The organism is Amycolatopsis sp. cmx-4-61 (assembly GCF_046548775.1).
Taxonomy (GTDB): domain Bacteria; phylum Actinomycetota; class Actinomycetes; order Mycobacteriales; family Pseudonocardiaceae; genus Amycolatopsis.
This window is the reverse complement of sequence record NZ_JAEBEI010000011.1, coordinates 55869-282283: the sequence shown is the minus strand read 5'-3', so window position 1 is coordinate 282283 and position 226415 is coordinate 55869. Positions and strand designations below refer to the sequence as shown.

Annotated in this window: 202 protein-coding genes, 2 tRNA genes, 3 pseudogenes and 1 riboswitch (2 of these 208 cut by a window edge); of the genes and pseudogenes, 118 read left to right on the top strand and 89 right to left on the bottom strand. The window is 72.2% G+C overall.

Features of this window, described 5'->3' with window-relative positions:
• The 8 genes from ACLJOU_RS28730 to ACLJOU_RS28695 all read left to right on the top strand — a co-directional run.
• A protein-coding gene (locus tag ACLJOU_RS28730; protein WP_410571538.1) for a discoidin domain-containing protein crosses the window boundary here: on the top strand, positions 1–1015 show its end. Its footprint begins 1226 nt before the window's first position; only the last 1015 of its 2241 coding nucleotides appear in the window; the start codon falls outside the window, past its left edge; its stop codon occupies positions 1013–1015.
• 23 nt (positions 1016–1038) lie between these two features.
• A complete protein-coding gene (locus tag ACLJOU_RS28725; RefSeq protein WP_410571536.1) occupies positions 1039–3231 on the top strand; it encodes a discoidin domain-containing protein in 2193 nt (730 codons plus the stop codon).
• A gap of 87 nt (positions 3232–3318) precedes the next feature.
• Positions 3319–4326 carry a LacI family DNA-binding transcriptional regulator gene (locus ACLJOU_RS28720; protein ID WP_410571534.1) on the top strand — a complete coding sequence of 336 codons (1008 nt, stop codon included), beginning with the start codon at positions 3319–3321 and terminating at the stop codon, positions 4324–4326.
• An 807-nt stretch (positions 4327–5133) separates the two neighbouring features.
• Positions 5134–6510, top strand: a complete 1377-nt coding sequence (locus ACLJOU_RS28715; protein WP_410571532.1) for an ABC transporter substrate-binding protein — start codon at positions 5134–5136, stop codon at positions 6508–6510.
• Positions 6488–7456, top strand: a complete 969-nt coding sequence (locus tag ACLJOU_RS28710; protein WP_410571531.1) for a carbohydrate ABC transporter permease — start codon at positions 6488–6490, stop codon at positions 7454–7456. Before ACLJOU_RS28715 ends, ACLJOU_RS28710 begins: the two co-directional genes overlap by 23 nt.
• On the top strand, positions 7453–8322 hold the full coding sequence (locus ACLJOU_RS28705; protein ID WP_410571529.1) for a carbohydrate ABC transporter permease: 870 nt from the start codon (positions 7453–7455) through the stop codon (positions 8320–8322). The genes ACLJOU_RS28710 and ACLJOU_RS28705 overlap by 4 nt, the downstream gene beginning before the upstream one ends.
• 32 nt (positions 8323–8354) lie before the next feature.
• A complete protein-coding gene (locus tag ACLJOU_RS28700) occupies positions 8355–9926 on the top strand; it encodes a glycoside hydrolase family 13 protein (protein WP_410571527.1) in 1572 nt (523 codons plus the stop codon).
• A 79-nt stretch (positions 9927–10005) separates the two neighbouring features.
• Positions 10006–10587 carry a GNAT family N-acetyltransferase gene (locus ACLJOU_RS28695; protein WP_410571525.1) on the top strand — a complete coding sequence of 194 codons (582 nt, stop codon included), beginning with the start codon at positions 10006–10008 and terminating at the stop codon, positions 10585–10587.
• Here the strand turns inward: ACLJOU_RS28695 and ACLJOU_RS28690 are convergent.
• A complete protein-coding gene (locus tag ACLJOU_RS28690) occupies positions 10577–11911 on the bottom strand; it encodes an LVIVD repeat-containing protein (RefSeq protein WP_410571524.1) in 1335 nt (444 codons plus the stop codon). The genes ACLJOU_RS28695 and ACLJOU_RS28690 overlap by 11 nt on opposite strands.
• A 105-nt stretch (positions 11912–12016) precedes the next feature.
• Here ACLJOU_RS28690 and ACLJOU_RS28685 point away from each other — a divergent pair, with 105 nt between their 5' ends.
• Both ACLJOU_RS28685 and ACLJOU_RS28680 read left to right on the top strand, forming a co-directional pair.
• The gene (locus ACLJOU_RS28685; protein WP_410571522.1) at positions 12017–13462 is read left to right on the top strand and encodes an ABC transporter substrate-binding protein; all 1446 of its coding nucleotides are present in this window, start codon (positions 12017–12019) and stop codon (positions 13460–13462) included.
• Positions 13459–14040 (top strand): nucleotidyltransferase domain-containing protein, encoded by a 582-nt coding sequence (locus tag ACLJOU_RS28680; protein WP_410571520.1) that lies wholly within the window; start codon positions 13459–13461, stop codon positions 14038–14040. Before ACLJOU_RS28685 ends, ACLJOU_RS28680 begins: the two co-directional genes overlap by 4 nt.
• Here ACLJOU_RS28680 and ACLJOU_RS28675 read toward each other — a convergent pair.
• Positions 14007–14915, bottom strand: a complete 909-nt coding sequence (locus ACLJOU_RS28675) for a LysR family transcriptional regulator (protein WP_410571518.1) — start codon at positions 14913–14915, stop codon at positions 14007–14009. The genes ACLJOU_RS28680 and ACLJOU_RS28675 overlap by 34 nt on opposite strands.
• Positions 14916–14986: 71 nt before the next feature.
• On the opposite strand from ACLJOU_RS28675, the gene ACLJOU_RS28670 reads away from it, so the two are divergent.
• Positions 14987–16006, top strand: coding sequence for an SDR family oxidoreductase (locus tag ACLJOU_RS28670; protein WP_410571516.1), 1020 nt, complete (start codon positions 14987–14989; stop codon positions 16004–16006).
• Here ACLJOU_RS28670 and ACLJOU_RS28665 read toward each other — a convergent pair.
• Positions 16003–16737 (bottom strand): SDR family oxidoreductase, encoded by a 735-nt coding sequence (locus ACLJOU_RS28665; protein WP_410571514.1) that lies wholly within the window; start codon positions 16735–16737, stop codon positions 16003–16005. The two genes, ACLJOU_RS28670 and ACLJOU_RS28665, sit on opposite strands and share 4 nt — an antisense overlap.
• A gap of 21 nt (positions 16738–16758) precedes the next feature.
• Between ACLJOU_RS28665 and ACLJOU_RS28660 the strand changes: the two genes are divergently transcribed.
• Complete coding sequence (locus ACLJOU_RS28660) at positions 16759–17391, top strand: class I SAM-dependent methyltransferase (protein WP_410571512.1); 633 nt, start codon at positions 16759–16761, stop codon at positions 17389–17391.
• Positions 17392–17444: 53 nt separating this feature from the next.
• Here ACLJOU_RS28660 and ACLJOU_RS28655 read toward each other — a convergent pair.
• Positions 17445–19336, bottom strand: a pseudogene (locus tag ACLJOU_RS28655) (S8 family peptidase).
• A gap of 145 nt (positions 19337–19481) precedes the next feature.
• Entirely contained in the window at positions 19482–20378 is an 897-nt protein-coding gene (locus tag ACLJOU_RS28650; RefSeq protein WP_410571511.1) for an NADP-dependent oxidoreductase, read from the bottom strand.
• A gap of 99 nt (positions 20379–20477) precedes the next feature.
• Here ACLJOU_RS28650 and ACLJOU_RS28645 point away from each other — a divergent pair, with 99 nt between their 5' ends.
• A complete protein-coding gene (locus tag ACLJOU_RS28645) occupies positions 20478–20924 on the top strand; it encodes a GNAT family N-acetyltransferase (protein ID WP_410571509.1) in 447 nt (148 codons plus the stop codon).
• A gap of 301 nt (positions 20925–21225) precedes the next feature.
• Here the strand turns inward: ACLJOU_RS28645 and lpdA are convergent, their stop codons facing one another.
• From lpdA to ACLJOU_RS28625, 4 genes are all read right to left on the bottom strand, one after another.
• Positions 21226–22617: a dihydrolipoyl dehydrogenase gene (gene lpdA / locus ACLJOU_RS28640; RefSeq protein ID WP_410571508.1), complete on the bottom strand. Its 1392-nt coding sequence runs from the start codon at positions 22615–22617 to the stop codon at positions 21226–21228.
• A gap of 48 nt (positions 22618–22665) precedes the next feature.
• The gene (locus ACLJOU_RS28635) at positions 22666–22824 is read right to left on the bottom strand and encodes a hypothetical protein (protein ID WP_410571506.1); all 159 of its coding nucleotides are present in this window, start codon (positions 22822–22824) and stop codon (positions 22666–22668) included.
• 277 nt (positions 22825–23101) lie between these two features.
• Entirely contained in the window at positions 23102–23863 is a 762-nt protein-coding gene (locus ACLJOU_RS28630) for a lysophospholipid acyltransferase family protein (protein WP_410571504.1), read from the bottom strand.
• A 78-nt stretch (positions 23864–23941) separates the two neighbouring features.
• Positions 23942–24346 (bottom strand): nitroreductase family deazaflavin-dependent oxidoreductase, encoded by a 405-nt coding sequence (locus ACLJOU_RS28625; RefSeq protein ID WP_410571502.1) that lies wholly within the window; start codon positions 24344–24346, stop codon positions 23942–23944.
• A gap of 216 nt (positions 24347–24562) precedes the next feature.
• Between ACLJOU_RS28625 and ACLJOU_RS28620 the strand changes: the two genes are divergently transcribed.
• The 6 genes from ACLJOU_RS28620 to ACLJOU_RS28595 all read left to right on the top strand — a co-directional run bounded on the left by ACLJOU_RS28620 (position 24563) and on the right by ACLJOU_RS28595 (position 30451).
• Positions 24563–25603: a LacI family DNA-binding transcriptional regulator gene (locus ACLJOU_RS28620; RefSeq protein WP_410571501.1), complete on the top strand. Its 1041-nt coding sequence runs from the start codon at positions 24563–24565 to the stop codon at positions 25601–25603.
• 82 nt (positions 25604–25685) lie between these two features.
• Positions 25686–26828 (top strand): dihydrodipicolinate synthase family protein, encoded by a 1143-nt coding sequence (locus ACLJOU_RS28615; RefSeq protein WP_410571499.1) that lies wholly within the window; start codon positions 25686–25688, stop codon positions 26826–26828.
• On the top strand, positions 26828–27640 hold the full coding sequence (locus ACLJOU_RS28610; RefSeq protein WP_410571497.1) for a sugar phosphate isomerase/epimerase family protein: 813 nt from the start codon (positions 26828–26830) through the stop codon (positions 27638–27640). The genes ACLJOU_RS28615 and ACLJOU_RS28610 overlap by 1 nt, the downstream gene beginning before the upstream one ends.
• A 51-nt stretch (positions 27641–27691) precedes the next feature.
• Complete coding sequence (locus ACLJOU_RS28605) at positions 27692–28399, top strand: IclR family transcriptional regulator (protein ID WP_410571495.1); 708 nt, start codon at positions 27692–27694, stop codon at positions 28397–28399.
• Between the two features lie 46 nt (positions 28400–28445).
• On the top strand, positions 28446–29156 hold the full coding sequence (locus ACLJOU_RS28600) for a response regulator transcription factor (protein WP_410571493.1): 711 nt from the start codon (positions 28446–28448) through the stop codon (positions 29154–29156).
• 2 nt (positions 29157–29158) lie between these two features.
• On the top strand, positions 29159–30451 hold the full coding sequence (locus ACLJOU_RS28595; protein WP_410571491.1) for a sensor histidine kinase: 1293 nt from the start codon (positions 29159–29161) through the stop codon (positions 30449–30451).
• A 174-nt stretch (positions 30452–30625) separates the two neighbouring features.
• Here the strand turns inward: ACLJOU_RS28595 and ACLJOU_RS28590 are convergent, their stop codons facing one another.
• Positions 30626–31459, bottom strand: coding sequence for an SCO6745 family protein (locus ACLJOU_RS28590; RefSeq protein ID WP_410571490.1), 834 nt, complete (start codon positions 31457–31459; stop codon positions 30626–30628).
• A gap of 219 nt (positions 31460–31678) precedes the next feature.
• Between ACLJOU_RS28590 and ACLJOU_RS28585 the strand changes: the two genes are divergently transcribed.
• From ACLJOU_RS28585 to ACLJOU_RS28570, 4 genes are all read left to right on the top strand, one after another.
• On the top strand, positions 31679–33070 hold the full coding sequence (locus ACLJOU_RS28585; RefSeq protein ID WP_410571488.1) for an amino acid permease: 1392 nt from the start codon (positions 31679–31681) through the stop codon (positions 33068–33070).
• Positions 33067–33810: a carbon-nitrogen hydrolase family protein gene (locus tag ACLJOU_RS28580; protein WP_410571486.1), complete on the top strand. Its 744-nt coding sequence runs from the start codon at positions 33067–33069 to the stop codon at positions 33808–33810. Before ACLJOU_RS28585 ends, ACLJOU_RS28580 begins: the two co-directional genes overlap by 4 nt.
• Positions 33807–35498, top strand: coding sequence for a flavin monoamine oxidase family protein (locus ACLJOU_RS28575; RefSeq protein ID WP_410571484.1), 1692 nt, complete (start codon positions 33807–33809; stop codon positions 35496–35498). Before ACLJOU_RS28580 ends, ACLJOU_RS28575 begins: the two co-directional genes overlap by 4 nt.
• Before the next feature lie 91 nt (positions 35499–35589).
• Entirely contained in the window at positions 35590–36234 is a 645-nt protein-coding gene (locus ACLJOU_RS28570) for a TetR/AcrR family transcriptional regulator (RefSeq protein WP_410571483.1), read from the top strand.
• A gap of 108 nt (positions 36235–36342) precedes the next feature.
• Here the strand turns inward: ACLJOU_RS28570 and ACLJOU_RS28565 are convergent, their stop codons facing one another.
• A complete protein-coding gene (locus ACLJOU_RS28565; protein WP_410571482.1) occupies positions 36343–37074 on the bottom strand; it encodes a TetR/AcrR family transcriptional regulator in 732 nt (243 codons plus the stop codon).
• A gap of 67 nt (positions 37075–37141) precedes the next feature.
• Between ACLJOU_RS28565 and ACLJOU_RS28560 the strand changes: the two genes are divergently transcribed.
• Positions 37142–38008, top strand: coding sequence for an alpha/beta fold hydrolase (locus tag ACLJOU_RS28560; protein WP_410571481.1), 867 nt, complete (start codon positions 37142–37144; stop codon positions 38006–38008).
• A gap of 469 nt (positions 38009–38477) precedes the next feature.
• Here the strand turns inward: ACLJOU_RS28560 and ACLJOU_RS28555 are convergent, their stop codons facing one another.
• Complete coding sequence (locus ACLJOU_RS28555) at positions 38478–39701, bottom strand: PucR family transcriptional regulator (protein WP_410571480.1); 1224 nt, start codon at positions 39699–39701, stop codon at positions 38478–38480.
• A 111-nt stretch (positions 39702–39812) separates the two neighbouring features.
• On the opposite strand from ACLJOU_RS28555, the gene ACLJOU_RS28550 reads away from it, so the two are divergent.
• Complete coding sequence (locus ACLJOU_RS28550; RefSeq protein ID WP_410571570.1) at positions 39813–40667, top strand: SGNH/GDSL hydrolase family protein; 855 nt, start codon at positions 39813–39815, stop codon at positions 40665–40667.
• Here the strand turns inward: ACLJOU_RS28550 and ACLJOU_RS28545 are convergent.
• A complete protein-coding gene (locus ACLJOU_RS28545) occupies positions 40657–41175 on the bottom strand; it encodes a pyridoxamine 5'-phosphate oxidase family protein (RefSeq protein WP_410571479.1) in 519 nt (172 codons plus the stop codon). The two genes, ACLJOU_RS28550 and ACLJOU_RS28545, sit on opposite strands and share 11 nt — an antisense overlap.
• Positions 41172–42161: an LLM class F420-dependent oxidoreductase gene (locus ACLJOU_RS28540; RefSeq protein WP_410571477.1), complete on the bottom strand. Its 990-nt coding sequence runs from the start codon at positions 42159–42161 to the stop codon at positions 41172–41174. Before ACLJOU_RS28540 ends, ACLJOU_RS28545 begins: the two co-directional genes overlap by 4 nt.
• Positions 42162–42694: 533 nt before the next feature.
• Here ACLJOU_RS28540 and ACLJOU_RS28535 point away from each other — a divergent pair.
• Positions 42695–42880, top strand: coding sequence for a DUF5302 domain-containing protein (locus ACLJOU_RS28535; RefSeq protein WP_410571475.1), 186 nt, complete (start codon positions 42695–42697; stop codon positions 42878–42880).
• A 141-nt stretch (positions 42881–43021) separates the two neighbouring features.
• Here the strand turns inward: ACLJOU_RS28535 and ACLJOU_RS28530 are convergent, their stop codons facing one another.
• Positions 43022–43954 (bottom strand): MBL fold metallo-hydrolase, encoded by a 933-nt coding sequence (locus ACLJOU_RS28530; RefSeq protein WP_410571473.1) that lies wholly within the window; start codon positions 43952–43954, stop codon positions 43022–43024.
• 84 nt (positions 43955–44038) lie between these two features.
• Here ACLJOU_RS28530 and ACLJOU_RS28525 point away from each other — a divergent pair, with 84 nt between their 5' ends.
• Positions 44039–44983: a LysR substrate-binding domain-containing protein gene (locus ACLJOU_RS28525; protein ID WP_410571472.1), complete on the top strand. Its 945-nt coding sequence runs from the start codon at positions 44039–44041 to the stop codon at positions 44981–44983.
• On the opposite strand, the gene ACLJOU_RS28520 is transcribed toward ACLJOU_RS28525, so the two are convergent.
• The 5 genes from ACLJOU_RS28520 to ACLJOU_RS28500 form a co-directional block, all read right to left on the bottom strand.
• Positions 44968–45768 (bottom strand): serine hydrolase, encoded by an 801-nt coding sequence (locus ACLJOU_RS28520; RefSeq protein WP_410571471.1) that lies wholly within the window; start codon positions 45766–45768, stop codon positions 44968–44970. The genes ACLJOU_RS28525 and ACLJOU_RS28520 overlap by 16 nt on opposite strands.
• Positions 45765–46838: a Glu/Leu/Phe/Val dehydrogenase dimerization domain-containing protein gene (locus ACLJOU_RS28515; protein ID WP_410571469.1), complete on the bottom strand. Its 1074-nt coding sequence runs from the start codon at positions 46836–46838 to the stop codon at positions 45765–45767. The genes ACLJOU_RS28520 and ACLJOU_RS28515 overlap by 4 nt, the downstream gene beginning before the upstream one ends.
• A 184-nt stretch (positions 46839–47022) precedes the next feature.
• Positions 47023–48216: a kynureninase gene (locus ACLJOU_RS28510; RefSeq protein WP_410571467.1), complete on the bottom strand. Its 1194-nt coding sequence runs from the start codon at positions 48214–48216 to the stop codon at positions 47023–47025.
• Positions 48213–49007: a tryptophan 2,3-dioxygenase gene (locus ACLJOU_RS28505; protein WP_410571465.1), complete on the bottom strand. Its 795-nt coding sequence runs from the start codon at positions 49005–49007 to the stop codon at positions 48213–48215. The genes ACLJOU_RS28510 and ACLJOU_RS28505 overlap by 4 nt, the downstream gene beginning before the upstream one ends.
• The gene (locus ACLJOU_RS28500; protein ID WP_410571463.1) at positions 49004–49819 is read right to left on the bottom strand and encodes a PaaX family transcriptional regulator C-terminal domain-containing protein; all 816 of its coding nucleotides are present in this window, start codon (positions 49817–49819) and stop codon (positions 49004–49006) included. Before ACLJOU_RS28500 ends, ACLJOU_RS28505 begins: the two co-directional genes overlap by 4 nt.
• Before the next feature lie 48 nt (positions 49820–49867).
• Here ACLJOU_RS28500 and ACLJOU_RS28495 point away from each other — a divergent pair, with 48 nt between their 5' ends.
• The 4 genes from ACLJOU_RS28495 to ACLJOU_RS28480 are packed head-to-tail and all read left to right on the top strand — an operon-like array spanning position 49868 to position 53646.
• Entirely contained in the window at positions 49868–50620 is a 753-nt protein-coding gene (locus ACLJOU_RS28495) for a creatininase family protein (protein ID WP_410571461.1), read from the top strand.
• The gene (locus ACLJOU_RS28490; protein ID WP_410571459.1) at positions 50613–52133 is read left to right on the top strand and encodes a benzoate-CoA ligase family protein; all 1521 of its coding nucleotides are present in this window, start codon (positions 50613–50615) and stop codon (positions 52131–52133) included. The genes ACLJOU_RS28495 and ACLJOU_RS28490 overlap by 8 nt, the downstream gene beginning before the upstream one ends.
• A complete protein-coding gene (locus ACLJOU_RS28485; RefSeq protein ID WP_410571457.1) occupies positions 52130–52822 on the top strand; it encodes an SDR family NAD(P)-dependent oxidoreductase in 693 nt (230 codons plus the stop codon). Before ACLJOU_RS28490 ends, ACLJOU_RS28485 begins: the two co-directional genes overlap by 4 nt.
• A complete protein-coding gene (locus tag ACLJOU_RS28480; RefSeq protein WP_410571455.1) occupies positions 52819–53646 on the top strand; it encodes an enoyl-CoA hydratase family protein in 828 nt (275 codons plus the stop codon). The genes ACLJOU_RS28485 and ACLJOU_RS28480 overlap by 4 nt, the downstream gene beginning before the upstream one ends.
• A 16-nt stretch (positions 53647–53662) precedes the next feature.
• On the opposite strand, the gene ACLJOU_RS28475 is transcribed toward ACLJOU_RS28480, so the two are convergent.
• From ACLJOU_RS28475 to ACLJOU_RS28455, 5 genes are read right to left on the bottom strand one after another with little or no spacing between them, the layout of a single operon-like run.
• Complete coding sequence (locus tag ACLJOU_RS28475; protein WP_410571453.1) at positions 53663–54052, bottom strand: VOC family protein; 390 nt, start codon at positions 54050–54052, stop codon at positions 53663–53665.
• Entirely contained in the window at positions 54052–54969 is a 918-nt protein-coding gene (locus ACLJOU_RS28470) for an SMP-30/gluconolactonase/LRE family protein (RefSeq protein ID WP_410571452.1), read from the bottom strand. The genes ACLJOU_RS28475 and ACLJOU_RS28470 overlap by 1 nt, the downstream gene beginning before the upstream one ends.
• Positions 54970–54977: 8 nt before the next feature.
• The gene (locus ACLJOU_RS28465) at positions 54978–55634 is read right to left on the bottom strand and encodes a histidine phosphatase family protein (RefSeq protein ID WP_410571451.1); all 657 of its coding nucleotides are present in this window, start codon (positions 55632–55634) and stop codon (positions 54978–54980) included.
• Positions 55634–56692, bottom strand: a complete 1059-nt coding sequence (locus ACLJOU_RS28460; RefSeq protein ID WP_410571450.1) for a phosphotransferase family protein — start codon at positions 56690–56692, stop codon at positions 55634–55636. Before ACLJOU_RS28460 ends, ACLJOU_RS28465 begins: the two co-directional genes overlap by 1 nt.
• Positions 56689–57441 (bottom strand): SDR family oxidoreductase, encoded by a 753-nt coding sequence (locus ACLJOU_RS28455; RefSeq protein WP_410571448.1) that lies wholly within the window; start codon positions 57439–57441, stop codon positions 56689–56691. Before ACLJOU_RS28455 ends, ACLJOU_RS28460 begins: the two co-directional genes overlap by 4 nt.
• A gap of 380 nt (positions 57442–57821) precedes the next feature.
• Between ACLJOU_RS28455 and ACLJOU_RS28450 the strand changes: the two genes are divergently transcribed.
• Positions 57822–58751: a hypothetical protein gene (locus ACLJOU_RS28450; RefSeq protein ID WP_410571446.1), complete on the top strand. Its 930-nt coding sequence runs from the start codon at positions 57822–57824 to the stop codon at positions 58749–58751.
• 21 nt (positions 58752–58772) lie between these two features.
• Here the strand turns inward: ACLJOU_RS28450 and ACLJOU_RS28445 are convergent, their stop codons facing one another.
• Positions 58773–60407 (bottom strand): acyl-CoA synthetase, encoded by a 1635-nt coding sequence (locus ACLJOU_RS28445; protein ID WP_410571445.1) that lies wholly within the window; start codon positions 60405–60407, stop codon positions 58773–58775.
• Positions 60408–60619: 212 nt separating this feature from the next.
• Here ACLJOU_RS28445 and ACLJOU_RS28440 point away from each other — a divergent pair, with 212 nt between their 5' ends.
• Positions 60620–62308, top strand: a complete 1689-nt coding sequence (locus ACLJOU_RS28440; protein WP_410571443.1) for a bifunctional 3'-5' exonuclease/DNA polymerase — start codon at positions 60620–60622, stop codon at positions 62306–62308.
• 191 nt (positions 62309–62499) lie between these two features.
• Here ACLJOU_RS28440 and ACLJOU_RS28435 read toward each other — a convergent pair whose 3' ends face one another.
• The 4 genes from ACLJOU_RS28435 to ACLJOU_RS28420 form a co-directional block, all read right to left on the bottom strand.
• On the bottom strand, positions 62500–64266 hold the full coding sequence (locus tag ACLJOU_RS28435) for a sialidase family protein (protein ID WP_410571442.1): 1767 nt from the start codon (positions 64264–64266) through the stop codon (positions 62500–62502).
• A 171-nt stretch (positions 64267–64437) separates the two neighbouring features.
• Entirely contained in the window at positions 64438–68316 is a 3879-nt protein-coding gene (gene hrpA, locus ACLJOU_RS28430; protein ID WP_410571441.1) for an ATP-dependent RNA helicase HrpA, read from the bottom strand.
• A 175-nt stretch (positions 68317–68491) separates the two neighbouring features.
• A complete protein-coding gene (locus ACLJOU_RS28425) occupies positions 68492–68749 on the bottom strand; it encodes a hypothetical protein (RefSeq protein ID WP_410571439.1) in 258 nt (85 codons plus the stop codon).
• Between the two features lie 119 nt (positions 68750–68868).
• A complete protein-coding gene (locus ACLJOU_RS28420) occupies positions 68869–70032 on the bottom strand; it encodes a lactate 2-monooxygenase (protein ID WP_410571437.1) in 1164 nt (387 codons plus the stop codon).
• A gap of 110 nt (positions 70033–70142) precedes the next feature.
• On the opposite strand from ACLJOU_RS28420, the gene ACLJOU_RS28415 reads away from it, so the two are divergent.
• The 3 genes from ACLJOU_RS28415 to ACLJOU_RS28405 all read left to right on the top strand — a co-directional run bounded on the left by ACLJOU_RS28415 (position 70143) and on the right by ACLJOU_RS28405 (position 74499).
• Positions 70143–71303 carry a saccharopine dehydrogenase family protein gene (locus ACLJOU_RS28415; protein ID WP_410571435.1) on the top strand — a complete coding sequence of 387 codons (1161 nt, stop codon included), beginning with the start codon at positions 70143–70145 and terminating at the stop codon, positions 71301–71303.
• A gap of 126 nt (positions 71304–71429) precedes the next feature.
• On the top strand, positions 71430–73535 hold the full coding sequence (locus ACLJOU_RS28410; RefSeq protein ID WP_410571433.1) for a M4 family metallopeptidase: 2106 nt from the start codon (positions 71430–71432) through the stop codon (positions 73533–73535).
• Positions 73536–73611: 76 nt separating this feature from the next.
• Positions 73612–74499, top strand: a complete 888-nt coding sequence (locus ACLJOU_RS28405; RefSeq protein WP_410571432.1) for a hypothetical protein — start codon at positions 73612–73614, stop codon at positions 74497–74499.
• On the opposite strand, the gene ACLJOU_RS28400 is transcribed toward ACLJOU_RS28405, so the two are convergent.
• Positions 74472–75950: a flavin-containing monooxygenase gene (locus tag ACLJOU_RS28400; protein ID WP_410571430.1), complete on the bottom strand. Its 1479-nt coding sequence runs from the start codon at positions 75948–75950 to the stop codon at positions 74472–74474. The genes ACLJOU_RS28405 and ACLJOU_RS28400 overlap by 28 nt on opposite strands.
• Positions 75951–76016: 66 nt before the next feature.
• Here ACLJOU_RS28400 and ACLJOU_RS28395 point away from each other — a divergent pair, with 66 nt between their 5' ends.
• Complete coding sequence (locus tag ACLJOU_RS28395) at positions 76017–76607, top strand: TetR/AcrR family transcriptional regulator (protein WP_410571428.1); 591 nt, start codon at positions 76017–76019, stop codon at positions 76605–76607.
• Between the two features lie 173 nt (positions 76608–76780).
• A complete protein-coding gene (locus ACLJOU_RS28390) occupies positions 76781–77620 on the top strand; it encodes a chitosanase (protein WP_410571426.1) in 840 nt (279 codons plus the stop codon).
• A gap of 99 nt (positions 77621–77719) precedes the next feature.
• On the opposite strand, the gene ACLJOU_RS28385 is transcribed toward ACLJOU_RS28390, so the two are convergent.
• Genes ACLJOU_RS28385 through ACLJOU_RS28375 form a run of 3 tightly spaced genes read right to left on the bottom strand, consistent with a single transcriptional unit; the run spans position 77720 to position 79869 of the window.
• Complete coding sequence (locus ACLJOU_RS28385) at positions 77720–78706, bottom strand: PHP domain-containing protein (RefSeq protein ID WP_410571424.1); 987 nt, start codon at positions 78704–78706, stop codon at positions 77720–77722.
• A gap of 9 nt (positions 78707–78715) precedes the next feature.
• Positions 78716–79219 carry a metallophosphoesterase family protein gene (locus ACLJOU_RS28380; protein WP_410571423.1) on the bottom strand — a complete coding sequence of 168 codons (504 nt, stop codon included), beginning with the start codon at positions 79217–79219 and terminating at the stop codon, positions 78716–78718.
• The gene (locus ACLJOU_RS28375) at positions 79216–79869 is read right to left on the bottom strand and encodes a GntR family transcriptional regulator (protein ID WP_410571421.1); all 654 of its coding nucleotides are present in this window, start codon (positions 79867–79869) and stop codon (positions 79216–79218) included. Before ACLJOU_RS28375 ends, ACLJOU_RS28380 begins: the two co-directional genes overlap by 4 nt.
• 76 nt (positions 79870–79945) lie before the next feature.
• Here ACLJOU_RS28375 and araD point away from each other — a divergent pair, with 76 nt between their 5' ends.
• The 3 genes from araD (at position 79946) to ACLJOU_RS28360 (ending at position 84812) form a co-directional block, all read left to right on the top strand.
• Positions 79946–81658, top strand: coding sequence for an L-arabinonate dehydratase (gene araD / locus ACLJOU_RS28370; RefSeq protein ID WP_410571420.1), 1713 nt, complete (start codon positions 79946–79948; stop codon positions 81656–81658).
• A 118-nt stretch (positions 81659–81776) separates the two neighbouring features.
• Complete coding sequence (locus ACLJOU_RS28365; protein ID WP_410571418.1) at positions 81777–83561, top strand: VanW family protein; 1785 nt, start codon at positions 81777–81779, stop codon at positions 83559–83561.
• A 51-nt stretch (positions 83562–83612) separates the two neighbouring features.
• Positions 83613–84812, top strand: a complete 1200-nt coding sequence (locus tag ACLJOU_RS28360) for an MFS transporter (RefSeq protein WP_410571416.1) — start codon at positions 83613–83615, stop codon at positions 84810–84812.
• A 28-nt stretch (positions 84813–84840) separates the two neighbouring features.
• Here the strand turns inward: ACLJOU_RS28360 and ACLJOU_RS28355 are convergent, their stop codons facing one another.
• The gene (locus ACLJOU_RS28355; protein WP_410571415.1) at positions 84841–85119 is read right to left on the bottom strand and encodes a hypothetical protein; all 279 of its coding nucleotides are present in this window, start codon (positions 85117–85119) and stop codon (positions 84841–84843) included.
• Between the two features lie 208 nt (positions 85120–85327).
• Here ACLJOU_RS28355 and ACLJOU_RS28350 point away from each other — a divergent pair, with 208 nt between their 5' ends.
• The gene (locus tag ACLJOU_RS28350; protein ID WP_410571413.1) at positions 85328–86602 is read left to right on the top strand and encodes a diguanylate cyclase; all 1275 of its coding nucleotides are present in this window, start codon (positions 85328–85330) and stop codon (positions 86600–86602) included.
• Between the two features lie 28 nt (positions 86603–86630).
• On the opposite strand, the pseudogene ACLJOU_RS28345 reads toward ACLJOU_RS28350, so the two are convergent.
• Positions 86631–87474: pseudogene (locus ACLJOU_RS28345) on the bottom strand (transposase family protein).
• 85 nt (positions 87475–87559) lie between these two features.
• Entirely contained in the window at positions 87560–88912 is a 1353-nt protein-coding gene (locus ACLJOU_RS28340) for a TrpB-like pyridoxal phosphate-dependent enzyme (protein ID WP_410571411.1), read from the bottom strand.
• A gap of 65 nt (positions 88913–88977) precedes the next feature.
• Between ACLJOU_RS28340 and ACLJOU_RS28335 the strand changes: the two genes are divergently transcribed.
• Genes ACLJOU_RS28335 through ACLJOU_RS28325 form a run of 3 tightly spaced genes read left to right on the top strand, consistent with a single transcriptional unit; the run spans position 88978 to position 91252 of the window.
• Positions 88978–89838, top strand: a complete 861-nt coding sequence (locus tag ACLJOU_RS28335) for an arginase family protein (RefSeq protein WP_410571409.1) — start codon at positions 88978–88980, stop codon at positions 89836–89838.
• On the top strand, positions 89835–90497 hold the full coding sequence (locus tag ACLJOU_RS28330) for a dienelactone hydrolase family protein (RefSeq protein ID WP_410571407.1): 663 nt from the start codon (positions 89835–89837) through the stop codon (positions 90495–90497). The genes ACLJOU_RS28335 and ACLJOU_RS28330 overlap by 4 nt, the downstream gene beginning before the upstream one ends.
• Entirely contained in the window at positions 90494–91252 is a 759-nt protein-coding gene (locus ACLJOU_RS28325) for a phosphatase PAP2 family protein (protein ID WP_410571405.1), read from the top strand. Before ACLJOU_RS28330 ends, ACLJOU_RS28325 begins: the two co-directional genes overlap by 4 nt.
• 54 nt (positions 91253–91306) lie before the next feature.
• Here the strand turns inward: ACLJOU_RS28325 and ACLJOU_RS28320 are convergent, their stop codons facing one another.
• Both ACLJOU_RS28320 and ACLJOU_RS28315 read right to left on the bottom strand, forming a co-directional pair.
• Positions 91307–92845: a hypothetical protein gene (locus tag ACLJOU_RS28320; protein WP_410571404.1), complete on the bottom strand. Its 1539-nt coding sequence runs from the start codon at positions 92843–92845 to the stop codon at positions 91307–91309.
• A 58-nt stretch (positions 92846–92903) separates the two neighbouring features.
• Positions 92904–94043 (bottom strand): epoxide hydrolase family protein, encoded by a 1140-nt coding sequence (locus ACLJOU_RS28315; RefSeq protein ID WP_410571402.1) that lies wholly within the window; start codon positions 94041–94043, stop codon positions 92904–92906.
• Between the two features lie 83 nt (positions 94044–94126).
• Between ACLJOU_RS28315 and ACLJOU_RS28310 the strand changes: the two genes are divergently transcribed.
• Both ACLJOU_RS28310 and ACLJOU_RS28305 read left to right on the top strand, forming a co-directional pair.
• The gene (locus ACLJOU_RS28310; RefSeq protein ID WP_410571400.1) at positions 94127–94690 is read left to right on the top strand and encodes a CGNR zinc finger domain-containing protein; all 564 of its coding nucleotides are present in this window, start codon (positions 94127–94129) and stop codon (positions 94688–94690) included.
• A gap of 91 nt (positions 94691–94781) precedes the next feature.
• A complete protein-coding gene (locus ACLJOU_RS28305) occupies positions 94782–95183 on the top strand; it encodes a DUF2750 domain-containing protein (protein WP_410571399.1) in 402 nt (133 codons plus the stop codon).
• A 358-nt stretch (positions 95184–95541) separates the two neighbouring features.
• Here ACLJOU_RS28305 and ACLJOU_RS28300 read toward each other — a convergent pair whose 3' ends face one another.
• Together ACLJOU_RS28300 and ACLJOU_RS28295 are read right to left on the bottom strand one after the other, a co-directional pair.
• Positions 95542–96765 carry an RNA polymerase sigma factor gene (locus tag ACLJOU_RS28300; RefSeq protein WP_410571397.1) on the bottom strand — a complete coding sequence of 408 codons (1224 nt, stop codon included), beginning with the start codon at positions 96763–96765 and terminating at the stop codon, positions 95542–95544.
• Complete coding sequence (locus ACLJOU_RS28295) at positions 96762–97085, bottom strand: YciI family protein (RefSeq protein WP_410571395.1); 324 nt, start codon at positions 97083–97085, stop codon at positions 96762–96764. Before ACLJOU_RS28295 ends, ACLJOU_RS28300 begins: the two co-directional genes overlap by 4 nt.
• Positions 97086–97255: 170 nt before the next feature.
• Here ACLJOU_RS28295 and ACLJOU_RS28290 point away from each other — a divergent pair, with 170 nt between their 5' ends.
• On the top strand, positions 97256–97717 hold the full coding sequence (locus ACLJOU_RS28290; protein ID WP_410571394.1) for a phage tail protein: 462 nt from the start codon (positions 97256–97258) through the stop codon (positions 97715–97717).
• 47 nt (positions 97718–97764) lie between these two features.
• Here ACLJOU_RS28290 and infA read toward each other — a convergent pair whose 3' ends face one another.
• Positions 97765–97977, bottom strand: coding sequence for a translation initiation factor IF-1 (gene infA, locus ACLJOU_RS28285; RefSeq protein ID WP_176175606.1), 213 nt, complete (start codon positions 97975–97977; stop codon positions 97765–97767).
• A complete protein-coding gene (locus tag ACLJOU_RS28280) occupies positions 97977–98675 on the bottom strand; it encodes a GNAT family N-acetyltransferase (RefSeq protein WP_410571393.1) in 699 nt (232 codons plus the stop codon). The genes infA and ACLJOU_RS28280 overlap by 1 nt, the downstream gene beginning before the upstream one ends.
• A 242-nt stretch (positions 98676–98917) precedes the next feature.
• On the opposite strand from ACLJOU_RS28280, the gene ACLJOU_RS28275 reads away from it, so the two are divergent.
• From ACLJOU_RS28275 to mtnA, 4 genes and pseudogenes are all read left to right on the top strand, one after another.
• Positions 98918–99544: a glyoxalase gene (locus ACLJOU_RS28275; protein ID WP_410571392.1), complete on the top strand. Its 627-nt coding sequence runs from the start codon at positions 98918–98920 to the stop codon at positions 99542–99544.
• A 63-nt stretch (positions 99545–99607) separates the two neighbouring features.
• Positions 99608–100405, top strand: coding sequence for an Fpg/Nei family DNA glycosylase (locus tag ACLJOU_RS28270; RefSeq protein ID WP_410571391.1), 798 nt, complete (start codon positions 99608–99610; stop codon positions 100403–100405).
• 73 nt (positions 100406–100478) lie between these two features.
• Positions 100479–101273 carry a PIG-L family deacetylase gene (locus ACLJOU_RS28265; protein ID WP_410571389.1) on the top strand — a complete coding sequence of 265 codons (795 nt, stop codon included), beginning with the start codon at positions 100479–100481 and terminating at the stop codon, positions 101271–101273.
• A gap of 198 nt (positions 101274–101471) precedes the next feature.
• Positions 101472–102466 (top strand): annotated as a pseudogene (mtnA, locus tag ACLJOU_RS28260) (S-methyl-5-thioribose-1-phosphate isomerase).
• Here mtnA and ACLJOU_RS28255 read toward each other — a convergent pair.
• The gene (locus tag ACLJOU_RS28255; protein WP_410571388.1) at positions 102423–102638 is read right to left on the bottom strand and encodes a ferredoxin; all 216 of its coding nucleotides are present in this window, start codon (positions 102636–102638) and stop codon (positions 102423–102425) included. The pseudogene mtnA and the gene ACLJOU_RS28255 overlap by 44 nt on opposite strands.
• A gap of 2 nt (positions 102639–102640) precedes the next feature.
• Positions 102641–103831 (bottom strand): cytochrome P450, encoded by a 1191-nt coding sequence (locus tag ACLJOU_RS28250; RefSeq protein ID WP_410571386.1) that lies wholly within the window; start codon positions 103829–103831, stop codon positions 102641–102643.
• A 117-nt stretch (positions 103832–103948) separates the two neighbouring features.
• Between ACLJOU_RS28250 and ACLJOU_RS28245 the strand changes: the two genes are divergently transcribed.
• From ACLJOU_RS28245 to ACLJOU_RS28230, 4 genes are read left to right on the top strand one after another with little or no spacing between them, the layout of a single operon-like run.
• The gene (locus tag ACLJOU_RS28245) at positions 103949–104458 is read left to right on the top strand and encodes a PadR family transcriptional regulator (RefSeq protein ID WP_410571384.1); all 510 of its coding nucleotides are present in this window, start codon (positions 103949–103951) and stop codon (positions 104456–104458) included.
• Positions 104455–105669, top strand: a complete 1215-nt coding sequence (locus ACLJOU_RS28240; RefSeq protein ID WP_410571382.1) for a cytochrome P450 — start codon at positions 104455–104457, stop codon at positions 105667–105669. Before ACLJOU_RS28245 ends, ACLJOU_RS28240 begins: the two co-directional genes overlap by 4 nt.
• Before the next feature lie 2 nt (positions 105670–105671).
• Entirely contained in the window at positions 105672–105869 is a 198-nt protein-coding gene (locus tag ACLJOU_RS28235) for a ferredoxin (protein WP_410571380.1), read from the top strand.
• A gap of 42 nt (positions 105870–105911) precedes the next feature.
• Complete coding sequence (locus tag ACLJOU_RS28230) at positions 105912–106475, top strand: TetR family transcriptional regulator (protein ID WP_410571379.1); 564 nt, start codon at positions 105912–105914, stop codon at positions 106473–106475.
• Between the two features lie 4 nt (positions 106476–106479).
• On the opposite strand, the gene ACLJOU_RS28225 is transcribed toward ACLJOU_RS28230, so the two are convergent.
• Positions 106480–109215, bottom strand: coding sequence for an FAD-binding and (Fe-S)-binding domain-containing protein (locus ACLJOU_RS28225; protein ID WP_410571378.1), 2736 nt, complete (start codon positions 109213–109215; stop codon positions 106480–106482).
• A gap of 58 nt (positions 109216–109273) precedes the next feature.
• Between ACLJOU_RS28225 and ACLJOU_RS28220 the strand changes: the two genes are divergently transcribed.
• Positions 109274–110089, top strand: a complete 816-nt coding sequence (locus ACLJOU_RS28220; RefSeq protein WP_410571376.1) for a PHP domain-containing protein — start codon at positions 109274–109276, stop codon at positions 110087–110089.
• Between the two features lie 65 nt (positions 110090–110154).
• Here ACLJOU_RS28220 and ACLJOU_RS28215 read toward each other — a convergent pair whose 3' ends face one another.
• Positions 110155–111183 carry a Glu/Leu/Phe/Val dehydrogenase dimerization domain-containing protein gene (locus tag ACLJOU_RS28215; RefSeq protein WP_410571375.1) on the bottom strand — a complete coding sequence of 343 codons (1029 nt, stop codon included), beginning with the start codon at positions 111181–111183 and terminating at the stop codon, positions 110155–110157.
• A gap of 80 nt (positions 111184–111263) precedes the next feature.
• On the opposite strand from ACLJOU_RS28215, the gene ACLJOU_RS28210 reads away from it, so the two are divergent.
• The 3 genes from ACLJOU_RS28210 to ACLJOU_RS28200 all read left to right on the top strand — a co-directional run bounded on the left by ACLJOU_RS28210 (position 111264) and on the right by ACLJOU_RS28200 (position 112746).
• Positions 111264–111719, top strand: coding sequence for an Lrp/AsnC family transcriptional regulator (locus ACLJOU_RS28210; RefSeq protein ID WP_410571569.1), 456 nt, complete (start codon positions 111264–111266; stop codon positions 111717–111719).
• 129 nt (positions 111720–111848) lie between these two features.
• Positions 111849–112106: a hypothetical protein gene (locus ACLJOU_RS28205; RefSeq protein WP_410571373.1), complete on the top strand. Its 258-nt coding sequence runs from the start codon at positions 111849–111851 to the stop codon at positions 112104–112106.
• A 40-nt stretch (positions 112107–112146) separates the two neighbouring features.
• Entirely contained in the window at positions 112147–112746 is a 600-nt protein-coding gene (locus ACLJOU_RS28200) for a GNAT family N-acetyltransferase (protein ID WP_410571372.1), read from the top strand.
• Here ACLJOU_RS28200 and ACLJOU_RS28195 read toward each other — a convergent pair.
• Together ACLJOU_RS28195 and ACLJOU_RS28190 are read right to left on the bottom strand one after the other, a co-directional pair.
• On the bottom strand, positions 112737–115439 hold the full coding sequence (locus tag ACLJOU_RS28195; RefSeq protein WP_410571370.1) for a GH92 family glycosyl hydrolase: 2703 nt from the start codon (positions 115437–115439) through the stop codon (positions 112737–112739). The genes ACLJOU_RS28200 and ACLJOU_RS28195 overlap by 10 nt on opposite strands.
• A gap of 260 nt (positions 115440–115699) precedes the next feature.
• Positions 115700–116329, bottom strand: coding sequence for a YigZ family protein (locus tag ACLJOU_RS28190; RefSeq protein ID WP_410571567.1), 630 nt, complete (start codon positions 116327–116329; stop codon positions 115700–115702).
• A gap of 594 nt (positions 116330–116923) precedes the next feature.
• Here ACLJOU_RS28190 and gltB point away from each other — a divergent pair.
• From gltB to ACLJOU_RS28175, 3 genes are all read left to right on the top strand, one after another.
• Complete coding sequence (gltB, locus tag ACLJOU_RS28185) at positions 116924–121495, top strand: glutamate synthase large subunit (protein ID WP_410571369.1); 4572 nt, start codon at positions 116924–116926, stop codon at positions 121493–121495.
• Positions 121496–121560: 65 nt separating this feature from the next.
• Positions 121561–123009, top strand: coding sequence for a glutamate synthase subunit beta (locus ACLJOU_RS28180; RefSeq protein WP_410571367.1), 1449 nt, complete (start codon positions 121561–121563; stop codon positions 123007–123009).
• Positions 123010–123346: 337 nt separating this feature from the next.
• Positions 123347–124747, top strand: coding sequence for a Dyp-type peroxidase (locus ACLJOU_RS28175; RefSeq protein ID WP_410571366.1), 1401 nt, complete (start codon positions 123347–123349; stop codon positions 124745–124747).
• Between the two features lie 51 nt (positions 124748–124798).
• Here ACLJOU_RS28175 and ACLJOU_RS28170 read toward each other — a convergent pair whose 3' ends face one another.
• On the bottom strand, positions 124799–125695 hold the full coding sequence (locus tag ACLJOU_RS28170; RefSeq protein ID WP_410571566.1) for an ROK family protein: 897 nt from the start codon (positions 125693–125695) through the stop codon (positions 124799–124801).
• 288 nt (positions 125696–125983) lie between these two features.
• Between ACLJOU_RS28170 and ACLJOU_RS28165 the strand changes: the two genes are divergently transcribed.
• Entirely contained in the window at positions 125984–126193 is a 210-nt protein-coding gene (locus ACLJOU_RS28165) for a CbtB domain-containing protein (RefSeq protein WP_410571364.1), read from the top strand.
• A gap of 19 nt (positions 126194–126212) precedes the next feature.
• Complete coding sequence (locus tag ACLJOU_RS28160; protein ID WP_410571362.1) at positions 126213–126965, top strand: CbtA family protein; 753 nt, start codon at positions 126213–126215, stop codon at positions 126963–126965.
• 37 nt (positions 126966–127002) lie between these two features.
• On the opposite strand, the gene ACLJOU_RS28155 is transcribed toward ACLJOU_RS28160, so the two are convergent.
• Both ACLJOU_RS28155 and ACLJOU_RS28150 read right to left on the bottom strand, forming a co-directional pair.
• Positions 127003–128484, bottom strand: coding sequence for a cobyric acid synthase (locus ACLJOU_RS28155; protein WP_410571361.1), 1482 nt, complete (start codon positions 128482–128484; stop codon positions 127003–127005).
• The gene (locus tag ACLJOU_RS28150; RefSeq protein WP_410571359.1) at positions 128481–129380 is read right to left on the bottom strand and encodes a cobalamin biosynthesis protein; all 900 of its coding nucleotides are present in this window, start codon (positions 129378–129380) and stop codon (positions 128481–128483) included. The genes ACLJOU_RS28155 and ACLJOU_RS28150 overlap by 4 nt, the downstream gene beginning before the upstream one ends.
• 71 nt (positions 129381–129451) lie before the next feature.
• On the opposite strand from ACLJOU_RS28150, the gene ACLJOU_RS28145 reads away from it, so the two are divergent.
• From ACLJOU_RS28145 to ACLJOU_RS28130, 4 genes are read left to right on the top strand one after another with little or no spacing between them, the layout of a single operon-like run.
• Positions 129452–130093 carry a bifunctional adenosylcobinamide kinase/adenosylcobinamide-phosphate guanylyltransferase gene (locus ACLJOU_RS28145; RefSeq protein WP_410571357.1) on the top strand — a complete coding sequence of 214 codons (642 nt, stop codon included), beginning with the start codon at positions 129452–129454 and terminating at the stop codon, positions 130091–130093.
• A 13-nt stretch (positions 130094–130106) separates the two neighbouring features.
• Complete coding sequence (gene cobT / locus ACLJOU_RS28140) at positions 130107–131120, top strand: nicotinate-nucleotide--dimethylbenzimidazole phosphoribosyltransferase (protein WP_410571356.1); 1014 nt, start codon at positions 130107–130109, stop codon at positions 131118–131120.
• 23 nt (positions 131121–131143) lie between these two features.
• Positions 131144–131860 carry an adenosylcobinamide-GDP ribazoletransferase gene (locus ACLJOU_RS28135; RefSeq protein ID WP_410571565.1) on the top strand — a complete coding sequence of 239 codons (717 nt, stop codon included), beginning with the start codon at positions 131144–131146 and terminating at the stop codon, positions 131858–131860.
• 32 nt (positions 131861–131892) lie between these two features.
• Positions 131893–132579 (top strand): helix-turn-helix transcriptional regulator, encoded by a 687-nt coding sequence (locus ACLJOU_RS28130; RefSeq protein ID WP_410571354.1) that lies wholly within the window; start codon positions 131893–131895, stop codon positions 132577–132579.
• On the opposite strand, the gene ACLJOU_RS28125 is transcribed toward ACLJOU_RS28130, so the two are convergent.
• From ACLJOU_RS28125 to ACLJOU_RS28105, 5 genes are all read right to left on the bottom strand, one after another.
• The gene (locus tag ACLJOU_RS28125; protein WP_410571352.1) at positions 132563–132919 is read right to left on the bottom strand and encodes a VOC family protein; all 357 of its coding nucleotides are present in this window, start codon (positions 132917–132919) and stop codon (positions 132563–132565) included. The two genes, ACLJOU_RS28130 and ACLJOU_RS28125, sit on opposite strands and share 17 nt — an antisense overlap.
• Before the next feature lie 81 nt (positions 132920–133000).
• Positions 133001–134017, bottom strand: a complete 1017-nt coding sequence (gene cobC, locus ACLJOU_RS28120; protein ID WP_410571351.1) for an Rv2231c family pyridoxal phosphate-dependent protein CobC — start codon at positions 134015–134017, stop codon at positions 133001–133003.
• The gene (locus ACLJOU_RS28115; RefSeq protein WP_410571349.1) at positions 134010–135341 is read right to left on the bottom strand and encodes a cobyrinate a,c-diamide synthase; all 1332 of its coding nucleotides are present in this window, start codon (positions 135339–135341) and stop codon (positions 134010–134012) included. Before ACLJOU_RS28115 ends, cobC begins: the two co-directional genes overlap by 8 nt.
• Positions 135335–135949, bottom strand: a complete 615-nt coding sequence (gene cobO, locus ACLJOU_RS28110) for a cob(I)yrinic acid a,c-diamide adenosyltransferase (RefSeq protein WP_410571348.1) — start codon at positions 135947–135949, stop codon at positions 135335–135337. Before cobO ends, ACLJOU_RS28115 begins: the two co-directional genes overlap by 7 nt.
• Positions 135949–137895 carry a putative cobaltochelatase gene (locus ACLJOU_RS28105; protein ID WP_410571347.1) on the bottom strand — a complete coding sequence of 649 codons (1947 nt, stop codon included), beginning with the start codon at positions 137893–137895 and terminating at the stop codon, positions 135949–135951. The genes cobO and ACLJOU_RS28105 overlap by 1 nt, the downstream gene beginning before the upstream one ends.
• A 67-nt stretch (positions 137896–137962) precedes the next feature.
• Between ACLJOU_RS28105 and cbiE the strand changes: the two genes are divergently transcribed.
• From cbiE to ACLJOU_RS28075, 6 genes are read left to right on the top strand one after another with little or no spacing between them, the layout of a single operon-like run.
• Entirely contained in the window at positions 137963–139138 is a 1176-nt protein-coding gene (cbiE, locus tag ACLJOU_RS28100; protein WP_410571345.1) for a precorrin-6y C5,15-methyltransferase (decarboxylating) subunit CbiE, read from the top strand.
• Positions 139135–139896: a precorrin-4 C(11)-methyltransferase gene (gene cobM / locus ACLJOU_RS28095; protein WP_410571344.1), complete on the top strand. Its 762-nt coding sequence runs from the start codon at positions 139135–139137 to the stop codon at positions 139894–139896. Before cbiE ends, cobM begins: the two co-directional genes overlap by 4 nt.
• Positions 139893–140909 carry a Gfo/Idh/MocA family protein gene (locus ACLJOU_RS28090; protein ID WP_410571342.1) on the top strand — a complete coding sequence of 339 codons (1017 nt, stop codon included), beginning with the start codon at positions 139893–139895 and terminating at the stop codon, positions 140907–140909. The genes cobM and ACLJOU_RS28090 overlap by 4 nt, the downstream gene beginning before the upstream one ends.
• On the top strand, positions 140906–141625 hold the full coding sequence (locus ACLJOU_RS28085) for a cobalt-precorrin-6A reductase (protein ID WP_410571340.1): 720 nt from the start codon (positions 140906–140908) through the stop codon (positions 141623–141625). Before ACLJOU_RS28090 ends, ACLJOU_RS28085 begins: the two co-directional genes overlap by 4 nt.
• Positions 141622–142281 (top strand): 5,6-dimethylbenzimidazole synthase, encoded by a 660-nt coding sequence (gene bluB / locus ACLJOU_RS28080; RefSeq protein ID WP_410571338.1) that lies wholly within the window; start codon positions 141622–141624, stop codon positions 142279–142281. The genes ACLJOU_RS28085 and bluB overlap by 4 nt, the downstream gene beginning before the upstream one ends.
• A gap of 18 nt (positions 142282–142299) precedes the next feature.
• The gene (locus ACLJOU_RS28075) at positions 142300–145395 is read left to right on the top strand and encodes an arabinosyltransferase domain-containing protein (protein ID WP_410571336.1); all 3096 of its coding nucleotides are present in this window, start codon (positions 142300–142302) and stop codon (positions 145393–145395) included.
• Between the two features lie 89 nt (positions 145396–145484).
• Here ACLJOU_RS28075 and ACLJOU_RS28070 read toward each other — a convergent pair whose 3' ends face one another.
• The 4 genes from ACLJOU_RS28070 to ACLJOU_RS28055 are packed head-to-tail and all read right to left on the bottom strand — an operon-like array spanning position 145485 to position 148981.
• A complete protein-coding gene (locus ACLJOU_RS28070) occupies positions 145485–146972 on the bottom strand; it encodes a precorrin-2 C(20)-methyltransferase (RefSeq protein WP_410571335.1) in 1488 nt (495 codons plus the stop codon).
• Positions 146969–147592, bottom strand: coding sequence for a precorrin-8X methylmutase (locus tag ACLJOU_RS28065; RefSeq protein WP_410571333.1), 624 nt, complete (start codon positions 147590–147592; stop codon positions 146969–146971). The genes ACLJOU_RS28070 and ACLJOU_RS28065 overlap by 4 nt, the downstream gene beginning before the upstream one ends.
• The gene (locus ACLJOU_RS28060; protein WP_410571332.1) at positions 147589–148662 is read right to left on the bottom strand and encodes a precorrin-3B synthase; all 1074 of its coding nucleotides are present in this window, start codon (positions 148660–148662) and stop codon (positions 147589–147591) included. The genes ACLJOU_RS28065 and ACLJOU_RS28060 overlap by 4 nt, the downstream gene beginning before the upstream one ends.
• Positions 148663–148666: 4 nt before the next feature.
• Positions 148667–148981 (bottom strand): DUF6191 domain-containing protein, encoded by a 315-nt coding sequence (locus tag ACLJOU_RS28055; RefSeq protein WP_410571331.1) that lies wholly within the window; start codon positions 148979–148981, stop codon positions 148667–148669.
• A gap of 109 nt (positions 148982–149090) precedes the next feature.
• Between ACLJOU_RS28055 and ACLJOU_RS28050 the strand changes: the two genes are divergently transcribed.
• From ACLJOU_RS28050 to ACLJOU_RS28040, 3 genes are read left to right on the top strand one after another with little or no spacing between them, the layout of a single operon-like run.
• Entirely contained in the window at positions 149091–150017 is a 927-nt protein-coding gene (locus ACLJOU_RS28050) for an ABC transporter ATP-binding protein (RefSeq protein ID WP_410571329.1), read from the top strand.
• Complete coding sequence (locus tag ACLJOU_RS28045) at positions 150014–150865, top strand: ABC transporter permease (RefSeq protein ID WP_410571327.1); 852 nt, start codon at positions 150014–150016, stop codon at positions 150863–150865. The genes ACLJOU_RS28050 and ACLJOU_RS28045 overlap by 4 nt, the downstream gene beginning before the upstream one ends.
• Before the next feature lie 2 nt (positions 150866–150867).
• A complete protein-coding gene (locus tag ACLJOU_RS28040; RefSeq protein WP_043784651.1) occupies positions 150868–151101 on the top strand; it encodes a helix-turn-helix transcriptional regulator in 234 nt (77 codons plus the stop codon).
• Here the strand turns inward: ACLJOU_RS28040 and ACLJOU_RS28035 are convergent.
• Complete coding sequence (locus tag ACLJOU_RS28035; RefSeq protein ID WP_410571325.1) at positions 151098–151826, bottom strand: hypothetical protein; 729 nt, start codon at positions 151824–151826, stop codon at positions 151098–151100. The two genes, ACLJOU_RS28040 and ACLJOU_RS28035, sit on opposite strands and share 4 nt — an antisense overlap.
• 85 nt (positions 151827–151911) lie before the next feature.
• Positions 151912–151985: riboswitch (cobalamin riboswitch) on the top strand.
• A 49-nt stretch (positions 151986–152034) separates the two neighbouring features.
• Here ACLJOU_RS28035 and cobN point away from each other — a divergent pair.
• The 6 genes from cobN (at position 152035) to ACLJOU_RS28005 (ending at position 161069) form a co-directional block, all read left to right on the top strand.
• A complete protein-coding gene (gene cobN, locus ACLJOU_RS28030; RefSeq protein ID WP_410571324.1) occupies positions 152035–155601 on the top strand; it encodes a cobaltochelatase subunit CobN in 3567 nt (1188 codons plus the stop codon).
• A 64-nt stretch (positions 155602–155665) separates the two neighbouring features.
• Positions 155666–156091 carry a hypothetical protein gene (locus tag ACLJOU_RS28025; protein WP_410571322.1) on the top strand — a complete coding sequence of 142 codons (426 nt, stop codon included), beginning with the start codon at positions 155666–155668 and terminating at the stop codon, positions 156089–156091.
• A gap of 42 nt (positions 156092–156133) precedes the next feature.
• Positions 156134–157969, top strand: coding sequence for an ArnT family glycosyltransferase (locus ACLJOU_RS28020; RefSeq protein ID WP_410571320.1), 1836 nt, complete (start codon positions 156134–156136; stop codon positions 157967–157969).
• Between the two features lie 35 nt (positions 157970–158004).
• Positions 158005–158661 (top strand): response regulator transcription factor, encoded by a 657-nt coding sequence (locus ACLJOU_RS28015; protein WP_410571318.1) that lies wholly within the window; start codon positions 158005–158007, stop codon positions 158659–158661.
• The gene (locus ACLJOU_RS28010) at positions 158658–159731 is read left to right on the top strand and encodes a sensor histidine kinase (protein ID WP_410571316.1); all 1074 of its coding nucleotides are present in this window, start codon (positions 158658–158660) and stop codon (positions 159729–159731) included. Before ACLJOU_RS28015 ends, ACLJOU_RS28010 begins: the two co-directional genes overlap by 4 nt.
• Before the next feature lie 132 nt (positions 159732–159863).
• Positions 159864–161069 (top strand): chitinase, encoded by a 1206-nt coding sequence (locus ACLJOU_RS28005; protein ID WP_410571315.1) that lies wholly within the window; start codon positions 159864–159866, stop codon positions 161067–161069.
• Here the strand turns inward: ACLJOU_RS28005 and ACLJOU_RS28000 are convergent.
• Positions 161066–162169 (bottom strand): dihydrofolate reductase family protein, encoded by a 1104-nt coding sequence (locus tag ACLJOU_RS28000; protein ID WP_410571313.1) that lies wholly within the window; start codon positions 162167–162169, stop codon positions 161066–161068. The two genes, ACLJOU_RS28005 and ACLJOU_RS28000, sit on opposite strands and share 4 nt — an antisense overlap.
• 87 nt (positions 162170–162256) lie before the next feature.
• Here ACLJOU_RS28000 and ACLJOU_RS27995 point away from each other — a divergent pair, with 87 nt between their 5' ends.
• Positions 162257–162508, top strand: coding sequence for a hypothetical protein (locus ACLJOU_RS27995; RefSeq protein ID WP_410571312.1), 252 nt, complete (start codon positions 162257–162259; stop codon positions 162506–162508).
• 13 nt (positions 162509–162521) lie between these two features.
• Here the strand turns inward: ACLJOU_RS27995 and ACLJOU_RS27990 are convergent, their stop codons facing one another.
• The 3 genes from ACLJOU_RS27990 to ACLJOU_RS27980 form a co-directional block, all read right to left on the bottom strand.
• On the bottom strand, positions 162522–163754 hold the full coding sequence (locus ACLJOU_RS27990) for an aldehyde dehydrogenase family protein (protein WP_410571310.1): 1233 nt from the start codon (positions 163752–163754) through the stop codon (positions 162522–162524).
• A gap of 363 nt (positions 163755–164117) precedes the next feature.
• The gene (locus tag ACLJOU_RS27985) at positions 164118–164903 is read right to left on the bottom strand and encodes a M50 family metallopeptidase (RefSeq protein WP_410571308.1); all 786 of its coding nucleotides are present in this window, start codon (positions 164901–164903) and stop codon (positions 164118–164120) included.
• A 531-nt stretch (positions 164904–165434) separates the two neighbouring features.
• On the bottom strand, positions 165435–166340 hold the full coding sequence (locus ACLJOU_RS27980) for a DNA-3-methyladenine glycosylase family protein (RefSeq protein ID WP_410571306.1): 906 nt from the start codon (positions 166338–166340) through the stop codon (positions 165435–165437).
• A gap of 120 nt (positions 166341–166460) precedes the next feature.
• Here ACLJOU_RS27980 and ACLJOU_RS27975 point away from each other — a divergent pair, with 120 nt between their 5' ends.
• Together ACLJOU_RS27975 and ACLJOU_RS27970 are read left to right on the top strand one after the other, a co-directional pair.
• Positions 166461–167783 (top strand): M20 family metallopeptidase, encoded by a 1323-nt coding sequence (locus ACLJOU_RS27975; RefSeq protein ID WP_410571305.1) that lies wholly within the window; start codon positions 166461–166463, stop codon positions 167781–167783.
• 98 nt (positions 167784–167881) lie between these two features.
• Positions 167882–168901: a S1C family serine protease gene (locus tag ACLJOU_RS27970; RefSeq protein WP_410571303.1), complete on the top strand. Its 1020-nt coding sequence runs from the start codon at positions 167882–167884 to the stop codon at positions 168899–168901.
• 114 nt (positions 168902–169015) lie between these two features.
• Here the strand turns inward: ACLJOU_RS27970 and ACLJOU_RS27965 are convergent, their stop codons facing one another.
• Together ACLJOU_RS27965 and ACLJOU_RS27960 are read right to left on the bottom strand one after the other, a co-directional pair.
• Positions 169016–169393, bottom strand: coding sequence for a DUF3224 domain-containing protein (locus ACLJOU_RS27965; RefSeq protein WP_410571301.1), 378 nt, complete (start codon positions 169391–169393; stop codon positions 169016–169018).
• A gap of 66 nt (positions 169394–169459) precedes the next feature.
• Positions 169460–171007 (bottom strand): helicase HerA-like domain-containing protein, encoded by a 1548-nt coding sequence (locus ACLJOU_RS27960; RefSeq protein WP_410571299.1) that lies wholly within the window; start codon positions 171005–171007, stop codon positions 169460–169462.
• Positions 171008–171091: 84 nt separating this feature from the next.
• Here ACLJOU_RS27960 and orn point away from each other — a divergent pair, with 84 nt between their 5' ends.
• From orn to proP, 3 genes are all read left to right on the top strand, one after another.
• Positions 171092–171700, top strand: a complete 609-nt coding sequence (gene orn / locus ACLJOU_RS27955; RefSeq protein WP_410571297.1) for an oligoribonuclease — start codon at positions 171092–171094, stop codon at positions 171698–171700.
• 76 nt (positions 171701–171776) lie between these two features.
• Positions 171777–171852 (top strand) — tRNA-His (locus ACLJOU_RS27950).
• A 223-nt stretch (positions 171853–172075) separates the two neighbouring features.
• Positions 172076–173482, top strand: a complete 1407-nt coding sequence (proP, locus tag ACLJOU_RS27945) for a glycine betaine/L-proline transporter ProP (RefSeq protein ID WP_410571296.1) — start codon at positions 172076–172078, stop codon at positions 173480–173482.
• Here the strand turns inward: proP and ACLJOU_RS27940 are convergent.
• Positions 173479–174666 (bottom strand): L,D-transpeptidase, encoded by a 1188-nt coding sequence (locus tag ACLJOU_RS27940; protein ID WP_410571295.1) that lies wholly within the window; start codon positions 174664–174666, stop codon positions 173479–173481. The two genes, proP and ACLJOU_RS27940, sit on opposite strands and share 4 nt — an antisense overlap.
• Positions 174667–174832: 166 nt before the next feature.
• Here ACLJOU_RS27940 and ACLJOU_RS27935 point away from each other — a divergent pair.
• From ACLJOU_RS27935 to ACLJOU_RS27925, 3 genes are all read left to right on the top strand, one after another.
• A tRNA-Lys gene (locus tag ACLJOU_RS27935) sits at positions 174833–174905 on the top strand.
• A gap of 184 nt (positions 174906–175089) precedes the next feature.
• Positions 175090–176313, top strand: coding sequence for an Ig-like domain-containing protein (locus ACLJOU_RS27930; protein WP_410571293.1), 1224 nt, complete (start codon positions 175090–175092; stop codon positions 176311–176313).
• Between the two features lie 223 nt (positions 176314–176536).
• Complete coding sequence (locus tag ACLJOU_RS27925) at positions 176537–179215, top strand: glycoside hydrolase family 9 protein (protein WP_410571292.1); 2679 nt, start codon at positions 176537–176539, stop codon at positions 179213–179215.
• Positions 179216–179350: 135 nt separating this feature from the next.
• On the opposite strand, the gene ACLJOU_RS27920 is transcribed toward ACLJOU_RS27925, so the two are convergent.
• Positions 179351–179782 carry a hypothetical protein gene (locus tag ACLJOU_RS27920; RefSeq protein WP_410571291.1) on the bottom strand — a complete coding sequence of 144 codons (432 nt, stop codon included), beginning with the start codon at positions 179780–179782 and terminating at the stop codon, positions 179351–179353.
• A 430-nt stretch (positions 179783–180212) separates the two neighbouring features.
• Here ACLJOU_RS27920 and ACLJOU_RS27915 point away from each other — a divergent pair, with 430 nt between their 5' ends.
• Entirely contained in the window at positions 180213–180977 is a 765-nt protein-coding gene (locus ACLJOU_RS27915) for a DUF1206 domain-containing protein (protein WP_410571289.1), read from the top strand.
• Between the two features lie 30 nt (positions 180978–181007).
• Here ACLJOU_RS27915 and ACLJOU_RS27910 read toward each other — a convergent pair whose 3' ends face one another.
• Positions 181008–181358 (bottom strand): UBP-type zinc finger domain-containing protein, encoded by a 351-nt coding sequence (locus tag ACLJOU_RS27910; protein WP_410571287.1) that lies wholly within the window; start codon positions 181356–181358, stop codon positions 181008–181010.
• Here ACLJOU_RS27910 and ACLJOU_RS27905 point away from each other — a divergent pair.
• Together ACLJOU_RS27905 and ACLJOU_RS27900 are read left to right on the top strand one after the other, a co-directional pair.
• The gene (locus tag ACLJOU_RS27905) at positions 181357–181530 is read left to right on the top strand and encodes a hypothetical protein (RefSeq protein WP_410571286.1); all 174 of its coding nucleotides are present in this window, start codon (positions 181357–181359) and stop codon (positions 181528–181530) included. The genes ACLJOU_RS27910 and ACLJOU_RS27905 overlap by 2 nt on opposite strands.
• 144 nt (positions 181531–181674) lie before the next feature.
• A complete protein-coding gene (locus ACLJOU_RS27900; protein ID WP_410571284.1) occupies positions 181675–182871 on the top strand; it encodes a glycoside hydrolase family 5 protein in 1197 nt (398 codons plus the stop codon).
• A 101-nt stretch (positions 182872–182972) separates the two neighbouring features.
• On the opposite strand, the gene ACLJOU_RS27895 is transcribed toward ACLJOU_RS27900, so the two are convergent.
• Complete coding sequence (locus ACLJOU_RS27895) at positions 182973–185849, bottom strand: glycoside hydrolase family 9 protein (protein ID WP_410571282.1); 2877 nt, start codon at positions 185847–185849, stop codon at positions 182973–182975.
• A gap of 243 nt (positions 185850–186092) precedes the next feature.
• Here ACLJOU_RS27895 and ACLJOU_RS27890 point away from each other — a divergent pair, with 243 nt between their 5' ends.
• Together ACLJOU_RS27890 and ACLJOU_RS27885 are read left to right on the top strand one after the other, a co-directional pair.
• A complete protein-coding gene (locus tag ACLJOU_RS27890) occupies positions 186093–187721 on the top strand; it encodes a glycoside hydrolase family 27 protein (RefSeq protein WP_410571281.1) in 1629 nt (542 codons plus the stop codon).
• A gap of 110 nt (positions 187722–187831) precedes the next feature.
• Positions 187832–188065 (top strand): hypothetical protein, encoded by a 234-nt coding sequence (locus tag ACLJOU_RS27885; RefSeq protein ID WP_410571280.1) that lies wholly within the window; start codon positions 187832–187834, stop codon positions 188063–188065.
• Between the two features lie 255 nt (positions 188066–188320).
• On the opposite strand, the gene ACLJOU_RS27880 is transcribed toward ACLJOU_RS27885, so the two are convergent.
• The 4 genes from ACLJOU_RS27880 to ACLJOU_RS27865 all read right to left on the bottom strand — a co-directional run bounded on the left by ACLJOU_RS27880 (position 188321) and on the right by ACLJOU_RS27865 (position 190294).
• Positions 188321–188674 (bottom strand): hypothetical protein, encoded by a 354-nt coding sequence (locus ACLJOU_RS27880; protein ID WP_410571278.1) that lies wholly within the window; start codon positions 188672–188674, stop codon positions 188321–188323.
• A gap of 411 nt (positions 188675–189085) precedes the next feature.
• Positions 189086–189379, bottom strand: coding sequence for an ANTAR domain-containing protein (locus ACLJOU_RS27875; RefSeq protein ID WP_410571277.1), 294 nt, complete (start codon positions 189377–189379; stop codon positions 189086–189088).
• Positions 189380–189463: 84 nt separating this feature from the next.
• Positions 189464–189814, bottom strand: a complete 351-nt coding sequence (locus ACLJOU_RS27870) for a hypothetical protein (protein ID WP_410571275.1) — start codon at positions 189812–189814, stop codon at positions 189464–189466.
• Positions 189815–189919: 105 nt separating this feature from the next.
• Positions 189920–190294, bottom strand: coding sequence for a hypothetical protein (locus tag ACLJOU_RS27865; protein WP_410571274.1), 375 nt, complete (start codon positions 190292–190294; stop codon positions 189920–189922).
• Positions 190295–190716: 422 nt separating this feature from the next.
• Between ACLJOU_RS27865 and ACLJOU_RS27860 the strand changes: the two genes are divergently transcribed.
• From ACLJOU_RS27860 to ACLJOU_RS27820, 9 genes are all read left to right on the top strand, one after another.
• A complete protein-coding gene (locus ACLJOU_RS27860) occupies positions 190717–191553 on the top strand; it encodes a hypothetical protein (protein ID WP_410571273.1) in 837 nt (278 codons plus the stop codon).
• On the top strand, positions 191550–192515 hold the full coding sequence (locus ACLJOU_RS27855) for a polysaccharide deacetylase family protein (protein ID WP_410571271.1): 966 nt from the start codon (positions 191550–191552) through the stop codon (positions 192513–192515). Before ACLJOU_RS27860 ends, ACLJOU_RS27855 begins: the two co-directional genes overlap by 4 nt.
• Before the next feature lie 62 nt (positions 192516–192577).
• Entirely contained in the window at positions 192578–193813 is a 1236-nt protein-coding gene (locus ACLJOU_RS27850) for an O-antigen ligase family protein (protein WP_410571269.1), read from the top strand.
• Positions 193788–194831 (top strand): glycosyltransferase, encoded by a 1044-nt coding sequence (locus tag ACLJOU_RS27845; protein ID WP_410571268.1) that lies wholly within the window; start codon positions 193788–193790, stop codon positions 194829–194831. The genes ACLJOU_RS27850 and ACLJOU_RS27845 overlap by 26 nt, the downstream gene beginning before the upstream one ends.
• Entirely contained in the window at positions 194828–195700 is an 873-nt protein-coding gene (locus ACLJOU_RS27840; protein ID WP_410571266.1) for a hypothetical protein, read from the top strand. The genes ACLJOU_RS27845 and ACLJOU_RS27840 overlap by 4 nt, the downstream gene beginning before the upstream one ends.
• Complete coding sequence (locus ACLJOU_RS27835; protein ID WP_410571265.1) at positions 195697–196995, top strand: glycosyltransferase 87 family protein; 1299 nt, start codon at positions 195697–195699, stop codon at positions 196993–196995. The genes ACLJOU_RS27840 and ACLJOU_RS27835 overlap by 4 nt, the downstream gene beginning before the upstream one ends.
• Positions 196992–198416: an oligosaccharide flippase family protein gene (locus ACLJOU_RS27830; RefSeq protein WP_410571263.1), complete on the top strand. Its 1425-nt coding sequence runs from the start codon at positions 196992–196994 to the stop codon at positions 198414–198416. The genes ACLJOU_RS27835 and ACLJOU_RS27830 overlap by 4 nt, the downstream gene beginning before the upstream one ends.
• On the top strand, positions 198413–199522 hold the full coding sequence (locus ACLJOU_RS27825; protein ID WP_410571261.1) for a glycosyltransferase: 1110 nt from the start codon (positions 198413–198415) through the stop codon (positions 199520–199522). The genes ACLJOU_RS27830 and ACLJOU_RS27825 overlap by 4 nt, the downstream gene beginning before the upstream one ends.
• A gap of 31 nt (positions 199523–199553) precedes the next feature.
• Complete coding sequence (locus ACLJOU_RS27820) at positions 199554–200693, top strand: glycosyltransferase family 4 protein (protein WP_410571259.1); 1140 nt, start codon at positions 199554–199556, stop codon at positions 200691–200693.
• 217 nt (positions 200694–200910) lie between these two features.
• Here the strand turns inward: ACLJOU_RS27820 and ACLJOU_RS27815 are convergent, their stop codons facing one another.
• Both ACLJOU_RS27815 and ACLJOU_RS27810 read right to left on the bottom strand, forming a co-directional pair.
• A complete protein-coding gene (locus ACLJOU_RS27815) occupies positions 200911–202308 on the bottom strand; it encodes a putative glycoside hydrolase family 15 protein (protein ID WP_410571258.1) in 1398 nt (465 codons plus the stop codon).
• A complete protein-coding gene (locus ACLJOU_RS27810) occupies positions 202290–203720 on the bottom strand; it encodes an exopolysaccharide biosynthesis polyprenyl glycosylphosphotransferase (protein ID WP_410571256.1) in 1431 nt (476 codons plus the stop codon). The genes ACLJOU_RS27815 and ACLJOU_RS27810 overlap by 19 nt, the downstream gene beginning before the upstream one ends.
• A 314-nt stretch (positions 203721–204034) precedes the next feature.
• Here ACLJOU_RS27810 and ACLJOU_RS27805 point away from each other — a divergent pair, with 314 nt between their 5' ends.
• Together ACLJOU_RS27805 and ACLJOU_RS27800 are read left to right on the top strand one after the other, a co-directional pair.
• Entirely contained in the window at positions 204035–204865 is an 831-nt protein-coding gene (locus ACLJOU_RS27805) for a glycosyltransferase (protein WP_410571254.1), read from the top strand.
• Positions 204866–204870: 5 nt separating this feature from the next.
• The gene (locus ACLJOU_RS27800) at positions 204871–206169 is read left to right on the top strand and encodes an NAD(P)/FAD-dependent oxidoreductase (protein WP_410571252.1); all 1299 of its coding nucleotides are present in this window, start codon (positions 204871–204873) and stop codon (positions 206167–206169) included.
• On the opposite strand, the gene wecB is transcribed toward ACLJOU_RS27800, so the two are convergent.
• The gene (wecB, locus tag ACLJOU_RS27795) at positions 206142–207302 is read right to left on the bottom strand and encodes a non-hydrolyzing UDP-N-acetylglucosamine 2-epimerase (protein ID WP_410571250.1); all 1161 of its coding nucleotides are present in this window, start codon (positions 207300–207302) and stop codon (positions 206142–206144) included. The two genes, ACLJOU_RS27800 and wecB, sit on opposite strands and share 28 nt — an antisense overlap.
• Before the next feature lie 161 nt (positions 207303–207463).
• Here wecB and ACLJOU_RS27790 point away from each other — a divergent pair, with 161 nt between their 5' ends.
• Complete coding sequence (locus ACLJOU_RS27790; RefSeq protein ID WP_410571248.1) at positions 207464–208405, top strand: lysyl oxidase family protein; 942 nt, start codon at positions 207464–207466, stop codon at positions 208403–208405.
• A gap of 6 nt (positions 208406–208411) precedes the next feature.
• On the opposite strand, the gene ACLJOU_RS27785 is transcribed toward ACLJOU_RS27790, so the two are convergent.
• The 6 genes from ACLJOU_RS27785 to ACLJOU_RS27760 form a co-directional block, all read right to left on the bottom strand.
• Complete coding sequence (locus ACLJOU_RS27785) at positions 208412–209362, bottom strand: anti-sigma factor RsbA family regulatory protein (RefSeq protein WP_410571247.1); 951 nt, start codon at positions 209360–209362, stop codon at positions 208412–208414.
• Positions 209359–210201: an MEDS domain-containing protein gene (locus ACLJOU_RS27780; protein WP_410571563.1), complete on the bottom strand. Its 843-nt coding sequence runs from the start codon at positions 210199–210201 to the stop codon at positions 209359–209361. Before ACLJOU_RS27780 ends, ACLJOU_RS27785 begins: the two co-directional genes overlap by 4 nt.
• Before the next feature lie 15 nt (positions 210202–210216).
• On the bottom strand, positions 210217–210621 hold the full coding sequence (locus ACLJOU_RS27775; RefSeq protein ID WP_410571245.1) for a VOC family protein: 405 nt from the start codon (positions 210619–210621) through the stop codon (positions 210217–210219).
• Between the two features lie 26 nt (positions 210622–210647).
• Entirely contained in the window at positions 210648–211067 is a 420-nt protein-coding gene (locus ACLJOU_RS27770) for a hypothetical protein (protein WP_410571244.1), read from the bottom strand.
• 151 nt (positions 211068–211218) lie between these two features.
• The gene (locus tag ACLJOU_RS27765; protein WP_410571242.1) at positions 211219–213036 is read right to left on the bottom strand and encodes a rhamnogalacturonan lyase; all 1818 of its coding nucleotides are present in this window, start codon (positions 213034–213036) and stop codon (positions 211219–211221) included.
• Positions 213037–213076: 40 nt separating this feature from the next.
• Positions 213077–215344 (bottom strand): cellulase family glycosylhydrolase, encoded by a 2268-nt coding sequence (locus ACLJOU_RS27760; RefSeq protein ID WP_410571240.1) that lies wholly within the window; start codon positions 215342–215344, stop codon positions 213077–213079.
• Between the two features lie 336 nt (positions 215345–215680).
• Between ACLJOU_RS27760 and ACLJOU_RS27755 the strand changes: the two genes are divergently transcribed.
• The 3 genes from ACLJOU_RS27755 (at position 215681) to ACLJOU_RS27745 (ending at position 220067) form a co-directional block, all read left to right on the top strand.
• Positions 215681–218410, top strand: a complete 2730-nt coding sequence (locus ACLJOU_RS27755) for a hypothetical protein (protein ID WP_410571238.1) — start codon at positions 215681–215683, stop codon at positions 218408–218410.
• Positions 218411–218573: 163 nt separating this feature from the next.
• Positions 218574–219542: a hypothetical protein gene (locus tag ACLJOU_RS27750; RefSeq protein WP_410571237.1), complete on the top strand. Its 969-nt coding sequence runs from the start codon at positions 218574–218576 to the stop codon at positions 219540–219542.
• Positions 219543–219698: 156 nt separating this feature from the next.
• A complete protein-coding gene (locus ACLJOU_RS27745; protein WP_410571235.1) occupies positions 219699–220067 on the top strand; it encodes an STAS domain-containing protein in 369 nt (122 codons plus the stop codon).
• On the opposite strand, the gene ACLJOU_RS27740 is transcribed toward ACLJOU_RS27745, so the two are convergent.
• Positions 220057–220674: a hypothetical protein gene (locus ACLJOU_RS27740; RefSeq protein ID WP_410571234.1), complete on the bottom strand. Its 618-nt coding sequence runs from the start codon at positions 220672–220674 to the stop codon at positions 220057–220059. The two genes, ACLJOU_RS27745 and ACLJOU_RS27740, sit on opposite strands and share 11 nt — an antisense overlap.
• Positions 220675–220736: 62 nt before the next feature.
• Here ACLJOU_RS27740 and ACLJOU_RS27735 point away from each other — a divergent pair, with 62 nt between their 5' ends.
• The 3 genes from ACLJOU_RS27735 to ACLJOU_RS27725 are packed head-to-tail and all read left to right on the top strand — an operon-like array spanning position 220737 to position 223107.
• A complete protein-coding gene (locus ACLJOU_RS27735; RefSeq protein WP_410571232.1) occupies positions 220737–221537 on the top strand; it encodes an alpha/beta fold hydrolase in 801 nt (266 codons plus the stop codon).
• Positions 221537–222766, top strand: coding sequence for a PP2C family protein-serine/threonine phosphatase (locus ACLJOU_RS27730; protein WP_410571231.1), 1230 nt, complete (start codon positions 221537–221539; stop codon positions 222764–222766). The genes ACLJOU_RS27735 and ACLJOU_RS27730 overlap by 1 nt, the downstream gene beginning before the upstream one ends.
• Positions 222763–223107: an STAS domain-containing protein gene (locus tag ACLJOU_RS27725; RefSeq protein WP_410571229.1), complete on the top strand. Its 345-nt coding sequence runs from the start codon at positions 222763–222765 to the stop codon at positions 223105–223107. The genes ACLJOU_RS27730 and ACLJOU_RS27725 overlap by 4 nt, the downstream gene beginning before the upstream one ends.
• Here the strand turns inward: ACLJOU_RS27725 and ACLJOU_RS27720 are convergent.
• Both ACLJOU_RS27720 and dapA read right to left on the bottom strand, forming a co-directional pair.
• Positions 223097–223486, bottom strand: coding sequence for a hypothetical protein (locus ACLJOU_RS27720; RefSeq protein WP_410571561.1), 390 nt, complete (start codon positions 223484–223486; stop codon positions 223097–223099). The genes ACLJOU_RS27725 and ACLJOU_RS27720 overlap by 11 nt on opposite strands.
• Positions 223487–223528: 42 nt before the next feature.
• Positions 223529–224377, bottom strand: a complete 849-nt coding sequence (gene dapA, locus ACLJOU_RS27715; protein WP_410571227.1) for a 4-hydroxy-tetrahydrodipicolinate synthase — start codon at positions 224375–224377, stop codon at positions 223529–223531.
• A gap of 72 nt (positions 224378–224449) precedes the next feature.
• Here dapA and ACLJOU_RS27710 point away from each other — a divergent pair, with 72 nt between their 5' ends.
• Positions 224450–225355, top strand: a complete 906-nt coding sequence (locus tag ACLJOU_RS27710) for a LysR family transcriptional regulator (protein ID WP_410571226.1) — start codon at positions 224450–224452, stop codon at positions 225353–225355.
• 160 nt (positions 225356–225515) lie between these two features.
• On the opposite strand, the gene ACLJOU_RS27705 is transcribed toward ACLJOU_RS27710, so the two are convergent.
• Complete coding sequence (locus ACLJOU_RS27705) at positions 225516–226238, bottom strand: class I SAM-dependent DNA methyltransferase (RefSeq protein WP_410571224.1); 723 nt, start codon at positions 226236–226238, stop codon at positions 225516–225518.
• A gap of 92 nt (positions 226239–226330) precedes the next feature.
• On the opposite strand from ACLJOU_RS27705, the gene ACLJOU_RS27700 reads away from it, so the two are divergent.
• Positions 226331–226415: the 5' portion of a hypothetical protein gene (locus ACLJOU_RS27700; protein ID WP_410571222.1), read on the top strand. Its footprint extends 188 nt past the window's final position; 85 of the gene's 273 nt are visible here — the first part of the coding sequence; it begins with the start codon at positions 226331–226333; its stop codon lies off the right edge, out of view.

Sequence of the window (226415 nt, the reverse complement as noted above, 5' to 3'; positions counted from 1 at the left end):
CTCCTTCAACACCGTGCTGCTGCCGATCCTCGCCAACAACATCGCCGTCTACGGCGGGCACGACAACACCGTGTCCGACAACGTCGTGGCCGACAACCAGGACCAGGGCGGCGGCCTGCACATCGCGAACCGGTTCAGCGCGGTGCCGCTGTCGGGCACCACGACGGTCGCGCGCAACACCGCGATCCGCACCGGCGTGCTCGACTCGAACTGGCAGTTCGGCGTCGGCGCCCTGTGGTTCGACGGCCGCGACTCGGCCATCACCGGCCGGATCGACGTCACGGACAACGACCTGGTGGACAACAACTACGAGGCGATCCAGTTCATCGACGGCGCCACCACGGACGTGCACTTCGACGGCGTCCGGATCACCGGCGCCGGCACGTTCGCCTGGCAGCTGCAGTCGAAGCCGTCGGGGTCGGTGAAGAACGTCGTCGCGACCGGCGTCGGCCGCGCCGGCGTCTACAACTGCATGGGCCCGGACGCCATGGCCGGGCTCGCCGACCAGGGCGGCAACTCCGGCTGGACGACGACGTACTGCGGCTCGTGGCCGTCGCCGGTCTACGGCTCCGACAACGGCGGCACGACGACCACCCCGCCGACCACCACGCCGACCCAGCCGTCCGGGAACCTGGCGCTGCACAAGAGCATCAGCGCGTCCGGCTCCCAGGGTGGCTTCCCGCCGGGCAACGCCGTCGACGGCGACGCGAACTCCTACTGGGAGAGCGCGAACAACGCGTTCCCGCAGTCGCTGACCGTCGACTTCGGCAGCACGGTCACCGTCTCGCGGCTGGTGCTGAAACTGCCGCCGTCCTCGGCGTGGGGCACCCGCACCGAGACGATCTCGGTCGACGGCGTCAAGGCCGCGGCCGGCTACACCTTCAACCCGGCGTCCGGCAACACCGCGACCGTCACGTTCCCGGCGACGTCGGCGCGCACCCTGCGGCTCACCTTCACCGGCAACACCGGCTGGCCCGCCGGGCAGCTGTCCGAACTCGAAGCCTATTCCTCCTGATCCCCGCGAGAAAGGTGACGATGATGTCCCCCACTCCCCGGCGTCGCGCGGCCCTGCTGGCCGCCGCGCTCGCCGCCTCCGGCTTCACCGTGCTGGCCGGCGCGACCCCGGCCGCCGCGGCCACCTGCCCCACCACGGCGTCCGGCGGGGCGAGCGTGCCGTTCCGGACCGTCGAGGCCGAGTGCTCGGCCACGAACGGCTCGGCCGTCGGCCCCGACTACACCCAGGCGTCGATCGCCTCCGAGGCCTCCGGTCGCCAGGCCGTGCGGATCACGACCGGCCAGTACGTCGAGTTCACGCTGCCCGCGGCGGCGAACTCGATCAACGTCCACTACAACCTGCCGGACGGGTCTTCGGGCCGCCTTTCGGTGTACGTCAACGGGACCAAGCTCGGCAGCGGGCTGTCGGTGACGTCGCGGTATTCCTATGTGGACACCAGCTGGATCCCCGGCGCGAAGACCCACCACTTCTTCGACGACGCCCGGCTGTTGTTCGGCCAGAACGCGGCCGCCGGGGCGAAGGTGCGGGTGGCCGCCGACTCCGGTGACGTCGGCCAGGCGACCATCGACCTGGCCGACTTCGAGCAGGTCGGCGGGGCGGGCACGAAACCGGCGAACGCGCTGTCGGTGACCGACTACGGTGCCACCGCGAACGACTCGTCGGACGACTCGCAGGCGTTCCGCAACGCGCTGTCGGCGGCGCGTTCGCAGGGCCGCGAGGTGTGGGTGCCGCAGGGCCGGTTCGAGATCTCCTCGGCCCTGCAGATCGACCAGACGACCGTCCGCGGCGCGGGCCAGTGGTACACCGTGCTGCACGGCAACAACATCTTCAACAACGGCAGCGCGTCCGGGAACATCAAGCTGTACGACTTCGCGGTGTTCGGCGACGTCACCGAACGCAACGACGGTAGCCCGGACAACGCGTTCCACGGCGTCCTCGGCAACGGCTCGGTCGTGTCCGGCCTGTGGATCCAGGACACGAAGTGCGGGCTGTGGCTGATGAACGGCGCGTCGTCGAACCTCACCATCGAGAACAACCGCATCCTCGACACCCAGGCCGACGGCGTCAACTTCGACGGCGCGGTCACGAACTCGACACTGCGCAACAACTACCTGCGCAACAACGGCGACGACGGGCTCGCGCTGTGGTCCAACGGCCAGGCCGACTCCGGCAACTCGCTGGTCAACAACACGGTCGTGCAGCCGAACCTGGCCAACGGCATCGCGCTGTACGGCGGCTCGAACAACACGGTGAGCGGCAACCTCGTCCAGGACACCAACGCCCTCGGCGGCGGCTACCTGGTGGCGAACCGGTTCAACTCGGTGCCCCTGTCCGGCACGGTGACGCTCTCGAACAACACCGCGCTGCGGGCCGGGGCACTCGACCCGAACTGGCAGTTCGGCGTCGGCGCGCTGTGGTTCGACGCGCGTGACCAGGCGATCACCGGCGTGACGATCCGGGTCACCGGGTTCACCGCCATCCAGAGCCCGTACGAGGCCATCCAGTTCATCGACGGCAACGGCGCGGGCAAGCCGATCCAGGGCATCACGATCGACGGCGTCTCGGTGCAGGGCGTCGGCACGTTCGTGGCGCAGTCCCAGACGCAGGGTGCGGTGTCGATCAGCAACCTGACGGCATCCGGCGTCGGCGTGACGGGGACGTACAACTGCCCCTACCCGACGTCGATCCCCCGCATGACGTTCAGCGGGTCGGGCAACAGCGGCTGGACCGGCACCTGGAGCGACTGCTCGACCTGGCCCGCACCGAACTCCGGGCCGCCGCAGCCATCCCAGCCGGGCACCAACCTCGCCCGTGGAAAGGCGATCACGGCGTCCGGGTCCCAGGGCGGCTTCCCGCCGTCGAACGCCAACGACGGTGACGCGAACTCCTACTGGGAAAGCGCGAACAACGCCTTCCCGCAGACGCTGACGGTGGACCTGGGCGCGGCGGCGTCGATCAACAAGGTGACGCTGAAGCTGCCGCCGTCCTCGGCGTGGGGCACGCGCACCCAGACGGTGACGATCTCCGCCAGCCCCGACGGCGGCTCGTACACGACGCTGGTCGGTTCGCGCGGTTACACGTTCGACCCGGCGTCGGGCAACACGGCGTCGGTCTCGTTCACGGCGACGTCCCAGCGTTTCGTGCGGCTGACGTTCACCGGCAACACCGGCTGGCCGGCCGGACAGGTGTCCGAGTTCGAAGTGGCGGCTTCGTAACCTCGGCTCCCGGCAAGCCCGTACCGGTCACGGTGACCGGTACGGGCTTGTCATGCTTTTGCACCCAGTTGCTGTAAAGTTTCAGCCATGACGCGTCGTCTTGCCGAAGTCGCCCGCCAGGTCGGGGTCAGCGAAGCCACGGTCAGCCGGGTGCTCAACGGCCGGTCCGGGGTGTCCGCCAGCACCCGCGCCGCCGTGCTCACCGCGCTGGACGTGATGGGGTACGAGCGGCCCACCCAGCTGCGGGGCGAGCGCGCCCGCCTGGTCGGGCTGGTGCTGCCGGAGCTGCAGAACCCGATCTTCCCGGCGCTGGCCGAGATCATGGGCAACGCCCTCGCCCAGCAGGGGTTCACGCCGGTGCTCTGCACGCGGACCGCGGGCGGGGTGTCCGAGGCGGAGTACGTCGAGCTGCTCCTGCAGCAGCAGGTGTCGGGCGTGGTGTTCGCGGGCGGGCTGTACGCGCAGGCGGACGCGGTCCACTCGCACTACCACCACCTCGTCGAGCGCCGGCTGCCGACGGTCCTGATCAACGCGGCGGTCGACCACCTCGGGCTCCCCCAGGTGTCGTGCGACGACGCGGTGGCGGTCGAGCAGGTCGTCGGGCACCTCAGCTCGCTCGGGCACGAGAAGATCGGGCTGGTCCTCGGCCCGTCGGACCACGTGCCGTCCCAGCGGAAGCTCGAGGCGTTCCGCTCCTACGCGGCGAAGCTGGGCCTGCCGGTGCTGGACGAACTGGTCGAGCACGGCATGTTTTCGATCGAGGGCGGCCACGCGGCGGCGGCCCGCCTGTACCCCCGCGGCGCGACGGCGGTGCTGTGCGCGAGCGACCTGCTGGCCCTGGGCGCGGTCCGCGCGGCCCGGCGGCAGGGCCTGTCGGTGCCGGAGGACATTTCGGTGGTCGGCTACGACGACTCGGCGCTGATGAACTGCACGGACCCGCCGCTGACGACGACCCGCCAGCCGATCGAGGCGATGGGTCGTGCCGTGGTGGAGCTGCTGGTGAAGCGGATCAACGGCGGGGAGGTGGCGGCGGAGGAGCTGCTGTTCGCCCCGGAGCTGGTGGTTCGGGGGTCCACGGCGCGCCGGATGGCTTGAGTTCTGTCTTGTGGGGTCGGGTCGGCCCTTTTGCGCTCTCGGTGAGCCCGGGGGCGTGCGCCGGACAGCGCTGCCCCGGGGCTGGTTCCGGCGGAGTCGGCGCGTTTCGTTGACTCTCCACCCCGAAGCCTGATTGTGACTACGGACGGTGGTACCGCGTCAAGGCGGGAAAGCGTGCCTTGACCCGGCACCACCGTCCGTGTTTTCGGCTTCGTATCGGGGTGGGCGGGGAGGTCTGGGCGGGGGGCGCCGGTCGTGCTTTCGCGCGCCGGTTGCGCTGGCCAGGATGCTGGAACGTAGCGATACGAGTCTGCCGGGGCGTCGGCCTCCGGCGAGCGCTGCTGCTCTGCCGGCTTCCGTCCGTCAGGACCACCGGCGTCGCCGCGACCCGGCCGCCCGGGGCTAGGGCCGCATTCGCCAGCTTCGCCGACCAGCCGGGCCGCCTGCTCCCGCGCCGAAGCGGCCGCTACGACTCTGCCGGATTTCACCGCCAGAGCCGGGACCACCGACTCCGCCGCACCCCCAGCTGCCCAGCACCCGGGGAGTGCGCCCGCCGTGGACCACGAGCCGCCCGAAAACACCCCCGCCCTCCCTGGGGGGCGTGCCCTTGTCCAGCCTATCGGCACCCCCCGACGAAAACCCGCGAAAGACCTCCCCACGGGCACACCTGTCCACATCACGGCCCTCCTGTGGACAGTCTGCTGCCTGTTCGTAACTTGCAACTTCTCGTCGTCTTATTGCGCCGATCCGGTCCACCACTTTAGAGTGACCGCAATCACGTGACAGCGCCCCGAGAAGAGGCTTGAGATGAGCAGTCCCTGGTCCCCCACCCTCGCCCGCCGGACGTTGTGCCTGTTGGCCGCCGGTGGTCTTGCCCTGTCCCTGGCCGCCTGCGGTGATGGGGATACCGCCGCCCAGTCCGGTGGGAAGGTGAAGATCACCGTCACCGGCCAGCCGCCGACCAGCCAGCCGTTCGAACGCAGCGTCTTCGACGCCGATGTCAAGGAGTTCGAGGCGTCGCACCCGAACATCGACATCGATCCGCACGAAGGCTTCATGGACCCGAAGACCTTCTCCGCGAAGCTCGCCGGCGGACAGCTGGAGGACGTCTACTACGTCTACTTCACCGATCCGGCGCAGATCATCGCGCGGCACCAGGCCGCCGACATCACGGAAGCCGCGAAGAGCCTTCCGCACATCAACGACATCAAGCCGGAACTCCTGGACAACTTCCGCGACGCGAACGGCAAGCTCTACGGCCTGCCGACCATGAACTACACCATGGGCCTGCTTTACAGCCGCCCGCTGTTCCAGAAGGCCGGGCTCGACCCGGACAAGCCGCCGCAGACCTGGGACGAGGTCCGCGAAGCCGCGAAGAAGATCTCCGCCCTTGGCAACGGTGTCGTCGGGTACGCCGACTACAGCAAGAACAACCAGGGCGGCTGGCACATGACCGGCTGGCTGTACTCGATGGGCGGCGACATCGCCCGCAAGGACGGCGACAAGTGGGTCGCCGACTTCGCCAACGAAAAGGGCAAGCAGGCCCTGCAGTACCTGCACGACATGCGCTGGACCGACAACTCCATGGGCGCGAAGCAGCTCCTCGAAGCCCAGGACGTCCAGCGCATGATGGGCGCCGGCCAGCTCGGCATGTACATGGCCGCCCCGGACAACGTGCCGGTGCTCGTCAAGCAGTTCAACGGCAAGTACGAGGACTACGGCATCGCTGGCATGCCCGGCGGCCAGGGCACCCTGCTCGGCGGCGAGGGCTACATGGTCAACCCGAAGGCGTCGCCGGAGAAGGTCAAGGCCGGCCTCGAGTGGATCCAGTGGAAGTACCTCAACCCGGACCGCTTCGAGAAGCACATCCAGCAGTACGTCGACGGCAAGCAGCCGGTCGGCCTGCCCGCCGAGCCGACCCCGGACGTCTGGCAGGGCGCCGTGCGCGAGCAGCAGCTGGCCCTGAAGGTCAAGTACGCCAACGTCCCCGCGAAGAACTTCCAGTCCTACGTGGACACCACGAGCAAGATCAAGGGCAGCATCGAGCCGCCGAACGCGCAGCAGATCTACGCCGCGCTCGACAGCGTCATGCAGGCCGTGCTGACCGACCAGAACGCGAACATCGACCAGCAGCTGAGCTCCGCCGCGTCGAAGGTCAACAGTGTCCTCGCCCAGGTCAAGTAGCGTGCTCGCCTGGCCCGCGGCGAAACCGTCGCGGGCCGGGCGCCCGGCCGCCACGCAGGCCAACCGCACGAAGATCCGCCGCAAGCTCAAGGAGAACCTCACCGCGTACGGCCTGCTCTGCGCCGCGCTCGTGGTGTTCGCGCTGTTCTCCTGGTACCCGATCGTGCGCGGGGTGCTGCTGAGCTTCCAGCAGGTCGACTTCGTGAACGCGCCCACCTGGGTCGGCTTCGACAACTTCGCGAAGCTGTTCGACGACCCGCTCTTCGGCGTCGCCTGGCGCAACACGCTGCTGTTCACCGGGCTCGCGCTGGTCTTCGGGTTCGCCGTCCCGTTCTTCACCGCGGTGCTGCTGAACGAACTCCGCCACGCCAAGGCGTTCTTCCGGCTCGCCGTCTACCTGCCGGTGATGCTGCCGCCGGTGGTCACGGCCCTGATGTGGAAGTGGTTCTACGACCCGGGTCCCGGCCTGTTCAACTCCGCGCTCGGCGCGGTCGGCCTCCCCGGCGGTCAGTGGCTGGATTCGTCCACGACGGCGATGCTGTCCCTGGTCTTCGTCTCGACGTGGGCCAACATGGGCAGCACGACGCTCATCTACCTAGCCGCGCTCGGCACCATCCCCGGCGAGCTGTACGAAGCCGCGGAACTCGACGGCGCCGGGCTGTGGAAACGGCTGCGGCACGTGACGTTCCCGCAGACCCGGTTCGTCCTGCTGGTGCTCCTGCTGCTGCAGATCGTCGCGACCATGCAGGTGTTCACCGAGCCGTACGTGATGACCGGCGGCGGCCCGGACGACTCGACGGTGACCGTGCTCCTGCTCCTGTACCGCTACGCCTTCGTCTACAACGACTTCGGCTCGGCGAGCGCGATGAGCCTGCTGCTGTTCGTGGCGCTCGGCGTGTTCTCGGCGTGGTACGTCCGGCTGACGCGGAAGGCGGACCAGTCATGAGGACCCTCGTCTCGCCCGGCGCGCTGCGCAGCCCGCGTGGCAAGGTCGTCTACGGCGTCGTCTTCGCCGGCACGCTCGCGGTGTTCGTCCTGGCCTTCATGTTCCCGCTCTACTGGGTCGTCACGGGCGCGATGAAGTCCCCGCAGGAACTGGCGCAGACACCGGCGACCCTCGTCCCGCACGAGTGGCACCCGGAAACCTTCGCCGACGCCTGGGACCAGCTCAGTCTCGGCAAGTACTTCCTCAACACGCTCGTCGTCGCCGGTGGCGCGTGGCTGGCGCAGCTGGCCATCGACGTCCCGGCCGCGTTCGCGCTCTCGAAACTGCGGCCGAAGTTCGGCAACGTCGTGCTCGGCCTGATGCTGGCCACGCTGATGCTGCCGGCCACGGCGTTGCTGGTGCCGACGTACGTGACCGTGACGGACCTGCCGCTGCTGCACCTGAACCTGATCAACTCGCCGACGGCGGTCTGGCTGCCCGCGGCGGCGAACGCGTTCAACATCTACCTGCTGAAGCGGTTCTTCGACCAGATCCCCGACGAGCTCATCGAAGCGGCGCGCCTCGACGGCGCCGGGCCGGTGCGCACGCTCTGGAAGATCATCCTGCCGATTTCGCGGCCGATCCTGGCCGTGGTGTCGATCCTCGCGGTGGTCACCGCGTGGAAGGACTTCATCTGGCCGCTGCTGGTGTTCCCGGACACCGAAAAGCAGACGCTCTCGGTGATGCTGCAGCGGGTGGCGATCGACATGCCGCTCAACGTGCTCGTCGCCGGGATGGTGCTGGCCAGCCTGCCGATGGTGGCGCTGTTCCTCGCCTTCCAGCGGCAGATCCTCGCCGGGCTGACCGCCGGCAGCCTCAAGGGCTGAGGCCAACCACAACGACCAGGAGGGGCACTTTCGTGACCGACAAGACCGGCTGGTGGCGGAGCGCGGCGATCTACCAGGTGTACATCCGCAGCTTCGCGGACGGCAACGGCGACGGCGTCGGCGACCTCGCCGGCGTCCGCGCCCGGCTGGACCACCTGGCCGACCTGGGGATCGACGCGATCTGGTTCACCCCGTGGTACCCGTCCCCGATGGACGACGGCGGCTACGACGTCGCCGACTTCCGCGACATCGAGCCGCTGTTCGGCACCCTCGCCGAGGCGGAGGAGCTGATCGCCGAGGCCCACGCCCGGAACATCCGGGTGATCATCGACATCGTGCCCAACCACTGTTCCGACGAGCACCGCTGGTTCCAGGCGGCACTGGCCGCGGGCCCGGGATCGCCGGAGCGGCAGCGGTTCTGGTTCCGGCCCGGCCGCGGCCCGGACGGGTCCGAGCCGCCGAACAACTGGAAGTCCCGCTTCGGCGGGTCCGCGTGGACGCGCGTACCGGACGGCGAGTGGTACCTGCACCTCTACAGCTCCCGCCAGCCCGACTTCAACTGGGACAACCCGGAGATCCGCACGGAGTTCGAAGACGTGCTGCGCTTCTGGTTCGACCGCGGCGTCGACGGCTTCCGCATCGACGTCGCCGACGGCCTGGTCAAGGACCCGCACCTGCCCGACGTCGACGACGGCGACGAGACGCCGTTCTCCGACCAGGAAGGGCTGCACGAGATCTACCGGTCGTGGCGCAAGATCGCCGACAGCTACGGCGGCGAGCGCGTGCTCGTCGGCGAGATGTGGCTGCCGGACATGTCGCGGGCCGCGCGCTACCTGCGCCGCGACGAGCTGCACTCGGCGTTCAACTTCGACTTCCTGGTCTGCCCGTGGGACAGCGGGCGCTTCCGGGACGTCATCACGCGCACGCTGCGCGCGCACGACGAAGTCGGTGCCCCCGCGGCCTGGGTGCTGTCGAACCACGACGTCACCCGGCACGTCACGCGCTACGGCCGCCAGGGCGACACGGGTTTCTCGTTCGCGAACCGCCTGCACGAGCTGCCGGTGGATCGCTCACTCGGCACCCGGCGCGCGCGGGCGGCGGCGCTGCTGACGCTGGCCCTGCCCGGCGGGCTGTACGTCTACCAGGGCGAGGAGCTGGGGCTCTGGGAGGTCCTGGACATCCCCGACGAGCTGCGCCAGGACCCGGTGTGGGCCCGCACGAACGGCACCGACCCCGGCCGCGACGGCTGCCGCGTGCCGATCCCGTGGTCCGGCGCCGAGCCGCCGTTCGGGTTCGGCTCCGGCGGGTCCTGGCTGCCGCAGCCCGCGGAGTGGAAGGCGTACACGGCCGAGGCGGAGGCCGCGGACCCGGCGTCGATGCTGTCGCTGTACCGGGACGGTCTGCGGCTCCGGCGGGAACTCCCTCCCGGCCCGCTGGAGTGGCTGTCACTCGGCGAGGGCGTGCTGGCGTTCCGGACGGGGTTCACGTTCGCGCTGAACTTCTCGTCCTCGCCGGTGCCGCTCCCGCCCGGCGAGGTCCTGCTGGCCAGCGGCCCGGTGGACGATGAGCTGCCGACGGACACGGCGGTGTGGCTGCGTTCCTGAAGGGTTTCCGGAGGCCGCCCGCCCGGCGGCCTCCGGAAATCCCCTTGCCCGTGCCGCGCTTATCGGTGATGGTCGGGCGATGTCCTTGGTCGTCCCCGGCGAGAGCTACCACGAGTCGTTCCTCGCCGCGTTGCACGAGTTCCACGAAGAGGGCGAGCTCCTCGACGTCCGGTTGGCGGACGTCACCGAGCCGGCGGCATTCCGGGACTGGCTCGAGCACCTGCGCCGGGACGGCCTGCGCGGTACGGCCGTCACCGCCCGGGACCGGACGGCCCACCGCGTCTACTGGTGGGTCGAGGACAGGCAGTTCCTCGGCCGGGCCCGGCTCGACCTCCGGCTCACCCCGGAACTGACCGAGTTCGGCGGCCACATCGGCTACGACATCCGCCCCACGGCGCGCGGCCGGGGCCACGCGACCGCGCTGCTGCGAGCGGTGCTCGGCATGGCGCACGAAGCGGGCCTGGACCGCGCTCTGCTGACGTGCGCGCCGGACAACCACGCCTCGCGCCGCGTGATCGAACGCAACGGCGGCGTGCTCATGGACACCAGCGCCGCCGGGCGCCTGCGCTACTGGTGCCCGACTGTGCCACCCGGGGCTGCGCCCCGAGCCGGGGGCCCCGCTACCCGGAGCCCCCGAAAGACCGGCGGGGCTACCTCGTGAGCTGCAGGATGTCCACGCCGCGGGTGTTGTCGGCCACGTAGACGTACTTCCCGTGCCAGTACGGCGCCCATGCGCTCGCGTCGCCCGGGCGGTAGTAGGCGATCTGCCGCGGGTTCGTCGGGTCGCTGACGTCGAGGAACCGGGTCCCCTGCGCGTAGAACGACTGCACCAGGATCTTGCCGCGGACGTCGAAGTAGTGCGCGGAGCAGTCGTCCGACGCCGGGTCGCTGCCCTCCTGGCCGTTGACGCTCCACGTGCCCACGCTCTGCAGGCGGAACGGCTTCTCCGGCGTCGAACGCCAGCCTTCGCCGTGGTAGGAGCCGGCCAGGGACGAGATCGTCAGGACGCCGTCGCCCGCGCAGCCGTCGACGAAGTTCTCCTCCGTCGCGTAGATCAGGTCCTGGCCGCGCCAGGCACCGTCGCCGATGCGGTGGCCGGCCGGGTGGAAGCTGTTGTGCATGAACCGCGACGGCGCTGCCGTCTCGGCGATGCCGCCGCCGGCGTACGGGACCGGTTCGTGCGCGGTCGCGCGGCGGATCCGCCCGGACAGCGGGTCGCGGTGGATGCCGGAAGTCCAGTAGCCGCGGACGCCGCCGCGCCCGGACACCCAGGCCACGCCGTCGGCGTCCACCTGCACGTCGTGCACGTAGTCGGTCTTGCCGTCGTTGCGGGCCAGCTCGATCGGCTGCGGGTTCACCTTCGGGTGCTTCGGGTCGCGGACGTCGGTGACCCAGATCGGCCGCCCGCCCCAGTCGGCCGGCTGGTTGTCGGCCTTCGCCGGGCCGCCGGTCCACAGGTAGCGGCAGCCGTCGACGCAGCTGGTGGTGTGGCCGGCCGGCACCTGGACGTAGCTGAGGATCGCCGGGGCCTCGGGCTTCGCGACGTCGACGACGTAGATGCCCGACTCGCCGGTGTGCGTGGTGCCGCCGTACGCGCGCGGGTCGCGCGAGAGGAAGACCAGCTTGCGGTTCTGGTCGACCTCGGTGTCCTCGGTCTCCCACAGCCCCGGCAGGCTGACCTGCCCGACCAGCTTCGGCGCGGCCGGGTTCTTCGTCAGGTCGTACACCTTGAGCCCGAACTCGCCGGACACGACCATGACGTCCCGGCGGCCGTAGTCGAGGAAGTTGACCGAGATGGCGCCGGCGGCGTCGGGCACGTTGCCGACGGCCTTGACGTTCTTGATCGCCCCCGGGTCGCCCAGCGTCCGGGCGGCCGGGACCGCGGGTTTGTCGTCCTCGCCACAGGCCGCGGCCGGCAACCCGGTCGCGACCAGCGTGGCGCTGACGGTGACGGCGGCGAAGCACGACCGCAACCAGGTGCGCACGCGAAACCTCCCAGAACGCCGGCGAGCGTGACCACCCGAACGGTACGACGGAGATCAACCGGACACAACCGTCTTTCGTTGCCTTCCGACTGGTAGGACTGGCACATGCGTCTGTTCGCCCTGTTCGCCGCGCTGGCCCTCGCCGTCACCGGCTGTTCCGGTTCCGATCCCGCGCGGCCCGGCGTCCTGTCCGTCGGCCTCCGCGAGCCCGCGACGCTGCTGCCGGCCGACCTCGCCGACCAGGCGGGCCGCCTGGTGACGGGCGCGCTGTGGACCCCGCTGGCCGACTACGACGCCGCGTCCGGGAAGGTCACGCCGCGCGCGGCGGCGTCGATCGAGAGCACCGACCGGGTGCACTGGACGGTGAAGCTGCGGCCCGGCACGTTCCACGACGGCACGCCGGTCACCGCCCAGTCCTATGTGGACACCTGGCGGGCGGTCGCCGCGGCGCACTGGGTGTCCTCGCCGGTGCTGACGAAGCTCCTGCGCGCCCGGGAGATCAAGGCGACGGCGCCGGACACGATCAATTTGACGCTGGACCGGCCGTCCGGCCAGGTCCCCGCGCTGCTCTCGGCGCCGGGCCTGGTCCCGCTGCCGCCGTCGGTGCTCGCGTCCCGCGACTGGGACGGCTTCGCGAAGGCGCCGGTCGGCAACGGCCCGTACCGCCTCGACGGCGGCTGGAAGCCGGGTTCGGGCGGCACGCTCAAGCGCGTCGGCGCCGGGAAGGCGGAGGAGATCGAGTTGCGGGTCGGCGAGCCGGCCACCCAGTACGACGCGGTCAAGGCGGGCACGCTGGACCTCGCGACGGAGGTCCCCGGCGAGCGGCACGAGGCCGTGCCCGGCGACTTCGCGGACCGCCACGCGTCCTGGGCGCTGCCCGAAGCGGGCTACCTGGCGTTCCCGGTGACGAACCCGCGGTTCGCCGACCCGACGGTCCGCCACGGCTTCGCGCTGGGCGTGGACCGCGCGGCGCTGGAGGCCGGACCGCTGGCCCACCAGGTCGACCCGGCCAAGGCGCTGTTGCCGCCGTCGGACGCACCGGGCGAGCGCACGGGGACCTGCCGCCCGTGCAGCTTCGACGCGGCGGCGGGCAAGGCCCTGCTGAAGCAGGCGGCCTTCCCCGGCGGCGCCACCGTCTACTTCGGACCAGGCGCCGAGTCCTGGACGCGGACCCTGGTGGTCGGGCTGCACAAGGCGCTGGACGTATCCGTGACGGCGCAGGCGGTGCCGAAGACCGGCCCGCTGGACGGACCGTCCACCGTGGACGTCAAGCTGGCGACGGGCAGCCCGTACGAGCTGCTGTCGCTGCTGGCTTCGGAGTCGGGGTACACGGACGAGGTCTTCCGCCAGAACCTGTCGTTGGCCGACGCGGCGGCCACCCCGGAGGAGGCGGGCGAGCTGTACCGGCTGGCGGAGAACCAGCTGTTGCGCGACCTCCCGGCTGCCCCGCTGTGGTCGGGCCACGGCCACGCGGTGTGGGGCTCCCGGGTCCACGACGTCACGACGACGCCGTTCACCGGGCCGGTGCTGGCGGGCATCGGCGTCTCGTGAGCTGGGAGCCCGTCCCGCTACCCGAGGTGGCCGCGCTGTTCGCGCACGTCCGTGCGCCGTGGTGGATCGCCGGCGGGTACGCCGTCGAGCTCGCCGTCGGCCGGGCGTTCCGCGAGCACGCCGACGTGGACGTCCTGCTGCTCCGCCGCGATCAGCTCGCGGTCCAGGAGGCGCTGCCGACGTGGGAGTGGTGGGCCGCGGACCCACCCGGCACCTTGCGGCCCTGGGGCCGCGGCGAGCTGCTGGGCGACGGCGTCGACGACGTCTGGTGCCGACCGTCGGCGTCCGCGCCGTGGCGGCTCCAGATCATGCTCGACCCGGCGGCGGGTGACGAGTGGGTCTCCCGCCGGAATCCCGCGGTGCGCCGGGAAATCGCGCTGCTGGGCGGGGTTTCGGCCGAGGGGCTGCCGTATCTGGCGCCGGAGGTGCAGTTGTTCGCCAAGGCCCACGGCACCCGCCCCAAGGACGAAGAGGACTTCGCCGCCGCGCTCCCGGTGCTGGACGCGGCGCAGCGGCGTTGGCTCGCGGAGGCGCTCGGCAGAACCTATGGCGCGCACCCCTGGCTCGGCCGCCTCTGAACGCTCGCGTGCTCCACCAGGGTGTCGATGAACGCCCTGGTCAGCGGATCCGGATCCGCCCGGGTGTAGGCCGCCAGCGTCCGGCGGACCGGCACGCTCGGGCGCAGCACCCGCCCGTCGAAGCGGACCGGGAGGACGTTCGCCGGGACCAACGCCGGGCCCAGGCCCGCCGCCGCCAGGATCGGGGCCGCCGCCGTCTGCTCGGTGCGGACCGCCGGCCGGGGACGGAAGCCCGCCGCCGCGCAGGTCGCGTCGACCAGCTCGGCCAGGCCGTTGCCCGGCGCGTAGTGCACCCACGCGCAGTCCGCCAAGGTCGACAGGTCGACCTCGCCGGTGCCGTCGTCCTCGCCGGCGCCGTCCGCGGGCAGGACCACGACGAACTCCTCCACCCCGAGCTCCCGCACCGGTCCCGCCCAGTCGCCGGGCCGCGGGCCGAGCGCGACGTCGGCCTCGCCCGCGGCCATCGCCTCCCGCAGCTCGTCGGCGTGCCGGAACTCGATCAGCCGGACGTCGACCTCCGGCCGGGCGCGCCGCCACACGCGCAACGCCGGCGGCAGCACACCCAGGCTCACCGAGTACACGGTGGCGACCTGCAGCTCGCCCGCCGTCGTCCCGGACGCCAGCCGGGCCGCGCAGCGCGCGCGTTCGGCGTCGGCCAGCGCCGCCCGCGCGTGCGGCAGCATCGCCCGGCCCATCGGCGTCAGCCGGACCGCGCGGGGCAGCCGCTCCAGCAGCGGGCCGCCGAGGCTGCGTTCGAGGGCCCGCATCTGATGCGACAACGCCGGCTGCGTCACGTGCAGCTGCTCGGCGGCCCGGGTGAACGAGCCGGTGTCGACCACCGTGACCAGGTACTCGAGCTGCCGCAGACTTGTCATGAACGCAGCTTATCGATTTGGTGACAACCAAGCCTTGGACTTATGACTGCCCCGCGCCCAGTGTGGAGCTCATGGAACGCAAGACAGCAGTGGTCGCCGGGTCGAACGGGATCATCGGCAGGAACCTCGTCGAGCACCTCCGGGCGGCGGGCGGCTGGGACGTCGTCGGCCTCTCCCGCCGCGGCGGCCCGGGCTCCATCGCCGTCGACCTCCTCGACGCGGCGGACACCCGCGCGAAGCTCGCCCCCCTGACCGCGACGACGCACCTCTTCTACGCCGCCTACCAGGACAAACCGACGTGGGCGGAGCTCGTCCCGCCGAACCTGGCGATGCTGACGAACCTCGTCGACGCCGTCGAAGCGGCGGCCCCCGGTCTCGAGCACGTGAGCCTGATGCAGGGCTACAAGGTCTACGGCGCGCACCTCGGCCCGTTCAAGACCCCGGCGCGCGAGACCGACGCCGGGCACATGCCGCCGGAGTTCAACGTCGACCAGCAGCAGTTCCTCGAACGGCGGGCGGGACCCTGGACGTGGTCGGCGCTGCGGCCGTCGGTGGTCGGCGGCACCACGCTGGGCAACCCGATGAACCTCGCGCTGGTGATCGCGGTCTACGCGTCGATCTCGAAGGAGCTCGGGCTGCCGCTGCGGTTCCCCGGCAAGCCCGGCGCGTACGACAGCCTGCTGGAGATGACCGACGCGGGCCTCCTGGCCTCGGCGACGGTCTGGGCGACCGGGCAGCAGGGCGCCTTCAACATCGCGAACGGCGACCTGTTCCGCTGGCGCGAGCTGTGGCCGAAACTGGCGGCGTACTTCGGCCTCGACGTCGCCCCGCCGCTGCGGATGTCCCTTGTGGACGTCATGGCGGACAAGGGTCCACTCTGGACCGAGATGGCCGCGCGGCACGGCTTGTCGGCGTCCTACGCGGACGTTTCGGCCTCGTGGGCGTTCGGCGACTTCGTGTTCGGGTGGGACTACGACGTGTTCGCGGACACGTCGAAGTCCCGCCGCGCGGGCTTCGGCGAACACGTCGAGACGGAACAGATGTTCTACCGGCTCTTCGACGAGTTCCGGAAGGCCCGGGTGATCCCCTAGCCGCGGCCGATGAAGGGCATGGTCGTCGCGGTGACGGTGAGGAACTGGACGTTCGCGTCGAGCGGCAGCCCGGCCATGTACCGCACCGCGTCGGCCACGTGGCGGACGTCGAACGTCGGCTCGGCGACGACCCGGCCGTCGGGCTGCGGGATGCCGGCCGCCATCCGCTCGGTCATCTCGGTGGCCGCGTTGCCGATGTCGATCTGGCCGCAGGCGACGTTCCAGGCCCGGCCGTCCAGCGAGATCGACCGGGTCAGGCCGGTGACCGCGTGCTTGGTCGCGGTGTAGGCGACGCTGGCCGGCCGCGGCACGTGCGCGGAGATCGAGCCGTTGTTGACGATCCGGCCGCCCCGCGGCTCCTGCCCCTTCATCAGCCGCACGGCCTGCCGCGCGCAGAGGAACATCCCGGTGAGGTTGACGTCGACGGTCCGCTTCCAGTCCTCGACGGACAGGTCGGCGACCGTGCCGCCGACCGAGATCCCGGCGTTGTTGAAGAGCAGGTCGAGCCGTCCCCACCGGTCGCGCACGGTTTCGAAGAGGGCTTCGACCGAGTCCTCACCGGAAACGTCGGTGGGCACGGCGAGCGCGTTCTCGAAGCCCGCGGCGGTTTCCTCGAGCGCGGAAGCGCGCCGCCCGGCCAAGGCGACGCGGTAGCCGTCTTCCAGGAGCGCCCGGGCCACCGCCCGCCCGATGCCCGACCCCGCCCCGGTGACCACCGCCGTCTTCGCCATCGTTCCTCCTAGACTGCCCGCATGGGACTTCGCGAGCGCTTCCAGGCCGGGCTGGCCCGGCAACTCGGTCACCCTAACGGCCTGCGGGGCCGGATCGTCGGCGCGATGCTCAACCGCCGAAACCGGGCGGCGGTCGTGCGGGCGGTCGCCGGGCTGCGAACCGGCGGCACCGAAACGGCCCTGGACATCGGCTTCGGCGGCGGACTGGGCCTGTCCCTGCTGCTGCGGGAAGCCGGCGAAGTCCACGGCGTGGACGTCTCCCTGACGATGCTCGAGCGCGCCCGCAGGACGTTCCGCCGGGAGATCGCCGCGGGCCGGCTGGTGGTGCACGAAGGCTCGATGACGGCGCTCCCCCTGGCCGCCGCGTCGGTCGACGCGATCGTCTCCACGAACACCATCTACTTCATCGACGACCTCGACGCCGCCCTCACCGAGGTCGCCCGGGTGCTGCGACCGGGCGGCCGGTTCGTGCTCGGCATCGGCGATCCGGACGCGATGAACCGCGCCGAGATGCTGACCCGCAACGGTTTCCGGATTCGTCCCCTGGACCACGTCGAAGCCGCGCTGGTTCGCGCCGGGCTGGAGGTGCGGGCCCACGAACGCCTCGCCGGCGGCGGCCTCGGCTTCCACCTCCTGGTCACCGGGCGCCCCTGACGGAACCGGCCCGGCGAGCGCGCTGCTCGCCGGGCCGTCCGGTGCGGGGGACGTTACTTGGGCTGGACACCCAGCGCGGCCAGGGCCGGGCCGGCCATGATCACGCCGGTGCCGGTCACCGTGTCGAACCCGGGCACGCCCAGGTCGATCGCCGAGGACACCAGGGCCGTGCGGATCTGGGCCGGGGTCGCGGTCGGCTTGCCCGACAGCAGCAGCGCCGCGATGGCCGCCGCGTGCGGGCCGCCGCCGACGTGCCGAAGAACGGCTGGAAGCCCGTCACCGAGGTGGCGACGCCGTCGGCCGCGGTGATGTCCGGCTTGTTCCGGACCGTGCCGCCGGTCGAGGACACGTTGCCCGGCGTGACCGCGGTGCCGTCGGCGGCGTAGAACACGCGGCGCTTGCCGTCGGAGGAGAACCGCTCCCACTTGCTCGACGCGGAGAACTGGCCGGGGTACGGGCCCGCCGGGTTCGCCGGGTCACCGGTTTCCAGGGGACGGCCGAACGCGGCGGCCGCCGGCGCCGCCGCCACGCTGAACGCGTTGACCGCCGCCGAGTGGCCGTTCGTGACACCGTTGGTGCTGAACGCCTTGAGCGAGCCCGAAGCGACGAACCGGCCGCGGATCACGTTGAGGGCGATGAACCGGTCGGCGCCGCTGTACTTGACGACCGCGACCTTGTAGCCCGAGCCGGTGGACGGCACGTTCGCGATCTCGTACGGGTTCTGCGAGCCGGACTGCGCGTTCTCGCTCGAGGCCACGACGCTGCCCGAGGAGTTCAGGACGAACAGGTCGTAGTCGTTGGCGGACCGGCCCCACGGGTCGGACCAGAACAGCGTCACCGGCTTGCCGAGCGAGCCGGCGGACAGGGCGTCGAAGTTCTGCGTGGTGCTGCTCGGGTCGAAGTCGTGCGGGGTGCCGGTGACGCCGCTGATCTTCGACGAGGACGCGCGGAAGTCGCCCTCGTAGTAGCCACTGGTGCCGTCGGTCGCGTTGCCCGAGTTGCCGGCCGAGGAGAAGTACAGCGCGCCGGCCGCCGTCACGTCGTTGACCGCCTGCGCGACCTGCGTGTCCTGGAACGGCGACTCGTCGAAGTAGGAGACGTCGTCGACGATGATCTGGCACTTGCCGGTGCTGCGCAGCGCGCGGATGTTCGCGGCGAAGCTCGCCTCGCTGGTGAACGCGGTCGCGAAGCCGAGGGTCGCGTTCGGCGCGAGGTCGTGGACGATCTCGAGCATCGCGGTGCCCTCGTCGCCGCTGCCCTTCTGGCCGGACAGCACGTCGACCGCGGGCAGCTCGCCGGCGGCCTGCGACTTCGCCAGGGAATCGACGCCGTCGGAGAGCACGCAGACCTTCACGCCGGAGCCGCTGACGCCGTAGGTGGTGCGGGCGGTGTCGGCGCCGTGCGCCTTGTCGCCTTCGGACACCTGCGTCGCGGCGGCCACCGCCGTGCGGAAGTCGCGGTTGCCCGCCTCGCTCCAGGTGGTGGCCTGTGCGGCGGGCTTGACCTCGGTGACGTCGGCACGGCCGGCGATCGCGTCCAGCGCGGACAGCGGCAGGTCGGCGCGGACGGCGCCGTCCGGGGAGACGTACCGGACCGCGCCGCCCGCCGCCTTGACGGCGTTCGCGACGGAGTTGCCCTGGGTGGCTATGTCGACCGAAACGGTGCCGGCGGTGCTCACGCCGACGCCGGAGCGGTATTCCGGCAGCTTCGCGGCCAGCGACCGGTCGGCCCGCAACCGCTTCTCGACGACCAGCTGGCTCGATTGCTTGCGTTCCGCGGGGCTCAGGCTCTTCTTGATGCTCTGCAGTGCGCTGATGCCCGCTTCGGTGCGCGCGGCCGCGGCGTCCACGGTGGACGGCTGCGCCACCGAGACCCCCGTCGTCAGCAGCAGCGCGCCCACCGTCAGCGGAACCGCGTGCGCGGCGACCCGGCTGAATCTCACCATCGATGTCTCCCTGTGCTACTCGGCCACTCGACCGAATGACACCCGACTGGGTGTAATGGGAAGAATCTAAGGAGTGACCGGCCGGGATTCCAGCGACCAAAGTCGGGAACGCCCACTGGTCCACATGCTGGAACGACCAAGCGGCTCAAGGAAACGTGAGAACTATTTTTCCCCGGCCGTGTCCGGTCTCGATTTCCCGGTGTGCGGCGACGGCCTCGGTGTACGGGTAGGCCCGGCGCACGGTGAAGCGCAGGTCGCCCTTGGCGTAGAGCGCGGCCAGCTCGGCGAGGCGGGCGGCGGAGCGTCCGGACTTCGAGACGAGCACCGCGAGTTCCGCGGCCCGGTGGTGGTCGACCAGGGTGAGGATCCGGTGCCGATCTCTCACCAGTTCGAGTGAGAGATCGAGTGCTTCGCCGCCGGCGCCGTCGAGCACCACGTCGACGCCTTGCGGTGCGGCCGCCAGAACCCGGCCCTTCAGGCCTTCGCCGTAGACGACGGGGACCGCGCCGAGCCCGCGCAGGTAGTCCTGGTTGGCTTCGCTCGCGGTGCCGATCACCCGGGCGCCGGCCAGTTTCGCGAGCTGCACGGCGACGGTCCCGACCGATCCGGCGGCGCCGTGGGCGAGCAGCGTCTCCCCGGCCCGCAGTCCCAGTGCTTCCAGGGCGATGGAGGCGGTCTGCGCACCGGCGGTGAACCCGCCGGCCACCTCCCACGGCATATCCGGCGGCTTCGGCGTGACATCGGAAACGGGGACGACGACGTATTCGGCGGCGGCCTGCACGGCGGTGAAGCCGAGAACTTCGGTACCGGCCTCGAGATCGCCTTCGTCGACCACCCCGGCGAACTCGTTCCCGGGCACCCGCGGCCAGGAGAGCGCGAGCCCGGGCGGTTCCCACCCGCTCCGCACGGCGGCATCGTAGGGCTGCACCCCGGCGGCCCTGACCCGGACACGCACCTCCCCCGGCCCGGCGTGCGGCTCGGGCAGATCGAGGACGCGAAGGACTTCGGGGCCACCGAATTCGGTGAACGCAACAGCTTTCATGGTGATTCCTCCAGCCGGTGATCGGTTCCACCATCCTGGAACTTCAAGCACGCTGGAGGTCAACCGGAACTGTCGGTGCCCTGCCGTACGGTCGGCGGCATGGCAGAAATCGAGATCGTCCGCGCCACGCCGGACCAGGCCGGCGCCTTGACCGCCTTGATGCACGCTTCTTCGGCCTACCAAGGCGACTACGCGTCCATCTTGGACGGTTACGCGGTCACACCGGAGTACGTCGAGGCGAACCCGGCCCACACCGCCACCCGAGGGGGCGAGGTGCTCGGCTTCTACGCGCTCGTCGGAGCGGAACTGGACCTGCTCTTCGTGGCGGACGCGGCCCAGGGTCTCGGCATCGGCGCCCGCCTGATCGCCCACATGCTCGCCGAAGCCCGCGGACGCGGGCTGGCGAGCGTGCGCGTCGTTTCCCACCCGCCCGCGTCGGCGTTCTACCTCCGGATGGGCGCGCGGCGCACCGGCACGGTCCCGGCGAAGCCGCCGAAGATCCGCTGGGACCGGCCGGAGTTCCGCTTCGACGTCCCTACATGTTGATCATGTGACCCGCGAGGCTTGTCGGCGCCGCCTTGGTCGTGGTCCCGGGCGGTTTCACAGCGGCGGTTCTTCGGTGCGCCGATACCAGGAGACCCCGTTGAACACGACCAGTCCATGCTCGGCGGTGAGAGCACGCTCGTGCGGACGCCCTCCGCCTCGAAAGCTCACCTTCGCGGAGTCCGGAAGCCGGACTCCGCCGAAGACAAACTCCTGGCCGACCGGAGATTCACCCTCTCGGCAGCACGCAGCCTGGACACCATGCGCCTCCCCGTTCCGGCCGCGGACCACTTCGCCCGAGCTCCTACATGTTGATCATGTGACCCGCGAGGCCGTGGAGGGCTTCCTTCACCGCTTCGCCGAGCGTCGGGTGGGCGTGGACGTTGCGCGCCACCTCGTGGACCGTCAGGTCCCACTGCTGGGCCAGCGTCAGCTCCGGCAGCAGCTCCGTCACGTCCGGGCCGATCAGGTGGCCGCCGATGAGCTCGCCGTACTTCGCGTCGCTGATCAGCTTCACGAAGCCGCCCGCGTCGCCGAGGCCCTGGGCCTTGCCGTTGGCCGTGAAGGGGAACTTCGCCACCTGGACGTCGAAGCCCTTCTCGCGGGCCTGCTCCTCCGTCCAGCCGAAGCTGGCGATCTGGGGCTGGCAGTACGTCGCGCGCGGGATCATCGGGAAGTCGAGCTCCATCGTCTCCGCGCCCGCGATCGTCTCCGCCGCCACCACGCCCATCGACTCCGACGCGTGCGCCAGCATCAGCTTCGCCGTCACGTCGCCGATCGCGAAGATGTGGTCGACGTTCGTGCGGCCGCGGCCGTCCACCGCGATCGCGCCGCGGTCGGTCAGGGCCACGCCCGTCTTCTCGAGGCCGTAGCCCTCCACGCGCGGCTGGAAGCCGATCGCCTGCATGACCTTGTCCGCGGAAAGGACCTGCTGCCCGTTCTTTTCCGAAGACACCGTCACCTGCACCGAGGAACCCGAGTCGTCGATCGACTCGACGCGGGTCGACGTCAGCACCTTGATGCCCAGCTTGCGGTAGCGCCGCGCGAGTTCCGCCGACACCTCGGCGTCTTCCAGCGGCACCATCCGGTCGAGGAACTCGACGATCGTGACGTCGACGCCGTAGTTGTGCAGCACGTAGGCGAACTCGACGCCGATCGCGCCCGCGCCGGCGATCACGATGCTCGACGGCAGCTCGCTCGAGAGGATCTGCTCTTCGTACGTCACCACGCGCTCGCTGCGCGAAGTGCCCGGCAGCAGCCGCGTCTTCGCGCCGGTCGCGATGATGCAGTGGTCGAACGTGATCTGCGAGCCGTTCACCTCGAGGGTGTGGTCGTCGACGAACGTGCCGTGCCCGTCGAACTCGGTGATCTTGTTCTTCTTCATCAGGAAGTGCACGCCCTTGACGCGCCCGTCGGCGACCTTCCGGCTCCGCTCGTACGCGGCCGTGTAGTCGACCTTGATCGGGCTGTCGGAGGAGATGCCGAAGGCCTTCGCTTCCTGCGTGACGACGTGCGCCAGCTCGGCGTTGCGCAGCAGCGCCTTCGACGGGATGCACCCGACGTTCAGGCAGACCCCACCCCAGTACTTCTCCTCGACCACCGCGGCGCTCAGCCCCAGCTGGGACGCGCGGATCGCCGCGACGTAGCCGCCCACCCCGGCCCCCAGCACGACGACATCAAAGTGTTGTGCACTCATACCTCGAAACTACCCTTCCGGGCGCGGTGAGGCGGGGTGACCCGGGCCTCACGCGGCGAGCAGTTCGCGCAGCGCCACCACGACCTCCGCCGGCCGCTCCTGGGGCCGGAAGTGGCCGCAGTCCGGCACGTGCGTCCGCAGGCCGGGCGCCCACGCGCCCCACACCGCCGCCGGGTCGAGGGCAGTTCGCCGACCGGACGCTGCCACAGCGCGCGGCCACCGGCATCGCCAGCCGCCGCGCGGCCGCGCGGTCGCGCGGCGTCGTGCTCCGCGTCCACCGACTCCCCCAGGTTCACCGCCGGGATGACGTCGAGCACCGCCAGGTGACGCACCGCCGCGGGGTGGTCGAGCGCGGCGCGGAACGCCACCGGCGGCCCGTCGCCGCCCCGCGCGACGCCGAGGTGCACGTCCCCGACCGGAATCCGCTCGTGGGAGAACCGGGGAATGGTCATGCGGGCAGGTTCTCACCCACCACCGACGGTTTTCAGGCAGCGACCGACGGCGTCTCGCCGCGGATCGACACGAGCAGTTCCGTGATCGCGGCCATGATCCGCGCCGTCGCCTCCTCCAGGACCGCGCGGGTCAGCTCGCGGCCGACGAGGTCCGAAAGGTCGACCGGCGGCCCGGCCACCAGGTCGACGGTCTTGCGCGGCAGCACGTGCGGGAACTTCGCCGTCGACGGCAGCAGGTGGTGGGTGCCCCAGTTGGCCACCGGGATGACCGGGGCGCCCGTCTCCAGCGCCGCCCGCACGACGCCGGTCTTGCCGCGCATCGGCCAGCCGTCCGGGTCGTTCGAGAACGTGCCTTCCGGGAAGATCGCGACGCATTCGCCCGCGCGCACGGACGCCACCAGGTCGCGGTAGGCCTCCGCGGCCGTCGCCGCGCCGCGGTAGACCGGGATGTGCCGCCCCGACCGCATCACGCGGCCGACCACCGGCAGCTGCCAGAGCGACGCCTTCGCCAGGTACCGCGGCACGCGGCCCGCGGCGAGGCAGAACGCCGTCAGCGTCGTCGGGTCGGCGAACGACAGGTGGTTCGAGGCCACCAGCACGCCGCCGGACTTCGGGATGTTCCGCGCGCCCCGCACGCGGAACCGGGTGGTCTGGGCGAGGAACTGCCAGACCACCTCGATGGCGAAGCTGTACCAGGCACCACGGCCGGCGCGGGCGAAGCGCCGGCCGTAGGCGATCATCTGGCGTCGGGTGAGCAGCTCACCTTCGGTGTCCAGGGCGGTCCAGCGGTCCATGAGAGCTATTCGTAGCCCACGACCGGCCGGATCGGCCCGTACCCGCGCCGAACGCGGCGCAGATCACAGCGGGGAACGTCACTGCCGCTCGAGCACCACGACCGGGATCTCGCGGTCGGTCTTCTTGGCGTACTCGTTGTAGTCCGGCCAGACGGCGGCCAGCTTCTCCCACAGCTTCGCGCGCTCCTCGCCGGCCGCGGTGCGAGCGCGGGCCGTGAACTTGTCGGCCTTGATCTGCACGCCGACCTCGGGGTGCTCCAGGAGGTTGAAGTACCAGCCGGGGTGGTTCGGCGCGCCGCCCTTGGAGGCCACGATCACCGGGTTCCCGTCGACTTCCTGGTAGATCAGGGCGAACTTGCGCTCCTGCCCGGTCTTGCGGCCCTTCGTGGTCAGCACGAGCGTGGGCACGCCCTCCTGCCAGTCGTGGCCGACCTCGCCGTCGGTCTCCTCGTAGCGGCGGACGTGTTCGTCACCGAACAGCATGCGTGGTTCCTTTCGCGTCGATCGGCAGTGGCGGGCTCACCACTTGCGACTTCTCCTGGTGTGCAACACACATCCGGCGTCCGATCTTCCCGGCGGTTTTCACTCGTTCGGGGGAGGTCCCCCGAGCAGCGGCTTCTCCGGACACACCCCCCTCCCAGAAGATTGCACCGACCGAGCACGCCGAGACACTCGAGACCGATCTTGGAGGAGCCAGCCATGAAGGCCCGGCCGCACGTGACACTGGAAGACGTGGCACGCAGCGCGAACGTCTCGCTCGCGACGGCGTCGCGGGTGCTCAACGGCACCGCGTCCGTCCGTGCCGACCTGCGGGAGCGGGTGTCCGCCGCCGCGGCCGAGCTGGCCTACGCCCCCAACGCGCACGCACAGGCCCTCGCCGGTGGGACCCACCGCACGGTCGGCGTGATCTGCCACGACGTCAGCGACCCGTACTTCGCCGCGATCGCGGGCGGGGTGATGCGGGTGGCCACCGACAACGGCCTGCTCGTGATGCTCGCCGGCACCTTCCGCGACCCGGACCGCGAAGTCGCCTACGTCTCGACGCTGCGCGCGCAGCGGGCCGCGGCCATCCTGCTCATCGGCTCGGCGTTCGAAGACCGCGCCTGGGAACGCGCGATGGCCGCCGAGCTCGAGCCCTACCGCCGCGGTGGCGGCCAGGTCGCGGCGGTCAGCAGGCACCGCGGGCTCAAGATCGACACGGTGCAGCCGGACAACAAGGGCGGGGCCGCGGCGCTGGCGAAGGAGCTGATCGGCCTCGGCCACAAGCGGTTCGCCGTGCTGGCCGGGCCGCGGCGGCTGAGCACGGTGATCGACCGGCTGGCCGGGTTCTCCGGCGAGCTGGCCGCGCACGGCATCGAACTGCGCGAAGACGACGTCGTCGAGGCCGCGTTCAGCCGCGACGGCGGTTACGAGGCAACCAAACGGCTGCTCGCCGGCCGCAGGCGCAAGCTGCCGACCTGCCTGTTCGCCGTCACGGACGTGATGGCGATCGGCGCGCTGACGGCGTTGCGCGAAGAAGGCCTGTCCGTGCCCGGCGACATCTCGGTGGCCGGCTTCGACGACATCCCGGTGGTCCGCGACCTCGCCCCGGCGCTGACGACCGTGCGGCTGCCGCTGGAGGAACTCGGCGAACGCGCGATGGACCTGGCGATCAAGGGCTCCGAGGGTACCCGGCCGCGGACGGTCCGGCTCTCCGGTGAAGTCGTCCTGCGCGAAAGCACCGGACGGCCCAAGCGCTGACCCCACCGGGCCTTGCCGCGGGCGCGGCCCAGGCCCTACCGTGGGTTGAGAAAGCGCTTTCTGACCCTTTCGGAGGTCCTCGATGCTCGTGCTCCCGGCCCCCGGCGGCGAGCTGCTGAACTGGTCGCCGTCCGGGCCACGGCCCCCCGAGCCCCCGAAGACATCACTGTCGCCGCCGAAGTCGCGCATCGCCTACGCCGCCGCGCACGTCGTCGCCGACGCGCGGGCCGACGAGCCCTACGCCGTCGACTGGGACACGACGCTCGCCTTCCGCGAGCACCTCTGGTCGTGCGGGCTCGGGGTCGCGGAGGCGATGGACACCGCGCAGCGCGGCATGGGCCTCGACTGGCCGGCGACGCGGGAGCTGGTGACCCGCACCGGCGCGGTCGCGGCCGGGCGGCGCTGGTGCGCCGGGGTGGGCACCGACCAGCTGCCGCCGGGCCCGGCGGCCGTGACGTCCATTGTGGACGCCTGGCGGGAGCAGCTCGATCTGGTGGCCGGCGCGGGCGCGGTCCCGGTCGTGATGGCCAGCCGGGCACTGGCCGCCGCCGCCGGGAGCCCGGCCGACTACCACGCGGCGTACGGGAAGCTGCTGTCCGAGGCGGGCGCCCCCGTCCTGCTGCACTGGCTGGGCGAGCAGTTCGACCCGGCGCTGGCCGGCTACTGGGGCCACGACGACGTCCGCGCCGCCGCACGCGAACTGGTGGCGCTGTGCACCGAGCACGCGCCCGCGATCGCCGGGGTGAAGGTGTCGGTGCTCGACGCCGAGGTCGAGGTCGAGTTCCGCCGGGCGCTCCCGGACGGCGTCGCCTGCTACACCGGCGACGACTTCAACTACCCCGGGCTGATCGCCGGGGACGCCGAAGGCCACAGCGAGGCGCTGCTCGGCATCTTCGACCCGATCGCCCCGGTCGCCGCGGCGGGACTGCGTCGGCTGGACGAGGGCGACGCACCCGGGTTCCGCGCCCTGCTCGACCCCACGGTGGCCCTGTCCCGCGAGATCTTCCGCGCGCCGACCCGGCACTACAAGACCGGCGTCGTCTTCCTCGCCCACCTCAACGGCCACCAGGACCACTTCCGGATGATCGCCGGCCAGGAGTCCGCCCGTACGATCACCCACCTGGCCACGCTGCTGCGGCTGGCCGACGAGGCGGGCGTGCTGGCCGATCCGGACCTGGCCGAGGCCCGGATGCGGCCGCTGCTGCAGGTCGCGGGGGTCGCGTGATGGACCCCCGGCTGAGCCTCAACCAGATCACCACGAAGTCCTGGTCGCTGCCCGAAGCGGTGGCCGGCTGCGCCGAGGCGGGCGTCGGCTGGATCGGGCTGTGGCGCGACAAGGTCGCCGAGACCGGCGTCGACGAGGCCGCCCGGCTGCTGAAGGAGCACGGTGTGCGGGTCTCGTCGCTGTGCCGCGGCGGGTTCTTCACCGGCGTGACCCCCGAAGGGTCCCCTGTGGACGGTGTGGCGCGGACCCGCGAGGCGATCGACGAAGCCGCCGCGCTCGGGGCCGGCGTGCTCGTGCTGGTCGTGGGCGGAATCGCGGGCAACGACCTCACCGCGTCCCGGCAGCGGGTCGCCGACGCCGTCGGCGAGCTGGCGCCGTACGCCGGGGAACGCGGGGTCCGGCTCGGCCTGGAGCCGCTGCACCCGATGCAGTGCGCGGAGCGGTCGGTGCTGTCCACTGTGGACCAGGCGCTGGCGATCGCCGTCGAGCACCCGGCCGAGCAGGTCGGGGTGGTCGTGGACGAGTTCCACGTCTGGTGGGACCCGCGGATCGAGGAGTCGATCGCCGCGGCCGCCGGCCGGCTCGCCGGGTTCCACGTCTGCGACGTCCTCGTGCCGCTGCCCGACCCGCTGCTGGGCCGCGCCCTGCCCGGCGACGGCCCGATCGACCACCGCCGGCTGCGCGCGGCCGTCGAAGCCGCGGGCTACACCGGGCCGATCGAGGTCGAGGTGTTCAACGCGGACCTGTGGGCCCGGCCGGGCGCCGACGTGCTCGCCGAGACCGTTACGGCGTTCGAGCGACACGTTGCTTGATCCGGTCCGCCTGGCGGTACGCTGAGTCCACCAGGCGGACGGGAGTCACGCATGAAGGCGGCCGACGACGGCTCGGTGCGGAGCGTGCTCCGGGCGTTCGACCTGCTCGCCCTCTTCACCGAACACCGCCGGACCTGGGCGGTCAAGGACCTCACGGCGGCCAGCGGCCTGGCGAAGACGACGGTGCTGCGGCTGGTCGCCACCTGCGAGCAGCGCGGCCTGCTCTGGACGCGGCCGGACGGGCGGATCACCGTCGGGCCCGGGATGCTGCGGTGGGCCCACCTGGCGAACACGGCGTGGCAGCTGCCCGAGCCGGTCCGCCAGGTGCTGCGCGAGCTGGCCCGGGAGTGCCGGGAGACGGTGAACGTCTACGTGCGCAGCACGTCCGTGCTGGTCTGCGTGGCCCAGCAGGAGGGACCGCTGGCCATCCGGCACGTGGGCCGCGTCGGCGACGAGCTGCCGCTCGGGTTCGGGGCCGCCGGGCGCGTGCTGAACGGCACCGTCGGCAGCGGCGGCACTGTCGGCACCGGCGGCACTGTCGGCACCGGCGGCGCCGCGGTCAGCCACGACGAGCCGGAGCCGGGCGCGTCCAGCGTCGCCGCGCCGGTGCACGACGGCGACGGACGGCTGCTGGCCGCACTGGCGATCACCGGGCCGAGCAGCCGGTTCGGGCCCGGCGAAGTCGCTGCGTTCACCGAAGCGCTGACCGCCGCTTCGATGCGGATATCGCAGATCGGCCTCGCGACGCGGGCGGAATAGGCCACAGCAGTCCGGGATCCGGCCCTTCGCCGGTTACGCTTCCGGCATGCCGAACCTGCTGGTGGTGGAAGACGACGCGGCGATCGGCAGCGTGCTCGAATCGACCCTGCGGCTGCACGGGCACCAGGTGTGCTGGCGCCGCGACGGGCGGACCGCCCTGCAGGCGGCCGAACCCGGCGATTTCGACCTCGTGCTGCTCGACCTGGGCCTGCCCGACCTCGACGGCGTCGAGGTCTGCCGCCGCCTGCGGGCCGCGCTGCCGTCCGCCGTGCTGGTCATCCTCACCGCCCGGCAGGAGGAGATGGACGTCGTCGTCGGCCTCGACGCCGGCGCGGACGACTACCTCACCAAGCCGATCCGGCTGGGCGAACTGCTGGCCAGGGTGCGGGCGCACCTGCGGCGCGGCGCGCCGGCCGGGGCGCGGCCGCCGGTCACCATCGGCGGGCTGACCGTCGACATCGCCGGCCGCCGCGCCACCCTGGGCGGGCGCGAAGTGGTCCTGCGCGCGAAGGAGTTCGACCTGCTGGCCCGGCTCGCCGAGCAGCCCGGCGTGGCGGTGAGCCGGGAGACGCTGATGTCCGAGGTCTGGGACGCGCACTGGTACGGCTCGACGAAGACCCTGGACGTGCACATCGCGGCGGTGCGCCGCAAGCTCTCGGCGGCCGCCGGGCCCGACGACGAGGTGCCGCGGATCGCCACCCTGCGCGGGCACGGCTACCGGCTGGAAGACCCCACCCGGACCGCGGCCGAAGGGTAGCCGTGCGCCGCCGGATCACGTCGCTGACGGTGCTGGCCGCACTCGTCGCCACCCTGCTGTTCGCGCTGCCGCTGGCCTTCGCGGTGTGGCAGTACTACCACGACGACGCGAAGGGCGACCTGGAACGGGCCGCGGACACCGCCGCCCTCGCCGTGTCGCACGAGCTGGACGCCGGCCTGAGGCCCGAGGTGCCGCCGTCGGAGGCGGGCGAAGACGAAGCCGTCGTCGCGATCTACCTCCCGGACGGGCAGCTGCTCGCCGGGCACGGGCCCGCCGTCGGCGGCCCGGTCGAGCGGCAGGCCGCCCGGGCCACGGTGGACGTCGTCATCGGCCGCGAAGGCGACGAACTCGCGCTGGCGGTGCCGGTGGTCAGCGGCTCCCGGCTGACCGGTGTGGTCCGCGCCGCGATGCCCATGTCCGATCTGCGGCAGCGGATCATCCTGACCTGGCTCGGCATGGCCGGGCTCGCGGTCGCGACGACCGGGGCGAGCTGGCTGCTGGCCCGGCGGTTCACGAAGCGGCTCGTCCGGCCCCTGGAGGAGCTGGCCGCGGCGGCCGACCGGCTCGGCGACGGCGACTTCACGGCCCGGTCCCCGCGCGCGGGCATCCCCGAGATCGACCAGGTCGGCGAAACACTGGACGCCACGGCGGCCCGGATCGGCTCGACGCTGGAGCGCGAGCGGGCGTTCTCCGCGGAGGCGTCCCACCAGCTGCGCACCCCGCTGACCGGGCTGCGCCTGCAGCTCGAAGCCGCGCTGGAGACACCGGCGGCGGACCCGTACGCGGCCATCCGCGCCGGGATCGCGTCCGCCGACCGGCTGGAACGGACGATCGAGGACCTCCTGGCCCTGGGCCGCGAACGCCGGGCACCGCGGGCCGAGCTGGCCCTCGACGCGCTGCTCGAAGAGGTCCGCCAGGCCGGCGAAGCCCTGCTCGGCCCCCAGGGCCGGGCGTTGCGGATCCTCCGGGAGGACCCGCCGCCGGCGCACGTGGCCGCCGCGGCGGTCCGCCAGGTCCTCGGCGTGCTCCTGGACAACGCGGTGACGCACGGGCGCGGCACGGTCACGGTGCTGGCCCGCGACGCCGGTGACGCGCTCGCCATCGACGTCGCCGACGAAGGCCCGGACCTCGGCGAAACGGACCCGTTCGCGACGGCCCCCAGCGGCCACGGCATCGGCCTGCGCCTGGCCCGCGGCCTCGCCGAGGCCGAGGGCGGCCGCCTCCGGCTCAGCCGCCCGTCCCCCCCGACGTTCACGGTCCTCCTGCCCGCCGCAGAACCCACCCCACCAGCGTGACCAGAGGGTCAACACGCGTGATTGGAGAGTCAACTCGCGTGATTGGGAGGTCGACACGAAGGCGGGCCGTGTCGACCCTTCAATCACGCGTGTCGACCCTCTGATCACGCGTGTCGACCTCCCAATCACGGGTGATGACCCTCTGAACACGGGTGATGGCTCGGGAAGCTCGGGTCACATCGGGAAGGTGGCTCGGAAGGTCTTCGAGATCGGTTCGAGGTCGGCGACGAGGTGGTCGAGCTCGGTGGGGGTCAGGGCGTGGTACGGGGCCTCCGCGAGGCGGTCGGTCAGGGCCTCGACGCGGTCCTTGGTGGCCCGGCCCTCGGTGGTGAGCCAGCCGTCGGAGCCGACGAGACCGCGGGCGCGCATGCCGTCGATGACCGCGTCCAGCTGCGCGGCCGGGAGGTGCCAGACGCGGCCGAAGTCCTGCGGGCGCATGCCGGCGGAAAGGGCGTGGAGCACGTGGGCCTCCGTTCCGCCGATGCCCTCGGCCACCAGGGCGACGATGTGGCCGTCGCCGCGGTGCTCGCGCAGCAGGGTCGCGGCGTGCCACAGCCGGGCCACCGGCTCCTGCGGGACCGGCAGCGCGCGCAACGCGGCGTAGAGCGCGCGTCCCTCGACCGGCGCGCTGGTCGCCGCCTTCAGCAGCAGGTGGCCGGCCCGCGCGACGGCGGGGTCGTCGGCGAGGTCGCCGAGGATCCGGCGCATCCCCGCGACGCAGCCCCGCTCGCGGGCCGCCAGCGCCGCCTCGGGCGTGGTCAGCTCCCACACCCGCGGGAGGTGGCGGGCCACCTCGCCGGGGGCGAAGTTGTAGAAGATCGCGTGGACGACCTCCGCCGGCACCCCGCGGCCCAGCGGCGCGGCCCGCCCGGCGAAGTAGGCGTCCCAAACGTTGCGCAGGCCCAGCGCCATCAGGGCTTCGTCCGACTCGTCGGCGAAGTAGGGCACGAGGCCGATCGGCTCGACCAGGTCGTACATGCGGTGGGCGACGGGCTCCGGGTGCGACATCTCAGTCCCCTTGGCGGTTCCGGCGGCGCCCTCGTGACGGCCGCTCACCCCCTCCACGAACGGCACACCGGCGATCCGACATCGTCCGGCCACCGAAAATCGAACTCGGAACGAATCGCCAGGATTCGACGTCGATGTGCAATGAATCACCTGTGATTCATCTGTACGCGCAACGTCCTCGTGTTTTGCCCGCCCGAAACGGCCGTTACCGTCGTCGGCATGACTTTGCGAGCCGCGACGGTGCGGCGGAAACCGGTCGCCGACCTGGTCGCCAAAGGTGATCATGGCACGCTGAAGCGGTCGCTCGGCCTCGGCCAGCTCACCATGCTCAGCATCGGGGCGACGCTCGGCAGCGGCATCTTCGTCGTGCTCGGCGAAGCCGTCCCGGTGGCCGGCCCGGCGGTGGTCCTTTCGTTCGTGCTCGCCGGCGTCACGGCGTTGTTCTCGGCGCTGTCCTACGCCGAGCTCGCCGGGATGATCCCGCTGTCCGGTTCGTCCTACTCCTACACCTACGCCACGCTCGGCGAGCTCGTCGCCTGGGTCTGCGGGTGGTGCCTGGTGCTCGAATACGGCGTCTCGGTGGCGTCGGTCGCCGTCGGCTGGGGCCAGTACCTGAACGAACTGCTGCGGCTGGCCTTCGGCTTCGCCATCCCGGACGCGCTCAGCCAGCCGCCCGGCTCGGGCGGCGTGGTCAACGTGCCCGCCATCCTCGTCGTGGTCCTCGCGATGGTGCTGCTGCTGTCCGGGGCGAAGGAGAGCGCGCGGGCCAACGTGGTCATGGTCGTGGTGAAGATCGGCACGCTGGTGCTCTTCTGCGCGATCGCCTTCAGCGCGGTGCAGGCGAAGAACTTCACGCCGTTCCTGCCGCTGGGGCTGGCCGGGCTGAGCGCCGGTGGGGCCAAGCTGTTCTTCTCCTACATCGGCTTCGACGCGGCCTCGACCGCCGGCGAGGAGGCGAAGAACCCGCAGCGCGACCTACCGCGGGCGATCCTGCTCTCCCTCGGCATCGTCACCGTGCTGTACTGCCTGGTCGCCGTGGCCGCCGTCGGCGCACTGCCGTGGCAGCAGTTCGACGGCCAGGAAGCCGCGCTCTCGCATGTGCTCGACGTCGTCTCGGACAACCCGTTCTGGGCCGGGCTGCTGGCCGTCGGCGCGATCGTGGCCATCTCCAGCGTCGTGCTGACCGTCCTCTACGGGCAGACGCGCATCCTGTTCGCCATGTCCCGCAACGGACTCGTCCCGGCCGCCTTATCCAAAGTGGACGCCAAGACCGGCTCCCCGCGGATCAACACCCTAGTGGTCTCCGCCTTCGTCGCCGCACTGGCCGCGTTCATCCCGCTGGGGAAGCTGGCCGACGCCACCAGCATCGGGACGCTGTTCGCGTTCGGGCTGGTCAACGTGGCCGTCCTGCTGCTGCGCAGGCGCCAGCCCGACCGCCCGCGCTCGTTCCGCGTCCCGCTTTCGCCGGTGACGCCGATCCTGGGCGTGCTCTGCTGCGCGTACATGATGCTCAGCCTCGACGGCGCCACCTGGCTGGTCTTCGGCGCCTGGATGGTCCTCGGCCTGCTGTTCTACTTCGGCTACGGGATCCGGAAGTCGAGGCTGGCGTGAGGGTCGCGATCCACCAGGGCCCGCTCGGCGACCTGCGCGGAACCGACGCCGGCCTCGTCGTCACCGCGGAGATGAGCACCACCGGCTACCACATCGGCGCGCGCACGCACGAGCTCGCCGAGCCCGCCGACGGTCCCACCGCCACCCGGATGGCCGAGCTGGCCCGGCGCCTGGGCGCCGCACTGGCGTACGGCTACCCGGAAACCGACGGCGAGCACGTCTACAACAGCGTCCAGCTCGTCGACGCGACCGGGCGGCGGCTGGCCAACTACCGCAAGACGCACCTCTTCGGCGACCTCGACCGGGCGTGGTTCACCCCCGGCGACGAAGCCGTGGTGCAGGCCGACCTCGGCGGCGTCCGGGTCGGGCTGCTGATCTGCTACGACGTCGAGTTCCCGGAACTGGTCCGCGCGCACGCGCTCGCCGGCACCGAGCTGCTGGTCGTGCCGACCGCGCTGATGCACCCGTACGAGCTGGTCGCCGACACGCTCGTGCCCGCGCGGGCCTACGAGAGCCAGTTGTTCGTCGCCTACGCGAACCGCTGCGACACCGAGCAGGAGCTGACCTACTGCGGGCGGTCCTGCGTCGTGGCCCCGACCGGCGAGGTGCTGGCCCGCGCCGGTGCCGGGCCCGGGGTGATCGCCGCCGACGTCACGCGGGCCGCCCTGACCGCGTCCCGCCTGGAGAACACCCACCTGGCCGACCGACGGCCCGAACTGTACCGAGGAACCACCGCATGACCTCCGCCGTCCCGACCGCGATCCACCACGACGAACCGGCGGGCCGCCCGATCACCATGTTCGGCCCGGACTTCCCGTTCGCCTACGACGACTACCTCGCCCACCCCGCCGGCCTCGGCTCGCTGCCCGCCGACCGGCACGGCACCGAGGTGGCGGTGATCGGCGGCGGCCTCTCGGGCATCGTCACCGCGTACGAACTGATGAAGCTGGGCCTGCGGCCGGTGGTGTACGAGATCGCCGAGCTCGGCGGCCGGCTGCGGACCGTGCGGTTCCCGGGCTGCCCGGACGACGTCGTCGCCGAGATGGGCGCGATGCGCTTCCCGCCCGCGTCGACCGCGCTCTTCCACTACATCGACAAGGTCGGGCTGGCGACCACGCCGTTCCCGAACCCGCTGGCGCCGGGGACGCCGAGCACCGTCGTGGACCTGAAGGGACAGAGCCACTACGCGCGCACCCCGGAGGAGCTGCCCGCCGTCTTCCGAGAGGTCGCCGCGGCCTGGGACCGGACACTGGCCGAGCACGCCTCCTTCGCCGAGATGCAGACGGCGATCCGCGACCGCGACGCGAAGACGATCAAGCGGCTCTGGAACGAGCTCGTCCCGCGGCTGGACAACCAGACGTTCTACGGCTTCCTCTGCGACTCCCCCGAATTCGCCTCCTTCCGCCACCGCGAGATCTTCGGCCAGGTGGGCTTCGGCACCGGCGGCTGGGACACCGACTTCCCGAACTCCATCCTGGAGATCCTGCGGGTGGTCTACACCGGAGCCGACGACGAGCACCGCAGCATCACCGGCGGCAGCAGGCAGCTGCCGCTGCGGCTGTGGGAGCACGCGCCGGAAGACATCGCGTTCTGGCCGGTGGGCACCAGCCTCAGCACGCTGCACGGCGGACGGCCGCGGCCCGGTGTCGCGCGGCTGCACCGCACGGCACCGGCCAACATCACCGTGACGGACGCGTGCGGCCACATCCGGACGTTCCCGGCCGCGGTGTTCACCGCGCAGAGCTGGATGCTGCTGTCCAACATCGAGTGCGACGAAGCGCTGTTCCCCATCGACCACTGGACGGCGATCGAGCGCACGCACTACATGGCGTCGTCGAAGGTGTTCGTGCCGGTCGACCGGCCGTTCTGGCTGGACCGCGACCCGGCCACCGGCCGCGACGCGATGAGCATGACGCTCACCGACCGGATGCCGCGCGGCACGTACCTGCTCGGCGACGACCCGGCGAAGCCCGCGGTGATCTGCCTGTCGTACACGTGGGCCGACGACTCGCTGAAGTGGCTGCCGCTGCCGGTGGGCGAGCGCGTCGAGGTCATGCTGCAGTCGCTGCGCGAGATCTACCCGGGCGTCGACGTCCGGCGGCACATCATCGGCGACCCGGTGACGGTGTCGTGGGAGGCCGAGCCGCACTTCATGGGCGCGTTCAAGGCGAACCTGCCCGGCCACTACCGTTACCAGCAGCGGCTGTTCACCCACTTCGTGCAGGACGACCTGGAACCGCGGTACCGCGGCCTGTTCCTGGCCGGCGACGACATCTCGTGGACGGCGGGGTGGGCCGAGGGCGCGGTGCAGACCGCGCTGAACGCCGTGTGGGGCGTGCTGCACCACTTCGGCGGGGCGACCGATCCGGCGAACCCGGGCCCGGGTGACGGCTTCGCGGACATCGCCCCGATCACGCTGCCGGACTGACCGTGCCCCGATAGTGGGATCGGGGTGGCGGCACATCCGACATCGTGCTGACTACCCTGCTCGGCGCAACGGCCCGTGCGACGATGGGCGGATGAACACCGAGCCGGCGCCGAGATGGCGAAGACTGGAACCGGACGAACGGAAGGAACAGATCTACGCCTGTGCCGCGCGGCTGTTCGGTGAGCGTCCCTATTCCGCAGTGTCCACTTCGGACATAGCTGCGGCGGCCGGGGTCGCGCGGGGGCTGATCAACCACTACTTCGGCACCAAACGCGAGCTGTACCTGGAGATCATCCGCCGCGCGCTGACCGTGCCGCGGCTGGCCGTCGAGATCCTCCCCGACGGGCCGCTCGAACTGCGCGCCGACGTCGCCATCGAGTGGTTCCTCGACATGGTCACCAGCCAGGAGCGGATGTGGCTGGCCGCGATCGCGCCCGAGGGCATCGGCCGGGACCTCGAGGTGGAGCGCATCCTCGAAGAAGCGGACCGCGAATCCGCCGACCGCGTGCTGGAGGCCGTCGGGCTGTCCCGGACGAGCGAGCACGGGCCCGAGCTCAACGCGCTGGTGCGCGCGTTCGGCGGGATGGTGAAGTCCGCGGGCCGGGAGTGGCTCGTGCGCCGGTCACTGACCCGCGACCAGGTGCACCTGCTGCTGTCGAAGTCGCTCGTGACCCTCGTCGGCGAGATCTTCCCGGCCATCCAGGCGGAGCCGCCGGCCCCACGGCACGGCGAGTAGACCGAAGCCCCCGGCGCCACGAGGGGGAGGAGGGCGCCAGGGGCTCCGGGTCAGTGGGCGAACCACCGACGCAGGGCCACGGTACGCCGCGGCGCTGTCAAGTCGCTGTCAGCCTTCGCCGCCCGATTCGCGAAGTTCGTCCAAGCGGTGCGCGAGCCCGTCGAGGCACCGCCGGACCGCGTAGTCGTAGAGCTGCGCGTAGTACCCCGACGCGAGGTCCGGGTCACCCATCAGGTCGTGCATCGCCGCGCCCAGTTCGGCCATCCCCGGCAGGTCGGCCCGCTCGCGGTAGGTCGCGTACTCCTCGGTGTTGTCGATCCGCAGGGCGAGCGCGCCGTCGCGGTCGTCCTCCATGGCGACGAACTGGCAGGCGGTCATCAGCAGGAGGTTGTAGGCCAGCACGCTTTCGCGGCCGAACCCGGCGTCCAGCAGCACGCCGATGCCCGCGTCGATGGTGCGGGTGGCCGCCTTGACGGACGGGCCGAACAGCGCCAGCCGCCGCGCGCAGCCCGGGTAGGTACGCAGCACCGCGCGCAGACCGGCCAGCAGCTCGGTGAACCACTCCTGCCACGGCAGCCGCTCCGCCGGCAGCTCGATCAGCCCGACGACCCGGTCGACGACGGCGTTGACCACCGCGTCCCGGTCGCCGACGTGGTGGTAGATCACCGCCGGGTAGGCCTCGACCGCGCGGGCGAGCTCCCGCAGCGTCCAGTTGTCCAGGCCGCGCTGGGCGGTGAGGGCGGTGGCCGCGCTGACGATGGAGTCGGCCGTCAGCGCCGGCAGCCCGGCCGCGGCCCGCGACCGGGGCCGCTGTCCGGTGCCCGAAGATGAGGGAGGCATGGGGAGTAACCGTAACGGCACCGCCCGGCCGGGTGCCAGCTCCGCACGGGTACGGCAGGATCGGGGCATGGCACGCGCACAGGCCAACGGTCTCGAGCTCGAGTACGACACTTTCGGCGATCCGGCGGCCCCGCCGCTGGTCCTGGTGATGGGCCTCGGCGCCCAGATGATCACCTGGGAGGAGGACTTCTGCGAGCTGCTCGCCGGCCGCGGGTTCTTCGTCGTGCGCTACGACAACCGGGACGTCGGGCTCTCGACGTGGCTCGACCACCTGCCCCCGCCGGACCTGGCCGCGCTGGCCGCGGGCGATCTGTCGAGTGCGCCGTACACGCTTTCGGACATGGCGGACGACGCCGTCGGGCTCTTCGACGCGCTGGGCATTTCCCGCGCGCACGTGGTGGGGGCGTCGATGGGCGGGATGATCGTGCAGCAGCTGGCCATCGACCACCCGGACCGGCTGCTGTCGGTCACATCGATCATGTCGACGACCGGCGATCCGTCGGTCGGGCGGGCCGAGCCGTGGGCGCTGGCGCTGCTGACGCGTCCCCCGGCGTCGACCCGCGAACAAGCGCTCGCCGACAGCGTCGAGGGCTACCGGCGGCTGGGCTCCCCCGGCTACCCGGACGACGAGGCGTTCCTGCTGGCCAAGGCGGCGGTGCACTACGACCGCGCCCGCCACCCGGTGGGCACGCTGCGCCACGCGGCGGCGGTGGTGGCATCGGGCGACCGCACCGCCCGCCTTCGGGACGTCCGGCTGCCGGCCCTGGTCGTCCACGGCGACGCGGACCCGCTGATCAACGTGAGCGGCGGCAAGGCGACGGCGGAGGCGATCCCGGGCGCGGAGCTGGTGGTGATCCCGGGCATGGGCCACAACCTGCCGCGCGCGGTCTGGCCCCAGCTCGCCGACGCGATCGCGGGTGTGGCAGGTCAGTAGGGCGTAACGAACCGAGGGCCAGGGCGTAGGTGCCGTGTCCTGGCTCACGCTGGTGCCCCGTCACCGGAGCTTTGGCCCACGCCGTGTCGACCCTCCAATCACGCGAGTCGACCCTCCAATCACGTGAGTCGACTCTCCGATCACGCGAGTCGACTCTCTAATCACGTGAGTCGACTCTCCGATCACGGGTACTGACCGTCCGGGTACGCGAGTTCGCCGGCCGAGTGCTCCGAGTTCCGTGAGGCAGGCCGCCCACCCCTTGCGAACCGACCTCCCGGGCGCGCCGGTTCGCCGACCGGTGCCCGGCGCCCGTGATCGAAAGGTCGACACGCGTGATCAGGAGGTCGACACGCGTGATTGGAGGGTCGACACGCGTGATTGGAGGGTCGACACGCGTGCTTGGAGGCGGAACTCGCGTGACTGGGTGGGCATCTCGCGTGTCTGGAGGGGCGTCTCGGGTGGGGGCGGGTCAGGGGTGGGTGGCGCGGCGGGCGGCGGAGGCCGCGAGGATGCGGGGCAAGCCCGCCGGGTGGAGGGGGTCGATGCCCGTGAGGTCGCGGATGCGGCGGAGGCGGTAGTCCACCGTGTTGGGGTGGACGTGGAGCCGGGCCGCCGTGCGGCGGCGGTTCGTCTCCAGCCGCAGGTACGCGTCCAGCGTTTCCACCAGCTCCGGGTGGGCGTCCAGCGGGTCGAGCGCCGCCGCGAGGCGGTCGCGGGCCGCGCCCGGGCGGGTCAGCTGGTACTCCACCAGGACGTCGTCGAGGTGGTACAGGCCCGGCGGCCGGCCGAACCACCGCAGCACGTCCAGCACCTCGCCGGTCTGCGCCGCCACCGCCCGGACCTCCGGCGGCGCCGCCGTTTCCGCCGCCGCCAGCACGGTGACGCCCGCCGCGCGCCCGGCCGCGTCGAGCACGGCGTGCCAGTCCGGCGCGCGGCCCGCCACCGGCAGCAGCACCAGCCCGCCCGGGCCGTCCAGGGACGCCAGCACCCCGTCGCCGCAGAACCGTTCGAACGCCGCGAGGAACCGCCGGAGCTTGCGGCGGACCGCGATCTCGGCGTCCACCTCCGGCGACTCCTCGTCCGCGTGCGGCCCGAGTTCGACGCTCAGCACGAGGTACCGCGCGGGCAGGGTGATCCCCGCGCTGCGGGCGACGACATCGACCGGGCCGCCGTCGACGAGCACCGACAGCAAACTCCGGCGCGCGGTGTGCTCCTGCCCGACCTTCGTGCGCAGCTCCTCCAGGTACCCGCGGGTGACCGCGCCGGTGACCGTGCCGACGAACGCCAGCACGCGGTCCGCGACCTCGAGGAGATCGGCGACGTCCGCACGGCCCGACGCAGCGGACCCGACGGCGAAGATCTCCCGCGCGCCGACGTGGTAGGCGGTCAGCACGGCCTCCAGCGGGAACCCCTCCTCGGCCCGCCGGACCGCGGACGCGCCGACCTGCCGCAGCTCGGCCGCGTTCAGGCCGCGGTCCTCGCGCAGGCTGCGCGCGAACGCCCGCACCGCCTGCCGCGTGATGCCCGCGATGTCACCGGCCAGTTCCTCGACCGGGAGCCGCCGGTAGTCGGCGACCTCGGCCTGGATCCGCGCGAGCACGCGGGATATCAGCTCGGGCTCCTCCCGGGCGAGCCGCTCGTGCACGCGCTGCCCGCCGAGGGTCAGGTCCCCGCCGCGTTTGTGCTCGGTCACAACCGATCCCCTCGTTCTCTGCCCGGATTCCCAGTCAATCCGGCCACGATCGGTGCCGATGGTGTCACGGAAACCAACAGCCGGCACAACGTCAAGGAGGACGGCGTGCGAGTGAGGACGACGGCGTTCATCGCGATCATGGTCACCGCGCTCACGAGCGCGACAGCGGGCACGGCGGGCACAGCCGGGGCGGAAACCGCCGGCGAGTACGTGGCACTGGGGGACTCCGCGGCGGCCGGGCCGCTGATCCCGCCGTGGGACCTCTCCTCCCCCGGCTGCCTCCGGTCGCTGCTGGACTACCCGCACGTCGCCGCGAAAGCCCTCGGCGTGCCGTTGAAGGACGTCACCTGCTCCGGCGCGACGACGGCGGACATGACCGCACCGCAGCAGACGCCGGCCGGCCCGGTGCCGCCGCAGCTGGACGCGTTGAGCGAGCAGACCCGCACGGTGACCGTGACCATCGGCGGCAACGACATCGGCCTGGTGGGGGCGGCGACGAGCTGCATCAACCTGCTGCCCGGCAGCAAGCCCGACTGCGTCGACCGGTACACCGCCGGCGGCCACGACCAGCTGGCCGAGAAGATCGCCGCGTTCGAGCCGGTGTGGGGTGCTCTGCTGGACGCGATCCACGCCAAGGCACCGAACGCCGGCGTTCACGTGGTCGGCTACGGCACCTACCTGCCGCCCGACGGCTGCTGGCCGATCGCGCCGCTGACCCCGCGCGACGCGAACTACATCCAGGGCAGCATCGACAGGACCAACGCCGCCCTGGCCCGCCAGGCCGCCGCGCACGGCGCGCACTACGTCGACGTGCGGACGGCCTCGATCGGCCACGACGTCTGCAAGCTGCCCGGCGTCAAGTGGTTCGAGAGTCTCGTCCCGACGTCGGTCGCCGCGCCGCTGCACCCGAACGTCGACGGCATGGTGGCCATCGGCGGGCTCGTCGCCTCGGCGGTCAGCGGGTGAAGTCCCAGCGGGTGGCGCCGTGGGGCGCGGCGGTGGCGACGCCGAAGGCCCGGTGCAGCGTGAGCCGGTACAGGTGCCAGGGCGCCGGGCCGGCGCTCGCCGCCATGAAAGGGGCGGTGAACCCCTCGTCCACCACCGTCGCGGGCCAGCCGCCCGATCGGTAGACGGCCGCCACGCGCTCGAGGGTGCCCGGCTCGGTGAGGCGGTGGGCCTCTCCTTCCATCGTGACGTCGATCCCGCGCAGCCGCACCGACACGGTGCACGCCGGGTTCACCGCCAGGTTGCGGGCCCGGCGGGTGCCGGGCCCGCTCACGAAGTACAGGGCGTCGTCCACCCAGATGGCCCCGACGCCGGCGACATGCGGCCGTCCGTCGGGGCGGACGGTCCCGACGAAGAACGTCAGGTCCTCCGCGGGGGTCTGGGTGGCGAGGAGGTCGCGCGCCCTGCTCCACGGCAGCGCCGCGGACCCGGATCGGTCGAGGTTCTGGGTTGCGTTGGGTTCGGTCATGCCCACGCGTCGAACGGGACGGCCGCGGATCGACACGCGGCGAGGGTCTTTTCGCCACCGGGGTCGTCGTCGCCGGTCGCGGGCACGATGGCCAGCTCGTCGAGCCCGGCCGCCGCGTATTCGGCGACCTTCGCGGCGATCTCGTCGCGGGTGCCGAAAAGCCCGACCGCGGCGACGGCTTCGGCAGGCACCGCGGCCAGGAGCTCACGCGGGTGCGGCCGGGTGCGCGCGAAGTCGACGAGGTCACCGAAGCCTTCCGCGCGGAACATGTCCGCGTAGCCGGGCGCGGCGAGGTAGCCGACCACGCCCCGGCGGAGCTGTTCGAGCTCGGCCGGTCCCGGGTCGGCCGCGGCGACCACCCACGCGGCCACCGGCGGCGGGGCGGTCCCGGCGCGCTGGGCGGCGGCACGCAGCCCGCGCACCAGCGTCGCCGCGGCCGCGGGGCTGACGAGGTTGACGACCATCCGGTCGGCGTGCCGCGCGGCGACCTCGAGCGCACGCGGCCCGAAGGCGGCGATCGTCAGCCGGGAGTGCGGGGCGGGCAACCGCAGCCGGTAGCCCCGCGAGCCGACGACCCGGCCGTCCACCGCGGACTTCTCGCCGGCCAGCAGCTGCCGGACCGCGACGGCGGACTCCGCCAGCGCCGTGGCCGGGTGGTCGCGGGAGCGGCCGTGCCAGCCGCGCACGACGACGTCACTCGACGTCCCGAGCGCGACGCCGGTCGTGCGGCCGGTCAGCGCGGCCACCGAGGCGACCCCCATGGCGATCGTCGCCGGGTCCCGCACGGTCACCGCCAACGGCCCGAAGGTCAGGGAAATCCGGGAGGTGGCCGCGCCGATCGCCGTGCCGAGCGCGAAGGCGTCCCACGTGGCCATCTCGCCGATCCACAGCTCCGGGTAGCCGGCGGCCTCGGCCGCGCGGGCGGTGTCCAGCGCCTCCTCGGGCGGCCGGTCCTGCCAGAGCCCCAGCGACACCGAAAGCTTCACGCCCACCCTCCCGACTCGAGTGCGGCCGGCCGGTTCGTCGTCCCCGGGGACGACGGACCGGCGCCCAGCCCAAGGCCGCCCCGGCGAGCGGTGCTCGCCGTACCCGGTCGCGGGTGGCACCCCCGGTGCCCGGCAGCACACCATACGGGGTGACGACCGGGTCACGCCGTCTGCTCGCACCCCTCCGGCGAGCAGAAGAGGTCGGCGTCCTGCGCACCGGGACGCGAAGACCCGCACGGACGCCCGCGACTACCGCCTGACGGCGAAGGGGCTGGCGTTCATCGCGGAGTGGTCTCGCGGGTTCGGGGTGGCGGATCAGGAACCGGACATCACGCTGCACCACGTCGAATGCGGCGAGCGCCTGCGCCCGATGCTGCTGTGCGACCACGGCGGCCGGCCGCTGACCCGCAAGTCCGTCCGGTTCGGCGGCGTGCCGTCGCCCAAACGCCGAAGGGTGACGAGAATCGGCTCGCCATCGGGTGGGAGTGATGCCAGGCTGGGGCGGTCACACGTCGTCGTTTTCGGAGGTAAGCATGAGTGAGCCGGACCCGTCGCCCAGCGGCGAGGAGGACGACGTCAAGCGCAAGTTCCGCGAGGCACTGGAGCGCAAGCAGGCGCACGCGCGCTCGGGAGCGTCGCACGAGAACGGCGGCGGCAAGAACCAGCACGCCCACGGGCCGGCGGCGAACAAGCGGACGTTCCGCCGCAAGAGCGGCTAGCGGTCAGGACCCGGGAGACACCCCCGCCCTTCCCTGGGGGGCGTCCCCGGGTCCAGTCTATCGCCCCGCGCCGACAAAGCCGCCCGAAAACGCTTCGGGCGGCTTGCTTGTCCACATCACGGCGTGGCTGTGGACAAGGCACTACGGCGTGAACTCGCCGAGGTGGTCCAGCACCACGAACCCGCTTTCCGGGCTCGCCGCCGCCACCGCTTTGCGCAGCACCTCCAGTCCCCCGTTCGGGTCATGTGCCTGTCCCAGCGGCAAGTCGAAATCGTCCCAGTGCGTCGCCGCCACCCAGCGTGGGTTTCCCAGTGTTCGCAGCAGCCGCGGGACGTAGTCCGTCACCTTCGCGCCGCCGGGTGGCAGCAGCACCACGTCCGGCCGCAGGCCCGCCAGCTCGGACTCGACGTAGTTCGAGCCGCCGAAATCGAGGACGCTCGCCCCGCCGCCGGACACCACGTACGCCAGTGTGCCGCCCTCCAGCAGGTCCGAGATCACCCGCGGGCGGTCGCGGCGGGACAGCGGCCGCGTGCCCGGGAACGCCACCTGCGCCCGGGTGCCCGTTGCCGAGTGCAGGGACCGCAGCACCCGGATCGAGTAGCCCTCGAAAGTCAGGTTCTCGCCGCCGGTCGCGATGGCCAGCTGGTCCTCCGGCGCACCCAGCGCCGCCATGAGACTCAAATGCGTCTCGGTGCCGATCACCGTGGCTCCGGTGCGCTGGGCGAGGTACGGGACGTCCGTGAGGTGGTCGTAGTGGCCGTGCGTCACCAGGATGTGGTCGGCGCGCAGATACCCGCGGTCCAGGTAGCCGTCGATCAGCCCGTGGTTCACCGAGAGCGGCGTGCGCGGGTCGGCGCCCTCCTTGGTGTACGTCCCCGTCTTGAACCGGGTCAGCCACGGGTCGATGAGGACGGTCTTCGGTCCGATGCGGACTTCCCAGCCGTTGTTGCCCCACCAGCGCAACGTCAGCCCGGAGCCCGAAGTCGCGCGGGCGGTGGCCGGGGCGCCCGCGAGGACGGCGGCCGCCGCCGCACCCACGCCGAACAGCCCGCGTCTGCTCAATCCCTTGTCCATACCGGAGACCCGACCACGACCCGCGGCCCGCTGTCCAAGATCGCGACGACGGCATGTCGATAGGTGAACGGCTATCGTCACAGCGTGGACCACCTCCGTTCGCTGCGGTACTTCCTCGTCGTCGCCGACGAACTGCACTTCGGCCGGGCCGCCGACCGGCTCGGGATCGCCCAGCCGCCGTTGAGCCAGCGCATCAAGCGGCTCGAAGCCGAGTTGGACGCGAAGCTGTTCGACCGCGGCCGCCGCGTCACGCTCACCGAAGCCGGCGAAGTGCTGCGCGCCGAAGCCCGCGACCTGCTCTCCCGCTGGGACCGCATGACGGCCCTGGTCGCGAAGGCCGAACGCGGGGAGCTGGACAGCCTGCGCGCGGGCGTGCCACCGGACCTGCCCGGCCGCGTGCTGGCCGCGATCCTGACGAAGTTCGCCGACACCTTCCCGGCCGTCCGGCTGGACCTGCAGGAGCTCACCACCGCCGAGCAGGCGCGGCTCCTGGCCGACCGCGAACTCGACGCCGGGCTGCTGCACGTGCCGGTGGACGTGGTCGGGCTCGACCTCGGGCCGGTCGTCGACACCCCGCTCGGCGTGGTCCTGCCCCGTGACTCGCCGCTCGCCCGCCGGGCCACGCTCTCCCTCGCCGACCTGGCCGGGGAAGGCCTGGTCCACACCCCGCGCGCCGCCGCGCCGGGCAGTTACGACGCGCTGCTGCGCACCTGCTGGGAACACGGGTTCCGGCCGGCGTCGGTCCGCCACGCCCGCAACCCCGAATTCGCCCTCGGTCTGGTGCTGGCCGGGCACGGCGTCGCCTTCGAGCCGAACGTCCGCAGGGAACCGCGGGTGGTCTGGCGGCCGCTCGAAGGCGAGGTGCTGCGGACCCGGCTGGCGTTCGCGTGGCCGTCGATCAGCCCGCACCCGCAGGCGGCGAAGCTGGGCGAAATCGCGGCCGGAATCCTGCAGGACGACGGCGTTTCGCGGATCGTGCCGCCGCCGCACGGCCCGCGGCCGTGGGACGTCTTCTACGACCGCAGCTGATCGACCGCGGTGCGGGCCGCATCGCCGATCGCACGGTCGATGTCCGGGCGCCGCAACGTCTCCGCCCCGCCGACGGTGAACACCGCGACCGCGTAGGCGGCGCCGTCCGGATAGGTCGCGACGCCGATTTCGTTGCGGATCCCCGGCATCGTGCCCGTCTTGCCCGCCACGGCCACTTCCGGCGGGAAGCCCGCGGTCAGCCGGTGCCAGCTGACCTGGGCGGACATCCACTCGCGGACGGGCGCGCCGGCGTCGTCGGCCCAGATCGCCGCCAGCAGCGTCGTCATCTCGCGGGGCGTGGTCGCGGACGTCCGCAGGGGATCCAGCGCCCGCACCGGGTGACCCGCCGACGTGTCCTCGACGATCGTGCGCAGCACGTCCCGCGGCGAACCGATCACCGTCGTGCGCGTCAGGCCGAGCTCGGCCAGCAACGACCGGACGTTGTCCACGCCGACGCGGTCGAACAGCAGGTCCGCGGCGGTGTTGTCGGACACCGAAAGGGCCAGCAGTGCCGCGTCCCGCAGGCTGTACGAAACGTCGTCGGCGAACCCCGCCGAACCGGTGCCGCCCAGGCGGTCCGCCGCCGACGCGCGCACCCGGTCGGTCGGGTCCAGCAGCCCGGCCGCGACCTGCCGGGCGAATTCGTACGCGAGCGCCACCTTCACCACCGACGCCAGGACGACCGGCGAGTCTTCGTCCAGCCCCACCGAATCCGAACCGCCGAGGCGGCGGGCGTGCAGGAAGCCCCGCACGCCCGCCGCCGCGAAGATCTCTTCGGGAGTCACCCCGTCATGATGGACCGCAGCCGCCCGACTTCCGCCATCCGCCGCTCCGCGAGCCGGTCGGCCGCCGTCGCCGGGGGCACGCCCTCGGTGTCCGCCAGCGCGAACACGGCCTTCGTCGTGTCGTAGATGGCCGTGGTCTTGCGCTTCGCGCGCTCGAAGTCGAAGCCGTGGCGCTCGTCGTCGACCTGGATCACGCCGCCCGCGTTGACCAGGTAGTCCGGGGCGTACAGGACACCGCGGTCGGCGAGCTGCTTGTCGATGCCCGCGTGCGCGAGCTGGTTGTTCGCCGCGCCGCAGACGATCCGGGCGCCCAGGACCGGCACGGTCTCGTCGTTCAGCACCCCGCCCAGCGCGCACGGGGCGAAGACGTCGAGCTCCGCACGCAGCAAGGTGTCCACATCGGACGCGACCTGCACGTCCGGGTGGCTCGAGCGGGTGCGCTCGATCGCCGGTTGGTGGACGTCGGTGATCGTGACCTGCGCCCCCGCCGCCACGAGGTGCCCGACGAGGATGTGGCCGACCTTGCCGACGCCGGCCACGCCGACGCGCTTGCCTGCCAGGTCCGGGCTGCCCCAAAGGTGCTCGGCCGAAGCCCGCATGCCCTGGAAGACGCCGAACGCGGTGAGCACGGACGAGTCGCCCGCGCCGCCGTCCTCGGGCGAGCGGCCGGTGACGTACTGGGACTCGCGGGCCACGACGTCCATGTCCTGCACGTACGTGCCCACGTCGCACGCCGTGATGTAGCGGCCGCCCAGGGACTGCACGAAGCGCCCGTACGCGCGCAGCAGCGCTTCGGACTTGAGCGTCTTCGGGTCGCCGATGATGACGGCCTTGCCGCCGCCGAGGTCGAGCCCCGCCAGCGCGTTCTTGTACGCCATGCCCTTGGACAGCGCGAGCACGTCGTCGAGTGCGGCCGCTTCGGTGGCGTAGGGGTAGAAGCGCGTCCCGCCGAGTGCGGGCCCGAGCGCGGTGGAGTAGATGCCGATGATGGCCTTGAGGCCACTGGCCTGGTCGTGGCAGTACACGACCTGTTCGTGCCCGGTGCCCCGGGCGAACACTCCTTCGGTCACGGTGGTGACTCCTTTGTCATCCGCGCCCGGTTTCGTGGCCGGGACGCGCGCTTGAAGGGTGGGCGGGAACCCGTGCGGAGGTCGTCCGCTCGGGCGCCCGGCACCAACCTAGATCGCCTTCGTCCGCCGGACCAGTGCAGGTCCCGCGATACGGACCGGTAGCCCGGGAGCAGGGCCCCCCGGATCAGCCGCGCACCACCGTGCCCAGCGTGCCCATCGCCGTCTCGAGCTGGGTGTCGGAGAGGTACGGCGCCGGGCCGAAGCGGAGGTAGGAGCCCCGGCTGTCGGTGCGGACGCCGTGCGCGGCCAGCGCCGCCTGCAGCCCGGCGGCGTCGGCGCAGCGCAGCGAGAGGAACCCGCCGAGCTTCGCGAGCGGCGTCTCGCGGTCGCGGGTGACCACGTCCTCCGGCAGGGCGAGCTTGTCGAACACCTCCGCGAGCAGGCCCACCTGGTGCTGCGACACCTCGCGCAGGAACTCCGGCGTGAGCCCGTGCTCGGCGAAGAACCGCTGCACCCGGACGCCGCGGTAGTGGCCGGCCGGGTCGTAGGTGGCGCCGGCGAACCGGTCGCCGCCGATGGCGTAGGGCACCTGGCCGGGGTGGCGCTCGTCGGCGAGCGCCCCGAACTCGGCGTACCAGCCGGTGATCACCGGCCGCAGCTCCTGGGCGTGCGCGGGCAGCCGCAGGAAGCAGTTGCCCTCGCCCAGCTGCAGGTACTTGTAACCGCCGCCGAGCACCCAGGCGTTGGTGAGCCCGAGGTCGTGCAGCGGGAACGGCACGACGCCGAGCGCGTGGTAGGCGTCGACGACGAGTTCGATCGAGCGGCCGCGGCAGACGTCGGCGAGGTGCGCCAGCCCGGGCACCAGCCTCGACGTCTCGAAGAGGACCGCGGAGACCAGCACGGCCGCGGTGTCGTCGTTCACCTCGCCGGCGACGCGCTCGGCGAGCGTCGTGACCGGGTCGAGCGGCACGCGGACCACCTCGACCCCCTCCTCTTCGAGGCGGGCGAGCTGACGGCGGAGGGTGTGGAACTCGCCGTCGGTGGTCACCAGGCGCGGCCGGCGCGGCAGCTCCATCGCCGACAGGAAGCGCAGCACGAGGTCGTGCGTGCTCGCGCCGAGCGCGTACTCGCCGTGCGGGTCCCCGAGCAGCACGCGGAAACCCGCGCGCAGCTCGTCCGCCTTGGCGAAGGCGCGCTCCCACTTGCCGTCGACATCGCGGGCGGCGTCCGCGAAGGACTCGAGGAGGCCCTCCTCGGCGACGTCCGGCCAGGCCTGGTGCGAGTGCCCGGAAAGCAGGAGGCGGTCGGCCACCGCGAACCGGGTGTAGTGCGCGGCGAGGCGGTTGGCGTCCGCGCGCAGGTCGTCCAAAGTGGTCACAGTCGGCTCCGTACGGCCCAGAGATCCGGGAACATCGGCTGGAAAAGCGTGGTACGCAGGTAGGTGGCGCCGGATGATCCTCCCGTCCCGGTCTTGTCGCCGATGGTGCGTTCGACCATCTTCACGTGCCGGTAGCGCCACTCCTGCATCCCTTCGTCGAGATCGACCAGACACTCCGCGACGACCGAGGGTCCCCCGTCGTCGCTGTACACGTCCAGCAATATCGTCTGCAGGGCCGGGGACGGCTCCACCGAGCGAGTGACGTCTCGGTCACACTCGACCGCGTAGCCAGAAACCTTGAGATACGTGAGAAAAGAGTCGAACAACGACGGGCGCGCCATGGCTTCGGCAATGCGTTTCCGCTGCTCGCCGCCCTCGGGGTAGTGGGCGAACACCCGCTCGTCACGGCGTCCGAGCACGGCTTCGAGCTCGCGGAACTGGGCCGACTGGAAGCCGCTCGAAGCGTCCAAACGGGCGCGGAAACTGGTGAACTGGCTGGGCGTCATGGTTTCCAGCACGTCGATCTGCGCCACCGCGACCTTCAGGATCGTCAGGATGCGGCGCAATGTCCGGATCGAATGCGCGGTGTTGCCCTTTTCGAGATTCTGCTGGAGGAACGCGGCTTCGTGCAGGATCTGCTTGAACCACAGCTCGTACACCTGGTGGATCACGATGAACAGCAGCTCGTCGTGTTCGTCGGAGCGCAGGCGCTGCGCGTTCAGCACGTCGTCGAGCCCGAGGTACGAGGTGTAGCTCAGGGCTTCCTGGGTGGCTTGGCTGGGTTCGGTCATCCTCGGGTCACCTCGTCGAAATGGCGTTGCGCGGGTTGCGCGAGCGCGGTGTACAAGTCGTGGAACAGCTCGACGGCCGCCGCCCGGCAGTCCGGCGCCCGCACCAGGTCGGCGGGCAGTTCCGGGTCGAGCGACGGGAACATGCGGAAGGTGTGCACCAGGCGGGTGCGCACCTCGAACGCCTCGGCGTCCGGCGGCTCCCGTCCCGCGTACCCGCCGAACTGGGCGACGAACGCGGCGTACCGCGCGGCCAGGTCGTCGAGGTCCCACGCCCGGCCGGCGAACCGGCGGACGTCCAGCGCGGCCGACGGCCGGCCGAGCAGCAGCCCGGCGTGCTCGGTGACGTCCAGCTCGCCGAGCAGGGCGACGACCTCGGCCTCGCGGTCGTGCGGGGCGATCCAGGTGCCGTCCTGGTAAGGCCCGAAGCCGAGGAACCGCAGCCGCCGGACCAGGCGTTCCCTGGCTTGGCGGCGGCTCTCCGGGATGCTCTGCCACAGCACCGTCCACTCGCCCGCGGCGCGCTCGCGGCGGCCGAGGGAGAAGATCCGGTGGTCACCGTCGGCCAGCAGGGTGATGGTCCGCCGGGTCAGCGAGTAGTGCACGGTCCGGCCTTCGCGGTGGCGCTGCAGCAGGCCGCGGCGCACCAGGCGGGTGAGCGCGATCCGGGCGGCGCCGTCGGAAAAGCCCAGCTCGGCGAGTACCGCGACCAGGCCGCCCGACCACACCCGGCGGGTCTCGCGCGGGTGCACGTAGCTGCCCAGCAACGTCATGACCAGCTCTTGCGGGCTGGCTTCGAAGGCGTCTCCGGGCATGGGCGCAACTCTATACACCCCAGGCCGCTGCGGTGTAGCTTGATTTGCGTGACGTACTTCGCGGACCTCAGCTCGCGGCAGGTGGCCGCCCTCGCGGACGGCCCGCGCGTCCCGGTGCTGCTGCTGCCGCTGGGGGCGATCGAGCCCCACGGTCCGCACGCGCCGCTGGGCACGGACCCGCTGATTTCGCGCGGGATGTGCGAGCGGGCGGCTTCTCGCTTGGCCGCGGACGACGACGTCCACGTTCTGGTCCTGCCCGAGGTGCCCTACGGCGTGACGCGGTTCGCGGCCGGGTTCGCCGGCGGGATCCACGTCGGCGAGGAGACGCTGCACTCGCTGCTCGTCGACATCGGCGCGGCGCTGATCGGCCAGCGCCTGCGCCGGATCCTGCTGGTCAACAACCACTTCGAGCCCGCGCACCTGGTGACGCTGCGGCGCGCGGCCGAGACGCTGAACTTCGCCTACGACGGCCGCGTCGCCCTGCTCGACCTGGTCCGGCGGCGGCACGCGCAGCGGCTGACCGAGGAGTTCCGGTCCGGCGAGTGCCACGCGGGGCGGTACGAGACGTCGCTGGTGCTGGCCGACCGGCCGGAACTGGTGGATCAGCCCCTGATGCGGACCTTGCCGCACGTCCCGGTCAGCCTGGCGTCGGCCCCCGCCGACGGCGGCTTCCTCGCGATGGGGATGACCGACGCGTACTGCGGCACCCCGGCCGAGGCGACCGCGGCCGAAGGCGAAGAAACGTTCTCGACGTTGACCGACCTGCTGGTGGAAACGATCCGGGAGCTGGCCCGTGAGTGAGCCGTTCAACCTCGCCACGCACTTCCTCGACCGGCACGTGGCGGCGGGCCGGGGTGAGCGCACCGCGCTGCACGTCGGGGACCGGGCGATCAGCTACGCGTCGCTCGCGGCGTTGGCGAACCGGGTGGGGAACGTGCTGCTCGACGCCGGTGTCCGAAAAGGACAGCGGGTGCTGCTGGCGTTGAGCGACGGCGACGAGTTCGTCGCGGCCTGGTACGGCGCCCAGAAGATCGGCGCCGTCACCGCCGAGGTCTACCCGTTCCTGCAACCCAAGGACTACGCGTACTACCTCGGGTACACCGAGGCCGTGGTGGTGCTCGCGGACGCCGTCACCCTGCCCGCGCTGCGCGCGGCGGGCGCGACCGGCTTGCTCGTGACCGGCGTGCCCGAAGCCGACCTGCGGCCCGGCGAGCGTCCGTTCCGGACGTTGGTCGACGCCGCCCCGGACACCTTGACCGCCGCACCGACCACTGTGGACGACGTCGGCATCTGGAAGTTCACCACCGGCAGCACGGGCGCCCCCAAGGCGTGCGTGCACCCCCTGCGCAGTCCGCTGGAGAGCTTCGAGCGCTACGCCGTCCAGGTGCTCGGGCTGCGCGCGGACGACCGGGTCCTGGCCGTGCCCAAGCTGTTCTTCGGCTACGCACGGGATCTGGTGGCGCTGTTCCCGTTCGGGGTCGGTGCCGCCGGGATCGCGTTCGGCGAACGCAGCACGGCGGACCTGATGTTCGAGCTGATCGCCCGCCACCGGCCGACCGTCCTGGTCAACGTGCCGACGATGATGAGCGCGATGGTGGCGCACCCGGCCGCGGCGGAGCAGGACCTGAGCTGCCTGCGGATGACGACGTCGGCGGGCGAAGCGCTGCCGCCGGAGCTGCACCGCAGGTGGGACGCGGCCTTCGGGGTGCCGGTGGTGGACGGGATCGGCTCGTCCGAGGCGTACCACATCTACCTGTCGAACCGCCCCGGTGCCGCCCGCGTCGGCACGCTGGGCACGCCCGTGCCCGGGTACACCGCCGAGGTGGTCGACGAGCTCGGGAACCCGCTGCCGGACGGGGAAATCGGGCCGCTGCGGGTGACCGGGCCGACGATCGCGCTGGAGTACTTCGGCGATCCGGAGAAGTCGGCGCGGACGTTCGACGGCGACACGCTGACCTCGGGGGACCTGTTCAGCCGTTCGTCCGACGGGTACTTCCGCCACCACGGCCGCGCCGACGCGCTGCTCAAGGTGGGCGGTGTGTTCGTCGCGCCGGGTGAGATCGAGGACTGCCTGCTCGGCCACGCCGCCGTGGTGGACTGCGCGGTGGTCGGCCACGAGGTCGACGGCCTGGTCTTGCCGCGCGCGTACGTCGTGGTGCGGCCGGGTTCGGCGGTCACGGCCGACGAGCTGAAGGACCACGCGAAAGCCCACCTGGCCAAGCACAAGTACCCCCGCGAGGTGGTCTTCATGACGGAACTGCCCCGCACGGCCAACGGGAAGCTCGACCGCCGGGCCTTGGCGGCCCGCTCGTGAGCCGCCTGGTGGTGGTGACGGGCGGCACCCGCGGCATCGGCGCGGCGATCGCGGACCGTTTCCGGTCCTCCGGCGACACGGTGCTGGCGCCGGGCCGCGCGGAATGCGACGTGACCGACGAGGAAGCGGTGGCGGCGTATTTCGCTGCGGCGGGCCCGGTGGACGTCCTGGTGAACAACGCCGGGATCTCCTCGAGCGCGCCGGTTTCCCGGACATCCCTGGATGATTGGCGGGGCCAGTTCGAGGTGAACGCGACCGGCGCGTTCCTGTGCACGCGCGCGGTGCTGGAAGGCATGCGCTCGCGCAACAGCGGCCGGATCGTCACGGTGGCCTCGACGGCCTCGCACGTCGGCTACCGCTACACGGCGGGGTACACGGCGTCGAAGCACGCGGCGGTGGGCTTGATGCGCGCGGTGGCGGCGGAGCTGGCCGGCACCGGCGTGACGGCGAACGCGGTCTGCCCGGCGTTCGTCCGCACGGACATGACGGCGACCTCGGTGGCGCGGATCGTGTCCCGATCGGGCCGCTCCTCTTCGGACGCGGAAGCGGCCTTGGCGTCGGCGTCCCCGCTCGGCCGGCTGTTGGAGCCGGCCGAAGTGGCCTTCGCGGTGTCCTTCCTGGCGGCCCCGGAGGCCGCCGCGATCAACGGCCAGACCCTCGTACTCGACGGCGGAGGAATCCAGTCATGAGCCCGTTCCGCGCCACTGCCCCGCTGACTCGCGAATGGGAGCACTTCGGCTTCGACGTGTCCGACGGGGTGGCCACGGTGACGTTCACCCGCCCGGCGAAGCTGAACGCGCTGACCTTCGACGTGTACGCGGACCTGCGTGACCTGGTGATCGAGCTCCCGCAGCACGAGGACGTGCGGGTGCTGGTGATCACGGGCGAGGGCCGCGGGTTCTGTTCGGGCGGCGACGTCGAGGAGATCATCGGCGAGCTGCAGAAGTTCGAGACGGCGGAGCTGCTGGAGTTCACCCGCATGACGGGCGCGGTGGTGAAGGCCCTGCGCGAGTGCCCGCTCCCGGTGATCGCGGCGGTCAACGGCGTGGCGGCGGGCGCGGGTTCGGTGATCGCACTGGCGAGCGACTTCCGGTTGCTGGCGGAGTCGGCGAAGTTCGCGTTCCTGTTCACGAAGGTGGGCCTGGCGGGCGCGGACATGGGCTCGGCGTACCTGCTGCCGCGGCTGGTCGGCCTGGGCCGCGCAACAGAGTTGCTGATCCTCGGGGACAAGGTGACGGCTGCGCGGGCTGCGGAGATCGGGCTGGCGACCCAGGTGGTCCCCGACGCGTCGCTGGCTTCCACGGCCGACGCGCTCGCCCGGCGGCTGGCGGACGGCCCGGCACTCGCGTACGCGACGACGAAGGTGCTGCTGACGCGCGAGCTCGACATGGACCTGGGCAGCGCGATCGAGCTCGAGGCGATCACGCAGGCACTGCTGATGACGGCGAAGGACCACAAGGAGTTCTACGCGGCCTGGTCGGCGGGCCGGGAGCCGCGCTGGACGGGCCGCTGAGCCCGGTCCGGGCCGGTCAGGGCACCACTTCCGCCAACCCGAGCAGGTTGCCCTCGCTGTCCCGGAACCAGGCGGCCCGCTCGCCGCTGCCCTTGCTCGGGTAGTTGCCCCGGATCTCCATGATCCCGCCCCGCATCCCCTCGTACTCCTCGAACACAACACCGCGCGAGCGCAGCACCGCAACCGTCGATTCGAGGTCGTCCACGTAGAAGCCGGCCTGGGTGAAGGACCCGTCGGAGACGCCTGAAGAGGCGTACAGGCAGAAGACCCCCGACGCACCTTCGTACCGCAAGCCGCCTTCGCGCTCCTCGACCGCTTCGAGTCCGAGCTTCTCCGCGTACCAGCGCCGAGCTCGGGCGAGGTCCTGGGTGGGGATGCGCGCTTCGATCCGGACGTTGTTCAGCATCACCCGATGGTAGGCGTCACCGCGATCGCCGACTCCTCCAAAGAGCCGAAATACAGCCGTCCGCGCCACTCGCGGACGCCCACCAGCATGTGGAAGCCGTCGATCTCCCCGCGGAACGAACGCACCACCCGGCCGTCCGCCGCGACGCCCAGCACACCGACCTCACGCCCCGGGCCGGGCTGCAACGACGTCGGCAGCCGGCGGACGCCTGCCCGCAGGACCGCGGGCAACCGCCGGACGACGTCGAGCGCCGCTACCTTCGGCGACGCCTGCGTGATCCAGATCAGGCCGTCCGTGCCCGTCGAGATGTTGTCCGGGAAGCCCCACAGGCCGTCGACGAAGACGTCCGAGCGACCGTCGGAAAGCCACACCCGCGACACCCGGCACGCGCCGGTCTCCGCCACCGCCACGAACGACTCGTCCGGGGCCAGTGCGACGCCGTTCGCGAACTGGAGGCCGTCGAGGAGCAGGTCGATCGTGCCGTCCGGGGAGCGGCGCAGCAGGCGGCCGCCCGCCGTCTGCTCGATCAGGTCGTCGCGCCAGTTGTCGATGCCGAAGCGGCGGGAGGAATCCGTGAAGTAGATGGTCCCGTCCGACGCCACGGCGGCGTTGTTGCAGAAGACGAAGTCCAGCCCCAGCGCCGAAGTGGCCAGCGTCGAAGGAGAGCCACCCGAGAGCGGGACCACCAGCAGCCCGGCCCGCGCGTCGCAGACCAGCAGCTCGTCTTCGCCGTGCAGCTCCAGCCCGAGCGGGCGGCCACCGGTGTCCGCGATGACGTCGATGCGCTGCCCGTCCGGGGACAGGCGCAGGATCCGGCCGTCGTCGACGCCCGTGTAGATCCGGCCTTCGCCGTCGACGACGACGTCCTCCGGGCCGTGGCCGTTCACCGGGTACAGGGTGACTTCGCCGAACCGCATCGGACCTCCTACCGGTAGGTGAGCAGCGAAGCCGCGTCGGCCTCGAAGTGCGGGTGCTCGTTGAACGACAGCAGTGTGACGCCCCCGCGTCCGGACACCAGCTTGGTGATCCCGCCGTTGACCGTGACGCGGTTGAGCTTGAGCAGGCCGGTCTCGGGGGTGCCTATGAGCAGGCCGCAGACGGTGGCGATCACGCCGCCGGAGGTGAACACGACCGCGTGCTCGCCCTTGCCGAGCGACGCGACGACGTCGGCGAGGGCGTCCCGGCAGCGCGCGAGGAACGCCGGCCACGTCTCGGCGCACGGCCCGTCCGCCCCGGCCGACGTCCACGCCGTCAGGGCCGCGTCGAGCACGCCCTGGTACGCGCGCGAGTCCTCCTGCGGCGCCCCGCCGGCGTGGTGGCGCGCGATGTCGACGTGGTCGTACTCGTTCCAGCGCGGGTCTTCGACCACCGGGGTGTCGCTGCCGAGCGCCTTCAGCGCCGTGGCCGCGGTGTCGCGCTGCCGGGCCAGCGAACCCGAGCGGACCTGGTTGAAGAGCACCCCGCGCCGCAGCAGTTCCGCACCGACCACAGTGGACTGTTCGAAACCGCGTGGGGACAGGGCGTCGTAGTCCGAAGCGCCGAAGGACGCCTGGCCGTGCCGGACCAGGTAGATCGCGCCCACTACACGCTCCCCTTCGCGATGATCTCGCGGCAGCGCCAGTCGAGGTACCCGACGAACTGCCAGAAGTCCTTGAACGCCGGGTTGCGCGTCGCGCCGTCGTGGTAGCGCCGGTACAGCTGCTGCAGGACCGCGGCGAGCCGGAACAGGCCGTAGACCTCGTAGAACCGCCAGTCACCGACGGAAAGCCCGGTCTTTTCGGCGTAGCGCGCGACGAACTCCTCGCGGGTGAACATGCCGGGCAGGTGGGTCGGCTGGCGGCGGCTCGTGTGCATGACGTCGTCGTCCCCGGCCTCGACCCAGTACGCGAGCATGCTGCCCAGCTCCATCAGCGGGTCGCCGAGCGTGGCCATTTCCCAGTCGAGCACGCCGGTGATGTTCAGCGTCGACGGGCCGTCCAGGACGAGGTTGTCGAGCCGGTAGTCGTTGTGGATCAAGCAGATCTCGACGTCGGCGGGCTGGTTCGCCGCCAGCCACGCGCGTACCTCGGCGAAGTCGCCGACGTTGTCCGTGCGCGCGGCGACGTACCGCTCCGACCAGCCGCGGATCTGCCGCTCGACGTACCCGGCGCCCTTGCCGAGGTCGGCGAGCCCCGCCTTTCCGACGTCGACGGCGTGCAGGTCCACCAGCCGGTCGACGACCTTGCCGGACAGCTCGCGGGCCTGCTCCGGGGTCAGCGTCATGCCGGGCGGCAGGTCGCCGCGCAGGATCAGGCCGTCGAGCTTTTCCATGACGTAGAAGTCGCCGCCGAGCACGGCCGGGTCGTCGCCGAACGCGACCATGCGCGGCACGTACGGGAACACCGGCTTCAGCGCGTGCTGGACGCGGTACTCGCGCCGCATGTCGTGCGCGGACGCCGCTTTGCGCCCGGCGGGCGGCCGGCGCAGGATCAGCTCGCGGTCCGGGTAGGTGAGCAGGTAGGTCAGGTTGGACGCGCCGCCGGGGAACTGCCGGACGTGCGGTGGCTCGGCCCCGAGGCCCTCGACCTTCCCGCGGAGCCAGGCGTGCACCGCGCCCGCGTCGAAGGCGTCCTCCGCGCGGACCTCGACCGGGGCGTTCACGCGAACCTCCGCAGCAGCGCGGCCGGCACCACGCGCATGACGACGCTCAGCGGCACCCACGGCCACGCCGGGACGTAGGCGCGGCGCGGCTCGGCCTCGATCGCCCTGGCCAGGGCCCGGGCCCCGGTCTCGGCCTTGACCAGCAAGGGGTTGCGGCCGATCCGGTCGTTCATCTCCGACTCGATGTAGCCGGGCCGGACGTCGGTGACGGCGATGCCGTGGCGCTTGAGCTCGATCCGGGTGCCGTCGACGAACGCCGAGATCCCGGCCTTCGAAGCGGCGTACGCGGTGAGGTTGCCCGGGAACGGGCGGAGCGCGCTGAACGAGGAAATGACCGCGAGGTGGCCGGCGCCCTGCTCGCGGAAGATCCCGGCGGCGGCCTCGATCTGGGCGGCCGCCGCGACGAAGTTGACCTCCAGGGTCTGGCGGTTGGCGTCGAACCGGCCGGTGCCGACCCGCTGCCCCTTCCCGAGGCCGGCGTTCACAATCACCCGGTCGAGGGACCCGAGCTCGGCGCGGAACTCCTCGAAGACGGCGAAGACGCGGTCGTGGTCGGTGACGTCGAGGGTGCGCGTGACGACCGCGATCCCCGGGTGGGCCGCGGTCAGCTCGGCGGCCAGCTTCTCGAGCCGCTCGGTGCGGCGTGCGCACAGCGCGAGGTTGCGACCCTTCGCCGCGAACCGGCGGGCCATGCCTTCGCCCAACCCGCTGCTGGCGCCGGTGATGAGGATGTTCCTGCGGACGACCATGGGTGGAGCCTACCCGCTGGTAACAAGACCGGTGGCCCGGCGCTGGGGGCGTCGCCGGGCCACCGGTCATCGCGCGGCCACGCCGGCCGGTCGCACAACTCGGCCGGGTGAACCGGAGCCGGAACCGCTCGCGCGGCCGGTCACACCTGCGCCCGGGTGGGCCGTGAGGGGGAGGCGGTGCCACCGGCGCAGGCAAGTCATGAAAGCGCGTCCGCACTGGCCGGGGCAATGGTTCACAGTTGCCAGTACTAGCCCGTTCGCCCGAGTGGCCGTCCCGGCGCCGCGACGGAAGAGGGGGCGGAGACCGCGGCGAAAACTGCTAACGTGCTCCGTGTCGGGGATCGTCGGGGGACGGCACGGGGCGGGTCGGGATTTCAGCAATGGCGGGCAGCGCGGCGGGTGACGGCCAGGAGAGCGGCCGCACCGAATTCGCCATCCGGTTGCGGGCGGCCATCGCCACCAGCGGGCTGTCGCTCGACCGGATCCAGGCGCGGCTGCGGGCCCGCGGCGTGGTCGTCAGCGTCACCGCGCTCAGCTACTGGCAGTCGGGCAAGCGGCAGCCGGAGCGGCAGAGCTCGCTGTCGGCCGTCCGCACGCTCGAAGAGATCCTCGACGTCCCCGCCGGGTCCCTGCTCGGGCTGCTGCCCCCGCCCCGGCCCCGCGGCGGCGCCGGGAAGCGCCAGGCCGGCGGCGAGCCGATGTCGTTCCCGCGCGAAGTGCTGCAGCCGCTGCTGGAGAAGGTCGGGGCGCCGCACGCGCTCGACCGCCAGCAGCCGCTGAAGATGGTCGGACTGCACGACCTGTGCGAGATCGCCGCGGACGGCGGCCAGCGGGCGGTGACCGCGCGGGCGGTGTTCCAGGCCGTCGCGGACGGGCAGGACCGCTGGCTGCTGGTCTACACCCAGGACGACCCGGCGGCGGGCGTCCCGGAGCTGCACGCCGTGCGCAACTGCCGGGTCGGCCGCGCCGAGATCGACGAGTCGCACGGCCTGCTGGTCAGCGAGCTGCTCTTCGATCAGCCGATCAACCGGGGCGAGACGCACCTGATCGAGTACACGCTGACCAACAGCGGGCCGCCGTACCCGGAGTGCCGCAACACGCACTACCGCGAGTTCCGCCGCCCGGTGCGGGAGTACCTGCTGGAGGTCCGGTTCGCGCCGGACACCGCACCGGGCCGCTGCTGGCAGTACTCGCGCAACGGCGCGAACGGCACGCTGGCCCGGCGGCCGCTGAAGCTCGACGGCGCCGACGGCGTCCACGCGGTGGCGTTCGACTTCGGGCCGGGCGTCTTCGGCATCGACTGGGACTGACCGTCAGGGGTCCCGCGCGGCTCACGAGAGCTTGGTGCGCAGCACCTTCCCCGTGGCGTTGCGCGGCAGCTCGTCCAGGAACTCGACGTCCCGCGGCACCTTGTAGCGGGCCAGGTTCGCCTTGACGTAGTCGCGGATCTCGTCGGCGTCGAGATCGGCCCCTTCGGCCGGGACCACGAACGCCTTCAGCCGTTGCCCGAACTCCGGGTCCTGGACGCCGATCACCGCCGCCTCGATCACGTCCTCGCGCTCGACCAGGAGGTTCTCCACCTCGATCGGGAACACGTTCTCGCCGCCGGAGACGATCATCTCGTCGTCGCGGCCGTCGATGAACAGCAGGCCGTCCTCGTCGAAGTGGCCGACGTCGCCGCTGGAGAGCAGGCCGTCGATGATCTCCTTGTGGCGGCCGTCGGTGTAGCCGCCGAAGCTGAGGCCGCTGCCGACGAAGACGCGCCCGGTCACGTTCGGCTCGGTGATCTTCCGGCCCTTTTCGTCGTACAGCGCCACCTTGCAGCCGACCGGCGCGCGGCCGACCGTGCCCGGGGCCTTCGCCCAGTCCTCCGGCGTCGCGACCGTCGCCACGGCGACCTCGGTGGAGCCGTAGAGGTTGTGCACGACGGGCCCGAACGCCTCGTTCGCCCGGTTGCCCAGGTCCGGCGAGAGGGCCGAGCCCGCGACGAAGATGATCCGCAGCGCGGACGTGTCGTACTTCTCGCGGACCTCCTTGGGGAGGTCGACGATGCGCTGCAGCATGGTCGGGACCAGCACGAGGGCGGTGCACCGGTGCTCGGCGACCCCGCGCAGGGCCTCTTCGGGGTGGAACTTGCGCCGCATGACGACCTTCGAGCCGAGCGCGAAGGACAGGATGAACTGCGACAGGCCGGTGCCGTGGAACAGCGGCGCGCCCATGTACGTGGCCTCGTTCGACCGGAGCGGGATCCGGTCGAGGAACTGCGCCGACGCCAGCGCGGAGGTGTGCGGGCGCGGCGCGCCCTTCGGCGTGCCGGTGGTGCCGCTGGTCAGCAGCACGAAGCCGCCCGGCTTGGCCGGCGCGGGCCACGGCCGGTCGTCGGTGCCGGCGATGATCTCGTCGAGCACCGGGACGGTCCGGTCGGTCAGGTCCGAGCCCGGGTCCACCCAGGCGAGGTAGCGGTCGACGCCGTCGGGGATCGCGTCGAGCAGGCCGGTGAACTCCTGGTCGTAGACGAGCGCGGTGACGCCTTCGCGCTTGGCCACGTCGGCCAGCTGCGGCTTCGCGAACCCGGTGTTCATCAGCAGGAGGCGGACGCCGAGCTTGCCCGACGCGGCCATCGTGATGACCAGGCCGCGGTGGTCGCGGCACAGCGCGGCGACGACCTGGCCGGGCCGGATGCCGCGCTCGGACCAGGCCCTGGCCAGCGCGTTCGACTGGTCGTCGAGCTGCTTGTAGGTGAGCGGGCCGAGCTCGTCGACGATGCCGACGGCGGCCGGGTCGCGGCGGGCGGAGATGTGGTTGGCGCCGGCGAACGGGCCGAACTTCCGCAGCGCGACCAGCGAGCGCACACCTTCGTCGAGCCGGGGGAACGGGACGAGGCCCGCCCGCCGCATCACGTCGACGCTGCGCACCGTCTCGGTCACCTTGTCCGCCACCGTGGTGGCGAGCGCGACCAGGCTCATCCAGGCACCTCCGTTGCTGCGGGGGACGAGAGCCCACGCCGACGGCGGGCGTACCGGCGGTATGGGAGCTACTGGAGAGTAAACCAAGGGTACGCCGAACGCACCAGCCCGCGAGCGAGCGGAAACGGGCAGTGGCCGCCGAGGCGGGAACTCCCCCGTCCGCGCCCCCGCGCCACCGGAAAACTGTCGGTGGTGGCCGTCATGATGTCCGGGTGCAGGTGATCGCGGGACGGGAGGAGGACGGCAGCTTCACCGTGCACACCCCTTCGGACACGGTGTCCGGCCTGGACGAGGCGGCTTTCGCGGGGCTGGCGCGGGAGCTGGAGGGGTCGCTGGCGCCGCGGTGGGTGTTCCCGTCGGTCGAGCGGACGTACCCGGTGCTGATGGCGGCCGGGCTGCGCGTCCGGCGCTGTTACGACCTCGAACTGGCCGAGGGACTGCTGCTCGCGTACGAGGGCGCGGAGACGCAGTCGCGGAGCCTGCGCGCGGCCTGGGCCAGGGCGAACGGCGAGGAGCCGCCGTCCGAGCAGTCCGCCGTCGAGCTCGCGCAGCCGACGCTGTTCGAGACGAGGGTGCCGACGCTGCCCGAGGGCGTGACGGTCGTCACGGCGGTGCGGCGCGTCCTCGCGGAGCAGGAGCGCCGGGTGGCGGCGACGGAGCACCCGGACCGGATGCGGCTGCTGCTGGCCGCGGAGTCGGCGAGCGCGCTGGCCGCCGCCGAGATGTCGGCCGACGGCCTGCCGTGGCGCGCCGACGTGCACGAGGAGCTGCTGGCTTCGCGGCTGGGGCCGCGGGTGCCCGCCGGGCAGCGGCCGAAGGCGCTGGTGGAGCTGGCGGCGAAGATCAGCGAGGCGTTCGGCGGGCGGCCGGTGAACCCGGACTCGCCGCCGAGCGTGGTCCGGGCGCTGGCACGCGAGGGCATCGAGGTGCCGGCGGCGCGGAAGTACCTGCTTCGCGGGATCGACCACCCGGCGGTCGGGCCGCTGCTGGAGTACAAGGAGCTGTCGCGGCTGTACACCGCGAACGGCTGGGCGTGGCTCGACGAATGGGTCAGCGACGGCCGGTTCCGGCCGCACTACGTCGTCGGCGGAGTGGTGTCGGGCCGGTGGGCCAGCCGTGGCGGCGGGGCCCTGCAGATCCCGAAGGTGCTGCGGACGTGCGTGCGCGCGGACCCGGGCTGGAAGCTCGTGGTGGCCGATGCGGCGCAGCTCGAGCCCCGGGTGCTCACGGCGTTGTCGGGCGACCGTCGGCTGGCCGACGTCGCCGCGGCGACGGACCTGTACGCGCGGCTGGGCGAGGCGCTGTTCTCCGGCGCCCGCTGGGTACCGGCCGCGAACGACGACCGCGACGACCGGACCCGGGCGAAGATCGCGATGCTTTCGGCGATGTACGGCGGCACGTCCGGCGAAGCGGGGCCGCTGCTGGGGTTGCTGCGGCAGCGGTTCCCGGACGCGGTGTCCTATGTGGAGCGTGCGGCGCAGGCGGGCGAGCGCGGCGAGCGGGTCCGCTCCCGGCTGGGCCGGACGTCCCCGGCCCCCTCGGCGGCGTGGCGCGCGCTGACGGGCGGCTTGGCGTCGGACGAAGCAGCGGAGCTGAAGGCCCGCCGGGCGTCGCGCGGCTGGGGCCGGTTCACCCGCAACTTCGTGGTCCAGGCGAGCGCGGCGGACATGACGGCGGTGATGCTCGCAACCTTGCGCACCCGCTTGCCGTCACCTGCCCACCTGGTGTTCTTCCAGCACGACGAGGTGATCGTCCACACCCCGGCACCCCTGGCCGCCGCGGTCGCCACCGCGATCACGGACGCGGTCACCGAGGCGGCCCGCATGCTGTTCGGCCCGGCCTGCCCGGTCCGCTTCCCGATGCAAACCGCGGCCGTCGACACCTACGCCGACGCAAAGTAACCCGTGTCGCCCTTCCAATCACACGTGATGCCCTTCCAATCACGCGTGATGCCCCCTCAATCACGCGAATCGCGCCCCGGATCACGCGAACCGACTCCCTGGGCACGCGAGTCCGCAGCCTGGGTACGCCGGGGCGGCCGCTGCCCTGGTCGCAACGGCCGCCCGGCTCACCTCGCTGTGGAGCTACGGAGCTACGGGAACATCGGCAGCGTCTGCGTCCCGACGTCCTGGTTCGGCAACGTCCGGCCCGGGTTGCCGCGGAAGTCGGTCCACGCCGGGTGCAGGCGGAGGTCCGCGCCGACCGCCGCGGCCGTGTAGTCGCCGATGAACACGCCCTGGAGTTCCTTGCCGGTCACCGCGCCCGTCGAAACGAACTGGACCTGCGGGTTCGCCGTCTGGGTCGTGATCCGGCGGAGCGGGGACAGGCGGTCGCCCCACCCGGTCGCGTAGGCGTAGTCCAGGCCGATGCCGTTCGGGTCGTACGCGCGCGTGTACGTCGTCACCGCGACCCGGCCGGCGAACGCCGCCACCGCCGGGAACACCTCGTCGGCGCCCGTGCCGACCTTCACCGGCTTGGACCAGCCGTGCCGTCCGTCGGACCCGCTGAGGAAGGCGTCACCGTTCGTCTTCACCGATTCGCCGTCGCGGTACGTGCCGTTGCGGTCGTCGGCCCAGGTCACCCACAGGTGGTCGGTCAGCCGGTCGTAAGTCAGCTGCGGGAAGCTGTTGACCCGGAAGTTCTCGCCGGTCAGGGCGTTGTTGGCGACGTCTTCGTTCACCGGGAAGTCGAAGTCGAGCCCCACCTCCGTGTGCCGGAACGTCCGGCCGCCGTCGCGGGAGGTCGCCACGACGACCGCGTCGTGGTCGGCGGGCTGGTCGCACGCGGCCGTCGCGCACACCGACGTCTCGTAGGCGACCTGGAGTGTCCCGTCGCGGGTGACCACCGGGTTCGAGCCGCTGCCGAACGGCGTGATCCCGCCGGGGAACCCGGTCAGCGACGGCGAAATCCGGCGCATCGGCGACCACGTCCGGCCGAAGTCGCGGGACTTCGACAGCACGATCGGCGACTCGACGAACGCGCCGGTCGCGTCGTAGGTGAACTGCGTCCAGGTGACGTAGACGTCGCCGGAGACGGGGTCGGCGGCGATCCACTCCTTGTCGTTGAAGATGTTCGTGGGTGTCGGCGTCCCCGCCGGGGTCACGCCGTCGAGGTGCAGGATCGCCGGGTCGCCGAAGCTGCGGCCGCCGTCGTGGGACACCGACACCGCGATGCCGCTGGCGAGCTGCTGGTCGTCGGGCACGGCCGCGCGGCTGAACACCAGCGTCGCGTAGTACACGGTGTTGTGCGGCCCGAAGGCGATGGCCGGGTCGCCGGCCGCGTCCATATAGGACAGTGGGGCGGCCGCCCCGGTCGGGAAGTCGAGGTGCGGCAGCTGGACGTTCGCCCAGGTCCGCCCGCCGTCGAACGAGGTGTAGGCGAAGCCGCCGGAGTCGTTGCGGCTCTCGCGCGTGTTGTACAACCGGTAGTCGTTCGCGCCGGCGACGATGTTGCGCGGGTTCTCCGGGTTGACGGCGATGGTGGTCTCGTTCTGGGCCGTGCTGCAGCCGGTCTGGCTGCCGGTCGGCACGATGGTGTCGCCGTCGATGACGTCGGTGTTCGGCGCGAGCGGCCGGTACGGGTTCGGCTTGCCGATGTAGGTCTGGCAGAGCGCGGACAGCGCCGGGTTGTCGCCGTCTTCCTCTTCCTCCTCGGCGAACTGCTCCTTGAGCAGCGGATTCGGGACGTCGTGCCGAGCGTCCTCGGCAAGTTTGTGCTTGCCGGCGTGCGCGTGCGGGCTCACCGGCAGCGGCGATCCCCCGGCGGCGGCTTGCGCGGGGTGCGCGAGAGCCAGCGGCAACAGCAGCGCGGCGCAGGCGGCGACGATTCTCCGCTTGGCGGACGAAACACCCAAGGACATCGGAAAGTCCTTTCCAGGAAGGTCTCCAGCCGCCCCAGGCTTGACGTCAGCGCGAGCAGGGTCAACCGACGGAAGTCGGAAGCCGGACATTCCGGTTTTCCGGTAATTTCAAACAATGATCGACTGCGGCCTCGACCTGTCCGCGGGGTGGACGATCGCCCATCAGGTCCGTCAGGCGAGCGCGTCGTCGATGGCCTTCGTGATCCGCTTGAGCGAAACCGGGTGCGCCGTCCCGAGCGTCTGGGCGAAGAACGACACCCGCAGCTCCTCGATCATCCAGCGCACCTCGGTCAACGCCGGTGACGACGTCCCCGGCGGCAGTGCGGCCACCGCGTCGGCGTACTCGGCCTGGATCCACGCGATGTCCGCCGTCCGCTGCAGGTCACGCGTCGGCTCGGTCGGGAGCTTCTCCAGCCGCCGTAAAATCCCCTGCAGGTAGCGGACGACGTGCCGCAACCGGGACGCGCCGGTCGCCGTCACGAAGCCCGGGTAGACCAAGCCGGTCAGCTGGGCGCGGATGTCGGCCAGCGATTCCGCCGGGCCGCGTGCCGACGACAACGCCACCTCGACGTCGTTCGCCGCGCGCAGGATCTTCTCCACGTCGGCCAACACCGCCAGCACCTCCGGGTGCAGACCGGCCCGGACCTTCTCCAGCAGCACCTTGAAGCCGGTTTCGTCGAAGACCGGGCCGCCGCCCGCGGTCATCAGGGCGTCCACCGCGCAGTCGACGCAGTCCTCGAGCAGGGCCGCCACACTGCCGTGCGGGTTGCGGTTCAGCACCAGCTTCGACGAGTTGGACAGCGACCGGGTGATGAACTTCATCGGCGAGCTCAGGTTCAGCCGCAGCATCCGCCGGGTGCCCGCCCACATCGCGTGCCGCTGCTGGGCCGGTGTGTCCAGCAGCCGCACGGCCACCGACGCGCCCTCGTCCACCAGCGCCGGGTACGCCTTGACGTCGTGACCGCGCTGCGTCGACTCGAAGACCGGCGGCAACGACCCGAACGACGGCTTGGTCAAGCCCGCCTTCTCCAGGCTGTTGGCCGCCTTCGAGATCGTGGCCCGGACCTTCGGGGCCAGCCGCCGCTGCAGCTCCTCGACGTCCTTGCCTTCGGCGACCTTCTTGCCGCGCTCGTCCACCACCCGGAAGGTCATCTTCAGGTGCTCCGGCACGGAAGCGACGTCCCAGTCCGCATACGGCACCGTGATCCCGCGCAGCGCACGCAGCTCGCGGCCGAGCACCTCCAGCAGCGGACCGTCCGAAGGCGACACTCGCGAAAGGACTTCCCGCGCGGTGTCCGGCGCCGGGACGAAGTTGCGGCGCACGGCTTTCGGCAACGACTTGATCAGCTGCGTCACCAGCTCCGCACGCAGGCCGGGGACCTGCCAGTCGAACCCGTCCGGCGTCACCTGGTTCAGCACCGGCAGCGGGATGTGCACGGTGACGCCGTCGGCGTCCGCGCCCGGCTCGAACTGGTACGTCAGCTTGAAGACCTGCGTGCCCTGGGTCCACGAGTCCGGGTAGTCGCCCTCGCGGACGCTGCCCGCGGCCTCGTTGATGAGCATGGACTTTTCGAACGAGAGCAGGTCGGGGTCGGTGTGCCGCGCCTTCTTCCACCAGCTGTCGAAGTGGCGCACCGAAACGACGTCTTCGGGCACCCGCGCGTCGTAGAACTCGTACAGCGTCTGGTCGTCGACCAGGATGTCCCGCCGCCGGGCCCGGTTTTCGAGGTCCTCGACCTCTTCCAGCAGGGCCCGGTTCTCCGCGAAGAAGTGGTGGCGCGTCTGCCAGTCGCCCTCGACCAGCGCGTGCCGGATGAACATCGCGCGCGACAGCTCCGGGTCGATCCGGCCGTAGTTGACGCGGCGGTCGGCGATCAGCGGGACGCCGTACAGCGTCACCTTCTCGGTGGCCATCACCGCGCCCTGCTTGCGTTCCCAGTGCGGCTCGGAGTACGACCGCTTGACGACGTGCTGGGCCAGCGGCTCGACCCATTCGGGCTCGATGCGCGCGTTGACCCGCGCCCACAGCCGGGACGTCTCGACCAGCTCCGCCGACATCACCCAGCGCGGCTGCTTCTTGAACAGCGCCGACCCCGGGAACACGCCGAAGCGGGCGCCGCGCGCGCCGAGGTAGTCGCCCTTGGCGGGGTCCTTGAGCCCGATGTGCGAGAGCAGCCCGGCGATGAGCGACGTGTGCACGCGCTGCGGGTCGGCCGGGGTCGTGTTGAGCGAGATGCCGAGCGGCTTGGCCAGCTGGCGCAGCTGGCCGAAGATGTCCTGCCACTCGCGCAACCGCAGGTAGTTCAGGTATTCGGTGCGGCACATGCGGCGGAACTGGTTGCCGGACAACGCCTTCTGCTGCTCCGAGACGTACTCCCAGAGGTTGAGGTAGGCGAGGAAGTCCGACGTCGGGTCGGCGAACCGCGCGTGCTGGGCGTCCGCCGCCTGCTGCTTCTCGGCCGGCCGCTCGCGCGGATCCTGGATGGACAGCGCCGCCGCGATGATCATCACTTCGCGGACGCAGCCGTTCTTCGCCGCCTCCAGCACCATCCGGCCCATCCGCGGGTCGACCGGCAGCTGCGCGAGCTTGCGGCCGACTTCGGTCAGGTCGCGGTCGGACCCGGTCGCGGAGAACGCGCCCAGCTCCTGCAGCAGGCCGATGCCGTCGCTGACCTGGCGGCGGTCCGGCGGTTCGACGAACGGGAACGCGGCGATGTCGCCGAGGCCCAGCGACGTCATCTGCAGGATGACCGAGGCGAGGTTGGTCCGCAGGATCTCGGGATCGGTGAACTCGGGCCGGCTCTCGAAGTCCGCTTCGGAGTACAGGCGGATGCAGATGCCGTCGGACGTCCGGCCGCAGCGGCCCTTGCGCTGGTTCGCCGACGCCTGCGACACCGGCTCGATCGGCAGCCGCTGCACCTTCGTCCGGTGGCTGTAGCGCGAGATCCGCGCGGTGCCCGGGTCGACGACGTACTTGATGCCCGGCACGGTCAGCGACGTCTCGGCGACGTTCGTCGCGAGCACCACCCGACGCCCGGTGTGGGACTGGAAGATGCGCTGCTGCTCGGCCGACGACAGCCGCGCGTACAGCGGCAGCACCTCCGTGTTGCGCAGGTTCGCCCGGTTCAGCACGTCCGCGGTGTCGCGGATCTCGCGCTCGCCGGAGAGGAACACCAGGATGTCGCCGGGGCCTTCGGCGCACAGCTCCTCGACGGCGTCGAGGATGCCCTGGGTCTGGTCGCGCTCGTCGTCCCCTTCGGGGTCGTCCGGGTCGACGAGCGGCCGGTAGCGCACCTCGACCGGGTACGTCCGGCCGGAGACCTCGACGATCGGGGCGTCGTCGAAGTGCTTCGAGAACCGCTCCGGGTCGATGGTCGCCGAGGTGATGATGACCTTGAGGTCGGGGCGGCGCGGCAGCAGCTGCTTGAGGTAGCCGAGGATGAAGTCGATGTTGAGGCTGCGCTCGTGGGCCTCGTCGATGATCAGCGTGTCGTACTGGCGCAGCGACCGGTCGGTCTGGATCTCGGCGAGCAGGATGCCGTCGGTCATCAGCTTGACCAGCGTGTCCTGCCCGGACTGGTCGGTGAACCGCACCTTGTAGCCGACGGTCTCGCCGAGCTCGGTCTTCAGCTCGCTCGCGATCCGGTCGGCGACCGTGCGGGCGGCCAGCCGCCGGGGCTGGGTGTGCCCGATCTGGCCGCGGATGCCGCGGCCGAGCTCGAGGCAGATCTTCGGCAGCTGGGTGGTCTTGCCCGAGCCGGTCTCCCCCGCGACGATCACGACCTGGTGCCGGTCGATCGCGGCGGCGATCTCGTCCTTGAGCTTGCTGACCGGCAGCTCTTCGGGGTACTCGATCTTGGGCACGCTCTCGCGCCGCGACTGGACGCGCAGCTCGGCCTGGTCGATGTCGGCGGCGATCTGCGCGAGCACGGAGTCGCGGTTGCGGGCTTTGCGGGCGCCTTCGAGCCGGCGACGCAGCCGCTGCTCGTCGCGCGGCATCAGCTCGGGCAGGCGCGCACGCAGCGCGTGGAAGGGGGATGGCTCGGACATTCTCGGTCCAAGGATAGCCGTGCGTGATGAACCGGGCCTGCGAATATCCCCGGGGCGTGACGGGGCGCACGTCCGCCGGCCCCGAACGCCCCAATGTGGCCTTCGGTGCGTCAGACGCAACCAAGGCGGCCTTCGGTGCGTCAGACGCAACCAAGGCCGCCTTGGGGCGCTTGGGTCAGCCGGGCTGGCCGGGCTGCGGCGGCTGGACCGGCTGGACCGCGGCCGGCTGCTGCGGCGCGCTCTTGGCCCGGTTCATCGCCACCGAACCACCGATCAGCGCCAGGCCGACCAGGCCCAGGACGATGCCGAAGAACGGCTGCATGTCGCTGGCCCAGGACAGGATCCGGAACTCGTAGTCGAACTGCTCGAGGACGATGGTGCCGAAGCCGAGCACGGCGAAGAGCACGCCGATCCGCATCATGATCGAAGACATGGGAAACCCCTCGTGAAAAGGAACGATGAAAACCACCGGTCCGTCCCCGAGCGGCCGTGGTGAGGCAGAACCGTAGCGGCCGCCGTCCCCGCTGTCTCCGGAATTCCCGATTCGTTACCTCACGTCCGCTGCAGCGAGTCCGGGCCCAGGTCGGCGAGGGTGCGGTGGCCGGACAGCCCCATGGTCAGGTCGAAGTCCGCCAGCAGGCTCCGCAGGACGTGCCGGACGCCGGCCTCGCCCGCGTGGGCCAGGCCGTACACCCACGGGCGTCCCACCAGCACCGCCCGGGCGCCCAGCGCCAGCGCCTTGAGCACGTCGGCGCCGGTGCGGACGCCCGAGTCGAACAGCACCTCCACGCGGTCGCCGACCGCCGCGACGATGCCGGGGAGCGCCTCCAGCGCGCCGAGCGCGCCGTCGACCTGGCGGCCGCCGTGGTTCGACACGACGATGCCGTCCATGCCCGCCTCCGCCGCGCGGCGGGCGTCGGCGACGTGCTGGATGCCCTTGAGCACGATCGGGCCGTCCCAGTGCTCGCGCAGGAACGGCAGCTGGTCCCACGTCCGGTCGGTGCCGGTGAGCATGCCGATCCAGCGCAGGATCGCCATGTTCGGGTCCTCTTCCGGCGTCTTCTCCAGCAGGCCGCGGAAGACCGGGTCGGTGAACGGGACCGCGCAGCCCTCGCCCTTGAGGAACGGCAGGTACGCCTGGTCCAGATCGGACGGTCGCCAGGCCAACGTCCACGTGTCGAGGGTGACGACCAGCGCCGTGTAGCCCGCGTTCTTCGCCCGGGTCAGCAGGCTCGCGCAGACGTCGTTGTCGCCGGGCCAGTACAGCTGGAACCAGCGCGGGCCGTCGCCGTTGGCCGCGGCGACGTCCTCGATGCCGGTCGAAGACGCCGTGGACAGGATGAACGGCAGGCCGACCGACGCGGCCGCGCGAGCGGTCGCCGACTCGGCGTCCGGGTGGACGATCGACTGGACGCCGACCGGGGCGACGGCCACCGGCGCGGGCAGCCGGGTGCCCAGCACCGTCGTGGCCAGCTCGCGGTCGGTGGCGCCGGTCAGCATCCGCGGGACGACGCGCCAGCGGTCGAACGCCTCGCGGTTGGCGCGGGCGGTCGCGCCGGAACCGGCCGCGCCCGCGACGTAGGAGAACGGGCCGGGCGCCATGACCTCGCGGGCCGACGCCTCGAGCTTCGTCGCGTCGGTCGAGCACGGCGGCAGCTGACCACCGAGTCCCTGCAGGTAGATCTCGTTCTGGTAGCTGCCGAAGCGTTCGGTCAAGGTTGCCTCCTCGCGTTCGAGTGGGCACTGTACTCGCCGGTAGTTCACCCGGCGCCGGGAACTGACCGGCGGGTAACCTGAGGCCCGCCGACGTCTGCGGAGGAGAAGAGATGCGCGGGTACGACGTGGTCCTGTTCGGCGCCACCGGGTTCACCGGCGGCCTGACCGCCGAGTACCTGGCCCGCCACGCGCCGGCGGACCTGCGGTGGGCACTGGCCGGGCGCAACCGCGGCAAGCTCGAGGCCGGCCGGGCGCTGCTCGCGGAGATCGACGACCGGTTCGGCACGCTCGACCTGCTCGTCGCCGACTCCGGCGATCCCGCGTCGCTGCGGGCCGTGGCCGAATCGGCGAAAGTGGTGATCACCACCGTCGGGCCGTACCTGGAGCACGGCGAGCCGCTGGTCGCGGCCTGCGCCGACGCCGGGACCGACTACGTCGACCTCACCGGCGAGCCCGAGTTCGTCGACCGGATGTACCTCGCGCACGACCGGCGAGCCCGGGAGACCGGCGCGCGGCTGGTGCACGCGTGCGGGTTCGACTCCGTCCCGCACGACCTCGGCGCGTGGTTCACCGTGCAGCAGCTGCCCGAAGGCGTGCCGTTGCAGGTCGACGGCTACGTCCGGGCCGGCGGGATGCCCTCGGGCGGCACGGTCCTCAGTGCACTGACCGTCATGTCCCGGCTGCCGGCCGGGGCACGGGTGGCGCGCGAGCGGGCGGCGGCCGAGCCGCGGCCGGCCGGGCGGTTCGCGCGCGCCCCGCTCGGGCGCCCGCACCGGGTCGCCGAGGCGGGCTGGTGGGCGGTGCCGCTGCCGACGATCGACCCGGACGTCGTCCGCCGGTCGGCGGCCGCGTCCGAACGCTACGGGCCCGACTTCACCTACCGGCATTTCGCCGCGGTCAAGCACCTGCCGGTGCTGGCCGGCGGCGTCGCCGGGGCGGGTGCGCTGCTCGCGGCGGCGCAGGTTCCGCCGGCCCGGCGGGCGCTGTCCCGGCTGCTCGCGCCCGGCAACGGCCCGAGCCCCCAGCGGCGCGCGCGGTCGTGGTTCTCGGTGCGGTTCATCGGCGAGGGCGGCGGCAAGCGGGTCGTCACCGAGGTCTCCGGCGGCGACCCGGGCTACGACGAGACGGCGAAGATGCTCGCGGAATCGGCGTTGTGCCTGGCGACCGACGAGCTCCCGGTAACGGCGGGCCAGGTGACCACGGCGACCGCGATGGGCGGCGCGCTCGTGGAGCGGCTCACCAAGGCGGGCATCCGCTTCACCACGCTCTGACGTTTCACGCTTTCACAGCGCGGCAGCGTGAAATTCCGCTGCTGTGATGGAACTTCTGCCGCTCCGGGGCCGCGGTTAGCGTCGATCGGGTTCTCCTTTCCCCATCGCGTTTTCCCAAGGAGCGTCATGAGATTGCCCCAACGGTTCGCCGCGCTCGGTGGAGCGACGGCGGCGGGCATGGTGGTGGTCGGCATCGCCGTCGCCGCCCCCGCCCGGCCCGCCCCCGAGCCCCCGCCGTCGGCCGCGCAGGCCCAGGCCCAGGCCAACGCCACCGGTGCCGCCGCGAGCCTGGTCGGCGCCCGGCCCGCCGCGCTGCTGTCCGGGAAGCACGACCGGTTCGTCCAGCGGGACGTCCGGTCGGCGGCCGGGCTGTCGTACGTCGTCTACGACCGCACCTACGACGGCCTGCCGGTGATCGGCGGTGACCTCGTCATCGCGACCGACGCCGCCGGCACGGTGAAGACCACCTCCGTCGCGCAGCAGCAGGCCCTCGGCGACCTCGACGTCCACGGCGCGAAGCTGTCGGCTGCGCAGGCCGATGCCGTGGCCCGAGGGCAGGTCCGCGGGCCGAAGAGCCTGCCGGGCGGCAAGCTCGTCGTGGTCGCCGACGGCGCCGGACGGCTCGCGTACGAGAGCAACGTCGAAGGCACCGACTCCCACGGCGAACCGAGCAGCCTGAGCGTCTACGTCGACGCCGTCGACGGGCACGTGCTGCGGACCGTCCAGCACGTGGCCGCGGGTACCGGCACGGGCAAGTGGAACGGGCCGTCGCCGCTGCCGCTGAACACGACGAAGTCCGGCAGCACGTACGCGATGGCCGACCCGAACACGCCGAACCTCGACTGCCGCGACTACAGCAGCGACTCCGTCCTCACCGGAGGAGACGACAGCTGGGGCAACGGCACCGGCACGAACATCGAAACCGGCTGCGCGGACGCGCTGTTCGTCGCCCAGACCGAGAAGAAGATGCTGTCGGAATGGGTGGGCCGCAACGGCTTCACCGGCAACGGCGGCGCGTGGAAGATCCGCGTCGGCCTCGACGACGAAAACGCCTACTACTACAACTCGCGCCCGGCGTACGTGAACCTCGGCCACAACCCGAGCGGTGAATGGGTCGGCTCGCTCGACATCCTCGGCCACGAAATGGGCCACGGCATCGACGACTACTCGGGCTCCGGCGGGTTCTCCGGCGGTGGCACGCAGGAGTTCATCGCGGACACGTTCGGCACCGCGACGGAGTTCTACGCGAACGAGCCGGCGCAGTACGACCCGCCGGACTACGCGATCGGCGAGGAGGTCAACCTGGTCGGCACGGGCGCGATCCGGTACATGTACGACCCGTCGAAGGTCGGCGACCCGAACTGCTACTCCAGCTCGACGCCGAACGCGGAGGTGCACAAGGCGGCCGGGCCCGGCGACCACTGGTTCTACCTGCTCGCCGAAGGCAGCAACCCGGCCGACGGCCAGCCCGCGAGCTCGACGTGCAACGGCAGCACGGTGGCCGGCATCGGCATCCGCAAGGCGATCAACATCATGCACGGCGCGGTGCAGCTGAAGACGTCGGGCAGCTCGTACCTGCGTTACCGGACATGGACGCTGCAGGCGGCGAAGAACCTCTACCCGGACAGCTGCGCCGAGTTCGACGCCGTGAAGGCGGCCTGGAACGCGGTGAGCGTCCCGGCGCAGTCCGGGGACCCGACGTGCACGGGAACGCCGACGACCACCCCGACCACTCCGACCACCCCGACCACTCCGCCGACGTCCACCACTCCCCCCGGCGGGTGCAGCGGGCAGCTGGTGCAGAACCCGGGCTTCGAGTCCGGCCAGGCGTCCTGGTCCGACCCGAACACGACCATCGGCCAGTGGGGCGGCCAGGCGCCGGCGCGCTCGGGCAGCTACGACTCCTGGCTCGGCGGCTGGGGCTCGGCGCACACGGACACGCTCACGCAATCGGTCACCATCCCGGCCGGCTGCAAGGCGAGCCTGACGTTCTGGCTGCGCGTGTGGACGGCGGAGACCGAGAACGTCGCCTACGACAAGCTGGTCGTGTCCGCGGGCCCGACCACGCTGGCGACGTACTCGAACCTCGACCGCAACTCCGCCTACGTCCAGAAGACGCTCGACCTGTCCGCCTACGCGGGCCGGACGGTCACGCTGACGTTCGCCGGAACTGAGGACCAGTCGCTGCAGACGTCGTTCGCCGTCGACGACACCGGGCTCGCGTTGAGCTGACCCGGCGGGGCCTGCCACCTACTTTGGTGGCAGGCCCTCGTTGCGCCCGCCGCGTCCGGTATTCATGCTTACCCGGATGGAGGCGTTATCCGCGTCGGCCCCGTTCGCCGAGGCCTTCGACCTGGCGATCCGGCAGCGCGGCCTGAGCCTGGAGGCCCTGCAGCGGCGGATGGCGATCCGCGGTGCCCAGGTCAGCCTGGCGACGCTGAGCTACTGGCGCCGGGGCCGCCGTCACCCGGAGGGCCACCGATCCCTGCACGCGGTGGGCGTCGCCGAAAGCTGCCTCGGCCTGCCGGCGGACGCGCTGACCAGCCTGGTGACGCGGCCGCGGGTGCGCCGCGCGGAGCCGTGGCCGGGCGGGGTCAGCCTGGCCAGCGCGCTCGGCGGCGAACCGGCGGACCTGGCCGCGTGCGACGGCATCGACCTCGACGGCAACGCCCGGCTGGCGCTGGTGTCGGTGCACCAGCGGGCGACGCTGGGTCCGGACCGCACCGAGCGGTCGGTGCGCACGGAGCTGGTGGTGACCAGCCGCGCGGACGGCGTCGACCGGTGGGTGTCGTTCTTCCGGCCCCAGACCGGCGGCGGTCACCAGCCGGTGCTGCGGTCGGCGCACTGCTGCCGCCCGGGCCGGGTCCGCCGGGACACGGGGTCCGAGCTCCTGGCGGTGGAGCTGCGGTTCGACTACCCGCTGCGGGCGGGCGAGACGTACGTGTTCGACTTCGAGTTCGCCTACGACGGGACCCCGCCGGAGACGAGCTACCTGCAGTTCGGCGTGCGGGCCCCGGCCCGGCAGATCGTGCTGCAGGCGTGCTTCGACCCGGCGGCGGTGCCGGTGCGGTGCTACCGGTACGCCGGAGAGGCGGCTTCCCGGCCGGAACTGCCGGTGGGGCCGAGCGGCACCAGCCACATCGCGGTGCTGGACGCCCGGCCGGGGGTCTACGGGATGTGCTGGGAGTGGGACTGACGGATCTCGTAGTCCCGCTCGTCGAACGAACCCACCCGTGACTGCAGCCGTCCCGTCGAGAAGGGCCAGCTGAAACTGTTGCGCCCGTTGGCGTCCTGGTAGTAGCTCGAGCAGCCACCCGACTGGTACACCGTCCCGGGGAGGGCCGCCTGGACCCGGTCGTTGAACGCGTCCTGCACCGATGGCCGGACCGACAGCGATGTCCCTTCCGCGCTCAGCGTCCGGGTCACCGCCGCCACCGTGTGCCGCAGCTGGGCCTCCAGGATCGTGAACGCCGAGGAGTGCCCGGTGCCCAGGCTCGGGCCCAGCAACAGGTAGAGGTTCGGGAACCCGGCCACCGTCGTCCCCGCGTACGCCTGCGGGCTGCCCTTCCAGTGGTCGTCGAGGCTGCGGCCGTCGGCGTCGAACACCCGCGAGGACACCGGCATGTCGAGGATGTGGAACCCGGTGCCGAAGATGATCGCGTCGACCTCGGCGCTCGAACCGTCCGCACCGTGGACCCGGTTGCCGGCGACGGAACGCACGGCCGTCGGGTGAACGTCCACATGGGACCGCGTCAGCGCCCGGTAGTACGTGTTGGACATGAGCAGGCGCTTGCAACCCAGCGTGTAGTCCGGGGTCAGCGCCCGGCGCAAAGCGGGGTCCCGCACCGCGATACGCAGGTGCGCCAGCCCGATCTTCTGCACCTGCCGCAGCAGCCACGGGTGCCGGAAGCCGAAGCCGAGCGTCTCCAGCACGCCGTACTCCGCACCGCGCAGGGCCCGCTGCAGCGCCGGGAACCGCCGCAGGAGGAACCGCTCGACCGCGGGGACGTAGTGGTCCGGCTTCGGCAGGACCCACTGCGCGGTGCGCTGGAACAGGTGCAGCCGGCCCACGCGGGGCACGATCTCCGGGACGAACTGGACCGCCGACGCGCCCGTGCCGATCACCGCGACCCGCTTGCCAATCAGGTCGTAGCCGTGGTTCCAGCGCGCGGAGTGGAAGACCTCGCCCGGGAACTCCGCGAGCCCCGGCAGGTCCGGGATCAGCGGCTCGTGCCAGGGGCCGGTGCCCGCGACCAGGACCCGCGCGCGGTACGGCCCCCGGGTCGTCTCCAGTTCCCAACTGGACTCCCGGGCGTTCCACTGCGCCCGCGTCACCTCGACGCCGTAGCGGATCTTCGCCGTGACGCCGAAGCGCTCGGCCGTGTCGGCCAGGTAGGCGCGGATCTCGGCCTGGCCGGCGAACGCGCGCGTCCACCCCGGGTTGGGGGCGAAGGAGTACGAGTACAGCGCGGACGGGACGTCGCACGCGCAGCCGGGGTAGGTGTTGTCGCGCCAGGTGCCGCCGAGCGCGCCGGCCTTCTCCAGCACGGCGAGGTCGCCGACGCCGGCCTGGGACAGGCGGATGGCGGCACCGAGCCCGGACGCCCCGGCACCGACGACGAGGACCGCGAAGTGGCGTTGATCCATTTCCGGAGACTAGCAGTATCCGGAAACCAGCGGTACCCCAATCCCGCGGTTCGCTAGAGTGCCCGCATGGCCCGACTCACCCGCGCGGAAAGCCAGGCGCGCACGCGCGAGCAGCTGGTCGAGACGGCCAAGCTGCTCTTCCTGCGCGACGGCTACTCGGTGACGTCGCTGGAGAAGGTCGCCGACGAGGCCGGGTACTCGAAGGGCGCGGTGTACTCGAACTTCCGCAGCAAGGACGAGCTCTGCCTCACCGTCCTCGACCGGATCCACGACGAGCAGGTCGCCCTGATCGCCGAGGCGCTGGCCGGCGCCGACGGGATGGAGGGCCTGCTGGCGGCGTTCCAGACCTGGGCCGAGCGCAGCATCGGCGACGAGGCCTGGACGGCGCTGGAGGTCGAATTCGCCACGAACGCGCGGCGCGACCCGCACGTGCGCGCCGAGCTCGCCGCGCGGGACAAGGCCATCCGCGACACCATCGCCGGCCTGCTCACCGGGTACGCCGAGCGGTTCGGGATCACGCTCCCGATGTCGGCCGACGACGCGGCGACGGCGCTGCTGTCCCTGGGCATCGGGCTCGGCGTCCAGCGCGCGATCGACCCGACGATCCCGGTGAACGTGCTGCCCGACGTCATCCGCCTCTTCGCCGGGGCGCGCTGACCGTCCTATCCGGACTTCCCGCGGTGGTCTGGACCGTTCACGAACATGAACGAAATCCACCTCTTGTGGAGCTCGCTGACTCTTCGCTACCGTGTCGCTACGCCGCAGCTCCACCCGCACCACCCGTACCCGCCGTGCTCTACGGCGCATCCCGCGGAAAGGGTCCCCTCCCCATGAGCAAGAAGTTGCGGCCGGTTCTCATCGGCACGCTCGGCGCCGCGTCCGTCGCGGCCCTCGTGATCACCACGCCCGCGCTCTCCTCGGCCGCACCCGCGCCGGTCGCCGGCGTTTCGGTGCTCGCCACCGGCGACCTCTCGGCGCCGGCCAAGAAGGAAATCGCGATGAAGCTGGTCTCCAGCGCGGAGAACTCCTCCCTGGACTGGAAAGCGCAGTACAAGTACATCGAGGACATCGGCGACGGCCGCGGCTACACCGCGGGCATCATCGGGTTCTGCTCGGGCACCGGCGACATGCTGGAACTCGTCGAGGCGTACACGAATTCGGTCCCGGACAACCCGCTGGCGAAGTTCCTCCCCGCGCTGCGCAAGGTGAACGGCACGGACTCGCACGCGGGCCTCGGCTCGGCGTTCGAAAGCGCCTGGAAGCAGGCCGCCGCCACGACGGCGTTCCAGACGGCGCAGAACAACGAGCGCGACCGCGTGTACTTCAACCCGGCGGTGAACCAGGGCAAGTCGGACGGCCTGAGCAACCTGGGCCAGTTCGCCTACTACGACGCCATCGTCATGCACGGCCCCGGCGACAGCTCCGACAGCTTCGGCGGCATCCGCAAGGCCGCGATGAAGAAGGCGAAGACCCCCGCCCAGGGCGGCGACGAAGCCACGTACCTCAAGGCGTTCTTCGCGGCCCGCAAGGTCATCATGAAGCAGGAGGAGGCGCACGCCGACACCTCCCGCGTCGACACCGAGCAGGCGAAGTTCCTGAGCGAAGGCAACTTCGACCTGCACACCCCGCTGAAGTGGAAGGTGTACGGCGACCCGTACACGATCAACTGACCAGCGCCCCAAGGCGGCCTTGGTTGCGTCTCACGCACCGAAGGCCGCCTTGGGTGCGTCTCACGCACCGAAGGCCACATTGGGGCGCTTGGGGCCGGGTCAGCGGGTCAGGAGCGTATCCGCGGTGCGGGTGTTCAGGATGCGCTCCGGCCCGATTCCCGCCTTGATCGCGCGCTCGCAGCCGTAGCCCAGCCAGTCCAGCTGCCCCGGCGCGTGCGCGTCGCTGTCGATCGTGAAGTCGCACCCGATCTCCGCCGCCAGGCGCAGCAGCCGCATCGGGGGGTCCAGCCGCTCCGGGCGGGAGTTGATCTCCACCGCGACGCCGTTCTCCCGGCACGCCGTGAACACCTTCTCCGCGTCGAACTCCGACTCCGGACGCCCGCGCCCCACCACCAGCCGGCCGGTGCAGTGGCCCAGGACCCGCACGTGCGGGTTGCGGACCGCCGCCACCATCCGGCGGGTCATGTCCCGGGACGGCATCCGCAGCTTCGAATGCACGCTCGCCACCACGAAGTCCAGCTGCCCCAGCAGCTCCTCCTCCTGGTCGAGGGAGCCGTCGTCGAGGATGTCGACCTCGATGCCGTGCAGCAGGCGGAACGGCGCCATCAGCTCGTTGGCCTTCGCCACGATCTGCATCTGCGTCCGCAGGCGGTCCGGGGACAGCCCGTTCGCGACCGTCAGCCGCGGCGAATGATCCGTCAGGACCATGTACTCGTGGCCCAGGTCGCGGCCCGCGACCGCCATCTCGCCGATCGAACTTCCCCCGTCCGACCAGTCCGAATGGGTGTGGCAGTCGCCGCGCAGCGCGGAGCGCAGCGGCTCGCCGTCGGGCAGTTCCCTGGCGACGATCTTGCCCCGGTAGGCCGGGTCACGGCCGGCCAGCGCGTCCTCGATGACCCCGGCGGTGGCCTTGCCGATGCCGGGCAACGACGTCAGCGTGCCGTTCTCCGCCAGCTGCGCCAGCTTCTCGGCCCCGGTCTTATCGACCGTGGCCGCCGCGTTGCGGAACGCCCGGACGCGGTAGGTCGGCTCCCCCGCGCGTTCGAGCTGGAACGCGATCTCCCGCAACGCCCATGCCGGATCCATGGGACCTGTCTACCCCCTCCGGGGCAGTTGATGCAGCTCGACGTCCACCAAGGCACCGTCGCGCACCGAAGCCGTCTGGTACGTGCAGTACGGCTGGCGGCGGCGATCGGTGGGCGAACCGGGGTTGAGCAGCCGCAGCCCGGACGGCGCCACCGTGTCCCACGGGATGTGGCTGTGGCCGAAGACCAGCACGTCGGTGTCCGGGAACTGCGCGGCGCACCGCTGCTCGCGGCCCTGCTTGGCTCCGGTCTCGTGGATGACGGCCAGGCGCACGCCGTCGAGGTCGGCCCGCGCGATCTCCGGCAGCCGCGCCCGCAGCACCGGGCCGTCGTTGTTGCCGTACACGCCGATCAGCCGCTTGCTGCGCTCCTCGAGCTCGTCCAGCAGGGCGACGTCGACCCAGTCGCCCGCGTGCACGACGACGTCCGCGGCCGCGACCTCCTCCCAGACCCGCGCCGGCAGCTCGCGCGCCCGGGCGGGCAGGTGCGTGTCCGAGATCAGCAGCAGCCTCATCCGATGGCCTTCAGCACCCGGTCCAGGAACCCGCCGATGTGGTCGCGCAGCAGCTCCGCGGCCCCTTCGGCGTCCCCCTTCTTCGCCGCGGCCAGCACCGCCCGGTGCTCGGTCCACTCCTTCTTCCAGCTGGGGTTGGCCTCCCAGCCCACGACGCTGATCAGCGCCGCGCGGTCCTTGAGGTCGTCGAGGATGCTGACCAGCAGCGGGTTGCCGCAGCCCGAGTAGAGGGCGCGGTGGAAGCGGCGGTTCAGCAGGCTCAGCGCGGCCTGGTCCTTGTCCGCGATGGCCGTCGACGCTTCCTTGAGCGCCTCGGCCGCGTCTTCCAGCAGCTCCGGGTCGCGCCGCCCGACGGTCCGCCGGACGGCCTCGGGTTCGAGCACCATCCGCACGTCGTAGACGGACTTCGCGAGCTCTGCGTCGACCGTGATCACCGACGCGCCCTTGTACGGGCTGAACGTCACCAGGCCGGAGTTCGAAAGCACCTTGAGCGCCTCGCGCACCGGGGTCTTCGACACGCCGAGCCGCGCGGCCAGCTCCGCCTCGACGAGCGGCTGGCCGGGCACCAGCTCCCGGGTCAGGATGCCGCGGCGGATCTCCTCCAGGACCACTTCGGTCCGGGAAGCGGGCAGGCTGAACGTCCCGGTCATGGCGCGCTCCTATGGTCGTGTCGGCACCCATTCAACCAGGCCCGCCAGATCATATATCAGATGCCATACTGGACTCATGAAGCAACCCGAGGAGCTCCGCAGCCACCGGTGGTTCGGCGGCGGCGAACTGCGCAACTTCAGCCACCGCGCCCGCAGCCGCCAGCTCGGCTACAACCCCGAAGAGCACCTCGGCAAACCGGTCATCGGCATCCTCAACACGTGGTCGGACATCAACCCGTGCCACATGCACCTGCGCGAACGCGCCGAGCAGGTCAAACGCGGTGTCTGGCAGGCCGGCGGCTTCCCGCTGGAGTTCCCGGTCGCGACGCTGTCGGAGACCTACCAGAAGCCGACCCCCATGCTCTACCGCAACCTGCTGGCCATGGAGACCGAGGAGATCCTCCGGTCCTACCCGATCGACGGCGCCGTCCTGATGGGCGGCTGCGACAAGACCACGCCCGCGCTGCTGATGGGTGCGGCCAGCGCGGGCCTGCCCGCCATCTTCGTCCCGGCCGGGCCGATGCTGCGCGGGCACTGGCGCGACGAGGTGCTCGGCAGCGGCACCGACATGTGGAAGTACTGGGACGACAAGCGCGCCGGGCTGATCGGCGACGCCGAGCTGTCCGAACTGGAACGCGGGCTGGCCCGCTCGCCGGGGCACTGCATGACGATGGGGACGGCCTCGACCATGACCTCGGCCGCCGAGGTGCTCGGCGTGACCCTGCCGGGCGCCGCGTCGATCCCCGCCGTCGACTCGGCGCACCACCGGATGGCCGCGGCCAGCGGCGCCCGGATCGTCGACATGGTGTGGGAAGACCTGACCATCACGCAGGTGCTGGACAAGCGCGCCTACGCGGACGCGATCACCACCGTGCTCGCCCTCGGCGGCTCGACCAACGCCGTGATCCACCTGATCGCGATGGCCGGCCGCAGCGGGATCCCGGTGTCGCTCGCGGACTTCGACGCGATCGCCCGGCGCGTGCCGGTGCTCGCCAACATCCGCCCCGGCGGCGACTGGCTGATGGAGGACTTCTACTACGCGGGCGGCCTGCCCGGGCTGCTGTCGCGCCTGACCGACCTGCTGCACCCCGAGCGCCTCACCGTCACCGGCCGCACCCTCGGCGAAAACCTCGCCCAGGCGCAGGTGCACAACGACGACGTGATCCGGACGCGGGACAACCCGGTCGCCGCCGAGGGCGGGGTCGCCGTGCTGCACGGGAACCTGGCGCCCTCGGGCGCGGTCATCAAGCACATCGCGGCCGAGAAGCACCTGCTCACGCACACCGGCCCGGCCGTGGTGTTCGAGGACTACCCGGACCTCAAGAAGCGGATCGACGACCCGTCGATCACCGCGGATTCGGTGCTGGTGCTGCGCGGGTCCGGCCCGCTCGGCGGCCCCGGCATGCCCGAGTACGGGATGCTGCCGATCCCCGCGCACCTGCTCGAGCAGGGCGTCCGGGACATGGTCCGGATCTCCGACGCGCGGATGAGCGGCACGAGCTACGGCGCCTGCGTCCTGCACGTGGCGCCCGAGTCGCACGTCGGCGGCCCGCTGGCCCTGGTCCGGGACGGCGACCTGATCACCTTGGACGTCCCGTCCCGCACGCTGCGGCTCGAGGTGTCCGATGCGGAACTGGCACGACGGCGTGCCGAGTGGACGCCGCCGGCCCCCCGCTTCGAACGCGGCTACGGCGCGCTCTACAGCGAACACATCACCCAGGCCGACGAGGGCTGCGACTTCGACTTCCTGGCCCGCGCGGGCCACAACCCGGAACCGGACGCCCGCTGAGACCCGGGCCGGTGACCGGTTCATCCCCCGTTAGGGCGAGTCGTACGGCTTGTCCGGGTGCCCCGTACCCTGGTCCCGTCACCGGCGCGACCCGGCGCCGCGTTGAAGGGGTGGAGAGTTGCCGCACGAACCGCACTGGCCCGACTCACACGGCGAGCTGACCGATGTCCTGCCGGTGGTCCGGCCCGAGCCGGAACCGGCCGCGGCCCCCGCGAAGCGCTCCCTCCGCACGGCCGGCTGGATCGCGGGCGGGGTGTTCGGCCTGCTCGTCGCGGTCTACGGCGTCGACCTGCTGGTCAGCCAGGGCAGCGTGCCGCGCGGGGTCACCGTCGCCGGCGTCGACGTCGGCGGGATGGACCGCGAGGCGGCCGAGCAGGAACTGCGCGGCAAGATCGAGCCGCGGCTGACGCGCCCGCTCGCCGTCACGGCCGGCGAGTTCCAGGGCACGCTGTCGCCGACGCTCGCCGGGCTGAAGCTCGACTGGCCGCAGACCCTCGACCAGGCGGGCGAGCAGCCGCTGAACCCCTTCACGCGGCTGTCGTCGCTGTTCTCCAGCCGCGAGGTCGGCGTCGTCAGCCACGCCGACGACACGAAGCTCACCGCCGCGCTCGAGACGCTGCGCGGCCAGGTCGACCGCGAACCGGTCGAGGGCACCGTGAAGTTCGAGGGCGTCGAGCCCGTCGCCGTGCCGCCGAAGGCCGGGCAGAAACTCGACGTGCCGGCCGCGACCGCCGCCGTCGTCGAGAAGTGGGCGCGCGGGGAAACCGTGGCGCTGCCGGTGACCGGCACGCCGGTGCGCACCACGCCCGAAGGCGTCCAGGCGGCGCTCGACGGCTTCGCGCGCCCCGCCGTCTCCGGGCCGCTGGTGGTCAAGGGCGACGGCAAGAACGCCACGGTGAAGCCGGAGGCGATCGCCGCGGCCATCACGTTCGAACCGGCCGAGGGCGGCGGGCTGACGCCGAAGATCGACAACGCGAAGATCGCCGAAGCCGCCGGGCCGCAGCTGAAGTCCACCGAGAAGGAGGGCAAGGACGCGACCGTCGTCTTCGAGGGCGGCAAGCCCACCGTCGACCCCTCCACCGACGGCCGGACCGTCGACTGGGACCCCAGCCTCAAGCCGCTGCCCGACGTGCTGAAGAAGACCGACGGCCGCGAAGTCCCGGCCGTCTACAAGGACAGCCCGGCGAAGGTCACCACCGAGCAGGCGAACCAGCTGGGCATCAAGGAAGTCGTCGGCGAGTTCACGACCCAGAAGTTCGCCGCGGACTCCGGCGTCAACATCCGGGTCGTCGCCCAGAAGGTGAACGGCGCCATCGTCAAGCCCGGGGAAACCTTCAGCCTCAACGGGTTCACCGGCCCGCGCGGCACGGCCCAGGGCTACGTCGAGGCCGGCGTGATCAAAGACGGCGCGCCCGGGCGCGAGGTCGGCGGCGGCATCTCGCAGTTCGCGACCACGCTGTACAACGCGGCCTACTTCGCGGGACTGAAGGACGCGGGTCACAAGGAACACAGCTACTACATCAGCCGCTACCCCGCGGCGCGTGAAGCAACGGTGTTCCAGAACCCCAACGGGTCCAGCGTCATCGACCTCAAGTTCACCAACGACGCGCCGACCGGCATCGCGATCCAGACGATCTGGACGCCCTCGGCGATCACCGTGAAGCTGTGGGGCACCAAGCGCTACACGGTCGAGTCGATCCCCGGCGCGCAGACCAACCAGAGCGACCCGCAGCCCAAGCCGGGGCCGGCGGAGAACTGCCACGCCTCGAACGGCGCGCCGGGGTTCACCACCACCGACACGCGCGTGCTCAGGGACGCCGCCACCGGCCGCGAAGTGAGCCGCTCGACCCGGACCGTCCACTACAACCCGCAGCCGAAAATCGTCTGCGGCGGGGGCCAGTGACCTCCTAACGGACGTTCACGCTCGGCGTCCACGGCGGTACCGTGAGTGCCCATGAACAGCCGCGCGGCAGGCTTCCGGGACGTCCTCGCCGTGACCGAGTTCCGGGCGCTGTTCTCCGCCCAGCTCGTCTCGGTCACCGGTGACCAGCTGGCGCGGGTCGCGCTGTCGATCCTGGTGTACGACCGGACGAACTCGCCGGGCTGGGCCGCGCTGACCTACGCGCTGACGTTCCTGCCGGACCTCGTCGGCGGGCCGCTGCTGTCGGGGCTGGCCGACCGGTACCCGCCGCGGACGGTGATGCTCTGCTCGGACGTCCTGCGGGCGCTCGCGGTGGCCGTGATGGCGGTGCCCGGCCTCCCGCTGCCGACGGTGGCCGCGCTGCTGGTCGGCGTCCAGCTGTTCAACCCGGTCTGGAATTCGGCGCGCGCCGCGCTGCTGCCGCAGGTCCTGCCGGGCGAGACGTTCGTCCCCGGGATGGGGCTGCTGATGATGCTGGTGCAGGCGGGCCAGGTCGCCGGGTTCGCGCTCGGCGGGCTGCTCGTGGCGGCCATCGGCACCGGCGGCGCCCTCCTGGCGGACGCGGCGAGCTTCGCGGTGTCGGCCCTGTTCCTGGTCGCCGGGGTGCGGCCGCGGCCGCCGCGGGAAACCTCCGGCGTCCGGTGGTGGCGGCACGTCCGGGCGGGCTGGACGGTGGTCGTCGGCGACCGGCGCCGGCTCGCCCTGGTGGCGCTGGGATGCGTGTCCGGGATCTACATCGCGGGCGAAGCGATCGCCGCGCCGTACGCCGCCGAGCTCGGCGGCGGCGCGGTCGTGGTCGGGCTGCTGCTCGGGGCGTACGCGCTGGGGAACGTGATCGGCATGGCGGCGCTGTCCCGGATCCCGCCCGACCGGCGCGGCCGGCTCCTGGGGCCGCTGGCGGTGCTGGCGTGCGCGGCCCTGCTGGGCTGCGCGCTGCACCCGGACGTGGTGGCCACGTTGGCGCTGTTCACGCTGTCCGGAGTGGCCAGTTCGTACAACTTGATCGCGAACACGACGTTCGTGCAGCTCACGCCGGACGCCCAGCGCGCGCAGGCGTTCGGCTTCGCGCTGACCGCGCTGCGGGTGTCGCAGGGCCTGGGTGTGGTGCTGGCGGGGCTGGCGGCGGAACGGGTGGCTCCGCACGGGGTCGTGGCCGGCGCGGGGGCACTGGGCGTGCTGGCGGCCCTCGGTGCGGCGTGGTTGTGGCAGCGAGCGCAACCGGAGCCCCGGTGACCGGCAGGCGCCGGTCACCGGGCACCGGTCAGCGCCGCGTCCAGTCGGTCGGGATCCGGCGGGGGGTCCAGTCGGTGGGGCACTCCGCTGGCGAGACGCCGGGGCGCGTCCAATCGGTGGGCAGCTCGCGGGCGGTCCAGTCGGTGGGCAGTTCGCGGGCGGTCCAGTCGGTCGGCAGCTGCCGCGGGGTCCAGTCGGTCGGGATCGCGCGGGTCCAGTCGGTGGGGAGCTGCCGGGTCCAGTCGGTCGGCCGCTGCGCGCGCCGGCGGGACGGGACGATGTTGGCGTTGGGCGTGAAGTGCGACATGATTTCTCCTGGGTTGTGAGGAAACTGCACGGTGCGTGACCGAGCGGTAGCCCGACCAGCCTAGTGACACACCGCGTTCATTCGATTACAGTCACAAATTCTGCGAAGAGTTCCATCCTGAGCAGAAGGGCGTTTCGTGGGATTGTCCGGGTCCCCAGGGCGAAAGCCCAGCTCAGAACGTCCACGATCAGGTATCCGAACGTGGGCGATGTGGAAGCTGGCCACTCCGGTGTTCGGCTACGTCCTCATCGTCGACGCCTTGGCGTTGGTCGCGGTCCTCTCGACGGCCGCCTTGGTGCCGATCACCACGCAGTCGCTGCTGTGGTGCGGCCTGGTCCTCGCCGGCGAGATCGTGCACCTCGAAGCGGCGCAACGCATCGAGCGCATCCGCGAGCTCGCCGCCGACGGCCGTCCGCACATGCACCTGCAGTCGATCTGGATCTTCGCCGGGCTGCTCCTGCTCCCTCCGCCGTTGGCCACCCTGGTCATCGTCGTGAGCTATGCCCATTCCTGGTTCCGCGTCTACAAGCGCCGCGGGGTGATTCACCGGAAAGTGTTCTCCGGCGCGACGGTGATCCTCGCCTGCACCGCCGCGGGGGCCGTGCTGTGGGCGGGCACCGGGCACCTGGCGCCGTACGTGCCCTACCTGGACGGGTTCGGCGGGATGACGGCGCTGCTGACGTCCGGGATCGTCTACTTCGGCCTCAACTACGTGCTGGTGATCCTCGCGATCCTGATGAGCAACCCGGGCAAGCCGCCGCGGCAGGCGTTCGGCAACCCCTCCGACGTGCTGATCGTGCTGGCCGCGGTCGGCGTCGGCTGCGGCATCGCCCTGGTGATGACGGTCCGGCCGTGGCTGCTGCCGGTGCTCATGGTGACGCCGGTGGCGCTCCACATCGGCCTGCTGCTGCCCCAGTTCCAGGCGGCCGCGCGCACGGATTCCAAGACCGCGCTGCTCGCCCCGGAGTTCTGGGTCCAGCTGGCGCGCAACGAACTGGCCCGCGCGGCGGAGCTGTCCTCGACCGCGGGCGTGCTGATGATCGACATCGACCACTTCAAGGCCATCGACGACGGCAACGGCCACCTGGCGGGCGACGAGGTCCTGCGCGCGGTGGCGGCGGCGATCCAGGCCTCCGTCCGCGGCGGCGACTACGTGGGCCGCTTCGGCGGCGACGAGTTCGTGGTGCTGCTCCCGGGCACGACGAGCGCGGAGATCGCCTCGGTGGCGGACCGCATCCGCACGGCGATCGCCCGCATCGAGGTCCCGGTCCCGGTGGTCCGCCCGGGCAAGCCGGAGGTGATCACCGGCCTGACGGCCTCGATCGGCGCGGCGGTGTATCCGGAAACGGCCACGGAGTACACGATCCTGCTGCAGGCCGCGGACGACGCGGTGTTCGAAGCGAAGGCGGCCGGCCGTGACCGCGTGGTTCTGGCGACCGCACGCACCGAACTCACGCGCCCGGAAATCCCCGACGCCCTCTGACCGCCCCAAGCGCCCCAATGAGGATTTCTCAATAGCGTCCGTGGTGTTCGTGGTGGGTGAGGACGAGGGCGGCTTGGACAGTGGTGCCGATGGGTTTGGGGCAGCGGATGACTCGTCGTAGGACTGACCAGCGGGTTTTGAGGATGACTGCGGCGCGTTCGCCGAGGGCGCGGGCTCAGGCGTGAAGCAGGTTGTAGATCCGCTGGCGGAGGTCGAGGGGCGGCTGGCCTGCGTTTTTCTTGAACAGTGTGCGGATCCCGCAGCCGGCTGAGTGCTAGGCCTTGTCCGCCAGCGTCGGCAGCCCGGTGCCTGCGGCGGCAGTCAACGCGCCTGTGATGCCGAGCTCGCGGGCGGCGGAGAGGTCGTTACGGGAGCCGGGCAGCACCGCGGAGACCCAAAGCGGGAATCCCTCGGCGCTGGTCAGGAACTGGATGTTGCCGCCGGAGCTGCGGTGCTTGCCGATGCACCGTGGCCCGGTTGCGGCCCTTGATCTTTACGGTTGTCGCTGCCACGCGGGTGGTGGGGATCAGGGTGCCGTCGAGGATGACGTGCGTGTCGCCCTGAGTGTGTCGTTCGCGCAGGACTTGGTGCAGGTCGGGGGGTGCTGGCGGCGAGGGTGGTGATGGCTTCGTGCAGGTAGCGGTAGGCGGTGGCCAGGCTGATGTGGTGGTCGGCGGCGAGCGGTGGAGGCGGGTGGCGTCGCGGAACCAGCGCAGCATCAGGACCGCGTGCCGGTAGGGGGTCAGTGCCCGCCGGTCCCGGCGGGTGCCACGCCGCCTGCGCTCCACCCGCAGAAGACGGGCAACGAACCAAACCAGCTCGCGCGCCACGTCGAGCGTGGCACCATATTTGCGGCGCGAAGCGCCCTCCATGAAGGGTGGCGGGGGCATGGATTGGAGCAACCAAGGCGGCCTTCGGTGCGTCAGACGCAACCAAGGCCGCCTTGGGGCGTTCGAGTCAGGGCAGCGTCGCCAGCGACGCCTCGAGGGTCGCTTCGGACAGGTCGTCGTCCACCATGTTCCCGGCCAGGTACGCGCCGTAAGCGGGCAGGTCCAGGTGGGCGTGCCCGCACAGGGCCGTGAGGATCACCTTCTCCTCCCCGGTTTCCTTGCACCGCAACGCTTCCTGGATGCACGCCGCGAGCGCGTGCGTCGGCTCGGGTGCCGGGATGATGCCCTCGGACCGCGCGAACCGGACGCCCGCCGCGAAGCACTCCTGCTGGCCGATCGCCAGGGCCTCGATCAGGCCCAGTTCGTAGATGTGCGAGATCAGCGGGGACATCCCGTGGTAGCGCAGGCCGCCGGCGTGGATCGGGTCCGGGATGAAGTCGTGGCCGAGCGTGTGCATCTTGAGCAACGGCGTGAGCCCGGCCGTGTCACCGAAGTCGTAGGCGTACTTCCCCCGCGTCAGCGACGGGCACGCGGCCGGCTCGACCGCGCGGATCACCGGGTTCATCCGCCCGGCCAGCTTTTCGCGCAGGAACGGGAAAGCCAGCCCGCCGAAGTTGGAGCCGCCGCCGGTGCAGCCGACCAGGACGTCCGGGGTGTCGCCGGCCAGCTCGAACTGCTTCAGCGCTTCCTCGCCGATCACCGTCTGGTGCAGCAGGACGTGGTTGAGCACGCTGCCGAGGGCGTACCGCGCGTTCGGGTCCTGCGCCGCCTGCTCGACCGCCTCGCTGATCGCGATGCCGAGGCTGCCGGTCGAATCCGGGTGCTGCTTGAGGATCGCGCGGCCGGATTCGGTGAGCTCGGACGGGCTCGGGTGGACCGTCGCACCGAACGTCTCCATCATCAGCTTGCGGTAGGGCTTCTGGTCGTAGGAGGCCCGGACCTGCCAGACCTCGCACTCGAGGCCGTACTGGGCGCAGGCGAAGGCCAGCGCGCTCCCCCACTGGCCGGCGCCGGTCTCCGTCGTCAGCCGCGTGACACCCTCGGCCGCGTTGTAGAACGCCTGCGGCACGGCGGTGTTCGGCTTGTGCGAGCCGACCGGGCTGACGCCCTCGTACTTGTAGTAGATGCGCGCCGGGGTGCCCAGCGCCTTCTCCAGCCGCCGCGCGCGGAACAGCGGCGAGGGCCGCCACAGCCGGTAGACCTCCCGGACCTCCTCTGGGATGTCGACATAGCGATCAGTCGTCACTTCCTGGGCGATGAGCGCCTGCGGGAACAGCGGCGCGAGGTCGTCCGGGCCGACGGGCTCGCGGGTGCCGGGGTGCAGTGGCGGCGGTGGCGGCTCGGGCAGGTCCGGGATGACGTTGTACCACTGGGTCGGGAGATCGGCTTCGTCCAGGACGTATTTGGTCTGTTCAGCCATCACGCCTCCTTGGTCGGCACTCCAACTTAGGACGCTCCCGGCCGGTGAGCCAGTACGGTGTTCGGGTGAGGAACCCGGTCCTGATCGACGCTCCGTCCAATCTGGGCCTGCGCCCGCCGGCCGAAGGTGCGGTGCCCGGCTGTTACAAGACTCCAGGGGTGCTGCGCGACCTGGGCATCCTGAGCCGGCTGGGCGCGGCCGACGGCGGGGTGGTGACGCCCGGCCGGTACATCGGCACCTGGCAGCCGGGTGACGGCGTCCGCAACGCGGCGGCGCTGGCCGCCTACACGCGCGCGCTGGCGGAGCGAGTGGCCGCGGTCCGGTCCGCCGGCGGCTTCCCGGTGGTCCTCGGTGGCGACTGCTCGATCGCGCTGGGCGCGATGCTCGCGCTGCGCCGCGCGGGCCGGTACGGCATCGCCTACCTCGACGGCCACGCCGACTTCCGCCACCTGGGCATCGCGGACCACGTCGGCGCGGCGGCGGGTGAAGACCTGGCGATCATGACCGGCCGGGGCGACGGCGACCTGGCCGACATCGACGGCCTGCGCCCGTACGTCCGCGACGAAGACGTCCTCGTGCTCGGGGTGCGCTCGGCCGAGGCCGCGTACCTGCGGGACGCGGGGATCGCCCACGTCACGTCGGAGGAGATCATGGCTTCCGGTGTCACGCTTTCGTCGCCGTTCGAGGGCTTGGCCGGCTTCTGGATCCACGTGGACATCGACGTGCTGGACCCGGCGTACGTGTCCGCTGTGGACAGTCCCGACCCCGGCGGTCTCGATCCGGACACCCTGGTTTCGGTGCTGCGGCAGCTGGTGTCCCTGCCGGGCGCGGCCGGCTTCGAGCTGACGGTGTTCGACCCCGACCTCGACCCGGACGGCCGGCAGGCCGCCCTGGTCGCCGGCATCCTGGAAAGGGCGTTGCGATGACCGACCTCCCGATGTGGCACCCGCCGTCCGGCCGCGGGCCGGGCCTGGTGCTGATCCAGGAGATCTTCGGCCTGGACGACTACCTGCGCTCGGTCGCGGCGGACCTGGCCGCGGCGGGGTACGTGGTCGCGGTCCCGGAGCTGTTCCGGCGGATCGCCCCGGGCTGGTCGTCGACGCACGACGAAGCGGGGGTCGCGGCTTCGGCGGCGGTGGCGGCGAACTTCGACCCGGCGTTGGGCCTGTCGGACGTCCTGGACGCGGTGGCCCACCTCCGGTCCCGGCCCGAGGTGACGGGCGGAGTGGGCGTCCTGGGGTTCTGCCTGGGCGGCTCGCTGGCGTTCGCGGCGGCGGCCGAAGGCGATCCCGACGTGGCCGTGTCGTTCTACGGTTCGCGGGTCGCGGAGCAGATCGACGCGCTGTCCCGAATCGAGTGCCCGATCCAGTTCCACTTCGGCGGGCAGGACCCGTACATCCCGCGGTCGGACGTGGCGGTGGTCGAGGCCGCGGTGGCGGCCCACCCGGGTGCGGAAATCCACGTCCAGGAAGAGGCGGGACACGCGTTCCACAACAACGTCGCGCCGATGTTCCACCACCCGGAAGCGGCGGCCCGGGCGTGGGAACTGACCACGGAGTTCCTGCGGCGGAACCTGCCGGCGTGAGAACAGCGCTCCTCCGCGCCGCCGGGGAACTGGCGTTCCTGCTGCTGTGGTTCTGGCTCTTCACGCGGCTGGACGCCGTTGTGGGCACGGACTTCGCGGCCGCCAACGCCGACGCGTCGGCTCTTCAGGCCATCGAGCACGCGATCCACCTCGACGTCGAGCGGAGCGTCAACGACTGGCTGGCCGGGCACCCGGTCCTCGGTCACCTGGCGGTGTACGTGTACCGGCTGTACTACGTGGTGGTCGCCGGCGTGCTGGTGTGGGTGTTCGCCCGGCGCGCCGCCGTCTACCGCGCGGTCCGCCGGACGATGGTGGCGATGACGGCCCTCGTCCTGCTGGTCTACTGGGCGGTGCCGATGGCCCCGCCGCGCTCCGCCCTCCCGGGCGCGGTGGACATCGTGGCCAGGTACGACATCCTGGGCGAGGCGGGCCGGGCGAGCTGGACGCACCCCACCCACTACACGGCGATGCCCAGCATGCACGTGGGCTGGTCGCTGTGGTGCGCGTACGCGGTGTGGACCGCGCTCCAGAGCACCCACCCACGCGCGGCGTGGGCGGCGTGGGCGTTCCCGGCGCTGATGGTGGCGGTGGTGCTGGGGACGGGGAACCACTACGTCCTGGACGTCGCGGGCAGCGTCGCGCTGCTGGCGGTGTCGATCGGCGTCGCTTCGCTGTGGGGCCGCTTTGTCGCAAGGCCGGCGTCGGGCTTTCTGCACTCCCCACGCCGTGGGCCGTGGCGGGGTGCCGTTCGCTGACGAGCAGGCCGGTCGAGACCCGCACCGGCCGCCGGGACGTGGCCGGCCTCTGCGCTACGCCCCCGGCACCGGCGGCCAGGGCGGTTCCGTCAGCACGTCCGGGTCGCGGGCGCCCGTCCACCAGCCGGCCGCGACGACCACCGGGAGGCAGGCCGCGGCGAGGAGCAGGCCGAGGACGACCGTCGGGGCGTGCTCCTGCGGGTAGCCCACCGTCCAGCCCAGTGCGGGTGCCGTGAAGGCCAGTCCGGTCAGGACGGCCGCCGCGCCGATGGCCGGGGTGCGGGGGCGGCGCAGGCGCGGTTGCGTCACCACGAGCGCCGTTCCGATGCCGACCAGGCACGACGTCGTGACCGACCAGAGCGTCGTCGACATCACGGCGTTCTCGCCGAAGAACGCGACCGCGCCGCTGATCGGGACGGCCAGGAAGAGGAACAGGGCGATGGGCGCCGCCGCGGTGAGGCCGCGGCCGAGCCGGGCGCGGACCCGGGCGGCCGCCACCGTCGTCCCGATCAGCAGCGCGAGCAGGGCGAGCAGCCCGGCCGTGCTGACGGCGTCCCCGATCACCCGGCCGAATCCCGTGAACGGCACCGGCCGGATGTCCAGCCCGGTTCCGGCGTCCACGACCGGGACGCGGCGCCAGTCCCCGGCGGCCCCGCGGACCGCCAGACCTTCCACCCCGTTGGCCACGAACACCTCGTGCCCACCCGGGACAGCGCGGACGAGAACCTCCGTACTGGCCAGTTTGGACAGCCGGAGCACCGCCGCGGGGAACGGGTGCTGCCGCTGGACGAACTCCCACCGGGCCGCGGGCACTTCCCAGGCGGTGTGCCAGGTCCGGCCGCCGTCGGTCGTCTCGTCCACGCCGAACAGGCGGCCGCCGCGCCGGTCGCCGGAGTCGAAGACGCCGTCGCCGTGCACCCGGTAGCAGTGCGCGGCGGCTTCCGGCGCACAGGCCTGGGCCTGCGGCCGGCGCGGCGGCTCGGACGGCGCGGGCGCATCGGACAGGAACTTCCAGCCGTCGACGCCCGAGGCGGACCCGTAGATGCGCCCGGCCGCCTGGATCACCACCTGCGAACCCTCGCCGCGCACGGATTCGACCGCCTGGGTGGTGTCCATGGGCGCCGAAGTCGCGGTGATCGCCAGCACGGCGAACGGCATCACGACCACCACCCGCCAGCGGATCGCGAGGCCGTCCGGCACGGGCGGGACCGCCCGCACCCGGCGCCAGGCCCACCAGGACAGGCCCAGCGCAGGCAAGGCGACGAGGTCGGTGGGATCGGCCAGGACGGCCGAGGGCCCGTTGACCACCGACCATACGGCGGAGGCGGCGCCGGCCGCGCCCAGCTTGACCACCGCGAACCCGGCTCCGGTCACCAGCACCGCCGTCACGGCGGCCACCCGGGCGGCGAGGACCGGCCCCAGCAGCAACCCGAGCAGCGGCGGCGCCACCACCAGCCCGGCGACGTCGCTGAGCTTGCCGGTGACCAGGCCCGGCCACGCCGGTTTGAAGACGTGGTCGTTGAGCAGCAGCAGCGCGATGGCGCCGGCCGTCAGCGGATGCGCCGCCCAGCGCAGGAAGACCCCGGTTCGCATCTGGTACAGCCTGGAGTGCGGTGATCACGGCCGTGACACGGCTCGGCCCCGGATCGAGTCAGGTGTGCAGCACGGCCGCGAGACCCTTTTGCAGATCCTTCACGAAGTACCCGGGGACTTCCAGCGACGGGAAGTGTCCCCCGCGCGCGGGGGCGTTCCACCGGACGATGTTCCGGTACCGTTCCTGCGCCCACGCACGCGGGGTTTTCTCGATGTCCCGCGGGTACATGGTGATCGCCGCCGGGACATCGACCCGCAGCTGAGGGTCGAGTGAATTGTGGCTTTCGTAGTAGATGCGGGCCGCCGAAGCACCGGACCGCGTCAGCCAGTACAGGGTGACGTCGTCGAGGATCCGGTCCCGGGAAATCGTCTCGAACGGGCTGGCTTCGGTGTCGGACCATTCGGCGAACTTGTCGAGGATCCACGCGAGCAGCCCGACCGGTGAGTCGACGAGCGAGTACCCGATGGTCTGCGGCCGGGTCGCCTGCTGCTTCGCGTACGCCGCGCGGTGGCGCCAGAAGTGGCGGGTTTCCTCGGCCCACCGGCGCTCGACCGGCGTCAGGCCGTCCATCGGCAGCCCCGGCGGCCCCGCCGCGAACGTCGAGTGGATGCCCAGGACGTGCGCCGGGAACCGGCCGCCGAGGACCGTGGTGATGTTGCCGCCCCAATCACCGCCGTGGGCGGCGAACCGGTCGTACCCGAGCCGGTGCATCAGCACCACCCAGGCGGCCGCGATCTTTTCGGTGCCCCACCCGGTGGTGGCCGGTTTGCCGCTGTACCCGAAGCCCGGCAGCGACGGAACGACGACGTGGAACGCCGGCGCGTCGCCGTCCGCCGGATCCGCCAGTTCGTCCACCACGTCGACGAACTCGGCGACGCTGCCCGGCCAGCCGTGCGTGAGGATCAGCGGAGTGGCCTCCGCGCGGGGCGACCGGCGGTGCAGGAAGTGGATGTCCAGACCCTCGACGGTCGTGCGGAACTGGCCGATCTCGTCGAGCCGGGCTTCGAACGACCGCCAGTCGTACCCGGTGCGCCAGTAGGCCACGACGTCGGCGAGGTCCGCGAGCGGAACGCCCTGGTCCCACCGGCCTCGCACGGTTTCGGCTTCCGGTAGCCGCGCCGCGGCCAGCCGCGCGCGCAGATCGGCCAGGTCGGCGTCGGACGCGCGGGCTTCGAACGGGTGCACGTCGCTGGGCATGAGACCTCCTGAGCGTCGGCGGAACCAGCAATGACGGTTCTAACACGGCGTCGCGGCGACCCGCAACCGGCTAAGCTGGTTCCATGCGCGCTGAGTTCCCCGAATTCCGCCTCGGCACCGTGCTGGCGACGAGCTTCACGGCGACGCTGACGGAGCGTCGCGGCGACTCCGTGGAGCGGATCCCGACGCCGCAGCGGCTCCTCGACTGGCTGGCGGTGAGCGGCCTCGCCGTGGACTCGTGCACCGCCGCCCAGCTGGAGCTCGCCCGCGAACTGAGGGAGTCGATCCACGCCGCCGCGACGGCGGCCGCGAGCGGGGAGGCGCTGCCCGCAGCCGCGGTCCGGGTGATCAACGACCGCAGCAGCGCCGGCCGAGCGGCGGCGATCTTGACACCCGAAGGCCGGCGGCGCTGGCAGCTCGCCCGCGTGGAAGACGCCCTCGGCGTGATCGCCGCCGACGCGATCGCCATCGTCGCCGGCGAGCGGGACGGAAGGTTGGCCCTGTGCGCGTCCCCGACCTGCCGGGCGGCGTTCTTCGACACCAGCCGAAGCCGCACCCGCCGGTGGTGCGACATGAACACGTGCGGGAACCGGGAGAAGAAGGCGCGGTTCATCGCCAACCAGCGGAAGAACGGCGGATCGGAATGACCGGCGTGTCCGCACCGCAGGCAGGGCAAGGTGCCTCCGCCACGTTAGATCAGCGGCGGCGGCCGTGAGTTCCGCCGCGGGAGGGAGAGTGGTGCGCGAGTTCCCGCCGCTGCCGGCCGGGGAGGCCGACCTCTGGTCGGCGAAGCCCGGCGCCTCGCGCGCGCTCTACCTCGTCCGCAGCGTCGTCGCCTCGGGGCTGATCTGTGCTTGGGGCGACGACGAGGACACCGCGGTGATGGCGGATTCCGAGGGCCGCGTGGTCGTGCCGGTGTGGCCGCACCCGGAGTTCGCGATCCGCGAGTTCGGGCCGGTGACGCCGGACGAGAAGCCGGTTCCCGCGGACCTCGACCGGTTCCTCGAGGTGTGGCTGCCCGGGCTCACGGAGGACGGGTACGGCGTCGCCGTGTTCCCGGTGGATGACCGGATCGCCGTGACGTGGACGCCCGCGCAGTTCGCGTCCAAGGTGCGGGCCCAGCGTGCCAAGCCTCGGTGATCGCGTGGAAGGGGCGACCATCCTGCCCGTACCGCCGCCCGGCCGCGCCTTGCGGTTGCGGCCGTGGCGACCGGACGACCTACCGGCCTTGCTCGCCGAACACCGCGATCCGGTCCTCCGCCGCCGGCCGCGGCCCTTCCCTGTCGTCGGGCACCGGCACGTGCGCGCGGCTGGGAGCAAAACCCCGAGCCGGCTGATTTCCGCGGAGAGCAAGTGACCACGCTCGGCGTGGACCCACCGCACCAGGCCCGTCGTCGCCGTGGACTACCGCGCGCAACATCGCGAAGGCGGGACTCGCGCCCACACTCGGCCAGCCTTCGCCCCTCCAGGGCACCTTCCTGCGGGCCTGACGCGCCCGCTACCCCAGCTGGTCCCGCCGCCGGATCAAGTACGCCGTCTCGGCGGTGTTGCCCGCCAGCTCGATCGCCCGGTCGTACGCCGCTCGGGAGTCCTCGCCGCGGCCCAGGCGGCGCAGCAGGTCGGCGCGCGTCACGTGGAACGCGTGGTAGCCCGCCAGCTGGTCCCCGAGGCGGTCGACCGCCGCCAGTGCCACCTCCGGGCCGTCCAGCTCCGCGACCGCGATCGCCCGGTTCATCGCGATGACCGGCGACGCGTCCAGGCGGACCAGCTGGTCGTAGAGGGCGACGACCTGGGACCAGTCCGTGTCGCGGATGTCGCGGGCCGACGTGTGCACGGCGTTGATCGCCGCCAGGATCTGGTAGCGGCCCGGGGCGACGCCGGCGGCGAGGCGCTCGCGCACCAGTGCGTGCCCCTCGGCGATCAGTGCCGCGTCCCACGCGCCGCGGTCCTGCTCGTCGAGCGCGACCAGCTCGCCCGCCGCCACCCGGGCCGGGCGGCGGGCCTCGATCAGCAGCATCAGCGCCAGCAGCCCGGTCACCTCGCCGTCGTCCGGGAGGAGGGCCCGGACGAGCCGGGTGAGCCGGATCGCCTCGGCGGTCAGCTCGGCCCGGATCGGGTCGGTGCCGGGGCCGGTCGCCAGGTAGCCCTCGTTGAACACGAGGAAGAGGACCGTGAGCACGCCGGCCACCCGCGCCGGGAGGTCCTCGGCGGACGGCACGCGGTAGGGGATGCCGGCCGCCTTGATCTTGGCCTTCGCGCGGGTGATCCGCTGCTCCAGCGTCGTCTCGCGGACCAGGAACGCGCGGGCGATCTCGGGCACCGTCAGCCCGCCGACCAGGCGCAGCGTCAGCGCCACCCGGGCCGGCGTCGCCAGCGCCGGGTGGCAGCACGTGAAGATCAGCCGGAGCCGGTCGTCGTCGATGGCGCCCGGCGGCTCGGGCGGGTCGTCGTCGTGGACCATCCGGGCCTCCTGGTGCTTGTCGTCGCGCTTGCTCTCGCGCCGGATGCGGTCGATGGCCTTGCGGACGGCGGTGGTGGTCAGCCAGGCGCCGGGGTTCGGGGGCACGCCGTCGGCCCGCCAGCGTTCGACGGCGGTCGCGAACGCCTCGGCCGCCCCCTCCTCCGCGATGTCGAGGTCACCGAACCGCCTGGTCAGCGCGGCCACCACCCGGGCCCACTCCGCGCGGTGCACCCGGGTGACCGCCTCTTCGACGTCGCTCACCGGAACGGCCGCACCTCGATCTTCCGGTCACAGACCTTCGACGCTTCGGCGGCGAGCTTCAGCGCGACGTCCAGGTCGGGCACGTCCCACACCCAGACGCCGGCCAGGTACTCCTTCGACTCCACGAACGGCCCGTCGCTGAGCACCGCCTGCTCGCCCCGGTTGTCGACGACGGTGGCCGCGTCGGTGTCCGCGAGGCCGCCCGCGAAGACCCAGTAGCCCTCGGCGACCAGCCGCTCGTTGAACTCGCTGATGGCCGGCTGCCGGTCCGTGCTGCCGGGATTGCTCTTGTCGTCGATGACGGAAACCAGGTACTGCATTGCGGGATCCTCTCCGGTGGGTCCGGCGGCCGGGTGCGCCGGGCGACTTCACCCTTGCTACGAACACTCTCACCCCGATCCGACACCCGGCCCGGAGATTCTTCCGGATCGCCGTCCGGACGCGTGAGGGCCTAGGCTGAGTCCGGTCCGGACAGACACGGAGGATCGCCATGCCCCACACCGTCGCCTTCGACACCGTATCCACCGCCGGCCTGGAGTCGTCGCCGGTCGCGGACGCGCTGGCCGGGCTGCGGGCGAACGAGGCCCGGTACTTCAAGAACAAGTACGACCACGACTTCACCGTCGAGCCCGCGAGCGACGCCCAGCCGGTCATCGACCGGGTGCACCGCATCCTGGCGGAGGAACGCGGCATCGTCATCGCCGCGCGCCCGCTCGAGGCGACCGCGTTCCAGGTCGAGAACATCCGGTGGAGCTACGTCTTCTACGAGAACGGCCTGTCGATCAACGTCCTGTACACGGTGGACGAAGGCGGGAAGCGGGCGGTCGGGTTCAAGCTCTCCGACGGGATGGAGGTCCCGGAGGAACTGTCGTCGTTCAAGTTCGCCCGCCAGAAGTCCAAGCTGGCCGGCACCATCCGCGGCTCCTACTTCGTCATCAAGAAGGAGTACTGACGCCGGGGAACGGCCGTCGCCGGGGGTCCGGCGACGGCCGTTCGCTACTACGTCCGGTAGCGGAACAGGATCCGGCCGCGGTTGAGGTCATACGGGCTCAGTTCCACCAGGACCCGGTCGAACGGCAGGATCTTGATGAAGTTCTTCCGGATCTTGCCGCTGATGTGCGCGAGCACCTTGTGCCCGTTCTCCAGCTCCACCCGGAACGTCGCGTTGCGCAGGCACTCGACGACCGTGCCCTCGATCTCGATCCCGGCCATCAGCGCAGCACCAGCTCGAGGTTGCTGCCGATCCGGCGGGCTCCGGCGCCCTCGAACAGCGCCACCGCCGCCGCGTTCGCTTCGGTCACCTCGGCCGAAGCCGCCCGAACACCGTTGTGGTGCAACGCGTCCAGCACGTACCGCAGCAACCCGCGGCCGATTCCGCGCCGCTGCCGTCCCGCGCGGACCGCGAGCAGCCCGATCCGCGGCTGCCGCGGCATCGCCGCCAGCCGGACCAGGCCCACGTAGCCGTCCGCGGTCTCCGCGACGACGTACTTGGTGACGTCCAAGACGTCCGGTCGCGGCAGGATCTCCGCCGGCATCTCGTGCCAGCCCACCGTCGCCGAAACTTCGGCGCGGATCGCGTCCTCGAGCGAGCGCAGCGCCCGCTCGTCGGACGGCGGCCCGATCGTCACCCCCGCGGGAACGGGAACCGGACCCGGTGCCGTGGGGAGCACGTACTCCCATTCACGGCGTCGCGTCGTGAAACCGGCCGCTTCCCAGCGGGACCGGAGCTCGGTGTCGGCTTCGTCGACCACCGTGTACAGCGGCCTCGGCAGCGCCGGCAGCATGTCGGCCGCGAGCCGCGCGAAGTCCGCGTCGTCCCACGTGTCGATGCTGAGGAAGAGGCGTCCGTCAGGTCGCCGGGAAACTTCCCCGCGGCCGGCCACGCCCGGCCGTTGGTGCAGATGATTCATGTGTCGCCTTTCGGGAGGAAAGGGCTCCCGGCGACACTGCGTCAGCCGCCCGCCCGTGACGACGAGAGGGAGCACCCACTGCGTACAACGTTCACGGGTCTCACCTCCTCGGGCCGGGTCACGGTCAGCGGCAAGCTATCAGCTCCGCGCGCGTCCTGCCCACTCCTTTTCCGACGACGGGCGCGGAGACCAGTCAGGAATCGAGAAGCGCCGGTCAGCGGCGCGGACCTAGCGTTGCCGGCATGACGAACATCGAAACGATCACCCTCGAGGTCGCCGACCCCGCCGCCGCCGAGCGCTTCTACGCCGACGCCTTCGGGCTGACCACGCAGCTGCGGTTCCGGGTCGCCGAAGCGCCGAGCGACGGCTTCCGCGGCTTCACCCTCTCCCTCACCGTGCCGCAGCCCGCCGACGTCGATTCCCTGATCGGGACCGCGCTGGCGGCCGGGGCCACGACGATCAAGCCCGCCGCGAAGTCCATGTGGGGCTACGGCGGCACCGTCCGGGCCCCGGACGGGACGATCTGGAAACTCGCGACCTCGGCCAAGAAGAACACCGGCCCGGCCACCCGGAAGATCGACGCCATCGTGCTCCTGCTCGGCGCCGCCGACGTGGCCGCCAGCAAGAAGTTCTACGTCGGCCAGGGCCTGACCGTCGGCAAGAGCTTCGGCAAGGTGTACGTCGAATTCGACGCCGGCGAGAGCCCCGTCAAGCTGGCCCTGTACCGCCGCAAGGCACTCGCGAAGGACGCCGGCGTCGGCCCCGAGGGCAGCGGTTCGCACCGGATCGCGGTCGGTGGCGCGGCCGCGGCGTTCACCGACCCGGACGGGTTCGCCTGGGAGACCACCGCCTCCGCCGGCCGGTCCTGACCGGCGACGGGTGCGGCCCCGCTCGCACGGCGTCCCCGACCGGGTTCCGGCAGACTTGCCGGGGTGCCCGAACTCCCCGAAGTGGAACTCGCCCGGCAGGTGCTCGCCGGTGCGCTCGGCCGGAAGATCCGCGAGGTCGACGACCACGACGACTGGGTCTGCCGTCCGCACGCTCCCGGGGACATCGCCACGGCGTTGCGCGGCGGCCGGCTCACCGAGGCGCACCGGCGGGGCAAGACCCTCTGGTGCGAAACGGAAAGCGGCGACGGACGGCCCGGCCCGAACCTCGGCCTGCACCTCGGGATGGCCGGGCAGCTGCGGTTCGGCGGCCGAAGCGGGCCGCCCGGCCCGCAGCGGTTCCGCGACCGGGCCGAGAAGCCGGAGTGGTTCCGCTTCGGGATCACTTTCGCCGACGGCGAACAGCTGAGCCTGTTCGACACGCGGCGGCTCAGCCGGGTGCGGCTGGACCCCGATCTCGACGCGCTCGGCCCGGACGCCGGGGAGATCTCCCGCCGCGAGTTCGCCGAACGCGTCGGCCGTGGGCGGGCGCCGCTGAAGGCGCGGCTGCTCGACCAGTCGGTGGTGGCCGGGATCGGCAACCTGCTGGCCGACGAAACCCTCTGGCAGGCCGCCCTCGCCCCGGCCCGCCCGGTCGACGAGCTGGCCGGTGACGACCTCGCCGACCTGCACAAGGCGCTGCGGAAGGCGTTGCGCGCGGCGATCCGCCACGGCGGCGTGCACACGGGCGAGATCATCGGCCACCGCCGGGCGGGCGGCCACTGCCCGCGCTGCGGCGCGGAGATGAGCCACGGGACGGTCGGCGGCCGGTCGACGTGGTGGTGCTCGAAGGAGCAGGCCTAGCCAGGGCGGGTTTCCGGCCGGGTGCGCATCCTCGCGGCGGTTTTTGTCGGGGGTAGCCGGTACCGTCGCGGACATGGCAACACTGGTCACTTTCCACGCCCACCCGGACGACGAGTGCCTTCGCACCGCGGGCGTCATGCGCAAGGCCGTCGAAGAGGGGCACCGGGTCGTGCTCGTCGTCGCCACCAAGGGCGAGGTCGGCGAAGTACCCGAGGGCTTCCTCGCCGAGGGCGAAAAACTGGAGGACCGGCGCGTCCAGGAGGCGCACGCGGCCGCGGCGATCCTCGGCGTCGAGCGCGTCGAGTTCCTGGGCTACCGCGATTCGGGGATGATGGGCGAGCCGACGAACGACGACCCGGCGTGCTTCTGGCGCGCCGACGTCGAAAAGGCGGCCGAGCAGCTGGCGGCGATCCTGCGCGAGGAGTCGGCCGACGTCCTGACGGTGTACGACGACAACGGCGACTACGGCCACCCGGACCACATCCAGGTCCACCGCGTCGGCCTCCGCGCGGCCGAGCTGGCCGGCACGTCCCGCGTGTTCCAGGCGACGTTCAACCGCGAGTTCATGCAGCGTGGCTTCGAAGCGGCGGTGGCGGACGGGACTCTCCCGCCGGAGGCGGCGCCGAAGCCACCGGAGAACGTGGAGTTCGGCAAGCCGGAGGCGGAGATCACCGCGGCGGTCGACGTGGCGAAGTACGCGGCGGTCAAGCGCGCGGCGATGCGCGCGCACCCGAGCCAGATCAGCGAGGAGATGTTCATGCTGGCAATGCCGGACGAGGCGTTCACGGCCGCGTTCGGGACGGAGTGGTTCATCCGCGCGGGTGAAGGCCCGGGCATCACGGAGACCGACCTGATGGCCGGCCTCTGACCCGGGGGCCGGGGCCGGGCCGGGGGCCGGGGGCCGGGGTCGGGGGCCGGGGAGGTTGGCCGAAGGTGGGAAGGATTTCGTGTTGACCCTCCAATCACGCGAGTTGACCCTCCAATCACGCGAGTTGACCCCCCAATCACGCGAGATGACCCTTCCATCACGTGAATTGCTTCTTCACCCGAACCGGCGGGAGGACTCGTGCGCAGGACCATCGACTGGGCCGATGGGGCCATCGTCATCGTCGACCAGACCGCACTGCCCCGTGACTACCGGGTGCTCGAGCTGCGGACCGTCGGTGAGCTCGTCGACGCCGTCAAGCGGCTCGCCGTGCGGGGTGCTCCCGCGCTGGGGGCCGCCGGGGCGCTCGGGGTGGCCCTCTCGGCACGGCGGAACCACGACGTCCGAGCCGATGCCGGCCTCATCGCGCACGCCCGGCCGACCGCCGTCAACCTCGCCTGGGGTGTCGAGCGCGCTCGAAACTCGATCAGGGTCCCGACGCCGTCCTCGCCGAGGCGCTCGCCCTGCTCGACGAGGACGAACGTCTCAACAAGACCGCCTCGGCGCACGCGGCCGAGGTCGTGCTCGCCGAGTGCGCGCGGCGGCCTCTGCGGCTGCTCACCCACTGCAACGCCGGGCGGCTGGCCACCGTCGGCTGGGGCAGTGCCCTCGGGGTCGTCTGGCACCTGCACGAACGCGGGCTCGTCGAAGAAGTCCTCGTCGACGAGACGCGCCCGCTGCTCCAAGGGGCCCGGCTGACGGCGTGGGAACTCGACCAGGCGGACGTTCCCTACCGCGTCCAGCCGGACGGGGCCGCCGCGGCCGCCATGGCTCGGGGGATGGTCGACTGCGTGCTCGTCGGGGCCGACCGGATCGCCGCGAACGGCGATGCCGCCAACAAGATCGGCACCTACGGCCTCGCCATCGCCGCCCGGCACCACGGGGTGCCGTTCGTCGTGGTCGCACCGTCCTCCACGGTGGACAGCACACTCCCCGACGGCGCGGGCATCGCCATCGAGGAACGCGACGCCCGCGAGCTCACCGAGTACGCCGGGGTGCCCATCACGCCGGCGGACGCGCGCGTCTTCAACCCCGCCTTCGACGTCACTCCGCACGACCTGATCACGGCCGTGGTCACCGAGCACGGTGTGCTCAGGGGCGCGGCCCGATCTCCCGGTCCCCGTCGGTCACCGTGATCGCCATCGCCGGGCACGAGTCCGCCGCGTCGAGCACCGTTTCGTCGGCCGCGACAGTCGGCGTCACCGGGTGCGCCACCGGGCCGTCGAGGACGAACACCTCGGGCATCAGCGCCGCGCACATCCCCGACCCGATGCAGGTGTGTTCGTCGACTTCCACGTGCCAGCTCATCGTCACCATCCGATCGGCATCGACCGCGGTCCGCGGACGAGCATCTGCGTCTTCCACACGATATCGCCGGCCAGGTGCAGCCCCGGCAACTCGGTGACCAACGCGCGCAGCGCCTCCTGCAGCTCCAGCCGGGCCAGCGGCGCACCCAGGCAGTGGTGGACGCCGTGGCCGAAGCCCAGGTGGTGGTTCTCCCCGCGGTCGAACCGCAGCTCGTCGGCGTCGCCGAACTGCAGCCCGTCCCGGTTGGCCGCGCCGATCGCGACCAGCACCGGCTCCCCCGCGCGCACGAGCACGCCGCCGACCTCGACGTCTTCGGTGGCGTACCGCGCGAAGCCCGCCCCCGCCCCGAGCGGCACGAACCGCAGCAGCTCTTCGACGGCGGCCGGGATCAGGTCCGGGTCGGCGCACAGCCGTTCCCACTGCTCGTGCTGGTCCAGCAGGGCGTAGACGAAGTTCGGGATCTGGCTCGCCGTGGTCTCGTGGCCGGCGACGAGGATGCCGACGCACAGGTCGACCAGCTCCAGCTCGGTCAGCCGGTCGCGGACGTCGCGGGCCTCGATCAACGCCGTCATCAGGTCGTCCTGCGGCTGCGCGCGGTGCTCGGCGATCAACCCCCGCATGTAGCCGCGCAGCTCTTCGCGGTTGCGCTCGAACTCCTCGGGCGTGAGGCTGCTCGTGGACAGCGCCGCGTCGCTCCACACGCGGAACTTCGGCCGGTCCGCGACCGGGACGCCGAGCAGCTCGCAGATCACCGCGACCGGGATCGGCAGCGCGTAGGCGTCGACGAGGTCGGCGGGCGGACCGGCGGCCTTCATGCCCGCGATCAGCCCCGAGGCCAGTGCGGCGACGCGCGGCCGGAGCAGTTCGACGCGGCGCATGGTGAACGCCTTCGCGACCAGCGTCCGCAGCCGCGTGTGGTCGGGCGGGTCCATCTGGAGGATGCCGCCGTCGCGCTGCACGGGCGAGCGGCGCGGGGCGTCCTTCTCCTTCTCCATGGCCCGTGAGAACCGGCGGTCGCCGAGCACCAGCCGGGCGTCGGCGTAGCGGGTGGCCAGCCACGCCGGCTCGCCGTAGGTCATCTTCACCCGGACCAGGCCGTCGGCGTCCCGCGCGGCCGCGTACGCCTCGTTCAGGTCGAGCCCGGCCTCCTCGTTGAACGGGTACGCGAGCGGTTCGGTGTGGGTGGCGGTCATGCGGGAACCCCCGTGCTCGGAGTTTGTAAGCAGCTGCTTACAACGCTACACAGTTTCTCCCCACCTGTCACGATCCGCCATTGCCCAGTCACCGAAGCCTAGGTTACGGTGACCTAGGTGTGGATCGAGATCCTCTTGCTGTCCAAGCTGGCCGTCGAGCCGATGCACGGTTACGAACTCCGCAAGGCGGTGGAGGCCTCGACCGGCCACACCCTGTCGAACAACTCGCTCTACCCGACGCTGCGGCGCTTCGTCGACGCGGGCGCGGTGAGCCGCAGCGCCGAGGAGCAGGAGGCCAAACCGCCACGGCACGTCTACACGATCACCGAGGTCGGGCGGGAGCTGCTGCACGACCTGCTCGCGGACTTCCCGGCCGACCTGGCGCTCAACGAGCCGGAATTCCTGGCCCGCGTCGGGAACTTCGCCTGGCTGCGCCCGCCGGAACGAGAGCGGGTGCTCGAGATCCGCCGGAACGCGCTGACCGCCGAGCACGCCCGGCTCACCGGGCTGGCCGCCGGGCAGGCCGACCCGTGGAGCCGGGCCGCGCTGCAGCACGTGCTCGGGAAGTTCGACGCCGAACTGCGCTGGCTCGCCGACCTCACCACCGATCCGAGGGAAGACGCATGACCACCACCGAAGCGACCCCCCGCCTCCCCTTCGCCCGCGCGAACGCACTCGCGATCGCCCCCGACTACGAAGTCCTCCGCCGCCAGGCGCCGGTGAGCCGCGTGCTCACCCCGGCCGGCGACCCGGCCTGGCTGGTGACGTCCTACGAGGAGGCCAAGGAGGTGTTCCGCGACCGCCGCTTCGGCCGGTCGCACCCGGCGCCGGAACAGGCGTCGCGCATTTCCTACGCCGCGCTGCAGGACGGCCCGAGCGGCGACTTCGAGACCGAAGAACACGTGCACAAGCGGATGCGCCGGATGCTGGCGCCCGCGTTCTCCGCACCGCGGATGCGCGCCCTCGGCGACCGCATCGCGGAGCTGACCGACCGCTGCCTCGACGACATGCAGGCCGCGCGCGACGCGCACCCCGGCGAGCCCGTCGACCTGACCGACTTCCTCGCGTTCCCGTTGCCGGTGCTGGTCATCTGCGAGCTGCTCGGCGTCCCGTACGCCGACCGCGAGCACTTCCGCGGGCTGTCCGAGCGGATCGCGGTGATGGACGGCGGCGAAGACGCTCAGGCGGCCATGGCGGAGTTCATGGCCTACATGACGAAGCTGGCCGACGCGAAGCGCGCCGACCCCCGGCCCGACGTCATCTCCGACATGGTCGCGGTCCAGGCCGAAGACCCCACGTTCACCGACGAGGACCTCGCCCGGATGGGTGCCGGCCTGCTGTTCGCCGGCCACGAGACGACGTCGACGCGCATCGCGATGGGCACGCTGTTCCTGCTCACCGACACCGCCCGCCGCGACCGCTTCGCCGCCGATCCCGACGGCGAGGTGAACCAGACGGTCGAGGAGATCCTGCGGCTCACCGCGACCAGCGGCACCGGCCTGCTGCGGTACGCCCACGAAGACGTCGAGATCGCCGGCGTCCGGATCAGGCGCGGCGACGCCGTGCTCATCTCCAGCGACGCGGCCAACCGGGACGCGTCGGTGTTCGCCGACCCGGACGGGTTCGACCCCGGCCGGACGCCGAACGTGCACCTCGCCTTCGGCACCGGCGCGCACGTCTGCATCGGCGCCAACCTGGCCCGCACCGAGCTGCGGACGGTGTTCCCGAAGCTGTTCCGCCGGTTCCCGGGCCTGCGGCTCGCCGTCGGGCTCGAGGAGATCCCGGTGCGCACCAACCGCGTGGCCGGCGGCGTCGAGCGCGTGCCGGTGGAGTGGTGAGCGTGAAGATCACCGTCGACACCGAAAGCTGCGTCTCGTCCGGCCAGTGCGTGCTGCTGGCCCCGGAGGCGTTCGACCAGAACGACGACGACGGCACGGTCGTCCTGCTCACCCCCGAGCCGCCCGCCGGGGCGGAGGACGCGGTCCGGCAGGCGGAACTGACCTGCCCGGCCGCCGCGATCCGCCTGTCCGGGGCCTAGGGTCCGTCGCGCCGCGTCCGGTTTGCCGGTTAACCTGCTTCGATGACGGAACAGGCCGGCCGCAGACGGGACGCGGCCGCGACGCGGCAGGCGTTGCTGGACGCCGCGGCCAAGCTGTTCGCCGAGCGCGGCTTCGACCGGACGACCGTGCGCGACATCGCCAAGCTGGCCGGGGCGAACCAGTCGCTGCTGTTCCGCTACTTCGGCAGCAAGGAAGCGCTGTTCGAGGCGGTCATCGCGCGATCGGGGCGCGAGCAGCTCGCCGCCACCCCGCCCGAGCGGCTCTTCAGCACGTCGCTGCGCAGCATGCTGGACCCGGAAGGCCAGCGGAACCGCGCGCTGGAGACCTACCTGCGCTCCTCGGGCAGCGACGGCGTCGCGGCCGCGATCCGCCACGAGGTCGGCCGCGAGTACTCCGGGGTGCTCGCCACGCTGACCGACGCCCCGGACGCCGAACTGCGGGCCGACCTCGCGCTCGCCTGGCTCATGGGCATCGCGCTGGTGCGCGAGATCACCGGCAAGGAACCGCTGGCCAGCGCCGACCCCGACGACATCGTCCGGCTCGTGCTGACCGCGACCAGGACGCTGCTGGAGCGCAGCGAATAGGTGGTCACGGCAGCGCCCGGCGCAGCAGTTCGGCCAGGTGCACCGGGGTCCGGCCCGACTCCTGGGCGATCTGGGTCCGGCAGCTGAAGCCGTCCGACACCACCACCGTTTCCGGCGAAGCCGCGCGGATCGCGGGCAGCATCCGGTCCTCCGCCACCGCCTTCGACACCTCGTAGTGGCCGCGCTCGAAACCGAAGTTGCCCGCCAGGCCGCAGCACCCGGAGTCCATCGTCGTGTTCCGGACGCCCGCGGCCTTCAGCGCGGACTCGTCGGCGCCGAAGCCGAGGACCGCGTGCTGGTGGCAGTGCACCTGCGTGATCGCGTCGACGTCGAGCGCGGCGAACGGGATCGGCGCGCGCTCCAGCAGTTCCGCGAACGTGAACGTCCGCGAAGCGAGCAGTTCCGCGCGGGCGTCGCCCGGCATGAGCGCAGGCAGGTCGCCGCGGAACAGCGCCGTGCAGCTCGGTTCCAGGCCCGCCACCTCGTAGCCGTCCGCCAGGTACGGCGCCAGCACGGAAAGAGTGCGGTCCAGGACGCGGCGGGCGACGCCGAGCTGGCCCGTCGACACCCACGTCAGTCCACAGCAGACTCCGCGGTCCGGCAGCACGACGTCGTACCCCGCCGCGGTGAGCACCTCGTGAGCGGCGTCGAGCACCGACGGCGTCAGGTAGTTGTTGAAGGAATCCGGCCACAGCACGACCCGGCGCTCTCCGGTGGCTTTCCGCCGGAGGTCGGCGCGCGAAGACGTGAACGGCGAAGGAGCGAACGACGGCAGGTCGCGTTCCGGCGCGATCCCGCCGAGCCGTTTCACCAGGCCCGCCAACCGGGACCGCCCGACGGCGTTGGCCAGCCGCGGGACGCGCGCGCTGAGCCGCAGCCACAGCGGCAGCCAGCCCATCGAGTAGTGCGACGCCGGGCGCAGCCGCCGCCGGTAGTGGTGGTGCAGGAACTCGGCCTTGTACGTCGCCATGTCGACGTCGACCGGGCAGTCCGAGAGGCATCCCTTGCAGGACAGGCACAAATCGAGGGCTTCGTGCACTTCGGACGAACGCCAGCCGTCCTTGATCACTTCGCCGTTGAGCATCTCCGCGAGCAGGTGGGCACGCCCGCGCGTCGAATGCCGCTCCTCGCGCGTGGCCCGGTAGCTCGGGCACATCACACCGCCGCCGCTGGTGTTGCGGCACTTCCCCACCCCGACGCAGCGCCGCATGGCCTGGCCGAAGCTCCCGCGGTCCTCCGGGTACCCGAGGAAGACGCTGTCCTCGAAGGACGGCGAAGTGGAGCGGACACGCAGGTCGGCGTCGACCGGCCGCGGTGCCACGAGGATGCCCGGGTTCATCCGCCCGGCCGGGTCGAAGATCGCCTTGAACCGCGCGAAGACGTCGAGCATCTCCGGGCTGTACATGCGCGACAGCAGCTCCGACCGCGCCTGGCCGTCGCCGTGCTCGCCGGACAGCGAGCCGCCGTGCGCCGCGACGAGGTCCGCCGCCTCCTCGAGGAACCGCCGGAAGCCCGCGACGCCGGAGGCGGACAGCAGGTCGAAGTCCAGCCGCAGGTGCAGGCAGCCTTCGCCGTAGTGGCCGTAGACGACGCTGCGGCGGCCGTGCGCGCGCATGAGTTCCTTGAACTCGCGCAGGTACGCGCCGAGCCGCTCGGGCGGAACGGCCGCGTCCTCCCAGCCGGGCCACGCCTCCGAGCCGTCGGCGAGCCGGGTCGCGAGCCCGGCGCCTTCCTCGCGGATGCGCCACAGCCCGCGTTGCGCCGCCGGGTCGTCGAGCACCGCGAAGCCGGTGAGGTCGAGCGACGCGGCCAGCTCCCGGGCGCGCGAAGCCGGGTCGTCGCCGGCCAGCTCGACGAACAGCCACGCCCCGCCCGGCGGCAGGTCGCGAACCCGCCCGGGCAGCATCGCGACCAGTTCGGCGTCCACGCCTTCGACGGTCAGCGGCGACCACGGCAGGATCGACGGCACCGCGTCGGCCGCCGCGATGTCGGACGGGAAGCCCAGCACGGCGAGCACCTTGCGGTCCGGGAGCCGCGCGAGCGAGACCGTCGCTTCCAGGACGGTCACGCAGGTGCCCTCCGAGCCGACCAACGCCTTGGCGACGTCGAACCCGTTCTCCGGCAGCAGGTGTTCGAGCCCGTAGCCCGACACGCGCCGCGGCCACGTCGAGAGTTCCTTGCGCAGCAAGGCCAGGTTGTCGCGCACCAGCGCGCGCAGCTCGTCGAAGATCCGGCCCTCGGCCGGTTCGCCCGGCCCCACCCGCAACCGCGTGCCGTCGTAGAGCAGGACCTCCAGCGAGTGGACGACGTCGACCGTGCGCCCCCAGGCCACCGAGTGGGAGCCGCACGCGTTGTTGCCGATCATCCCGCCGAGCGTGCAGCGGCTGTGCGTCGAGGGGTCCGGGCCGAACCGCAGGCCGTGCGGGGCCGCGACGGCCTGCAGGTCGTCGAGCACCGTGCCGGGCAGCACCCGGGCGAGCCGCGTGTCCGGGTCCAGCGAGAGCACCCCGCCGAGGTGGCGCGAGGTGTCGATCACCAGGCCCGGGCCGCACGCGTTCCCGGCCACGCTCGTCCCGCCGCCGCGGGCGATCACCGGCAGGTCGCGGGCGCGGGCTTCGGCGACCGCCGCGACGACGTCGTCGACGGTCCGCGGCAGCACCACGCCGCGGGGCACGTGGCGGTAGTTGGACGCGTCCGTCGTGTACAGCGCGAGCGTGGCGGCGTCGGTGAGGATCTCCACGCCCCCATTCAAGTCGACGGGGCACCGCCGCGGCGAACCCCGTGCGACGATCCGCGGCATGACGATCGACCTGCACGCGCACAGCACGGCCTCGGACGGGACGACGCCGCCGGCCGAACTCCCCCGGCTGGCCGCCGGGGCGGGGCTGACGGCGGTCGCCCTCACCGACCACGACACGTTCGCGGGCCTGGCCGCGGCCACCGCGGCCGCCGGGGACGTCGAGGTGATCCCCGGGGTCGAAATCTCGTGCCGGCTCGACGACGCCGAGGTGCACCTGCTGGGGCTGTTCGTCGATCCCGGGCACGAGCCACTGGCCGCCGAGCTGGCGCTGGTCCGCACCGACCGGGACCGCCGCGGGGTGCGGATGGTCGAACGCTGCCGCGAGCTCGGTGCCCCGATCACCCTCGCGCAGGTCCGGGCGATCGCCGGGGGTGCCCCGCTGGGCCGCCCGCACATCGCGGCCGCGCTGGCCGCGGCGGGCATCACCGACGCCTTCACCCCGGAGTGGATCGCCGACGGCGGCCGGGCCGACGTCCCGAAGCACGTCCTGGCCGCAGCGGACGCGATCGCACTGGTCCGCGCGGCCGGCGGCGTGGCGGTGCTGGCCCACCCGCGCTCGGTCAAGCGGCGTGCTTCGGTGTCCGACCCGCAGCTGGCCGCCCTCCGCGACGCCGGCCTCGCCGGGATCGAGGCGGACCATCCGGAGCAGCCGCCCCAGGTCCGCGACCGGCTCCGGGAAGTGGCCGCGGACCTGGGGTTGCTCGTCACCGGGTCGAGCGACTTCCACGGCGACCGCAAGCCGGTCCGCCTCGGCGAGTGCACGACCGCACCCGAGGTGTTCGCCGCGCTCCGGCAGGCCGCCGGAGGGCGGTGAACGTTCAGTCGCTGCATCGGGCGGCAGGCGGGCCGCCGCCTCCCTCAGCGAGGTAGGGCCACCACTCACGCGGGTCCCGCACCGGAAGCAAGCCGCCGCTCGGCCAGCACGGCTGCCTCGGCCAGCGGGGTGGTTTCGTGGGCCTCGGCCGCGGCGAGGAGCGCGCGCACGGTGTCCTCGATCGTCTCGACGCGGGCGAGCGCGGCCTCGTGGCCGAGGCCCTCGGCCTCCCGCGAAAGGGTGTAGAGGATGCCGCCCGCGCTCGCCACGTAGTCCGGGATCCACCGGATGCCGCGCGCGGCGAGCTGCTCCGCCACCGCGTCGTCGGTCAGCTGGTTGTTCGCCGGGCCGACCACGAGCGGCGTGTCGAGCCTTGCCACCGTCTCGGGGTCGAGCACCCCGCCGACCGCCGCCGGGATCACCACGTCCGCGGTCAGGGTGAGCGCCTTCTCCGGCTCTACCCAGGTCAGGCCCTGCTGTTCGGCACTCGCCCGCTTGCCCGGGTCGATGTCGGAGACGACGACGGCGGCGCCCGCGGCCCGCAGGCTCGCCGCCAGGTGGGCGCCCACCGAGCCGTAGCCGCTGATCACCACCCGGCGGCCCGTCAGGTCCGCCGGGCCGAGCGCCGCCCGGAGCGCCGCCAGCACGCCCACGGCCGTCGGGCCGCTGGAAGAAACCGTTCCGCCCGCGGACTCGGGCGTGCAGAACGCGTACGGCGAGGCTTCGCGGAGCACGAGCATGTCCGCCGGTCCGGTGCCGACGTCCGGGCCGGCCTGGTAGCGGCCGCCGAACTCGGCGATCAGGTCGGCGTGGTCGAGCAGGACGGCCCGGCGCTCCTCGGGCGAGAGCACCCGGCCCGGTTCCGGCGCGATGACGCTCTTGCCGCCGCCGAACGCCAGCCCGGCGACCGCGCACTTGGCCGTCATGGCGGCCGACAGGCGGAGGACGTCGCCGATGGCTTCTTCGAGCGTGCCGTAGGGCTTGAAGCGGCAGCCGCCGACGGCGGGGCCGAGCGCGGTCGAGTGGATCGCGACCATCGTGGTGATGCCGGATCGACGGCCCCGGCGGGCTACGAGCTGCTCATGTGCGGTCATGAGGGCCGAAGTTAGAGTGACAGTCGGCGGCCGAGTCGGCTCGCCGAACGAAATTCGGAATCGACTTGGAGGGCCCGGTGCTGGACGAACTTGATTCGGCGATCGTGCGGCTGCTGCAGGAAGACGCCCGGCAGACCAACCGGGACATCGCCCGGAAGGTGGGCATCGCGCCCTCGACGTGCCTGGAACGCATCCGGCTGCTGCGCGACCGCGGTGTCATCCGCGGCTACCACGCCGACGTCGACCTGGCGAGCCTCAACCGCGGCGTCCGGGCGCTCGTCACGGCGCAGGTGCGGCCGCTCAGCCGGGCGGTGATCGATTCCTTCCAGCGGTCGATCGCCGAACTGCCGGAGGTGCTCTCGGTGTACGTCACGGCGGGAAACGACGATTTCCTGATCGAAGTCACCACCCCGGACATCGACGCGCTGCACGCATTCCTGACCGACCGGCTGGCGTTGCGCCGCGAGATCGTCGGGTTCCGGACCTCGATCGTTTTCCGGCACCTGCGGAAGACGACGCTTGAACCGCTCCCGTAGGGGTATCCCCGGTCGGGCGCGACACGCCACCCCTACGTGAACCCCGTAAATACCCGGGTTCGCACGCTGAAAGGCGGAAACTGTCGGTGGCGGGGCGTCTAATGAGCACGACGGGAAGGAGGCGCCGCCATGATCACCGCATTGAACCATCGTGAGCGGGCCACGTTGAGAGCCGTGGCCGAGGGCCACGCCGAGATCAGCTGCAGCTGCGAGCCGGACCTGTTCATCGACGGCCTGAGCTGCTGCGACCAGTCTACCGTGCACCGGCTCGCGCGGCTCGGCCTGATCGCACCGGCGCGCCCCGGCAAGTGCGGCGAGCGCGTGCCCGCCCTGCTCACCGAGGCCGGCCTGCGGGCGCTGGGCGAGGTCCTCGCCGCCGCCGCGTAAACACATTGCCACACTCTGGGGTTACTGCCAGCATCACCCGATGCACGTATTCCTCGAAACCGAGCGGCTGATCCTCCGCCGGTTCACCGAGAACGACGCCGACGCGCTCTTCGAGCTCTACGACGACCCGGCCGTGATGAAGTACCTCAATGGGGGACAGCCGGCGGACCGCACCGAGATCGTCACCCTGGATCTCCCCGCGTTCCTCGGTTACTACGAGCGTTTCCCCGGTTACGGGTTCTGGGCGGCGATCGAAAAGAGCACCGGCGACTTCCTGGGGTGGTTCCATTTCCGCCCGCGTCCCGATGATCCACCGGACGAACCCGAGCTGGGCTACCGGTTGCACCGGAAGGCGTGGGGCAGGGGTTACGGGACCGAAGGGTCCGCGGCCCTGCTCGCGAAGGGGTTCACCGAACTGGGGGTCACGCGGGTGAGGGCGTTCACCATGACGGTGAACAAGGCCTCGCGCCGCGTGATGGAGAAACTGGGGATGCGGTTCGTCCGCACGTACTTCGAGGAGTTCCCGGAGCACGAGCGCGCCCCGGGCAGCGAGCACGGCGAAGTCGAGTACGCGATCACCCGCGAGGAGTGGCTCGTGAACGCCGGAGGCGGCGCTCACGAGCCACCGGATCAGCGGTAGACCTCGAACTCGTAGATGCGCGCCGCGCCGTTGCCGTCATTGGCCGGTGTGGTCAGGTTGAGCTTCACGTACCGCGCCGAGCGGGTGGTGATCGGGTGGTACGTGCGGCTCGCCCGGGAACCGGTCACGGACGCGACCGTCGTCCACGTCGAGCTGTCGGTCGACGTCTGGATCGTGAACGCGCCGGTGTTCCAGCTCGTGGTCTCCCCGCCGAGGCCGGCGTGCTTGACCACGAACGACGACACGTTCTGCGCCGACCCGAGGTCGACCTGCAGGTACTTGGTCGCCGCCGTGCTGCAGAACTTGCTGTTGTTCGCGAGGCTGCCGTCGACGGCCTTGTCCGCGGTCTCGGCCGAGTTGCACGACGCCGAACCCGTGGTCGCCTTGCCCTGCGCCAGGTTCGTCCCGAGTTCCGGCGCCGCGGCCGGCGGCGTGAACCCGTCGTTGTACGACGGCGGGACGTCGGACACCGCGGTGCCCCAGGCGCTCGGCGACGAGCCCATCGAGTAACTCAGCGTCGACGCACCCGCGATGTCGCCGTAGCGGATCCACGACTTCGTGGTCGAGACGCCGTTGACGCTGACGCTCTGCACGTACTGGGCACCCTGGCCCGCGCCGCTGCCGGTGATCTGGATCGTCCCCGACGGCCGGATGATGGACGCCGACGGGAACAGCGGGCCGTGCAGGGCCAGGACGTCCGCGCCCGGGGTCGCCGGGTACATGCCCAGCGCGGCGAAGACGTACCACGCCGAAGTGGCACCGAGGTCGTCGTTGCCGGGCAGGCCGCCGGCGCCGGTGGTGAACGACTCGTTCATCACGCGCCGCACCGCGGAGCTGGTGCCCTGCGGGTGGGCGGCGTAGTTGTACGCCCACGGCACGCCGTGCTCCGGCTCGTTGCCGATGTAGAAGTACGGCTGGGTGAGCCCGCCGTTGAGCTGCGTGAAGTGGTGGTCCAGCCGCTGGACGGCGGTCTGGCGGCCACCCATCAGGTTGATCACGCCCTGGTAGTTGTACGGCACCATCCACGTGTACTGCGACGGGTTGCCCTCGGTGTAGCCGCTGTTGCTGGACGGCACGACCGGCCACGCCCAGGTGCCGTCGCTCCCCCGCGGCTGGATGTAGCCCGAGTCGGTGCCGAACACGTTCTGCCACCACTGGGCGCGCTGCATGTAGGTGGTGTACTTCGTGGTGTCCCCGAGCGCCTTCGCGAACTGCGCGATCGCGAAGTCGGACGCCGAGTACTCGAGCGAGTCCGACGGGTCTTCGTAGACGTAGTGCCGGCTGAGGTAGCCGCTTTCCCTGCCGCGGATCGCCTGCCCCTGGGTGGTGCCGCCGTTCGAGCTCTTGTCCATCAGCGTCAAGGCCGCCGCGGTGTCGAACCCGCGGACCCCGAAGGCGTACATGCTGCCGACGATGATCGGCCCGGGGTCGCCGGTCATCACGAAGTGCTCGTTGCTGTTGTGCGACCACTTGGGCAGCAGCCCGCCCTGCTGGCCGTCGAGCACCATCGACTTCGCGATGTCACCGGCTTCGTTCGGCGCGACGAGCCCGATCAACGCGGCCCACGACCGGTAGATGTCCCAGCCGGAGTAGTTCTGGTAGACGGTGTGCGAGGCCGTATGCACCGCTTGGTCGAACCCGCGGTACTGGCCGTTCGTGTCGCTGGCGATGTTCGGGTTCTGGAAGACGTGGTACAGCGCCGTGTAGAACTTCTGCAGGTCGGCGGCGGCTCCGCCGGTCACCTGGACGCGGTTGAGGACGCTGTTCCAGCTCGCGTCGGCCGCGCTCCGGACCCCGGCGAAGTCGAAGCCGGAGGTTTCGGCGGCGAGGTTCGCCTGCGCGTCGGCCAGGCTGACGAACGAAATGCCGATCTTCGCCTGCACGGTCGTGTTGCCCGAGGTGTCGAAAGTGACGTACCCACCGGAGTTCGTGCCGCTGGTGCTCGAGCTTCCGGCGCTGACCGTGCCCCCCAGCCAGGTGCCGAAACCGCTGGGCACGCGGTCGAACTGGATGACGTAGTAGATCTGGTACGTCTTCGACGAGCCGCAGAAGCCGCCGCCGGTCACCGCACCGGTGAGCTGGCTGCCGCTGATGCTGATCGACCCGTTGCGGCTGCCGGTGGCGCTGCGGCCGGTGTTGACGAGCAGCCGCGCGGACGTCGTGTTCGGGTAGGTCAGCTTCATGAACCCGGTCCGCTGGGTGGCCGACAGCTCGACGGTCGTGTCGTAGGTGTCGAGCTTGTTCTTGTAGTAGCCGGGCGCGGCGGACTCGTTCGCTTTGGTGTAGCGGCCCGCGTACCCGGTCCAGCCGGTGCCCGGCGAAGTGCCGAGCGCGCCGGTGATCGGCAGCAGGCCGAGGTCTTCGTTGTTGGCGCAGCCGGCGCCGTTGAAGTGGGTGAGGCTGAACTCTTCGATGCTGGTGTCGCTGTAGCGGTACCCGGACGGCGACGCGGTCGGGGTGTCCGGGCTGAACTGCACCATCCCGAACGGCACCACGGCACCCGGGTACGTGCTGCCGCCGGCGCCACCGGGCACGGGGTTCGGCGAGTTGCTGTTGTCGGTGCCGATGAAGGGATTCACGTACTGCGTGAGGGCGAGCGTCGCGGCGCCCGCGGCCGGCGCGACGAGCGCGGCGCCCGCGAAAACGACGGCGAGCGCGGCCGCGCGCACCCGTCCGACGAGTGGTCTGGACATGACCCTTCCTCTCCTTGTCGCACGCTTCCGCCGGGCGACAACGTTGTCGGGCAAGCAGAACGAGTGGTGACAACGTTGTCAGTTCGGCAGAGGCCGCGCCGACAACGTCCAGGGGGTCGAAGTGGTACCGGAACTCGGTGGCAGGACATGGTGCCACGAACGGGACGTTCGACGGAAGCACCGAAAGTTCCTTGCGCGCCAACCGATCCGGGACCGGACCACTCAGCGGTGGTGGACCACCCAAGTCTCGCAGCCGCGAGTCACCGGACCTGAACCCACGTCTCGCCGAGTTCGGTCGTCGCCGCTTCCCCGCCGGTGAGATCGGCGAGCCAGCCGTGGAATGCGTCGGTCTCTCCCGGCGCGAGACCGACTTCGAAGCGGGCCAGTTCGTCGAAGCGGGTCGCGTGGAGCAGGTACGGCGACGCCCGCAGATCGTTTTCCAGCCGGCCCGCGCGGTCGTAGCGTACCGCTACTTCGACCAGCCTGAGACGCCGGTGTTCTAGTACACCAACCACTTCCAGAGCGTCCGAAACGGACTGGCCGTACGCGCGGATCAACCCACCCGCGCCCAGTAGCACTCCGCCGAAGTACCGCGTCACCACCGCGACCGTGTCGGTCAGCTCACGGCGGCGGAGCACTTCCAGCATCGGCGCGCCCGCGGTGCCGGCCGGTTCACCGTCGTCACTGGACCGCCGGGTTCGCCCGTCCGGCCCCAAAACGAAGGCGTGGCAGTGGTGCCGCGCCCCCGGATCGGCGCGGCGGCGGCCCGCGATCAACTCGCGCGCGGCCGCTTCCGACGTCACGGGAGCGAGCGCGCAGAGGAACCGCGAACGCTTGATCTCGATCTCGTGGACCCCTTCCCGAGCCACGGAGAGATAACGATCAGCCATCGGAGCAGTCCGCCATGCCCTCAGCTTCCCACCCCGGCGGCGGGGTGCAACAGCGGCCCTGGACCACTTCGGACGGACATTTCCGCAGGTCAGCGACACGACAGCCCGCTCTGCGAGAGTTTCCGCCCGACATATGGGACCACCCCGGGCCGCGTCAACGCCAGCGTGGCATTTCCCACCCGGGCGCAACGACGTATGTCGATAACAGCGAATTCACACTATCGTCATAAGACCCGGCGAACCCGGGAGTAACACCGCGCGCTCCGGACGGCCCCCACCACAGTGGCCTTCCTTGGCGCGCTCGCAGCACCCGACATGTTCGGCTGCCCAGCGTTGTGCGGCCTCCCAGATGACCCGCGTCCGGTTTCCGAGCATCGACGCCCGGCCGGTACCGCACGTCATCCAGCACTTGTTGACCCAGCACTTGTTGACCAGCACTTGCTGACATCGACGACGCCCACAACAGCAACGCCGACAACAGCCACTGTTCTCGACTGACCATCGCGGTACCGGACCACTTCGTTAACCGGTTCAGCTCGAACCACTCGATGGAGTGAGTACCGGTCGCGCCAACGCCTTGGGAGGCGGCCAGCCGTGACCCACCGTGCCAGTTCCCTGCCCCCGTCCGGGGAGCAGCTCAGCAACGCCGAGGCCGCGGGCCTCTACCGGAGCGACTACGAACACGACGCCTGCGGTGTCGCCTTCGTCGCCGACCTGACCGGGCGCCGAGATCATGCCATCGTCGCCAAGGCCCTGGTCGCGTTGCGCAACCTGGAACACCGCGGGGCTCGTGGCGCCGAACCGGACACCGGCGACGGCGCCGGCCTGCTGATCCAGATCCCGGACGAGTTCTACCGCGCGGTCGTGGACTTCCGGCTCCCGGAGCCGGGCAGCTACGCCGTCGGCACGGCTTTCCTGCCGCAGGACGAAAAGCGCCGCGGCCGGGCCATGACGACCATCGAGCGGATCGCCGCCGAGGAGGACATGCGCGTCCTCGGCTGGCGCGAGCTGCCGGTGCACACCGAGCACTGCGGGCCGACCGCGGCCGAGACCATGCCGCACTTCACGCAGCTGTTCCTCGCCGCGCGCCGCCCGAAGCCGGAGCACTCGGACCCGCTGCACATCGAGCGCAGCGCCTTCTGCGTCCGCAAGCGCGCGGAGCACGAGCTCGTCGAGGACGACGTGTACTTCCCGTCGCTGTCCTCGCGCACGATCGTCTACAAAGGAATGCTCACCGAGCCGCAGGTCGAGCGGTTCTTCGCCGACCTCACCGACGAGCGCGTCACCAGCGCCATCGGCCTGGTGCACTCCCGGTTCTCCACCAACACGTTCCCGTCGTGGCCGCTGGCCCACCCGTACCGGTACGTGGCGCACAACGGCGAGATCAACACGTTGCGCGGCAACCGCAACTGGATGGACGCCCGCGAGGCGCTGCTGGAGACCGACCTGATCCCGGGCGACCTCAAGCGCGTCTACCCGGTGATCACCCGCGGCGCCAGCGACTCGGCGAGCTTCGACGAGGTCCTGGAGCTGCTGCACCTCGGCGGCCGCTCGCTGCCCCACGCCGTCCTGATGATGATCCCGGAGGCCTGGGAGAACCACCAGGAGATGGACCCCGCGCGGCGGGCGTTCTACGAGTTCCACTCGACGCTGATGGAGCCGTGGGACGGCCCGGCGCTGGTCGCCTTCACCGACGGCAGCCAGATCGGCGCGGTGCTCGACCGCAACGGCCTGCGCCCCGGCCGGTACTGGGTGACCGACGACGGCCTCGTCGTGCTCGCCTCCGAGGTCGGCGTGCTCGACATCGACCCGGCGACGATCGTCCGGAAGGGACGCCTCGAGCCCGGCCGGATGTTCCTCGTGGACACCGTCGAAGGCCGGATCGTCGAGGACGAAGAGGTCAAGACCGAACTGGCCACCGCGCACCCGTACGACGAGTGGGTCGACGCCGGGCTCGTGCACCTCGAAAACCTGCCCGAGCGCGACCGCGAGGTCCCGCTGCACGCCGCGCTCGTCCGCCGCCAGCAGGCGTTCGGCTACACCCAGGAAGAGCTCGAGGCGATCCTCGAACCGATGGCCCGCACCGGCGCGGAGCCGATCGGCTCGATGGGCAACGACTCGCCGATCGCGACGCTGTCCAGCCGGCCGCGGCTGATCTTCGACTACTTCATCCAGCTGTTCGCCCAGGTCACGAACCCGCCGCTGGACGCCATCCGCGAGGAGCTCGTCACCGCGCTCGGCACCCAGATCGGCGCCGAGCCGAACCTCCTGGCGGGCAACGCGGCCAGCTGCCGCCGGATCGTGCTGCCGTTCCCGGTGCTCGACAACGACCAGTTCGCCAAGCTGGTGCACGTCAACGACGACGGCGACCTGCCGGAGTTCCAGGCCGTCACCGTGCTCGGCCGCTACAACGTGCACGGCGGCGGCGAGGCGCTGGTCAAGCGGCTCGACGAGATCCGCGCCGAGGTGTCCGAGGCGATCGAGGACGGCGCCCGGCTGATCGTGCTGTCCGACCGCGGCGTCGACGAGCACCACGCGCCGATCCCGTCGCTGCTGCTGACCGGCGCGGTGCACCACCACCTCGTCCGCGAGAAGACGCGCACGCAGGTCGGCCTCATCGTCGAGGCCGGCGACGCGCGCGAGGTGCACCACATCGCGCTGCTGATCGGCTACGGCGTCGCCGCGGTCAACCCGTACCTGGCGATGGCGACCGTCGAGGAAATGGCCCACCGCGGCCTGATCCCCGGCGTGACGCCGAAGCAGGCGACGCAGAACCTGATCAAGGCGCTCGGCAAGGGCGTCCGCAAGACGATGTCCAAGATGGGTGTTTCGACCGTCGCGTCCTACACCGGCGCGCAGATCTTCGAGGCGATCGGGCTCGGCGAAGAGGTCATCGAGAACTGCTTCACCGGCACGACGTCCCGCCTCGGCGGGGTCGGCTTCGAGACCCTCGCCGACGAGGTCGCGAAGCGGCACAAGTACGCCTTCCCGGCCGACGGCGTCCGTGCCGCGCACCGCGAGCTCGAGACCGGCGCGGACTACCAGTGGCGACGCGAAGGCGAGCCGCACCTGTTCAACCCGCAGACGGTGTTCAAGCTCCAGCACTCCACGCGGTCCGGTAAGTACGAGGTCTTCAAGGAGTACACGAAGGCCGTCGACGACCAGGCCGAGAAGCTGCTGACGCTGCGCGGGCTGTTCGACTTCAAGTACGGCAAGCGCGCACCGGTGCCGATCGAGGAGGTCGAGCCGGTTTCGGAGATCGTCAAGCGGTTCGCCACCGGCGCGATCTCCTACGGCTCGATCTCGATGGAGATGCACCAGACGCTGGCCATCGCGATGAACCGCCTCGGCGGGAAGTCCAACACCGGTGAGGGCGGCGAAGACCCCGAGCGGCTCTACGACCCCGAGCGGCGGTCCGCGGTCAAGCAGGTGGCGTCCGGCCGGTTCGGCGTCACGAGCGAATACCTCGTCAACGCCGACGACATCCAGATCAAGATGGCGCAGGGCGCGAAGCCCGGCGAAGGCGGGCAGCTGCCCGGCGCGAAGGTGTACCCGTGGATCGCGAAGACGCGGTTCTCGACACCCGGCGTCGGCCTCATCTCGCCGCCGCCGCACCACGACATCTACTCGATCGAGGACCTGGCGCAGCTGATCCACGACCTGAAGAACGCCAACCCGAACGCGCGCATCCACGTGAAGCTCGTGTCCGAGGTCGGCGTCGGCACGGTCGCGGCGGGCGTGTCCAAGGCGCACGCCGACGTCGTGCTCATCTCCGGTCACGACGGCGGGACGGGTGCGTCGCCGCTGTCGTCGATCAAGCACGCCGGCGGCCCGTGGGAGCTGGGCCTGGCCGAGACGCAGCAGACGCTGCTGGCCAACCGGCTGCGCGACCGGATCGTGGTGCAGACCGACGGCCAGCTCAAGACCGGCCGGGACGTCATCGTCGCGGCGCTGCTCGGCGCCGAGGAGTTCGGCTTCGCGACCGCGCCGCTGGTCGTGTCGGGCTGCATCATGATGCGCGTCTGCCACCTCGACACGTGTCCCGTGGGCGTCGCGACGCAGAACCCGAAGCTGCGCGAGAAGTTCAGCGGCAAGGCCGAGTACGTCGTCAACTTCTTCGAGTTCATCGCCCAGGAAGTGCGCGAGTACCTGGCCGCGCTGGGCTTCCGGTCGATCGCCGAGGCCGTCGGGCACGCCGAGTTCCTCGACAAGCGCAAGGCGATCGAGCACTGGAAGGCGGCCGGGCTCGACCTGTCGCCGATCTTCCACGTGCCCGCCATGGCCCCGGCCGGGCTGCGGCTGCAGCAGACGCTGCAGGACCACGGGCTGGAGAAGGCGCTGGACAACACGCTGATCCAGCTCGCCGAGGGCGCGTTGAACTCGGGAGACAAGGTCCGGTTGGAGCTGCCCGTCCGCAACGTGAACCGGACCGTCGGCACCATGCTCGGGTCGGAGCTGACCAAGCGGTGGGGCGGCGAAGGCCTGCCGGACGACACCATCGACGTCACCTTCACCGGCACCGCGGGCCAGTCGTTCGGCGCGTTCGTGCCGAAGGGCATCACGCTGCGGCTCTACGGCGACGGCAACGACTACGTCGGCAAGGGCCTCTCCGGCGGCCGGCTGATCGTGCGGCCGCCGAAGGACGTTCCCTACGTCGCCGAAGAGCAGATCATCGCGGGCAACGTCATCGCCTACGGCGCGACGAGCGGCGAGATCTTCATCCGCGGCAAGGTCGGCGAGCGGTTCTGCGTGCGCAACTCGGGCGCGCTGGCCGTCGTCGAAGGCGTCGGCGACCACGGCGGCGAGTACATGACCGGCGGCCGGATGGTCGTGCTCGGTCCGATCGGGCGCAACTTCGCGGCCGGCATGTCCGGCGGCATCGCCTACGTGCTGGACCTGCCCGCGCACCGCGTCAACCCGGAGATGGTCGACCTCGACCCGCTCGACTCCGAGGACGCGGACTTCCTGCGCGAGACGCTGGAAAAGCACTACAACGAAACGGAGTCCGCGGTCGCGCGGGAGCTGCTGGCCGACTGGGACGCGGGCGTCGACCGCTTCGGGAAGGTCATGCCGAAGGACTACAAGCGCGTGCTCGCCGCCCAGGTGCAGGCCGAGCGGGACGGGCGCGACGTGAACGAGGCGATCATGGAGGCAGCTCATGGCTGATAATCGCGCAGCCAGCCATGAGTGCCGACCGGGTGCGGGTGTCCCGCAAGAAACGGAGGCCGCACATGGCTGACCCCAAGGGCTTTCTGACCACCACCCGCGAAGAGCCGAAGCGCCGCCCGGTCGACCTGCGGCTGATGGACTGGCGAGAGGTCTACGAAGACTTCGCCACGACGAAGCTGCAGAAGCAGGCCGGCCGGTGCATGGACTGCGGGATCCCGTTCTGCCACCAGGGCTGCCCGCTCGGGAACCTCATCCCGGAGTGGAACACGCTGACCTGGCGCGAGGACTGGCAGCAGGCCATCGAACGGCTGCACGCGACCAACAACTTCCCGGAGTTCACCGGAACGCTGTGCCCTGCCCCGTGCGAAACTGCGTGCGTGCTCGGGATCAACGACGACCCGGTGACGATCAAGCGCGTCGAGATCTCGATCATCGACCGCGCCTTCGACGAGGGCTGGGTGACGCCCCAGGTGCCGGTGGCCCTCACCGGCAAGAAGGTCGCGGTCGTGGGGTCCGGCCCGTCGGGTCTGGCCGCGGCGCAGCAGCTCACCCGCGCGGGCCACAGCGTCGTGGTCCTCGAGCGGGCCGACAAGATCGGCGGGCTGCTGCGCTACGGCATCCCCGAGTTCAAGATGGAGAAGTCCCGGCTCGACCGGCGGCTCGACCAGATGCGCGCCGAGGGGACGGAGTTCCGGACGTCGGTGAACGTCGGCGTGGACCTGCCGGTCGCCGAACTGCTGGCGTACGACGCCGTGGTGCTGGCCGGTGGCGCGACCGACTGGCGCGACCTGCCGATCCCCGGCCGGGAGCTCGACGGCATCCACCAGGCGATGGAGTTCCTGCCGCCGGCCAACCGGGTCGCCTCCGGCGAGCTGGAGAAGTCGCCGTTCGACGCGGCCGGCCTGGACGTCGTGGTCATCGGCGGCGGCGACACCGGCGCGGACTGCGTCGGGACGTCCCACCGCCAGGGCGCGCGTTCGGTGACGCAGCTGGAGATCATGCCGAAGCCGCCGGAGGCGCGTTCGGCCGCCCACCCGTGGCCGACGTACCCGATGATCTACCGGGTCTCCTCGGCGCACGAAGAGGGCGGCGAGCGGCTCTACGCGGTGAACACGCAGGAGTTCCTGGGCGATTCCGAGGGCCGCGTCCGCGCGTTGAAGCTGGTCGAGGTCCGCAACGAGGGCGGCAAGTTCGTCCCGGTGCCCGGCACCGAACGCGAGCTGCCCGCGCAGCTCGTCCTGCTGGCCATGGGGTTCCTCGGGCCGCAGAAGCAGGGGCTGCTCGAGGACCTCGGCGTCGAGCTGGACGCGCGCGGCAACGTGGCGCGCGACAAGGCGTTCAAGACGAGCCTGGACAACGTGTTCGTGGCCGGCGACATGGGCCGCGGGCAGTCCCTGATCGTCTGGGCGATCGCCGAAGGCCGCAGCGCCGCGGCCGGCGTCGACGCGTACCTGACCGGCCGCGACGTCCTGCCCCGCCCGATCGCGCCGACGGACCGGCCGATCGCGTAAGGCCCCAGCGCCGGCGGAGGTGTCACCGTCGCCACCTCCGCCGGCGCTGTCCCCATGCTCGAGCGCCTGCTCCTCGAGCTGGCGGCACCGAGGGCCGCAACCAGCTCATGACGTCGGCCGCCGCGCTTGCCTGGCTCCCCATTCCCCGCGATTTGTTTGCGGCCCGAAACTGTCTCGCGCTCAACTTAATCTTTCGTGTGAAACCGGAAAACGGGTGGCACCACCCGCCTCCGGCACGGCACCCTGTATTCAGGGGACCCGGTCGGCCGAGGGGGGATTCCGGTCGGCCGGGTGCCCGCCGAGAGGCGGGCGTTTTTCACACGGGAGGGGAGCCCGAATGAGTGTCGATCTGTCCACCACGTTGTCCTGGACCACGGCGACCGGCGATGCCGCGACAATGCTCGGCGAACTGCAGCCGAACATCCTCAAGGCCCACGTCCGCGACCACCTGTCCGCCCTGTTCCTCGCCTTCGGCGACGCGGCGGAGGCGCGCGCCTTCCTCGTCTCGGTCACCGGGAAGATGAAGTCCGCCAAGGCCCACCTCGACGAAGTGAGCGCGTTCAAGGCCGGGTCCGGCGCCGGAACGCCGTACGTCGGCGTCGGGCTCACCGCGGCGGGCTACCGCGCTCTCGGCGTCGACGGGAACATGCCGCAGGACGAAGCGTTCCTGCGCGGGATGGCGGCGCCGGACACGCGGCGGAAGCTGACCGACCCGCCGCGCTCGACGTTCGATCCGGGCTACCGCGGGGAAGTCCACGCCGTCGTCCTCGTCGGCGACGCCACGGACAAGGCGATGGCCGCGCGGCGCAACGAAATCCTCGGTCTCCTGCCGGATTCGGCCACGGTCCTCGCGGAGGAAACCGGCCTCGGCCGGGTCAATTCGCGCGGCGAGGGCATCGAGCACTTCGGATACGTCGACGGCCGCAGCCAGCCGCTGTTCCTCACCGAAGACGTCGACGCGGAAAAGAACAACACCGACGGGATCAACGTGTGGAACCCGGCGGCGCCGCTCGAGCAGGTCCTCGTTCCCGACCCCGCGGCGCCGGATCCCGGCGTGCATTTCGGCAGCTATTTCGTTTTCCGCAAACTCGAACAGAACGTCCGGCGGTTCAAGCAGGCGGAGGCGGATCTGGCCGACTCGCTCGGCCTCACCGGCGAAGACCGCGAGCGGGCCGGGGCGATGATCATCGGCCGGTTCGAGGACGGCACGCCGCTGACCACCCAGCGCGAGGACGGCGCGGAAAGCCCGGTGTCGAACAACTTCACCTACGACAGCGACCGCGCGGCGCTGAAGTGCCCGTTCCAGGCGCACATCCGCAAGACGAACCCGCGCGGCTCCGGCGGTGCCGAGGACCCGGCCGCCGAGCGGCGGCACCTGATGGCCCGCCGCGGCGTGCCGTACGGGGAGCGCCCGGACGACCCGAACGCCGACGTGCCGCCCGCGGCGCGGCCGAGCGGCGGGGTCGGGCTGCTGTTCATGGCCTTCAACTCACGACTGGGCGACCAGTTCGAGTTCACGCAGGCGCTCTGGGCGGACAACCCGGGCTTCCCGATCGTCGACGGCGTCACGCCGGGGCTGGACCCGGTGATCGGCCAGGGCGAGCGCGGGGCGTCGGACTACACGGTGGACTGGGGCGGCTCGGCACAGCGGACGGCCGAGCCGGTGCCGCAGGCGGTGACGCTGCGGGGCGGCGAGTACTTCTTCATGCCGTCGCTGGCGTTCCTGCGGTCACTCTGAGCTGGGGAGACGAAGGCCACCACCGGACCTTTCCGGTGGTGGCCTTCGGCGTCAGGCTTCCAGCAGGTCGAAGGCCAGCAAACCGGCACCGAGCCGCCCGGCTTCGTCGCCCAGCTCGGCGATCCGCAGCTCCGGCATCCGCTGGAACGTCAGGTGCGCGGCCAGCCACTCCCGCACGGGCTCCAGCACGTAGTCGGCCGCCGTGAACAGGCCGCCACCCAACACGATCACCTCCGGGCCGAGCAGCGTCAGCAGCGTCCGGATGCCGTGGCCGAGCCCGTCGAGCGCGTCCTGGATCACCGCAACCGCGACCTCGTCACCGCGGCGGGCCAGCTCGACGACCTCGCGGGCGCCGTCGGCCGGGCGACCGGTGCGCTCGGTGTAGCGGCGGGCGATCGCGGCCGCCGACGAGATCGCCTCCAGGCAGCCCGTCGCGCCGCAGCCGCACTTGCCGGCGTGGCCGACGTCGATGTGCCCGACCTCACCGGCCTGCCCGTGCGCGCGGTGGATCCGGCCGTCGAGCAGCAGCGCGGCCGCGATCCCCGTGCCGACCGGGATGAACGCCGCGTTGGTCGCGCCCCGCCCGGCGCCCACGCGGAACTCGGCGATGCCGCCCGCGGTGACGTCGTGCCCGAACGCCACCGGCAGCCCGAGCCGGTCTTCCAGGAGCTCGCCGAACGGGACTTCGCGCCAGTCAAGGTTGGCGGAGAAGTGGCAGACGCGGGTCTGTTCGTCGACGATCCCCGGCACCACCACGCCGACCGCGTCCGGCTGCCCGGTGCCGGCCCGCTCGGCCAGCGCGGCCACGATGTCCGCCGTCTGCGCGGCCAGCGCCGTCCCGTCCGCGCTGCGGGCGGTCTCCGCGCGCAGGGCCGCCTTGGGCCGGAGCTGCTCGTCGAGCAGCGCTGCCTTGATCGTCGTCCCGCCCACGTCGAGGGCGGCCACCATTCGAGTCACCGCGGCATTGTCACATTCGAGGCTTGTTCTGGGCAGGCCGCCGCGCCCCCCGCGCAGGTCGCGGGCATCACGGATGCCATGCGGCGGCCGACGGCGATATGAGCCTCATTGACGCGGCCGGAACGGCGGACCTACGCTCAACCGGCCAGACGAGGAGATTCCGGAACGCGGTGCAAGTCCGCGCGGTCGCGCCACTGTGACCCCCGCCAGGGGGAAGCCAGACCCGGACCCTCGTGACCGACCCCGATGAGGCCGCGAAAGCCCGAGGAGGCCACGCTCATGACCCAGACGGCAGCTCCCGCCGTTCCGCTCCCGATCCGCATCCCGATCCGGGAGATCGTGCCGTGGGCGGTGTTCGTGGTGCTCCTGGCCCTGATCGCGCTGTACTTCGTGAGCGCCGAGCAGGGCGCGACGGCGGTCTTCGCCAACACGTACGTCCACGAGTTCGTGCACGACGGCCGCCACCTGCTGGCCTTCCCCTGCCACTGATCGGCGGGCACGCACTCCCATGATGAAGACCCTGCTGGTCCGCGGCATGCTCGCGGGCCTGATCGCCGGTGTGCTCGCGTTCGGGTTCGCCTACGCCTTCGGTGAGCCGTCGGTGAACACCGCCATCGGGCTCGAGGAGTCCGGCGGTCATGCGCATTCGCACGACGCTTCGGCGGCGGCCCCCGCCGAAGGTCACGAGGAGGAGCTCGTCCCCCGGGACATCCAGAGCACCCTCGGCCTGCTGACCGGGGTGCTGGTCTACGGCGTCGCGATCGGCGGCCTGCTCTCGCTGGCCTTCGCGTTCGCCCAGGGCCGGCTCGGCAACCTGCGCCCCAGGGTGACGGCGCTGCTGCTCACGGCAGGCGCGTTCGCCGTGGTGTTCCTGGTGCCGTTCCTGAAGTACCCGGCCAACCCGCCCGCGGTCGGCCAGCCGGGCACGATCGGCTCCCGCACCGAGCTGTACTTCGGCTTCGTCGCCGTCTCGCTGCTGGTCGGCATCCTCGCCACGGTGTTCGGCCGCAAGCTCGCGGACCGGTTCGGCGCGTGGAACGGCTTCCTGCTCGCGGCGGCGGGCTACCTCGTCGTGACCGGCGTCGTGGCGTGGCTGCTGCCGGTGGTCGACGAGGTCCCGGCGAACTTCCCCGCGTCCACGCTGTGGAGTTTCCGGACGGCCTCGGTCGGCACGCAGGTGACGCTGTGGCTGGCCCTGGGCCTGGCGTTCGGCGCGTTCGCGGAGAAGGCCCTGAAGCAGCGGACCACGGTGGCTGCCTGACTCCCGTTCGGCTGTCCCACCCGCTGGGACAGCCGAACTAGGGCGCTCCCGGCGGCACGAACGCCAGGTCCGGCGGAGCACCCTGGTCGAGCAGCCTTTCCAGCAGCGCCGTGTCCAGGTGCTCGTCGACGGCGTTCGCCAGCTTGTCCAGCATTTCCTCGCGCAGCTGCCCGAACCCGGGTGCGCCGGGTGCGGCTGTCCAGGTGGTTCCGGCCTGCGCCGCGGCTTCGGTGAGCCACGCGCGGCGGAAGGCGTCGTTCTCGAACGCGCCGTGCCACATCGTGCCCCAGACCCCGCCGGCGTGCCGCCCGTCCAGAAAGGACTCCGCCGGCGCCGTCGTGGTCACCGAGCCGTGGTGGATCTCGTAGGCGCCCACCGGATGGCCGCGCCACGTCCCCGACGGCCGGGCGAGCACCTTCTCCGCGGCGAACGTCACCCGCCCGGGCAGCAAACCGAGGCCCGCGACCTCGCCCGCGCCGGATTCGACTTCGTCCACAATGGATTCGGTGAGCATCTGGTAACCACCGCAGATGCCGAGCACCGGACGCCCCGCGGCGGCCCGGGCCGTCACCGCCGTGTCCAGGCCGCGCTCCCGCAGCCAGGCCAGGTCGGCCACGGTGGCCCGCGACCCGGGCAGCACCACGACGTCGGCCGCCGCCACGACGTCGGGATCGGCGGTGAGCGTGACCGTGACCCCGGGTTCGGCGGCCAGTGCGTCGACGTCGGTGGCGTTGGAGGCCCGCGGGAACCGCACGACCGCCACACCGAGGCCTCCACCGGGCGCCTCGCGGCGCCAGCCCGCCGCGGCGAGGGCGTCCTCCGAGTCGATCCAGACCCGGTCGAGCCAGGGCAGCACGCCCAGCACCGGCCGTCCGGTGACCTTCTCGAGGCTGTCCAGGCCCGGCCGCAGGAGCCCGACGTCGCCGCGGAACTTGTTGACCACCCAGCCCGCGACCAGGGCCTGGTCTTCGGCGGAGAGCAGCGCGAGGGTGCCGAACATGGCCGCGAGCACCCCACCGCGGTCGATGTCGCCGACGACGAGCACCGGCAGCCCGAACCGCCGCGCGAGCCCCATGTTGACGTAGTCGCCGCCCCGCAGGTTGATCTCCGCCGGACTCCCGGCGCCTTCGCAGACGACGACGTCATAACGCGCACTGAGGTCCTCGAACGCCCCGAAGGCGATCTCGGCCAGCCCGGCCCGCCCGGTGGCGTACTCCCCCGCTTCGAGCGTCCCGAACGGCTTCCCGAGCGCGACGACGTGACTGCGCCGATCACTGCCGGGCTTCAGCAGCACCGGGTTCATCGCCGCCTCGGGCTCGGCGCGGGCGGCCCGCGCCTGCACCCACTGGGCGCGCCCGATCTCGGCCCCGTCGGCGCAGACCATGGAGTTGTTGGACATGTTCTGCGCCTTGAAGGGAGCCACCCGCAGATCCCGGCGCGCAAGCCACCGGCAGATCCCGGCGGTGACGAGGCTCTTCCCGGCATCGGAAGTCGTCCCGGCGACGAGCAGGCCCCTCATCGGAGGTGGTCCACAGCCAGGCCCGCGGCGACGGCCACCGCGGCCATCCCCACCCGCCGGGACAAGCGCACGGCCCGCCGCAGGTCCGCGGGGTTCGGGGGGCGGCCTTCGCCGAGGCGGGCGCGGCTCTCCGGCTCGCCGTCGTAGCTGTTCGTTCCGCCGAGGCGGATGTCCAGTGCTCCCGCGAACGCCGCTTCCACCTGGCCCGCGTTGGGGCTCGGGTGGCGGCCGCCGTCGCGGCGCCAGACCCGCCAGGACTCGCGCGCCCGGGCGCCCGCGCACAGCGCCGTGAGCGCCGCACCGATCCGCGACGGCACCAGGTTGACGACGTCGTCGGCGCGGGCCGCCGCCCAGCCGAAGCGGCGGTAGCGCGGTGAGCGGTAGCCGACCATCGCGTCGAGCGTGTTGAGCGCGCGGTAGCCCAGGAGGCCCGGTATCCCGGCGACCGCACCCCAGAACAGTGGCGCGACCACGGCGTCCGACGTGTTCTCGGCGATCGATTCGGTGGCCGCGCGCGTCAGCTCGGCGGAGTCGAGCGTAGTCGCGTCACGCGCGCAGAGGTGCGAGAGCCGCTGACGCGCTTCGGGCACTTCGTCCGCTTCGAGCAGGCGGGCCATTTCGGCCCCTTCGGCGGCGAGGCCGCGTCCGCCGAGCACGACCCACGTGGAGGCAGCGGTGAGGACGAAGCGCGCGAAGGGGTGCCGCCGGGTCGCCGTCTGAAGCACGACGCCCAGACCGACGGCGGCGGAGGTGCACAGCGCCGCGTACGCGGCGCCGCGCGGCTTCGAGTCGGCCCACAGACGGTGTTCGAGGCGGGTAGCGGCCGTACCGAACAAGGCGACCGGATGGCCCGTTCGGGGGTCACCGAACAGAGCGTCGGTTACGTATCCGGTCACGAGTCCGGCCGCGGTTGTCCCTAGACGGAGTGGCACGTGGCGCACGGTAGCGCGTGCACCAGAATGCCGGTATGACTGTGTCCGATGCCTCCTCCGCGGGAAAGCCTACGTCGGCGGGGCTGCGCCACCGGGTCGCCGGGTATCTCGAAGCCCTGGCTCGCGCCCTCCGCCGATCCGGGCGCGACGAAGGCAAGGTGCTGGTCCTCGGCGGTGTCCGCTCGGGGAAGTCGCGGCACGCCGAGCGGCTCGTCGCCCGCCACCCGCACCTCGTGTACGTCGCACCCGGCCTGCCCGCGGGCGAAGACGACCCCGATTGGGCCGCGCGGGTGGCCGCGCACCAGGCCCGGCGGCCCGCGAACTGGAAGACCGTCGAGACCACCGACCTCGCCGGCATCCTCCGCACGGCGACCGAGCCGCTGCTGATCGACTGCCTCGGCACCTGGCTGTCCCGCGTGCTGGACGACGTCGGCGCGTGGCGGCAGAAGCCGGGCTGGGAGCACCGCCTCGACGACCGGCTCGAGGACTTCCTGGCCGCGTGGGCCGCGGCGCGGGTGCCGGTGGTCGCGGTGAGCAACGAGGTCGGCAGCGGTGTGGTGCCCGCAACGTCGTCCGGGCGGCTGTTCCGTGATGTGCTGGGCGCACTCAACAACCGGGTGTCCGCCGACGCCGACCGGGTCGTGCTGGTCGTCGCGGGCCGGGCGCTCGACCTGTAGCCAGGAGGCGCCCGTGTTCGACGTACCCGTGCCCGACCCCGCCGCCCGCACCGCCGCGCAGGAACGGCTCGACGGCCTGGTCAAGCCGCTCGGCGCGCTGGGCAGGCTGGAGGAGATCGCCGCCTGGCTGGCCGCGGCGCACGGCACCGTGCCGCCGCGCCCGCTGGACGACGTCCGCGTGGTCGTCTTCGCCGGCGACCACGGCGTGTCGGCGCTCTCGGCGTACCCGCGCGAGGTGACCGCGGCGATGGTGCGGGTGTTCCTGGCCGGCAAGAGCGGTGTGAACGTCCTGGCCGCCCAGGTCGGAGCGCGCGTGCGGGTCGCCGACATCGCCGTCGACTGGGACGCCGCGGACGTGCCGCCCGAGGTCACGGCGCACAAGATCCGCCGCGGTTCGGGCTCGATCGACGTCGAGGACGCGCTGCTCCCGGGCGAGGCGCAAGCGGCCTTCGAAGCGGGCCGGGCGATCGCCCTGGAGGAGCGCGACGCGGACGTGCTGATTCCCGGTGACATGGGAATCGGCAACACGGCGATGTGCGCGGCGCTGGTGGCGGCCTCCCTCGGTCTGCCGGCGGCGGAGGTGGTCGGCACCGGAACGGGCCTGGACGCGGCCGGCCTGGAACGCAAGACGGCGGCGGTCACGGCCGCGCTGGCCCGGGCCGCGGGCCGCACGGAGGACCCGTTCGAGCGGCTGACGGCGCTGGGCAGCGCCTGCGCCGCGGCGACGGCGGGCTTCCTGGTCCAGGCCGCGGTGCTGGGCATCCCGGTGCTGTTGGACGGCGTCTTCTCCGGCGCGGCGGCACTGGTGGCGCGCGACATCGCCCCCGGCGCCGAGCAGTGGTGGCTGGCCGGGCACCGCTCGACGGAACCGTCGCAGGCGTTCGCGCTGAAGGCGCTCGGCTTGGAGCCCATCCTGGACTTCGGCCTGCGGCTCGGCGAAGGCAGCGGAGCGGTGCAGGCCGTGCCGGCCCTTCGCGCGGCGCGCGCGATCCTGGCGGACATGGGTCTGCTGGCCGACCTGACGTGAGCCGCTGGCCGGACTCCGCGCGGATGGCCGTCGGGACGTTGACCACCGTGCCCGTCCCGGCGCCCCGCGTCATCGACCGCCGCGTCGCCGGCGGCGCCATGCTGCTCGCTCCCCTGGCCGCCCTCCCGCTGGCCGTGGCCGCCGGGCTCGTCGTCGCCGCCGGACACGCCGTTCGCCTCCCTTCCCTCGCGACTGCCGCGCTCGCCCTGGGAGCCGTCGCGCTCGGCAGCCGGGGGCTGCACCTCGACGGGCTCGCCGACACCGCCGACGGCCTCGGCGCCTCCTACGACCGCGCCAAAGCCCTCGACGTCATGCGCCGCGGCGACTCCGGGCCCACCGGGGTCGCCACCCTCGTCCTCGTCCTCCTCGTCCAGGTCGGTGCCCTGACCACCGCCGCCGGTCCGGTCACCGCGGCCGCCGGCGTGCTCATCGGCCGGTGCACGCTCTCGCTGGCGTGCGCCCGCGGAGTCCCCTCGGCCCGGCCGGAGGGCCTCGGCGCCACCGTCGCCGGCTCGGTTCCCCGCACCGCGGCGCTCGCCGTGGGCGTCGCCGCCGCCGGGCTCGCCGCCCTGCTGCCCGGGCTGCCGTGGTGGCGCGGGCCCCTTTCCGTCGTCCTCGCCTACGCCGTCACCGGCGCGCTCCTGTGGCGGTGCACGAAGCGCCTGGGCGGCGTCACCGGTGACGTCCTGGGCGCGGGCGTCGAGGTCGCCGTCGCGGCCGCCCTGCTCGCGCTCGCCTGAAACTGTCGTACCCCCTTCCTAGAGTGCAGCGCGTGAACCGAACCGATCGTCTCTACGCCATCGTCGAAGAACTGCGCGCCGTCGCGCCGCGGCCCCGCAGCGCGCGGTGGCTCGCGGACCGGTTCGAGGTCAGCGTCCGGACCGTCGAGCGGGACATCAGCGCCCTGCAGCAGTCCGGCACCCCGATCTACGCCGAGCCCGGCCGCACCGGCGGCTACTGCCTCGACAAGGCGCACACGATGCCGCCGGTCAACCTGACCCCGGGCGAGGCCGTCGCCATGGCACTCGCCCTGAGGCACCTCGAAGCCACGCCCTTCCGGGCCGAGGGCCGCTCGGCGCTGCGTAAGCTCGTCGCGGCGATGCGGGAGGAGGACACGCACGAGGCGCGGGAGCTCGCCACCCGGGTCCACCTGCTCGGCGAGGGTCCCGTCCCGCCGAAGCCGCACGTGCTCGGTATCCGCCGCGTCCTGCGGATCCGGTACACCGACCGCCAGGGCACCGCCACCCGCCGGGAGATCGAGCCGCTCGGCTACGTCGGGAAGCCCTCGCACTGGTACCTCGTGGCCTGGTGCCGGCTGCGCCGGGAGATCCGCGCCTTCCGCACCGACCGCATCACCTCCTTCTCCGTGCTGGCCGAGGTGCCGCCGCCCCGGAAGCTGCGCCCGGAAGACCTCGACATCCCGTACGGCGACGTCGAGCAGCTCACCTTGGCGGGGTGAACACGGAGAAGTGGTTGCCCGCCGGGTCGAGCACGTGCGCGAACGTCACGCCGACCGGGTTGACGCTCGGCGGCCGTAGCACGCGGCCGCCGGCCTGCTCGACCTGGCGGCAGGTGGCTTCGACGTCCTCGACCAGCACGGTGAAGATCGCGTAGTTCTCCTGGCCCGTGAACAGGCCACCGCGTGAGCCACCGGTGTCGATGACACGGTAGGCGGCATCAGTGCTCGCCGCGTCGTCCTGCGCGACGGTCCAGCCGAAGACCTCGCCGTAGAACCGTTCCGCGGTCGCCGGATCGTCGGTGCCGATCTCGAACCAGGCGACGTCGTTGAAGCGGGGCATGTCGTTCCTTTCGCTGCCACGCCGGGCGTTTCCCGGCTCCGCTCACTTTCGACGGTGGTGGCGACAACCCCCTGTCGGTGTTTACAAGATTTTCCGCAACGCCCTCAGGAACGCCTCCGTCGTCACCCGATCGCGCACCGCCAGCCGCAGGTGATCCGGTCCAAGCCCCGGGAACGTGTCGCCCCGCCGCACGGCGTAGCCCGCTTCGCGCAGGCGAGCGCGCACAGAAGCACCGTCGGGTACGCGCACCAGCACGAACGGGCCCCGCGGATCACCCAGCACGTCGACCCCCAGCGAAGCCAGGCCCGACACCAGGTACTCCCGGTCCGACTCCGCCGCCGTCGCCAGCTTTTCCGCTTCCTCCAGGGCGGACGGGCGGCAGCACGCCACCGTCGCCACCCCGGCCAGGGTGGACACCGACCACGGCACCTGCACCGCCCGCAGCCGCTCGACGACGTCCGCCGAAGCGAGCACGTAACCCGCCCGCAGCCCGGCGAGTCCCCACGTCTTCGTCAGGCTGCGCAGCACGACGACACCCGGGACACCGGACGCCAGGCTCTCGGCCTCGCCGGGGATCGCGTCCAGGAACGCCTCGTCGACCACGAGCAGCCGACCGGGCCGGACCAGGGAACGCAGCACCGCCGCGGGGTGCAGCACGGAGGTCGGGTTCGTCGGGTTCCCGACGAACACCAGGTCGGCGTCGGCCGGGATCAGTACGGGATCGAGGACGAAACCGTCCGCTTCGGCCAGGACCACGCGCGAAACGGCGTGTCCCGCCGCCCGCAAAGCCGCTTCCGGCTCGGTGAACTGCGGGTGCACGACCACCGCGTGCCGCGGGCGGACCGCCGAGGCCAGCAGCGTGAAAGCCTCGGCCGCACCCGCCGTGACCAGCACTTCCGAGGGAGGACGGCCGTGCCGGGCGGCGACGGCCCGCACAGCGTCCTCAGTGGACGGATAGGCCGCGAGGGAGTCCAATGCGGACGCCAGTTCGTCCCGCAGCCACGCCGGCGGCCGCGGCAACCGGACGTTCACCGCGAGATCGACCAGCCCCGGCCCGACCTCGCGGTCGCCGTGGTGGTGCAGGTCGTAGTCACCCACGGGCGCGCACCCGCGCCGCGAACCGCTGGGCGAGCTCGGGGTACCCGGCCCAGTGGACGTGCAGGTAGGAGGCGTGCAACGTCGGCGAAGCGAAGCCGTCCAGCTGCCTGTCCCAGCCCCACGCCGCCGCGGCGCCGTGCGACGGCGTCACCTCGGTGCGGTGGAATTCGTGCCCGGTGACGCGCTGACCGGCCGTCGCCAGCAGGTTGTCCTCGACGGCGACCGCGCGCCGGTAGCCGAGCTTGCCGCGGGCGGTCATCTTGGCGTCCGCGGGCACCGCGCCGACCATGGGCACGCCGTCCAGCGACTGGCACAGGTACAGCAGCCCCGCGCACTCCGCGCTCACCGGCATCCCATTCTCGATGGCGGTAGCCACTTCGGAACGCAACGCCGTGTTCGCCGACAGTTCCGCCGCGTGCACCTCGGGGAACCCGCCGCCGAAGTACAGGCCCGCGCACCCCTCGGGCAACGCCCGGTCCCGCAGCGGGTCGATGTCCACGACCTCGACCCCGCAGGCGGCCAGCAGCTCGACGTTTTCGGTGTAGCGGAAGGTGAACGCCGGTCCGCCGGCGGCCGCGACCGTCACCCGCGGACCGTCCGCACCGGACGGCTCCCACGGTGGCGCCGAAAGCCGCGGCGCCCCGGAAGCGATCCGGACGATCGCGTCGAGGTCGACGCCGTCCCGCACCCAAGCGGCGAGCGCGGGCAGCACGTGCTGCGCTTCCGCGGCCCGTTCCGCCGCCGGCACGAGCCCGAGGTGCCGGCTCGGCGCGTGGATCTCTTCGTTGCGGTACAACGCTCCCAGCAGCGGCACGCCGGTGGCTTCGAGCGCGGACGCGATCTCGTCGCGGTGCCGCGGCGAGCCGAGCTTGTTGAGGATGACGCCGGCCAGCCGCACGCGGTGGTCGTAGTGGGCGAACCCGAGCACGGTCGCGGCGACGCTGCGGGAGGCCGCCGAGGCGTCGACGACCAGCACGACCGGCGCGTCCAGGAGCCGGGCCACGTGGGCGGTCGAGGCGTACCCCTCGGTGCCCAGCGCCCCGTCGAACAGGCCCATCACGCCTTCGATCACCGCGATGTCGGCGCCGGCGGAACCGTGCCGCAGCAACGGGACCAGCCGGTCTTCCCCCTGCAGGAACGGGTCCAGGTTGCGCGCGGGACGCCCGGTGGCCAGCGCGTGGTAGCCCGGGTCGATGAAGTCCGGTCCGACCTTGTGCCCCGAAACCCGGTGCCCGGCCGCGCGCAGTGCCGCCATCAGCCCGGCGGCGATCGTGGTCTTGCCGTGCCCGGACCCGGGCGCGGCGACGACCACGCGCGCTACCATTCGATCCCCCGCTGGCCCTTCTGCCCGGTGTCCATCGGGTGCTTCACCTTGGTCATCTCGGCGACCAGGTCGGCGGCCTCGACGAGCTCCGGCGGCGCGTACCGGCCGGTGATGACGACGTGCTGGTGCCCGGGCCGCGAGACCAAAGTGGACACCACGTCGTCCACGTCGAGCCAGCCCCATTTGAGCAGGTAGGAAAACTCGTCGAGGACGTAGAAGCCGTGCGCCTCGGCGGCGAGCCGCCGCTTGATCTCCGCCCAGCCTTCGCGCGCGTTCTCCGCGTGGTCTTCTTCGGAGCCGGACTTGCGCGCCCAGCTCCAGCCTTCGCCCATCTTGTGCCACTCGACCGGCCCGCCCTGGCCGGTGTCGTCGTGCAGCTTCCCCAGCGCCTTGAACGCCGCTTCCTCGCCGACGCGCCACTTCGCCGACTTGACGAACTGGAACACGCCGATCGACCAGCCCTGGTTCCAGGCGCGCAGTGCCATCCCGAACGCGGCCGTCGACTTGCCCTTCATCTCGCCGGTGTGCACGGCGAGCAGCGGCCGGTTGCGGCGCTGGCGCGTGGTCAGGCCGTCGTTCGGAACGACCTCGGGCTTTCCCTGCGGCATCAGGCGGCCCTTCCGGTCCGGGCGCGGACGGCGTCCGCCAGCGATTCGGCGGCGACGCCGGCGAGGGGGACGTGTTCCGCGCCGAGGTGGGCGGCGAGGTCGGCGGCCAGGCCGAGCCGCATCTTGCCGCTTTCGCAGTCCATCACGACGGTCGTGACACCGGTGAGCAGCCCGGCCGCGGCCTGGGCGCGTGCGACGGCGTCCGGTCCGCTGGTGGCGCGCCCGTCGGTGACGACGACCAGCAGCGGACGGCGCCGCGGATCGCGGATCTCCTCGACCCGCAGCACGCGCGCCGCTTCCAGGAGCCCTTCGGCCAAGGGCGTCCGGCCGCCGGTCGGGAGGCCTTCGAGGCGGGAGGCGGCCGCGTCGACGCTGATCGTCGGCGGCAGCGCGAGTTCGGCCGCGTCGCCGCGGAAGGTGACGAGCCCGACCTTGTCGCGGCGCTGGTAGGCGTCCAGGAGCAGCGACAGGACCGCGGACTTGACCTCGCGCATCCGCGCCTTCGCGCCCATCGAGCCGGACGCGTCGACGCAGAACAGCACGAGGTTGCCTTCGCGGCCTTCGCGCAGCGCGTAACGGAGGTCTTCGGGCCGCAGCCGGAGCGCGGCGCCGTCACGGCCGCGGGCTTTCTGGTGCGGGGCCGCGGCTTTCACCGTCGCGACGAGGTGCGGACGGCCTTCGCGGACGCTGGCGGGCTGGACACCGATGGTCCGTCCGCTGTCGGTGATCGCGCGCGAACGGCGTCCGCGCTCGCCTTCGCCCATGCCTTTGACGCGGAACACGCGCGCCTTGAAGGTTTCGCCGGCCCCGACGGTTTTCTGCTGCCCACCGGCGTTCTGCTGCGGCTGGCCCGGCGGCGCGTGCTCACTCCCCTGCGGCTCGGGCGTTTCCGGCGGCGCCGACCCCGAGCCGGGGCCGTCGTCCTCGGGTCCGGGGTCCGGCTGGGCGTCCTGGAGGGCCTGCTCCAGCTGCTCCTCCGAGATGCCCGGCGCGTCGAACGGGTTCCGGCGGCGCCGGTGCGGCAACGCGAGCCGGGCGGCGACGCGGACGTCCTCGGTGGTCACCTCGTCGCGGCCGGCCCAGGCCGCGTGCGCGATGGCCGTGCGCGCGGTGACGATGTCCGCGCGCATGCCGTCGACCTCGAAGGACGCGCAGACCTCGGCGATCTGGCGCAGGGCATCGTCCGGGAGCTTGACGGCGGCCAGGAGGCGTTGCGCCGCCTCGATGTCCGCGGCGAGCTGGGCGTCTTCGGCCGCGTACTGCGCGGCGAAGGCGTCCGGATCGGCTTCGTAGGCCAAGCGACGGCGGACGACCTCGACGCGCTGCTCGGGGTCCCGGCTGGAGGCGACCTCGACGGTCAGGCCGAACCGGTCCAGCAGCTGCGGGCGAAGCTCGCCCTCCTCCGGGTTCATGGTGCCGATCAAGACGAACCTCGCCGCGTGCGAAACCGAAACGCCCTCGCGTTCCACGGTCGCGCGGCCCATCGCGGCGGCGTCCAGGAGCGTGTCGACGAGGTGGTCGTGCAGGAGGTTGACCTCGTCGACGTAGAGCAGCCCGCGGTGCGCGGCGGCCAGGAGGCCGGGCTGGAAGTCCGTGACGCCTTCGGCGAGCGCGCGTTCCAGGTGCAGGCTGCCGATGACGCGGTCTTCCGCGGCGCCGACCGGGAGTTCGACCAGGCGGGCCGGACGCCGGTGACTCGTGCTCTTCTCGTGCGGGCCGTCCGGGCAGAGCGGGTCGGGCGCCGCGGGATCGCAGGAGAAGCGGCAGCCGTCGACGACGTCGACACCGGGCAGCAGGCCGGCGAGCGCGCGGACCATGGTCGACTTCGCCGTGCCCTTTTCGCCGCGCACCAGCACCCCGCCGACGGCGGGTGAGATCGAGGAGAGGACCAGCGCCAGGCGCAGGTCCGGCAGCCCGACGACGGCGGTGAACGGGTACGGCTTCAACAGCGCTCCTGACGTCGGCGACCGGCCGATCATCGCACAGCGCCCGCCTCGCTTAGGGTGGGAAATCGTGCGCGAAAAATCACGTCCACCGGCTGCCGGAGCGGACCGCCTGACCGTGGTCGGGATCGGGGCCGACGGCTGGTCCGGCCTGTCGGAGCAGGCGAAAGCCGCGGTGCTCGCCGCCGACGTCGTGCTCGGCGCGCCGCGGCAGCTCGGCTACCTGCCCGAGGGGGTCCCCGCGCAGGCGTGGCCGACGCCGTTGCTGCCCGGGCTGGACGCGGTCATCGCGGAGCACGAGGGGGCCCGGATCTGCGTCCTGGCCAGCGGCGATCCGTTTTTGTCGGGGGTGGGTGCCACACTGGTGGCCCATGGATACGAGGTCGAGGCACTGCCCGCGCTCTCGTCGGTGACACTGGCCCGGGCACGGCTGGGCTGGTCCGCCGAGGAGACCGAGGTGGTCACCATCGTCGGCCGGTCGTCGGCCCGCGTCGCCCGGGTGCTGGCGCCGCGCCGGCGAGTGCTCGTCCTGGGTGCCGACGCGCCCGCTTTGCGCTCCCTGCTCACCGTGCGGGGTTACGGCGAGAGCGAGCTGATCGCGTTGGAGAACCTGGGCGGGCCCGACGAGCGCATCTCCGACGGCTGGGACGGCGACCCCGGACCGCTGACGGTGTTCGCGCTGGAGTGCGCGGGTCCGGCGTTGCCGCTGATCGGCATCCCGGACGACGTGTACGCCCACGACGGGCAGCTGACCAAACGCGACCTCCGAGTGTCGGCGCTGGCCCGCCTCGCGCCGAGTCCCGGCGAGCTGTTGTGGGACGTCGGCGCGGGCGCGGGCAGCGTCGGCATCGAGTGGTCGCGGCTGCACGGCCTCAACCGCGCGGTCGCGATCGAGCGCTCCGCGGAGCGGGCCGAGCGGATCGGCCGGAACGCATTGGACCTGGGAGTACCGGAACTGGAGGTGGTGGCGGGGGAAGCACCGGAAGCGCTGAGCGCGCTGCCCGCACCGGACGCGGTCTTCATCGGAGGCGGCGTGACGGCGCCGGGCGTACTGGACGCGTGCGTGGCCACCGGCGCACGGGTGGTGGCGCACGGGGTGACGCTGGAGGCCGAGCAGGTGCTGGCCCGGGCGTACGAGGAGCACGGAGGGGAGCTGCTGAGGATCGGCGTCGAGCGGGCGGCACCGCTCGGTGGGTTCACGGGGTGGACGCCGGCGCGGGTTGTGACGCAGTGGAGCAGCCGATGACCGTGCACTTCATCGGCGCCGGGCCCGGGGCCGCCGACCTCATCACCGTGCGAGGGCGGGACCTGCTCGCCCGCTGCGGTGTCTGCCTCTACCCCGGCAGCATGACCCCGCCCGATCTGCTCGCCTACTGCCCGTCCGGGGCCGAGCTCGTCGACACGGCGAACCTCAGCCTCGAACAGATCGTCGCGAAGCTGATCGACGCCCACCGTGACGGGCACGACGTTGCTCGGCTGTGCTCGGGTGATCCGTCCCTCTACAGCGCCGTCGCCGAGCAGGTGCGGCGGCTCGATGCCGCCGGTGTTCCCTACGCCGTCGTGCCCGGGGTGCCCGCCTTCGCCGCTTCGGCCGCCGTGCTGAAGCGGGAGCTCACCGTGCCCGAAATCGGGCAGAGTCTCGTCATCACCCGGGTTCAGGCGCGCTCCACCAAGATGCCGTCCGGGGAAACCCTCGCCGCCTTCGCCGCGACCGGGGCCACCCTGGCGCTGCACCTCGCCATCAACCACGTCGAGCGGGTGGCCGAGGAGCTGAAGCCGCACTACGGCGAGGACTGCCCCGTCGCCGTCGTCGCGCTCGCCAGCCAAGCCGGGGAAACCGTCGTGCGCGGGGTGCTCGGTGAGCTGCCCGCGCTCGTGCGGGCAGCCGGGATGACCCGCGCCGCCACCATCTTCGTCGGGCGGGTGCTCGCCGCCACTGATTTTCCCGACAGCTTCCTCTACTCGAGTGCCCGTGACCGGGCGAACCAACCGGAGTCGTTGTGACGGAACTGCGCTGGGGCCTGCTGGCCGCCGGGACCATCGCCGGGCACTTCGCCGCGGGCGTGGACGAAAGCAAGCACGGCGTCCTCGGGGCCGTCGCCGCCCGGGACGGCGGGCGCGCGCGGGACTTCGCCACGCGCTTCGACATCCCGAAGGCCTACGGCAGCTACGAAGAGCTCCTCGCCGATCCGGACATCGACGCCGTCTACGTCTCGACGCCGCACGCGATGCACAAACAGTGGGCCATCGCCGCCGCCGAAGCGGGGAAGCACGTGCTGTGCGAGAAGCCGTTGACGATCACCGCGGCCGATGCCGAGGAGGTCGTCGCCGCGGCCCGGGCGAACGACGTCTTCCTGATGGAAGCGTTCATGTACCGGCTGCACCCGCAGACGCGGCGGCTGGCCGAGCTGATCTCGTCCGGCGCCATCGGCGAGGTCCGCGCGGTGGACACGACGTTCTCCTTCGACAGCAACCCGGAGGAGACCGCCCGGCTGAGCGACCCGGCGCTCGGCGGCGGCGGGATCCTCGACGTCGGCTGCTACTGCACGTCGCTGGCCCGGCTGGTCGCGCAGGCCGCGACCGGGCAGGACGTCGTCGAACCGTCCGAGGTCAGCGGGATGGCGCACCTGTCCGCCACCGGCGTCGACGAGTGGGCGACCGGTCTGCTGCGCCTGCCCGGGGACATCCTCGCGACGATCTCGTGCGGCATCCGGCTCACCCGCGAGGACGGCATCCGCGTCTTCGGCTCGGCCGGGCAGATCCACGTCCCGGAGCCCGCGTGGATCCACCCGCTGCGCAAGCCCGGCGTCTCGCGGATCATCCTGACGCCCGCCGGCGGCGAGCCGGAGGTCATCGAGGTCGAAGCCACGCAGGGCGTCTTCGCGCGCGAGGCGGACCACGTCGCCGCGCACGTCGAAGACCGCCAGGCACCCGAGCTGACCTGGGCGGAAACCCTCGCCAACCTGCGTACGCTGGACCGCTGGCGCGAGGCCGTCGGCTACGGGCGTTCCTCGTGATCCTCATCCTCGGCGGGACCGGCGAAGCCCGGCAGCTCGCCGAAGCGCTCACCGCCCGCGAAGTGCGCGTTGTCTCTTCGCTGGCGGGACGCGTCGCACGGCCGAAGCTGCCGGTCGGCGAAGTGCGCGTCGGCGGCTTCGGCGGGCCGGAGGGCCTTGAGGCGTACCTGCGCGAGAACCGGGTCGACGCCGTCGTGGACGCAACGCACCCCTTCGCCGAGCGCATCGGCGCGAACGCGGCGAAAGCCGCCGAACAGACGCAAACGCCCCTGCTCAGGCTCGCGCGGCCCGGCTGGCGGCCGGGCCCCGGCGACGTCTGGCACTGGGCCGACGACCTCGCCGACGCCGCCCGCCAACTTCCCGGCCTGGGCAACCGCGTCTTCCTCACCAGCGGGCGCCAGGGGCTCCCGGCCTTCGCGCACCTCGACGACCTGTGGTTCCTGATCCGCTGCGTCGATCCGCCCGAGCCGCCGCTGCCGCGGCACCACGAGCTCCTCCTCGCCCGCGGGCCGTACGAGGTGGCCACCGAGCGGGAGCTGGTCGGCCGGGTCGACGTCCTGGTCACCAAGGACTCCGGCGGCCCGCAGACCAGCGCGAAGCTGACCGCGGCCCGCGAACTCGGGAAGCCCGTCCTCGTGATCCGGCGGCCGCCACGGCCGGACACGGAGACCGCCGGAACCGTCCCCGAAGCCGTCGAATGGGTCCTGCACCGATGATCGAAGAGTTCTACGAAGTCCTGCGCAAGCGACGGGACGTCCGCGGCGAGTTCACCGGCGAGCCGATCCCCGAAGCCACGCTGACGCGGATCCTCGAGGCCGCGCACGCCGCGCCGAGCGTCGGGCTCACGCAGCCGTGGGACTTCGTGCTGGTCGACGACGTCGCGACGCGCGAGAAGTTCGCCAAGCACGTCCACGAGGAGCGCGAAGTCTTCGCCGGACAGCTCGACGAGGACCGCACGCGCACCTTCGCGAACATCAAGATCGAAGGCATCCTCGAGGCGAGCCTCGGCATCGTCGTCACCTACGACCCGGCGCGCGGCGCGCCCGACGTGCTCGGCCGGCACGCCATCGCCGACGCGGGCCTCTATTCCGTGTGCCTCGCGATCCAGAACCTCTGGCTCGCCGCGACCGCGGAGGGCCTCGGCGTCGGCTGGGTCAGCTTCTACCGGGAACCGTTCCTCCGCGAGCTGCTCGGCATCCCCGCCGGCGTCCGCCCGGTGGCGTGGCTCTGCGCCGGCCCGGTCAGCAAGCTGGAGACCGTGCCCGACCTGGAGCGCCACGGCTGGCGCAGCCGCCGTCCCCTGTCCGAGGCGCTGCACCACGGGCGGTTCACCCCGCGTGACCCGGGGGCTGCGTCAGCCGCCGACGTCTGACCCGTTAGCGTTGCGCCGATGCGTCTGATTGCCGTAGCGCTGGGGTTGCTCTCGGCCTTGTGCGCGCTGGCTTTCCCCTTCCTGCCGGTGGTGCAGGACACGGCGGAGGTCGTCTGGCCGACCGGCAGCGACACCCGCTCCGTCAACGCGCCCTTGACCGGGTACTGGGCCGAGGACCTGCGCGCCGAACTGCCGTGCGCGGCCATCCGCTCGGTCGACGCGCGCACGAACGGCCCGGGCCTGCTGTTCGCCACCGTGCCGGACGGCCGCACCGACCCGAAGGCCGGCAACGGCGTCGGCCTGCAGCTGCGCGTCGACAACGGCGTGCTGCTCGCCTCCAGCCAGGGCCAGCAGCTCGCCCAGCAGCCGCTGCCCGCCGAAAAGTGCGACGTCGAGCTGGACGTCGACGCGACGCAGATGACCCTCGCCGTCGCGGGGACGCCGATCTTCCACGCGAACGGGGACGTCCGTCCCCGCGTGGTGGGCATCTACTCCTCGATCAACTCGAGCAAGGACCCGATCGCCGGCCTGCACGTCTCGGTCGTGCCGGACACGCGGTACCAGACGTCGCCGACCGCGCTGAAGATCGTCGTCGGCGTGCTCGCCGTGCTGTCGCTGATCGGCTGCCTGATCGCGGTCTGGCGCCGCGACTCCGGGTTCGCCCGACGCGCGCCGCGCTGGGCGCCGGTCGGCTGGTGGCGGCTTTCCGCGCGGGACGTCACGGTGATCGCCGCGCTCGGCGCGTGGGTCTTCATCGGGCCGGTGACCTCGGACGACGGCTACATCCTCACGATGGCCCGGGTCACCGAGGCGACCGGCTACCTGACGAACTACCACCGCTGGTTCGGCGTCGCCGAGGCGCCGTTCGGCTGGTTCTACCACGTCTACGAGCTGATGACGCACGTCAGCACGGTGCCGCCGTGGATCCGGCTGCCGTCGTTCCTGCTCGGGGTGCTCAGCTGGCTGCTGATCAGCCGCGAGGTGATGCCGCGCCTGGGCAGCCAGATCCGCACCAGCCGCCCGGCCAGCTGGGCGGCGGCGACGGTGTTCCTGATCTGGTGGATGCCCTACAACAACGGCGTCCGCCCGGAACCGGTGGCCGCGCTCGGCTCGTTGCTGGCGATCTGCGCCGTGGAGCGCACGCTGGTGACGCGACGGCTGCTGCCCCTGTGCCTCGGCCTGACCGCGGCCGGGTTCACCCTGGCCGCGACGCCGACCGGGCTGATCGCGGTGGCGCCGTTCCTGGTCGCCGCGCGCCCGCTGTTCAAGCTGATCCGCCAGCGTGCGAACGAGAACGGCTGGATCCCGGTGCTCGCGCCGATCGCCGCGGCCGGGCTGCTGGTGCTGGTCGTCGTGTTCGCCGACCAGACGTTCGCGACCGTGCAGGAAGCGACCCGGATCCGCACGCAGGTGGGCCCGAACCTGTCGTGGTTCCAGGAGCTCGCGCGCTACCAGCTGCTGTTCGCCGACCTGCCGGACGGCTCGGCGCCGCGCCGGTTCCCGGTGCTGCTGGTCGTGCTCTGCACGGCCACCTGCCTGGTGGTGCTGCTGCGCCGCAGCCGGATCCCCGGCGCGGCACTCGGCCCGGCGCGCCGCCTGATCGGCACGACGGCGCTGTTCTTCCTGCTCCTCGCCCTGACGCCGACGAAGTGGACGCACCACTTCGGTGCGTTCGCCGCGGTCGGCGCGTCGATGGCGGCGCTGGCCGCGCTCGCGACGAGCTCGACGGTGCTGCGGTCCCAGCGCAACCGCGCGGCCTTCCTGGCGGCGCTGCTGGTGGTCGCCGCGCTCGCCGCGACCGGGCCGAACACGTACTGGTTCGTCTCGCGTCTCGGCGTCCAGTGGACGAACGTGGCGCCGTCGGTCGGCGGCATCCCGCTGTCGACGATCCTGCTGGTCGCCGCCGCGATCGCCGGGATATACGCGTTCGTGGAGAACGTCCGCGCGCACCGGCCGGGGCTGCCGGCCCAGCCCCAGGAGGGCCGGTTGCGCGCACTGCGGCTCGGGTCGCTGTCGCTGGTGGTGGTCTGCGGCCTGGTCGCGGCGGGCGAGTTCGTCACGATGGCGTGGGCGATCCACAACCAGTCCGGCAGCTACAGCCTGGGTGCGGCGAACATCGGGCACCTGTTCGGCAAGAGCTGCAACCTCTCCGACCACGTGATGGTCGAGCGCGACGCGGCGACGAGCATCCTGCACGCGCAGGCCGAGCAGCGGACGGTGGCGGAGAAGCCGAAGGAGCCGGAGAACTCCCCGCTGCCGAACCCGGACCAGGACAACGGCCGCGTCCAGACCGGTTTCCACACCCGCCCGGTCGACGACAAGGACCCGCTGGCCGAGCCGCCGCACGGGTTCACGCCGGAGAAGGTCCCGATGTGGTCGAGCTACCTCGACCCGGAGACGCGCGCGGGGCGGCTGCGCAGCGACTGGTACGCGCTGACGGAGAAGCCGGCGGACGGCCAGATCGTGGTGGCCACGGCGGGCGCGGCGCGGCGTCCGACGTCGGTGAGCCTCGACTACGGCGTCAACACGCCGGAGGGTGTGAAGATCCTGCGCAGCCAGTTCATGCTCCCGCCGGGCGCGGGCACCAACGGCTGGAACGACACCCGCATCAACCTGCGCGACCTCCCGCCGGAGACGAACGCGGTCCGGATCAACATCGTGGACAACGACCTGACGGAAGACGGCTGGATCGCGGCCTCGGCCCCGCGCGTCCCGACGTTCACGACGCTGACGGACCGCATCGGCTCGAAGCCGGTGTACGTGGACTGGCCGGCTTCGTTCGTGTACCCGTGTGTGCAGCCGGTGACGTCGCACGACGGAATCTCCCAGGTCCCCGACTACCGCATCACGGCGGGCGGCCTGGCGGACGAGGCCCAGTGGGCGTCCTCGACGAACGGCGGGCCGATCGGCTGGCTGGAGGAGCTGGCCGAAGAGCCGGAGGTACCGAGCTACCTGATCGGCCAGCCGAGCCAGTCGTGGGGCCAGCTGCTGCAGATCGAGCCGTTCACCGAGGGCATCGCGCCGACGGTCGTCCACGGGGAGAAGACGGTGCCGGGGTGGTGGTCCCCGGGCCCGGGCCCGAGCCAGCCGAACGGCAAGGACCCGACGCGCTGACCCGTGCGCCCCAATGTGGCCTTCGGTGCGTCTCACGCACCGAAGGCCGCCTTGGGTGCGTCTGACGCAACCAAGGCCACATTGGGGCGCTAGTAGCTGCGGGGCGTCCAGACGAGGCCGTTCTCGGAGCGGGTGCGAGACGAACCCACGATCAGCAGGCAGCGCATGTCCACCGTGGACGGGTCCAGCTCGCCCAGCGTCGTGATGCGGATGTCCTCCTCCGGGCCACCCACGTCCCTGGCCACCACGACCGGCGTCGCAGCAGCTCGGTGGCGCAGCAGGACAGCACGCGCGTCCGCCAGCTGGGTCGTGCGGGAGCGGGATGCCGGGTTGTACAACGCCAGCACCAGGTCCGCCGCGCCCGCTGCGTCCAAGCGCTTTTCGATGATCTCCCACGGCTTCAGGCGATCCGACAGCGACAGCACGCAGTAGTCGTGGCCCAGCGGTGCGCCCACCCGGGACGCCGCCGCTTGGGCTGCCGTCACACCGGGCACGATCCGGACCCGGACGCCGGTGCCGTGGCCCGAAGACACCTGCTCCAGCACCGCCGACGCCATCGCGAACACGCCCGGGTCGCCCGAGGACACGACCGCGACCCGGGCGCCGGAAGCCGCCAGGTCGAGGGCCTCGCGGGCGCGGTCCGCCTCCACCCGGTTGCCCGACGCGTGCCGCTGCTGGCCCGCCTTCTGCGGTACCCGCGCGACATACGGCCCGTACCCGACGATGTGCTCCGCGGCCGAAAGCTCCGCGGCCGCCTCGGGGGTCAGCCATTCCGGACCGGCCGGGCCGAGGCCCACGACGACGACCTCACCACCCGACGAAGGCGAAGAGGCCGCGGGAGCAGGCGAAACCCGTGACGCGTAAGCCGGCGAAGGCAGCAGCGCCAGCGAGAAGTACGGCACGGACGCAGGATCGACCGAAGCCAACGGCTCGACGCGCTGCTGTCCCCAGGTGGCACGCTCGACGTACACGGCGTCGTCCAGCTTGCCGGCCTCCGCGAACGCCTCGCGCACCGACGAAAACGTCCGGCCCAGCTTCAGCACCGCTGCCGCGTCGGTGTCCGCCAGCCTGCGCGCCAGCTCCGGCGCCGGGAGCGTGCCCGGGAGTACCGTCAGGACCTCGTCGCGCTGCACCAGCGGGCGGCCGAACACCGAGGACGCCGCGCTCACCGACGTCACGCCCGGGACGACCACCGCCTCGAAGCGGCCGGCCAGCCGCTCGTGCATGTACATGTACGAGCCGTAGAAGAACGGGTCGCCCTCGCAGAGCAGGACCACGTCGCGGCCCGCGTCGAGGTGTTCGGCCAGCCGTTTCGCGCTCAGCTCGTAGAAGTCGGCGATCGCGCCCTCGTAGCCGCCCGGGTGGTCGGTCGTCTCGGTCGTCACCGGGTAGACGAGCTTCTCCTCGATCTGGCCCTCGCGCAGGTACGGCTCGGCGACCGACCGCGCGATGCTGCGCCCGTGCCGCGCGCAGTGGTAGGCGATCACCGACGCCTCGGAGATCAGGCGGGCCGCTTTGACCGTCATCAGTTCCGGGTCGCCGGGACCGAGCCCGACGCCGTACAGCGTGCCCGTCATTCTTCGGCGCTCGCGAGTGCGTTGATCGCCGCGACGGCCATCGCGCTGCCACCCCGGCGCCCGTGCACCACGAGGTAGGGCGCGGGCGCCCGCTTGGCCAGCTCCACTTTGGACTCCACCGCGCCGACGAACCCGACCGGGACGCCGATGATCGCCGCGGGCGCGCCGACGCCTTCGTCGAGGATCTCGAGCAGGCGGAACAACGCCGTCGGCGCGTTGCCGATCGCCACGACCGAGCCGGGCAGCTTGTCGCGCCACAGTTCCAGCGCGGCGGCCGAGCGCGTGGTGCCCATCCGCTCGGCCAGACCGGGCACCGCCGGGTCCGAGAGCGTGCAGAGCACGTCGTTGTCCGCGGGCAGGCGACGGCGGGTGACGCCGCTGGCGATCATCTGCGCGTCGCACAGGATCGGCGCGCCGGCTTCGAGCGCGGCGCGGCCGGACTCGACGACGTCGAGCGTGTAGCGCAGGTCGTCGACCAGATCGACCATGCCGCAGGCGTGGATCATCCGGACCGCGAGCCCGGCCACGTCGTCGGGCAGGATCGCCAGGTCCGCCTCCTCGCGGATCGTGGCGAACGAGTGCCGGTAGATCTCGGCACCGTCCCGCAGGTAGTCGATCACAGGTTCCCTTCCATCTCGTCGAGCGGCACCCAGCGGCCGTCGATGCGGTAGCCCCCCGCTTCGGCGACAACGTCCACATGGGACTGCGACGGCTTCCCGCACCGCCGTTCGCAGCCCGAGAAGTGCGCGCGCAGGCCGGGCCGGAACAGCGCGTCGGCCCGGACGTCGGCGCGCGACTTCGCGCAGCCCGGACGGCCGATGCACGCGGTGGTCCCCAAGGGCTCGCCCCCGAACCCCAGCCGCGCGAAGACGTCGGCGGGCACGTCCGGCAGGACCACGGACTTCCACGGCGTCACCAGCGCGGTCCCGAACTCCGCCAGCGCCCGCGCCTGCGCCGCCGAAAGCTGCCCGAAGCGCGGCACGACCCCGGCGGCGAACCCGCCGTCCCGCTCGATCAACCCGGCCGGGACCTCGGCGGCCGCCCGCGGCACCGGTGCCCCGCGCCAGGCCGGGTCGTCGAGTTCGGCGACGCGCCAAGCGGCCCCGCGGACGCGGCAGAACTCCAGGGCGACGTCGATCAGGGCCGCGACGGCGTCGGTGTGGGCCACCCGCCGTCCGGTGTCCCCGCCGGCGAGCAGCAAAGTTCCCGTTCCGGCATCGAGAGCGTGCCAGCAGACGTCGGCGCCTTCGCCCGCGACGTCGCCGCGGCCGTCGTCGAAGGCGAAGAGGAACCGTCCCGGCAGCGACGCCAGCTCCGGCGTCGAACACAGCACGTCGTCCAGGGACGCCGCCAGGCCGCGGACGTCGGCGAGGCCGCCGCGCACGCCGCTCAACGGCGACGCGAGGACGTTGCGGACCCGCTCGTGCGACGGCGACGGCAGCAGGCCGGCATCGCTCAGCCGGGCCGCGAGACCGGGCCGGGTGACGCCGCGGAGCTGGACGTTGCCGCGCGAGGTGAGGTGGAGGTCGCCGTCGCCGCAGGCTTCCGCCGCGTCGGCCAGCGCGCGCAGCTGCGCTGCGGAAATCGTGCCGCCGGGCAGCCGCACCCGGGCCAACGGCCCGTCGGCGGCGTCGTGGGGTGCGAAAACACCGGGGCACGCGTCGGCTCGCACACGTGCTGGGGTCGGCATGAGGTCACTGTAGCTGGCGGTTTTCCGGCTCCCCCGGCTCTGGACGCGGCCGGATCCGGGCCGTTCCGGCGTCCAGGTCCACGTCATGCCGGGGTGGCGCGCCTTCGGCGTCCAGCTCGACGAGCATCGACATCGTTTCCCGGTGTTCCAGCTCACGTCGTTTGGTGCCGTAGAGGAACGCGGTGGTCTCTTCGAGGTAGGTCGCGGACAGCCGCGCCTTGAAGCGCGAGCCGTCCTTGCGCGGCCGCAGTTCGATCGCCGCCATGACCAGCAGGATCACCACGCCGCCCGGAAGGGCCAGCCCCAGCCAAGTTCCCATGCCTGGCGAACCGGGTGACCGGAGGTCAAGTTCCCCTGACCGTAGAGGTCTGATCATATGTAGTAGGTGTGCTACATTCGGCCGCATCAGTCAGATGGGGGTGACCACGATGAGAGATCCGGCCGATTCCGTCGTCCGCGTGCGCGGGCTGCGGATGCGGTACGGCACCAACGACGTGCTCCACGGCGTCGACTTCGAGGCGTACCGCGGGGAGGTCGTGGGGCTGCTCGGGCCGAACGGCGCGGGCAAGACGACGACGATCGAGATCCTCGAAGGCTTCCGCATGCGGTCGGCCGGCGAGGTGAGCGTGCTGGGCACCGACCCGGCGCAGGGCGGCGAGGAGTGGCGGGCGCGGCTGGGGGTCGTGCTCCAGTCCTGGCGCGACCACGGGAAGTGGCGCATCCGCGAGCTGCTCGCGCACCTCGGCCGGTACTACGCGCCGTACTCGACGGCGTCGCGCCCGCGGCCCTGGGACACCGACGAGCTGATCGCCACCGTCGGGCTCACCGAGCACGCGCACAAGAAGCTCAAGCAGCTCTCCGGCGGCCAGCGGCGGCGGCTCGACGTCGCCATCGGCATCGTCGGCCGTCCCGAGCTGCTGTTCCTCGACGAGCCGACCGCGGGCTTCGACCCCGAGGCCCGGCGCGAGTTCCACGACCTGGTGCACCGCCTGTCCGACGAGCTCGACACGACGATCCTGCTGACCACGCACGACCTCGACGAGGCCGAGAAGCTGGCCGACCGGATCCTCATCCTCAACGGCGGCCGGATCGTCGCCGACGGCTCGGCCGACGAGCTCAGCCGGCAGATCTCCGGGGAGGCCGAGGTCCGCTGGAGCGTCGGCGGCCAGCGGTTCGTCCACTCGACGACCGAAGCGACGAAGTACGTGTACGACCTGTTCAAGCAGCACGGCGACGCCGTCGCGGACCTGGAAGTCCGCCGGGCGTCGCTGGAGGACACCTACATGACGCTGGTCCACCGCGCGGAGTCCGGCGGCGATACGGAGCTCGGCCTCCAGGAAGCGGGTGCGCGATGAACGCCAGGACCGTCGCCGTGCGCTCCGGGCTGGCCCGCGGCTGGATCGAGTTCAAGCAGACGTGGACCAACCTCGACGACGTGGTGGGGCAGCTGGTCTTCGTCGTGCTCTTCCTCGGTACGTTGTTCTTCATGCGCAACGCCACGCTGCCCGGCACGTCGTTCTCGCTGGGTGCGGCGACCGTGCCCGGCGTGCTCGGCGCCGGCATCGTGTTCAACGGGCTGACCGGCGCCGCCGGCTACCTGGCCGTCGACCGCGAAGACGGCACGCTGCTGCGCGCGAAGGCCACCCCGAACGGGATGCTCGGCTACCTCATCGGGAAGACGACCGCGCTGTCGATCGCGCAGCTCACGTCGCTGACCGCGGTGCTGATCCCGTGCCTGTTCGCCTTCTCCGCGCTGGCGCCGGACGGCGGCTGGTCGTACCTGCACCTGCTCGGGGTGCTGGTGCTCGGCATGGCCGCGACGATGCCGATCGGCGCGGCGCTGGGGTCGCTGACCAACAGCCCGCGGTCCATCGGCCTGATCACCCTGCCGGTGATGGGCATGGGCGCGATCTCCGGGATCTTCTACCCGATCACCGCGCTGCCGGGCTGGCTGCAGGACGTCGCGCAGGTGTTCCCGATGTACTGGCTGGGCCTCGGGATGCGGTCGGCGCTGCTGCCGGACGCCGCGGTCGTCGTCGAGATCGGCCAGTCCTGGCGGCCGGTCGCGACCGTGGCGGTGCTGCTCGCGTGGGCGGTGCTCGGCTTCGCGCTGGCCCCGGTCCTGCTCCGCCGCATGGCGCGGCGCGAGGCGGGCTCGTCGCTGGCCGAACGGCGGCAGAGGGCCATGCAGCGTGTGGGGTAGCCATGAGTGAGGTCGTCTACAACCGGATCGCGATGCTGCGCGCGGAGCGGTCGATCTCGCGGCGGCAGCTGGCCGAGGCCCTCGGGGTGCACTACCAGACGATCGGCTACCTGGAGCGCGGCGAGTACAGCCCTTCGCTGTACCTGGCCCTGCGGATCGCGGAGTTCTTCGAGGTCTCGGTCGAGGTGCTGTTCTCGACGAAGCCGTTCCCGCGGCTGGGCGAGCGGTCGGCCTAGGGTTTGCGCAGATCGGCCTCCGCGAGCGCGTCGACGACGGCGCCGCGGCGGGTTTCGCGGGTGGTCCGGCTGAGCTCGACGTGCAGGAACGGCGTCCCGGCGGCGGCCTGGCTCTGGACGTTCGTCGTCCCGGCCAGGCCGCGGCAGGGCTCTGCCCAGGCCCGGCAGACGCGGAACCCGGCGGCCTCGAGCCGGTCCGCTGCCCGGCGGGCCGCATCGCCGGCCTCCGCGGCGCCGGCCGACAGGACGACGTCGGCCGCGGGCAGGGTGCGGTCGTTGAAGCCGTGCAGCTGGACCTGCGGCAGGCCGCGCCGGGCCAGCAGCGTGGTGACGACGTGGAAGACGGTCCGCGGGTCGTGGGCGGGGTCCTCACGGCGGCGGTGCGCGCCCGCGACGGCCAGGACCGCGCCCGGGACGCGCCGGAAGAGGGCCAGCCCGAGCCGGTCCGTCCGCAGGTCCGAGGACGCGTGCGGCACCTCGATCACCAGGGACGGCGGCGCGGACCGGTCGACCGCGTAAAGGCCCCAGGCGCGCTCGGCGCCGGGCTCCTGGACGGCCAGTGCGTCGTCCGGCGTGGAAAACCCGAGGTCGCCGAGGTGGTGCGGGGCCCGGTCGAGGAACGCGGCGAACCCGGCCTCGGCGGCCGCCAGCTCGACGGCGCCCGGGGCGCGGTAGGGCTGCCGCGCGGACTGCGCGGCGGTGAAGCTCCGGAGCAGGGCGTCCAAGCCGTCAGGCTACCCGGCCAACGTCACCTTGACGCGCCTGCACCAGCACCGGAGAGTGGGTGCGATACCCACGCGTCGGCAGGTGGAGGAACCCGGTGGAAGTCCGGGGCGGTCCCGCCACTGTGACCGGAGACGGTGCTCTCCGGGAGCCAGGAACTCCGGCCGGCGCGCCCGTCTACCCGGGGCGCGGACCCCGAGGAGGAACCTCGTGATCCTGCTTCTGTCCACTTCGGACACCGACCTGCTCAGCGCCCGCTCGTCCGGCGGCGAGTACCGGCTCGGCAACCCGGCCCGGCTCGACGTCGCCGAGCTGCCGGGCCTGCTCGACGGCGTCAAGATCGTCGTCGCCCGGATCCTGGGCACGCCGCGAAGCTGGCCGGAGGGCCTGGACACGCTGCGGGCGTCGGGCGCGCACGTCGTCGTCCTCGGCGGGGAGCAGACGCCGGACGCCGAGCTGATGAAGCTCTCGACCGTGCCGGCCGGCATCGCCGCCGAGGCCCACGCCTACCTCGCGCAGGGCGGCCCGGCGAACCTCACCCAGCTGCACCGGTTCCTCTCCGACACGCTCCTGCTCACCGGCGACGGCTTCGAGCCGCCCGCCGCCCAGCCCGGCTGGGGCGTCCTCGAGCGTCCCGCTCCGGCGTCCGACGGCCCGGTCATCGGCATCCTGTACTACCGCGCGCACCACCTGTCCGGGAACACCGCGTTCGTGCACGCGCTCGCCGACGAGATCGAAGCCGCGGGCGGGCGCGCGTTGCCGATCTACTGTGCTTCGCTGCGCACGCGCGAGCCGGAGATGATGGCCGAGCTGGCTTCCGTGGACGCCCTGCTGGTCACGGTACTCGCGGCGGGCGGCACCCGGCCGTCCGAGGTGGGCGCGGGCGGTGACGACGAGGCCTGGGACGTCGCCGAGATGGCCGCGCTCGACGTCCCGATCCTGCAGGCGCTGTGCCTGACGAGCGACCGCGAGACGTGGGCCGCGAACGACGACGGCCTCTCGCCGCTCGACGCCGGGAACCAGATGGCCGTCCCGGAGTTCGACGGACGGCTGATCACCGTGCCGTTCTCGTTCAAGGAGCTGGACGAGGACGGTCTCCCCCGGTACGTGCCGGACGCCGAACGCGCCTCCCGCGTCGCCCGCATCGCGCTGGCGCACGCCCGGCTGCGGCACACGCCTCCGGCGCAGCGGCGGATCGCGTTGATGCTGTCCGCGTACCCGACGAAGCACTCTCGCGTCGGCAACGCGGTCGGGCTGGACACGCCCGCGTCGGCCATCGAGTTGCTGCGGCGGATGCGCGCTTCGGGGTACGACCTGGGGCCGGACGCCTTCCCGGGGGTCGACCCGACCGGCACCGACCAGCCCGACGGCGACGCGCTGATCCACGCGCTGATCGCGGCCGGTGGCCAGGACCCGGAGTGGCTGACCGAGGAACAGCTGGCCGGGAACCCGATCCGGGTGCCCGCCGCGCGGTACCGGGAGTGGTTCGACGCGCTCCCGGCCGAACTGCGTGCCGGCGTCGAAGAGCACTGGGGGCCGGCGCCCGGCGAGCTCTACGTCGACCACGGCGACATCGTGCTGGCGTCCCTGCAGAGCGGCAACGTGATCATCATGATCCAGCCGCCGCGCGGGTTCGGTGAGAACCCCGTGGCGATCTACCACAACCCTGACCTGCCGCCGAGCCACCACTACCTGGCCGCCTACCGGTGGCTGGAGGAGGAGTTCGGCGCGCACGCCGTCGTCCACCTCGGCAAGCACGGGTCCCTCGAATGGCTGCCCGGCAAGACCGCGGGACTTTCGGCGTCGTGCGCGCCGGACGCCGTGCTCGGGAACCTGCCGCTGATCTACCCGTTCCTGATCAACGACCCGGGCGAGGGCGCGCAGGCCAAGCGGCGGGCGCACGCGACGATCGTCGACCACCTGATCCCGCCGATGGCACGCGCGGAGTCCTACGGCGACATGGCGCGGCTGGAGCAGCTGCTCGACGAGCACGCGAACATCGCGGCGATGGACCCCGCGAAGCTGCCGGCCGTGCGCCAGCAGATCTGGACGCTGATCCAGGCGGCCAAGCTGGACCACGACCTCGGCATCGAGCAGCGGCCGCACGATGCGGAGTTCGACGACTTCCTGCTGCACATCGACGGCTGGCTCTGCGAGGTGAAGGACGCGCAGATCCGCGACGGGCTGCACGTCCTGGGCGCGGCGCCGGCGGGCGAGGCGCGGGTCAACCTGGTGCTCGCGATGCTCCGGGCGTCCCAGATGTGGGGCGGCAAGCAGGGCGCGGTGCCGGGCCTGCGGTCCGCACTGGGCCTCAAGGAAGACGCGCCGATGTCCGAAGTGGACGCGGTGGAGAAGACGGCCCGCGAGCTCGTCCGGACGATGGAAATGCGCGGCTGGGACCCGACCGCGGTCGCGTCGGTCGCCCCGGACGAGGGGGTCGCGCGGGTGCTTTCCTTCGCCGCCGAGGAGATCGTGCCCCGGCTCGCGGGGACGTCCGCGGAGCTGGACTCGGTGCTGCACGCGCTGGACGGCGGGTACATCCCGGCCGGGCCGAGCGGTTCGCCGCTGCGCGGGCTGATCAACGTGCTGCCGACCGGACGCAACTTCTACACCGTCGACCCGAAGGCCATCCCGAGCCGGCTCGCCTGGGAAACCGGCCAGGCGCTGGCGGATTCGCTGCTGAAGCGCTACCGCGAGGACACCGGCGACTGGCCTCGCTCGGTCGGGCTTTCGGTGTGGGGCACGTCGGCGATGCGGACGTCCGGCGACGACGCGGCGGAAGTACTGGCGCTGCTGGGCGTCCAGCCGGTGTGGGACGAGGCTTCGCGGCGCGTCACCGGCATCGAGGCGATCCCGCTGGCCGAGCTGGGCCGGCCCCGGATCGACGTCACGGTCCGGATCAGCGGGTTCTTCCGCGACGCGTTCCCGCACGTGATCACGCTCATGGACGACGCGGTGCGGCTGGTGGCCGGTCTGGACGAGCCGGATTCGGAGAACTTCGTCCGCGCGCACGTGGCTTCCGACCTGGCCGCCCACGGGGACGCCCGCCGGGCGACGACCCGGATCTTCGGGTCGAAGCCCGGCGCGTACGGCGCGGGCCTGCTGCCGCTGATGGACAGCGGAAACTGGCGCGACGACAAGGACCTCGCCGAGGTGTACGCGGTGTGGGGCGGCTTCGCGTACGGCCGCGACCTGGACGGCCGCCCGGCGCGCGAGGACATGGAGAGTTCGTACAAGCGGATCGTGGTGGCGGCGAAGAACACCGACACGCGCGAGCACGACATCGCGGACTCGGACGACTACTTCCAGTACCACGGCGGCATGATCGCCACGGTCCGCGCCCTGACGGGTGCGGCCCCGGCGTCCTACGTGGGCGACAGCACGTCCCCGGACGCGGTCCGCACGCGCACGCTGGGCGAGGAGACGGCCCGGGTGTTCCGCGCCCGCGTGGTGAACCCGCGTTGGCTCGCGGCGATGCGCCGGCACGGCTACAAGGGCGCGTTCGAGCTGGCGGCCACAGTGGACTACCTGTTCGGCTTCGACGCGACCGCGGGCGTGGTCGGCGACTGGATGTACGAGAAGCTGACCGAGTCGTACGTGCTGGACGAGGTGAACCAGGAGTTCCTGCGCCAGGCCAACCCGTGGGCGCTGCGCGGGATCGTGGAACGCCTGAACGAGGCCGCGGACCGCGGGCTGTGGGCGGAACCGGATCCCGAGCTGCTGGCGCGGATGCGCGAGGTCTACCTGTCGTTGGAGGGCGACCTCGAGTCGGAGTGACTGCAAGCGGATTGCAGGCCGCCGTGGCTACGCTCGGCCTTCCCCACCAAGGAAGGACGAAGACTTGAAGAAGGTTCTCGGCGTGGCTGCCGCGGCACTGATCTCCGTGGCCGGCCTCGCGGCGCCCGCCTCCGCCGCTGACCACGTGAAGCACATCCACACCGGAGACGCCTTCGGCGACGTGACCGGTTGGAGCGGCGAAGGCACCTTCACCGAGGAAGGCGACCGCGTCCACATCTGCGACACCGACGCGGACGGCCGCGGTGTCGCCGTCTACGTCTACAAGGGCACGCCGGCGACCGGCGTCCAGCTGTACTGGATGCACGTCGGCGGCAACGGCAACTGCGTGACGAAGAGCGCGGCCGACGGCGGGGTCTACAACCTCCCCGAGACCCGCGTCGGCTTCAAGTTCTGCCGGTACTGGAAGGAAGCCGACGGGTACCACGCCGGCGAGTGCAAGGACTACGACTTCCTGAACGACAACAGCTGAGCGGAAACGCCCGGGAAACGCGGGCCGGGGTTGGGTGGCGGCATGATCACCGCCGCCCCTCCGAAGACCCGCTCCCGGGCGCTTCTCCTCGTCTGCCTCGGCGCCGCCGTCCTCTACGCCTGGAAGATCGGCGACGGCCAGTTCGGCAACACCTACTACTCCGCCGCCGCGAAGTCGATGACGGAGAGCTTCACCGACTTCCTCTTCGGCTCCTTCGACCCCTACGGCGTCGTCACGGTCGACAAACCGCCGCTGGCGCTGTGGCCGCAAGCGCTTTCCGTCCTCGTCTTCGGCTACCACGGCTGGGCGCTGCTGCTGCCCCAGGTGCTCGAAGGCGTCGCGGCGGTTTTCCTGCTCCACCGGACCGTCCGGCTCTGGGCCGGCGAAAACGTCGCCCTCCTGGCCGCCGTCATCCTGGCGCTCACGCCCGTCACCGTGATCATCAACCGGGACAACAACCCGGACACCCTGCTCGTCCTCTTCCTCGTCGCGGCCGCGTACGCGCTGACCCGCTCCTTCCAAGACGGGCGGAAGTGGCTGTTCTGGTGCGCCTTCTTCGTCGGCTGCGGTTTCCTCACCAAGATGCTGCAGGCGTGGATCGTCGTCCCGGCGTTCGCCCTCGCTTACTTCACCGGGACCGCGGCGCCCGTCCGGCGAAGGCTCATCGACCTGCTCGCCGCCGGGGTCGTGCTGGCCGTCTCGTCGTTCTGGTGGATCGCTCTGCACGACTGGTGGCCCGGCCCCAAGCCGTACACGGGCGGCAGCCGAGACGGTTCCGCGTGGGATCTCGTCTTCGGCTACAACGGCTTCGGCCGCCTCTCCGGCAACGGCGAGGGCGGCGGCATGGTGATCATGCGCAACGGGCAGCAGACCATGAGCTCCTTCGGCGGCGACCCCGGCGTGGGCCGGATGTTCAACGACGTCGTCGGCGGGCAGATCTCGTGGCTGTTGCCGCTGTCGCTGCTCGTCCTGGCCGTCCTGGGCCGTCGGTGGCGCGACGCCGGCTGGCTGCTGTGGGGCGGCTGGCTGCTGGTGACGGCGGTGGTGTTCAGCTTCGCCGGCGGTATCTGGCACCCGTACTACACGACGGCGATGGCCCCCGCCGTCGCCGCGGTGTCCGCCGCGGGCCTGGCGTTGCTGTGGCGCCGCCACCGGCGTTCGCTGCTCCCCGTGGCGATCGCGCTCAGCGCGGCCTGGGCGTTCGTCCTGACGTCTCGCGACACGTCGTTCCACGGCTGGACCCGCTGGGCGGTGCTCGGCACGGGGCTCGCGGCGATCGCCTGGCTGGTCGTCGCGCCGGATCGGCGGGCCCTCCTCGCCGCGCTGGTCCCGCTGCTGCTCACCCCGGCGGTGTGGTCGTACGCTGCCGCCCGGAGCACGTCGGCCGGGATCCTGCCCGCCGCCGGGCCCGCCACCGGACCGGGCGCGGCACCCCCGCCCTCGCCCGGCGGACCGGGCCGGAAGCTGGTGCTTTCCGGTGGGGACGGCACCGCGACGCTGTCCGACGAGCAACGCCGCATCCTCGAGCACGCCCGCCGGAACGGCACCGAAATCACCCTGGCGGTGAACGCCGAGGCGGGCGTGGTCGCGCCGTTCCTCATCGACTCGGACGCGACCGTGATCGGGATGGGCGGCTTCGGCGGCCGGGACAACGCGCCGTCCGTGCCGCAGCTCGACCGCTGGCTGGCCGACGGCAAGCTGCGGTTCGTGCTGAGCGGCACGGGCACCCCGCCGGGTCCGCCGCGGAGCCCGGCGCAGGGCGAACGGCAACGCTGGATCGAGGCCCACTGCACGGTCGTCGACCCCGCCGAATACGGCGGGCACGCCGGTCCGGTGCGCGCCGCCGGGGGCGCGGACACGCTCTACCGGTGCCGCTAACGGCGAAGAAACACGGGCGCGGCGATCATCGGGGCATGCGGGTCCTGGTGGTGGAGGACGAGCCGATGCTGGCGGACGCGATCGCGGAGTGGCTGCGCGAGGACGCCCACGCGGTCGACATCGCCCTCGACGGCGGCGCGGCGCTCGAGCGGATCGCCGTGCACGACTACGACGTCGTCGTGCTCGACCGGGACCTGCCGGTCGTGCACGGCGACGACGTCTGCCGCGAGCTGGTGTCCGCCGGCGCGGCCACACGGGTGCTGATGCTGACCGCCGCCGCCGAGGTCACCGACCGCGTCACCGGGCTGTCGCTGGGCGCCGACGACTACCTCGGGAAGCCGTTCGCCTTCCCCGAGCTGGCCGCCCGCATCCAGTCGCTGGGCCGGCGCTGCCGCCCGGCCGCGCCCCCGGTGCTGCGCCGCTCCGGCGTCACACTCGATCCCGCGCGCCACGAGGTGTTCCGCGACGGGCGTCCCCTTCCTCTGTCCAAAAAGGAGTTCGCCGTGCTCGCCGAGCTGCTGCGCGCCGACGGCGCCACCGTGTCCGCCGAACACCTGCTGGAGAAGGTGTGGGACGAGCACGCGGACCCGTTCACCGGCGCGGTCCGGCTCACCGTCCTGAAGCTGCGCCGCAAGCTCGGCGACCCGCCGCTGGTGGAGACGGTCACCGGCGTCGGCTACCGGCTCCGGTGAACCTCCGGCTGCGGCTCACCGTGCTCTACGGCGGCCTGTTCCTGCTGGCCGGCGTGGCCCTGCTGGGCGTGACGTACCTGCTGTTCACGCGGCAGGTCGGGCACCGGGTCACGGTGCTCACCGGCACCCCGCCGCCCGGCGCGCCGCCGCTGCCCTCGCTGGCGGCCCTGGACGAACAGGCCCGGCAGCTGCGCGCGGCGGCGGCGACCTCGCTGCTGACGCAGGGGGCGATCGCCCTCGGCGGGGTCGCGGTATTGGCGGCGGCGGTGGGCTGGCTGGTGGCGGGCCGGGCGCTGGCGCCGTTGCGGCAGGTCACGGACACGGCTCGCCGCATCGCCGCAGCGGCCGACCCGGGCGGGCACGCGCGGATCGCCCTGCGCGGGCCCGAAGACGAGGTGAAGGACCTCGCCGACGCGTTCGACGTGATGGTGGAGCGCCTCGACCGGTCGTTCGACGCCCAGCGCCGGTTCGTCGCGAACGCGTCCCACGAGCTGCGCACGCCGCTGACGCTCAACCGGTCCCTGGTCGAGGTGGCGATGCGCCGCGGGAGCGACGTCCGGGAACTCGGCACCAAGCTGCTGCAGATCAACGCGCGGAACGAGAGGCTGATCAGCGGGTTGCTGCTGCTGGCGAAGTCGGAGAGCGCGCTGACCTCGCGGAGTCCGGTGGACCTGGCGGCGCTGGCCGCACAGGTCGCGCCGCCGGGAGTGGACCAGTCACTGGCCGAAGCGGTGACACTCGGCGACGCGGTCCTGCTGGAACGGCTGGCCGGCAACCTGGTGGAGAACGCCGTCCGCCACAACGTGCCGGGCGGCTGGGTGCGCGTGACGACCCGGTCGGTGCCGGGCCGGGTGGAGCTGGAGGTGGCCAACAGCGGCCCGGTGATCCCGGCGGCGGAGGTGCCGGCGCTGTTCGACCCGTTCCACCGCCGGGCCCGGGTGGCGGCGGAAGGGACGGGACTCGGGTTGTCGATCGTGCGGTCGGTGGCGCACGCGCACGGCGGCGAAGTGACGGCGCGGGCGCGGCCGGAGGGCGGCCTGGTGGTGGCCGTGTCGCTGCCCGCGGCGTGAGTTCCCGGACGAATATCGGATATTCCGGCGCTTTTCGCCCGCACTGACCGCTCGACCGACTTTCGCGCCTTGACTTCCCCATTGGTCTAGTCCAATGATCTGTCCACCTCGACCCCCACGGGAGGACAGCTCATGCGCAGGAGCAGACTGGCCGCCATCGGGCTCGCCGCCGCCACTTTCGCCGCCACCGCCGTCAGCCTCGTGCTCGGCGCGCCGTCGGCGACCGCGGCGTTGAGCAACAACTGGTACGCCGCGGCGCCGTACCTGATGCCCCAGAGCAACAACCCGCCCGACCCGGTCACCGTGATGAACGCGACCGGGCTCAAGGCGTTCCAGCTGGCGTTCATCCTCGCGCCGAACGGCGGCGGCTGCAGCCCGACCTGGGACGGGACGTCCGCGGTCTCCTCCGACACCGCCGTCGCGAACGTGATCTCGCGGATCCGCGGCGCGGGCGGCGACGTCTCGGTGTCCGTCGGCGGTTACGGCGGCACCAAGCTCGGCCAGACCTGCGGGACGGTGGCCGCGACCGCCGCCGCGTACCAGCAGGTCATCACGAAGTACTCGCTCAAGGCGATCGACTTCGACCTCGAAGAACCCGAGTACGAGAACACCGCCGCGATCGCGAACGAGCTGGGCGCCGCGAAGACGTTGCAGGCCAACAACCCGGGCCTGTTCGTGTCGGTGACCATGCCGGGCACCGCGGCCGGCACCGGCTGGTTCGGCACGCAGCTCATCGACCAGGCGAAGTCGATCGGCTTCACGCCGAACAACTTCTCGATCATGCCGTTCGACGGCGGGTTCAACGGCGGCTCGTCGCAGGTCTCGGCGCTGGAGGCGTTCCACGGCCTGCTGATGTCGCACCTGGGCTGGGACAGCGCGACCGCGTACGCGCACGAAGGCTTTTCCGGCATGAACGGCAAGTCGGACGCGGCGGAGATGTTCTACACCTCGGACTTCCAGACGGTGTACGACTACGCGACCAGCCACGGCCTCGGCCGCTTCACGTTCTGGTCGGTCAACCGGGACCGCGCCTGCGTCGGCACGACGGACAACGGCGTCTGCAGCAACGTCCCGCAGAACGACTGGGACTTCACGAAGTTCAGCGTCCGCTTCGCCGGCGCGACGCCGCCGCAGACGACGCCGCCGGTGACGACGACCCCGACCACCCCGGGCGGCGGCACCTGCACCGCGGCGGAGTGGGACCGGACGAAGGTCTACGTCAAGGACAACGTCGTCTCGCACAACAGCCACAAGTGGACGGCCAAGTGGTGGACGCAGGGCGAAGAGCCCGGCACCACCGGCGAGTGGGGCGTCTGGCAGGACAACGGCGCCTGCTAGGTCCCGCTCCGGAAGTCGAGATGGGTGTTCTCGCGCTGGACCTCCGGGGTCAGCGCGGGAACCTCGACCACCTGCCGCCCCGCCTGCCGCAGCAGCTCGGTGCCCCGGGCGTCGACGAAGACCGGCGGCTCGCGCCAGGCGAAGACGACCCGCGGGATCCCGGCGTCGAGAATGAGCTGGGTGCAGCTGCGCGGGTGCGAACTGCGGTGGCTGCACGGCTCCAGTGAGCTGTACACCGTCGCGCCGGCCAAGCGCGGATCGCCGGCGCACTTGGCCAGCGCGGCCTCTTCGGCGTGGTTGTGCGGGTCACCCTCGCCGGAATGCCCGGTCGCGACGACCTCGCCGTCGGCGTCGGTGATCACGGCGCCGACCCGGAAGGTGTGGCTGGGCGGGCACTCGGCGGCGAGCGCGATGGCCTCCTTGAGCCGCCCGACGTCCCGGCCGGTCGGCTCGGCGGCCGCGCGGTACTCGAGGATCGCCATCCCCTGCAGCTCGCGGGCGGACGTCAGGATCAGCGGCCGCGGGTAGACGCCGGGCCCGACGAACCGCGGCGCGTCCGGCTGCCCGACGAAGAACGGCGCGATCGCCAGCCGCAGTTCGTCGGCAAGGCCTTCGGTGAGGAAGCGCGTGTGGATCCCGCCACCGCCCTCGACCAGCAGGTTTTCGATGCCGCGTTCGCCGAGGTCGTCGAGGATGCGGCCGAAGTCCGGCGGGTCGCCCGCGTCGACGACGGTGGCGACGTGCTTCAGCGCGTCCGCGGCCCCGGGCGGCGCGTAGACGATCTTTTCGGTGTCCCCGACGGTGAAGAACTGCGCGTCCGGGTCGAGGCCGCGGGTGGTCACGGTGACCTTCACGGGCTGTTCGGGCCTGCCCTGCTCCAGGCGCTGTTGCCGCAGTTCCGGTCCGCGGACGAGCAGCCGCGGGTTGTCGGCCCGCACCGTACCGGCTCCGACGAAGATGGCGTCGGCCTCGGCCCGCAGCCGGTCGACGACCGCGAAGTCGTCCTTTGTGGACAGAACGAGCCGCTCGGGCGAGGTGTCGTCGAGGTAGCCGTCGAGCGACTGCGCGGCGGACAGCAGGACGTGCGGCCGGGGGATCACCCGCACCAGTATGCCGTAACGCGCGGGGCGGTCTCCGCGTCCTACGACGTATCCCCCTGTGTTTCCCATTCCCCGGAGCTGCCCAAGATGACCACGCGAGGCTGGTACAAGGAGCGGACGCTCACCACGGTCGACACGGTCGGCCGGGAGGTGTCGGTGACGACCGGGCTCACCCGCGACCCCGAAGGCCGCCTGGTGGCGGCGATCGCGATCGGCGACGGGCCGACCGCGATCTACCGCTACTCCGCCGACGCCCGCGAGCGGACCGAGCTGGTGGCGAACGCGGCGGACACCGTCCGGGAGCTGCGCAACCTCGCCGGCGTTCCGCCCACGCGCTGACCCGGGCCGGGGTTCAGGCGGGCAGGACGGCGTACTGGCGGACGTAGAGGTCCGTGTACGTCACCGGGCCGCGGGGACCGGGGACCTTGTCGAGGTTGATGCCGGTTTCCGGGACGGCGAGGAGCTTGAAGCCGTCGAGGAGGCGGGTCGGGGCGTTCCAGAAGACGCCGGTGCCGGTGTAGCCGTCGAAGAACGCGCCGGCGGCCGACTCGTCCTCGGTGGTGATGCCCGCCGCCAGGCCGGACGTCCGCTCGTTCGCGATCTCGACGGCGTCGGTGAGCGAGCCGACCTTGGCCACCGTGACGGTCGCTTCGCGGTCGGAGTCCAGCGCCCACTCGTAGCCGATGGGGTGCTCGTGCGGGGCGAGGGAGGGCGTGACGCCGCGCTCGGCGAGGGCGTCGGAGAGCGCCGGCCAGACGTCGTCGTGGATGTCCTCGTGGATGAGCAGCAGGTTCAGCCGGTTGCAGACACCGAGCCGGTCGAGGCTGGCGTGGACGAGGTCGCGGGCCTTGGTGACGTCCGCCCCGCGGTCGACGTACAGGACGCCGCCCCCGTCGGCGTGGGCCAGGGTGCGCACGCCGTGGACGGCGGCCTCGGTGGCGAGGGCGCGGGTGCTGTCCCCGCTGCCGCGCAGGATCACCAGCGGCACGAGGCCGGGCAGCCGCACCAGCGCGGACGCGGCCTCCCGCTCGACCCGCGGGACGAGCTGGATGCAGTCGGCGTCGATGCCCGCGTCCGCGAGCGCCGGCGCGATGACGGCCTCCCGCAGCCGCTGGGCCGACCCGAGCGCGGCCGAGCCGGTGCGCAGCACGCCGGCGTTGCGCGACTTGACCAGCTGCGAAGCGACGTCGACGGTGACGTTCGGCCGCGCCTCGTAGTTCGCACCGATGACGCCGACCGGCCGCCGCCGTTCGACGAGCCGCAGGCCGCCGTCCAGCGTGGACACGTCGACGGACCGCTCCTGGTGCGGCGCGCCGGCGAGCAGCCGCAGCTGTTCGGCCATGCCGGTGAGCCGCTCCGGGGTGATGGTGAGCCGGTCGAGCAGGCCGGCGCTCATCCCGTCGGCCTCGGCGCGCTCGACGTCGGCCCGGTTCGCCTCGAGGATCGCGTCGCGCTGCGCGAGCAGCCGCTCGGCCATCCCGGCGAGGGCGGCATCGACGGCCTCGGCACTCGCACCGGCCAGCGACGGCGCGGCCCGCTTGGCAGCCCGTGCGCACTCCTCGACGGCCTTGGCGACCTCGTCCATCGTTCGTCTCCCTCCGAGCGGACCACCAGTTTGCCGCATGGGCCCCGCTGCCCGGCCGGGGGCTCCGCGGCTGGTGAGTAGGGCTGTTGCTGCTCGCTGCGCTGGTGTCGGTTGCGGTGGCTGGGAGCGTGAACCGCGGGTGACGAGGACGCCATGGGGAGCTTCCACGGTCACCGCGCCTGACAAGGGCGGCTCAGCTGCCCACGGCGCGGACACCGAGCACCGCAGGCGCGCCGCCGCCGCGCAGAGCAGTCAATCAGGCGGCCCCCACCGGGCGGCCGACCGCCATGGCACAGAGCAGCCCTTGGCCGCCCCGAGCGATGGCCGATTCGGGGGCGTGGACCGGTGTCGGCGTGTGGCGGGTTACTTGGCCACGGGTTCCAGGAGCCAGAGGGCGCCCGCGATCAGGCAGCTGATCGTCGCCACCGCGAACACCAGGACCCACAGCACGGGCGGGACCGCGGTGAGGCGGCCCAGCTGGTCGGCGTCGGAGTCGCGGGCCTGCCCCCGCCTCCGTTTGACCTGCAGCTCGGCCACCGGGCGGACGCCGCCGAACAGCAGGAACCACGTCAGCAGGTAGCTGAACGGCGCCTGCAGTTCGACCGGGGCGACGAACGCGATCAGCGCGAGCACCGCCGCGCTCGCGACGACCGTGAACACCCCGTAGGCGTTGCGCACCATCACCAGCACGCCGAGCAGCAGCAGCGCGGTCAGCACCAGCACCGTGCCGACCAGGTCGGCGCCCAGCAGACTCGCGAACAGCAGCCCCAGCACCGACGGGGCCAGGTAGCCGGCCATCGCCGTGAACGCCATGCCCGGGCCCTCGGGTTTGCCGCGCGAGACGGTGACGCCCGAGGTGTCCGAGTGCAGCTTGATGCCCTGCAGGCGCCGTCCGACCAGCACTGCCGCCAGGGCGTGCCCGGCCTCGTGCACGAGCGTGACGACGTTGCGTGCCCGCCGCCACGGGGTCCCGCCGACGAGCACCACCAGCAGGGCCACGCCGCCGGCGACCAGGGTGATCACCGCGGGGGCCTGGGCCTGCTCGAGAATCGATCCGGCCGGTGAAGTGTCGGTGGCGGCAGCCGCGCGGAACGCTGACAGGGTGCCACCGGCCGGGCCGCCGAGCGCGAGAGGAACGGGCGAGCTCACCCGGACACCTCACCACAGGCGATATCTGGCTACTGTGAGTCCCCACCGCTCGCCGCTTCGCGGGTTCCGGTATCGGGATCGTGGTGGTCTCCTTTCTGTCGGGGGGACGGATGGTGATCGGTCGGCGCGCCGCGGATTCACGGGGTACGGCCGAGGGCGCACCAGCGCGAGCCGGATCGCGGCTCCCAAGCAGGTCGGGCAACGACCATCGGCCCACGACGGGCAGGGACGGCGCAACCCAGCATCGACGCACCGAACCGGGTCCGCTCGGCGGGCAACTGGCGCGCCCACCGCCGACCCAGCCGCAAGCAAGCCCGCTCGGCAAGCAACGCGCGCACACCCATCACCGGCCCAGCCGCAGGCGAGCCCGCTCGGCGAGCAACTCCACCGCCAACCCAGCCGCGGGCAGGTCGAGTCGGGTCGGGGCTCCTGTTGGCGGCCTCACCGCGGCCCTAACGGGACCGACTCACGACGGGCGCGGCCGAGCGCCGGACCGGGACCTGCTCGCGACGGACCGCGGCGGGGGTTACGTCATCGCGACTCCCTCATGCGGGCCTCGCCCTCCACTCGGAACAAAAACGCCACCCAGCTCCGGAACGGCGCCCAGGCCTCGGCGATCTCCGCCAGCTCCGGTACTTCCGCGCCCGGGAGGTGGTACGCCTCGCGCATGATCTCGTGGAGACGGGTCTCGCTGCGGGGGAAGATGTCCGGGTGGCCGGCGCCGCGGATCAGGATCAGCTCCGCGCTGAACCGGCCGATGCCCGGCAACAGCTGCAGCTCCTTCAGCGCCTCCTCTGCCGGCATTGCCCGCAACGCCGCCGCGTCCAATGTGCCCTGGGCCGCTGCCTCGGCGATTGCCCTCAGGCGCGTCAGCTTCGGGCCGGGGAGGCCCGGCAGGTACTCCAGCTTCGCCAGTGCGGCCGGAGCCGGGAACGACCTCAGCACGGTGCCGCCCACGTCGACCTCCGTGCCGTGGCGCTCGGTCAAGCGGCGGCGCAGCCGGACGGCCTGCGTCATCCAGATCCGGTGGCTCAGCACGGCCCAGCACGCCGCCTCGTACGGCGAGGCGAACAGCACCGGACGCAGCCCCGGGTGCAGGTCCTGCAGCAGTGACACCACCGGATCCCGCGCGCCGGCCTCGGGGAACGCCGTGCCGTCGACGTCCAGGGAGCACATCCGCCGCACCTGGGTCACGACCGCTTCGGTGTGCTCCGGCGGGCCGTGGACCTCGACCGTGAGCTCGCCGGGCGATCTCTGGCGCAGGACCGCTCCCACCGGCGTTCCTTCGCCGTCGAGCGGGAACGCCAGCCGCAGCGCGCCGGGTTCTGCCTCCGGGCGGCCGGCCGGGGCGAAGCCGGTCAGGAAGCGGGCCGCCGCGGTCAGGTCGAACTCGCCGCGGACCGTGATCTCGCCGCACGGGCGGGTCATCGTCGTCATCTCTTCTCCTCGGATCGGGACCTTGCCTGCGACGTTAGGGTGGGGCACCGACAATTCCGGGCGTCGAACGCCTGAGCGCGGATTTGTTCACTCGAACGAGTGGACGGTTAGCATCGCCCCATGACGCACCACGAGCCCGTCCCGCCCGACGACAGCTACCTGCGTTCCCTGGTCGAGGCCACCGCCGACGCCGTCGCGGCCGCCGAACCGCTGTCCTCGCCGTACGCCGGCGCGGACGAGGCGACGCGGGCCGAAGTGACCGCCGCGGTCGAGCGCGGGTCGGCCGATCTGGTGGCGTTGAGCCAAGATCTGCACGCGCACCCGGAGGAGGGGTTCGCCGAACACCGCTCGGTGCGGGCCCTGGCGGACCTCCTGCACCGCCACGGGCACGAAGCGACCGTCGGTGTCGGCGGGCTCGACACCGCGCTGCGCGTCAGCACACCCGGACAGGACGGCCCGCACATCGCCGTCCTCGCCGAGTACGACGCGCTGCCCGGCCTCGGTCACGCCTGCGGCCACAACGTCATCTGCACCACCGCCGCGGGCGGCTTCCTCGGCGCCGCCACCGTCGCCGAGCGCCTGGGCGGCCGCGTCAGCCTGATCGGCACCCCGGCCGAGGAAGGCGGGGGCGGCAAGGAGATCCTCGCGCGCGCCGGGGTGTTCGACGACGTCGACGCGGTGATCATGCTGCACCCCTTCAGCCACGACATCGCGCTGCACCCGTTCCTCGGCCGGCGCCAGCTCGAAATGGTCTTCCACGGCGTCGGCGCGCACGCGAGCGCCCAGCCGTTCATGGGCCGCAACGCGCTCGACGCCGCCGTGGCCGCGTACCAAGGGGTCTCGGCGCTGCGCCAGCAGCTGCCGCAGAGCGACCGCGTCCACGGTGTGTTCACCGACGGCGGTGCCCGGCCGAACGTCATCCCGGCCCGGGCCGCGCTGCTGTTCTACCTCCGGTCGCAGAGCCCGGACACCCTGCGGGACCTCGCCGCCCGGATGACGTCGATCGCCGAAGGCGCCGCGGCGATGACCGGCTGCGGCGTCGAACTGGTCTGGGACGCCCAGCCGGCCTACCTGCCGATCCGGTTCAACACCGCGCTCGCCGGCCGCTGGACGGCCAACCAGCTGGGCACCGGCCGCAAGCCGCTTCCGCCGGGCATCGTGCCGGAGTCGCTCACCGGCTCCACCGATCTCGGCAACCTGTCGTACCGGATGCCCGCGCTGCACCCGATGCTCGCCGTGTCGGGCCCCACGGTTGCGTTGCACACCAAGGAGTTCGCCGCCGCGGCCGGATCGGAAACCGGCGACGCGGCTGTCCGGGACGGTGCGCTGGGGCTGGCCCTGACCGCCGCCGACTACCTGGGCGACGCGGAGCTGAGGAAGGCCGTGCACGATGAGTTCGCAGCGGCGGGCGGTGCCCTGGACGTCCCCTCGTTCTTCGCATGACGCCTGAGGATTCGCTGAGTTTTCTCAGCTGATTCTTCTCAGCAAAGCCTGAGGTATTTGCACAGGCTGTTCACAAGCGCGGGCGCGAACCTTGTGTCATGACCGAGAACGAGAGTCGGCCCGGCCCCGCCTCAACCGGTGGGCACCAGCCGCACCAGAGCACCCAGCAGTACGGGCCGTACGCGCAGTACGCCTACCAGCAGCAGGCCGCGCCGAATCCGCTCTTCACCCCGCCGCCGGGCCCCCCGGCCCCCACGGCGCTGAAGGCCAAGCCGCGCAAGGGTGGCCGCGTCGCGATGTTCGTCAGCGCGACCGCGCTCGGCGCCGCGCTGGTCGGTGGCGTCGGCGGCGCCGCGATCGTCGGCCTCACGACGACTTCGGCGAACGGCGCGACGACGTCGGTCAGCACGCCGGCGGCGAACGGGCAGCCGGTCCTCAACTCGACTGCCGGTGACGTCAGCGCCGTCGCGGCGAAGGTGACGCCGAGCGTCGTCCAGATCAACGTGACGACCGACCAGGGCGAGGCCATCGGCTCCGGTGTCATCCTCACTTCCGACGGCCGGATCCTGACCAACGCGCACGTCGTCGACGGCGCCCGGAACGTCGTGATCACCACGTCGGACGGCAAAAAGTACCAGGCGAGCGTGGTCGGCGCCGACACGAAGGCGGACATCGCGGTGGTCCAGGCGCAGAACGCCGCCGGGCTGACCGCGGCGAGCCTGGGCGACTCGAGCAAGCTCGCCGTCGGCCAGGAGGTGGTCGCGATCGGCTCGCCGGGCGGCCTGCAGAACACCGTCACCACCGGCATCGTCAGCGCGCTGAACCGGAACCTGTCCGACATCGGGCAGGGCGAGCAGCAGCAGCGCTCGCCGTTCAGCCGCACGTCGAACCAGCGCAGCGACTCGCCCAGCTACACCGCGATCCAGACCGACGCCGCGATCAACCAGGGCAACTCCGGCGGCGCGCTGGTCGACACGCAGGGCAACGTGATCGGCATCAACTCGGCGCTGTACAGCCCGGCGGCGTCGGCCAACGGCTCCGCGGGCAGCGTCGGGATCGGCTTTGCCATCCCGATCAACGACGCCAAGAAGATCGTCGACCAGATCGTGCACGACTAGGACGCGGACGGGCCGTGGTCGGGGCGGTCCGTCCCCCCGCTTCGGGGAGCGGGAGATCACGCAACGGCCGTTTCGAGAGTCTATCGGGGGCTCTCGAAACGGCCGTTGTGCTGGTCAGAGCGTGTAGGTGAGCGTCAAGCGGTGGTCGTCGCCGTCGACCTCGATGAGCGCCGTCCCGGCGATCCCGGTCAGCTCGCCCGTCCCGGACCCGGTGAGGATCTTCACCGCCATCCCGGCCTCCTCGTCGGCGGTGTGGTGCAGCACGAAGCTGCCCTTGCGGCCGTCGACCGAGACTTCGAGCCGCTCGAAGCCCACGTACGCGCGTGAAGTCGAGTTGGACGCCGTCAGCAGCTCGACGTCGCTGGTCCCCTCGACCGCCCCGGTGAACGTCTTGGCGATCGCCACCCGGGCGAATTCGTTGCCGGCGAACTCGTCGGTCGCCTGGGGCTCCCACTTGTCGACGGTGAACGACGCGGTGGCGGTGCTGGTCATGGTGTTCCCTTCTCCGGTGTGGGCACCAGCGTCCCAGCCATACCTGACAGCTTGCGTCAGGTTTTGTCAGCGCCGTCGATTGCCGAACAACCCGCGCGTGATCTCCCGGCCCAGCGCGCCCGCCGCGGACCGCATGAACGACTTGACCGCCGGGTTCTTCATGGCGGACTCGAGGAACCCCGGCTCGTCCTTCGCGGGCGGCGCCGGCGCCTCGGGTGCGGCCTCCGGCGCGGGCCCGGGCGCGGCGGCGACCTTCGCGGCCAGCTTCTCGTAAGCCGATTCCCGGTCGATCGTCTCGGCGTACTTCGCGTGCAGGTCGGACGCCGAGACGGCCGCGGCGACGGCCTCCTCGCCGAGCGAGCCCATCTTCGACCGCGGCGCGCGCAGCCGCGTCCACGCCACCGGCGTCGGCGCACCCCGCTCCGACAGCACCGTGACGACGGCCTCGCCGATGCCCAGCGACGTCAACGCCGTGTCGAGCTCGTAGAACTTCGTCTTGGGGTAGGTCTTCACCGTCTTGGCCAGCGCCGCCTGGTCGTCCGGGGTGAACGCCCGCAACGCGTGCTGGATCCGGGCACCGAGCTGCGAGAGCACGGCGTTCGGGATGTCCGTGGGCAGCTGCGTGCAGAAGAACACGCCGACACCCTTGGACCGGATCAGCTTGACGGTCTGCTCGATGCGCTCGAGGAACGCCTTCGACGCGTCGGCGAAGAGCAGGTGGGCCTCGTCGAAGAAGAACACGAGCTTCGGCTGGTCGAGATCGCCCTCCTCGGGCAGCTCCTCGAACAGCTCGGCCAGCAGCCACATCAGGAACGTCGAGAACAACGCCGGCTTCGCCTGGAGGTTGCCGAGCTCCAGCAGCGTGACGATGCCCTGGCCGTCGCGAGCGCGCATGAGGTCGTGGACGTCCAGCTCGGGCTCGCCGAAGAAGTCCTCGCCGCCCTGAGCCTCCAGGTTGGACAATGCACGCAGGATCACCCCGGCCGTCGCGGCCGACACCCCGCCGATGCCCTTGAGGTCCGCCTTGCCCTCGTCGCTGGTCAGGTGCGTGATGACCGACCGCAGGTCCTTCGTGTCCAGCAGCGCCAGGCCGCGCTGGTCGGCCCAGTGGAAGATCAGCCCGAGCGTCGACTCCTGCGTCTCGTTCAACCCGAGCACCTTGGCCAGCAGCACCGGGCCGAAACTCGTCATCGTCGCCCGGATCGGTGTCCCCGTCCCGCCGGTGCCGAGCGACAGGAACTGCACCGGGAACGCCGTGCCGGCCCAGTCGTCGCCGAGTTCCTGCGCCCGCTTGGCGACCTTGTCGTTCGCCTCGCCCGCCGCGGCCAGCCCGGACAGGTCGCCCTTGACGTCGGCGAGCACCACCGGCACCCCGGCCGCCGACAGCTGCTCCGAGATCAGCTGCAGCGTCTTCGTCTTGCCGGTGCCGGTCGCTCCGGCGACCAGGCCGTGCCGGTTCAGCGTCGCCAACGGCAGACGCACGGCCGCCGCCGCGTCCACCTGCCCGTCGATCACCACCGCACCCAGCTCCAGCGCGGCACCCTCACTCGCATACCCGGCGGCGATCTCCCTCGCCGGCGACTGTTGCTCGGTCACTTGCCACTCCCCGATCATGTGTCCTGGACCACACCGGGAGCGTAACGCGCCGTACGCGCAGGTAACGCCCCTCTTATCCCCGTGTCGGGTTAGGGTCACCAGGTGACCGACCGCCTAGTCTGGATCGACTGCGAAATGACGGGGCTCGACCTCGGCAAGGAAGCGTTGATCGAAATCGCCGCCCTCGTCACCGACGCGGAACTGAACGTGCTCGGCGAAGGAGTCGACATCGTCATCCACGCCGACGAGGAAAAACTCGCCGGGATGCCCGAAGTCGTCCGCGAGATGCACGCCCACTCCGGCCTCACCGAAGAGGTCCGCCGCTCCACCGTGACCCTCGAAGAAGCCGAACGCCGCGTTCTCGACTACATCCGCGAGCACGTCCCCGAGTCGGGCACCGCCCCCCTCGCCGGCAATTCGATCGCCACCGACCGCGGCTTCATCGCCCGCGACATGCCGGCCCTCGACGCCCACCTGCACTACCGCATGGTCGACGTCTCCTCCGTCAAGGAACTCGTCCGCCGCTGGTACCCGCGGATCTACTACGCCAAGCCGGAAAAGGGCCTCGCCCACCGCGCCCTCGCCGACATCCGCGAGTCCATCGGCGAGCTCGACTACTACCGGCGCGTGGCCTTCGTCCCGCAGCCCGGCCCGACCAGCGAAGAAGCCAAGGCCGTCGCCGCTGAAGTGCAGGAACACCACCAACGGTGACCCGCTGAAAAGCAGTCGAAGGCACCCGCTACGATTACTGCCAGCGAGGTGATCGGAAGCGGTTCCCTCGGCGATGGTGGGCGTAGCTCAGCTGGTAGAGCACCTGGTTGTGGTCCAGGAGGTCGCGGGTTCGAAACCCGTCGCTCACCCCATCACCCCAGGCTGTTCGCTTGCTTTGCAAGCTCGCTCAGCCTGGGGTTTCGCCTTTTTGTGGGGGTCGAACCCCCACACCCCCGCCGGGGGCTCGCCCCCGGACCCCCATCCCTGGGGCGAGTTGTGTGGCCGGGTGCGGTTCGGGTTGGGCCGTACGTGGCAACGCTCACGACCGGATGGCTCAGCGTGCGAGCCGCCGGATGCCGGGGCACGGTGTTTCTCGTGGCACGTTCAGCACCGAAGATCCGGAGTCGCAAAAAGAAGCTGCGGTACGAGGACATCACCGTCGTCGACCGGTCGTTGCTCAAGCGGGCGGTGGGGGCCGCCGCGCTCGGCAATGCCATGGAGTGGTTCGACTTCGGCGTGTACGCCTACATCGCCGACACCATCGCCGAAGTGTTCTTCCCCGCCAGCGTGTCTCCCGGGGTTCGGCTGATCGGGACCTTCGGGGCCTTCACCGCCGCCTTCCTCATGCGGCCGCTGGGCGGCCTCGTCTTCGGGCCGCTCGGGGACCGGATCGGACGGCAGAAGGTCCTCGCCGTCACCATGATCATGATGGCCATCGGGACCCTGTGCATCGGGCTGATCCCGTCGTACAGCTCCATCGGCGTCTGGTCGCCGATCCTCCTGGTGCTGGCGCGGATGCTTCAGGGGTTCTCCACCGGCGGGGAGTACGGGGGCGCAACCACCTTCATCGCCGAGTACTCCCCCGACAAGCGGCGCGGGTTCATGGGGTCGTGGCTCGAGTTCGGGACGCTGTCCGGGTACGTGCTCGGCGCGTCCGTCGTCACCGGGATGAAGGCGTGGGTGCCGCACGAGACCCTGCTCGACTGGGGCTGGCGCGTTCCGTTCCTCGTGGCCGGGCCGCTCGGGATCATCGGGCTGTACATGCGGCTGAAGCTCGAGGAGACGCCGGCGTTCCGGAAGCACGCCGAGGAGGCCGAGAAGCGCGGGCGGTCCGGGGAGCCGTTCCGGAAGATGTTCACCGAGTACTGGCCCGCGCTGCTCATCTGCGTCGGCCTGGTGCTCGTCTTCAACGTCACCGACTACATGCTGCTGTCCTACATGCCGACGTACCTGTCCGAGCAGCTGCACCTCGACGCCACCCACGGGCTGCTGCTGATCATCGTCGTCATGGTCGTGATGATGCTGATCATCACGGTCGGCGGGCGGATCACCGACCACGTCGGCCGCAAGCCCGTCATGATGGCCGGCTGCCTCGGGTTCCTCGTGCTGTCCTGGCCGCTGATGCTGCTCGTGCACGACGGCGGGCTCGTCCTCACCTTCCTCGGGCTGATGGGCCTCGGCCTGCTGCTGCTCTGCTTCGAGGTGTCGATGCCCGCGGCGCTGCCCGCGCTGTTCCCGACGGCGATCCGCTACGGCGCGCTGTCCATCGCGTTCAACATCTCGGTGTCGCTCTTCGGCGGCACGACGCCGCTCGTCATGCAGTCGCTGATCTCCGCCACCGGCCACGACTTCTGGCCGGCCTGGTACCTGATGGCGGCGGGGGCGATCGGCGCCGTCGCGGTGTACTTCAGCCGCGAGACGGCGAACGAGCCGCTCTGGGGCTCGGGACCCGCGGTGTCGACCGAGGCCGAGGCGCGGGAACTGGTCCGCGGGTCGGGCTAGTTCGCCGCCGTCCGCCACTCGTCCCAGGACAGCTGCCAGACGCTCCAGCCGTCCGTCGGCTCGAGCTTCGGGCCGCCGCTGTTCCGCACCGTGACGACGTCGCCCTTCTTGGACGTGTCCATCAGCCACTTCGTGTTCTCGGTGGACAGGTTCAGGCAGCCGTGGCTGACGTTGCTGTGGCCCTGCTGCCGCACCGACCACGGCGCGGAGTGGTAGAAGATGCCGCTGTAGGACAGGCGGACCGCGTACTGGACGAAGGTGCTGTAACCACCGGGCGCGTCTTCGGGCACGCCGTAGGTGGCGGAGTTCATCGTGTAGCCGGTGTGCTCGCTCATCACGGTGTAGGTGCCCTGCGGCGTGTTGTGGCCGGGCTTGCCCATGGAGGTCGGCATGGTCTTGACCTCCTTGTCGTTGATCGTGACCGTCATCTGGTGGGTCTGGCCGTCGGCCACGGCGACGAGCTTGTCGCCGACGGTCGCACTGGCCGCCTCGTCCTCGCGGCCGTAGCTGCCGCTCCCGAGCGGCTTGCCGTAGACGGCGGCGTCGACCTTGATCTTCGTGCCGCTCTTCCAGTAGTCCTTCGGCCGCCAGGTGACCTGCTTGTCGCCGGACCAGCGGAAGGCGCCCTCGGTGGCCGGCTCCGCGGTGATCTTCAGCGCCTTCTCGGCCGCGGCCTTGTCGGTGACGTTGCCGGTGAAGGTGAAGATCAGCGGCATCCCGACCCCGACTGTCTCCCCCTCGACGAGGTTCACCGAGACACCGAGCTGCCGGGCGGGCTTGACGGTGCTGAACGTCGACTCCGCGGTCACCGGCTTGCCGTCGGAGCCGGTGGCGGTCGCGGTCAGCCGGTAGGTCTTGTGGTAGCCCAGCGGCTCGGTGGCGTCCCAGCCGGAGCCGTCGGCCCGCGGCTTCCCGGCGACGACCTTGCCGTCGGGCCCGGTCAGCTTGACCGCCCCGACCTGCCCATCCCGGACGGTGACACCCACCGGCTCCCCGGGCGCGACGTCCTTGGCGTCCCGGCCGGGCGTGAGGGTGAGCACGGCGGGCTTCGGCGCGGGCTTGGTCTCACTGGCCGACGGCCCCGGCTGCGGCGGAAGTTCACCCGAAGGCGTACTGCTGCAGCCCCCCACGACGAGCCCGACCACCCCGGCAGCCAGCAGCAGCCGCACCTTCACACCCCGCATGCCCACCCGCCCGGTTCGCCGTCGATGTCCGGGTCCAGTGTGCCCGACCAGGGCCGACGCCGGGGCGGTAATGCCCGATCCCGGTTCGGGGGACCCCCCTGAAACGGGCCCGCGAACGGGTGCTAATCTTTTCCACGTCGCCGAGGGAAGCCTCCGGCAGACACCGGCGCCATTAGCTCAATTGGCAGAGCAGCTGGCTCTTAACCAGCGGGTTCGGGGTTCGAGTCCCTGATGGCGCACCTCCACTCCCCAGGTTGGTCTTCGGATCGGCCTGGGGAGTTTTGGTTTCCGATCCCCCCAGTCCACTGTGGTCGTCCCGGAATGCCGTGGTGGCAACACCTTCCGCGGAGCCTGCGGGTTCGTGCGGGAGATCGGATCGTTATGCAACTTCGGGGCACGTGGGACGTCTGAGGGGGCGTGAGAGTGATCCGTACAGCCGGACTCGGGTTGGTCGTCCTGGTGCTCGCCGCGTGCAGCGGGCCGTCCGAGACCGCGGGGACCGCGCAAGCCGCCGGGGTGGCCGGGGCCACCGGGACGGCCACCGTGCCCGGGGTGCCCGGGGTGCCCGCCGCGACCGTGGCCTTCGTCCCCGGCGCCCAGGAGCAGCTGAGCCCGAAGGACCCGATCGTCGTCAAGGCGGCCGGCGGCACCTTGCAGGCCGTCGCGGTCACCAACCCGCAGACCGGCAACGGCGTCAAGGGCGAGCTTTCGGCGGACAAGACCACCTGGACCAGCAGCGACCACCTCCGGTACGGCGCCACCTACCAGGTCGTGGCCACCGCGGTGAACCAGGCAGGCGCGGCCACCGAGCAGCGCGGCGAGGTCCACACGATCAAGCCGGCCGGGGTGGCCACCCCCGCGCTCTTCCAGCCGGCTTCGGGGGACTTCGGGGTCGGGCTGGTCATCGGGCTGAAGTTCGACCACGACATCGCCGACAAGGCCACCGTGGAGAAGTCGCTGAAGGTGACCTCCTCGCCCGCCCAGGACGGCGGCTGGTATTGGGTCGGCAAGCGCGAAGTGCACTACCGGCCCAAGGACTACTGGAAGGCCGGCTCGACCGTGAAGCTCGAGACCACGACCTTCGGCACGCCGATCGGGGGTGGCGTGTACGGCGGGCAGGACGTCTCCGCCACCTACAAGGTGCACGACTCCTGGATCGCCAAGGCGGACGGCAAGACGCACCAGATCAGGGCGTTCCACAACGGACAGCTGGTGAAGACCGCGCCGATCAGCATGGGCAAGACCGCCGACACCCCGCCGCGCGGCCCGACGCCGACCTTCAACGGCACGCACACCGTGCTGGGGAAGGAAGAGCACAAGATCATGGACTCCTGCACCTACGGCGTCTGCGAGGGCGAACCCGGCTACTACAGCGCGCCGGAGAACTGGAACGTCCGCATCTCCGCCGACGGCGAATACCTGCACGAGAACCTGAAGACGGTCGGGGTGCAGGGCAGCGACAACGTCTCCAACGGCTGCCTCAACATGAACACCGAGAACGCCAAGTGGTTCTTCGACAACTTCAACGTCGGCGACGTCGTCGAGGTCACCAACTCCGGTGGCCCGCAGCTGGCCATCAACAACGGCCACGGCGACTGGGCCATCAGCTGGACCGCCTGGCAGGCCGGCAGCGCCCTGCGCGGCTGAGCGCCCCTCGTCGGAAGGACGCCTTCGGTACCGAAGGCGTCCTTTTCTTCGACCGCTCTTGAGAGCGCTCCCAGCAACGCACCGCACCGGCGTCCCGCGGGTTACGCCGGTTGGCCGCGCCAAGTACCACCGAACCGCCCACTCGAGACGCCAATCCTTTACACGGACCACCCGGCTTCTTACTCTTTCGATCTGGAAGCGCTCCCAGAATCGAGGAGGCGGAGTGCGCACTTCAGCGTTGAAGGCGTTGTCCCGGGCGGTCGTCGCGGTGCTCGTGCTCGGCTTGGCCCTGGTGGTTCCGGGAGCGCCCGCGGGCGCCGCGGGGAAGTTCAACTACGGTGAGGCGCTGCAGAAGGCCGTCTGGTTCTACGACGCCCAGCGCTCCGGGGCATTGCCCGCGAGCAATCGGGTCTCGTGGCGCGGCCCGTCCGCCCTCGACGACGGCAAGGACGCCGGGCTCGACCTCACCGGCGGGTTCTACGACGCCGGCGACCACGTCAAGTTCGGGCTGCCGTTCGAGTTCAGCATGACCATGCTGGCCTGGGGCGCGCTGGAAAACCGGACCGCCTACCAGAGCTCCGGCCAATGGGCGTCGCTGCTGTCGAACCTGCGCTGGGGTGACGACTGGCTGATCAAGGCGCACCCGCAGCCCGACGTGCTCTACGGCCAGGTCGGCAAGGGCGACGACGACCACAAGTGGTGGGGACCCGCCGAGACGATGACCATGGCGCGGCCCGCCTACCGCATCGACGACTCCTGCCCCGGCTCGGACCTCGCCGGCGAGGCCGCCGCCCAGATGGCCGCGAGCTCGATGGTGTTCCAGGGCAGCGACGCCACCTACGCGGCGACCCTGCTGACCCACGCCAAGCAGCTGTACTCGTTCGCCGACAACCACCGCGGCGTCTACTCCAACTGCATCACCGACGCCCAGAACTTCTACAAGTCCTGGAGCGGCTACCAGGACGAGCTCGTGTGGGGTGCCATCTGGCTCTACAAGGCCACCGGCGACAGCAGCTACCTGACCAAGGCGCGCGCCGAGTACGAGAAGCTGTCCACCGAACCGCAGACCACCACCCGCTCCTACCGCTGGACGCTGGCCTGGGACGACAAGTCCTACGGCGCCTACGTCCTGCTCGCCCAGCTCACCGGCGACCCCGAGTACCTCGCCGACGCGAACCGCTGGCTGGACTGGTGGACCACCGGCGTCAACGGCCAGCACGTGCCCTACTCCCCCGGCGGCCAGGCCGTGCTCGACCAGTGGGGCTCGCTGCGGTACGCGGCGAACACCGCGTTCGTGGCGCTCACCTACTCGGACTGGTTGCGCGCCAAAGATCCCACCCGCGCCACCACATACCACGACTTCGGCGTGCGGCAGATCGACTACGCCCTCGGCGACAACCCGCGCGGCGCGAGCTTCGAGGTCGGGTTCGGCGTCAACCCGCCGCGCAACCCGCACCACCGCACCGCGCACGGGTCCTGGGCCGACAACATCAACGAGCCGGCGCAGAGCCGGCACGTCCTCTACGGCGCCCTCGTCGGCGGGCCCAGCTCGGCCAACGACGCCTACACCGACGACCGCACCAACTACACGATGAACGAGGTGGCCCTCGACTACAACGCCGGCTTCACCGGCGCGCTGGCCCGCCTCTACGGCGAGTACGGCGGTGCCCCGCTGGCCGCCTTCCCGCCCAAGGAAACCCCGGACGGCCCGGAGCTCCTGGCGCAGGGCGCGCTCAACCAGCCCGACGGCGGCACGTTCACCGAGGTCAAGGCGTACGTCCTCAACAAGTCGGCGTGGCCGGCCCGGACGTTCACCGGCTCGCTGCGGTACTACTTCACGCTCGACGGCGGCACCACGCCGAGCCAGATCTCGGTCACGTCGGCGTACAACCAGTGCGACGCCCCGACCGTGCACCAGTTCTCCGGCGCGGTGTACTACGTCGAGATCCCGTGCTCCGGCGGTGTCGCTCCCGGCGGGCAGTCGCGCTACCGCAAGGAAGTGCAGTTCCGGATCAGCAGCGCCGGCACCTGGGACCCCGCCAACGACTGGTCGCACACCGGCCTCGCCCCCAGCGGGACCGCGCCGGCCAACGACCCGCAACTGGTGCTGACCCAAGGTTCCACGGTGCTGTGGGGCAGCGAGCCGGGACCGTCCACAGCGGACACCACGCCGCCGTCGGCGCCCACCGGGGTCACCGCCACCGCCGGCAGCACCAGCGTCGGTCTCACCTGGACCGCCGCCACCGACGACGTCGGCGTCGCCGGGTACGACGTGCTGAACTCCGCCGGGACGGTGGTCGGCAGCACCACCGGGACCGGCTACCAGGTCACGGGCCTCACCCCGGGCACGGCGTACACGTTCTCGGTCCAGGCCCGGGACGCCGCCGGCAACCGGTCCACGGCCAGCAGCCCGGTTTCGGTCACCACCACGACCACCGGCGGCAACCCCGGCACCGGCTCGCTCGCCGTCCAGCAACGCGGCGGGAGTGACACCTCCAGCAGTCAGATCCGCACCAGCCTGCAGGTCGTCAACCGGGGCAGCACGCCGGTCGCCCTGACCGGCGTCACCGCCCGCTACTGGTTCACCGGAGACGCCACCAACCCGGGCTACCAGATCTGGTGCGACTACGCGGTCGCGGGCTGCGCGAACGTCACCTTGCGCGTGGTGAAGCTCAGCACACCGCGCCCGGGAGCCGACGCGTATGTCGAGGTCGGCTTCAGCGGCGGCACCCTGGCCGCCGGCGCGAGCACCGGCGAAGTGCAGGTGCGCGTGGCCAAGGCCGACTGGTCCCCGTTCAACCAGGCCGACGACTACAGCTACCGCACGGCGGCGGCGTTCACCGACCTCGCCACCGCCACCGCCTACCAGTCGGGCACCCTCGGCTGGGGCACCGAACCCTGATCGTCAGCCTCCGGATGCCGTCCTGCGTGGGGATGGATGAAGTGGTTGCGGTGGCCTGGCCGGTGCACGACCAGGCCACCGCGTACCTGACGGTCCGGTTCCAGCCACCGGACGGCGGACTGCGGCGGCGTTCGCCTACACCGGTGGCTGAGCGGCGCCGCCGGGCCAGGTACCGACCCCGTGCACCTCGTTCCACCGGAACAGCTCGTAGCCCTTCAGCATGATCTGGGGCAGGTGCCGGGCCCGTTTGACTTCGATGGCGGCGTCCAGGAGGGCGAGGGCGTCCGGGTTGCGGACGTCCGTCCCGGCCAGTTCGAAGATGAGGCAGGACGCCCCGTAGGTGGCGAACCCGGTGTCGTCACCCGCGACGGCGGCGCGCAGTTCGGCGGCGAACCCGGCCAGGTCCTGCCGGGCGAACCCAAGGAACGGCTGGATGCAGGTCGGGAAGATGTCGGCCGAGGCGATCCCCGAACCGCGGACGTCGAACTCGAAGCGGCCCAGCAGTTCGAGGCGGCGGGCCGTGTCCGCGGGAAGGCGGGACTGCGTTCTGCGGCTGAACCAAGCCATGCCGTCGATCCCTTCCTGAGGCGGCGTCGACGAGCAGAGTCGTGCCGTGCCGCGGGCTTGTTACGCCGGGCCGCGACGCGGTACCACCGCGTCGACGCCGGCGAGCAGTTCCGCGGCAGGTTCCTCCGGCTGCCACGTCCGCTCGTCCGGCGTCTCGGCGGCCCGCCGCATCAGGCGGACGACCTGGTTCCCCCGGTGGTCAACAGGGCGGTCAACGTCTCGCGCCGGTACCGCCGGTGCGTCTGCCGCCACGCTCACCTCTGGATGCACAGGCGATGCACTGTCCGACAAGGGTACGAGAGACATGGCCGTTTCGCGCGGTGAACCGGGCCCAATACGATCCGAAATCGATGCGCCGCCGACAGATTCACGGCCCCGCTACGCAGGTGCCTCTGGTCAAATCCGACGGAGATGAGTAAAACTCACCTTCATGCCCGAACTGAGAATTTTCAGCGTGCTTGCCCGGATCGGGTTGACTTGCTACGCGGCGGTACACCTGATCGTCGCGTGGCTCGCCGCCCAGGTGGCCCTGGGCGACAACGAGCGCGCCGACAAGGCGGGCGCGCTCCAGATCGTCGCGACCGAAGGCGGCGCGTGGCTGCTCTGGCTCGTCGCCGCCGGCACCGGTGTGCTCGCACTGTGGCAGCTCGCCGAGGCGGTCACCGGCCACCGGCACGCCGCACCGCGGCGGCGATGGGCGCGGCGGGCGGCCAGCGGTGTCGAAGTGGTGCTGTACGGCCTCGTCTCCTACAGCGCCGCGAAGACCGCAACCGGCGCTTCGGGCAAGGCCGGTTCCGTGGTCGCCGGCGTGCTGGCCCGGCCGTGGGGCGCCGCCGCGGTGATCACGGCGGGGATCGTGGTCATCGCGGTCGCGGCGTGGCTCGCCTACCGCGGCGCCCGGAAGAAGTTCCTCCGCGACCTCGACTTCGGCGGCGCGTCGCCCACCCTGCGCCGCTCGGCCACCCGCCTCGGGCAGATCGGCTGGTGCGCGGTGGGGGTCACGTACGCGACCGTCGGCGTGATGTTCGTCCTGGCGGCGATCCGCTACGACCCCGCCAAGGCCGGCGGCCTGGACCCGGCGCTGAAGACGCTGGCCGTGCAGCCGTACGGACAGGCCCTGCTGCTGGCGCTGGCCGCGGGCATTGCGGTGTTCAGCGTGTTCGCGTTGCTGGAGGCGCGGTACCGCCGCCTGTGACCCGCTCGAGCCGCGGCGAAGCCCGGGCGGCTACCGGTGCAGGTGCTGGGTCCAGTCCCCCGGCACACGGTCCGCCGGGCCGGGCGCGGCCTGGCTCAGGGGGCGGTGCTGCGGGCCCGCGAGCTCCGGGCCGGACTCGTAGAGGGTTTCGTCGCCGTAGTCCCAGAACCACTCCTCGCCGGGCTCGAAGCTGCGGGCCAGGCGGTGCCCGCTGGCGGCGGCGTGACCGCTCGCGTGCCGGCCGGGCGAGGAGTCGCAGCACCCGATGTGCCCGCACTGCGCGCAGCGCCGGAGGTGGAACCACCAGCCCTGCGGGTCCGCGGCGTCGCAGTCCGCGCAGCCGGTGCCACTCGGCGGCACCGACGGATCCACTCCCTGCATGCTCACTCCTCTGCTCGGGCCTCGTGCGGCCGACACTCCACCGAAAGGCTACGTCCTGCCGGCAGAGGCGGCGATCACCGCGGGGCGCGAACGCACCACCGGCGGGATGAACGCGTCCGGGCGCGACAACATCACCGTCGCCCTCGTCGACTTCCGGGCGGACGGTTCCTGAGCGATTTTTCGTCGAATTCCCGTCGATTTCTTCGATCATTCGATTCCTTCGACCGCCCGGGTTATCCGGGAACACGTGCAGCATTGACGGTCGATATCGGACATGTTGGAATATCTCCATCCATGGACACGGGAGGTATCCGTCATGACTTCGAGAGCAACGAAGCTCCGGTCCGCGTTCCTCGCCGTCACACTGGCCGTCACCGCCGGTTTTTCCGGGGTTGCTCCGGCTTCCGCCGGCGGGCTGAATGCGGCGCAGATCGTGGCCGAAATGGGCGCCGGGTGGAATCTGGGGAACCAGCTGGAAGCCAGCAGCAACGGTGTGCCCAGCGAAACCGCCTGGGGGCAGCCGACCGTCACCCAGGCGCTCATCGACAAAGTCAAAGCCGCCGGGTTCCGGACCATCCGGATTCCGGTCTCGTACCTGAACTACATCGGCGCGGGGCCGGACTACACCGTCAACGCCGCCTGGCTGAACCGGGTCCAGCAGGTCGTCGACTACGCGTACAACCGCGGCCTGTACGTGCTGGTCGACATGCACGGCGACGGCTACAAGACCGTCAACGGCTCGTGGCTGATCTGCGATTCCGGCAACCAGGCCACCGTCAAGGCCAAGTACCAGAAGGTCTGGCAGCAGGTCGCGGCTCGGTTCGCCGGCTACGACCAGCACCTCGTCCTGGAGGCGATGAACGAGGAGTTCGACGGGCAGTACGGCAACCCGACCCAGCCCTGCTACTCGAACATCAACGCCTACGACCAGATCTTCGTCGACACCGTGCGCAAGGCCGGCGGGAACAACGGTTCGCGGTGGCTGCTCGTCGCGGGCTGGAACACGAACATCGATTACACCACCGGCAACTACGGCTTCGTCATGCCCACCGACCAGTTCCGGTCGCCGTCGGTTCCCGCGGGTGAAAAGCGGATGATGATTTCCGTCCACTACTACAGCCCGTGGGACTTCGCCGGCGAGGAAAACGGCACCATCACGCAGTGGGGCCGCGGCGCGGCCAACCCGTCGAAAAAGTCGACCTGGGGCCAGGAAGACTACCTGGACGCCCAGCTCAAATCGGTGCGCGACACCTTCGTCGCCAAGGGCTACCCCGCGATCGTCGGCGAATACGGGTCGATCGACAAGTCGTCGTTCGATTCCGCGAACAACCGCTACCGCGCCGACTTCGCGCGGGCGGTCGTGTCGACGGCCAAGAAGTACGGCGCCGCCACGGTGTACTGGGACAACGGCAACAACGGGCAGTACGGCTTCGGCCTGTTCGACCGCCGGTCCTACGCGGTCACCCACCAGGGCATCATCGACGCCATCCTGGGCGGCCTCGCGAGCCGGTGAGCACCCGGACAAGTGTGGACAGACGCGCCGAGGGGGGAGGAGGCGCGCCTGCCCACACTTGAAACGCTAGCGGACAGTCCGGCAGTTCGCCGATCGAAGCGTCAGCTGCAGGTCTTCCCGTTCACCGCGAAGGCCGCCGGGCGCTGGTTGGTGCCCGTGTAGCTGCCGTTGAACCCGATCGAGACGGACTTGCCCGCCCCCACCGCGGCGTTCCACGGCATGGCCGTGGCCGTGACGTCCGCGCCGGACTGCGCCCAGGTCGCCGACCAGCCCTGGCTCACCTTCTGGGTGCCCGGGAAGGCGAACTTCAGCGTCCAGGTCGGCCACGCCGTCGTCCCGGTGTTGGTGAGCGTGACGGAGGCCGTGAAGCCGCCGGACCAGGAGTTCGCCGTGTACGTCACCGCGCAACCGCCGCCCGAGGCGTCCGGCAGGGTCGTGAACTGCGCCGATGCCGAGTCCGGCCCGGTGAGGCCGGCGCCGTTGCGGGCGACCACCACCAGGGTGTAGGCGGTCGACGGCGACAGCCCGGTCAGGGTCGCGCTCGTCCCGGTGACCGTGGCGAGCACCTTGCGGGCCGTGCCGGTCACGCTGACGACGTCGTAGTTCTTGATCCCGCTCTCCGCGTCCGAAGACGCCGCCCAGGTCACCGTCGCGCCCGTCGCGGTCACCGCGGACACGGCCGGCTTGCCCGCCGCGGCCGGGGCGGTCGTGTCCACCGCCGACGGCGACTTCTCGGCGGTCCAGTTCGCCAGCCAGGCCAGCGCCGAGTTCCAGTTGATCGCGACCTCGTTCACCGAGTACGCCTGGATGTCGTCGACGAAGCAGCGCTGGGGCGCGCAGCCGGCGAGCAGCCGGGCCGCGGTCGGGTCCTGCAGGCCACTGTTCGGCCCGCCGGACAGTGCCCCGGGCGGCGCGGTCGGCAGCGACGGGTCCAGCTCGTGCGCCCAGAACCGGTGGTGCACGTTCTGCACCGCCTGGTCGCCGTGGCCGGAGACGTAGGAGTAGTTCGCAGGGTTGCGGCCCAGCAGGTAGTCCATGGCCTGGAACGCGCCGTCGCGGTACTTGTCCTGCTTGGTGAAGTCATAGGCGAGGGCCAGCACGACGCCGTTGTTGGCCACCAGGCCGTTGGATCCCCACTCGTACGTGCCGTCGGCCGTCCGGTAGGGCGCGGGGTAGCCCATGCCCGCCATCTGGGCCAGGTGGCTGTCGGCGGTCGTGGTGATGGCCGTCTTGATCGCCGCCACGTCCGCCGCCGGCAGGTCGGTGGGCACCAGGGCGAGCGTGATGTCACCGAGCGCGCCCGTCGAGCCCCAGTCGAAGCCGTGGGTGTTGAAGCTGACGCCGCGGTAGAGCGACGAGCCGGTGACGTCGGCGCGGTAGCCGGACTGGCCCGTGGTCGCGAAGAGTTCGGCGGCCGCCCAGTAGAACTCGTCGGTCACGGTGTTGTCGCTGTAGGTGCCGCCACCGGTGCCGTCGTTCGGGTCGGCGAGCACGTTCGGGTTGGCCTTCGCCGCGGCGTAGGCCTTCTCGGCCGCGGCGAGCAGCTTCGCCGAGTAAGCCGGGTCGATGGTCCGCCACAGCCGGGACGCCTGCGCGGCGACCGCGGCCATGTTCAGCGTCGCCGCCGTGCTCGGCGGGGAGAGCCGGCGCGGCTGGCTGTCCTGGTCGGGCCGGGTGGGCAGGGCGGTCCACTGCGCGTCGTGGATCTTGTGGTGCACCATGCCCGCGTTCGGCTTGCCGTCGGGGACCTGCATGGAAAGCAGGAAGTCGACCTCCCAGCGGGCTTCGTCGAGGATGTCGGGGACGCCGTTGGCCTGCTCCGGGATGGCGAGCTTGCCGTCACCCAGCGCGCTCGCGTCGCCGAGCTTCAGCGCGCGCTCGTACTCGTCGAGCAGTTCCCAGGTCGCGATGCCGCCGTTGACGACGTACTTGCCGTGGTCGCCGGCGTCGTACCAGCCGCCGCGCACGTCGAGGGTGTACCCGCAGTTCAGGTCCGACCGGCAGGGGACGTTGTTGTCACCCTGGTTCGGGGCGACGTTCACGTGGCCCGCGGGGCGCGCGTAGGTGGCCCCGACGTACTGGGCGTCGATCGCGATGCCGCTGCGCTGGTGGTAGAAGAACGCCAGCGCGTCGTAGCGCAGCTTCTTCAGCCCGTCCGCGGAGATGTCGAAGGGGAAGCTGGTCTCCGAGCCGACGGCCAGCGTGTACCCGGTGCCCGCGGTGTCGTAGGCGGAGAAGTCGATGTCGTGGACGCTCTCGCCGGACGCGGCGTCCGCGCCGCGGGGGCGGGTCTGGCCGCTGGCGACCGCGGTGCCCGCGGAGTTGCGCAACGTCCACGTCACCGGGGTCGTCGAGCTGCTGATCACCGTGGCGTGCTTGGGCAGGCCCGGGGTGTAACTTTCCTGGTTCACCCGGATGCCGCTCGTCGGCGGCAGGCCGCCGGGCGGGATCACGCCGCCGACCAGCGAAATGTTGTCCAGGCAGACGGTGTTGTTCGCGGCCTGGCCGCCGAACCAGAAGGCCAGCTGGCCGTTGCCGGCGGCTGGGAAGTCCAAAGTGGACGTGAAGGTGACGGTGAAGTGCTGCGTGGCCGGGGTGACCGTCAGGTCGGTCCGGGAGATCTGCCGGTAGGGCGAGACGGCCTCGCCCGCGACGGCCGAAATCGGCTGACTGGTCGTCGCGTGCGCGTCGAACTGCAGCGTGTACTGCTGTCCCGCCTCGAAGGGAACGCCGTTCTGGCCGACCAGCGCGTCGTAGCCGTTGGCCGTGCCGCCGGTGACATCGGTGCAGAACTCACCGCCGGTGACGTGCCCGGCCGTCCCGGCCCCGGCCCACCAGGGGTCGATGGTGCCCCCGGCGAAGGTGCCGTTGAGCAGCCGCTCGTAGTCCGCGGCGGCGGCGGGCACGGAACCCGCCGTCAACCCGAGCGCCGTCACCGCCAGCAACGCCAGTCCAGCCCGGAATCTCCTTGCCCGCATTCGCCATCTCCTCGTCGTTGAGCCCGGCGGAAGTGGGAGCGCTCCCAGACAGGGGACTGTAATCATCCGTGCACGCGTTTGGCAATGATGCGCCGATGGAGGGTGGACGCCGCACCGGCCTTCCTCTATACATACCTGGCCGGCTGATCAGCGAGGCGAAAGTTTCGGGAAGTTCGACGAAGCTCCGTGCGACCGGAAGTGTTAGCGCTAACTTGCGGTCCGCCCGTCCGGAAAGGGGCGACGATGCCCGCTCGAACCCGTTCACGGGTCCTGCACCTGTTCTCCGCGGCGGCCGCCGCGCTGTCGCTGTCCGTCGCGGTGCCGGCGGCCGCCGTCGCCGCGCCCGGGAGCCCGGCGGTGACCCCGCCACTGGGCTGGAACAGCTGGAACAGCTTCGGCTGCAACGTCTCCGAGTCCACCATCCACCAAGCGGCCGACGCGCTCGTCTCCTCCGGCATGCGCGACGCGGGCTACCAGTACGTCGTCGTCGACGACTGCTGGTTCGACCCGCAGCGCGACGCCCAGGGCAACCTGCGCGGCAACGCCTCGAAGTTCCCCAGCGGCATGCAGGCACTGGGCGACTACATCCACGCCCGCGGCCTCAAGTTCGGCATCTACCAGGTCCCCACCGACCGCACGTGCGCCCAGCGCACCGGCACCTACCCCGGCTCGACCGGCAGCCAGGGCCACGAGACGCAGGACGCCCGCACCTTCGCGTCCTGGGGCGTGGACTACCTCAAGTACGACTGGTGCTCCCCCGCCGGCACCCGCGACGAGCAGGTGACGCGGTTCGGCCTGATGCGCGACGCCCTGCGCGCCACCGGCCGTCCCATCGTCTACAGCATCAACCCCAACAGCTACCACGCCATCACCGGCGACAAGTACGACTGGGGCCAGGTCGCCGACCTGTGGCGCACCACCGAAGACCTGCTCGACATCTGGCAGAACGGCAACACGAACAGCTACCCGATGGGCGTCGGCAACGTCCTCGACGTCACCGCCCCGCTGGCCGCGCAGGCCGGTCCCGGGCACTGGAACGACCCGGACATGCTGGTCGTCGGCCGCCCGGGCCTGTCACTGACCGAATCCCGCGCGCACTTCGCCCTCTGGGCCCTGATGGCCGCGCCGCTGATGGCGGGCAACGACGTCCGCAGCATGTCCGCCGACATCAGCGCGGTCCTGCGCAACCCCCGGCTGCTGGCGATCGACCAGGACCGGCTGGGCGCGGGCGGGCGCCGGGTCCGCGACGACGGCAACGTCGAGGTGTTCGCCAAGCCCCTCGCCGACGGTTCGGTCGCCGTCGGGCTGCTCAACCGCGGCAGCGCGACCACGACGATCAGCACGACGGCGGCGCAGATCGGCCTGTCCGGCACGTCGTTCACGCTGACCGACGTGTGGACCGGCGGCACGTCGGCGAGCAGCGGAACGATCAGCGCGAGCGTGCCCGCCCACGGCGTGGCGGCCTACCGCGTCTCCGGCGGCACACCGCTGGCCGCCACGACCTCACGGCTGCGCGACGCGGGGTCCGGCCGCTGCCTGGACGTCGACAACGCCTCGACCGCGTCCGGCGCGGGCACGCTGATCTGGGACTGCCAGACGGCCGCGAACCAGCTCTGGACGACCTGGGACAACGGCGAAATCCGCGTCTTCGGCGACAAGTGCCTCGACGGCACGACCAGCGGCGCGCGGGTCTCGAGCCGCTCGTGCACGGGGCAGAGCAACCAGAAGTGGACCCTGGGATCGGACGGCACGGTCCGCAATGTCCAATCAGGACTTTGCTTGGACGTCGAAGGCGCCGCGACGGCCAACGGGACGCACGCGATCCTGTGGAGCTGCAACGGCCAGGCCAACCAGAAGTGGAGCCGGGTCTGACCCGGCCGGCCCTTCTCACCTGACCGAGGGACACGGGACCGGTAACACCAGCGGTAACGGCGCGATAACGAGAGGACGGACCGCACGCCCGACCGCAGGAGAAGCTTCCCTTGGAAACCCCGTGCCGAGGCCCCATCGACGTCACCCGGGTCGCCGGGTTCGACACCGGCACCGCCGACCCCGACGACCTCCGCCGCGCCGTTGCGGCGTCCCCCGGTTACACCCGGGCCGCCCGGGACCAGCAGGCCGCGCTGCTGGACATCGTGCTGCGGGTCGGCACCACGCCCGCTCCGGAGCCCGGGCGCCGCGGCGGGGGCGTCAGGCGGCTGCTGCGCGGCCGGTAACACGGCAAAAGCCGCGACCGAAGATTCGGTCGCGGCTTTCGTCTGCGCCGGGTGGGACCGGCGCGCCGGGCCTGGCGCGGCAGCCGGTCCCACCCGTGCCGGCGACTGCGGTGGATCGCTGCGTGCCCGGGACGGGGAACCGGAGTGTGCAGCTCGCTCCCTGTTCCGGGCCCGCGGCACGAGCTCACGCGCGGCGCCGTGGTCCGCGCCTCGGCCGGCTTCCGCACACACAACGGGCAGCCGTGGCGCGGGGACTCAGTGACCCTGGCTCGTGCCACCGTCGGCGAGGCCGCCGGACGCGCAGTTGTACGGGCTCTCGCCCTCGGCCTCGTGCTCGCCCGGCGACAGGATCGGCACGCCGATGCCGTTGAGCGAGTCGTGGATCGGCACCTGGACGCCGAGCACGTTGATGTCGTTGCTGCACACGCCGAGCACGGCGTTGACGTTGTGCAGGACGTCGGTGTTGTTCAGGTTGAGCAGGCCGAGCTGCTCGCTGTGGCCGCTGTGGTGGTGGTCGTAGCCGTCCGGGGTGCCGGCAGAAGCGACGCCACCCGCCAGGAAGGCGCCGGCCGCCATGGCCACCGTGACGAAACCAACCTTCTTCAGCATTTGTTCTCCTCGATCAGTCGGTGCATCGGACAGGACGGCGGCGTGGTGTGTGTTCTTCCGTCCCGCGTGAGGGGAACGTACTGAGAGAATGGTTCGAATTCCACTTGACGACACCATCGAGTGCGTACGCAGGCCGCTGACCGGGCCGACATTGGCCCGATCGTGTCAGCGAGGTTCACGCACCGGAAAACGTTTCGGTGAAAAGGCCGCCGTTCGCACACTCGTTCATGCCACAACCACCCGAAGAACCGCAACGGGAACCGCGCCGACGCCGTAGGATCGGAATCACGGATCGCGTTCCCCTCGACCTTCGGGGACGCCGTATCCGGCTGGTGAACCGGCGAGGTGTGAACCCCTCAGCCGAGCCCGCAGCCGGGCGACGCACGACTTCGCCGGTTCACCAGCCACTCTTCACGCCGGACCACCCAGCACGTGGCGGCACAACACCGCGCGGACAGCGCGTTCGGCGTCCTGATCGGCCAGCCCCGGCTCGGCGTCGCTGCCGGCGGCCACGACGACCGTGGCCACGTCACGGAGCTTGACGTTGCTCAGCTGCGACACGGTGACCAGCACGCCGAACGCCTCCGCGGCGGTGCAGCCGCGCAGGAGCATCACCATGCCCTTGGCCTGTTCGATCACCGGCTGGGACGACAGCGCCTCGCGCAGCTGAGCGTTTTCGACCGCCGGGTCGACGTCACCGGCCACGGTCGTGCTCCCATCCTTTCCGTTACCCAGCGAAAAAGCCGCCGCGCGGAAATGCATCCGCGCGACGGCTTCCCATCGGGTCGATCAGTGGCCCTGGGCGGTCCCGCCGTCCGCGATGCTGCCGCTCGCGCAGTTGGACGGCGACGAGCCCTCGGCCTCGTGCTCGCCCGGCGACAGGATCGGGACGTCGACGCCGTCCAGGGTTTCGTACACCGGAACCTGCACCCCGAGCACGTTGACGGGGATTTCGCAGACGCCGCCGACGAGGTTCACGTTGTGCAGCGCGTCGATGCTCTGCAGGTTGGCCAGGCCGTACTGCTCGCTCTGGTCTCCCGGGTGGCCCGAGACGGTGACGGTGGTCGCCGAGGCCGAGCCGCCGAACGCGGCCAGCCCTGCGGCCAGCGCGGTCGCGACGAATCCGAACTGCTTGATCACGAGAAAGAACTCCTCAACTGCCCGCCCTCGTCCGGGCGGCACTTCACGGCGCAAACCGCTGCTGCGCCATTCCGGAAACTGTTTTCTCCCCGCCGGAGCGGAAAGTCACTCGCCCTGGCTGGTGCCGCCGTCGGCGAGCCCGCTGGAGGCGCAGTTGTACGGCGACTCGCCCTCGGCCGAGCTCGCACCCGGCGACAGGATCGGCACGCCGAGCCCGTTCAGCGTGTCGTGCAGCGGCACCTGGACGCCGAGCACGTTGATGTCGTTGCCGCAGAGCCCGAGGGTGGCGTTGACGTTGTGCAGCGCGTCGGTGTTGTTCAGGTTCACCAGGCCGACCTGACCGGTCTGGTCGTAGTCGTAGCCGTAGTCGCCGTGGCGGTGACCGTGCTCGTCACCCGGCGTCCCCGCGGACGCGATCCCGCCGGTGACCAACGCGCCGGCCGCCATGGCCACGGCGACGAAGCCGATTTTCTTCAGCATGAATTCTCCCTCGATGAGACAATTGCCGCGGCGGCGTTCAAGGCACTGTTCCGCCCCGGCAGAAAACGTCATGGTGGGAAAAACGTACTGATGGGCCGCCGGGTGTTCCACCCGATTCACCGATCGTGTGGAGTCGGCAAGCCGCTGACCGGGGTTCGTATAGCCCGAACGGGTGGCTCACCCGGGTGGCGCCGATTTCGCCGGAACGCCGGAGCCGGGGAGCGACGAACCGTTACTACACACCGTGTTCCACCGGGGGGAACACCCCGGGGTGTCACGCTTTGGTGTTGCTCCTGCTCCGCGTATCGATCCCGGAGTGTAACAAATTCCCGAACCCCATCCTTCGAAAGTGAAGTCACTTCCGCGTTCCTACGCTTTGCCGGGGCACCCGGATCGGCGGTGCGGCACGTGAGGAGTGGTTCGTGGTGGATTACGCGGTGCTCGTGGCCTCCGCGGTGCTCTACGCGGTGGGGATCGTCGCGCAGAGCGTCGCCGCGCGGCGGGCCGGGAACCGGCCGGGCGCGGGGCTGGGACTGCTGGCCCGGCTCGCCGCCGACCGGCTGTACCTGCTGGGTTTCGCCGGCCAGGCCGGCGGTTTCGCGCTCGCGTTCTTCGCACGCGCTTCCCTGCCCCTGTACCTGGTCCAAGCCGCCTCTTCGTCGGCCATCGGGCTGGCGACGGCGTTCGGGGTCGTCGTCCTCGGCTGGCGGATCCGCACCGCGGAGGTGATGACGCTGGTGCTGCTGGCTTCCGGGCTCGTCGTGCTGGCCGGATCGTCGTCGGCCTCGGTCGCCACGGACCTCCCGATCGCGGGGGTCGCCGTCCTGGCGGCCGTGGTGCTCGGGATCGGGCTGGCCATGGTCCCTGCGGGCCGGGCGGCGACGTTCCTGCCCGCCGCGGTCCTGTCCGGGGTCGCGTTCGCCGTCGTGGCGGTCGCCAGCCGCACGCTCGCGCACCTCGATCTCGGTGCCCTGCCGGGAAATCCGCTGACCTGGCTGATGCTGGCGGCCGCGGTGCTCGGGCAGGCTTCGATGGCGGCCGCGCTGCAGCGCGGACCGGCGGCCGCGGTCGTGGCCACCGCCGACGCGACCACCATCGTGCTCTCGTCGGTCACCGGCATCGCCGTCCTCGGCGACCACGTCGTCGCCGGGCACGGGCCGTGGGTCGCCGCCGGGCTCGCCGTGGTCGTGTGCGGTGTGCTGCTGCTCGGCGTGCAGTCGCGCACCGGCACCGCCGCCCTCGCCGGGGAAGCCGCGTGAGCCCGCGGCCGCTGGCGAGCGTCTCGGTCGACCTCGACAACCTGTGGGCCTACCTCAAGACCCACGGCGATCCCGCGTGGCGCGACCGGCCCAGCTTCCTGCCGTCCGCGGTGCCGCGGCTGCTGGAGATCCTCGGCGAACAGGGCCTGACGACGACGGTCTTCGTCGTGGGTGCCGACGTCGTCCGCGAAGACGGCGCCAAAGCCGTCGCCGAGATCACCGCGGCCGGGCACGAGGTGGGCAACCACTCCTTCGGCCACGAACCCTGGCTGCACCGCTATTCCCGCGACCGGCTCGAAGACGAGCTGAGCCGGACCGAGGACGCGATCGCCGCCGCGGGCGCGCCCCGCCCGAGCGGGTTCCGCGGCCCCGGCTACAGCGTCACGCGCGACCTGATCGAGCTCCTCGCCGAGCGCGGGTACGCCTACGACGCCAGCACGCTGCCGACGTGGATCGGCCCGCTGGCCCGCGCGTACCACAACCGCACGGTGAAGACCGCGGACGAAGGGCAGGACGAGCTGTTCGGCGGGGTTTCCCGGGTGCTCGCGCCGGTGCACGCCTACCGCTGGCAGACGTGCGTGGGCCGCGAGCTGACCGAACTCCCGGTGACGACGATGCCGCTGCTGCGCACGCCGATCCACGGCTCGTACCTCCTGCAGCTGCACGAAATTTCACCCCGGCTCGCCCGCGGCTACTTCCGCACGGCGCTGCGGCTGTGCCGCGCCCGCGGGGTCTCCCCCTCGCTGCTGCTGCACCCGACCGACGTCCTCGGCGCCGCCGACGCGCCCGGGATGGAGTTCTTCCCCGGCATGGCGGCACCGGGCGGGCGGAAGGTGGCCTGGCTCGGCTGGGTGCTTTCCGCGCTGCGGGAGCACTTCGACGTCGTCGGCACCGGGGAGTACGTCCGCCGGACGACCGTGCGACGCACCCGGCCGGTGACCAGATTGGACGCCGGGAGATGACCGCCCACCAGGTTCTGCGGGGGTCCGGGTGGCGGAGCCCCCGGCTCGGGGCGGAGCCCCGGATGACGCAGGTCGTCGTCCGGCCTTCCCGGCGCGAAACCCGGGAGACGGCGGTGCTGCGGGTCCTCGCGTGCGCGACCGTCGGGCTGGCGCCGGTCGAGGGCTACCTGACGGCCGTGCAGAGCCAGCTCGGGAAGGCCGCGCCCGCGCTGCTGACCGTCGTCTGGCTCGCCGTGCGCGTCCGCCGCCGTCAGCTGCCCCGGCCGACGCCGCTGCACGCGGTCCTCGCGCTGCTCGCCGTCGTGCTGGCGGTGACGGCGTCCGTGCACGCGGCGGGTGAGTTCACCGCCGAGTACACCGTGCGGTGGCTGCCGTTCCTCGTGGTCACCGCGGCGCTCGCGGACGTGGCGAGCCGCGAGGTCCCGATCCGCCGGCTGCTGCTGGCGGCGGCCGCGGGCGCCACCGTCGCCGGCGCGGGCGCCCTCTACAGCCTGGTCGCCGAGGGCGAAGCCCGCGCGAGCGGACCGCAGCCGGACCCGAACGACCTCGCCTACTTCCTCGTCGCCGCCGTGCCCCTGCTCGCGGCGCTGCACCGCCGGGGGCGGGGCCCGATCCTGACGGCCGCGGGCATCGTCCTGGTGGCCGGCGCGACGGCGACGTTCTCCCGCGGCGGCGCGCTGGGGCTGGCCGCCGCGGTCGGCTGGCTGCTGCTGCGCCGGGTGCTGCCGTGGCGGGTGGTCGCGGCGGCGGCCGCGGCGGCCGCCGCGCTGGGTCTGGGCGCGCTGCTGTTCGCCGGGCCGCAGCTGGACCGGGCGCTGCAGGAGAAGAGCTACATCGCGGCGTCCAATGTGGACACCCGGGAACTGCGCTGGCAGGCGGCGGCCCGGATGCTGACCGCGCACCCGCTGCTCGGCGTGGGTCCCGGCAGCTTCCGCGAGCACTACGCCGCCGAGTCCCACGACGCCGAGGTCGACGAGCAGACCCCGGTGGCGCACAACATGTACCTCGAGGTCGCCGCGGAGCTGGGCCTGCCGGGGTTCGCGCTGTTCGCCGGGGTGGTCGGCGTGGCCGCGGTGGCGAGCGAGCGGGCGGTCCGCCTCGCCGGAGCCGGGCCGGCCCGCACCGAGGCCGTCGCCGTCCAGGCGGCACTGCTCGCCGTCCTCGTCACGTCGACCTTCCTGTCCGAGCAGTACTACCTGCCGTTGTGGTCGCTGGCCGCGCTCGCCGTCGCGGCCGAAGCCCGGGTTCGCCGAGAAGGAGAGGGGAGCGCCGATGCGGGTGCTGCACGTCATCAGTGAAATGGGGGCCGGCGGGGCGGAGACGCTCGTGGCCGGCATGGCCGCCCGCGGCGGGGAGTACGGCTGGGTGTCCGCGGTCGCCAGCGGCGGGGGTTTCCGCGCCGACGCGCTCGCCGCGGACGGCACACCGACGTTCCCCGTGCCGCTCGCCCGCCGCAGCAAGACCGGCGTGCTGAAGGCCGCCTGGGCGACCCGCCGGGCGATCGCGGAGTTCCGGCCGGACGTCGTGCTGGCCCACAACGTCGGCGCGAGCCTGGTGACGCGGCTGGCCGGACGGCGGCCGATCACCGTCTTCCACGGCGTCGCCGACGAGGAGTACCCCGCCGCGGCGCGGATCCTGCGCCGGACGTCCGAGCACGTCGTCGCCGTCTCCGCCGCGGCCGCCGACCGGCTGGCGGCGTCGGGACTGGAGCGGCCGGTGGTGATCCCCAACGCCGTGTTCGGCCGGATGCCGGTGTTCGGCCGCGCCGAGATCCGGGCGTCCCTCGGCGTCCCGGAGCGGACGCCGGTGGCGCTCTGCCTGGCCCGGCTCGAACCGCAGAAGCGGCACGATGTGCTGCTGGACGCCTGGGCCGCCGTCGGCGGCGACGCCGTGCTGTGGCTGGCCGGCGACGGCAGCCGGCGCGCGGACCTCGAGCGCCGCGCGCACGCGCTGGGCCGCCGGGTGGAGTTCCTCGGCACCCGCGCGGACGTGCCGGACCTGCTCGCCGCCGCCGACGTCACGGTGCTGACCAGCGACTGGGAGGGCCTGCCGCTGGCGGTCCTGGAGTCCATGGCGGCCGGACGTCCGGTGGTCGCGACGGACGTCGGCGGGATCGGCGAGGTGCTGGCCGGCGGCGGCGGGATCGTGGTGCCGCCCGCGGACCCGGCCGCGACGGCCGCGGCGCTGAACACGCTGCTGTTCGACCCGGTGGCGCGGGAAACCGTTGCGACCGAGGGAATTCGGGCCATCGAACGCGATTACGACCCGCACACGCTGATGAAGTCCTACGACGAACTCCTCCGAGGGGCCCGATGAACCATCGCACTGCCGTGAACTACCGCACTGCCGTGTCGAGCGCCGCCGTGGCGCTGCTGGTGGGGGCGCTCGTGCTGATCGTCGGCTTGACGCGGGGCGAGGAGTACCAGGGCCGGGTGAGCCTGCTCGCCGGCCCCGCCGGGGCGGACGGTGGCCCGTACGGCGAGGTCGTCTCGCTGGCCCTGCCCGCGCTGGTGGAGCTGGCCCGCAGCCCGTCGGTGCTGCAGGCGGCGGCGCCGGTGTCCGGGTACGCACCCGACGAGCTGGCCGGGCACGTGTCGGTCGAGCTGGTCCCGGCGTCGGGCCTCGCGCGGCTGTCGGTGCGCGCGCCCTCGGCGGAGCAGGCGGGCGCGACGGCGATGGCACTGGCCAAGGCGATGATCGCCGCGGACTTGTTGGCGCCGGCCGGAAAGCTGCGGACCCTGGATCCGCGGCCGGAGATCATCCCGGTGGCCCCGGACGTCCCGCTGGTGACCGGGCTGGCGCTGGTCGGCGCGGTCGCGGCGGCCCTCGCGACGGCGGCCCTGCGCCGCCTCACCCCGGGCGGCGGTGGTCCGGGTCCGGTGCGCCGCGCACTGGCCGCGGCGGGGGTGCACCGCCCGGTGGCGGTGCTCCGGGAGGACGACCCGGCGGCCGCGGACCGGCTGGCGGTCCTGTGCCGCGCGGCGGGACGGCCGGTGCGCGTGCTGCCGGTGCAGCCGGAGCTGACCGAGACGGCGGCCAAGCTGGCGGCCGGCCTGCCGGAGGAGAGCGGAGCGGGCGCCTCGGTGGTGGCGGTGACACCGGCGGGACGGCACCACCCCGACCTGACGGCGGCGGTGGCCGTACTGGCGTCGGACGCGGTGCTGGTGGCGGTGGTGCTGGCATGAGCTTCCGGCAGGGAGCAGCTCTGCTGCGCCGCACCACCGTCCGGTTTCCGCGCCCCGAGGAGCACCTGTCCTCCCGGCAGCGGCTCGTCCTCCTCCTCGCCACCCTCGTCGGCGGGCTGAGCGCCTGGCACGCCCTCGCCCCCTCGTGGCAAGTCCCGCTGCCGACCCCCGCCGTCCTCGGCGAGGAGCGGCTGCAGGACTTCCGGGACGCCCTCTACTTCCCCATCCGCGAATTCCTCGGCGGCGGCAACCCCTACGACCCCGCCGCGATGTTCGCGCACTGGCCCGTGCGCCAGGACTTCAACCTCTACCAGCCCTACCACCTGCTGCTGCACGCGCCGTTCGCGCTCCCGGGCTACCGGGTCGGCGCGGTCGCGTTCAGCCTCTTCTCGCTGCTGCTGCTCGTCGCGCTCGCCGCGCTGACCGCCCACGCCGTGCGGCGGTACGTGGCCGTGCCGTTCTCCGTCACCACCGCCGTCGTCTCCGCGCTGCTCCTCACCAGCCAGGTCGGCAAGGCGCAGCTCTACGTCGGCCAGGTCAACCCGCTCGTCGCCCTCGGCGCGGCCGGTGCCCTGCTCGCCCGGCGCGACCGGCCGGGGTGGGCCGCGGTGGCCCTCGCGCTGGCCTGGCTCAAACCCCAGTACGGCTTTCCGCTGGCCGTCCTCCTCTTCGCGCGCGGCTCGCGGCGGGTCGCCCTCCTCGGCACGGCGATCGCCGCGGCCGCGAGCCTGCCCGTCGTCGTCCTCCTCGTGGTGCGCGGAGGCGGGTTCGGGCCGTTCCTGGACGTCGTCGTCGCGAACCTCACCCACGCCCGCGGCACCGACTACGGCGCCGTCGATTCCCCCACGGCGCAACGCATCGACGTCGCCGCGGTGCTGTTCCGCGTCACCGGCTGGGTGCCCGCCGGCGTCGAGCTCGTGGTGCTGGCCGCTGTGCTCGTGACGAGCGCGCTGCTCACCCGGCGGGTCTCGACGCCGCTCGCCGATCTCCTGACCGGCCTGGCCGTGGTGGTCTGCGTGGTGCACCAGCCCGGTGACGTGCTGATCGCCGTTCCGTCGATGGCCACGGTGGCGGCGTTGTGGTGGCGGCACCGGACCGAGCCGGGCTGGGGGGCCGCCGGGCTCGCCGTCCTCGCCGTCGCCGTCCCCTTCGCCCATCTGTACACCTTGGACGCCGCGGTGGCGGCCACGCTCGGCGCGCGGGCGGCCGTCACGGTGGACGGGGTCGCGGTCGTCGCCGCCTGGGGTCTCGCGGTGTTCGCCGCGGTCCGCCCGAGCCGGGTGCGGACGACGTGACCGCCGCGCTCGGGACCCGCGCGGTCCGCGGCTCGCTGTGGCTGGGCGTGGTCAACCTCGTCAGCAAGAGCAGCCAGATGCTGGTCACGCTGGTGCTGGCCGCCCTGCTCACCGAGGGACAGCTCGGGGCCGTGGCGCTCGCGGTGGCGCTGGTGAACCTCGGGCAGGTCGTCCAGTCGATCGGGGTCTACGACGTCATCGGCCGTACCGAACGCGACCCGCGCCGGACCGCGGGCACGGTGCTGACGCTCAGCGTCGGCGCCGGGCTCGTGCTGGCCGTCGCCCTGGTGGCCGCCGCCGGGCCGCTCACCGCGGTGCTCGGCACGCCGGACGCCGCCGGGCTGGTCCGGCTGGCCGCGCTCGGCCTGCCGTTCTCGGCCGCCGGCGGGGTGCAGATGGGCCTGATGCACCGCGAGCTCGACTTCCGGCGGCGGCTGCTGCCCGACGGCGGCAGCGCGGTGCTGGGTGCCGTGCTGACCGTCGTGCTCGCCGCGTGCGGTGCCGGGCCGGTGTCGCTGGTGCTCGGCCTGCTGGCCACGGCGGTGGCGCAGCCGCTGCTCGGCGCGCTGGCCCGCGGCGGGGTCCGGCCGTGCTGGGACACCGAGGCGGCGCGCGAGGTGCTCGGCTGGGTGGCCGTCGTGGGACCGGCCGCGGTCGTCGGCGCGCTGCTGGTGAACCTCGACTACTTCGCGGTGGGGCACGTGCTCGGGCCGGACGCGGTGGGCGTCTATTCGCTGGCGTACCGGCTCGCCTGGGTCCCGTTCATCATGGTGGCGGTCGTGCTCGGCGCCGTCGCCTTCCCGGTGTTCACGCGGTTGCGGCGCGAACGGGCACCGCTCGGCGGAGCGGTCACGCGGTTCACCCGCGCGGTGCTCGTGGTGACCGGCGGCCTGTACCTCGCGCTCGCCGTCCTCGCCGGGCACGTCGTGCTGCTGGGCGCGCGGTGGGCGGGCGCGGCCGGCCCGCTGGTGCTGCTGTCCGGCTACGGCCAGGGCATCTGCCTGCTGCAGATCTGGTACCAGGCGGTGAAGGCGACCGGGCACGTCCGCCGGTACCTGGCGCTGGAGTCGACGCACCTGGTGCTGCTCGCGGCCGGGCTCGTGCTGCTGACGCACGCCGGGATCGGGGCGGTCGCGGCCGCTCAGCTCGCGGCGGCGTGGCTGGTGGTGCCGCTCGCCTGGCGGGTGCTGGCCGGGCTCGGCGTGGCGCCGCCGGCCGCGGTGCTGGCCGGAATCGCCGCCCGCGTCGCGCTCGCCTGCGTGGCGGGCGCGGTGCCCGCGGTCGCGTTCGGACAGTGGGCCGGGGACAGCTTGCCGGGCGCCGTGGCCGAAGCCGTGGTGCTCGTCGCCGGGTACGCCGGGGCGACACTGCTGCTGCAGCGGACCGCACTGGCCGAGTTGCGCCGGGGAGGCCTCCGGTGAGGCTCGTGCACGTCTCGCAGCCCGTGACCGCCGGGGTCGCCGTCGTCGTGCTGGAACTCGCGGTGGCGCAACGCGACCGCGGCTGGTCGGTGACGATCGCCTGCCCGCCGTCGGGCTGGCTCGCCGAACGGGCGCGGGCCGCCGGGATCGACGTGCGGGGCTGGGCCGCCCGCCGGGCGCCGGGGCCCGGCTCGGTCACCGAGGCGCTGCGGCTGCGGCGGCTGCTGGACGAACTCGCCCCGGACGTCGTCCACCTCCACAGCTCGAAGGCGGGCCTGGCCGGACGGCTGGCCGTGCGCGGTGAGCGCCGGACGGTCTTCCAGCCGCACCTGTGGTCCTTCGAGACGGCGAGCGGCCCGCTGCGGCGCGCGTCCGCCGCGTGGGAGCGCTTCGCGTCGCGGTGGACCGACCTCGTCGTGTGCGTGAGCGACGACGAACTCGCCGCCGGCCGGGCGGCCGGGGTGACCGCCGAAGCGGAGGTGGTCTGCAACGGCGTCGACACGACCCGGTTCGTCCCCGGCGATCGCACCGCGGCCCGGCGACGGCTCGGGCTGCCGCGGCACGCGCCGATCGCCGTCTGCCTGGGCCGGCTGGCCGAGCTCAAGGGCCAGGACCAGCTGCTGTCGGCGTGGCCGCAGGTGCTGCGGCGGCGGCCGGACGCGCAGCTCGTCTTCGCCGGCGACGGGCCCATGGGCCCGGTGTGGCGCGAGCGGCACCCGGTGGCGGGGCACGAGTCCGTCCGGTGGGCGGGGCACACCGACGAGCCGGCGGCCTGGTACACCGCCGCGGACGTCGTGGTCCTGCCCTCCCGCGCCGAAGGCATGGCGCTGGTGCCGCTGGAGGCGATGGCGTGCGCGCGGCCGGTCGTCGCGTTCGACGTCGGCGGGATGCGCCAGAGCGTCGCGGACGCCGGCGCGGTGCTGCCGCCGGGTGAGGTCGGCTTGCTCGCCGAAGCCGTGGCCGCGCGCCTCGCCGACCCGGGACTGGCCCGGCGCGAAGGCGAGCGGGGGCGCCGCCGCGTGGAACTGTCCTTCGACCGGGGGCGGATGACCGATCAGATCGCCGCCCTCGTCGACAAGCTCACCCCGTCGGAGCACCTCACGTGACCGCCCCCCTCACCCTGCCGGAGCCCCGCCCGTGACCCGCATCGCCTACCTGCTCACCCAAGACCGCGGCGGCCCGGTCGACGTCACCGTCCGCCTGGCCGCGACCCTCGCCGCCGACGGCCACGACGTGCGCGTCTTCGGTCCCGTGCCCGCCCGGGGCGCCGCGCTGCTCGACGGCCACCACGAGGAACTCGCGGTGGCGGACAAGGAAGACCTCGCGGCGGCGGGCCGGGCGCGGGCGGCGCTGCGGGCGTGGCGGCCCGACGTCGTGCACGCGCAGGACCGGCGCGCGGGGCTGGTGATCGCGGGCCTGCGGTTCGCCCGCGGCCTGCGGCCCGCGCTGGTCCAGACCTACCACGGCGTACCCGACGACGTCGCCGAACCGTGGTTCCGGGGCGAGCGCGGGGCGGCCGGTCCGTCGGCCTACACGCGGACAGTGCTGGCCGCGGACGCCGCCGTCGCCCGCGTCCTGGACCGCACGGTGGTGCCGGCCGAGGCGATGGGGGCGTTCCTGCGCCGCCGGCTACGGGTGCCCGCCGGGCGGCTGGCGCACATCGACAACTGCGTCGCCGCTGCCGAGCCGTCGCCGCCGCGCGGGCCGGTGCGGAACCTCGTCTTCGCCGGCCTCCTGGTGGAGCGCAAGGGCGTGCTCGACCTGCTGGCCGCGTTGTCGCTCCCGGGTGTGCTGCCGCCGGACGCGCGCCTGACGGTGATCGGCGACGGCCCGCAGCGGGCGGAGGCGGAACGGGCCGCCCAGCAGCCGCCACTGGCGGGGCGCGTGACGTTCCTCGGGTTCCGGCCCGACGTCCCCGCCCTGCTGGCCGCCGCCGACGCGCTGGTCCTGCCGTCCACAATGGAACAGCAGCCGCTGGTGGTGGCCGAGGCGATGGCGGCCGGCAAACCGGTACTGGCCACGGCCACAGGCGGCGTCCCGGCGATGCTCGACGTCCCGGCCGTGCTCGACGTCCCGGCGCTGCTCCCCCCACCGGGCAACGTCCCGGCCCTCGCCGACGGCCTCCGCGCCCTGTTCGCCGAACCCGACCCGGCCCGCCTGGGCCGCCTCCTGGCCGAACGCGCCCACGCCCGCTACCGCCCGGAGGCCTGCGCCCGCCGTCATCTGGACCTGTACGCCCAGCTGACGACATCGTGTCGACCCGCCAATCACGCGTGATGACCCTCTGATCACGCGTGATGACCCGCCAAACACGCGTGATGACCCTCTGATCACGGGAGATACCCCTCCGGTCCCCGGGTCCGAGCTGGTACTCGCGTGATTGGGAAGTCAACTCGCGTGATTGGGAAGTCATCTCGCGTGATTGGGGAGTCATCTCGCGTGATTGGGGAGCCAACTCGCGTGATTGGAGGGCCATCACGTGGGATGGCCTTGGTCAGCGGGCCCAGAGGCGACCGATGCGGAGCTCGTCGCGGGTGATGCGCCAGGTCCCGCGTTTCACGAGTTGCTGCGGGTCGACCAGGATCACCGCGTCCGCGGCCTCGATCGTGAGCGGGGGCGGGGCCGGGGTGGACGTGGGGGTGGTGGTCGAGGGCGATGTCGGACTCGCGGTCGGAGTCGCGCTCGGGGTGGAACTGCGGGTGAGGAACTGTGCGGGGGCGCCGGGCGCGACCAGGCCGTCCGGCGGGACGACCGTCTGAGCGGACGCCGTCGTGTTGACCGCGACCCAGCCGTGGCTGAACGTGCGGCTCCAGACGCCGTTGGGCAGCCGGCTCGCCGCGTCGACCGCCTCGCCCAGCCCGGAGTCCTGCAGCGTCGACCACTCCGGGTTCCGGTAGTCGTCGGTGCTCGCGCGGGTCCAGCACGTGCGGGGGCCGGCGAGCAGCGCGGCGCTCGCGTAGCCGGAACGCTCCTCCCGCGCGTTGTGCGTCCGCGTGACCAGCAGCAGCATGGACTCGCCGAGCGCCGCCTGCGCGCGCAGTTCCTGGAACTCGTTGCCGCGGAACGTCAGCAGCCCGCCGGTGCCGCCGTTTTCGCGGAACCCGAAGTTCTCCTCCATCGCGCCGCCGAAGCGGGAGTGCGCGGTCCAGCGGCCCGGCACCAGGTGCGTCTCGGACACGTTGGGCACCAGCAGCTTGTTCGCGTTCGTGAGGGCGTCGCCGGCCTTGGACAGGAACACGTCCAGGCCGTCGCGGAGCTTCCGGTCGGTTTCGGCGACGTTCGCGGTGCCCGCCAGCACCGCGGACGAGTAGTGGCTCAAGGAGTTGAAGTCGTTGTCGGCCAGGACGCCGTCCCAGCCCTCGCGCTTCACCTCCGCGACGACGGCGTCGGTCCAGGCCTGCTGGTAGTCCGGGTTCCACACCGTCATCTGCCAGTGCCGCGGGTAGCCCTGCCACTCGATCCGCCGCCCCTGGGCGTCCAGGGCGAACCACTCCGGGTGGTGCTCCTGTGCGGCGACGTACCCGATCCCGCTCGGCAGGAACACCGCGTCCTGGCCGCCGTCGACCGCGCCCGAGTAGTTGCGCGTGCTGGACAAGTCCTTGTACACCAGCACCTTCACCCTCGGGTTGAGCTGGTGCAGGCGGCGCATGGCCGCGCCCTGGTCGGCGTTGAGCACGACGACCTGGTACTGCCGGGCCGCGGACTCGATCTCCTGGGACGTCGGGGGCTTGCCGATCCCGTACCACCACGCGCACGGGGCCAGCGGCTTCGGCGGCGGCGCCGAGAGGTCCTGCGCCGCGCTGGGGCACCCGGCCAGGCAGCCGGCCAGCAGCGCGGACACGGCGGTCCAGCGCGCGAGCGGGTGCCGGCGCGTCAGCGTTGCCTTCGGCACAGCAGTTCTCCCACCGTGAGGATGATGATCTTGACGTCCAGCCACAGCGACCAGTTGGCGATGTAGTAGTTGTCGTAGCGGGCGCGGTCCGCGATCGAGGTGTCCCCGCGCAGGCCGTGCACCTGCGCCAGCCCGGTCAACCCGGTCGGCACCCGGTGCCGGGCCCAGTACAGGTCGTGGACGGCGGAGAACTCGTGCACGAACACCGGCCGCTCCGGCCGCGGGCCGACCAGCGCCATGTCGCCGCGCACGACGTTCCACAGCTGCGGCAGTTCGTCCAAAGAGGACCGGCGCAGGAAGCGGCCGACCGGGCCGACCCGGTGGTCGCCCACGACCGACCAGCGCGTCTGCGAATCGTCGACGGCGGCCTGCCGCACGCTGCGCAGCTTGAAGAGCACGAACGTGCCGCCGTCCATCCCCACCCGCACCTGCCGGAAGAAGACCGGGAAGCCGCTTTCCGCCGCGACCGCGAGCGCGCAGACCGCGATGACCGGGGCGAGGACGACGAGCGCGGCCGCGGCCAGCACCGTCTCGACGGCGCGCTTGACCCACCAGCTCGGGCGGCGGGTCGGCGCGCCGCCCAGCCAGACCAGCGGGTAGCTGCGGAGGCGGTCGACGCCCGGCCCGTCCGGGCAGAGCTCGAACAGGTGCGGCAGCACCAGGGTGACGCAGCCGAGGCGGTGGGCGCCGATGGCGGCGTCGACGATCGCGCCGTCCCGGTCGCCGGCCGGGGCGAGGACGACCGTGCCGGCGCGCAGCCGGGCGATGGCCCCGGTCAGGTCGCCGTCGATCCGCTCGACCGGCAGGCCGGGCGGCACCGGCTCCGGGCCGTCGGCGGCGATGCCCACCGGCAGCAGCCCGAACTCCGGGTGCTCCAGCATGGTCCGCACCAGTTCGCCGCCGATCCGGCCGGAGCCCACCACGACGGCCCGGTCGCAGCGCCGCAGCCGGCGGCGGCCCCACCGGCCGAACGCGAACACCGCCGGGCGGACCGCTTCGCTGAGCACGGCGAAGCACAGCACGACTTCCTGCATCCGCGCCGTGTCGTCGCCGTCCATCCCGGCCACCAGGCCGAAGCCGGTCACGAGCGCGAAGGCCAGCGCGGTGGCGGTGACCGAGCGCGGGAGGTCCTGCAGCCACGAGAGCCAGAGGCGGCGGCGGTGGACGCGGGCGGCCACCCGGGCCCCGGCGAGGGCCGCGGCGGTCACCGCCGCGCACGCCGGGCCGGGACCGGTCCGCAGCACCGCCGCCAGCCAGGCCGCGCCGTCGACGGCGACGAGCAGCACGGCCACGGCGTTGACCCTGGCGAGCAGCGGGCGGCCGCGCACGGCGTCGCGCGGCCGGTCGCCCGGCCGGATGCGCCGCTGCGCCGGCACCGCTTCGGAGACGACCGTGTCCTTGAGTTCAGTCACCGGTCTCGACCTCTGGTTGACATGAGGATCCCATTCTCGCTTTCTTCACGACTCAGCCATTCGAGGCACCACCGGCACGATCGAGTGAATTTTTCCGCGAAGTCCCGTAAATGCACTCGATCGAGGCGGCCGGCAGACCCGATCCAGTGATTCCCGGAAACACCAAGTAGTTCTGATGACGCGCATCCTTCCGAGGGACTTCCGGGGCCACTAAAGAAACCACACAACATAGCCGAATAGGAGTCGACGGCCGCACCAAACCCGATTCCGTCCGGGTGACGGGCCAAGACGAGCGCGACAAGACGAGGGGAACCGTGGCACGCGAAGAGACCACCCTGGCCACACTGTCCGAACCGGACCGCACCGGACCGGATCCGATCGGGGGCCGGACCGGCGGGCGGGCGCACGTCGTGCTGCCCGCCTTCAACGAAGAAGCGTCCCTGCCGCCGCTGCTGCGCCGGCTCGCCGACCTGGCGCGCACCGAGGAGGTCACCGTCTGGGTCGTCGACGACGGTTCCGCCGACGCCACGGTCGCCGTGGCCGAGGCGGGCTACGCCGGGCTCGACGTCCGCGTCGTGCGGCACCTGGTGAACCTGGGGCTCGGCCGCGCGGTGCAGTCCGGGCTGCGGGCGGCGCTGGAGGACGCCGGCCCGGACGACGTGGTCGTCGTGATGGACGCCGACGACACGCACGACCCGGCGCTGATCCGCGCGCTGCAGGCGGAGATCACCGCGGGCGCGGACGTCGCCATCTGCTCCCGGTTCGTCCCGGGCGGCGACGACCGGACCGCCCCCTTCGGGCGGCGGCTGCTCTCCCGCGGCGCCGCGCAGCTGTTCCACCGCGCCCTCGACGTCGACGGCGTCCGGGACTTCACCAGCGGCTACCGCGCCTACCGCGCCTCGCTGCTGTCGCGCGCCTCCGCGCACTGGGGCGAGCGGCTGATCGAAGAGCAGGGCTTCGCGTGCATGGTGGAGCTGCTGCTCAAGCTGCGCCACTGCCGCCCGGTGATCACCGAGGTCCCGCTGGCCCTGCGGTACGACCGGAAGCAGGGACCCAGCAAGCTGAAGCTGCGGCGGACCGTCGTGCAATACCTGAAACTGCTCGCGCGCGACCGGCTCAGCCCGGCGCCCTACCGGAAGCTGTGAACCCGGTGACCCACCCCGACCCCCCGCACGTCGCCGTGATCGGCGGCGGCATCTGCGGTCTGGCCGCCGCCCACCGCCTCGTCCGCCGCGGCACCCGCGTGACGCTGCTCGAGGGCAGCGACCAGCTCGGCGGCCTCGGCACGTTCTTCGCACACGGCGACCGGTGGATCGAGCGCTTCTACCACTGCATCATGCCGTCCGACGCGAGCCTGCTGGCCCTGCTGGGCGAGCTGGGCCTGCGGGACGCCGTGCAGTGGCGCGAAACGACGATGGGCATGATCGTCGACGGGCGCCGCCACCCGTTCAACTCGCCGCTGGACCTGCTCCGCTTTTCCCCGTTGCCCCTGCACGACCGGGTGCGCTTCGGCGTCGTTTCGCTGCTGCTGCGGCGGTTGGGACGCGGCCGCGACCTCGACACGCTCCGGACCGAGGACTGGCTGCGCGGGCTGTACGGCGACGTCGTCTGGGAGCGGCTGTTCGCGCCGATGTTCGGCTCGAAGTTCGGGCCGTCGTTCGGGGACGTCCCGGCGCTGTACCTGTGGCAGCGGCTGGGCCGCGAGCGCAACGTGGCGACCCGCGGCTACCCGGACGGGGGGTACAAGACGATCATCGACGCGCTGAGGGCGTCGATCGAGGGCGGCGGCGGAGTCGTGCGCACGTCGGCGCCGGTCCGGCGGCTGCACAGCACGGGCGGCCATTCGGTGCTCACGCTGACCGGCGGCGAGGTCCTCGACGCCGACCACGTGATTTCGACGGTGCCGCTGCCCCAGCTGCGGCGCATCGCCGACGACGCGCTCGCCGCCCGCCTGCCGGACACCGACCTGCCGTACCAGGGCGTGGTCACCGGCGTGTTCTTCCTCCGGCAGCCGATCACCGAGCACTACTGGACCCCGGTGCTGCACTCGGACACGGAGTTCGACGGGATCGTGGCGATGTCGGCGCTGACCGGCGGCGGGAACCTGGTGTACGTGATGCACTACACCGACCGCGACTCGCAGCTGTACCTCGACGACGACGAGGCGATCGCGGCCCGCTGGTCCGCCCAGCTGCGCGGGCTGTACCCGGAGCTCGGCGCGGACGGCATCGAACAGGTGCGGGTGTTCAAGGCACCGTTCGTGGAACCGGTGTACCCGCTGGGGTACCTGGCCGCCCGCCCGCCGGTGACGGTGGACGGGACGGGCCTCCTGCTGGCCACGACGGCGCACGTGTACCCGGACGTGACGAGCTGGAACTCGAGCGTCGCGTTGGCGAACAACGTGGTGGCGGCGGTGGCGGATCAGCCGGCGGCGACGCCGGTCCGGTGAGCGAGCAGCGAGCCCAGCGCCACCGCGATCTGCTCGGAAGCGGTCCCGTCGCCGTACGGTGACGGGACCTTCCCGAGGCGCTCGCGGTGGCCCGGGACGTCGTCGAGCCAGCGGGCGACCTCCGCGCCGATCGACGGGCCGGGCAGGACCCGCGTGCCGAACGTGCCCGCGATCTCCGGGCGCTCCGTGCTGCGGCGGACGACGACCACCGGTCGTTTGAGGACGCTCGCCTCCTCCTGGATCCCGCCGGAGTCCGAGACGATCACCGCCGCCTCCGCGGCCAGGGCCAGAAACGCCGGGTACGCCTGGGGTTCCAGCTCCACCAGCGGCTCGAGCAGGGGCCGCAGCCCGAAGCGCTCGATGCTCTTGGCCGTGCGCGGGTGCAGGGGGAACACCACCGGCAGCGGCAGGCGGCCCAGCTCGTGCAGGACCACCGCCAGCCGCGCGGCGTCGTCGACGTTCTCCGGGCGGTGGATCGTCGCCAGCACGAAGCGGTCGCGCTCCAGGCCGCGGGCCGCCAGTACCGCCCGCCTGTCCTCTGTGGACGGCAGGGCCGCCTGCAGTGCTTCGACGACGGTGTTGCCCGTGACGGCGATCCGCTCCGCCGGCACGTTCTCGGCCAGCAGGTTCGCGCGGTTGAGCTCGGTCGGGGCGCAGCACAGGTCGGCGAGGTGGTCGATCAGCACGCGGTTGTGCTCTTCGGGCATCGCCCGGTCGTGGCTGCGCAGCCCGGCTTCGACGTGCACCAGCGGCAGGTCGTGCGCGTTGGCCGCCAGCGCGCCGGCGAGCGCGGACGTCGTGTCGCCCTGGACGACCACCACCCGGCCGGGCCGGTCCGCCAGCACCTCGTCGACCGCGCTGACCGTCCGGCCGAGCTGGCCGCCGCGGCGGCCCGAGCCCACGCCGAGTTCGTGGAACCGGTCCGACGGCGGCAGGTCCGCGCGGATGCGCGAGTACAGCGACCGGTCGTAGTGCTGTCCCGTGTAGACGACGGCGCACTCGGCACCGAACACGCGCATCAGCGGGGCGAGCTTGATCAGTTCCGGCCGCGTACCGCAGACCAGGGTGATCCCGCCGGTCCCGGCCGGGGCGCTCCCGGTGGCGGCACGGAAATCTGCGGTCGTCGTCGGCATGTGGTGCGGTCCTTCCGGGCGATGAGTTCGCCGCACGCTACTCACCGGAACCGCGAAACCGGTGGCGACTCAGTCGATCGTGTGACCTCGCGTGTCGCATCGGGGAATTGCGGACGCCCTAGAATGACCCCGTCGCAATTCCGCAGAGGACGGCCCCGCTCTTGCTCAAGAAATTCGCCGCACTGGCACTCGTGGCGCTTTCGGCCACCGTTTCCGCCTCCGCTCCCCGTGCCGAGGCGGCGCCGGACCTCCTGCTCCCCGACCTCCGCCAGGCCCCGCCGGGGTGCGCCGGCGGCAGTTCCGGCGAGCTCCCGCTGTGCACCGCCTGGGACGTCTGCCCGGTGATCGACCCGGCCGCGCCCAACGGCCGCTGCGTCGCGCCGTCCGTGGCGAAGGCCGTGCGGCTGCGGTTCACCAGCGCGGAGGAGAACGTCGGCGACGGGCCACTGCTGCTGTACGGCCACCGCGACAGCACGAAGCAGGACACGATGACCGTCCGGCAGGCGTTGCGCAACGGCACCGACAGCTCGATCCCGGGCAGCTACGCGGCCGCGCAGCGCGCCACCGGGGCCTTCACGTACTACGAGCCGGCCCTCGCCCACCAGCACTGGCACCTGATGAACTTCGAGCACTTCGCGCTGGTCTCCCGGCAGGGCAAGACGGTCGTGACCGACCGCAAGAACGGCTTCTGCCTCGGCGACCGGTTCGCCGTGCACGACGCCGCCCGCCTGAACGACGTGCCGGGCGACACGGGTCCCGACGCCGACCTCGCCGAAACCCTGCGCGAAAACATGTGCCGCCACCACGAACCGACGGCCCTCGACGTGCTCGAAGGCATCTCGGTCGGGGCCGGCGACGACTACAAGTACACCGTGGACTTCCAGTGGCTGGACATCACCCACGTCCCGGCCGGGACGTACGACCTGGTGAACACGGTGAACGCGGACCGGACGCTGCTGGAGACGGACTACGGCAACAACTCCTCGGCCGTCGCGCTGTCCATCAGCTGGCCGCAGGGCACGCCGGCGTCGGACGGGACGATCCCGGCCGCGCCGATCGTCAGGCTCCTGCGCAGCTGCCCGGGGCAGCCCCGCTGCGCCTGACGCGCGCTACCAGGGGCGGCCCGCCGTCAGGCGTGCGGTGAAGCCGGTTTCGTCGCGGTGCAGCGTGACCTCGCTGCAGACCTGGTGGGCGATCCACAGCCCCCGGCCGCCGATGCCCCGGTCCGCCGGCAGCAGGCCCGCGAACGGGTCGGCCGGCCCGGCACCGGCGTCGTGCACCGACACGACCATCTGCCCCGGCCCGGCCCAGATCCGCACCCGGACCGGCGGCCGGCCGTGGCGCAGGGCGTTGTCCACGATTTCGCTCACCGCGAGGACGAGGTCGTCCACCTCGGCCGCGGGCAGGTCCACCGGGGCCGTGGCCAGCACCGCCCGGCGCGCCTCCACGGGCCGCGGATCGGCCAGCTCGGCCCGGGGGGCGGTGAGCTCGATCGGGAGCGGCGGCATCGGGCGCCGGTCGGTCAGGAACGACAGCGGGTCGACGTACCCGGTGTTCGTGTGGTGCCCGCCGCCCGGGGTGGCGACGAACGGGTGGGTCCGGGCGACGTCGTCGAGGACGTGCCGCGGCGTCGTGCGGGTGTCGTAGGCGCACATGCTGCGCAGCGGGAACTCGTCGTAGGCGTGGTTGACCGCGGCCTCGTAGCGGGCCCACCAGTCCCACGAGGTGCCGATCGCGGCCGGCGGGATCTCGCCGAAGATGCGGATCCCGGCCGCGCCGCCGGCGACGAACCCGGCCATCAGCTCGCGGTAGGACTTGATCGCCGCGGCCGGCCGCGCGTAGACGTCGCCGGTGGACAGGTACTCGACCCGGGAGGACGACGGCAGGGCGGCCCGCACCAGCTCGGCTCGTTCCGGCTCCAGCGACACCAGCGTCGGCTCGCCGGCGGCCAGCCCGGCTTCCAGGAACGGCACGGCGACGGCGAGCAGGTCGTCGTCGCCGCGGTAGTGCACGACCGCGTGGTCGTAGCCCCGCTGGGCGGTCTCCCGGTCGATGCTCATGCCGCACGCTCCACGCGCACGCCGGGCAGGTCCAGCAGCTCGATGAGCCGGGCGGGCGTCGACAACCGGGTCCGCAGGACCACGGTGGCGGCGTGCCGCTCGGCGTAGCCGGCCAGCGCGACCAGGCTGCGGTGGTCGACGAACTCCAGGCCGGTGGCGTCGATGGCGATCGTGCCTCCCTCGGAACGCAGGCCGGCGCGCTCCAGCGCCAGCGGCCAGAGCCCGCGGGACTCCAGGTCCAGGTCCCCCTCGAGCGCCGCGGCGCTGCCGTCCGGCGCGTGGGCGTGCAGGTGGAACTGGGCCCCGCCCTCGTAGGCGGTGGGGTGCATGCAGGCGAGCTGCGCGACGACTTCGCCGCCGAGCTCGCTCACGTCGTAGCCGCACATCGCCGACATCGGGTGTCCGGCCATGTAGTGGTCCACGAGGTGCTCGTAGCGGGCGAAGGCGTCCAGCTGGGCCGGCGTCCGCACCAGCGAAGTCGCGTCGGCCGCGACCCGCAGGCCCGTGAACCCGGCCGCCAGCGCCTCCGAGGTCGCCGCGGCGTAGAGCTCGACCTGGCCGGCGGGGTCGACGACGACGCCGGTGGTGTAGGTCGCGTCCAACGAAGCGACCTGGACCGCCCCGCGTTCCAGGCCCTCGCCGCACCGCTCGTCCGCCCGGAGCTGCCCGGTCAGCACGGCTTCGTCACCGGGAGCGACGTAGAGCACCCGCTCGCCGGCCGCCAGGCCCTCGGCCAGGAACTCCTTCGCGTGGGCGACGAATTCGCTGCGCCGCCGATAACCCCGGCAGACGTGGTCACGGGCGCGCGCGGGCGGTCCGCTCTCCCGCTCGGTCGGCATCAGCACGGATCGAGCCTACGCCGCCGGGCCGGTTCCGGACGTTGCCGCCCGCGCTCCGGGGTCGTGGACCTCCTCGGCCGGTTTGACGCAGACGCAGAACAGGTTGCCCTCCGGATCGGCCAGGACGACCCAGTCGTCGACCGGATCGTCCTCGACGTGGCGCACGAACCGCGCGCCCAGGCCGAGCAGCCGCTCGACCTCGCGCTCCAGGTCATCGGCGTAGAGGTCGAGGTGCATCTGGTCCCGCGTCGCGACCGGCGCCGAGGACCGCTGCAGCGAGAGGTTGACGTACGGGCCGCGCAGCAGGCGGAAGGCGTCGTCCTCGGACGCCGCTTCCAGGCCCAGCGCCGCGCACCAGAACCGGGTCATCGTGTCCAGGTCGGTGCAGTTGATGACCGTGCTGCCCAGCCTGATGGCCATTGCCGCCTCCCCCGTTTCGCCCCGGGCTACCCGCGGGAGGGGCCGGCGAACCATTCCCGCTGGTGCAGGTAGGCGGCGATCCGCACCCGCAGACCACGGACGTCGGCGAGGTCCACGGTGAACGAGCCGCCCGGCTCGGGCCGCGGCGGATCGCACGGCCCGGAGACGTGGACGAAGCCGTCTTCCGGGTCGTGCCGGGGCTCGGACCAGCCCGGGTCGCCGTCGAGCACCGGACGGCCCGCCCGGGCTCGCGCGGTCCAGTAGGTCGGGAGCTTCATGACCTCGCCGAGCGCCTTGGCGAACGCGGGCAGGTCCGCTTCGCGCAGGACCAGCCCGGGTTCGCTCCGCGTCCGGGGTGTTCCGGGGTCGGCCGAGACGTGCGTGAAGGTGGCCCGGTCGCCGGCGGTCCGAATCGTCCACTGGGGCAATTCGGTCAATGTGGACACGAGGGGCTCCTCACTTTCGGCGTCCCCAGGCCCACCCCACTCTAGTTGATCTCCGCTCCCGGCCGCGCCGTCAGCGAGCCATCGCCGCGGACGCTCAGGCCGGGGCGGGGCCGCCCCGGCCTGAGCCGCCGCCGCGGGAGCGGCCGCGCCGTCACCGGGCCAAGGCGAAGCTCGCGTGCGGCGGCTGGTTGTACGCCGTGTTCTGCCAGGCCACCGCCTCGCGGTACTGCCGGTCCTGCATCAGCGACACGTGCGAAATGCTCGTCGGGTCCGTTGTCGAGTAGATCCGCAGCGCCCGGTTGTCCGACGTCGGCCAGATGACCTCCTCGCGCCAGTCGCCGAACAGATCGGCCTGCAGCGACGGCGTGTTCTTCGTCCCGTTGTTCGCGTGCACGCCCGATGCGGTCAGCAGCCGGGTGTCACCGGCCGTGCCGTACTTGTCGATGTGGGTGCCGTCCAGCAGCTCGCGCTGGGCGTCGCCGTCCCAGTAGATGACGAAGTTCGCCGACGACGGCTTGCGCCCGATGTTCTGGCCGCTGGTGTTCAGCAGCCCGGACACCGCGGACGACCACGACTCGGCGCCGGGGCTGCCGGCGTAGATGTCGTCCGAGACCCCGCGGCCGTTGTCGCAGGTGCAGGACGCGTTCTGCCAGATGATCTGGCCGGTCTTCGCGTCGGCCATCCAGGCGGCCGGCTTCGACTTGTCCTCGTCCACCTTGAACTCTTCCAGGCCCGGCCGCGCGGGGATCAGGTCGCCGACGTGCATCGCGTCGCCGTGGCCGTTGCGGGTGTTCCACAGTGGACTGCCGTTGTCGTCGATCGCCATGGCGCCGAACACGATCTCGTCGCGGCCGTCGCCGTCGGTGTCCGCGATGGCCAGCTGGTGGTCGCCCTGGCCGGCGTACTGCGAGCCCGCCGAGTTCGAGTCGAACTTCCAGCGCTCGGTCAGCGCGCCGTTCCGGAAGTCCCAGGCCGCGATCACCGTGCGCGTGTAGTAGCCGCGGCTCATGATCAGGCTCGGGTGGGACCCGTCGAGGTAGGCCGTCCCGGCCAGGAACCGGTCGACGCGGTTGCCGTAGCTGTCCCCCCACGAGGACACCGTGCCGCGCGGCGGGTCGTAGTTCACCGTGGACACCGCGGCGCCGGTCTGGCCGTTGAACACCGTCAGGAACTCCGGGCCGGAGAGGACGTACCCGCTCGAGTTGCGGTAGTCGGCGCTCGCGCTGCCGATGACCTGGCCGGTGCCCGACCGGGTGCCGTCCGCGGTCTTCATCGCGACCTCGGCCTTGCCGTCGCCGTCGTAGTCGTAGACCTGGAACTGCGTGTAGTGCGCGCCGGCGCGGATGTTGCGGCCGAGGTCGATCCGCCACAGCCGCGTGCCGTCGAGCCGGTAGGCGTCGACGTAGACGTTCCCGGTGTAGCCGGACTGCGAGTTGTCCTTCGAGTTGGTCGGGTCCCACTTCAGCACGATCTCGTACTGGCCGTCGCCGTCCAGGTCACCGGCGCTGGCGTCGTTCGCGGTGTAGGTGTAGCTCTCCCCGGACGGCGTGGTGCCGCCGGCGGGCGGCTGGATGGGGATGTCCCGGGTGCTCGCCGCTTCCGTGGCGGTCAAGCTCAGCGACTCCTCCGCGGCGAAGGCCGCCATCCGCTCGACCCCGCCGACCACCGCGCGCACGGCGTAGCGCGCGCCCACGGGGGCGCCGGCGTCCAGGAAGTCCGTCGGCCCGCTGACCGGCTGCGCGGTCACCTTCGTGCCGTCCCGGTAGACGTTGAACGCCACCCCGGCCGGGTCGCCGGCCAGCAGGCGCCAGCCGACGGTGTTGCCCTGTGCGGTGTGGACGCTCACCACCCCGCGGTTCAGCTTGTCGAGCTGGGGCGGCGCGGCGGCGCCGGTGGCCGGGGCGGGCACCAGGCCCACCGCGGCCACGCCCGCGGCGGCCACGACGAGCCGCCTGCCGAAGTTCCGCATGTGCACTCCATTCCCACGTTTGTCCCGAGTGGATGGTGGTTCAGCCGGTCGTGCAGGCGCTGCCGTTGAGGGTGAACGCGGACGGCGCCGGGTTGGTGCCGCTGAAGGTGCCGTTGAAGCCGACGCCGGTCGAGGCGTTCGGCGCCAGCGAGCCGTTCCAGCTCAGGTTCTTCGCGGTGACGGCGCTCCCGGACTGGGCGAAGGTGGCGCCCCAGCCGGGCAGGGTCACCTGCTGGCCGCCGGCGAAGGTGAACGCCAGTGTCCAGCCGGTGAGCGCGCTCGTGCCCGTGTTGGTGATGGTGACGTTGGCGGTGAACCCGTTGCCGCCGCCCCAGTTCGAGGCCGCGTAGGCCACCTTGCACGCGCCGGTGCCGCCGCCCGCGCTCGTCGTCGCCGTCGCGACCCCGGAGGCGGCCGAGGTGTGCCCGGCGGCGTCCCTGGCCCGCACCTGGTACCGGTAGGTGCTCGACGCGGCCAGGCCGCTGTCGGTGAACGACGTCGTCCCGGCCGAACCGACCACGGCGAACGTGCCGCCGGTCGCCCCCGGCGCCCGGAGGACGTCGTAGCCGGTGACGCCGACGTCGTCGGTCGACGCGGTCCAGTTCAAGGTGACGCCGCTCGAAGTCACCGCCGCCACGGTCGGCGTGCCCGGCACGGACGGCGCCTGGGTGTCGGCCGGACCGCCGCCGTAGATCGTGGCTTCCTTCGACGTCTGCCGGATTCCGTTGGCACCGTTGAGGAACCGCTCCCCCCACGCCGTCAGGTTCGCCGGGTCGAAGTTGTTCGTCATGTCGAGGTAGGCGACGTCGCTGCTGTTGCCGCTCCACGACCACCCGAGGTATCCGAGGCCGCGGGCCTGCGCCTGGGCCATGATCGTGTCCTCGTCCGGGTTGCCGTCGGTGTGCATGCTGCCGAACTCGCCGACGACCAGGGGGAGCCCGGCGGTGCGGAAGGCATCGAAGTAGGCGTTGATCTCGGCGGCGGTGTCGTAAACGCCGTACATGTGGATGGAGAAGACGGTGTTGTGCTGCGGGTCGGCGTCGAACACGATGGCCGCGTCGTCCCGCATGATGTTCTGCCAGTCCTGGCCCCACATCGGCGCGTCGGCCATCACCAGGTGCTGCAGCCCGGCGGCCCGCAGCCGCTTGATCGCGTTGCCCGTCGCGGTCGTCCAGGTGGCGCTCACCTGCTGGTCGTTGCCGAACGGCTCGTTGCCCAGGTTGACGACGACGTAGTCCTCCTGCCCCTTCAGGGCACTGGCCACGCTGATCCAGTAACTGGCGGCCTGGTCGAGGGTGGCGGCGCCGCTCTGCTCGCCGTACCCGGTGGTGTCGTGCACCTCGAGGACGCAGATCAGCCGGTTCTGCTTACACTGCCCGATGACGCTCGCGACTTCGGCGGCCGGCGTCGGCCCCCACCGCTGCCCGCTGCCGAGGACGACCCGGACCGTGTTGGCGCCGAAGGACTTGATGTCGGCGAAGGCGCGGTTCTGGGTCGGGTACCAGACGTACGCGTGGTTGACGCCGCGCATCACGAACGGGCTTCCGCCGGCTTCGAGGATCCGCGTGCCGTCGACGTGCAGGCCGGTCGGGGCGGGCGTGTCCGCGCCGAGCGCCGCCACCAGCGCGGGGTACCAGCGGCTCGCCATCTTCTGGATGCCGGTGGTGCTGTTCGGGTGGACGCCGTCACCGGTGTCGGCCGCGGTGTCGAACCCGGTCCACTGGTCGACGACGGTGATCGGCGACGCGGCCGTCGAGTGGGCCTGCGCCCACCCGGGGATGGCGTTGTTCAGTTCGACCACCCGCTGGCCGCAGGCGGCGCAGTTGCCCGGGTTCATCGGGATGATCTTGGCGACGATCAGCTTCGTCGCCGGGTTGGCGGCCCGCATCTGTCCGAGCAGCGTCGTGTAGGCGTCGAGGATCGTGCTCGCCGGGATGTTGTTCCAGACGTCGTTGGTGCCCAGGTGCATGAGGACGATGTCCGGGTGCGTCGCCGACAGCCAGCCGGGCAGCTGGCCGTCCCGGACGATTCCGGTCGCGAGGAACCCGCCGTGGCCTTCGTTTTCGCCGTCGTAGGGGAAACCGCAGCCCTGGGCGGGCAGGGTTCCCACGAAGTCGACGTCGGTGTGGCCGGTGTCCTGGAGTTGCTTCCACAGCAGGGCACGCCAGCAGCCGGGTGACCCGGTGATGGAGTCGCCCAGCGCCATGACCCGCGTGGGCGTGGCCGCCCCGGCCGCGGCGGGGGCCACAACGGCACAGGCGGCCAGCAGCAAGCCGGCCACGAGCGCGCGGAGGAATCGCCAAGTCATTACCGACCTCCTGGAGAACCACTCGACAGGAAAGTTTCAGGCTGGGAGCGCTCCCACCGTAACACGGCCGATCTGCGGGGAACACCGGCCACGAGACGGAAAACGGCCATCCTGCTTAACGTTAAGCTGCGTGACCCGCTTCAGCAGAAAGCGTTTTCCCGAGGCAACAGGGCCAACGAAGTCGCGGGCGCTTTCGAATCGGTCGAACGGGCGCCACGGTCGGCCGATCGCCGGAAAGCGCTTACTCCACGACTGGCCTGATCGGGTCGACCGGGTTGACAAGCGCGGAACCGCCTGACTTGAATCGGCTCATCGCGAGCTGACCGGAGGCCGACGATGTCCCCGCAGTCCCCTCAGTTCCCCCTGTCCAGGCGGGTCTTCCTCGGCGGCGTCTCCGCCATGGCCGCCACGGCCGTCACCCCGGCCGCCGCCGCGGCCCCCTCCCCGGCGGCCGGCGGCGGCGAGGTGCGCCTGCACTGGCTGGACGGCACGCCCGCCGCCCCGGCGGGCTGCGCGTTCGGCGTCCCCTGGCCGCGGGGAACGCTGGGCCGGAACGTCCCGCTGGCCCTGCACGCCGGGGACGGCGGCGCAGTGCCGGTGCAGTCGTGGCCGCTCGCGTACTGGCCGGACGGCTCGGTCAAGTGGACCGGCCACGCGGTGACGTCGGCCGCGGACACCTTGGTGCTGGCCCCCGGGACGCCCGCGCCGCCCCCGGTTCCGGTCACCGTGCGCCGGTCCCCCCGCGAAATCGTGCTGGCCAACGGCACCGTGGCGGTCAAGCTCGCCACGACCGGCCCCGTCGCCGTGGCGTCGCTTTCGCGCGGCGGCCGGGTCGTCGCCCGCGACGGCGAACTCGTGCTGCTGCTGCAGGACCGGCCGGACGACGCCGACGACCCGCGGGCGCCCCGCCGGGAGGACTGGACCGGCATCGTCGAACGCGCCGACGTCGAGCAGGCCGGTCCGGTGCGCGCGGTCGTGAAGCTGACCGGCCGGTACCGGCGCGACCGCGGTCGCGGCACCCGCGCGATCCTGCCGTGGACGATGCGCCTCTACCTCGGCGCGGGCGACGACTCCCTGCGCGTCGTCCACAGCTTCCGCTGGGACGCCGACGAAAACCACGACTTCGTGCGCGGGCTCGGCCTGCGCTGCTCGGTTCCGCTGACCGACGAGCCGCACAACCGGCACGTCCGCTTCGGCGCGGCGGCGGGCGGCGTCTGGGGCGAGCCCGTCCGGGTGCTCACCGGCCTGCGGCGTGACCCCGGCCCGGCGGTCCGCAAGGCGCAGACCGACGGCACCCCCACCCCGCCGGTCGCGCAGTGGGGGCAGCAGGTGCGCGACGGTTACCAGAACCTCGCGCTGTGGAACGACTTCACGCTGTTCCAGGAGTCCGCCCGCCACTTCGCCGTGTGGAAACGCACGAGCGCGGCGGGCAGCTGGCTGAAGCACGCGGGCCGCGGCGACCGCGCGTCCGGGTTCGGCTACGTCGGCGGTCCCGCCGGCGGCCTGGGCTTCGGGCTGCGCGACTTCTGGCCGCGCGCCCCGCGCTCGCTCGACGTCCGTGGCGCGGCCACGGACACGGCTTCGGTCACGCTCTGGTCGTACTCCCCGCTGGCGCCGGCGATGGACCTGCGCACCTACGACACGGCCGCGCACGGGCTCGATCTGTCCTACGAGGACGTCCAACCGGGATTCGCGACCCCGCAGGGCATGGTCCGTTCGACCGAGCTGCGGCTGTGGGCACTGGCCGCCACCCCGGCCCGGGACACGATCGCCGCGCTGTCGGCCACGCTGACCGCGCCGCCGCAGCTCGTCACCGACCCGGCCACCTACCACGCGGCCGGGGTGTTCGGCCGGTGGAGCCTGCCCGACCGCAGTACGCCCGCCCGCGCGGCCCTCGAAGACGGCATCGCCCGCGAGATCGGCTTCTACGCCGACCAGGTCGACGAGCGCGAGTGGTACGGGTTCTGGCACCACGGCGATGTCATGCACACCTACGACGCGGACCGCCACGAATGGCGCTACGACGTCGGCGGGTACGCCTGGGACAACGCCGAACTCGGCACGGACGCGCTGCTCTGGTACGCCTTCCTGCGCTCGGGCGATCCCCGGACGTTCCGGCTGGCGCACGCGATGACGCAACACGTGTCCGAAGTGGACACCCACCACAGCGGCCGGTTCGCCGGGCTCGGCTCGCGCCACGCCGTCGTGCACTGGGGTGACGGCGCCAAGGAGGCGCGCGTCGGCGAGTCGTTCACCAAGCGGTTCTCCTACTACCTCACCGCGGACGAGCTGCTGGGCGAGCTGATCCGGTCGTCGCTGCAGGCCGACGAGACGCTGCGCACGATCGACCCGCTGCGCGAAGTCCTGCCCCCGCAGACGAAGGCGCCGGCCCGCGTCCGGCTCGGACCGGACTGGTACGCGCTGGTCGGCAACTGGCTCACGGAGTGGGAGCGCACCGGCGACGTCCGCTGGCGCGACCGGATCGGCACCGGTATGCGGGACATCGCCGCGTTCCCCGCCGGGCTGTTCACCGGGGAAGCGGGCGGCGCGGTCGGCTTCGACCCGGCGACCGGCCACCTGGTCAACCTCGAGAAGGGCGACTTCGACGGCGGCTACAACCTCGCGATGGCCTTCCTCGGCGAGCAGGTCCTCTGGGAGGCCCTCGACCTGTACGACGTCCCGGAGTTCCGCCGGGCGTACCTGGACTTCGCCCGGTACGCCCAGGCGCCGTCGGCCGAGAAGATCGCCCGGTACGGGCGCGACTTCAACCCGGGGCTGTTCAAGACGATCTACTCCCGCGTCACCGCCTGGGCGGGCGAGCAGCTCGGCGACGCGAGCCTGCGCAGGCGCGGCTGGGACCAGTTCACCGGCGACCCCGCGGGCAAACCGTGGCCGCCGGCCGAACGCGTCACCGGCTCCGCCGTGGCGAGCCCGGTGACCGAGATCCCCACGCGCACCACGACCAACCCCGCGGGCGACTTCGCCACCTTCGCCACCAACGACTTCGCCCAGCGGAACCTGGCCATCATCTCCCTGCTCGCCATCGCCCCGGCGGAAGCGCCGTGAAACCGGCCTCGGCCGCACCCAGGCCCGGGTGCCCATCACGCAGTTCCGGCGCTGACCGCTTCTGCCCCACCGGGTGAGGACCGTTTCCACGCCGCCCGTCGTGGGTATTTCCCCGGCGCCGGCAACCGACCATGCGTGCGTGCGCGCTGCACGAGGTGAGGTCATGGTGACGACGACAGGCGATGGCTCGCCCCTTCCGATCAACATCGAAAACACCGACGCCGCCGAACTCGAAGCGGCCGTCGGAGTCCTGCGGGCGCTGGACTACCGGCAGGGCGGTGGGTTCTGCCGGGACGCCGTCCGGGTGGTCAAGACGGCGAGCCTGCTGCTGCACTGGGGCACGGTCCCGGAGGCCCTGCAGGCCAGGCTGTCCACGGTGCTGGCCGATGTGCACAACCTGCTGGGCTGGACGGAGTTCGACATCGGGCACGACGAGCCGGCGCGCCGCCGGTTCGGGCGGGCGCTGGAGATCGCGACCGCGGCCGGCAACGGCAGCCTGGTGGCGAACATCCACTACCGGCTCGGCCGCGTGCACCTGCACCGCCACGACGTCGCCGGCGCCCTGGCCGAGTTCGCCCGCGGCCGGGTGGCCGCGGAGCGCTCGGGTTCCCGCCGCGCGTTGGCGATCCTCGCGGCGAACGAGGCGTGGGCGCACGCGATGGGCGGCGACGAGCACGCGGCCCTGACCCGGCTGGCCGAGGCCGAAACGGCGTTCACCGAGGCGGGCTCGTGGCCGGAACCGCGGCCGTGGGAGGCGTTCTTCCAGGAGACGGACATGGCGGCGATGCGCGGCACGGTCCTGACCGAGCTGGCCACCGTGGTCGCGGCGCGGCACAGCGGCGAAGCGATCACCCAGCTGGCGCGCGCGGCGGACCGCTATGGCGCCGACATGGCCCGCAGCCGCTCGCTGACGTTGGTCATGCTGGCCCAGAACCACGCGCTCCGAGGTGATCTCGACGAAGCCACGCGGATCGGCGGGGAGGCGGTCGACCTGGCCGGGAACGTGGGCTCGGTCCGGCCGAAGGACCGGCTGGCCCCGCTGGAACGGCTGCTCACCAGGCACCGCGGCGATGCGGCGGTGCGGAACCTGCTGCACCGGATCCGGCGGTTCCGCTCCGGCCCGCTGCTCTGAATCCGGTCACCCGGGACCGGCTGCGGCGTGCAGCAGGCCCGCTCGGTGACCTGTTCGGGTCGATTCCGGATGTTTCGTCGTGGCACGGCCGGGGTACCACCCACCCGGAGTGAACCGGTGGCGAGAAGGGACCCAGCATGCAGCCCAGGGGCGATCGTGACCACTGACGGCAACCTGGTGCGGCCGCAGGACCTCCTGCGTGTGACGGCCCACCACGCGGACGGCCGGATCGTCCTGGCGGCGGCGGGCGAGGTCGACCTGCTCAGCGCGCCCGTGCTCAGCGACAACGTCACCCACGCCCTGGCCGAAGCGCCGGAGCTGCTGGTGATCGACCTGTCCGAAGTCTCCTTCCTGGCCTCCATCGGCATCACCGTGCTGCTCGAGGCGCGCCGCGAGGCCGGGCCCGGCACCCGCGTCCGGGTCGTCGCCCCCGAACACGGCGTCGTCAACCGCACCCTCCAGCTGACCGGCCTGCACGAGGCACTCGCGGTCGCCACCACGCGCGACGAGGCGCTCACCGGCTGAACCGGGCCGCGATGGCGTGGAAGACCTCCTTCGGCTCCCCCGCAAGCCCGGGGTACGCCGTGCCGGTTCCGCCGTCGAGGACCCGGACCGCGCCGTAGCTCGCGAGGTCGAGATCGCGCCGCGGCCCGGCGGCGGACGGGTACTCGTAGCCGGCGAAGGTGAACCAGAAGGCGCCGTGCACGCCCTCGGCCTCGAAGACGTCCATCAGCTCGGTGAAGTACGCCACCTGCCCGGCCTCGTCGCGGACGTAGTCGCCGTTCAGCGCCCGCGGCTCGGCCGTGAAGTCGACGATCGTCCAGCCGGTGCCGCCCGCGTCCGCCGCGCCCCGGTGGGTGCAGCACCCGAATTCCGTGATGACCAGGGGCGGTGGGCGGTCCATCGGGAAGGGTGAGAACCACACCCGCAGCCCGGCGTCGAGCGCCGCGTGCGCGGCCACGGCGAGGCGGTCCGGGTCGTCTCCGCTGATCCGCACCGCGGTGCAGTGCAGGTCCGCCGCGATGATCTCCAGCTCCCGCCGCACGACGGCGGGGTCGAACTCCCGGCGTGACCGATCCCCGACCGCACTGCCGAAGCCGGTGTCGTAGTACGCACAGTCGAATGTACGCAACGCCGGCGCCGAAAGTGCCGCTCAGCGCACGGCGGCGGCGGGCGGGTGGCAGGATGTGCGCCGTGAACATGCGGAGCAGGAACAACGTCACCGTCACCGGCGCCGAAGACGGTCCCACGCTCCTGCTCGCGCACGGCTTCGGCTGCGACCAGAACCTGTGGCGGCTCGTCGTCCCGGAACTCGCGCGGCGGTACCGGGTGGTGCTGTTCGACCACACCGGGGCCGGACGCTCGGACCTGTCCGCCTGGACGCCCGAGCGCTACGGCAGCCTCGACGGCTACGCCGACGACGTCCTGGCCATCTGCCGCGAGCTGGACCTGCGGGACGTCGTGCTGGTGGGCCACTCGGTCAGCGCGATGATCGCCGTACTGGCCGCGAACCGGGAGCCGGACCGGTTCGCCAAGCTCGTGCTGCTCACGCCGTCGCCGTGCTACGTCGACGACGGGGACTACCGCGGCGGGTTCAGCCGGGACGACATCGACGAGCTGCTCGACTCGCTCGAGTCGAACTACCTGGGGTGGTCGGCGACGATGGCGCCGGTGATCATGGGCAACCCCGACCGGCCCGAGCTGGGCGAGGAGCTGACGAACAGCTTCTGCCGCACCGATCCCATGATCGCGCGCGTGTTCGCGCGGGTGACGTTCCTCTCCGACAACCGCGCCGACCTGGCGAAGGTCACCGTGCCGACCCTGGTGCTCGAGTGCGCGAACGACGCCATCGCCCCGCCCGAGGTCGGGCGGTTCACCCACGAACAGATCGACGGCAGCACGCTGGTGACGCTGGCCGCGACCGGGCACTGCCCGCAGCTCAGCGCGCCGGAGGCCACGGCCGCCGCGATCACGGCGTTCGTGAGCGGACCGTGATGTGCGAGGACCACCCTCGTCCGGGTGGTCAGGAGAGCGCCGCCCCGGCGTTCTCGGCCCTTTTGGAGGACAGCGCGGAAGACCTCTACGAGCACGCCCCCTGCGGGTACCTCTCGACGTTGCTGGACGGCACCATCGCGAAGATCAACGCGACGCTGCTCGGCTGGCTCGGCCGCGAACGCGACGAGGTGGTGGGCCGGCTCCGGTTCGCCGAGCTGCTCACCGTCGGCGGCCGGATCTACCACGAGACGCACTTCGCACCGCTCCTGCGCATGCAGGGCGAGCTCGGCGGCGTCGCCTTCGAGCTCAAGAAGGCGGACGGGAGCCGCCTGCCGGTCCTGGTGACCTCGACCGTCAAGACCGGCACCGACGGGCAGCCCCAGCTGATCCGCACGACCGTCTTCGACGCCCGCGACCGGCGGGCCTACGAGCAGGAGCTGCTGCGGGCCCGCGACGAAGCCGAGCGCGAACGCGACCGGGTGCAGCGGCTCGCGCGGACGCTGCAGCAGACCCTGCTGCCGCCCGCACTGGCCGAGGTGCCCGGTGTGCAGGTCGCGGCCTACTACCACCCCGCGTCGGCCGACGAGGTCGGCGGCGACTTCTACGACCTGTTCCCGCTGACCGGCGACGGGTGGGGGTTCTTCCTCGGCGACGTGTCCGGGAAGGGTGCCCCCGCGGCCGTGGTGACGTCGCTGGCGCGGTACACGCTGCGCGCCGCCGCGGTGCTCGACCCGGACCCGGCCACCGTGCTGGACCGCCTCAACACAGTGCTGCACCAGGAGTACCGCGGCTCGGATCCGCGCTACTGCACCGTCATCCAGGGCCGCATCCGGCCCGGTGCCGGCGGTGCGGCGGTCACGCTGGCCACCGGCGGCCACCCGCCGGCGCTGCTGATCCGCGCCGACGGCACGTCCGCGTTCCTGCCGGGCCCGGGCGGCCAGCTCGTGGGCGCGCTGCCCCGCGCCCGGTTCGCCGTCGCGGAAGTCCTGCTGGCCCCGGGCGACACCCTGCTGCTGTACACCGACGGGCTGACCGAAGCCCGCACGGAGGGCCGCGTCCGCTACAGCGAAGAGCAGCTGCAGGAGCACCTGACCGGCCTGGCGCCGACGACGGCCCCCGACGTGGTCACGGCGGTGACCGGCCTGCTGGCGGGTTTCGGCGACGGCGTCGAAGACGACACGGCCCTGCTGGCGTTGAGCATCCCGCTTCCCGGAGGCGATCGACCGTGACCGGCACCCCGTTTTCCGTCGCGACCCGCACCACCGGATCCGGCGCGGTGGTCACCGTCGAGGGCGAGCTCGACGTGGCCACCGCACCCCGCCTGCGCGCCGCCGTGGACGCCGTCACCCTGGGCACCGGGCAGCTGCTGGTGGTGGACCTGGCCGGGGTGACGTTCTGCGACTCCAGCGGGATTTCCGCGCTGATCGCGGCCCGCAACCTGGCCGAGGCGGCCGGGGCGGGCGTCGCGCTGGCCGCCGTCCCGGCCCGGCTGAGCCGGACGTTCGCGCTGATCGGCCTGGCGGACTTCTTCCCGACCTACCCGAGCGCCGAAGACGCCCTCAGAGACTGACGACCCCGAAGGCGAGCAGCGCGGCCACCTTCAGCACTTCGAGCCCGATGTAGGCGAAGTGCGCGTGACTGCGCTTGCCGGTTTCCCCGGCCAGCACCCGATCGGACCGCCGCGTCAGTGCCGGACGGACGGCCACCAGCTGGACCAGCAGCACGAGGACCACCGCGGCGCCGAGGACGATCGCCGTCGTGGTCCGCGGGCCGGCCACGAGGCAGACCACCAGGGCGAGCGCGAACAGCATCTCGACCCGGTTGAGCGCGGCGAACACCACCCGGCCGATGCCCAGGCCGAGCGCCGGCGTGACGTCGGGGGCCCGGAACTTCAGCGGTGCCTCCAGGAACGAGATCGCCGGCACCATCCCCAGCCAGGTGAACGCCATCGCGGCGGCGACCGGCACAACGCCTCCTCGTGACCGACTCCGTTACCGCCCGACCCTGGCGCCGGCCGCTTCCACCAGCGGGAGCCGCACGCTCGCGTGCGGGATGATCCCCCGTTCGGCCAGCACCGCCTTGGTGTTCGCCGTGGGCGTGCCGGACCGCAGGAGCCGGTCGATCAGCGGGACCAGGTCGTCGTGGATCGCCCGCGCCCGGGCGAGATCGCCGGCGCGGACGGCGTGGACGAGCCCGGCGGTCCGGTCGGCGGCCACGTTGGCCACGACGCTGACCAGGCCCGCGGCGCCGCACGCGAGGTAGGGCAGGTTGAGCTCGTCGATGCCGCAGTAGTACGCCAGCGACGTCCGGGCCAGCACGGTCATGGCTTCGGCCAGGTCGCCCTTGGCGTCCTTGACCGCCCGGATCCGGGGGTGGCCGGCGAGTTCGGCCAGGGTCGACAGCGCCATCGCGACGCCGGTGCGCGCGGGGACGTCGTAGAGCATCACGGGCAGCTCGGCGGCGTCCGCGACCGCCAGGCAGTGCGCGATGACGCCGGCCTGCGTCGGCCGGGAGTAGTAGGGGCAGACGAGCAGCAGCGCGTCGGCGCCGGCCGCCGCGGCTTCGCGGGCGCGGCGGATGCTCGACGCCGTGTCGTGGGTGCCGACGCCGGCGATCACGCGCGCGCGGTTCCCGGTCCGCGCCACCACGGCCCGGACCAGGTCCGCGGATTCGGCCTCGGACAGCGTCGGGGACTCGCCGGTGGTTCCGCCGACGACGAGGCCGTCGCACCCGGTGGCCAGGAGGTGCTCGACGAGCCCGGTGAGGCCGGGTTCGCTGAGGGCGCCGCCGGGCTGCATGGGCGTCACCATCGCGACGAGGTTGGTGCCGAATTCGCTCATGTGCCGACCGTGCCCGGTGCGACTGCCGCGGTCCAGCGATGCTTTTTTGTGGATATTGCGTAGCCTGGCTTCATGATCGAAGTGGGCGCACTGCGGGCGCTGCGCTCGGTGGCGGCGCTCGGCACGCTGGCGCGCGCGGCCGAGGAGCTCGGGTTCACCGCGTCGGCGGTGTCGCAGCAGATCAAGCGGCTGGAGCGGCAGGTCGGGGTCCCGGTACTGGCACCGGCCGGCCGCGGGGTGGTGCTGACTCCGGCCGGCCAGGCGATCGCCGACTCGGCGCCGGAGGTGTTCCAGGCGCTGGAGCGCTGCGTCGAAGCGGCCCAGTCGGTGGCGGAAGGCGCGCCGCGCGGCACGCTCCGGGTGGTGGCCTTCTCGACGGCGATCCGCGGCCTGCTCGCCCCGCTCGTGCCCCGGCTGGCGGTCCGGTGCCCGGAGCTGCGGGTGGAGCTCACGGAGCAGGACCCGCAGGAGGCGTTGCACAGCGTGGACGCGGGAACGGCGGACCTGGCGCTGGTCCACGACGCCGACGGGCTGCCCGTCCCCCTGCCGCCCGCCCTGGTGCGGCGGTGGGTGCACACGGACCTCGGCGACGTGGTGATGAGCCGGACGCACCCGCTGGCCGAGCGCGAGGCCCCGCTCGACGAGACCGCGCTGGCGGGGCACGCGTGGGTGACGAGCCCGCCGGGAACGGTGTGCCACCAGTGGTTCCGGCGGTTGTTCTCGCAGGCGAGCGCGGAGCCGGACGTCCGGCACCTGATCGACGACTTCGCGACGCAGCTGTCGCTGGTGGCGTCGGGTCAGGTGGTCGCACTGGTGCCGTGCCTCGCGCGGCCGCCGTTGGGAGCGGACCTGGTGGCCCGGCCGCTGCCGCGGCCGCCCAAGCGGGAGGTGCACGCGGTGTGGCGGCGAAGCGCCGAGGCGAGCCCGGCGATCCGCGCGGTGCTGGCCGAACTGGCTCCGGCAGGCGCTGGGGAATGACCCGGCGGCCATCAGCTGCGGAAGCAAACCGCGCGGCGCTGGCCGAACTCACCCCGGCGGCCACGGAGTGACCCGGCGGCCATCGGCTGCGGGAGCAAGCCGCGCGGTGCTGGTCGAACTCACCCCGACGGCCGCGGAGTGACCCGGCCGCCGCCCGTGGTCACGGCAGCCGGTACACCGAAACGTGCGAGCCCGACTCCGCCGTGAACTCTCCCCCGGCCCAGTCCGCGTGCCGGGATTCCAGCTCGAACCCCGCCAGCCGGCCCATCAGGTCGAGCTCGGCCGGCCAGATGTACCGGTGCGGGGACCGGCCCACCCGCGCCTGCCGTCCCTCGCCGAACGTGAAGTGGTGGGACACCAGGTGCTGGTGCACCGTGTCGTAGGTGTCCACGCCGACGTACCCGGCGTCGGACCGGAACACCACGGCGTCCTGGCCCGGCGGGAGCCGGCGCAGTTCGGGGACGCCCAGCTCGATCACGAACCGGCCGCCCGGGTCCAGGTGCCGGGCCGCGTTGCGGAAGCACGCCACCTGCTCGTCCTGGGTCAGCAGGTTCGAGATCGTGTTGTACACGAGGTAGACCAGCGAAAACCGGCCCGGCGCGGTGGCCGTCGCCATGTCACCGACGACCACCGGGATCGCCGCCTTCGCGCGCAGCCGGTCCAGCATCGGCTCGGACAGCTCGATGCCGGCCACCGGCACGCCGCGTTCGGCGAGCGGGACGGCGATGCGCCCGGTGCCGACGGCGAATTCCAGCGCCCGCCCGCCGTCGGCCAGCGCCGCCAGGCGCTCCACCGCGGGGCCGACGACGTCGGGGGCGAACATGCCGTGACCGGGGGTGTCGTACCGCTCGGCCGTTTCGGCGTCCCAGATCTCTTGTGGCACACCTCCACCCTGGTCGGCCGCCGGGAAACTGTCCAACCATTTGAACTTGCCCGATTTCGGGCAGGAATTTGGGGTTCGGCGATCGACGAGGCATGATGGCCGCCGTGGAGGACACCGACATCGTCGAGCGCGTGGCCGCGTCGACCGGGCTGCCGCCCCGGGTCGCCGCCCGGGTCG

Excerpts from the sequence above, each read along its gene's own strand:
- ACLJOU_RS28725 (WP_410571536.1), top strand. The coding sequence starts at position 1,039 with ATGTCCCCCACTCCCCGGCGTCGCGCGGCCCTGCTGGCCGCCGCGCTC.
- ACLJOU_RS28720 (WP_410571534.1), top strand. The coding sequence starts at position 3,319 with ATGACGCGTCGTCTTGCCGAAGTCGCCCGCCAGGTCGGGGTCAGCGAA.
- ACLJOU_RS28715 (WP_410571532.1), top strand. The coding sequence starts at position 5,134 with ATGAGCAGTCCCTGGTCCCCCACCCTCGCCCGCCGGACGTTGTGCCTG.
- ACLJOU_RS28705 (WP_410571529.1), top strand. The coding sequence starts at position 7,453 with ATGAGGACCCTCGTCTCGCCCGGCGCGCTGCGCAGCCCGCGTGGCAAG.
- ACLJOU_RS28695 (WP_410571525.1), top strand. The coding sequence starts at position 10,006 with ATGTCCTTGGTCGTCCCCGGCGAGAGCTACCACGAGTCGTTCCTCGCC.
- ACLJOU_RS28685 (WP_410571522.1), top strand. The coding sequence starts at position 12,017 with ATGCGTCTGTTCGCCCTGTTCGCCGCGCTGGCCCTCGCCGTCACCGGC.
- ACLJOU_RS28675 (WP_410571518.1), bottom strand. The coding sequence starts at position 14,915 with ATGACAAGTCTGCGGCAGCTCGAGTACCTGGTCACGGTGGTCGACACC.
- ACLJOU_RS28670 (WP_410571516.1), top strand. The coding sequence starts at position 14,987 with ATGGAACGCAAGACAGCAGTGGTCGCCGGGTCGAACGGGATCATCGGC.
- ACLJOU_RS28665 (WP_410571514.1), bottom strand. The coding sequence starts at position 16,737 with ATGGCGAAGACGGCGGTGGTCACCGGGGCGGGGTCGGGCATCGGGCGG.
- ACLJOU_RS28660 (WP_410571512.1), top strand. The coding sequence starts at position 16,759 with ATGGGACTTCGCGAGCGCTTCCAGGCCGGGCTGGCCCGGCAACTCGGT.
- ACLJOU_RS28650 (WP_410571511.1), bottom strand. The coding sequence starts at position 20,378 with ATGAAAGCTGTTGCGTTCACCGAATTCGGTGGCCCCGAAGTCCTTCGC.
- ACLJOU_RS28645 (WP_410571509.1), top strand. The coding sequence starts at position 20,478 with ATGGCAGAAATCGAGATCGTCCGCGCCACGCCGGACCAGGCCGGCGCC.
- lpdA (WP_410571508.1), bottom strand. The coding sequence starts at position 22,617 with ATGAGTGCACAACACTTTGATGTCGTCGTGCTGGGGGCCGGGGTGGGC.
- ACLJOU_RS28630 (WP_410571504.1), bottom strand. The coding sequence starts at position 23,863 with ATGGACCGCTGGACCGCCCTGGACACCGAAGGTGAGCTGCTCACCCGA.
- ACLJOU_RS28625 (WP_410571502.1), bottom strand. The coding sequence starts at position 24,346 with ATGCTGTTCGGTGACGAACACGTCCGCCGCTACGAGGAGACCGACGGC.
- ACLJOU_RS28620 (WP_410571501.1), top strand. The coding sequence starts at position 24,563 with ATGAAGGCCCGGCCGCACGTGACACTGGAAGACGTGGCACGCAGCGCG.
- ACLJOU_RS28615 (WP_410571499.1), top strand. The coding sequence starts at position 25,686 with ATGCTCGTGCTCCCGGCCCCCGGCGGCGAGCTGCTGAACTGGTCGCCG.
- ACLJOU_RS28610 (WP_410571497.1), top strand. The coding sequence starts at position 26,828 with ATGGACCCCCGGCTGAGCCTCAACCAGATCACCACGAAGTCCTGGTCG.
- ACLJOU_RS28605 (WP_410571495.1), top strand. The coding sequence starts at position 27,692 with ATGAAGGCGGCCGACGACGGCTCGGTGCGGAGCGTGCTCCGGGCGTTC.
- ACLJOU_RS28600 (WP_410571493.1), top strand. The coding sequence starts at position 28,446 with ATGCCGAACCTGCTGGTGGTGGAAGACGACGCGGCGATCGGCAGCGTG.
- ACLJOU_RS28590 (WP_410571490.1), bottom strand. The coding sequence starts at position 31,459 with ATGTCGCACCCGGAGCCCGTCGCCCACCGCATGTACGACCTGGTCGAG.
- ACLJOU_RS28585 (WP_410571488.1), top strand. The coding sequence starts at position 31,679 with ATGACTTTGCGAGCCGCGACGGTGCGGCGGAAACCGGTCGCCGACCTG.
- ACLJOU_RS28575 (WP_410571484.1), top strand. The coding sequence starts at position 33,807 with ATGACCTCCGCCGTCCCGACCGCGATCCACCACGACGAACCGGCGGGC.
- ACLJOU_RS28570 (WP_410571483.1), top strand. The coding sequence starts at position 35,590 with ATGAACACCGAGCCGGCGCCGAGATGGCGAAGACTGGAACCGGACGAA.
- ACLJOU_RS28565 (WP_410571482.1), bottom strand. The coding sequence starts at position 37,074 with ATGCCTCCCTCATCTTCGGGCACCGGACAGCGGCCCCGGTCGCGGGCC.
- ACLJOU_RS28560 (WP_410571481.1), top strand. The coding sequence starts at position 37,142 with ATGGCACGCGCACAGGCCAACGGTCTCGAGCTCGAGTACGACACTTTC.
- ACLJOU_RS28545 (WP_410571479.1), bottom strand. The coding sequence starts at position 41,175 with ATGACCGAACCCAACGCAACCCAGAACCTCGACCGATCCGGGTCCGCG.
- ACLJOU_RS28535 (WP_410571475.1), top strand. The coding sequence starts at position 42,695 with ATGAGTGAGCCGGACCCGTCGCCCAGCGGCGAGGAGGACGACGTCAAG.
- ACLJOU_RS28530 (WP_410571473.1), bottom strand. The coding sequence starts at position 43,954 with ATGGACAAGGGATTGAGCAGACGCGGGCTGTTCGGCGTGGGTGCGGCG.
- ACLJOU_RS28505 (WP_410571465.1), bottom strand. The coding sequence starts at position 49,007 with ATGACCGAACCCAGCCAAGCCACCCAGGAAGCCCTGAGCTACACCTCG.
- ACLJOU_RS28500 (WP_410571463.1), bottom strand. The coding sequence starts at position 49,819 with ATGCCCGGAGACGCCTTCGAAGCCAGCCCGCAAGAGCTGGTCATGACG.
- ACLJOU_RS28480 (WP_410571455.1), top strand. The coding sequence starts at position 52,819 with ATGAGCCCGTTCCGCGCCACTGCCCCGCTGACTCGCGAATGGGAGCAC.
- ACLJOU_RS28475 (WP_410571453.1), bottom strand. The coding sequence starts at position 54,052 with ATGCTGAACAACGTCCGGATCGAAGCGCGCATCCCCACCCAGGACCTC.
- ACLJOU_RS28470 (WP_410571452.1), bottom strand. The coding sequence starts at position 54,969 with ATGCGGTTCGGCGAAGTCACCCTGTACCCGGTGAACGGCCACGGCCCG.
- ACLJOU_RS28455 (WP_410571448.1), bottom strand. The coding sequence starts at position 57,441 with ATGGTCGTCCGCAGGAACATCCTCATCACCGGCGCCAGCAGCGGGTTG.
- ACLJOU_RS28450 (WP_410571446.1), top strand. The coding sequence starts at position 57,822 with ATGGCGGGCAGCGCGGCGGGTGACGGCCAGGAGAGCGGCCGCACCGAA.
- ACLJOU_RS28445 (WP_410571445.1), bottom strand. The coding sequence starts at position 60,407 with ATGAGCCTGGTCGCGCTCGCCACCACGGTGGCGGACAAGGTGACCGAG.
- ACLJOU_RS28435 (WP_410571442.1), bottom strand. The coding sequence starts at position 64,266 with ATGTCCTTGGGTGTTTCGTCCGCCAAGCGGAGAATCGTCGCCGCCTGC.
- hrpA (WP_410571441.1), bottom strand. The coding sequence starts at position 68,316 with ATGTCCGAGCCATCCCCCTTCCACGCGCTGCGTGCGCGCCTGCCCGAG.
- ACLJOU_RS28425 (WP_410571439.1), bottom strand. The coding sequence starts at position 68,749 with ATGTCTTCGATCATGATGCGGATCGGCGTGCTCTTCGCCGTGCTCGGC.
- ACLJOU_RS28415 (WP_410571435.1), top strand. The coding sequence starts at position 70,143 with ATGCGCGGGTACGACGTGGTCCTGTTCGGCGCCACCGGGTTCACCGGC.
- ACLJOU_RS28410 (WP_410571433.1), top strand. The coding sequence starts at position 71,430 with ATGAGATTGCCCCAACGGTTCGCCGCGCTCGGTGGAGCGACGGCGGCG.
- ACLJOU_RS28405 (WP_410571432.1), top strand. The coding sequence starts at position 73,612 with ATGGAGGCGTTATCCGCGTCGGCCCCGTTCGCCGAGGCCTTCGACCTG.
- ACLJOU_RS28400 (WP_410571430.1), bottom strand. The coding sequence starts at position 75,950 with ATGGATCAACGCCACTTCGCGGTCCTCGTCGTCGGTGCCGGGGCGTCC.
- ACLJOU_RS28395 (WP_410571428.1), top strand. The coding sequence starts at position 76,017 with ATGGCCCGACTCACCCGCGCGGAAAGCCAGGCGCGCACGCGCGAGCAG.
- ACLJOU_RS28390 (WP_410571426.1), top strand. The coding sequence starts at position 76,781 with ATGAGCAAGAAGTTGCGGCCGGTTCTCATCGGCACGCTCGGCGCCGCG.
- ACLJOU_RS28385 (WP_410571424.1), bottom strand. The coding sequence starts at position 78,706 with ATGGATCCGGCATGGGCGTTGCGGGAGATCGCGTTCCAGCTCGAACGC.
- ACLJOU_RS28380 (WP_410571423.1), bottom strand. The coding sequence starts at position 79,219 with ATGAGGCTGCTGCTGATCTCGGACACGCACCTGCCCGCCCGGGCGCGC.
- ACLJOU_RS28375 (WP_410571421.1), bottom strand. The coding sequence starts at position 79,869 with ATGACCGGGACGTTCAGCCTGCCCGCTTCCCGGACCGAAGTGGTCCTG.
- araD (WP_410571420.1), top strand. The coding sequence starts at position 79,946 with ATGAAGCAACCCGAGGAGCTCCGCAGCCACCGGTGGTTCGGCGGCGGC.
- ACLJOU_RS28360 (WP_410571416.1), top strand. The coding sequence starts at position 83,613 with ATGAACAGCCGCGCGGCAGGCTTCCGGGACGTCCTCGCCGTGACCGAG.
- ACLJOU_RS28355 (WP_410571415.1), bottom strand. The coding sequence starts at position 85,119 with ATGTCGCACTTCACGCCCAACGCCAACATCGTCCCGTCCCGCCGGCGC.
- ACLJOU_RS28350 (WP_410571413.1), top strand. The coding sequence starts at position 85,328 with ATGTGGAAGCTGGCCACTCCGGTGTTCGGCTACGTCCTCATCGTCGAC.
- ACLJOU_RS28340 (WP_410571411.1), bottom strand. The coding sequence starts at position 88,912 with ATGGCTGAACAGACCAAATACGTCCTGGACGAAGCCGATCTCCCGACC.
- ACLJOU_RS28330 (WP_410571407.1), top strand. The coding sequence starts at position 89,835 with ATGACCGACCTCCCGATGTGGCACCCGCCGTCCGGCCGCGGGCCGGGC.
- ACLJOU_RS28320 (WP_410571404.1), bottom strand. The coding sequence starts at position 92,845 with ATGCGAACCGGGGTCTTCCTGCGCTGGGCGGCGCATCCGCTGACGGCC.
- ACLJOU_RS28315 (WP_410571402.1), bottom strand. The coding sequence starts at position 94,043 with ATGCCCAGCGACGTGCACCCGTTCGAAGCCCGCGCGTCCGACGCCGAC.
- ACLJOU_RS28310 (WP_410571400.1), top strand. The coding sequence starts at position 94,127 with ATGCGCGCTGAGTTCCCCGAATTCCGCCTCGGCACCGTGCTGGCGACG.
- ACLJOU_RS28295 (WP_410571395.1), bottom strand. The coding sequence starts at position 97,085 with ATGCAGTACCTGGTTTCCGTCATCGACGACAAGAGCAATCCCGGCAGC.
- ACLJOU_RS28290 (WP_410571394.1), top strand. The coding sequence starts at position 97,256 with ATGCCCCACACCGTCGCCTTCGACACCGTATCCACCGCCGGCCTGGAG.
- infA (WP_176175606.1), bottom strand. The coding sequence starts at position 97,977 with ATGGCCGGGATCGAGATCGAGGGCACGGTCGTCGAGTGCCTGCGCAAC.
- ACLJOU_RS28280 (WP_410571393.1), bottom strand. The coding sequence starts at position 98,675 with ATGAATCATCTGCACCAACGGCCGGGCGTGGCCGGCCGCGGGGAAGTT.
- ACLJOU_RS28275 (WP_410571392.1), top strand. The coding sequence starts at position 98,918 with ATGACGAACATCGAAACGATCACCCTCGAGGTCGCCGACCCCGCCGCC.
- ACLJOU_RS28265 (WP_410571389.1), top strand. The coding sequence starts at position 100,479 with ATGGCAACACTGGTCACTTTCCACGCCCACCCGGACGACGAGTGCCTT.
- ACLJOU_RS28255 (WP_410571388.1), bottom strand. The coding sequence starts at position 102,638 with ATGAGCTGGCACGTGGAAGTCGACGAACACACCTGCATCGGGTCGGGG.
- ACLJOU_RS28250 (WP_410571386.1), bottom strand. The coding sequence starts at position 103,831 with ATGACCGCCACCCACACCGAACCGCTCGCGTACCCGTTCAACGAGGAG.
- ACLJOU_RS28240 (WP_410571382.1), top strand. The coding sequence starts at position 104,455 with ATGACCACCACCGAAGCGACCCCCCGCCTCCCCTTCGCCCGCGCGAAC.
- ACLJOU_RS28230 (WP_410571379.1), top strand. The coding sequence starts at position 105,912 with ATGACGGAACAGGCCGGCCGCAGACGGGACGCGGCCGCGACGCGGCAG.
- ACLJOU_RS28220 (WP_410571376.1), top strand. The coding sequence starts at position 109,274 with ATGACGATCGACCTGCACGCGCACAGCACGGCCTCGGACGGGACGACG.
- ACLJOU_RS28215 (WP_410571375.1), bottom strand. The coding sequence starts at position 111,183 with ATGACCGCACATGAGCAGCTCGTAGCCCGCCGGGGCCGTCGATCCGGC.
- ACLJOU_RS28205 (WP_410571373.1), top strand. The coding sequence starts at position 111,849 with ATGATCACCGCATTGAACCATCGTGAGCGGGCCACGTTGAGAGCCGTG.
- ACLJOU_RS28200 (WP_410571372.1), top strand. The coding sequence starts at position 112,147 with ATGCACGTATTCCTCGAAACCGAGCGGCTGATCCTCCGCCGGTTCACC.
- ACLJOU_RS28195 (WP_410571370.1), bottom strand. The coding sequence starts at position 115,439 with ATGTCCAGACCACTCGTCGGACGGGTGCGCGCGGCCGCGCTCGCCGTC.
- ACLJOU_RS28190 (WP_410571567.1), bottom strand. The coding sequence starts at position 116,329 with ATGGCTGATCGTTATCTCTCCGTGGCTCGGGAAGGGGTCCACGAGATC.
- ACLJOU_RS28180 (WP_410571367.1), top strand. The coding sequence starts at position 121,561 with ATGGCTGACCCCAAGGGCTTTCTGACCACCACCCGCGAAGAGCCGAAG.
- ACLJOU_RS28175 (WP_410571366.1), top strand. The coding sequence starts at position 123,347 with ATGAGTGTCGATCTGTCCACCACGTTGTCCTGGACCACGGCGACCGGC.
- ACLJOU_RS28170 (WP_410571566.1), bottom strand. The coding sequence starts at position 125,695 with ATGGTGGCCGCCCTCGACGTGGGCGGGACGACGATCAAGGCAGCGCTG.
- ACLJOU_RS28165 (WP_410571364.1), top strand. The coding sequence starts at position 125,984 with ATGACCCAGACGGCAGCTCCCGCCGTTCCGCTCCCGATCCGCATCCCG.
- ACLJOU_RS28160 (WP_410571362.1), top strand. The coding sequence starts at position 126,213 with ATGATGAAGACCCTGCTGGTCCGCGGCATGCTCGCGGGCCTGATCGCC.
- ACLJOU_RS28155 (WP_410571361.1), bottom strand. The coding sequence starts at position 128,484 with ATGAGGGGCCTGCTCGTCGCCGGGACGACTTCCGATGCCGGGAAGAGC.
- ACLJOU_RS28145 (WP_410571357.1), top strand. The coding sequence starts at position 129,452 with ATGACTGTGTCCGATGCCTCCTCCGCGGGAAAGCCTACGTCGGCGGGG.
- ACLJOU_RS28135 (WP_410571565.1), top strand. The coding sequence starts at position 131,144 with ATGGCCGTCGGGACGTTGACCACCGTGCCCGTCCCGGCGCCCCGCGTC.
- ACLJOU_RS28125 (WP_410571352.1), bottom strand. The coding sequence starts at position 132,919 with ATGCCCCGCTTCAACGACGTCGCCTGGTTCGAGATCGGCACCGACGAT.
- ACLJOU_RS28115 (WP_410571349.1), bottom strand. The coding sequence starts at position 135,341 with ATGGTAGCGCGCGTGGTCGTCGCCGCGCCCGGGTCCGGGCACGGCAAG.
- cobO (WP_410571348.1), bottom strand. The coding sequence starts at position 135,949 with ATGCCGCAGGGAAAGCCCGAGGTCGTTCCGAACGACGGCCTGACCACG.
- cobM (WP_410571344.1), top strand. The coding sequence starts at position 139,135 with ATGACCGTGCACTTCATCGGCGCCGGGCCCGGGGCCGCCGACCTCATC.
- bluB (WP_410571338.1), top strand. The coding sequence starts at position 141,622 with ATGATCGAAGAGTTCTACGAAGTCCTGCGCAAGCGACGGGACGTCCGC.
- ACLJOU_RS28075 (WP_410571336.1), top strand. The coding sequence starts at position 142,300 with ATGCGTCTGATTGCCGTAGCGCTGGGGTTGCTCTCGGCCTTGTGCGCG.
- ACLJOU_RS28070 (WP_410571335.1), bottom strand. The coding sequence starts at position 146,972 with ATGACGGGCACGCTGTACGGCGTCGGGCTCGGTCCCGGCGACCCGGAA.
- ACLJOU_RS28060 (WP_410571332.1), bottom strand. The coding sequence starts at position 148,662 with ATGCCGACCCCAGCACGTGTGCGAGCCGACGCGTGCCCCGGTGTTTTC.
- ACLJOU_RS28055 (WP_410571331.1), bottom strand. The coding sequence starts at position 148,981 with ATGGGAACTTGGCTGGGGCTGGCCCTTCCGGGCGGCGTGGTGATCCTG.
- ACLJOU_RS28050 (WP_410571329.1), top strand. The coding sequence starts at position 149,091 with ATGAGAGATCCGGCCGATTCCGTCGTCCGCGTGCGCGGGCTGCGGATG.
- ACLJOU_RS28045 (WP_410571327.1), top strand. The coding sequence starts at position 150,014 with ATGAACGCCAGGACCGTCGCCGTGCGCTCCGGGCTGGCCCGCGGCTGG.
- ACLJOU_RS28040 (WP_043784651.1), top strand. The coding sequence starts at position 150,868 with ATGAGTGAGGTCGTCTACAACCGGATCGCGATGCTGCGCGCGGAGCGG.
- ACLJOU_RS28020 (WP_410571320.1), top strand. The coding sequence starts at position 156,134 with ATGATCACCGCCGCCCCTCCGAAGACCCGCTCCCGGGCGCTTCTCCTC.
- ACLJOU_RS28015 (WP_410571318.1), top strand. The coding sequence starts at position 158,005 with ATGCGGGTCCTGGTGGTGGAGGACGAGCCGATGCTGGCGGACGCGATC.
- ACLJOU_RS28005 (WP_410571315.1), top strand. The coding sequence starts at position 159,864 with ATGCGCAGGAGCAGACTGGCCGCCATCGGGCTCGCCGCCGCCACTTTC.
- ACLJOU_RS27995 (WP_410571312.1), top strand. The coding sequence starts at position 162,257 with ATGACCACGCGAGGCTGGTACAAGGAGCGGACGCTCACCACGGTCGAC.
- ACLJOU_RS27990 (WP_410571310.1), bottom strand. The coding sequence starts at position 163,754 with ATGGACGAGGTCGCCAAGGCCGTCGAGGAGTGCGCACGGGCTGCCAAG.
- ACLJOU_RS27980 (WP_410571306.1), bottom strand. The coding sequence starts at position 166,340 with ATGACGACGATGACCCGCCCGTGCGGCGAGATCACGGTCCGCGGCGAG.
- ACLJOU_RS27975 (WP_410571305.1), top strand. The coding sequence starts at position 166,461 with ATGACGCACCACGAGCCCGTCCCGCCCGACGACAGCTACCTGCGTTCC.
- ACLJOU_RS27970 (WP_410571303.1), top strand. The coding sequence starts at position 167,882 with ATGACCGAGAACGAGAGTCGGCCCGGCCCCGCCTCAACCGGTGGGCAC.
- ACLJOU_RS27965 (WP_410571301.1), bottom strand. The coding sequence starts at position 169,393 with ATGACCAGCACCGCCACCGCGTCGTTCACCGTCGACAAGTGGGAGCCC.
- ACLJOU_RS27960 (WP_410571299.1), bottom strand. The coding sequence starts at position 171,007 with ATGATCGGGGAGTGGCAAGTGACCGAGCAACAGTCGCCGGCGAGGGAG.
- ACLJOU_RS27940 (WP_410571295.1), bottom strand. The coding sequence starts at position 174,666 with ATGCGGGGTGTGAAGGTGCGGCTGCTGCTGGCTGCCGGGGTGGTCGGG.
- ACLJOU_RS27920 (WP_410571291.1), bottom strand. The coding sequence starts at position 179,782 with ATGGCTTGGTTCAGCCGCAGAACGCAGTCCCGCCTTCCCGCGGACACG.
- ACLJOU_RS27915 (WP_410571289.1), top strand. The coding sequence starts at position 180,213 with ATGCCCGAACTGAGAATTTTCAGCGTGCTTGCCCGGATCGGGTTGACT.
- ACLJOU_RS27905 (WP_410571286.1), top strand. The coding sequence starts at position 181,357 with ATGCTCACTCCTCTGCTCGGGCCTCGTGCGGCCGACACTCCACCGAAA.
- ACLJOU_RS27910 (WP_410571287.1), bottom strand. The coding sequence starts at position 181,358 with ATGCAGGGAGTGGATCCGTCGGTGCCGCCGAGTGGCACCGGCTGCGCG.
- ACLJOU_RS27900 (WP_410571284.1), top strand. The coding sequence starts at position 181,675 with ATGACTTCGAGAGCAACGAAGCTCCGGTCCGCGTTCCTCGCCGTCACA.
- ACLJOU_RS27895 (WP_410571282.1), bottom strand. The coding sequence starts at position 185,849 with ATGCGGGCAAGGAGATTCCGGGCTGGACTGGCGTTGCTGGCGGTGACG.
- ACLJOU_RS27890 (WP_410571281.1), top strand. The coding sequence starts at position 186,093 with ATGCCCGCTCGAACCCGTTCACGGGTCCTGCACCTGTTCTCCGCGGCG.
- ACLJOU_RS27880 (WP_410571278.1), bottom strand. The coding sequence starts at position 188,674 with ATGCTGAAGAAGGTTGGTTTCGTCACGGTGGCCATGGCGGCCGGCGCC.
- ACLJOU_RS27865 (WP_410571274.1), bottom strand. The coding sequence starts at position 190,294 with ATGCTGAAGAAAATCGGCTTCGTCGCCGTGGCCATGGCGGCCGGCGCG.
- ACLJOU_RS27850 (WP_410571269.1), top strand. The coding sequence starts at position 192,578 with ATGACGCAGGTCGTCGTCCGGCCTTCCCGGCGCGAAACCCGGGAGACG.
- ACLJOU_RS27845 (WP_410571268.1), top strand. The coding sequence starts at position 193,788 with ATGCGGGTGCTGCACGTCATCAGTGAAATGGGGGCCGGCGGGGCGGAG.
- ACLJOU_RS27840 (WP_410571266.1), top strand. The coding sequence starts at position 194,828 with ATGAACCATCGCACTGCCGTGAACTACCGCACTGCCGTGTCGAGCGCC.
- ACLJOU_RS27835 (WP_410571265.1), top strand. The coding sequence starts at position 195,697 with ATGAGCTTCCGGCAGGGAGCAGCTCTGCTGCGCCGCACCACCGTCCGG.
- wecB (WP_410571250.1), bottom strand. The coding sequence starts at position 207,302 with ATGCCGACGACGACCGCAGATTTCCGTGCCGCCACCGGGAGCGCCCCG.
- ACLJOU_RS27785 (WP_410571247.1), bottom strand. The coding sequence starts at position 209,362 with ATGAGCATCGACCGGGAGACCGCCCAGCGGGGCTACGACCACGCGGTC.
- ACLJOU_RS27780 (WP_410571563.1), bottom strand. The coding sequence starts at position 210,201 with ATGCCGACCGAGCGGGAGAGCGGACCGCCCGCGCGCGCCCGTGACCAC.
- ACLJOU_RS27775 (WP_410571245.1), bottom strand. The coding sequence starts at position 210,621 with ATGGCCATCAGGCTGGGCAGCACGGTCATCAACTGCACCGACCTGGAC.
- ACLJOU_RS27765 (WP_410571242.1), bottom strand. The coding sequence starts at position 213,036 with ATGCGGAACTTCGGCAGGCGGCTCGTCGTGGCCGCCGCGGGCGTGGCC.
- ACLJOU_RS27760 (WP_410571240.1), bottom strand. The coding sequence starts at position 215,344 with ATGACTTGGCGATTCCTCCGCGCGCTCGTGGCCGGCTTGCTGCTGGCC.
- ACLJOU_RS27755 (WP_410571238.1), top strand. The coding sequence starts at position 215,681 with ATGTCCCCGCAGTCCCCTCAGTTCCCCCTGTCCAGGCGGGTCTTCCTC.
- ACLJOU_RS27750 (WP_410571237.1), top strand. The coding sequence starts at position 218,574 with ATGGTGACGACGACAGGCGATGGCTCGCCCCTTCCGATCAACATCGAA.
- ACLJOU_RS27730 (WP_410571231.1), top strand. The coding sequence starts at position 221,537 with ATGTGCGAGGACCACCCTCGTCCGGGTGGTCAGGAGAGCGCCGCCCCG.
- ACLJOU_RS27720 (WP_410571561.1), bottom strand. The coding sequence starts at position 223,486 with ATGGCGTTCACCTGGCTGGGGATGGTGCCGGCGATCTCGTTCCTGGAG.
- dapA (WP_410571227.1), bottom strand. The coding sequence starts at position 224,377 with ATGAGCGAATTCGGCACCAACCTCGTCGCGATGGTGACGCCCATGCAG.
- ACLJOU_RS27710 (WP_410571226.1), top strand. The coding sequence starts at position 224,450 with ATGATCGAAGTGGGCGCACTGCGGGCGCTGCGCTCGGTGGCGGCGCTC.